At 73.2% G+C, this 226,185-nt stretch carries 202 protein-coding genes and 6 pseudogenes (1 of these 208 running past the window's edge); 91 read left to right on the top strand and 117 right to left on the bottom strand.

From position 1 onward, the window contains the following. Window positions 1-138: 138 nt before the first annotated feature. The 5 genes from IG02_RS0101570 to htpX form a co-directional block, all read right to left on the bottom strand. Window positions 139-942 carry an SDR family oxidoreductase gene (locus tag IG02_RS0101570; protein WP_030740637.1) on the bottom strand — a complete coding sequence of 268 codons (804 nt, stop codon included), beginning with the start codon at window positions 940-942 and terminating at the stop codon, window positions 139-141. A gap of 432 nt (window positions 943-1,374) precedes the next feature. Further along, entirely contained in the window at window positions 1,375-2,367 is a 993-nt protein-coding gene (locus IG02_RS42420) for a hypothetical protein (RefSeq protein WP_051764287.1), read from the bottom strand. Then, entirely contained in the window at window positions 2,364-2,498 is a 135-nt protein-coding gene (locus IG02_RS43370) for a hypothetical protein (protein WP_107055519.1), read from the bottom strand. The genes IG02_RS42420 and IG02_RS43370 overlap by 4 nt, the downstream gene beginning before the upstream one ends. A gap of 143 nt (window positions 2,499-2,641) precedes the next feature. Further along, window positions 2,642-3,226 carry a PspA-associated protein PspAB gene (gene pspAB, locus IG02_RS0101555; protein ID WP_030740630.1) on the bottom strand — a complete coding sequence of 195 codons (585 nt, stop codon included), beginning with the start codon at window positions 3,224-3,226 and terminating at the stop codon, window positions 2,642-2,644. Between the two features lie 73 nt (window positions 3,227-3,299). Next, window positions 3,300-4,205: a zinc metalloprotease HtpX gene (gene htpX / locus IG02_RS0101550; RefSeq protein ID WP_030740627.1), complete on the bottom strand. Its 906-nt coding sequence runs from the start codon at window positions 4,203-4,205 to the stop codon at window positions 3,300-3,302. Between the two features lie 322 nt (window positions 4,206-4,527). Here htpX and IG02_RS0101545 point away from each other — a divergent pair, with 322 nt between their 5' ends. Next, window positions 4,528-5,133: a response regulator transcription factor gene (locus tag IG02_RS0101545; protein WP_030740624.1), complete on the top strand. Its 606-nt coding sequence runs from the start codon at window positions 4,528-4,530 to the stop codon at window positions 5,131-5,133. 70 nt (window positions 5,134-5,203) lie between these two features. Here the strand turns inward: IG02_RS0101545 and IG02_RS0101540 are convergent, their stop codons facing one another. From IG02_RS0101540 to IG02_RS0101515, 6 genes are all read right to left on the bottom strand, one after another. After that, complete coding sequence (locus IG02_RS0101540; RefSeq protein WP_234314565.1) at window positions 5,204-7,036, bottom strand: ATP-binding cassette domain-containing protein; 1,833 nt, start codon at window positions 7,034-7,036, stop codon at window positions 5,204-5,206. 146 nt (window positions 7,037-7,182) lie between these two features. Then, window positions 7,183-9,255, bottom strand: coding sequence for an ABC transporter transmembrane domain-containing protein (locus tag IG02_RS0101535; RefSeq protein WP_078854092.1), 2,073 nt, complete (start codon window positions 9,253-9,255; stop codon window positions 7,183-7,185). Between the two features lie 221 nt (window positions 9,256-9,476). Continuing rightward, a complete protein-coding gene (locus tag IG02_RS0101530; RefSeq protein WP_030740614.1) occupies window positions 9,477-9,605 on the bottom strand; it encodes a SapB/AmfS family lanthipeptide in 129 nt (42 codons plus the stop codon). Continuing rightward, window positions 9,550-12,360 carry a class III lanthionine synthetase LanKC gene (gene lanKC, locus IG02_RS0101525; protein WP_051764286.1) on the bottom strand — a complete coding sequence of 937 codons (2,811 nt, stop codon included), beginning with the start codon at window positions 12,358-12,360 and terminating at the stop codon, window positions 9,550-9,552. Before lanKC ends, IG02_RS0101530 begins: the two co-directional genes overlap by 56 nt. Before the next feature lie 271 nt (window positions 12,361-12,631). Continuing rightward, entirely contained in the window at window positions 12,632-14,020 is a 1,389-nt protein-coding gene (locus IG02_RS0101520) for a glycoside hydrolase family 6 protein (RefSeq protein WP_078854091.1), read from the bottom strand. Then, the gene (locus tag IG02_RS0101515) at window positions 14,017-15,495 is read right to left on the bottom strand and encodes a cellulose binding domain-containing protein (protein ID WP_030740607.1); all 1,479 of its coding nucleotides are present in this window, start codon (window positions 15,493-15,495) and stop codon (window positions 14,017-14,019) included. Before IG02_RS0101515 ends, IG02_RS0101520 begins: the two co-directional genes overlap by 4 nt. 256 nt (window positions 15,496-15,751) lie before the next feature. On the opposite strand from IG02_RS0101515, the gene IG02_RS0101510 reads away from it, so the two are divergent. The 4 genes from IG02_RS0101510 (at window position 15,752) to IG02_RS0101495 (ending at window position 23,534) form a co-directional block, all read left to right on the top strand. Continuing rightward, on the top strand, window positions 15,752-18,709 hold the full coding sequence (locus tag IG02_RS0101510; RefSeq protein ID WP_051764285.1) for a glycoside hydrolase family 48 protein: 2,958 nt from the start codon (window positions 15,752-15,754) through the stop codon (window positions 18,707-18,709). A 333-nt stretch (window positions 18,710-19,042) separates the two neighbouring features. After that, window positions 19,043-20,680: a M4 family metallopeptidase gene (locus IG02_RS0101505; RefSeq protein ID WP_030740602.1), complete on the top strand. Its 1,638-nt coding sequence runs from the start codon at window positions 19,043-19,045 to the stop codon at window positions 20,678-20,680. A gap of 162 nt (window positions 20,681-20,842) precedes the next feature. Continuing rightward, the gene (locus tag IG02_RS0101500; protein ID WP_051764284.1) at window positions 20,843-22,348 is read left to right on the top strand and encodes an MFS transporter; all 1,506 of its coding nucleotides are present in this window, start codon (window positions 20,843-20,845) and stop codon (window positions 22,346-22,348) included. A 124-nt stretch (window positions 22,349-22,472) separates the two neighbouring features. Beyond that, complete coding sequence (locus IG02_RS0101495; protein ID WP_051764283.1) at window positions 22,473-23,534, top strand: glutathione S-transferase family protein; 1,062 nt, start codon at window positions 22,473-22,475, stop codon at window positions 23,532-23,534. A gap of 37 nt (window positions 23,535-23,571) precedes the next feature. Here the strand turns inward: IG02_RS0101495 and IG02_RS0101490 are convergent, their stop codons facing one another. The 3 genes from IG02_RS0101490 to IG02_RS0101480 all read right to left on the bottom strand — a co-directional run bounded on the left by IG02_RS0101490 (window position 23,572) and on the right by IG02_RS0101480 (window position 26,451). Beyond that, the gene (locus IG02_RS0101490; RefSeq protein WP_037802000.1) at window positions 23,572-24,696 is read right to left on the bottom strand and encodes an MFS transporter; all 1,125 of its coding nucleotides are present in this window, start codon (window positions 24,694-24,696) and stop codon (window positions 23,572-23,574) included. A 441-nt stretch (window positions 24,697-25,137) separates the two neighbouring features. Beyond that, the gene (locus IG02_RS0101485) at window positions 25,138-25,845 is read right to left on the bottom strand and encodes a hypothetical protein (RefSeq protein ID WP_234314564.1); all 708 of its coding nucleotides are present in this window, start codon (window positions 25,843-25,845) and stop codon (window positions 25,138-25,140) included. Between the two features lie 3 nt (window positions 25,846-25,848). Further along, window positions 25,849-26,451, bottom strand: a complete 603-nt coding sequence (locus tag IG02_RS0101480; RefSeq protein WP_030740587.1) for an RNA polymerase sigma factor — start codon at window positions 26,449-26,451, stop codon at window positions 25,849-25,851. 378 nt (window positions 26,452-26,829) lie between these two features. Here IG02_RS0101480 and IG02_RS0101475 point away from each other — a divergent pair, with 378 nt between their 5' ends. Beyond that, window positions 26,830-27,639 (top strand): SAM-dependent methyltransferase, encoded by an 810-nt coding sequence (locus IG02_RS0101475; protein ID WP_030740585.1) that lies wholly within the window; start codon window positions 26,830-26,832, stop codon window positions 27,637-27,639. 21 nt (window positions 27,640-27,660) lie between these two features. Here the strand turns inward: IG02_RS0101475 and IG02_RS0101470 are convergent, their stop codons facing one another. The 4 genes from IG02_RS0101470 to IG02_RS0101455 form a co-directional block, all read right to left on the bottom strand. Continuing rightward, the gene (locus IG02_RS0101470) at window positions 27,661-28,575 is read right to left on the bottom strand and encodes an ion transporter (RefSeq protein WP_037801789.1); all 915 of its coding nucleotides are present in this window, start codon (window positions 28,573-28,575) and stop codon (window positions 27,661-27,663) included. A 120-nt stretch (window positions 28,576-28,695) separates the two neighbouring features. After that, complete coding sequence (locus IG02_RS0101465; protein ID WP_030740581.1) at window positions 28,696-29,727, bottom strand: hemolysin family protein; 1,032 nt, start codon at window positions 29,725-29,727, stop codon at window positions 28,696-28,698. Further along, complete coding sequence (locus IG02_RS0101460) at window positions 29,724-31,058, bottom strand: hemolysin family protein (RefSeq protein ID WP_030740579.1); 1,335 nt, start codon at window positions 31,056-31,058, stop codon at window positions 29,724-29,726. The genes IG02_RS0101465 and IG02_RS0101460 overlap by 4 nt, the downstream gene beginning before the upstream one ends. A gap of 226 nt (window positions 31,059-31,284) precedes the next feature. Continuing rightward, window positions 31,285-32,826: an LCP family protein gene (locus IG02_RS0101455; RefSeq protein WP_078854089.1), complete on the bottom strand. Its 1,542-nt coding sequence runs from the start codon at window positions 32,824-32,826 to the stop codon at window positions 31,285-31,287. A 209-nt stretch (window positions 32,827-33,035) separates the two neighbouring features. Here IG02_RS0101455 and IG02_RS0101450 point away from each other — a divergent pair, with 209 nt between their 5' ends. From IG02_RS0101450 to IG02_RS0101440, 3 genes are all read left to right on the top strand, one after another. Further along, window positions 33,036-33,431: a TerD family protein gene (locus tag IG02_RS0101450; RefSeq protein WP_030740573.1), complete on the top strand. Its 396-nt coding sequence runs from the start codon at window positions 33,036-33,038 to the stop codon at window positions 33,429-33,431. Between the two features lie 146 nt (window positions 33,432-33,577). Further along, complete coding sequence (locus IG02_RS0101445) at window positions 33,578-34,159, top strand: TerD family protein (RefSeq protein WP_030740570.1); 582 nt, start codon at window positions 33,578-33,580, stop codon at window positions 34,157-34,159. Between the two features lie 109 nt (window positions 34,160-34,268). Continuing rightward, window positions 34,269-34,724, top strand: a complete 456-nt coding sequence (locus IG02_RS0101440; protein ID WP_030740567.1) for a tellurite resistance TerB family protein — start codon at window positions 34,269-34,271, stop codon at window positions 34,722-34,724. A 94-nt stretch (window positions 34,725-34,818) separates the two neighbouring features. Here the strand turns inward: IG02_RS0101440 and IG02_RS0101435 are convergent, their stop codons facing one another. Together IG02_RS0101435 and IG02_RS0101430 are read right to left on the bottom strand one after the other, a co-directional pair. Then, window positions 34,819-35,667, bottom strand: coding sequence for a YhjD/YihY/BrkB family envelope integrity protein (locus IG02_RS0101435; protein WP_420707697.1), 849 nt, complete (start codon window positions 35,665-35,667; stop codon window positions 34,819-34,821). 73 nt (window positions 35,668-35,740) lie between these two features. Then, a complete protein-coding gene (locus IG02_RS0101430) occupies window positions 35,741-36,850 on the bottom strand; it encodes a CapA family protein (RefSeq protein WP_030740560.1) in 1,110 nt (369 codons plus the stop codon). Between the two features lie 216 nt (window positions 36,851-37,066). On the opposite strand from IG02_RS0101430, the gene IG02_RS0101425 reads away from it, so the two are divergent. Beyond that, window positions 37,067-37,942, top strand: coding sequence for a universal stress protein (locus IG02_RS0101425; RefSeq protein ID WP_030740557.1), 876 nt, complete (start codon window positions 37,067-37,069; stop codon window positions 37,940-37,942). A gap of 134 nt (window positions 37,943-38,076) precedes the next feature. On the opposite strand, the gene IG02_RS0101420 is transcribed toward IG02_RS0101425, so the two are convergent. From IG02_RS0101420 to IG02_RS0101385, 8 genes are all read right to left on the bottom strand, one after another. Further along, window positions 38,077-39,105 carry a 6-phosphofructokinase gene (locus IG02_RS0101420; protein WP_030740553.1) on the bottom strand — a complete coding sequence of 343 codons (1,029 nt, stop codon included), beginning with the start codon at window positions 39,103-39,105 and terminating at the stop codon, window positions 38,077-38,079. A gap of 190 nt (window positions 39,106-39,295) precedes the next feature. After that, window positions 39,296-40,141, bottom strand: coding sequence for an ABC transporter permease (locus IG02_RS0101415; protein ID WP_051764282.1), 846 nt, complete (start codon window positions 40,139-40,141; stop codon window positions 39,296-39,298). Next, window positions 40,138-40,935: an ABC transporter ATP-binding protein gene (locus IG02_RS0101410; RefSeq protein ID WP_051764281.1), complete on the bottom strand. Its 798-nt coding sequence runs from the start codon at window positions 40,933-40,935 to the stop codon at window positions 40,138-40,140. Before IG02_RS0101410 ends, IG02_RS0101415 begins: the two co-directional genes overlap by 4 nt. Then, entirely contained in the window at window positions 40,932-41,735 is an 804-nt protein-coding gene (locus IG02_RS0101405; RefSeq protein ID WP_051764278.1) for a PIG-L deacetylase family protein, read from the bottom strand. The genes IG02_RS0101410 and IG02_RS0101405 overlap by 4 nt, the downstream gene beginning before the upstream one ends. Next, window positions 41,732-41,884, bottom strand: a complete 153-nt coding sequence (locus tag IG02_RS41305; RefSeq protein WP_158712219.1) for a hypothetical protein — start codon at window positions 41,882-41,884, stop codon at window positions 41,732-41,734. Before IG02_RS41305 ends, IG02_RS0101405 begins: the two co-directional genes overlap by 4 nt. Next, window positions 41,881-42,504 (bottom strand): DUF1796 family putative cysteine peptidase, encoded by a 624-nt coding sequence (locus IG02_RS0101395; RefSeq protein WP_037801990.1) that lies wholly within the window; start codon window positions 42,502-42,504, stop codon window positions 41,881-41,883. Before IG02_RS0101395 ends, IG02_RS41305 begins: the two co-directional genes overlap by 4 nt. A 126-nt stretch (window positions 42,505-42,630) precedes the next feature. Further along, on the bottom strand, window positions 42,631-43,887 hold the full coding sequence (locus tag IG02_RS0101390) for an SAM-dependent methyltransferase (protein ID WP_030740541.1): 1,257 nt from the start codon (window positions 43,885-43,887) through the stop codon (window positions 42,631-42,633). Window positions 43,888-44,256: 369 nt separating this feature from the next. After that, entirely contained in the window at window positions 44,257-44,613 is a 357-nt protein-coding gene (locus IG02_RS0101385; protein ID WP_030740539.1) for a PRC-barrel domain-containing protein, read from the bottom strand. 162 nt (window positions 44,614-44,775) lie between these two features. Here IG02_RS0101385 and IG02_RS0101380 point away from each other — a divergent pair, with 162 nt between their 5' ends. Next, window positions 44,776-45,264: a GNAT family N-acetyltransferase gene (locus IG02_RS0101380; protein WP_030740537.1), complete on the top strand. Its 489-nt coding sequence runs from the start codon at window positions 44,776-44,778 to the stop codon at window positions 45,262-45,264. A gap of 94 nt (window positions 45,265-45,358) precedes the next feature. On the opposite strand, the gene IG02_RS0101375 is transcribed toward IG02_RS0101380, so the two are convergent. The 3 genes from IG02_RS0101375 to IG02_RS0101365 are packed head-to-tail and all read right to left on the bottom strand — an operon-like array spanning window position 45,359 to window position 47,101. After that, complete coding sequence (locus IG02_RS0101375) at window positions 45,359-45,733, bottom strand: VOC family protein (RefSeq protein ID WP_030740534.1); 375 nt, start codon at window positions 45,731-45,733, stop codon at window positions 45,359-45,361. Between the two features lie 52 nt (window positions 45,734-45,785). After that, window positions 45,786-46,439 carry a phosphatase PAP2 family protein gene (locus tag IG02_RS0101370; RefSeq protein ID WP_051764276.1) on the bottom strand — a complete coding sequence of 218 codons (654 nt, stop codon included), beginning with the start codon at window positions 46,437-46,439 and terminating at the stop codon, window positions 45,786-45,788. Next, window positions 46,436-47,101, bottom strand: coding sequence for a DedA family protein (locus IG02_RS0101365; RefSeq protein WP_030740529.1), 666 nt, complete (start codon window positions 47,099-47,101; stop codon window positions 46,436-46,438). The genes IG02_RS0101370 and IG02_RS0101365 overlap by 4 nt, the downstream gene beginning before the upstream one ends. Window positions 47,102-47,211: 110 nt before the next feature. Here IG02_RS0101365 and IG02_RS0101360 point away from each other — a divergent pair, with 110 nt between their 5' ends. Together IG02_RS0101360 and IG02_RS0101355 are read left to right on the top strand one after the other, a co-directional pair. Next, window positions 47,212-47,613: a BlaI/MecI/CopY family transcriptional regulator gene (locus tag IG02_RS0101360; protein ID WP_030740526.1), complete on the top strand. Its 402-nt coding sequence runs from the start codon at window positions 47,212-47,214 to the stop codon at window positions 47,611-47,613. Beyond that, window positions 47,610-48,560 (top strand): M48 family metalloprotease, encoded by a 951-nt coding sequence (locus IG02_RS0101355; protein ID WP_030740523.1) that lies wholly within the window; start codon window positions 47,610-47,612, stop codon window positions 48,558-48,560. Before IG02_RS0101360 ends, IG02_RS0101355 begins: the two co-directional genes overlap by 4 nt. Before the next feature lie 336 nt (window positions 48,561-48,896). Here the strand turns inward: IG02_RS0101355 and IG02_RS0101350 are convergent. Next, window positions 48,897-49,283, bottom strand: a pseudogene (locus tag IG02_RS0101350) (hypothetical protein); the annotation flags it as partial. 381 nt (window positions 49,284-49,664) lie between these two features. After that, window positions 49,665-50,432 carry an MgtC/SapB family protein gene (locus IG02_RS0101345; protein WP_030740518.1) on the bottom strand — a complete coding sequence of 256 codons (768 nt, stop codon included), beginning with the start codon at window positions 50,430-50,432 and terminating at the stop codon, window positions 49,665-49,667. A 302-nt stretch (window positions 50,433-50,734) separates the two neighbouring features. On the opposite strand from IG02_RS0101345, the gene IG02_RS0101340 reads away from it, so the two are divergent. Continuing rightward, on the top strand, window positions 50,735-51,868 hold the full coding sequence (locus tag IG02_RS0101340) for an acyltransferase family protein (RefSeq protein ID WP_030740516.1): 1,134 nt from the start codon (window positions 50,735-50,737) through the stop codon (window positions 51,866-51,868). Between the two features lie 125 nt (window positions 51,869-51,993). On the opposite strand, the gene IG02_RS0101335 is transcribed toward IG02_RS0101340, so the two are convergent. Next, window positions 51,994-52,959 (bottom strand): UbiA family prenyltransferase, encoded by a 966-nt coding sequence (locus IG02_RS0101335; RefSeq protein ID WP_199813934.1) that lies wholly within the window; start codon window positions 52,957-52,959, stop codon window positions 51,994-51,996. 216 nt (window positions 52,960-53,175) lie between these two features. Here IG02_RS0101335 and IG02_RS0101330 point away from each other — a divergent pair, with 216 nt between their 5' ends. The 3 genes from IG02_RS0101330 to IG02_RS0101320 are packed head-to-tail and all read left to right on the top strand — an operon-like array spanning window position 53,176 to window position 55,797. Then, on the top strand, window positions 53,176-54,228 hold the full coding sequence (locus IG02_RS0101330) for a type III polyketide synthase (RefSeq protein ID WP_030740513.1): 1,053 nt from the start codon (window positions 53,176-53,178) through the stop codon (window positions 54,226-54,228). 25 nt (window positions 54,229-54,253) lie between these two features. After that, window positions 54,254-54,784, top strand: coding sequence for an isoprenylcysteine carboxyl methyltransferase family protein (locus IG02_RS0101325; protein WP_030740512.1), 531 nt, complete (start codon window positions 54,254-54,256; stop codon window positions 54,782-54,784). Beyond that, the gene (locus tag IG02_RS0101320) at window positions 54,781-55,797 is read left to right on the top strand and encodes an NAD(P)/FAD-dependent oxidoreductase (protein WP_030740510.1); all 1,017 of its coding nucleotides are present in this window, start codon (window positions 54,781-54,783) and stop codon (window positions 55,795-55,797) included. The genes IG02_RS0101325 and IG02_RS0101320 overlap by 4 nt, the downstream gene beginning before the upstream one ends. Before the next feature lie 163 nt (window positions 55,798-55,960). Here the strand turns inward: IG02_RS0101320 and IG02_RS0101315 are convergent, their stop codons facing one another. The 3 genes from IG02_RS0101315 to IG02_RS0101305 all read right to left on the bottom strand — a co-directional run bounded on the left by IG02_RS0101315 (window position 55,961) and on the right by IG02_RS0101305 (window position 61,025). After that, window positions 55,961-57,217, bottom strand: coding sequence for a DUF4032 domain-containing protein (locus IG02_RS0101315; protein WP_030740508.1), 1,257 nt, complete (start codon window positions 57,215-57,217; stop codon window positions 55,961-55,963). Between the two features lie 152 nt (window positions 57,218-57,369). Beyond that, a complete protein-coding gene (locus IG02_RS0101310) occupies window positions 57,370-59,115 on the bottom strand; it encodes a TIGR03767 family metallophosphoesterase (protein ID WP_030740506.1) in 1,746 nt (581 codons plus the stop codon). A gap of 371 nt (window positions 59,116-59,486) precedes the next feature. After that, window positions 59,487-61,025, bottom strand: a complete 1,539-nt coding sequence (locus IG02_RS0101305) for an FGGY family carbohydrate kinase (protein WP_030740503.1) — start codon at window positions 61,023-61,025, stop codon at window positions 59,487-59,489. 715 nt (window positions 61,026-61,740) lie between these two features. Here IG02_RS0101305 and IG02_RS0101300 point away from each other — a divergent pair. After that, complete coding sequence (locus IG02_RS0101300; RefSeq protein WP_030740501.1) at window positions 61,741-62,742, top strand: hypothetical protein; 1,002 nt, start codon at window positions 61,741-61,743, stop codon at window positions 62,740-62,742. Window positions 62,743-62,945: 203 nt separating this feature from the next. Beyond that, complete coding sequence (locus tag IG02_RS0101295) at window positions 62,946-64,370, top strand: amino acid permease (protein ID WP_234314588.1); 1,425 nt, start codon at window positions 62,946-62,948, stop codon at window positions 64,368-64,370. 103 nt (window positions 64,371-64,473) lie between these two features. On the opposite strand, the gene IG02_RS0101290 is transcribed toward IG02_RS0101295, so the two are convergent. Both IG02_RS0101290 and IG02_RS0101285 read right to left on the bottom strand, forming a co-directional pair. After that, window positions 64,474-65,388, bottom strand: coding sequence for a glycoside hydrolase family 75 protein (locus IG02_RS0101290; RefSeq protein ID WP_051764272.1), 915 nt, complete (start codon window positions 65,386-65,388; stop codon window positions 64,474-64,476). 176 nt (window positions 65,389-65,564) lie between these two features. Further along, window positions 65,565-66,059: an NUDIX domain-containing protein gene (locus IG02_RS0101285; protein WP_030740495.1), complete on the bottom strand. Its 495-nt coding sequence runs from the start codon at window positions 66,057-66,059 to the stop codon at window positions 65,565-65,567. A 275-nt stretch (window positions 66,060-66,334) separates the two neighbouring features. Between IG02_RS0101285 and IG02_RS0101280 the strand changes: the two genes are divergently transcribed. Then, window positions 66,335-66,748: an ATP-binding protein gene (locus tag IG02_RS0101280; protein WP_051764270.1), complete on the top strand. Its 414-nt coding sequence runs from the start codon at window positions 66,335-66,337 to the stop codon at window positions 66,746-66,748. A gap of 144 nt (window positions 66,749-66,892) precedes the next feature. Here IG02_RS0101280 and IG02_RS0101275 read toward each other — a convergent pair whose 3' ends face one another. From IG02_RS0101275 to IG02_RS0101265, 3 genes are all read right to left on the bottom strand, one after another. Beyond that, complete coding sequence (locus IG02_RS0101275; protein WP_030740489.1) at window positions 66,893-67,765, bottom strand: ABC transporter substrate-binding protein; 873 nt, start codon at window positions 67,763-67,765, stop codon at window positions 66,893-66,895. Window positions 67,766-68,011: 246 nt separating this feature from the next. After that, a complete protein-coding gene (locus IG02_RS0101270) occupies window positions 68,012-68,671 on the bottom strand; it encodes a response regulator (protein ID WP_030740486.1) in 660 nt (219 codons plus the stop codon). Further along, on the bottom strand, window positions 68,668-69,780 hold the full coding sequence (locus IG02_RS0101265) for a HAMP domain-containing sensor histidine kinase (RefSeq protein ID WP_078854084.1): 1,113 nt from the start codon (window positions 69,778-69,780) through the stop codon (window positions 68,668-68,670). Before IG02_RS0101265 ends, IG02_RS0101270 begins: the two co-directional genes overlap by 4 nt. A gap of 218 nt (window positions 69,781-69,998) precedes the next feature. Here IG02_RS0101265 and IG02_RS43770 point away from each other — a divergent pair, with 218 nt between their 5' ends. From IG02_RS43770 to IG02_RS0101250, 3 genes are all read left to right on the top strand, one after another. Then, the gene (locus tag IG02_RS43770) at window positions 69,999-70,502 is read left to right on the top strand and encodes a DUF3040 domain-containing protein (protein ID WP_107055497.1); all 504 of its coding nucleotides are present in this window, start codon (window positions 69,999-70,001) and stop codon (window positions 70,500-70,502) included. Window positions 70,503-70,928: 426 nt separating this feature from the next. Further along, complete coding sequence (locus IG02_RS0101255; RefSeq protein WP_030740478.1) at window positions 70,929-71,414, top strand: cation:proton antiporter regulatory subunit; 486 nt, start codon at window positions 70,929-70,931, stop codon at window positions 71,412-71,414. 7 nt (window positions 71,415-71,421) lie between these two features. Beyond that, window positions 71,422-72,786 carry a cation:proton antiporter gene (locus IG02_RS0101250; protein WP_078854083.1) on the top strand — a complete coding sequence of 455 codons (1,365 nt, stop codon included), beginning with the start codon at window positions 71,422-71,424 and terminating at the stop codon, window positions 72,784-72,786. A gap of 175 nt (window positions 72,787-72,961) precedes the next feature. Here the strand turns inward: IG02_RS0101250 and IG02_RS38600 are convergent. Then, window positions 72,962-73,291, bottom strand: a pseudogene (locus tag IG02_RS38600) (TerD family protein); the annotation flags it as partial. 480 nt (window positions 73,292-73,771) lie between these two features. Between IG02_RS38600 and IG02_RS0101240 the strand changes: the two are divergent. Continuing rightward, window positions 73,772-74,167: pseudogene (locus tag IG02_RS0101240) on the top strand (BlaI/MecI/CopY family transcriptional regulator); the annotation flags it as partial. 301 nt (window positions 74,168-74,468) lie between these two features. Beyond that, window positions 74,469-75,500: a M56 family metallopeptidase gene (locus tag IG02_RS0101235; protein WP_030740468.1), complete on the top strand. Its 1,032-nt coding sequence runs from the start codon at window positions 74,469-74,471 to the stop codon at window positions 75,498-75,500. 98 nt (window positions 75,501-75,598) lie between these two features. Here IG02_RS0101235 and IG02_RS0101230 read toward each other — a convergent pair whose 3' ends face one another. The 5 genes from IG02_RS0101230 to dhaK form a co-directional block, all read right to left on the bottom strand. After that, entirely contained in the window at window positions 75,599-77,137 is a 1,539-nt protein-coding gene (locus IG02_RS0101230) for an SDR family oxidoreductase (protein ID WP_030740465.1), read from the bottom strand. A gap of 213 nt (window positions 77,138-77,350) precedes the next feature. Next, window positions 77,351-78,949 carry an FAD-dependent oxidoreductase gene (locus IG02_RS42415; protein ID WP_051764268.1) on the bottom strand — a complete coding sequence of 533 codons (1,599 nt, stop codon included), beginning with the start codon at window positions 78,947-78,949 and terminating at the stop codon, window positions 77,351-77,353. Between the two features lie 222 nt (window positions 78,950-79,171). After that, window positions 79,172-79,582 (bottom strand): PTS-dependent dihydroxyacetone kinase phosphotransferase subunit DhaM, encoded by a 411-nt coding sequence (locus IG02_RS0101215; RefSeq protein ID WP_030740463.1) that lies wholly within the window; start codon window positions 79,580-79,582, stop codon window positions 79,172-79,174. Further along, window positions 79,579-80,187, bottom strand: coding sequence for a dihydroxyacetone kinase subunit DhaL (gene dhaL, locus IG02_RS0101210; protein WP_030740460.1), 609 nt, complete (start codon window positions 80,185-80,187; stop codon window positions 79,579-79,581). Before dhaL ends, IG02_RS0101215 begins: the two co-directional genes overlap by 4 nt. A gap of 93 nt (window positions 80,188-80,280) precedes the next feature. Continuing rightward, window positions 80,281-81,273 (bottom strand): dihydroxyacetone kinase subunit DhaK, encoded by a 993-nt coding sequence (gene dhaK / locus IG02_RS0101205; RefSeq protein WP_030740455.1) that lies wholly within the window; start codon window positions 81,271-81,273, stop codon window positions 80,281-80,283. A 358-nt stretch (window positions 81,274-81,631) separates the two neighbouring features. On the opposite strand from dhaK, the gene IG02_RS0101200 reads away from it, so the two are divergent. From IG02_RS0101200 to IG02_RS0101185, 4 genes are all read left to right on the top strand, one after another. Further along, window positions 81,632-81,934 (top strand): ArsR/SmtB family transcription factor, encoded by a 303-nt coding sequence (locus tag IG02_RS0101200; protein WP_030740450.1) that lies wholly within the window; start codon window positions 81,632-81,634, stop codon window positions 81,932-81,934. After that, window positions 81,931-82,329: a VOC family protein gene (locus IG02_RS0101195; RefSeq protein WP_030740444.1), complete on the top strand. Its 399-nt coding sequence runs from the start codon at window positions 81,931-81,933 to the stop codon at window positions 82,327-82,329. Before IG02_RS0101200 ends, IG02_RS0101195 begins: the two co-directional genes overlap by 4 nt. 147 nt (window positions 82,330-82,476) lie before the next feature. After that, the gene (locus tag IG02_RS0101190) at window positions 82,477-83,193 is read left to right on the top strand and encodes a (2Fe-2S)-binding protein (protein WP_030740442.1); all 717 of its coding nucleotides are present in this window, start codon (window positions 82,477-82,479) and stop codon (window positions 83,191-83,193) included. Window positions 83,194-83,382: 189 nt separating this feature from the next. Next, the gene (locus tag IG02_RS0101185) at window positions 83,383-84,168 is read left to right on the top strand and encodes a DUF899 family protein (RefSeq protein ID WP_030740441.1); all 786 of its coding nucleotides are present in this window, start codon (window positions 83,383-83,385) and stop codon (window positions 84,166-84,168) included. Between the two features lie 41 nt (window positions 84,169-84,209). Here the strand turns inward: IG02_RS0101185 and IG02_RS0101180 are convergent, their stop codons facing one another. Next, window positions 84,210-84,824, bottom strand: a complete 615-nt coding sequence (locus IG02_RS0101180; protein ID WP_030740435.1) for an NIPSNAP family protein — start codon at window positions 84,822-84,824, stop codon at window positions 84,210-84,212. A gap of 270 nt (window positions 84,825-85,094) precedes the next feature. On the opposite strand from IG02_RS0101180, the gene IG02_RS0101175 reads away from it, so the two are divergent. The 4 genes from IG02_RS0101175 to IG02_RS0101160 all read left to right on the top strand — a co-directional run bounded on the left by IG02_RS0101175 (window position 85,095) and on the right by IG02_RS0101160 (window position 88,458). Beyond that, window positions 85,095-85,760, top strand: coding sequence for a TetR/AcrR family transcriptional regulator (locus IG02_RS0101175; protein ID WP_037801973.1), 666 nt, complete (start codon window positions 85,095-85,097; stop codon window positions 85,758-85,760). A gap of 30 nt (window positions 85,761-85,790) precedes the next feature. Next, window positions 85,791-87,020: a cytochrome P450 gene (locus tag IG02_RS0101170; RefSeq protein ID WP_030740427.1), complete on the top strand. Its 1,230-nt coding sequence runs from the start codon at window positions 85,791-85,793 to the stop codon at window positions 87,018-87,020. Between the two features lie 68 nt (window positions 87,021-87,088). Then, a complete protein-coding gene (locus IG02_RS0101165; protein WP_030740425.1) occupies window positions 87,089-87,286 on the top strand; it encodes a ferredoxin in 198 nt (65 codons plus the stop codon). Further along, a complete protein-coding gene (locus IG02_RS0101160; protein WP_030740424.1) occupies window positions 87,283-88,458 on the top strand; it encodes an NAD(P)/FAD-dependent oxidoreductase in 1,176 nt (391 codons plus the stop codon). The genes IG02_RS0101165 and IG02_RS0101160 overlap by 4 nt, the downstream gene beginning before the upstream one ends. 95 nt (window positions 88,459-88,553) lie before the next feature. On the opposite strand, the gene IG02_RS0101155 is transcribed toward IG02_RS0101160, so the two are convergent. From IG02_RS0101155 to IG02_RS0101145, 3 genes are all read right to left on the bottom strand, one after another. Next, window positions 88,554-91,046: a glycoside hydrolase family 65 protein gene (locus tag IG02_RS0101155; protein WP_030740422.1), complete on the bottom strand. Its 2,493-nt coding sequence runs from the start codon at window positions 91,044-91,046 to the stop codon at window positions 88,554-88,556. After that, window positions 91,043-91,822, bottom strand: a complete 780-nt coding sequence (locus IG02_RS0101150) for an HAD family hydrolase (protein ID WP_234314563.1) — start codon at window positions 91,820-91,822, stop codon at window positions 91,043-91,045. Before IG02_RS0101150 ends, IG02_RS0101155 begins: the two co-directional genes overlap by 4 nt. A 300-nt stretch (window positions 91,823-92,122) precedes the next feature. Beyond that, window positions 92,123-92,779, bottom strand: coding sequence for a TetR/AcrR family transcriptional regulator (locus tag IG02_RS0101145; protein WP_078854082.1), 657 nt, complete (start codon window positions 92,777-92,779; stop codon window positions 92,123-92,125). Between the two features lie 296 nt (window positions 92,780-93,075). On the opposite strand from IG02_RS0101145, the gene IG02_RS0101140 reads away from it, so the two are divergent. Further along, complete coding sequence (locus tag IG02_RS0101140) at window positions 93,076-95,499, top strand: SpoIIE family protein phosphatase (protein ID WP_051764266.1); 2,424 nt, start codon at window positions 93,076-93,078, stop codon at window positions 95,497-95,499. Window positions 95,500-95,586: 87 nt separating this feature from the next. Here IG02_RS0101140 and IG02_RS0101135 read toward each other — a convergent pair whose 3' ends face one another. Further along, window positions 95,587-97,401 (bottom strand): APC family permease, encoded by a 1,815-nt coding sequence (locus IG02_RS0101135; RefSeq protein ID WP_030740411.1) that lies wholly within the window; start codon window positions 97,399-97,401, stop codon window positions 95,587-95,589. A 387-nt stretch (window positions 97,402-97,788) separates the two neighbouring features. Between IG02_RS0101135 and IG02_RS0101130 the strand changes: the two genes are divergently transcribed. Beyond that, a complete protein-coding gene (locus IG02_RS0101130; protein WP_030740407.1) occupies window positions 97,789-98,010 on the top strand; it encodes a hypothetical protein in 222 nt (73 codons plus the stop codon). Between the two features lie 66 nt (window positions 98,011-98,076). On the opposite strand, the gene IG02_RS0101125 is transcribed toward IG02_RS0101130, so the two are convergent. Continuing rightward, a complete protein-coding gene (locus IG02_RS0101125) occupies window positions 98,077-98,322 on the bottom strand; it encodes a DUF5133 domain-containing protein (RefSeq protein WP_030740404.1) in 246 nt (81 codons plus the stop codon). Between the two features lie 118 nt (window positions 98,323-98,440). Then, window positions 98,441-99,340, bottom strand: coding sequence for an SDR family oxidoreductase (locus IG02_RS0101120; RefSeq protein ID WP_030740401.1), 900 nt, complete (start codon window positions 99,338-99,340; stop codon window positions 98,441-98,443). Window positions 99,341-99,703: 363 nt separating this feature from the next. Here IG02_RS0101120 and IG02_RS0101115 point away from each other — a divergent pair, with 363 nt between their 5' ends. From IG02_RS0101115 to IG02_RS0101105, 3 genes are read left to right on the top strand one after another with little or no spacing between them, the layout of a single operon-like run. Then, window positions 99,704-100,396 carry a HemK2/MTQ2 family protein methyltransferase gene (locus tag IG02_RS0101115; RefSeq protein WP_030740398.1) on the top strand — a complete coding sequence of 231 codons (693 nt, stop codon included), beginning with the start codon at window positions 99,704-99,706 and terminating at the stop codon, window positions 100,394-100,396. Beyond that, window positions 100,380-100,646, top strand: a complete 267-nt coding sequence (locus IG02_RS0101110) for a CDGSH iron-sulfur domain-containing protein (protein WP_030740395.1) — start codon at window positions 100,380-100,382, stop codon at window positions 100,644-100,646. Before IG02_RS0101115 ends, IG02_RS0101110 begins: the two co-directional genes overlap by 17 nt. Further along, window positions 100,643-101,713, top strand: a complete 1,071-nt coding sequence (locus IG02_RS0101105; protein ID WP_051764262.1) for an iron-containing redox enzyme family protein — start codon at window positions 100,643-100,645, stop codon at window positions 101,711-101,713. Before IG02_RS0101110 ends, IG02_RS0101105 begins: the two co-directional genes overlap by 4 nt. Before the next feature lie 52 nt (window positions 101,714-101,765). Here IG02_RS0101105 and IG02_RS0101100 read toward each other — a convergent pair whose 3' ends face one another. The 3 genes from IG02_RS0101100 to IG02_RS0101090 all read right to left on the bottom strand — a co-directional run bounded on the left by IG02_RS0101100 (window position 101,766) and on the right by IG02_RS0101090 (window position 105,633). Next, window positions 101,766-103,343 (bottom strand): FAD-dependent oxidoreductase, encoded by a 1,578-nt coding sequence (locus tag IG02_RS0101100; RefSeq protein ID WP_037801786.1) that lies wholly within the window; start codon window positions 103,341-103,343, stop codon window positions 101,766-101,768. A 167-nt stretch (window positions 103,344-103,510) separates the two neighbouring features. Then, a complete protein-coding gene (locus IG02_RS0101095) occupies window positions 103,511-105,142 on the bottom strand; it encodes a phytoene desaturase family protein (RefSeq protein WP_030740387.1) in 1,632 nt (543 codons plus the stop codon). Further along, the gene (locus IG02_RS0101090; protein WP_078854081.1) at window positions 105,139-105,633 is read right to left on the bottom strand and encodes an SRPBCC family protein; all 495 of its coding nucleotides are present in this window, start codon (window positions 105,631-105,633) and stop codon (window positions 105,139-105,141) included. Before IG02_RS0101090 ends, IG02_RS0101095 begins: the two co-directional genes overlap by 4 nt. Window positions 105,634-105,913: 280 nt before the next feature. On the opposite strand from IG02_RS0101090, the gene IG02_RS0101085 reads away from it, so the two are divergent. Beyond that, window positions 105,914-106,204 carry a DUF6296 family protein gene (locus tag IG02_RS0101085; RefSeq protein WP_051764260.1) on the top strand — a complete coding sequence of 97 codons (291 nt, stop codon included), beginning with the start codon at window positions 105,914-105,916 and terminating at the stop codon, window positions 106,202-106,204. Window positions 106,205-106,368: 164 nt separating this feature from the next. Here IG02_RS0101085 and IG02_RS0101080 read toward each other — a convergent pair whose 3' ends face one another. The 8 genes and pseudogenes from IG02_RS0101080 to IG02_RS0101045 form a co-directional block, all read right to left on the bottom strand. Beyond that, a complete protein-coding gene (locus tag IG02_RS0101080; RefSeq protein ID WP_030740378.1) occupies window positions 106,369-106,803 on the bottom strand; it encodes a gas vesicle protein K in 435 nt (144 codons plus the stop codon). 13 nt (window positions 106,804-106,816) lie between these two features. Next, window positions 106,817-107,077 (bottom strand): gas vesicle protein, encoded by a 261-nt coding sequence (locus IG02_RS0101075; protein ID WP_037801785.1) that lies wholly within the window; start codon window positions 107,075-107,077, stop codon window positions 106,817-106,819. Next, a complete protein-coding gene (locus tag IG02_RS0101070; protein WP_063756705.1) occupies window positions 107,074-107,967 on the bottom strand; it encodes a GvpL/GvpF family gas vesicle protein in 894 nt (297 codons plus the stop codon). The genes IG02_RS0101075 and IG02_RS0101070 overlap by 4 nt, the downstream gene beginning before the upstream one ends. Window positions 107,968-108,185: 218 nt before the next feature. Further along, window positions 108,186-108,626, bottom strand: a pseudogene (gene gvpJ / locus IG02_RS42410) (gas vesicle protein GvpJ); the annotation flags it as partial. A 58-nt stretch (window positions 108,627-108,684) separates the two neighbouring features. After that, the gene (locus IG02_RS0101060; RefSeq protein ID WP_030740366.1) at window positions 108,685-108,939 is read right to left on the bottom strand and encodes a gas vesicle protein GvpG; all 255 of its coding nucleotides are present in this window, start codon (window positions 108,937-108,939) and stop codon (window positions 108,685-108,687) included. Window positions 108,940-108,981: 42 nt separating this feature from the next. Continuing rightward, entirely contained in the window at window positions 108,982-109,695 is a 714-nt protein-coding gene (locus tag IG02_RS0101055; RefSeq protein ID WP_030740362.1) for a GvpL/GvpF family gas vesicle protein, read from the bottom strand. 2 nt (window positions 109,696-109,697) lie between these two features. Next, window positions 109,698-110,135: a gas vesicle structural protein GvpA gene (locus IG02_RS0101050; RefSeq protein WP_030740359.1), complete on the bottom strand. Its 438-nt coding sequence runs from the start codon at window positions 110,133-110,135 to the stop codon at window positions 109,698-109,700. A 153-nt stretch (window positions 110,136-110,288) separates the two neighbouring features. Next, window positions 110,289-110,687 (bottom strand): gas vesicle protein, encoded by a 399-nt coding sequence (locus IG02_RS0101045; protein ID WP_030740356.1) that lies wholly within the window; start codon window positions 110,685-110,687, stop codon window positions 110,289-110,291. A gap of 317 nt (window positions 110,688-111,004) precedes the next feature. Here IG02_RS0101045 and IG02_RS35795 point away from each other — a divergent pair. Further along, a pseudogene (locus IG02_RS35795) lies at window positions 111,005-112,188 on the top strand (zinc-dependent alcohol dehydrogenase). Window positions 112,189-112,346: 158 nt separating this feature from the next. Here the strand turns inward: IG02_RS35795 and IG02_RS0101035 are convergent. After that, entirely contained in the window at window positions 112,347-113,072 is a 726-nt protein-coding gene (locus tag IG02_RS0101035) for a VOC family protein (protein WP_051764383.1), read from the bottom strand. Between the two features lie 491 nt (window positions 113,073-113,563). Here IG02_RS0101035 and IG02_RS0101030 point away from each other — a divergent pair, with 491 nt between their 5' ends. From IG02_RS0101030 to IG02_RS0101005, 6 genes are all read left to right on the top strand, one after another. Beyond that, entirely contained in the window at window positions 113,564-114,301 is a 738-nt protein-coding gene (locus IG02_RS0101030) for a FadR/GntR family transcriptional regulator (RefSeq protein WP_078854079.1), read from the top strand. Beyond that, complete coding sequence (locus IG02_RS0101025) at window positions 114,298-115,848, top strand: amino acid permease (protein ID WP_078854078.1); 1,551 nt, start codon at window positions 114,298-114,300, stop codon at window positions 115,846-115,848. The genes IG02_RS0101030 and IG02_RS0101025 overlap by 4 nt, the downstream gene beginning before the upstream one ends. Then, window positions 115,845-116,957, top strand: a complete 1,113-nt coding sequence (locus IG02_RS0101020) for an asparaginase (protein ID WP_078854077.1) — start codon at window positions 115,845-115,847, stop codon at window positions 116,955-116,957. The genes IG02_RS0101025 and IG02_RS0101020 overlap by 4 nt, the downstream gene beginning before the upstream one ends. A gap of 67 nt (window positions 116,958-117,024) precedes the next feature. Further along, window positions 117,025-118,455 (top strand): aspartate ammonia-lyase, encoded by a 1,431-nt coding sequence (gene aspA, locus IG02_RS0101015; protein WP_030740343.1) that lies wholly within the window; start codon window positions 117,025-117,027, stop codon window positions 118,453-118,455. 46 nt (window positions 118,456-118,501) lie between these two features. After that, on the top strand, window positions 118,502-118,768 hold the full coding sequence (locus IG02_RS0101010; RefSeq protein WP_030740341.1) for a hypothetical protein: 267 nt from the start codon (window positions 118,502-118,504) through the stop codon (window positions 118,766-118,768). 195 nt (window positions 118,769-118,963) lie between these two features. Beyond that, window positions 118,964-119,827, top strand: a complete 864-nt coding sequence (locus IG02_RS0101005; protein ID WP_030740338.1) for a S1 family peptidase — start codon at window positions 118,964-118,966, stop codon at window positions 119,825-119,827. 84 nt (window positions 119,828-119,911) lie between these two features. Here the strand turns inward: IG02_RS0101005 and IG02_RS0101000 are convergent, their stop codons facing one another. The 4 genes from IG02_RS0101000 to IG02_RS0100985 form a co-directional block, all read right to left on the bottom strand. Continuing rightward, window positions 119,912-120,559, bottom strand: a complete 648-nt coding sequence (locus tag IG02_RS0101000; RefSeq protein ID WP_030740336.1) for a DUF305 domain-containing protein — start codon at window positions 120,557-120,559, stop codon at window positions 119,912-119,914. A gap of 93 nt (window positions 120,560-120,652) precedes the next feature. After that, entirely contained in the window at window positions 120,653-121,045 is a 393-nt protein-coding gene (locus tag IG02_RS0100995) for a DUF6153 family protein (protein ID WP_030740333.1), read from the bottom strand. 157 nt (window positions 121,046-121,202) lie between these two features. Next, window positions 121,203-122,339, bottom strand: coding sequence for a FecCD family ABC transporter permease (locus tag IG02_RS0100990; protein WP_199813933.1), 1,137 nt, complete (start codon window positions 122,337-122,339; stop codon window positions 121,203-121,205). After that, complete coding sequence (locus IG02_RS0100985; RefSeq protein ID WP_234314587.1) at window positions 122,336-123,469, bottom strand: FecCD family ABC transporter permease; 1,134 nt, start codon at window positions 123,467-123,469, stop codon at window positions 122,336-122,338. Before IG02_RS0100985 ends, IG02_RS0100990 begins: the two co-directional genes overlap by 4 nt. Window positions 123,470-123,500: 31 nt before the next feature. Between IG02_RS0100985 and IG02_RS0100980 the strand changes: the two genes are divergently transcribed. Further along, a complete protein-coding gene (locus IG02_RS0100980; protein ID WP_234314562.1) occupies window positions 123,501-124,556 on the top strand; it encodes an iron-siderophore ABC transporter substrate-binding protein in 1,056 nt (351 codons plus the stop codon). 155 nt (window positions 124,557-124,711) lie between these two features. Here IG02_RS0100980 and IG02_RS0100975 read toward each other — a convergent pair whose 3' ends face one another. Then, complete coding sequence (locus IG02_RS0100975) at window positions 124,712-125,101, bottom strand: hypothetical protein (RefSeq protein WP_030740321.1); 390 nt, start codon at window positions 125,099-125,101, stop codon at window positions 124,712-124,714. A 208-nt stretch (window positions 125,102-125,309) separates the two neighbouring features. Then, window positions 125,310-125,894 (bottom strand): TMEM165/GDT1 family protein, encoded by a 585-nt coding sequence (locus IG02_RS0100970; RefSeq protein WP_030740318.1) that lies wholly within the window; start codon window positions 125,892-125,894, stop codon window positions 125,310-125,312. 474 nt (window positions 125,895-126,368) lie between these two features. Between IG02_RS0100970 and IG02_RS0100965 the strand changes: the two genes are divergently transcribed. After that, window positions 126,369-127,004, top strand: a complete 636-nt coding sequence (locus IG02_RS0100965; protein WP_199813932.1) for a hypothetical protein — start codon at window positions 126,369-126,371, stop codon at window positions 127,002-127,004. Window positions 127,005-127,059: 55 nt separating this feature from the next. Then, on the top strand, window positions 127,060-127,593 hold the full coding sequence (locus IG02_RS38135; protein ID WP_234314561.1) for a cupredoxin domain-containing protein: 534 nt from the start codon (window positions 127,060-127,062) through the stop codon (window positions 127,591-127,593). A 12-nt stretch (window positions 127,594-127,605) separates the two neighbouring features. On the opposite strand, the gene IG02_RS0100955 is transcribed toward IG02_RS38135, so the two are convergent. From IG02_RS0100955 to IG02_RS0100935, 5 genes and pseudogenes are all read right to left on the bottom strand, one after another. After that, complete coding sequence (locus IG02_RS0100955) at window positions 127,606-128,901, bottom strand: cytochrome P450 (protein WP_234314560.1); 1,296 nt, start codon at window positions 128,899-128,901, stop codon at window positions 127,606-127,608. A gap of 142 nt (window positions 128,902-129,043) precedes the next feature. Next, window positions 129,044-129,910 carry an MFS transporter gene (locus IG02_RS42405; RefSeq protein WP_051764258.1) on the bottom strand — a complete coding sequence of 289 codons (867 nt, stop codon included), beginning with the start codon at window positions 129,908-129,910 and terminating at the stop codon, window positions 129,044-129,046. After that, a pseudogene (locus IG02_RS43765) lies at window positions 129,883-130,453 on the bottom strand (MFS transporter). The gene IG02_RS42405 and the pseudogene IG02_RS43765 overlap by 28 nt, the downstream one beginning before the upstream one ends. Window positions 130,454-130,702: 249 nt before the next feature. Continuing rightward, window positions 130,703-131,020 (bottom strand): hypothetical protein, encoded by a 318-nt coding sequence (locus tag IG02_RS0100945; RefSeq protein WP_030740306.1) that lies wholly within the window; start codon window positions 131,018-131,020, stop codon window positions 130,703-130,705. A 276-nt stretch (window positions 131,021-131,296) separates the two neighbouring features. Next, window positions 131,297-132,319, bottom strand: coding sequence for a DUF2382 domain-containing protein (locus IG02_RS0100935; RefSeq protein WP_030740303.1), 1,023 nt, complete (start codon window positions 132,317-132,319; stop codon window positions 131,297-131,299). Between the two features lie 328 nt (window positions 132,320-132,647). Between IG02_RS0100935 and IG02_RS0100930 the strand changes: the two genes are divergently transcribed. The 4 genes from IG02_RS0100930 (at window position 132,648) to IG02_RS0100915 (ending at window position 135,773) form a co-directional block, all read left to right on the top strand. Next, window positions 132,648-133,751, top strand: a complete 1,104-nt coding sequence (locus IG02_RS0100930; protein ID WP_030740300.1) for an NAD(+)/NADH kinase — start codon at window positions 132,648-132,650, stop codon at window positions 133,749-133,751. A gap of 154 nt (window positions 133,752-133,905) precedes the next feature. Further along, on the top strand, window positions 133,906-134,277 hold the full coding sequence (locus tag IG02_RS0100925; RefSeq protein ID WP_030740297.1) for a VOC family protein: 372 nt from the start codon (window positions 133,906-133,908) through the stop codon (window positions 134,275-134,277). Then, a complete protein-coding gene (locus tag IG02_RS0100920; protein ID WP_234314559.1) occupies window positions 134,265-134,816 on the top strand; it encodes a DUF6328 family protein in 552 nt (183 codons plus the stop codon). Before IG02_RS0100925 ends, IG02_RS0100920 begins: the two co-directional genes overlap by 13 nt. Window positions 134,817-135,098: 282 nt before the next feature. Further along, a complete protein-coding gene (locus IG02_RS0100915; RefSeq protein WP_030740291.1) occupies window positions 135,099-135,773 on the top strand; it encodes an HAD family hydrolase in 675 nt (224 codons plus the stop codon). Window positions 135,774-136,003: 230 nt separating this feature from the next. On the opposite strand, the gene IG02_RS0100910 is transcribed toward IG02_RS0100915, so the two are convergent. The 4 genes from IG02_RS0100910 to IG02_RS0100895 all read right to left on the bottom strand — a co-directional run bounded on the left by IG02_RS0100910 (window position 136,004) and on the right by IG02_RS0100895 (window position 140,595). Then, complete coding sequence (locus IG02_RS0100910) at window positions 136,004-137,080, bottom strand: PHP domain-containing protein (RefSeq protein WP_030740288.1); 1,077 nt, start codon at window positions 137,078-137,080, stop codon at window positions 136,004-136,006. Between the two features lie 239 nt (window positions 137,081-137,319). Further along, window positions 137,320-137,973, bottom strand: a complete 654-nt coding sequence (locus tag IG02_RS0100905; protein WP_420707696.1) for an LAETG motif-containing sortase-dependent surface protein — start codon at window positions 137,971-137,973, stop codon at window positions 137,320-137,322. 315 nt (window positions 137,974-138,288) lie between these two features. Then, window positions 138,289-139,569: an FUSC family protein gene (locus IG02_RS0100900; protein ID WP_420707711.1), complete on the bottom strand. Its 1,281-nt coding sequence runs from the start codon at window positions 139,567-139,569 to the stop codon at window positions 138,289-138,291. Window positions 139,570-139,629: 60 nt separating this feature from the next. Continuing rightward, window positions 139,630-140,595: an LLM class F420-dependent oxidoreductase gene (locus IG02_RS0100895; RefSeq protein WP_030740282.1), complete on the bottom strand. Its 966-nt coding sequence runs from the start codon at window positions 140,593-140,595 to the stop codon at window positions 139,630-139,632. A 216-nt stretch (window positions 140,596-140,811) separates the two neighbouring features. Between IG02_RS0100895 and fdh the strand changes: the two genes are divergently transcribed. The 4 genes from fdh to IG02_RS0100875 all read left to right on the top strand — a co-directional run bounded on the left by fdh (window position 140,812) and on the right by IG02_RS0100875 (window position 146,902). Then, on the top strand, window positions 140,812-144,084 hold the full coding sequence (gene fdh, locus IG02_RS0100890; RefSeq protein WP_030740281.1) for a formate dehydrogenase: 3,273 nt from the start codon (window positions 140,812-140,814) through the stop codon (window positions 144,082-144,084). After that, complete coding sequence (locus IG02_RS0100885) at window positions 144,081-145,055, top strand: 4Fe-4S dicluster domain-containing protein (RefSeq protein WP_037801781.1); 975 nt, start codon at window positions 144,081-144,083, stop codon at window positions 145,053-145,055. Before fdh ends, IG02_RS0100885 begins: the two co-directional genes overlap by 4 nt. Window positions 145,056-145,201: 146 nt before the next feature. Continuing rightward, on the top strand, window positions 145,202-146,239 hold the full coding sequence (nrfD, locus tag IG02_RS0100880) for an NrfD/PsrC family molybdoenzyme membrane anchor subunit (RefSeq protein WP_199813930.1): 1,038 nt from the start codon (window positions 145,202-145,204) through the stop codon (window positions 146,237-146,239). Between the two features lie 183 nt (window positions 146,240-146,422). Next, window positions 146,423-146,902, top strand: a complete 480-nt coding sequence (locus tag IG02_RS0100875; protein ID WP_030740274.1) for a flavin reductase family protein — start codon at window positions 146,423-146,425, stop codon at window positions 146,900-146,902. A 93-nt stretch (window positions 146,903-146,995) separates the two neighbouring features. On the opposite strand, the gene IG02_RS0100870 is transcribed toward IG02_RS0100875, so the two are convergent. Next, window positions 146,996-147,322 (bottom strand): DUF6479 family protein, encoded by a 327-nt coding sequence (locus IG02_RS0100870; RefSeq protein WP_037801780.1) that lies wholly within the window; start codon window positions 147,320-147,322, stop codon window positions 146,996-146,998. Window positions 147,323-147,507: 185 nt separating this feature from the next. Here IG02_RS0100870 and IG02_RS0100865 point away from each other — a divergent pair, with 185 nt between their 5' ends. From IG02_RS0100865 to IG02_RS41300, 4 genes are all read left to right on the top strand, one after another. Next, window positions 147,508-148,503, top strand: coding sequence for a cation diffusion facilitator family transporter (locus tag IG02_RS0100865; protein ID WP_199813929.1), 996 nt, complete (start codon window positions 147,508-147,510; stop codon window positions 148,501-148,503). A gap of 43 nt (window positions 148,504-148,546) precedes the next feature. Beyond that, window positions 148,547-148,717 (top strand): hypothetical protein, encoded by a 171-nt coding sequence (locus IG02_RS0100860; RefSeq protein ID WP_030740265.1) that lies wholly within the window; start codon window positions 148,547-148,549, stop codon window positions 148,715-148,717. Window positions 148,718-149,025: 308 nt separating this feature from the next. Then, a complete protein-coding gene (locus IG02_RS35785; protein WP_078854073.1) occupies window positions 149,026-149,871 on the top strand; it encodes a TetR/AcrR family transcriptional regulator in 846 nt (281 codons plus the stop codon). Further along, complete coding sequence (locus tag IG02_RS41300; protein WP_030740258.1) at window positions 149,868-150,089, top strand: hypothetical protein; 222 nt, start codon at window positions 149,868-149,870, stop codon at window positions 150,087-150,089. Before IG02_RS35785 ends, IG02_RS41300 begins: the two co-directional genes overlap by 4 nt. Window positions 150,090-150,105: 16 nt before the next feature. Here the strand turns inward: IG02_RS41300 and IG02_RS0100845 are convergent, their stop codons facing one another. Then, window positions 150,106-150,738 (bottom strand): GPP34 family phosphoprotein, encoded by a 633-nt coding sequence (locus tag IG02_RS0100845; protein ID WP_030740256.1) that lies wholly within the window; start codon window positions 150,736-150,738, stop codon window positions 150,106-150,108. A gap of 226 nt (window positions 150,739-150,964) precedes the next feature. Here IG02_RS0100845 and IG02_RS0100840 point away from each other — a divergent pair, with 226 nt between their 5' ends. Then, a complete protein-coding gene (locus IG02_RS0100840; RefSeq protein WP_030740253.1) occupies window positions 150,965-152,209 on the top strand; it encodes a methyltransferase in 1,245 nt (414 codons plus the stop codon). Window positions 152,210-152,313: 104 nt separating this feature from the next. On the opposite strand, the gene IG02_RS0100835 is transcribed toward IG02_RS0100840, so the two are convergent. Next, window positions 152,314-152,736, bottom strand: coding sequence for a TOBE domain-containing protein (locus IG02_RS0100835; RefSeq protein ID WP_030740250.1), 423 nt, complete (start codon window positions 152,734-152,736; stop codon window positions 152,314-152,316). A 222-nt stretch (window positions 152,737-152,958) separates the two neighbouring features. Between IG02_RS0100835 and IG02_RS0100830 the strand changes: the two genes are divergently transcribed. The 5 genes from IG02_RS0100830 (at window position 152,959) to IG02_RS0100810 (ending at window position 158,991) form a co-directional block, all read left to right on the top strand. Next, on the top strand, window positions 152,959-153,363 hold the full coding sequence (locus tag IG02_RS0100830) for a TOBE domain-containing protein (RefSeq protein ID WP_030740248.1): 405 nt from the start codon (window positions 152,959-152,961) through the stop codon (window positions 153,361-153,363). Window positions 153,364-153,508: 145 nt separating this feature from the next. Beyond that, complete coding sequence (modA, locus tag IG02_RS0100825) at window positions 153,509-154,297, top strand: molybdate ABC transporter substrate-binding protein (protein WP_030740238.1); 789 nt, start codon at window positions 153,509-153,511, stop codon at window positions 154,295-154,297. 50 nt (window positions 154,298-154,347) lie between these two features. Then, entirely contained in the window at window positions 154,348-156,387 is a 2,040-nt protein-coding gene (locus IG02_RS0100820) for an ABC transporter permease (RefSeq protein WP_030740235.1), read from the top strand. A 352-nt stretch (window positions 156,388-156,739) separates the two neighbouring features. Beyond that, window positions 156,740-158,692: a potassium channel family protein gene (locus tag IG02_RS0100815; RefSeq protein WP_051764247.1), complete on the top strand. Its 1,953-nt coding sequence runs from the start codon at window positions 156,740-156,742 to the stop codon at window positions 158,690-158,692. 98 nt (window positions 158,693-158,790) lie between these two features. Continuing rightward, the gene (locus IG02_RS0100810; protein ID WP_030740229.1) at window positions 158,791-158,991 is read left to right on the top strand and encodes a hypothetical protein; all 201 of its coding nucleotides are present in this window, start codon (window positions 158,791-158,793) and stop codon (window positions 158,989-158,991) included. A gap of 107 nt (window positions 158,992-159,098) precedes the next feature. Here the strand turns inward: IG02_RS0100810 and IG02_RS0100805 are convergent, their stop codons facing one another. Then, entirely contained in the window at window positions 159,099-159,740 is a 642-nt protein-coding gene (locus tag IG02_RS0100805) for a response regulator (protein WP_030740226.1), read from the bottom strand. Then, window positions 159,737-160,894 (bottom strand): histidine kinase, encoded by a 1,158-nt coding sequence (locus IG02_RS0100800; RefSeq protein WP_199813928.1) that lies wholly within the window; start codon window positions 160,892-160,894, stop codon window positions 159,737-159,739. The genes IG02_RS0100805 and IG02_RS0100800 overlap by 4 nt, the downstream gene beginning before the upstream one ends. A 123-nt stretch (window positions 160,895-161,017) precedes the next feature. Between IG02_RS0100800 and IG02_RS0100795 the strand changes: the two genes are divergently transcribed. The 3 genes from IG02_RS0100795 (at window position 161,018) to IG02_RS0100785 (ending at window position 163,590) form a co-directional block, all read left to right on the top strand. Next, a complete protein-coding gene (locus IG02_RS0100795; RefSeq protein WP_051764246.1) occupies window positions 161,018-161,743 on the top strand; it encodes a class I SAM-dependent methyltransferase in 726 nt (241 codons plus the stop codon). Next, window positions 161,740-162,426 (top strand): DedA family protein, encoded by a 687-nt coding sequence (locus IG02_RS0100790; RefSeq protein WP_051764244.1) that lies wholly within the window; start codon window positions 161,740-161,742, stop codon window positions 162,424-162,426. Before IG02_RS0100795 ends, IG02_RS0100790 begins: the two co-directional genes overlap by 4 nt. Before the next feature lie 117 nt (window positions 162,427-162,543). Then, window positions 162,544-163,590, top strand: coding sequence for a phosphatidylinositol-specific phospholipase C domain-containing protein (locus IG02_RS0100785; protein WP_030740215.1), 1,047 nt, complete (start codon window positions 162,544-162,546; stop codon window positions 163,588-163,590). A 52-nt stretch (window positions 163,591-163,642) separates the two neighbouring features. Here the strand turns inward: IG02_RS0100785 and IG02_RS0100780 are convergent, their stop codons facing one another. Next, window positions 163,643-164,605, bottom strand: a complete 963-nt coding sequence (locus tag IG02_RS0100780) for an NADP-dependent oxidoreductase (RefSeq protein WP_030740212.1) — start codon at window positions 164,603-164,605, stop codon at window positions 163,643-163,645. A 133-nt stretch (window positions 164,606-164,738) separates the two neighbouring features. Between IG02_RS0100780 and IG02_RS0100775 the strand changes: the two genes are divergently transcribed. Beyond that, window positions 164,739-165,734: a GlxA family transcriptional regulator gene (locus IG02_RS0100775; RefSeq protein WP_030740209.1), complete on the top strand. Its 996-nt coding sequence runs from the start codon at window positions 164,739-164,741 to the stop codon at window positions 165,732-165,734. Between the two features lie 48 nt (window positions 165,735-165,782). On the opposite strand, the gene IG02_RS0100770 is transcribed toward IG02_RS0100775, so the two are convergent. Next, complete coding sequence (locus tag IG02_RS0100770) at window positions 165,783-167,366, bottom strand: ATP-dependent DNA ligase (RefSeq protein ID WP_030740206.1); 1,584 nt, start codon at window positions 167,364-167,366, stop codon at window positions 165,783-165,785. 243 nt (window positions 167,367-167,609) lie between these two features. On the opposite strand from IG02_RS0100770, the gene IG02_RS0100765 reads away from it, so the two are divergent. The 3 genes from IG02_RS0100765 to IG02_RS0100755 all read left to right on the top strand — a co-directional run bounded on the left by IG02_RS0100765 (window position 167,610) and on the right by IG02_RS0100755 (window position 172,585). Beyond that, complete coding sequence (locus IG02_RS0100765) at window positions 167,610-168,524, top strand: oxygenase MpaB family protein (protein ID WP_051764374.1); 915 nt, start codon at window positions 167,610-167,612, stop codon at window positions 168,522-168,524. A gap of 18 nt (window positions 168,525-168,542) precedes the next feature. Beyond that, window positions 168,543-170,882, top strand: a complete 2,340-nt coding sequence (locus tag IG02_RS0100760) for a serine/threonine-protein kinase (protein WP_030740201.1) — start codon at window positions 168,543-168,545, stop codon at window positions 170,880-170,882. A 152-nt stretch (window positions 170,883-171,034) separates the two neighbouring features. Then, a complete protein-coding gene (locus tag IG02_RS0100755; protein WP_030740198.1) occupies window positions 171,035-172,585 on the top strand; it encodes a phytoene desaturase family protein in 1,551 nt (516 codons plus the stop codon). A gap of 27 nt (window positions 172,586-172,612) precedes the next feature. On the opposite strand, the gene IG02_RS0100750 is transcribed toward IG02_RS0100755, so the two are convergent. Beyond that, window positions 172,613-174,292: a serine hydrolase domain-containing protein gene (locus tag IG02_RS0100750; protein WP_030740195.1), complete on the bottom strand. Its 1,680-nt coding sequence runs from the start codon at window positions 174,290-174,292 to the stop codon at window positions 172,613-172,615. A 288-nt stretch (window positions 174,293-174,580) separates the two neighbouring features. Between IG02_RS0100750 and IG02_RS0100745 the strand changes: the two genes are divergently transcribed. After that, complete coding sequence (locus IG02_RS0100745; protein ID WP_030740193.1) at window positions 174,581-175,687, top strand: calcium:proton antiporter; 1,107 nt, start codon at window positions 174,581-174,583, stop codon at window positions 175,685-175,687. A 179-nt stretch (window positions 175,688-175,866) separates the two neighbouring features. Here IG02_RS0100745 and IG02_RS0100740 read toward each other — a convergent pair whose 3' ends face one another. Further along, a complete protein-coding gene (locus IG02_RS0100740; protein ID WP_051764242.1) occupies window positions 175,867-177,240 on the bottom strand; it encodes a jacalin-like lectin in 1,374 nt (457 codons plus the stop codon). A gap of 317 nt (window positions 177,241-177,557) precedes the next feature. Between IG02_RS0100740 and IG02_RS0100735 the strand changes: the two genes are divergently transcribed. From IG02_RS0100735 to IG02_RS0100720, 4 genes are all read left to right on the top strand, one after another. Beyond that, entirely contained in the window at window positions 177,558-177,800 is a 243-nt protein-coding gene (locus IG02_RS0100735) for a DUF397 domain-containing protein (protein WP_030740187.1), read from the top strand. 230 nt (window positions 177,801-178,030) lie between these two features. After that, a complete protein-coding gene (locus IG02_RS0100730; RefSeq protein ID WP_030740184.1) occupies window positions 178,031-178,645 on the top strand; it encodes a CGNR zinc finger domain-containing protein in 615 nt (204 codons plus the stop codon). A gap of 134 nt (window positions 178,646-178,779) precedes the next feature. Next, window positions 178,780-179,280 (top strand): hypothetical protein, encoded by a 501-nt coding sequence (locus tag IG02_RS0100725; RefSeq protein ID WP_030740181.1) that lies wholly within the window; start codon window positions 178,780-178,782, stop codon window positions 179,278-179,280. Window positions 179,281-179,577: 297 nt separating this feature from the next. Continuing rightward, a complete protein-coding gene (locus tag IG02_RS0100720; protein ID WP_030740179.1) occupies window positions 179,578-181,881 on the top strand; it encodes a glycosyl hydrolase family 95 catalytic domain-containing protein in 2,304 nt (767 codons plus the stop codon). On the opposite strand, the gene IG02_RS0100715 is transcribed toward IG02_RS0100720, so the two are convergent. Further along, entirely contained in the window at window positions 181,860-182,543 is a 684-nt protein-coding gene (locus tag IG02_RS0100715) for a flavin reductase family protein (protein ID WP_051764240.1), read from the bottom strand. The genes IG02_RS0100720 and IG02_RS0100715 overlap by 22 nt on opposite strands. Window positions 182,544-182,848: 305 nt before the next feature. On the opposite strand from IG02_RS0100715, the gene IG02_RS0100710 reads away from it, so the two are divergent. Continuing rightward, a complete protein-coding gene (locus tag IG02_RS0100710) occupies window positions 182,849-183,958 on the top strand; it encodes a hypothetical protein (RefSeq protein WP_030740173.1) in 1,110 nt (369 codons plus the stop codon). A 147-nt stretch (window positions 183,959-184,105) separates the two neighbouring features. Here IG02_RS0100710 and IG02_RS0100705 read toward each other — a convergent pair whose 3' ends face one another. Then, window positions 184,106-186,067 (bottom strand): N-acetylmuramoyl-L-alanine amidase, encoded by a 1,962-nt coding sequence (locus tag IG02_RS0100705; protein WP_037801925.1) that lies wholly within the window; start codon window positions 186,065-186,067, stop codon window positions 184,106-184,108. 355 nt (window positions 186,068-186,422) lie between these two features. Further along, window positions 186,423-187,544, bottom strand: coding sequence for an aminoglycoside phosphotransferase family protein (locus IG02_RS0100700; RefSeq protein ID WP_030740167.1), 1,122 nt, complete (start codon window positions 187,542-187,544; stop codon window positions 186,423-186,425). Window positions 187,545-187,777: 233 nt separating this feature from the next. Between IG02_RS0100700 and IG02_RS0100695 the strand changes: the two genes are divergently transcribed. Then, window positions 187,778-189,271: a hypothetical protein gene (locus IG02_RS0100695; protein ID WP_030740165.1), complete on the top strand. Its 1,494-nt coding sequence runs from the start codon at window positions 187,778-187,780 to the stop codon at window positions 189,269-189,271. Between the two features lie 152 nt (window positions 189,272-189,423). Here IG02_RS0100695 and IG02_RS0100690 read toward each other — a convergent pair whose 3' ends face one another. Continuing rightward, a complete protein-coding gene (locus IG02_RS0100690; protein WP_030740163.1) occupies window positions 189,424-190,887 on the bottom strand; it encodes a PP2C family protein-serine/threonine phosphatase in 1,464 nt (487 codons plus the stop codon). Window positions 190,888-191,092: 205 nt separating this feature from the next. After that, window positions 191,093-191,929: an endonuclease I family protein gene (locus IG02_RS0100685; protein WP_030740161.1), complete on the bottom strand. Its 837-nt coding sequence runs from the start codon at window positions 191,927-191,929 to the stop codon at window positions 191,093-191,095. Window positions 191,930-192,314: 385 nt separating this feature from the next. Here IG02_RS0100685 and IG02_RS0100680 point away from each other — a divergent pair, with 385 nt between their 5' ends. Then, entirely contained in the window at window positions 192,315-193,562 is a 1,248-nt protein-coding gene (locus IG02_RS0100680; protein ID WP_030740159.1) for a family 16 glycosylhydrolase, read from the top strand. A gap of 316 nt (window positions 193,563-193,878) precedes the next feature. On the opposite strand, the gene IG02_RS0100675 is transcribed toward IG02_RS0100680, so the two are convergent. Together IG02_RS0100675 and IG02_RS0100670 are read right to left on the bottom strand one after the other, a co-directional pair. Continuing rightward, on the bottom strand, window positions 193,879-194,388 hold the full coding sequence (locus IG02_RS0100675; RefSeq protein WP_051764238.1) for a hypothetical protein: 510 nt from the start codon (window positions 194,386-194,388) through the stop codon (window positions 193,879-193,881). Window positions 194,389-194,535: 147 nt separating this feature from the next. Further along, on the bottom strand, window positions 194,536-196,293 hold the full coding sequence (locus IG02_RS0100670; RefSeq protein ID WP_030740155.1) for a PHP domain-containing protein: 1,758 nt from the start codon (window positions 196,291-196,293) through the stop codon (window positions 194,536-194,538). 286 nt (window positions 196,294-196,579) lie between these two features. Between IG02_RS0100670 and IG02_RS0100665 the strand changes: the two genes are divergently transcribed. Beyond that, on the top strand, window positions 196,580-196,966 hold the full coding sequence (locus tag IG02_RS0100665; RefSeq protein WP_030740152.1) for a MerR family transcriptional regulator: 387 nt from the start codon (window positions 196,580-196,582) through the stop codon (window positions 196,964-196,966). 154 nt (window positions 196,967-197,120) lie between these two features. Here the strand turns inward: IG02_RS0100665 and IG02_RS0100660 are convergent, their stop codons facing one another. After that, window positions 197,121-198,077, bottom strand: coding sequence for a hypothetical protein (locus IG02_RS0100660; protein WP_158712218.1), 957 nt, complete (start codon window positions 198,075-198,077; stop codon window positions 197,121-197,123). Between the two features lie 223 nt (window positions 198,078-198,300). On the opposite strand from IG02_RS0100660, the gene IG02_RS0100655 reads away from it, so the two are divergent. Continuing rightward, entirely contained in the window at window positions 198,301-198,597 is a 297-nt protein-coding gene (locus IG02_RS0100655) for a UBP-type zinc finger domain-containing protein (RefSeq protein ID WP_030740146.1), read from the top strand. Between the two features lie 57 nt (window positions 198,598-198,654). Here the strand turns inward: IG02_RS0100655 and IG02_RS0100650 are convergent, their stop codons facing one another. From IG02_RS0100650 to IG02_RS0100640, 3 genes are all read right to left on the bottom strand, one after another. Further along, window positions 198,655-199,200: a DUF4232 domain-containing protein gene (locus IG02_RS0100650; protein ID WP_030740143.1), complete on the bottom strand. Its 546-nt coding sequence runs from the start codon at window positions 199,198-199,200 to the stop codon at window positions 198,655-198,657. 227 nt (window positions 199,201-199,427) lie between these two features. Continuing rightward, window positions 199,428-200,579 (bottom strand): hypothetical protein, encoded by a 1,152-nt coding sequence (locus tag IG02_RS0100645; protein WP_078854072.1) that lies wholly within the window; start codon window positions 200,577-200,579, stop codon window positions 199,428-199,430. 64 nt (window positions 200,580-200,643) lie between these two features. Beyond that, window positions 200,644-201,459 carry a sulfite exporter TauE/SafE family protein gene (locus IG02_RS0100640; protein WP_030740137.1) on the bottom strand — a complete coding sequence of 272 codons (816 nt, stop codon included), beginning with the start codon at window positions 201,457-201,459 and terminating at the stop codon, window positions 200,644-200,646. A 171-nt stretch (window positions 201,460-201,630) separates the two neighbouring features. On the opposite strand from IG02_RS0100640, the gene IG02_RS0100635 reads away from it, so the two are divergent. Further along, the gene (locus tag IG02_RS0100635) at window positions 201,631-202,200 is read left to right on the top strand and encodes an NUDIX hydrolase (protein ID WP_030740134.1); all 570 of its coding nucleotides are present in this window, start codon (window positions 201,631-201,633) and stop codon (window positions 202,198-202,200) included. 141 nt (window positions 202,201-202,341) lie between these two features. On the opposite strand, the gene IG02_RS0100630 is transcribed toward IG02_RS0100635, so the two are convergent. After that, the gene (locus tag IG02_RS0100630; protein WP_030740132.1) at window positions 202,342-203,025 is read right to left on the bottom strand and encodes a YoaK family protein; all 684 of its coding nucleotides are present in this window, start codon (window positions 203,023-203,025) and stop codon (window positions 202,342-202,344) included. A 348-nt stretch (window positions 203,026-203,373) separates the two neighbouring features. Between IG02_RS0100630 and IG02_RS0100625 the strand changes: the two genes are divergently transcribed. Both IG02_RS0100625 and IG02_RS35775 read left to right on the top strand, forming a co-directional pair. Next, a complete protein-coding gene (locus IG02_RS0100625; RefSeq protein ID WP_051764372.1) occupies window positions 203,374-204,705 on the top strand; it encodes an FAD-binding protein in 1,332 nt (443 codons plus the stop codon). 74 nt (window positions 204,706-204,779) lie between these two features. Next, window positions 204,780-205,274 carry a DUF5954 family protein gene (locus tag IG02_RS35775; RefSeq protein WP_030740127.1) on the top strand — a complete coding sequence of 165 codons (495 nt, stop codon included), beginning with the start codon at window positions 204,780-204,782 and terminating at the stop codon, window positions 205,272-205,274. A 170-nt stretch (window positions 205,275-205,444) separates the two neighbouring features. Here IG02_RS35775 and IG02_RS0100615 read toward each other — a convergent pair whose 3' ends face one another. Then, window positions 205,445-206,431, bottom strand: coding sequence for a DMT family transporter (locus tag IG02_RS0100615; RefSeq protein WP_030740124.1), 987 nt, complete (start codon window positions 206,429-206,431; stop codon window positions 205,445-205,447). 66 nt (window positions 206,432-206,497) lie between these two features. On the opposite strand from IG02_RS0100615, the gene IG02_RS0100610 reads away from it, so the two are divergent. After that, window positions 206,498-207,334: an AraC family transcriptional regulator gene (locus tag IG02_RS0100610; protein ID WP_030740122.1), complete on the top strand. Its 837-nt coding sequence runs from the start codon at window positions 206,498-206,500 to the stop codon at window positions 207,332-207,334. A gap of 71 nt (window positions 207,335-207,405) precedes the next feature. On the opposite strand, the gene IG02_RS0100605 is transcribed toward IG02_RS0100610, so the two are convergent. The 12 genes from IG02_RS0100605 to IG02_RS0100550 form a co-directional block, all read right to left on the bottom strand. Then, window positions 207,406-208,662: a cytochrome P450 gene (locus tag IG02_RS0100605; protein ID WP_030740120.1), complete on the bottom strand. Its 1,257-nt coding sequence runs from the start codon at window positions 208,660-208,662 to the stop codon at window positions 207,406-207,408. A 26-nt stretch (window positions 208,663-208,688) separates the two neighbouring features. Then, entirely contained in the window at window positions 208,689-209,300 is a 612-nt protein-coding gene (locus IG02_RS0100600; protein WP_030740118.1) for a GTP-binding protein, read from the bottom strand. Continuing rightward, the gene (locus tag IG02_RS0100595; protein WP_030740116.1) at window positions 209,278-209,643 is read right to left on the bottom strand and encodes a DUF742 domain-containing protein; all 366 of its coding nucleotides are present in this window, start codon (window positions 209,641-209,643) and stop codon (window positions 209,278-209,280) included. Before IG02_RS0100595 ends, IG02_RS0100600 begins: the two co-directional genes overlap by 23 nt. Continuing rightward, window positions 209,640-210,050 (bottom strand): roadblock/LC7 domain-containing protein, encoded by a 411-nt coding sequence (locus IG02_RS0100590; protein ID WP_030740114.1) that lies wholly within the window; start codon window positions 210,048-210,050, stop codon window positions 209,640-209,642. Before IG02_RS0100590 ends, IG02_RS0100595 begins: the two co-directional genes overlap by 4 nt. A 2-nt stretch (window positions 210,051-210,052) precedes the next feature. Next, window positions 210,053-211,666: a sensor histidine kinase gene (locus IG02_RS41995; RefSeq protein ID WP_199813927.1), complete on the bottom strand. Its 1,614-nt coding sequence runs from the start codon at window positions 211,664-211,666 to the stop codon at window positions 210,053-210,055. A 701-nt stretch (window positions 211,667-212,367) separates the two neighbouring features. Further along, entirely contained in the window at window positions 212,368-213,093 is a 726-nt protein-coding gene (locus IG02_RS0100580; RefSeq protein WP_030740108.1) for a VOC family protein, read from the bottom strand. A 235-nt stretch (window positions 213,094-213,328) separates the two neighbouring features. Next, window positions 213,329-215,206 (bottom strand): glycoside hydrolase family 15 protein, encoded by a 1,878-nt coding sequence (locus IG02_RS0100575; RefSeq protein WP_030740104.1) that lies wholly within the window; start codon window positions 215,204-215,206, stop codon window positions 213,329-213,331. A gap of 123 nt (window positions 215,207-215,329) precedes the next feature. Next, window positions 215,330-215,767 (bottom strand): hypothetical protein, encoded by a 438-nt coding sequence (locus IG02_RS0100570; RefSeq protein ID WP_030740101.1) that lies wholly within the window; start codon window positions 215,765-215,767, stop codon window positions 215,330-215,332. 307 nt (window positions 215,768-216,074) lie between these two features. Continuing rightward, complete coding sequence (locus IG02_RS0100565; protein ID WP_030740098.1) at window positions 216,075-216,452, bottom strand: hypothetical protein; 378 nt, start codon at window positions 216,450-216,452, stop codon at window positions 216,075-216,077. A 14-nt stretch (window positions 216,453-216,466) separates the two neighbouring features. Continuing rightward, window positions 216,467-217,159 carry a 4'-phosphopantetheinyl transferase family protein gene (locus tag IG02_RS0100560; protein ID WP_030740096.1) on the bottom strand — a complete coding sequence of 231 codons (693 nt, stop codon included), beginning with the start codon at window positions 217,157-217,159 and terminating at the stop codon, window positions 216,467-216,469. Beyond that, the gene (locus IG02_RS0100555) at window positions 217,156-218,004 is read right to left on the bottom strand and encodes a metallophosphoesterase family protein (RefSeq protein ID WP_030740093.1); all 849 of its coding nucleotides are present in this window, start codon (window positions 218,002-218,004) and stop codon (window positions 217,156-217,158) included. Before IG02_RS0100555 ends, IG02_RS0100560 begins: the two co-directional genes overlap by 4 nt. Before the next feature lie 408 nt (window positions 218,005-218,412). Next, window positions 218,413-219,405, bottom strand: coding sequence for a hypothetical protein (locus IG02_RS0100550; protein WP_158712217.1), 993 nt, complete (start codon window positions 219,403-219,405; stop codon window positions 218,413-218,415). A gap of 558 nt (window positions 219,406-219,963) precedes the next feature. Here IG02_RS0100550 and IG02_RS0100545 point away from each other — a divergent pair. After that, on the top strand, window positions 219,964-222,006 hold the full coding sequence (locus tag IG02_RS0100545) for an FUSC family protein (protein ID WP_234314557.1): 2,043 nt from the start codon (window positions 219,964-219,966) through the stop codon (window positions 222,004-222,006). Window positions 222,007-222,537: 531 nt separating this feature from the next. Then, window positions 222,538-224,559 (top strand): beta-galactosidase, encoded by a 2,022-nt coding sequence (locus tag IG02_RS0100540; RefSeq protein WP_030740085.1) that lies wholly within the window; start codon window positions 222,538-222,540, stop codon window positions 224,557-224,559. Window positions 224,560-224,700: 141 nt separating this feature from the next. Here the strand turns inward: IG02_RS0100540 and IG02_RS0100535 are convergent, their stop codons facing one another. Next, on the bottom strand, window positions 224,701-225,369 hold the full coding sequence (locus IG02_RS0100535) for a hypothetical protein (protein WP_030740082.1): 669 nt from the start codon (window positions 225,367-225,369) through the stop codon (window positions 224,701-224,703). A 601-nt stretch (window positions 225,370-225,970) separates the two neighbouring features. Here IG02_RS0100535 and IG02_RS0100530 point away from each other — a divergent pair. After that, a protein-coding gene (locus tag IG02_RS0100530; protein ID WP_030740081.1) for a DUF6230 family protein crosses the window boundary here: on the top strand, window positions 225,971-226,185 show its beginning. 427 nt of this gene lie beyond the right edge of the window; 215 of the gene's 642 nt are visible here — the first part of the coding sequence; the start codon lies at window positions 225,971-225,973; its stop codon lies beyond the right edge, outside the window.

Raw genomic sequence — 226,185 nt, 5'->3', positions numbered from 1 at the left:
GCGGCGCGGGTGCCGCCCAGCCATGCGGCGGCCGGCATGGACCGCCCGGGCCTGCTGGGGTTTGGTCGCGAACTCGACGTCGTCGTTTTCCGCTGCCCACGGGGCCCGTCGGCCGCCGGCAGAGCCTCGCGCCGACGCCTAGGTACCTGATGCGGTCGTGGCGATGCCGCCGTCGATCGGGATGATGGTGCCCGTGAGGTAAGCTCCGGCCCGGCTGGCGAGGAACACGGCGATACCCGCCATGTCGTCGTCGCGGCCGAGCCGGCGCAGAGGGGCCTTCGCCGCGATCGTGTCGCCGATGGCATCGAGCGTGGCCGCCATCATCCGCGACGGGAAAGGTCCTGGGGCTACCGCGTTCACCGTGACGTGCTGTGGGCCCAGTTCTCTGGCAAGGACCCTGGTGAGTTGATGGAGTGCCGCTTTGCTGCTGGCGTACGAGTAGTTGGGCGACTCGGCGACGTGGATCGCGGCGATACTGCCGATGTTGATGATCCGCGCGGGATCGTCGGCGGTGCCCGCCCTGCGAAGTACCGGGAGCAGCGCCTGCACCAGCCAGAACGGCGACTTGAGGTTGAGGTCGATCACTGTGTCCCAGGCCTCGTCCGGGAACGTCTCCAGCGGCTCGCGCCACATCGCTCCCGCGTTGTTGACGAGGATGTCCAGGCGTTCCGAGTCGACCTTGACAAGATCAGCGAGGCGCTGACACTCGTCGTACCTGGACAGGTCGGCGGGGATTGCGTGAACGTCGCCGAATTCGGACAGTAGATGCTGTGCCTCCGCGCACGTGTCCGCCTTGCGTGAGCTGATAATGACGCGGGCGCCCGCCTGCAGAAGGCCGCGCGCTATCATCATCCCTATGCCCCTGGTGCCGCCAGTGACAAGTGCGTACTTCCCACTCAGATCGAAAAGGTCTGCGTGAGTGGTGAACTGGTTGTCCGCCATTGGTCTTCATCCCTTCTGCCGTGGAAGCATGTGCTGACACGGTCGCGCGTCCGGTGCGACTTAATTGAACTGATGGGGGGTAAAGCTGCAGTGCGTGTCCCTGGAGTGTTGTCGGCGCTTTCGTTCAGGGCGCCTGGGACGGGTTCTCGGGCGGCCGCCGTGCGCGCCTCCCGTGGATCCGTTACTTCTCCTCTGTGTAGCTGGGAGCCGACTCAAACAGGTTGACAGGCGTCCTGGACGTCTGGGAGACCCTGGTGATACAGGTACTGTGAGACCCCCCTGCCTGGTGCGCTGGCTCACGCTGCAACAAATCCCCTCCTGCGCAGTCATTTTCTTGATTGCTTTGATCTGTATCGCGCCCCGGCATCGTCGTCGTGAATCGACCCGTTACCGAAGTTGAACTCGTAGTGTGATTGGGGGGACCGGGCGAACTCAGGTCTGCTCCGTCACCAGTTCGTTTCGCGTGGCGGTGTGCTTCCTCTCTCGCAGGAGGGCGTAGCTCATGAGGCAGAAGAGGACGGCGAGGAGTACGGCCGAAGAACCCGCCGTGCCGAGGTCGAGGCCGCCCTTGGCGATGGGCTTGGTGAGGAAGTCGCCGGCGGTCGCGCCGCGCTCACGGGCCAGCAGCCAGTCCGTCTCGGCCGTGATCCGCGCCAGGGGTGTGCGCAGCTCGTGGGAGAGCTCCGAGGCCAGTTGCTGTTCGTGGCGGAGGACGGCGGCGAGCCGGTCGAGCAGTTCGTCGAGGTTGCCGGCGAGCGCGTCGAGCTCCCCCGCGCGCGGTACGGTGCCGAAGCGGCGGCCCGTGTCGTGGTCGCTCCACTCGGCCGCCCGGCGGGTCATCTCGGTCACCGGCCGCAGGGCGCGCCCGACCGTGGCGCGGCTCACCAGGTACACGCCACCGAGCAGCAGCAGGGCCAGCCCGATCGAGCCCACGAGAGCCGATTGCGCGGTGTGCCGGTACGGGGCGAGGTCCACGGCGGTCACCACGGTCCCCACCTGATGCCCGTCGGTATGGATCGGCCGTGCGTACAAGCGTGTGGTGGCCGGATCGCCGGTCTCCTCGAAGACGTCATGGCGGCCGGCCAGTGTGTCCACCGCGCGCTGTACCCCGGCGGGCGCGGGCGGGCGCTCCAGCACCTGCCGGCCCTGATAGATCCAGACACCGGTGTCGAGGGCGCGGTCGTCCGCCGGTTCGGTGACGCCGAGCGAATGGTCGGGGCGTACCTGCACCGTGGCCGTGACCGCGGTGGCCCTGGTGCGGAGCAGGTCGTCGGCCTCGGCGCGCAGCCGTCCGCCCAGCGCGATGTTGAAGACGACCGTGAGGATGACGACCCAGGCCGCGGTCGTGAACAGGGCCAGCAGGGCCAGACGCCCGCGCAGAGTACCCGGCCGGAAGCGGCGCCACCCTCGGCGCGGAGCCCTCATCCGAACCGGTAGCCCACGCCGCGCACGGTGCCGATGCCGCGGTCACCGCCCACGTCGCGCAGTTTGCGGCGCAGCCGCACCTCACGCAGTCCGTGGTCGTCCTCGACGACCAGCACTCGGTGAAGGGTCACCTTCAAGTATCACCCTCCGCGCCGTCCGGCCCCGGCCCGGCCGTGACGTACTCAGGTCGCGTACAGGCGAGCACGGCCGGGGCAGGCTCGGGGGTACGTCGACCGAGTGCCTTTCGGGTTCCCTCCGGAGGGCGGTCCGGCCGTCACAGGCCCGGCGCGCCCCAGACCGGGAACCAGCGGGCCAGATCCGGTTCGATCCGCAGGTCGTTCCCGAGCAGTGCCCTGACCTGGAGTTCTCGCTGGCTGTCGCGTTTCTCGGCGCCGCCGGGGACGGGGGCGAAGGGGTAGAAGGAGCCCCGCTTGTAGAGGTAGACGAGGGCGAGCCGCCGTTCCTCGTCGTCCCGGAAGCCCAGCAGTGAACACAGCAGCTGTGGCCCGAATCCCCCGTCCTGGAGCAAGGTGTTGACCGCGTGCAGGTCATTGACCAGGGACGCCGTGTCCTCGGAGGGCCTGCGGACCAGCAGCCAGGTGTAGCCGTAGCCGTCCTGGCTGAATTCGACCGGGTGCCCGCCCTGCCCGGCGCTCGCGTCGAGCAGTTCCCGCACGTCCTGGCGGATTCGTGCGAATCCGCCGCCCTCCACGCCCGCGAAACAGACCGAGCCGAGCCCGGTGGGCGTCAGCCCGGCGCCAGCCTGGAGCGTGAGCGCGGCGGACGGCAGGGCGAAGAGCTGGTCGAGATCGGGGCGGACCGGTTTGCTGCGGCCGAGGATGGCGTCGAGCAGACCCATGGGACCTGCCTCTCGTGTCGTACGGGGGACGGGCTCGTACGGGGGGACGGGCCCTGTCAGCGGGTGGTGGGCGTCACGGCCGGGCCAGCTCCTCGGAGATACGGGCGAGCTGGTCCAGCCGCTGCTCCAGCGTCGGGTGGGAGGAGAGCAGCCGGCTCAGGCTCTCCTTCGAGGAGAACGCCGGTACGAAGAAGAAGGCGTTGTACGGCTCCGCCTTGCGCAGGTCCTCCGTCGGGATCCGCGCCATCTGGCCGCTCACCTTGGTCAGCGCCGAGGCGAGCGCCGAGGGGCGGCCCGTGAGCAGGGCGGCGGTCCGGTCCGCGGACAGCTCGCGGTAGCGGGAGAGCAGCCGGGTCAGCAGGAAGCCGATCACGTAGACCACCGCGCTGACCAGCGGTATCAGCATGATCACGATGCCGGCAGGGCTCGCGCTCTGATTGCTTCTGGACAATCCGCTGTACAGCGCGATCCGGGTCATCAGCCCTGCCAGCACGCCCAGGAACGAGGCGATGGTCATCACGGCGACATCCCGGTGCGCCACGTGTGACATCTCGTGCGCGAGGACGCCTTCCAGCTCCTCGGGCTCCAGCCGGCGCAGCAGGCCGGTGGTCGCGCAGACCAGGGCCGTGCGCTCGCTGCGGCCGGTGGCGAAGGCGTTGGGGATGTCGCTCCGCGCGATCGCCACCCGCGGCTTCTCCATGTCGGCCAGCGCGCAGATCCGGTCGACGGCGCCGTGCAGCTCGGGGGCCTGCTCGGGCGTCACCTCGTGCGCCCCCATGCCGAAGGCCGCGATGCGGTCGCTGAACCAGAACTGGGCGACGAACAGACCGCCCGCGACGATCAGGATGATCGGCCAGGCGTGGTTCAGGACCGCGAGCAGGACACCGACCAGGACCACGTAGAGCAGACCGATCAGGAACATGGTGGTGACCATGCGCGTGGTCAGCCCACGGTCCGGGGTGTAGCGGGTTCGTGTCATCGTCGGCCTCCCGTGCCTCTGCTCCTGAGTTAATTTTCCTCCGTTTCCGCTGAAACGGTATGAGTGGCTGGAAAGTGGGGCGAAGGGCGCGGTCGAGGCCCTGGGTGGCCGGATCCCCCGGTTGTGTGGCCGGAACGTTGGGGCGCATGGAGGCGCACTGCTGTACGCCCGGCTCACAACCTTCTGGAAAGTGACTCGTGTGCTGCCCTGAGCCGGGGTTCTTCGTGTATTACAGAACGGTGACGCGTGTGCGAAGGAGGTAGAACAGGGTAAACGAGTTCGCTGCTGTGCAGGAAGTCGACGGTATGAGGGGGGTAGGGCCATGATCCGGGTCCTGGTGGTACACAATGGGGGATTGATTCGCTCGGCTCTGGTGGCGCTGTTGCGCTCCGAATCTGCGTTCGAGGTGTCATCGGGAAGTGGACGGACGGGATTCCGCGCGGTGCACGGCAGGACGCCGGACGTCTATGTGGCCGACATCGATTGTCTTGATTCCCTCGGAAGAGTGTGCGGGAAGTCTGTCGGCCGGGGTGACCTGGCCGATGACCCGGCACTCCTCGTCCTGGCCGGTGCCCGGAAGCCCGGCGCTCTTCGCAAGGCCTTTGACGCGGGAGCCCTCGGATACATCAACAAGGACGGGGAACCGCAGAGATTAGTGGAGGGTATCCACAGAGTGGCGAGAGGCGAGAGATTCATTGATGAATCACTCGCTTTCGATTTTCTCCAGGCGGCGGAGATGCCGTTGACGCCTCGGGAACTCAGCGTTCTCGCGCAGGCCGCCGAAGGGGCTTCGATCGAGGAAATCGCGAGGTCGCTGCATCTGTCCAAAGGAACGATACGCAACTATCTGGCGGCCGCGATACGAAAGGTCGGCGGACGGAACCGGTTGGACGCTGTTCGGATATCCCAAGGCGCCGGCTGGCTGTGACACGGCACGGCACGACGGCACGACACGGCACGGCGCGGGCTGCCGCGGCACCGGGCCGGTCCGTTCCGTGTCAGCCGTCCTGCCAGTGACCCGCCAGATCACGGTAGAGCGGGGACACGGTCAACAGCTCGTCGTGCGTACCGTACGCGGGCCTCGTCCCGTCCAGGACGAGGATCCGGTCCGCCCGGCGCGCGGACGACAGGCGGTGCGCGACGACGATCAGCGTCCCGGGACGCGCGGCCAGCGCGAGTTCGACGCGCTCCTCCGCGGCCGGGTCCAGATGGCAGGTGGCCTCGTCGAGGACCAGGAGCGGCGCGGACGCCACATGGGCCCGGCACAGCGACAGCAACTGGCGTTCGCCCTGGGAGAGCCTGGCGGGCTCGACCGGGGCGGCGAGCCCGCCGAGCCGGCCCACCAGCTCCTCGGCGCCCAGCGCGGTGACGGCGCGACGCAGCTCGTCGTCCGGCACGTCGGGGCGCAGGTACGCCAGGTTGTCCCGGACCGTACCGCTGAAGACGTACGCCTGCTGCGGAATCAGGACGCGCAGGGCCGCCAGTTCACGGGCGTCCCGGCCCGCCACCGGCCGGCCCGCCAGCAGGACGGATCCGCCGTCCGGAGCGAGCAGCCCCGCGAGGACCCCGGTGAGGGTCGACTTGCCGATGCCGCTCGGCCCCACCACCGCCACGTGCTCGCCCTGGTCGACCAACAGATCGAGACGGTCGAGGACCGGGGGCGCGCCGGGGCCGTACGCCAGGGTCACGCCGCGCACCTCGGCGGCGGGCACCGGCCGTGAGTCCGAGCCCGAGCCCGGAAGGATCGGCAGGGACACCGGTCCGGTTCCCTGCCCGGTGACCGCGGCCCGCTCGATGACCGCGGGCTGCCCGCCGGCCCTGCCCGACGGGGTGGCCGGGAGCGGGGTTGTCCCCCCGTCCGTGCCGAGGCCGACGGCCTCGCCGCCCCGTGTGGGCTCGCCCGGAGACCGGTGTGCTTTCCGGGCACGGCCGTCTCCGGCCGCCGGGTCCGTGAACCGGTCCATTACGACCAGCAGCCGCGTCCCGGCCGCCCCGAGCGCCGTCATCAGGGTGTGCAGGGCGGGCAGCAGCGACTGGACCAGGTAGGTCAGCGCCCCCACCAGCGCCCCCGCGGTGACCCCCTGCCGCACCAGCCACGGAGCGGTCACCAGCAGCAGGAGCACCGGGGATTGTCCGGCCACCCCCAGTGCCAGCGTGCGCACGGCCGCCCAGCGAGCCAGCGCCCGTGCCGCGTCGGCCCCCGCGTCGATCAGCTCTCCCGTACGCTCCGCCGCCCGTGCCGAGGTCCCGCACGCGGCGATGTCCCGCAGCCCCGAGCCGATCGCGCCGACCCGGTCCGCGAGGGCCTCGTCGGCCGTCAGGTACGTGCGCTGGGCGGCGGCCATCGGCGCCAGCGTGGCCAGGAACAGCAGCAGGCCCAGCGTCAGTGGCGGCAGCACCACCAGCAGGAACCGCGGCGCGAGGGTGAACAGCCCGGCCAGCGCCCCCACCGCCGTGAAGACGAAGGACCGGGCGGTGAGGACCAGCCCGGCGAAACTGTCCCGCGCGATCTCCGTCTGATGCGTCAGCCGGGAGACGGCGCCGGCGTCCGCGCGGGCCGGATCGGTGATCGCGCCGTGCAGCGCCCGTTCCACGGCCCGGCGCACCAGAGCGTCCCGCAACGGCTCCACCAGCGCGGCCAGTTGGCCGAACACCCCGCGCAGCAGCGGACCACCGGTCAGGATCGCGGCCGCCGCCACGGCCAGCCAGGCCAGACCGAGCGCCGTACGTCCGGCCAGGAACCCGCCGTCGAGCGCCCGCGCCACGCAGTAGCCGCCGAGGAAGGTCTGGGCGGACTCCAGCAGGGACCAGCCGGCCAGCCGGTACAGCACCCCTTTCCTTCGGCCGAGGAAGCGACGGCCCGGAGGCAGAACGCGGCGCAGCGCCCCCTGCCCGGCACTCCGCCCGGCGCTCGGGCCCGCGGACCGGCCGGTGTCCGGCCGGGCGGGCCGGCTGCCGGGTCGCGGTCCGGCGGCGGTCACGGCTCCGTCCGATCCGTCGCGGGGGCGGGGCGGCCCGCGGTGCCGGGCACGGGCGCCGACGCCGGATCCGGTCGCGGTCCGGCCGCTGACGCCGGAGCCCGGCCCCGGCCCCGGCCCCGGCCCCGATCTCGATCCCGGGACCCGCCCTCGCGCTCCTGCCGTGCCCTGCCCTCGGCCCGGGCTCCGCCGTCGGCCCGGGCTGCGCCCTCTGCCCGGTCCCGGTCCGCCGCTGGCCCTGGTGTGGTGAAGATCCCGCGGTATTCCGGGTCCCGCCACAGTTCCGTATGCGGCCCCACCGCGCGCACCCGCCCGTTCTCCAGCCAGATGACCAGGTCCGCCCGCGCCGCCGAGGACAGCCGGTGCGCGACGACCAGCCGGGTGCCCGGGCGGACCCGCCGGGCCAGGGACCGTTCCACCTGGCGCTCGGTCACCGTGTCCAGGCTGGAGGTCGCGTCGTCGAGGATCAGCAGCCGGCCGGCCCGCGCGAACGCCCGGGCCAGGCCCAGCCGTTGCAGCTCGCCCCCGGACAGCGGGGCGCGCCCCGGTGGAGTGGCGTACCCCCGCGGCAGCAGCCGGACGAACGCGTCCGCGCTCGCGGCCCGCGCGGCCGAGCGCACCACGCTCTCCGGGATCCGCCCGGGCCCGTCGGCCAGGGCCTCGGTGATCGTGTCACCGAACAGCACCGGGCGTTCGAAGGCGTACCCGACCTCCCGGCGCAACGGATCCCGTGCCACTGTCTCCAGGCGCACGCCGTCCAGCAGGACCTCCCCCTCGTCCGGATCGGTGAGCCGCCCGGCCACGGCGGCCAGCATCGACTTGCCCGCGCCCGACCGTCCCACCACCGCCGCCGACGCGCCGCCGGGAATCCGCAGCTCCACGTCGGACAGCAGCGCCCGGCCCTCGCGTACGACCGTGACGCCCCGCAGTTCGAGCGTGCCGGGGCCATCGGGCGGCAGGGACCCGGCCCCGTACGCCAGGGCGGGCAGCGCGGCCGGTCCGGCGGTCCTGCGCGCCGCGGACCGGCTCCGTACGAGGGTGCCCAGCAGCCCCGCCACCGCTCCGACCCCGGCCGCCAGTGCCGCGTACCGGGACACCGCGAGCAGTTCCCCGACGCTGATCCGGCCCGCCGCCACCCGCAGACCGCCGACCGCCAGAACGGCTGTCGTCAGCAGCGGCATCAGCACACCGCCGCGGGCGACCGCCCGGCCGTGCACGAGCCACATCCGCCGGCCCTGCGCGGAGAGTTCCGCCAGCGGCGCCAGGATCCGGGCGCGCTCCCGGCCCTCGGCTCCGGCGGCGGCGATGGTCCGCGCGCCGCCCAGCGCCTCCAGCAGCCGGGCCGCCAGGTCCGACTGCACCCGCTGGTACCGCGCGACGCTCTCGGAGGAGTCCCGGGTGAACGCGCGCAGTACCAGCACCAGCAGGGGCAGGCCGACGAGGAAGGCGACCGCCGTCCACACGTCGATCAGGAAGAGGGCGACGAGCGCGCCGGCCGGCGCGAGCAGCGACGCGGCCAGGGCGGCCACCGTCACGGGCGCGTTGCCGGCCTCCGTCGCGTTCGCGGACAGCCGGGTCGTCAGGTCGCCGGGGGAGAAACGGGCGCCGTCCTCGGGGCGCGCGTCGAGGACGGCCCGCAGGCCGCGGACGCGCAGCCAGGCGGTCGAACGGGCGGCCACCGTACCGCTCAGCCAGGCCACCACAGCGTCCAGGAGCACTTCCGCGGTGATCACGACGGCGCAGACGGTGAGCCAGAAATCGGCGGAGTCGTCCCGGCCGAGCAGCAGGTCCAGGGTCCGGCCGAGGAGCGCGGGCGCGGCGAGCGACGCGGCGGCCGACGCGGCGGAGCAGAGGAACACCGCCAAGGTACGGCCCGCGCTGTGCCGGGCGGCGCCGAGCAGCAGGCTCGTACCGGTCGGTGGCGCCGGGGAACCGGATGCGGGTGCGGGGGGCGGCCCGGGGCAGGCACCGGGAGCGGACGGGGGCTCGGATCCGGGCGCGGATCCGGGCGCGGGCCCGGCTTCGGGCGCGGACGCCCGCGAGGCTCGGGTGCCGCGACGCGGAAGCACCATCGGAAAGCGGTCCTCCTCGGAGCCGGGGGAGACAAGGGCCGGGGCGGGACAGGTGGCGCGAACGCGCGGGAAGGTCCCGGGCGGCGAGCCGCCCGGGACCTCCTTGTCAGGCGTCGATGTCACGGCGTCGTCACGCCGTCGGCGTCATGCCGTCGACGCGACGACGCCGTGCCAGGACGCCGGCGACGTGTCAGCAGCGACACGTCGCCGACGTCACGACGTCAGTTACAGGTGGTGACGCTCAGGCTGCTGTCACCGCAGAGCAGCAGGCTCGCGCGGCTGCCGGTGGCGACGTCACCCGTGGCCTCTTCCTTCGGGGTCTCCATCGACTGAAGCTCGAGCAGGTTCATGGTGTTTCCTCTCTTGTGGGGACGATGTGTTTCGGTTACGGCTCCCCGGTGGGAGCCGGCTCTGGGGCCGCCTGAGTGGCGGCAGGAACGGCAGGTGCGCCGTTGGGTCGTGCGCGGCGGCGAGCGCCAGGAGACAGCCGGCGGTGCCGGTCGACAGGTCCATGGACAGCCGCATCATCTGTTCGCCGGGAAAGGCGAGATGGCCCTGGTACGTCATGGCGTGCCAGGAGAGGGCGTCGATCTGCCGCCGTACGTCCGCCTCTTGGGTGCCCGGGCCGCCGGCCGTGGTGCGGCTGAGGTACAGCACCATGCCCGCGGCGCCGCGGAAGAGGCCCGGCTGTGCGTAGAAGGTGGCCTGCGCCGCCCGGACGATCTCACCGCGCGCCCGCTCGAACTCCTCGTCCGGGCGGTGCGCGAGGTAGTCGTCCAGCACCATGCCGATGCCGACGCTGCCCGCGCCCAGGTACGGCATGGTGCGCCAGCCCTCGTCGACCTGGAGGGTGCCGCCGGCGCCGTGCCTGCACCGGGCCAGGTCGCGGCGGAGCGCGACGGCGGCGAGGTCGAGCAGCGCGGTGTCCTGGGTGCGCTCGTACAGGCGCAGGAACAGCAGGGCGGTGCCCGAGGCGCCGTACAGCAGCCCGGCGCGTGGCAGACCGTCGGCTCCGCGCGGCATTCCGCCGGCCTGCCCCGCCACGTCACCGTCGGCGCCGGCCAGGGTACCGGAGACGGCGGAAGCCGCCCGGTCCGCGCAGCGCAGTGCCGCCTCGTGCAGCCTTCGCTCGCCGGAGGCCACGGCGAGATCACTCAGCGCGAGACCGAGCCCGGCGGCACCTCCGTGCAGGTCGGGCGGCAGCTCCCGCCATGCCTGACGTAACGTCAGGTCGACCAGGTCCCACACCTGTTCGCGATGCCCGAGGCGGTCCAGGGTCCAGGCCACGCCCGCCAGGCCGTCGTAGAAACCGAGCGGGGTCCCGGGGGCCGGGTCCTTGGCTCTCAGCAGCAGCCACTCCTCCGCCGGACCGTGCCGGCCGGCCCCGCTCCGCTCCAGCGCGTACAGCACGCCGGCCGCGCCGTAGCCGAACGACAGGCCACCGCCCGCCGTGCCGAACTGGGCGATGTCGCCGGGGAAGAAGCGGTCCTCGCGGTCGGGCGAGGCGGAGGCGAGGACGGCCCGCGCCATGGAGTCCCGGCTGCGCGGCCACGCGCCGGGCTCGACGGGCAGATACGGAACGCCCGTGGTGGCGGCCCCTGCCCTCGTCCCGGCCGTCCCGGTTCGCGTACCGGCCGATGCCGATGCCGATTCCGATGCCCCGGATCCGGCCACCGCCGGCTCCCGGCATATCTCGGCGACGGCCTCGTCCAGGAACGCCCGCTCCACCGGGAACTGCCGCGCGATCACCTCCGCGAGGTGTCCCGCCTTGCCGCGGTCGATGGCGAACAGGCTGGTCAGCGGGATGAACAGGGCGAGCCGCAGGCACGCCAGCGCGTACCGGTCGACGTCGAAGCCGCGCCGGTCCGCCGGGGCCACGAACGCCGGGTTGGCCACGGTCTGCCGGCCGCCCCGCTCGGCGGGGGCCGCCGCCTCGAAGTCGAGCAGCACCACCGACGACTCGTCCTCGGACACCATGATGTTGAACAGGTGCAGATCGTTGAAGACGACACCGCGCTCGTGCACCGCCGCCACGGCCCGCTCCACCAGACCGTGGATCCTGAGCGCCCACGCCGTGTACTCGGCGAGTCGCGCCGGGTCCGGATCGGCGTCGATCAGCGGGTGCCGGCGGGCGAAGAAGGTGTTGAGCGGCTTGCCCTCGATGTGTTCGAGCACCAGGAAGCGATGGCCGCCCAGTTCGAAGCTGTCCCGCACCTCCGGGGTGCAGGCGAGGCCCGACAGCCGTTCCAGCGCGTCCTGTTCCCGCTCCAGCCGGGTCACCGCGTCGGCTCCGTCCGCGGCCAGCCCGGCGTGCGGTCTGGCCTCCTTGAGGACGACCCGCTCGCCGGTTCCGGTGTGGTGTCCCACGTAGACGCCACCGCCGTTGGAGAAGTGCAGGGCACGCTCGATGGTGTACGGCATGCCGGTGACCGTCGTGGCGTTCCGCGCGTCGAGGTGCGGCCGGAGGAAGTCCGGCGGGGTCACCCACTCGGGTATCCGGAACACCGGGCCCCGGAAGTCCGGTACGAGCCTGCCCTCGGCGTTCTCCACGGCCGGGCGCAGTTCGCCGTCGGCGTCGTAGCAGTTCCGCCGGGTGAAACTGCCGTAGCGCAGGTGCACGGGTCCCTCGCCCCAGCGCAGGTCGCTCAGGATGTACGGTCCCGGCTCTCCGGTCAGCAGCGCGTCCAGCTCCGCCGCCACGGTGCCGCACCGCTCGGTGTCGGCCGGGTAGACGGTGATGAACTTGCCGCTGGCCGCACGGTCCGCGTACTTCGCGTTGCGGGTGTGCAGCAGGTATCGGCTCGGCACGAACTTGAACGCGAGCGAGCGGGGGACGCAGTAGTCGATCACCCGGTCCAGTACGGACTCGGCGTTCTCCAGGGTCGCCGACACATGGATCTTCCAGCCCTGGGAGGGCAGTCGCGCGTCGAGCGGACGCCAGGCCAGCCAGTCTCCCGTGCGGTGCGCCTGCCAGCCGGCGGGCGCCGGCCGCCGTGCGGCCTCGTACTGCTTCTCGCGGCCCGTGCCGCCGGTGGAGGACAGGCGGTGCGGCGCGTCGTAGAAATGCCGGTCGGCGTCGCAGAACACTGCGTACCCCTTGTTCACTACGCGCTCCCTCGGCCGGTGACTGCGCCAACCGTGTCATGGCGGCCGAAAGGCGAGACAGTCGCCGATGTCACCTCCCGGTGATGGACTACGCACGAGTAACTCGCTCGAAAACACGCAGAAACGCGCACACACGGAAGGGCCGGTGGACACGAGTGACCACCGGCCCCCGCGGGTGCCGTGCCGCGGCCCTGGTGGGAGGGCCGTTCATGAGGGGCGCACTCCTCCCGGCGAGGTCCGCCCGGTCGCGCGGACCTCGCCGGTCGCGGAGCTACAGCGCCGGGTAGGCGTTCTTCATCAGCTCCTGGAACTGGGCGGAGAACCAGTCACCGGAGAGCGGCGCGTTGGGCAGCGCGCCGGACATGTTGTTGTTGTTGCGCGGGTTCCCCGTGTAGGTCGGGTCGCACATCCGGTCGAATCCCTTGCCCTGGTCGTTCGGGATCTCCCGGCTCGCGCCGTCGGACTCGCCCGGCGGCTTCATCCAGACGTACGCGTCGATGCCCGCCGCGGGCGCGGCCTTGGGCCGTTCGCCGAGCCCGGCTCCGGACTGGTTGCACCAGTTGCCGAGGTGGATCCGACGGTCGTACCGCCCGCCGTCCACATAGGTGTCCACGCTGGTCTGGGCGCCGGGTCCGGAGGGCCGGGCGGAGCCGCCCCACCCGTTGCGGGAGGTGTCGATCAGCATGCCGACGCCCGAGGGGAAGCCGACCTTCACCGCTTCCTGCCGGAAGGCCTGCGCGAACGACTGCTCGTCGACGTAGCGGTTCCAGTCGACCCACTTCGACTCACGCACGGACTTGCCCGCGATGTTGTCGTTGATGGTGAAGTTGTTCTCCTTCGTCGCGCCGTAGTTGGCGGTGTTGACGATGAAGCCGTGCACGTTGTCGACCGTGCTGCCCTCGGCGGTCGCGGCCTGCTTGAATATCTGGGCGGAGGCGTTGAAGTTGTCGTCCCAGCCGATCCAGCCGTGGTGTCCGGCGTCCACGTAGTTGTAGACGTTGCCGATGGAGCCCAGCTTGTTCAGCGCGTAGCCGACGCCCTTGATGTAGTTGCCGTTCGCCTTCATCACGTCGCACTGCGGGGTGACGGTGGGCCGCGGGGTGACGTTGGTGACGAGGTTGGGCAAGGAGTCGATCTCGACCGTCGTCACGATCCGCAGGTTCGCGTACTTGCTGTCGGCGAGGATGGCGGCGATCGGGTCGATGTACTGGGTCTTGTAACGGTCGATCTCCGTCGGGCCCAGCTCGCCGTTGGACGCCAGCGCCGAGCAGTCGCGGCCCGGCAGGTTGTAGATGACGAGCTGGACGACGAACGCCCTGCCCGCCGCCTGTTGCAGCGCCCTGTCCAGGTGTGCGCGCAGGCCCATCTTGCCGTTCGCGCCCTGGATGGCGGCGATCCGGTCCAGCCAGACGCCGGTCGGCTGGTTGGAGACGCGGCTGCCGCCCGGTTCGGCGGCGGCCTTCGCGGACCACTCGGGGTTCACGTACACCCCGGCGCCGGCGTAGGGGTTGTCGACCTTGGCGGCCGGCGCGGCCACGGCGGCGGCGGCGCCGCCCGGCGAGGTCACCATGCCCGCCGCGGCGGCGATCAGCGCGCAGGCGCCGAGGAACGCCGTTCGGGTGTGCCGTGTTCGCCGTGCGGGGGTGGGGATGCGGCTCATGACAGTCCCTTCAGATGGTCACGGAGTCCTACGCCGAAGGAGGTCGGCGTACCGTTGTAGTCGCTGATCAAGGAGGGGCCCGAAGAACAGTCCCAGGTGTTCCAGGTCCAGCCGAGGTACGAGGCGCCACGGGCGTCCAGCCACGCCATGACACGGTCGATATAGCCGTGCGAGCAGGTGTTCTCGCCGATCTCACCCGCCACGAACGGCACCTGGGCCGCCACCGGCGCGAGCTGTTCGTTCCAGCAGCTCTCGCTCGCGCAGACGTTGAAGTTGTACGTGTGCCAGGCGGCGGCGAGGTTGCCCGCCGGGTCGGTGGGTCGGTACGACAGCCACTGGCGCATGTCGTTGGAGTACGCGATCCCCGGAACGAGCACCAGGTTGCCGGCGCCGGTGGCCCGCACCGCGTTCACCAGCGACTGCATCCCCGCGACCGGGTAGTCGATCCCCGGGCAGGTGCCGCCGTCGCGCCAGCAGGTCCAGGCCGCGGTCAGGTTCGAGGTGGCCCGGTCCGGGAACGGCTCGTTGAACAGGTCGAAGACGACCGCCGGATCGTTCTTGAACGTCTGCGCCACCGACGTCCAGAAGGCCGGCGTGTACCGCGCGTTCGGCATCGGTTTCTGACAGGTCGCGTACTCGGTGTCCGGACAGTGGCTGTCGCCGCCCGTGTACTTCCCGTTGGACCAGTGCAGTTCGAGGACCGGCGTGATGCCGTGCGCCTCCAGCCGCGCCACGAACTGCTTGACCGCCGTGATGTAGTTGGCGCCGGCGTAGGCCGGGTTCACATGCGACAGGCCCAGCCAGCACTCCTCGTTGAGCGGCACCCGGACGGCGTTCACCTTCCAGTCCGCGATGGCCTTGACGGACGCGTCGTCCACCGGGCCGTCGAAGACGCCGTAGCCCTGGACGCACATGAACTCGCCGCCGGAGCGGTTGACCCCGAGCAGCTGCCGGGTCGCCCCCTTCTCGTCCACCAGCTTGTTGCCGGACACGCGCAGCTTCGGGGGCGTGCCGCCCGGCGACGGGTCAGGGGGCGGCTCGTTCGGGTCGGTCGGCCCCGAGTCCCCGGTGCACGCGCTGCCGTTGAGCGTGAACGCCGTCGGTGCCGGGTTGGACCCCGACGTGGCGGCGGTGAAGCCGGCGCTGACCGAGCCACCGGTGGCGATCTTTCCGTTCCAGCTCTCGTTGACCGCGGTCACGGTCTTCCCGGACTGGGACCACTTCGCGCTCCAGCCCTGGGTCACCTTCTGGCTCCCGGGGAAGTCGAAGGCGAGGGACCAGTTCTCGAGCGGTGTCCCGTGGTTGGTCAGCGTGAGGCTGCCCTGGAAGCCGTTGCTCCACTGGCTGGTCACGCTGTACTCGACGGTGCAGGAAGCCGCGGTTCCCGACGCGGAGCCCTGCGGTACGAAGGCGGTGCCCGCCATGGCCAGGGCCACGGCGGCCACCAGCGCTCGCAGGCGCGGTGGTGGTCGCATGGAGCGACTCCTCGGTGGCCGATACGCCGCCTGGCGCGGCGTATGACTGATGGAAGCGCTCCCACTGGTTCTGTTCGACGGTAGCGCCGAAGTGGCGTGAGTCAACACCTCGGTTGACTTCTTTTATCGGCGATGTCGTCCGGACGTGGGTCGTGTTCAAACTCTTGACACCTTCGCGGGCCACCCCGACGCTTGGGAGCGCTCCCACTGGTTCGCCCCCCACACCCGCACCGAACCGCGAGGAGGACCACCCCCCATGCCCGCCTTACGTGGATCCCCGCCCGGGGCATTGCCTCCGCCGAGACGGCCGGGCCGGCCGCGCGGAGTCAGACGGCTGCTGACCGCCCTGGTGGCCGCCCTCTCCCTGCCGCTGGCGCTGACGGCCGGCGGCGGCGCCCCCGCCCACGCCGCCGCCGTCCAGTGCGGTGTCGACTACAAGACGAACGACTGGGGCTCCGGCTTCACGGCCGAGCTGACGATCACCAACCGAGGCACGGAGGCCGTCGACGGCTGGAGCCTCACCTACGGTTACGCCGGCAACCAGACCCTCACCAACGGCTGGAACGGCAGCTGGTCCCAGTCCGGGAAGACCGTCACCGTCAAGAACGCCTCCCATAACGGGAGGATCGCGCCGGGAGCCGCCGCCACCACCGGTGCGAACTTCACCTACAGCGGCGCGAACACCGCACCCACCGTCTTCTCCGTCAACGGTGTGACCTGTGCCGGAGCGCACCAGCCACCGCTGACCGTGCTGACCAGCCCGGTCCCCGGCGCCGTCTTCGCCGCGGGCGGCACGATCCCGCTGGCCGCCACCGCCGTGGCCGCCGACGGAGCGGGCATAGCCAAGGTCGAGTTCTACAGCGATACCACGCTGCTGGGCACCGACACCTCCTCGCCGTACAGCTTCGACTACACGAACGTCCCGGCCGGCGATCTCTCGCTGTACGCCAAGGCGTACGACGGCCAGGGCGCCGCCGCCGAGTCCACCCCCGTCGGCGTACGGGTCACGGCGGGCCCGTCCCTGGTCGCGAGCCCGGTCCAACTGGGCGTCCAGCAGGGGAAGACGGGCACGTTCGGCCTGAAGCTGTCGACGCGGCCGACCGCCAATGTGACGGTCACCGTCGCCAGGACCGCGGGCACCACCGGGCTGACCGTCGCCTCCGGTGCCGGCCTCACCTTCACCCCCGCCAACTGGGACACCGCGCAGAACGTGACGATCGCCGCCGCGGCCTCCGGCACCGGCACCGCGACCTTCACGGCGACCGCGCCCGGACAGACCAAGGCCGAGGTGACGGTCACCCAGCTGGCCGCCACCGCCGGGTACGACGCCAGGTTCCTGGAGCTCTACGGCAAGATCACGAACCCGGCCGCGGGCTACTTCTCGCCCGAGGGCATCCCGTACCACTCCGTGGAGACACTGATCGTCGAGGCTCCCGACCACGGTCATGAGACCACGTCGGAGGCGTACAGCTACCTGATCTGGCTCCAGGCGATGTACGGCAAGGTCTCCGGGGACTGGTCCAAGTTCAACGGCGCGTGGGACATCATGGAGAAGTACATGATCCCCACCCACGCGGACCAGCCCACCAACAGCTTCTACAACGCGTCGAAACCGGCCACGTACGCCCCCGAATGGGACCAGCCCTCGCAGTACCCCTCCCAGCTCAACCCGGGCGTCTCCGTCGGCAGAGACCCCATCGCGGGCGAGCTGAAGAGCGCGTACGGCACCGACGACATCTACGGCATGCACTGGATCCAGGACGTCGACAACGTCTACGGGTACGGCAACGAGCCGGGCACGTGCGAATCCGGACCGGCCGCCCAGGGGCCCTCGTACATCAACACCTTCCAGCGCGGCCCGCAGGAGTCCGTCTGGGAAACGGTGACGCAGCCGACCTGCGACGGGTTCAAGTACGGCGGCAAGAACGGGTACCTGGACCTGTTCACCGGCGACGCCTCGTACGCCAAGCAGTGGAAGTTCACCAACGCCCCCGACGCCGACGCGCGCGTCGTGCAGGCCGCCTACTGGGCCTCGGAGTGGGCCAAGGAGCAGGGCAAGGGCAGCCAGATCTCGGCCAACGTCGCCAAGGCGGCCAAGATGGGCGACTACCTCCGCTACGCCATGTACGACAAGTACTTCAAGAAGATCGGCAACTGTGTGGGTGAGACCGCCTGCGCCGCCGGCACCGGCAAGGACAGCTCCCACTACCTGCTCTCCTGGTACTACGCCTGGGGCGGCGCCACCGACACCTCCGCCGGCTGGTCCTGGCGCATCGGCTCCAGCTTCGCCCACAGCGGGTACCAGAACCCGATGGCCGCGTGGGCGCTGAGCTCCTACCCCGACCTCAAGCCCAAGTCCGCCACCGGGCAGCAGGACTGGACCACCAGCCTCAAGCGCCAGCTGGAGTTCTACCGCTGGCTCCAGTCCGCCGAGGGCGGCATCGCGGGCGGCGCCACCAACAGCTGGGCGGGACGCTACGCCACACCCCCGGCCGGCTCGTCCACCTTCTACGGCATGTTCTACGACGAGGCCCCCGTCTACCACGACCCGCCGTCCAACCAGTGGTTCGGCTTCCAGGCGTGGTCGATGGAGCGCGTCGCGGAGTACTACAACAGGACGGGGGACGCCGCCGCCAAGACCGTCCTGGACAAGTGGGTGAAGTGGGCCCTGTCCAAGACCACGGTCAACCCCGACGGCAGCTACCTGATCCCGTCCACGCTCCAGTGGTCCGGCAAGCCCGACACCTGGAACGCCGCAAGTCCCGGCGCCAACGCCGGACTGCACGTGACGGTCGCGGACTACACGGACGACGTCGGCGTGGCCGCCGCGTACGCCAAGACCCTCTCGTACTACGCGGCGAAGTCCGGTGACGCGCAGGCGAAGAGCACCGCCAAGGCACTGCTCGACGGCATGTGGGACCACCACTCGGACGCCCTGGGCATCGCGGTGCCCGAGACCCGCGCCGACTACAACCGCTTCGACGACCCCGTCTACGTACCGAGCGGCTGGACCGGCACCATGCCGAACGGCGATCCGATCGACTCCAGTTCCACCTTCAGCTCGATCCGGTCCTTCTACGAGAGCGACCCGGCCTGGTCCAAGGTCGAGGCGTACCTGAAGGGCGGCGCCGCGCCCACCTTCACCTACCACCGCTTCTGGGCCCAGGCGGACATCGCGCTGGCCCTGGGGGCCTACTCCGACCTCTTCGAATAGCGGGCCGGCTCCGGTGACACGCCGACGCCCCTCCGGCACCCGCCGGAGGGGCGCTCGGCGCTTCGCCCTCCGTCCGGGTAAGGCCAGTTGATGCCGTTTTTGCTTAGTCGAACGGACAACACACGGTCAAATTCTGGTATTCGAACTATTCGAACCTGACCCATCGGTGTCAGTCTCTGGTCGGCTCACCGCGCGTAGAACGCGCGGAGGGCCCCCTTCATGACACACGCACAGCTCAGCACGGCTCCGCACTCCCGGGCGGCGGCCCCGATCGACGCCGCCGCTTCCCCACACGGAGCCGCTCACCGGCGGCCCGACACCCTTGGAGACTGAGTGAGACTCGTAGCGTCCTCCCCCCGGAAGAACTCCTCCCGCACGCACGCGGCCCGGTTCGCGGCACTGGTCGCCTCCGCCGCCATGGTGGTCGTGGGCGTGCAGGCGCCCCTGGCCGGCGCGCAGTCCGGCACCGACCGCGCGAGCGGCGCCACCGCGCTCCTGCTCACCCCGGGCCAGCGCGCGGAGGCCATCGCGTCCGCCCAGGCGGACAGCGCCGCCGAGGCCGCGGCCCTCGGTCTCGGCGCCCGGGAGAAGCTCGTCGTCCGGGACGTCGTCAAGGACGCCGACGGCACGGTGCACACCCGCTACGAACGCACCTACGCGGGTCTGCCCGTCCTCGGCGGCGACCTGGTCGTCCACCAGGCCCCCTCCGGGACGCGCGGCGTGACCAGGGCCACCGGCGCCCGGATCGCCGTGGCCGGCACCGACGCCGAGGTCAGCACGGCGAGCGCGAAGAACACCGCCCTGAAGGCCGCCGCCGCGGAACGGACCGCCGACGCCACCGCCGACAGCGCGCGCAAGGTGGTCTGGGCGGCCTCCGGCACACCCGTGCTGGCCTGGGAGACCGTCGTCAAGGGCGTTCAGGCCGACGGCACCCCCAGCGAACTGCACGTCGTCACCGACGCGACCACCGGCAAGGAACTGTTCCGCGACGAGGCCATCCACACCGGCACCGGCACCGGCGACTACAACGGCTCCGTCACCCTCGGCACCACCAAGAGCGGCAGCACCTACAACCTCACCGACAGCGGTCGCGGCAACCACAAGACGTACGACCTCAACCAGCGCACCTCCGGCACCGGCACGCTCTTCACCGACGCCGACGACGTCTGGGGCGGCGGACGTCAGAGCGCCGGCGTCGACGCCCACTACGGTGCCGCCGAGACCTGGGACTTCTTCAAGAACGTGCTCGGCCGCAACGGCATCAAGAACAACGGCGTCGCGTCCTACTCCCGCACCCACTACGGCAACAGCTACGTCAACGCCTTCTGGGACGACAGCTGCTTCTGCATGACCTACGGCGACGGCTCCGGCAACGCCAACCCGCTCACGTCCATCGACGTGGCCGCCCACGAGATGAGCCACGGCGTCACCTCGAACACCGCGAACCTGAACTACAGCGGCGAGTCCGGCGGCCTCAACGAGGCGACCAGCGACATCTTCGCCACCGCCGTCGAGTTCTACTCCGGCACGCCCAGCGACCCGGGCGACTACCTCATCGGCGAGAAGATCGACATCAACGGCGACGGCACCCCGCTGCGCTACCAGGACAAGCCGAGCAAGGACGGCGCGTCCAAGGACTACTGGTCCTCCGGTCTCGGCGGCATCGACGTGCACTACTCGTCAGGACCGGCCAACCACTTCTTCTACCTGCTGTCCGAGGGCAGCGGCGCCAAGACCATCAACGGTGTGAGCTACAACAGCCCCACCTCCGACGGTTCCAAGGTCACCGGCATCGGCCGGGACAAGGCCATAAAGATCTGGTACAAGGCGCTCACCACGTACATGACATCGACCACCAACTACGCCAGGGCCCGCACCGCGACGCTCAGCGCGGCGGGCGACCTCTACGGCACGTCGAGCGCCGAGTACAAGGCGGTCGGCGCCGCCTGGACCGCGATCAACGTGAAGTGACCGGCTGACGGCCCCGTGGGCCGACCGGCACAGTTCCGGCACGAAGGGGGACGGGCCCGCCGCGCACCACGCGGCGGGCCCGTCCCACGGCGGGGGAGCGGCGCGCGTGTCGGCGCGGCGGAGCCGATACCTTCCCCGAACCGGGGCACTAGGGTACGAACCATGCCACGGAAACCGGAGCGGGACAGCGGCGTCCCGGCGGACGGTGCCCCAGGGCCGGGCGGCGCGGGCGGCGAGCCCGATCCCCGGCGCTGGAAGGCGCTGACGGTGTGTCTGGTGGCCGGATTCATGACCCTCCTGGACGTCTCCATCGTCAACGTCGCCCTGCCCTCCATCAGGCAAGGTCTCGCGGCCCCGGAGTCCGATCTCCAGTGGGTCGTCTCCGGCTACGCCCTCGCCTTCGGACTCTTCCTCGTCCCGGCCGGGCGGCTGGGTGACGCCCGGGGCCGGCGGGCGGTCTTCATGGCGGGGCTCACGCTGTTCACGCTCGCCTCCGCGGCCTGCGGCCTGGCCCAGTCCAGCCTCTGGCTGGTGGTCGCCCGGCTGGTGCAGGGCCTCGCGGGCGGCATGGTATCCCCGCAGATCTCCGCGCTGATCCAGCAGATGTTCGCCGGACACGAGCGGGGCCGTGCCTTCGGCATGTTCGGCACGGTGGTCGGGTTCTCCACGGCCGTGGGTCCGCTGCTCGGCGGTCTGCTGATCCAGGCGGCCGGGGCCGAGGAGGGCTGGCGGTGGGTCTTCTACGTCAACCTCCCGCTGGGCGTGGTCTGCCTGCTGCTCGCCCGCCGGCTGCTGCCGGACACCCCGTCGGCCATCCGGGTCCGGATGCGCGACCTGGACCCGTACGGAGTCCTGCTGCTCGGAACCGGGGTACTGGCCCTGCTGCTCCCCTTCGTCCAGGCCCAGCAGTGGCACGGCAACGCCAAGTGGCTGCTGCTGGTACTCGCGGCAGGGCTGCTGGCCGGCTTCGTCAAGTGGGAGTCCCGGTGCCGGCCGGGCGGGACGCAGCCGCTGCTGAACCTGGGACTCTTCCGGTTCCGTTCGTTCTCGCTGGGCTGTCTGCTGATCCTGCTCTACTTCGCCGGATTCACCTCGATCTTCTTCATCACCACACTCTTCCTCCAGAACGGACGGCACTACACGGCGCTGGAGGCCGGACTGGCCATCACCCCCTTCGCCCTCGGCTCCGGCGCGGCGGCCGCCCTCGGCGGGCGGCTGGTCACCCGGCTGGGCAGGCCACTGGTCGTCGTCGGGCTGGTGATGGTGGCGGTCGGTCTGGGGGCCACGGTGCTGGCGGTGCACCTGGTGCCGGGGCGCGGCGTCGGCTGGGCGATCGCGGCGCCGCTGCTGCTGGCCGGACTGGGCAGCGGCCTGGTCATCACGCCCAACCAGACGCTGACGCTCGCGGAGGTCCCCGTGCCCCTGGCGGGCAGCGCGGGCGGCACCCTCCAGACCGGTCAGCGCGTCGGGTCCGCCGTCGGGATCGCGGCGGTCGGCTCCGTCTTCTTCGCCCGGGTCACCACGGAGGGCTGGGCGGGGGCGTACGACGACGGGCTGATCGTGGCCGTCGCGTTCGTGGTGGCCGCGCTGCTCGTCGCCCTGGCCGACGTCGCCGTGGGGCACCGGCGGGCAGCGGGCGCGTCCCGCGGGCCGGCCTCTCCGGGGTGAGGGCCCGTACCCGACCGGACGGGACCACGGGCGACCTGACACGGAGCCGGCCCCGGCCTGGGACATCCGTCCGGTTCCGGGAAGGCTGAGAACGTCGAGCGCAGCACCGTAAGGAGTACCGACGATGAACGACCCGAAGGAAAGCCGCTCCGTGGACAGCCGCCCCGAGGACGGTACCTCCGACGGCAACGAGAGCTACGGCCACAAGCCCTTCAAACGATCGAAGAGCCACTTCGCCGACCGCGTCACCGCCGACGGCGGGGACGGCTGGCCGGTCGAGCCCGGCCGCTACCGGCTCGTCGTCAGCCGTGCCTGCCCCTGGGCCAGCCGGGCCCTGGTCTCCCGGCGGCTCCTCGGCCTGGAGGACGCCCTATCCCTCGCCGTCGCCGACCCCATCCAGGACGACCGCAGCTGGCGCTTCACCCTCGACCCGGACGGCCGGGACCCCGTCCTCGGCATCCACTTCCTCGCGGAGGCTTACGACGCGCGGGAGACGGGCTACCCGGGCGGGGTCAGCGTGCCCGCGATCGTCGACGTACCCAGCGGGAAGCTCGTCACCAACGACTTCCAGCAGATCACCCTGGATCTCGCGACCGAGTGGACCGCGCTGCACCGCCCCGGTGCGCCCGACCTGTACCCCGAGCCGTTGCGCGAGGAGATCGACGAGGTCATGGAGGGCGTGTACCGCGATGTCAACAATGGTGTCTACCGCGCCGGGTTCGCCTCGGGGCAGCGGGAGTACGAGGAGGCCTTCCGCGATGTCTTCCGGCGCCTGGACCTGGTCTCCGAACGGCTCGCGGACCGGCGCTACCTGGTGGGGGACACCATCACGGAGGCGGACATCCGGCTGTTCACCACGCTCGTGCGCTTCGACGCCGTCTACCACGGCCACTTCAAGTGCAACCGGTCGAAGCTGACCGAGGACCCGGTGCTGTGGGCGTACGTGAGGGACCTGTACCAGACGCCCGGCTTCGGTGACACCGTCGACTTCGACCACATCAAGCGCCACTACTACCAGGTGCACACCGGCATCAACCCGACGGGCGTCGTGCCGCTCGGCCCCGACCTGTCCGGCTGGCTGACCCCGCACCACCGCGAGGAACTGGGCGGCCGGCCGTTCGGGGACGGCACCCCGCCGGGCCCGGTGCCCCGGGGCGAGGAGGTCCCTGCGGCCGGACGGCCCTGAGGCCCTGCTGGTCGGCGGCGGTGGCGGCGGCCCCGGTTCAGCTCTCGGCCGGCGGCCTGCGCAGGACGTACAGCCCGACGCAGGCCGCGAGCACCGTCACACAGAGCGCGAAGGTCATGCCGGCGCCCCGCAGCCCCAGGCCGAGCGTCAGCGCGCCGACCCCGACGACCGGCAGCGAGATCCCCAGGTAGGCGACGACGAAGAAGGCGGAGATCGTGCCGCCCCGCTGCTCCGGCGGCGCCGCCCCGCTCACGGCGGTCAGCCCCGCGCGGAAGGCGAGTCCCTGGCCGAACCCCCCGCACAGCGCGCCCGCCACGAGCAGTGGCAGCGACTCCACCAGCAGCGAGGAGCCCACCAGCACCAGTCCGGCCACCAGGACCAGACAGCCGCCGGGCAGCGCGGCCCGCGCGCCCACCCGCGCCGTCAGCGACTGTCCCGCCGTCGACGCCAGGAAGGCCGAGAAGACGATCGCCCCGGTCACGGCCAGGTCGTGCACGTCCAGGGTCCGGGCCACGAAGGACGGCGCCACCGCCGTGAACAGCCCCAGCAGCGAGAACCCGGCGAACGCCGCGAGCGCCGACGGTCCGAAGACCCCCCGTACCCGGGGCGGTACCACCATCCCCTGCGGCCTCAGCCGGAGCCGGCGGCGTGGACGGCGGACGGTCTCCGGCAGGAACCAGGTCACCACGGACGCGGCCAGGACCAGCGCGAGATGCGTCAGGAACGGCAGTTTCAGCGGCCAGGGCGCGTACTGGGCCAGTAGTCCCGACAGCAGCGGGCCGCAACCGAGGCCGCCCATGTTGGCGGCCGTCGCCGCGAAGGCGGCCCGCGCCTCGCGTCCCGGCCGCCCCAGTTCCAGTACCGCCGCGGTCGCCGCTCCGCTGAAGAGCCCGGCGGCGAAGCCGGACAGCAGGCGGCCCGCGAACAGCGCGGGGAGCCCGCCCTCGAACAGGAAGCAGAGCGCACTGGCCGCGGACAGCGCCAGCGCGCACAGGAGCACAGGGCGTCGGCCCACCTCGTCGGAGAAGGTGCCCGCGAGCAGCAGGACGGCGATGACGCCGAGGGCGTAGACCGCGAACACGACGGTCACCATCAGCTCGGAAAAGCTCAGTTGCTGCCGGTAGAGGCCGTAGAGCGGGGTGGGCAGGGTCGTCCCCGCCATCCCGACGGCGAAGACGCCCGCCGCCGCGAGGTAGCCGGGGTGCCGGCGCCCGCCCCCGCCCCCGTCTTCGTTCGCGGCCTCGTCCCGGCCTCCACCGCCCCCGCCGTGCCGGGCGCCTCCGCCCGCACCGCCGTCGGCGTCCGCGGCGCCTTCTCCGCGGCGGTCCGCGCCGCCCGTGCCCGTGCCCGCGCCGTCCTCGCCTCGTCCGTGACCGGTCATCCGTGACATCCTCGTGCGCGTACCCGCCGAATCGTCCCAGGCACGGGCACGGGGGCCGCGCCCAGCGGTGCCCGGCGCACGCCTGCGCCCATCAAAGGACCATGGCAGCACTTCGCGCCAGCCGGAACCGGCATCCGGCGGCACGAAGCCGGGCCGAGCACCGGGGGAGCGCCGAGCACCGGGGCAGCGTTGAGCGGGCGCGGCCGCGGGGCCGGGCGGCGGTCAGGGTTCGAAACGGTTCAGGTCGCCGGGCAGACCGGCGTCCGGTTGCGGCACCTCCCCGAAGTCCTCGTCGTCGCTGTCCACGCGGAGCCGGTTGATCACGGACTCCAACGCGGCCGGCAGCGTCGGATGGTTCCCGTCCCGGCACTGGCTGAGCAGATCGTGCCGTACGGATTCCGGCAGCAGGGAACGCAGGGAGGACAGCGCCGACGGAGCCGCGGTCCTGGGCGGGCCGGACAGCTCCCGGGACTGCGCCCGCCAGTAGGCGGCGTCCTTGAACTCCGCGCGCTGCTGGTGGGCGAGGAAGAGACAGAAGGCGGCGGTCCGGTTGCCGCCCCCCGCGGCGAACTGCCACCAGAACTGGGCCGCGTCCTGATGTCCGGTCAGGTGCAGCAGCGCGGCGAAGACGACCGCGCCCTCGGGGTCGATCCGGTCCTGGTCGACCAGACGGGCCAGACCGGTCGCCGCCTCCGGGGTGTTGAGCACGAGCGCGACGGCCAGGTCGAGGTCGTGTGCGGCCTGTTCGTGCGCGGAGAGATGACGCCGGGGCACCCCGCCCGCGTCCGCGGCGGGTATCTCCTCCGCCGCGGCCCGGGCCGCGATCCGCCGGCGCGCGGCTTCGACGTCGTAGTCGTCGTAGGTGTCGGTGAGGACTTCCGCGTCCTCCAGCAGGACTTCCATCGGGGCGGTTTCTTCGGTACGGCGCACGGTTCACTCTCCCCTCTCGGTTTCCCTGACGTCCAGGTCCTTGGCGAGTCGTCGCCGGGCATGGCGTACGTGGGAGCGGACGGTGGCGACCTCGATGCCGAGGTACTCGGCGACTTCCTCGTCCGGGACGTGCAGGACGTAGCGGAGCACGATCACGTCGTACTGCCGCTCGGGAAGCCGGGCGATGGCCCCGTAGAGCCCGATCTCCCCTTGCAGGACGGCGAACTGGTCCCGCATCTCGTACAACAGGAGCTTGCGGATCGCGGCGTGGAAGGCGGCGGTGTCCACCAGGACGGGCTGCAGACCGTGCTGGTGCAGCCACCGGGCCACCTCCTCCTTCAGGACCGCCCACGCGTACCGCGCGACCGACTCCTGCTCCAGGACATGGGGCCAGTGTCGCAGCAGCCGGGCGCAGGTGGCGTCCACCACCCCCTCGGCGGCCGATCTGTTGCCGACCTGGGTGTGCGCGTAACGCAGCCACAGCTTGTGGTGGTGCGCCTGAAAAGCGTCAAACGTCAACTCGAGCCGCCGCACGGGTCGGTGGTCATATAAGTGATATGAACCACGGTTGTCCACGCCCTGGGCGCCGTCGGTGGCGGAGGCCATCAGAAGCCGCTCCTCTCGACGGCGCTCCGGGCCACCACCGCGGTTTCCGGATCGACGAGCACGGTTGCCCCGTTCCCTGGGCACCACGCCGCTCCACTGCGGGCGGCGTCGGTGCGGGAGGTGCTCCCTCCCACTTGTCAGCCAACCGGATGTCCGCCCCCACCGTGCAGGGGACCCCCAGGCTTTTTCGCTGACAGTCATCATATGATTACGCATGCGTCGGGTGGTGTCGCGGGTGACTGCCGGGTTCCCGCCGGTCCCACCAGGCCTCCCGTGCAACGAGGTTGGGGCCTCCCGTACGGTTGTCCGTGCCCATGGACGGGCAGGTGGCAGGTGTCAGGTTCCGATGGCCTGCCGAACGGGAAGCGGGGGCGCGCGGTGGGGGACAGCGGTGCGGTGGATCTTGAGCTGGACCGGGCGCACTCCGCCCGGATGTACGACTACTATCTGGGCGGGACGACCAACTTCCCGGCCGACCGGGAGGCGGCGGCGCGTGCCATCGCCGCGTTCCCGTCCATCCTGACCACCGCCCGGATCAACCGGCGCTTCATGCACCGGTCCGTCCGCTTCCTCGCCCGGCAGGGCATGACCCAGTTCCTCGATATCGGCACCGGCATCCCCACCTCGCCCAATCTGCACGAGGTGGCCCAGCGGGAGGTGCCGCGGGCGCGCGTCGTCTACACCGACAACGACCCGATCGTCCTGGCGCACGCTCGCGCGCTGCTCCGCAGCAGACCCGAGGGGCGCACCGCGTACGCCCACGCCGATGTCACCGACCCCGAGGCCCTGCTCGCCGCGCCCGAGATCCGGCGGACGCTCGACTTCGGCCGCCCCGTCGCGCTCAGTCTGAACGCGCTGCTGCACTTCGTGACCGACGACCACGGCGCCCACGCCATCATGGAGCGGCTCAAGGACGAGCTGCCCTCCGGCAGCATGCTCGCGATCGCCCATGTCACGACGGAGTTCGATCCCGAGGGCATCGCCCGGCTCACCGCCGCCTACCGGGCCGCGGGCACCCCGGGACAGGCGCGCACGCGCGAGGAGATCGCCCGGTTCTTCGCGGGCTGGGAGCTGCTGGACCCCGGGATCACCCCCTCGCACCGGTGGCGCCCCGACCCCGAGGACATCGCGGCGGGCGACAGCGACCAGGCGGCGGCGTGCTACGCGGGCGTGGCCCGCAAACCGTAGCCGAAGCCTCCTCGGCGGAACCTACGTCCGGCCCTCCGGCGCACCGCACCCGCAGGGCGCCCGGGGTGCCGCGGGCCCGGTGGCGAGGCCGGCCTCGACCTCGTCCAGGGCGCGCCGGGCCGCGGCGATCCGGGCGAGCAGCGCCGTCCGTGACTCCTCGCCTCCGGGGCCGGCCACGGGGGCCTCGTGCCCCGGTGCCTCCTCCAGTTCCCGTGCCTCCTCCAGGGAGTTGATCACGACGCCGATCAGCAGGTTCACCAGCAGGAACGAGCCCAGCAGCACGAACGAGGCGAAGTAGACGATGGTCCAGCGGGAGATCTCCAGCCCGCCCCGGACGGCGTCGCCGAGACCGTCCAGCGTGATCAGCAGGAACAGGGTGAGGGCCGCGCGGCCGAGCGAGCCGTAGTGCTCCGGATCCTCGGCGGCGAAGAACATCCAGCCCACCATGGCGTACAGGTACAGCAGCAGGGCGCCGACGAGTACGAAACTCAGCGTGCCCGGCAGGCTCTTGCCGACCGCGACGATGACGACGCGCAACTGCGGCAGGAAGCGGGCCGCGCGCAGCACCCGTGCCAGCCGGAGCAGCCGCAGTACGGTCGCGTTCTCGCGGGCCAACGGGGTGAACGCCAGCGTGATGACCGCCAGGTCGAAGACGTTCCACGGGTCGCGGAAGAAGTCCTTCGGGCGGTCCGCGAACGTGGCCGCGCGCAGCAGGATCTCCGCGGTGAACGCGGCGAGGAAGAGGTGCTCGGCGAGCCTCAGCTCCTCGCGCCACTCGTGCACCGCTCCGGTGTACGTCTCGATGCCCAGCAGGCCGGCGTTGCCGACGATGAGGCAGAACACCGCGGCGGTGAAGGGGCCGGACTCCACGATGCTCCGGCTGCGTCCGGCGAGCGCCGGCCCTAACCGGCGCGGACCGCTCGTGGCGTCGGACATCTCATGAACCATTCTCGAACGGGGAGTTACGGGTCAAAGGGATATAAGGGATACAAGGGGGCGTGGGAGCAGGTGAGCGGCCGGTGCCCGGGGCGGGGCACCGGCCGCTCGGCCGCCTCGTCAGGCGGCGGTCGGCGAGCCGGCCGAAGGGCCGACCAGTTCCTCCAGGACGTCCTCCATCGTCACGAAGCCGATGACGGTCCCCTTGTCCCCGGTGACGGCCGCCAGGTGCGTCCCGGCGGCACGCATCGCCGTCATGGTGTCGTCCAGCGGGGTGTCGATCTCGACCCGGACCATCGTGTGCAGCGCGCTCCGGGGGAAGGGGCGGGAGCGTTCCGCGGCACCGAGTGCGTCCTTGATGTGCAGGTAGCCGAGGATGGTCCGGTCCGGTCCGGTGACCGGCAGCCGGGAGAAGCCGGTGGACACGGCCGTCCGCTCCAGCTGCTGCGGAGTGATCCGGTGGTCCACGGTCGCCGTACGGGCCAGCGGGACCATCACCTCGCCCACCGGGCGGGTGCCCAGCTCCAGGGCGTCTCGCAGCCGCTCCCCGTCCGCCGGGTCCAGCAGTCCGGCCTCGCTGGAGTCGTCGACCATGCGGGCCAGCTCGTCGTCGGTGAAGACGGCGGCGACCTCGTCCTTGGGCTCGACCTTCAGCAGCCGCAGGATGGCGTTGGCGAACGCGTTGATCCCGAAGATCACCGGACGCAGCGCCCGGGTCAGCCAGACCAGCGCGGGACCGAGCGCGAGCGCGGTGGGCGCGGGCGCGGCCAGCGCGATGTTCTTCGGGACCATCTCGCCGACCAGCATGTGCAGATACGTGGCCAGGGTCAGGGCGATCACGAACGCGATCGGATGGATCAGCGCCTCGGGCACCCCGGCCGCCTCGAAGGGCGGCTCCAGCAGATGGGCGATCGCCGGCTCCGCGACGGCGCCCAGGACCAGCGAGGAGATGGTGATGCCGAGCTGCGCGGTGGCCATGGCCGCCGACAGGTGTTCCAGGCCCCACAGGGTGCTCTTCGCGCGGCGGCTGCCCTTGAGCGCCTGCGGCTCGATCTGGCTGCGCCGCACGGAGATCAGGGCGAACTCGGCGCCGACGAAGAACGCGTTGGTGAGCAGGGTGAGCGCGCCGATGGCGAGCTGGAGGCCGGTCATCGCGCGTCTCCCGCGTACTCGGTGGCCGGGAGGGGCGCGGTGACCCGCACCCGGTCGGCCTGGTGGTGCTCGATCCGCAGGACGGCGAACAGCCATCCGTCGACCTCGACCGTGTCGGTCAGGACGGGGAGCCGTTCCAGACGCGTCGCCAGCAGCCCGGCGAGCGTCTCGTAGGGACCCTCGGGTGCCTGGAAGCCGATCTCCTCCAGTTGGTCGAGCCTGATGCCGCCGTCCGCCTCCCAGACCCGCCGGCCGTCCTCGGCCGCCGGGCAGGGGGCGAGGTCGGGTGTCTGGTCCGGGTCGTGCTCGTCGCGTACCTCGCCGATGACCTCCTCGACGATGTCCTCGACCGTGGCGACCCCGGCCGTACCGCCGTACTCGTCGATGACCACGGCCATCGTCCGCGCCTCGCGCAGCCGCCGCAGCAGCCGGTCGACGGGCAGCGAGTCCGGTACGAGGAGCGGTGTGCTGGCCAGGTCGGTGACGGGGGTACCGGCCCGCTTCTCCTCGTCCAGCGCCAGCACGTCACGGATGTGGATCGTGCCGATCACCTCGTCCAGGCTGTCGCGGTAGACGGGGAACCGGGAGAGTCCGGTGGCCAGGGTCAGGTTGGCGGCGTCCGCGGCCGTGGCGTGGGCCTCCAGGGCCTGGACGTCCACGCGCGGCGTCATCACGTTCTCCGCGGTCAGCTCGGCCAGGTGCAGGGTTCGTACGAACAGCTCGGCCGAGTCCGCCTCGATGGCTCCCTCGCGCGCGGAGTGCCGGGCCAGCGCGACCAGCTCCTCGGGGGTGCGGGCCGAGGCCAGCTCCTCCGCGGGCTCCAGGCCGAGGCGCCGTACCAGCCGGTTCGCGGTCTCGTTCAGGTGGTGGATCAGTGGCCCGAACGCGGCGGTGAACACGCGCTGCGGGCCCGCCACGACCTTGGCGACGGTGAGCGGGCTGGAGATCGCCCAGTTCTTGGGGACCAGTTCACCGATCACCATCAGCACCACGGTGGACAGCGCGACGCCGAGCAGGGTGGCGACCGTGGGCACCATGCCCCCGGGCAGGCCGACGGACGTCAGGGGCCCGTGCAGCAGCGTGGCCAGGGAGGGCTCGGCGAGCATGCCGATGACCAGGGAGGTCACCGTGATGCCGAGCTGGGCGCCGGAGAGCTGGAAGGTCAGCCGCTTGGCCGCCGCCAGCGCGCCGGAGGCGCCCCGCTCACCGGCCGCGGCGGCGCGTTCGAGCTCGCTCCGCTCCACGGTGGTCAGCGAGAACTCGGCCGCGACGAACACCGCGCAGGCGAGCGTCAGGGCGAGGGCGAGAAGCAGCAGGAGTACTTCGGTCACCGTGCCACCTCCGCTCCATGGCTCGGCGGGGCGGATATGGCACGGCTCGTACTGGGAGGCTCACCCATTGCGGGACCGCAGCTCCTAACTCTGGTCAGGTGGTGAAGGCGGGGTGGGTACCCCGGCCACCAATGGTAAAGGAAACGCAAAGCAATGCAATGGCCCGGGAAAACGTCGGCCACCGTCCTGGCGGGATTCCGTACGGCGGGCCCGGTCCGGGTGCCGTTCAGCGCACGGTGTCGAAGTCCGTTCCCACGGTCAGCGTCACCTCGCCCGGTGCGGCCGCCGTGTCCTGCCGGGCCGAACTGCCCGGCACCCGTGAGGACAGGACCTCGGCGGAGTCCTCCAGGCCCTCGGGGTAGTCGACCTCGGTCCGTTCGGCGGGCTCCGGCGCGTTGCCGACCCCCGAGACCGTGAACCCGGCGGTACGCAGGGTGTCCGCGACCTTGGCGGCCCGCCCCGGGATCCCCGTTCCGTTGAGGACCCGGACCCGTACCGTACGGGCGTGGACCGGCCGGGCGGCGTCGGCCTCGAGCTTCTCCTTGTCGACCTCCCGGTCCTTGGCCAGGGCGTCGAACAGGTCGGCGGCCTGTGGGTACTGCCACACCACATTGGCCTTGTCGCTCGGCACGTCGGCCTCCCGCGCGTAGTTCGGCACGGTCACGAAGGTCAGCCGGTCGCGCGGTATGCCGTTGACCTCGGAGGCCAGACCGGCGAGCGGTTTGATGCCGGCCAGTTCCCTGTCGGTGGTCAGTGACCTGGTGGCCGAGTCCAGGAAGCCGTACATCGCGTCCGGGCTGCTCAGCCGCTGCTGTGCCTTGGCGGCCAGCGCCTCCATGAACTCCTGCTGCCTGCCGATGCGCCCCAGGTCGGAGCCGTCGCCGGTGCTGTAGCGCGTCCGCACGTAGCCCAGGGCCTCCTCGTCGCGGACCGTCTGGCAGCCGGCGGCCAGATCGAGGCTCGCCTTCTTGTCGTTGATCGGCTCCTCGGGGCAGACCTCGATGCCGTCCAGCGCGTTGACCATGCCCTTGAAGCCCTGGAAGTCGACCGACATGAAGTGGTCGATGCGCAGGCCGGTGTTCTGCTCCACCGTCTTGATGGTGCAGGCGGCGGCCCCGGCGACCTCGCCGCTCGTTCCGCCGATGGCGAACGATTCGTTGATCTTGAAGTGGTGCGGGTCGGACGTCGTGCCGTCGCCCCGGTCGCAGGAGGGGATGTCCACCCAGGAGTCCCGGGGGAGCGAGACCACCGTGGCCCACTTCCGGTCGGCCGACAGGTGCAGCACCATCAGCGTGTCCGACTGCATGGTCGACAGACCCTTGCCGTACGCGGAGTTGGCGCCGTCCCGGGAGTCGGAGCCGACGACGACGATGTTCTTGGAGCCGGGGCTCAGGTTGACCGGCCGCCCGCCACCGATCTTGTTGTCCAGGTCGGCGGCGTGGATGTTGCCGTTCAGGCTCTGGTAGATCCAGGCCGCGGCCCCGCCGGCGCCGACGAGCAGCACCGCCAGCGCGACACCGGACCAGACGACTATTCGCCCCCGCCGGGTCAGCCGGGTCCGGCCGCCGCCCGGCGCTCCGGCCGGTGTGCCGGCGACCGCCCGGCCGGCGCGCTTGGCGCGGCGCGGCGCGCGGCGGTCGGCGGCGGGGCCGGAGCGGTGGCCTGCCGGCTCGCCCGCGGCGCGGCCGGCGCCGCCGTCGCCCTCCCGGCCCGTCGCGTGCCCGCGGGCCCCGGCGGAGTTCGGCCGCCCCCTGGAATTACCGCCCATGCTGCTCCTTCGTGCCCCGTCGTCGGCATGGCCACGCCTAGACTCTACTGGCTCTACAGGTGTGTAGAAGCAGCCCCCTTCCCGGTTCCCCGCACGGTGGCGCGGACAATTTCTACAGTGTTGTAGATTTACGGAAGTGCCTCACCGGCACCACGCCGCGCCGGGCAGTCCGGCGCGCCCGGATCGAAGGACGGACGAAGGGAAACGACATGGGTGTGAGCCTCGCCAAGGGCGGAAACGTCTCGCTGAGCAAGGAGGCTCCCGGTCTGACCGCCGTGCTCGAGGGCGACGACGAGACCATCAAGGTCGACCTGGCGACCGTCCCGGCCCAGGTGTCGAAGATCGTCTTCCCGGTCTCCATCCATGACGCCGAGTCCCGGGGCCAGAGCTTCGGCCAGGTCCGCAACGCCTTCATCCGCGTGGTCAACCAGGCGGGCGGCGCCGAACTGGCGCGCTACGACCTGAGCGAGGACGCCTCGACCGAGACCGCGATGGTCTTCGGCGAGCTGTACCGGCACGGCGCGGAGTGGAAGTTCCGCGCCATCGGCCAGGGGTACGCCTCCGGGCTCGCCGGGATCGCCTCCGACTACGGTGTCAACATCTGACCGTCCCGCGTCACCGCCGCGCGGCGGCGCCGGCCGTCGGCGCGTGCGCGCCGGGCACGTTCCGGTACGCCGCGCGCGGCGGTCCGCACCCGCGACAGCTCCTCCCCCACCCGTACTCGCCTCCGAGACCGTTCCAGGAGTCACCGTTGAGCATCAACCTCTCCAAGGGCCAGCAGATCAGCCTGACCAAATCGGGCGGGGGCGAACTCACCCTCGTCCGCATGGGGCTCGGCTGGCAGGCAGCGCAGAAGAAGGGCTTCTTCGCGCGGATGACCGCGAAGGAGATCGACCTGGACGCGTCGGCGCTGCTCTTCGCCGACAAGCAGGCCGTGGACGTCGTCTTCTTCCAGCACCTGACGAGCGACGACGGCTCCGTGCGGCACACCGGCGACAACCGCGTCGGGGGAGCCGGGCAGGGCGGTGATGACGAGTCGATCCTCGTGGACCTGAAGCGGGTGCCCGTCCACGTCGACCAGATCGTGTTCACCGTGAACTCCTTCACCGGTCAGACCTTCGAGGAGGTCGAGAACGCCTTCTGCCGCCTCGTGGACGAGACCACCGGCCAGGAACTGGCCCGGTACACCCTCACCGGTGGTGGCGCGCACACCGCGCAGATCATGGCCAAGGTGTTCCGCTCCGGCGACGGCTGGCAGATGGGCGCCATCGGCTCCCCGGCCGAGGGCCGTACGTTCCAGGACCTCATGCCGGCCGTCGCGCCGCACCTGTGAGACCCGGGGCCCCTCCCCACGGCCGTCGGGCCGCGGTACGGGCGGACCGTCCGGCCGGAGCCCTCCCGCCGAACCAGAACCGAACCAGACCCTGAAACAGGAGATACCCGTGGCCCTGTGGGACCGCATCAAGGATTCCGCCGCGTCGATGCAGACGCAGCTCAACGCCAAGAAGAACGACCTCAAGAGCGGTGCCTTCCGGGACGCCAGCATGGCCATGTGCGCGCTGGTCGCCGCCGCCGACGGCTCCATCGACGCCTCCGAGCGCCAGCGCGTCGCCGGGCTCATCATGAGCAACGACGTCCTGCAGAACTTCCCCGCGGAAGACCTCCAGGCACGGTTCAACGACTACTGCCAGAAGCTGACGGCCGACTTCGACTTCGGCAAGGTCGGTGTCCTGCAGACCATCGGAAAGGTCGCCAAGAAGCCGACCGAGGCCCGCGCGGTCATCCAGATCGGCATCGTCATCGGCGGCGCCGACGGCGACTTCGACGAGCAGGAGCGCGCGGTCGTCCGGGAGGCGTGCTTCGCCGTCGGCATCTCCCCGAGCGAGTTCGACCTCTGATCCCACCTCTGGACAGACCCCCACCGGGGTCTGACGAGCACCGCAGCGGCACCGCGCGGGCCCGGCCGGCACCGGGCCCGACGCACCCGCGCGTTCACCACCGGTCCGGCCGCGCGAGTTCCCGTGCCAGACGCCGGTGCGTACGGTGTTCGTGGTAGAGGCGGCCCACCAGCGCCCCGCCGTAGACCACGAAACCCACGCCGACCAGCCACGACTGAAGGACGAGGACCGTCCCGAAGGGCCCGTAGGTCACCGCGTTCGAGGCGATCAGCGGCGAGAACACCAGCCGGGAGAACACGCGCAGCCCGAGCAGCCCCAGCGCGGTCGCGGCGGCGCCCGGCGCCAGCGCACGCCACCGTACCCGGCCGGCGAGCAGCAGCCGCTGGGACCACCAGAAGAACAGGAAGGTCCCCACGACGTCGCCCACCGTGATCAGGATCCCCTCCGTAGTGGACGCGGAGGTGACGGGGGTGTTGACGAAGCCGACGAGGAAACCGACGAGGACCGCCAGCCACACGACGTGCCGCCACATCGTGTGCCAGCGGGCCGTCGGCAGCTCCCAGACCCGCTCGTAACCCGTCTGCACGGCGCCCCCGAAGGTCAGCCCGAACGCGGCGAGCGCGGCCAGCCCGAACGCGGTCGTCCGCTGGAGCGCCTGCCCCGGCCGGCCGAACAGCTGCTGGAGCTCGTCCTGTGACGCCGACGAGACGCCCAGCCCCTGCCCCAGCCACCGCGCGAACCCCTGACCACTCGCGGGGTCGGCCGCCGCGACCAGGATCAGCAGGGGCACCAGGGTCAGGAATCCGAGCGCCGCGAAGCTCATGGCCCGGTGCATCAGCTCCATCTCCCGGCCCCGGTTCCACGCGAGCAGCACGACGGAGTCGGCGACCCCGCGGTACAGCCGCAGGAACCGGTGTCTGTCCACGATGAGCGCGCGCCTCATGCCCATGGGTGTATCCGAGCACGCCGGCGTCCCTGATCGCGACCTGGAACGCCGCCCGTGACGTCGGGCGTTCTCACCGCGGCCGGAGGAGGAGCGCGCCGTCCGGTGCGCGGTCGACACGTGATCCGACTTCCCGGCCGACATCGCTCAGCACGTCCGCCAGCCACTCGACGGCCTCGTACGCGGCGTACCGCAGCCGCATGCGCCGCGCCTGGAAGGGCACCATCCGCACCTCGGCGGCCAGGCCCGTGGCCGGCTCCACCGACACCAAGTACAGCAGGCGCAGGTCGTCGCGGTACGGTTCGTAGCCGCTGATCCCCTCGTAGTCGTTGACGGCGTCGCCGCAGCCGTACAGGACGAGCTTTCCCCGGTACAGCTCGGCGGGGCGCGGATGGTGCGAGGAATGACCGTGCACGACGTCCACGCCGCCGTCGATCAGCGCGTGCGCGAAGCGGGCCTCGTCGCGGGAGACGCGGTAGCCCCAGTTGGGGCCCCAGTGGACCGACGCCACCACGATGTCCCCCGGCCGCTTCAGCCCGCGCACCCGGTCGGTGAGCCGGGCGGCCGCGGCGGCCGAGGGCTCGGCGACCACCGCGACACCGCTCCGCCGCCGTGCCGCGGCCCACCCGGGCGGGACACCGCTGGTCGGCATGGCGAAGGAGAGGACCAGCACCCGGCCGGGGCCGGTGGGGACGATCGCGGGCCGCTCCGCCTCCGCCGCGTCCCGCCCGGCCCCCGCCGTACGCAGCCCGGCCTCCGCCAGGGCGTCGAGCGTCTCGACGAGCCCTCGGCGGCCGAAGTCCAGTACGTGGTTGTTGGCCAGGGCGCAGACGTCCGGGCGGGCGGCGGCCAGCGCGGGCAGATTGTCGGGGGTCATCCGGTAGTGGACGCCCTTGCCGGGCGCGAACTCCCCGCCACGCGTGACACCGGTCTCCAGGTTGATCACGGCGGCGTCGGGGGCCGCCGCGCCCAGAACCTCCAGCGCGTCGCCCCACGGCCAGCCGAACCCGACCGGCCACGGGATCGGTCCGTTCGCGGCCTCCGCGAGCTCGACGTACGTCCGGGCGTCCGTCACGTATCTCTCCCGCAGCGCGGGGTCACCGGGGTGCGGAAGGATCTGGTCGACGCCCCGGCCGAGCATCACGTCACCGCAGAGGAACAGGGTGATCGGACCCGCGTCCACGAGCCCCAGGTTACGCGTTGGCGCCCGGCCCGCGCCGGGGTCCGCCCGCCGCGGCCGCCGGAGTCGTGGAGTCGGCCGCCCGGGCGGAGAATGGATGTCCCCGTCCACCGGGGGCCGGGGACCGCGGACCGGGGCCCGGGGACGACGGGTCGCGCGGTCCGGTACGTACGAAGCGGACCGGCACCGCCGTACGCGACGGTGCCGCGAGGAGCGGGGATGACTGGCTCTGTGGTGGTGGGAATCGACGGCTCCGGGGAAAGCCTGGTCGCGGGCGCCTGGGCGGCGCGCCAGGCGGAACTCCGGGAACTCCCGCTGCGTCTGGTGCGCGCCGTGTCCGCCGCGGTGTCCCCGCCGGAGGAGGACGACGTGCTGGAGCGGGCCCGGGGGCGGTTCACCGAAGGGCGTCCCGGTACGGAGGTGAGCGCCGTCCGCGCCGTGGCCGGCACGCCCTCGGCGGCGCTGCTCGACGCGGCCGGGAGCGCCGGACTGCTGGTGGTCGGAGCGCGCGGGGAGGGCGGATTCGCCGGCCTGGCGATGGGATCGACGGCGCTGGCGGTGGCGGGTGCGGCGCCCTGCCCCGTCGCGGTGGTCCCCCGGCCGGTGGCCGGTCCGGACGGCCGCGCGGGAACGGCCGCGCCGGCCCTGCGGCGCGACGTCGCCGTGGGGGTGAGGTCGCGCGAGGCCGCCCGGCCGGTCCTGGCCTTCGCCTTCCAGGCCGCTCGCCTGCACGGCACGGCGCTGGTGGCGGCGCACGCGTGGGCCCTTCCCGACGGTTCGCCGCGGACGGCCCCGGGTGTGCTCGAAGAGGACCGGGCGACCTGGGAGGACGAGGAGGAACAACGCCTGTCCGATGTGCTCCGACGGTGGCGGCGGGAGTATCCGGACGTCGCGGTCCGGCACGATGTCGTGCTCCTCCACCCGGCGCGGGCGCTGGTGAACCTCTCCCACCGGGCCGGCCTGCTCGTCCTCGGCCGCACCGACGGACGCCGGGCGACCGACGGACGCCGGGTGGCGGAACGGCGCCTCGGCCCGGTGGCCCACGCCGTCCTGCACCACGCGTGCTGCCCGGTCGTCGTCGTGCCCCACGAGTGACCGTTACCGGCCGGTGCGGACCGCCGGAGTGCGCGGCCCGGGAAGGGGACCGGCGGCGGACGCACGCCGTACGCGGGCCGGGCCACGCCGCGCGCGGGCCGCGTCGCCGCCCGCCGACGCCGCTCCTCAGCCGCTCAGCTGCCGAAGAAGAGACCGAATTCCGCGTACAGCTCCGGGGAGACGCGCTTGGTCGCCGCCACCGCTTCCGCGAGCGGCACCCGCACGATGTCCGTGCCCCGCAAGGCCACCATCGTCCCGAAGTCCCCGTCCTTGACGGCGGCCACGGCGTGCAGCCCGAAACGGGTCGCGAGCCACCGGTCGTACGCGCTCGGGGTGCCGCCGCGCTGGATGTGGCCGAGTACCGTCGTCCGTGCGTCCTTCTCCGTACGGCTCGCGATCTCCTGGGTGAGCCAGTCGCCGATGCCGGACAGGCGGACATGCCCGAACTCGTCCCGCGACGCGTCCCTGACCACCATCTGTCCGGCCTTCGGGACCGCGCCCTCGGCGACCACGACGATCGGCGCGGAGCTGATCCGGAAACGGCTCTCCACCCAGACGCACACCTGGTCGATGTCGAACTCCCGCTCGGGAATGAGGATCGCGTTCGCGCCTCCCGCGACGCCCGCGTGCAGCGCGATCCACCCGGAATGGCGTCCCATCAGCTCCACCACGAGCGTCCGCCGGTGCGACTCCGCGGTCGTGTGCAGACGGTCGATCGCCTCGGTCGCGATGTTGACCGCCGTGTCGAAACCGAAGGTGTAGTCGGTGCCGCCGACGTCGTTGTCGATGGTCTTGGGCACCCCGACCAGCCGGACCCCCTCGTTCGCCAGCGCGCTCGCCACGCCGAGCGTGTCCTCACCACCGATCACGATCAGAGCGTCGATCTCGTGCGCGCCCAGGGTGTTCCGCACCCGTGCGACGCCGTCCTCGGCCCGCAGGGGATTGGTGCGCGAGGACCCCAGGATCGTGCCGCCGAGCGGCAGGATGCCCCGGACGGTGGCGATGTCCAGCGGCATGGTCACGTCGTTGACGACCCCGCTCCACCCGTCGACGAAACCGGTGAACTTCCAGGCGTACTCCTGGACCCCCTTGCGGACGACACCGCGGATCACCGCGTTGAGACCGGGGCAGTCGCCCCCGCCGGTCAGAACTCCGATCCGCATGCTCTCTCCCTGACCGTCCTCGCCGCGCCGACGCACCACTCCCTCCGGCCAGGAAACGACACCGGTGAACACCGCGCCACTCGGCCCCGTCCCGGACGCGGAGCGGCCCGAGGCCGGGGCCGGGAGCAGCGGAGTACCCGGCCGGGGCGGGCGAGCACCGGGCCCGAGGCCAGGGGTACCGGTTCGGGGGTCAGGAGTAGCGGGTCACCAGCCCGCGCCGGCGGAAGACGGCCGTCATACGGCCCAGGAAGAGGATCCCCGCCGCCAGCAGCACCGCCGTGCCCGTCGTCGCCCACAGCAGTTCGCCCCAGGGCATGGCCCGCCCCGCGGCCAGCTCCCGTCCCACGGCGAACAGATGCGTGGTGGGCAGCAGTTCGGCCACCGGTCGCAGCGGCGCCGGCAGGGTCGAGACCGGGTAGAACACACCGGAGAGCGGCATCACCACGGACAGCGCGCCCCAGACAAGCGCCTCCGCCCCGCTGCCGTACCGCAGCACGAGCCCGACCACCACGAGCGCGACCGACCAGCCGCAGGTCAGCAGCAGCGCGGCCAGGGGAAGCAGGCCGAGACCGAGGTCCGTCACGTCGAAGGCGTAGGCGGCCAAGGCCAGCGCCGCCACCGCGGCCGTGCTCAGCGCGGTACGCAGCAGCGCGAAGGCGCCCACGCCCGCCAGGTACTCCCAGCCCCGGGTCGGCGTGGTCAGCAGCCCCATCACATTGCGCGACCAGGTCTCCTCGAGAAAACCGGTCGCGAGCGAGATCTGCGTCTGGTGGACCAGATGCCACAGGACCGTACCGCTGAGCAGGAAGACCATGACCGCCGTGACCTCGCCCCCGGCGCCGGCGGCCGCCGCCGCGTCGGCGGCGAACAGGCCGATCGAGCCGTACAGCAGCGTGTCGACCACGGGCCACACGAAGACGTCGAAGAACCGGTGCGGGCTGCGGAGCAGCAGCAGCCAGTGCCGGCGGGCGACCGCGAGGACGCGGTGGGCCGAGGCGGCCCGGGGCGTGCGCAGCGCGAGGCCGGTGGCCGTCACGCGAGTGTCTCCTCGCGGTTGCGGTCGCGGTCGCGGTCGTCCCGTGTTCGGTCCCCGCTCCGGTCCCGCTCCGCCGCCAGGTGCAGGAACACCCCCTCCAGGTCCGCCCGGTCGAACCGCTTCGCCACTTCCGCCGGAGATCCGTCGGCGGAAACCCGTCCCGCGGACAGGAAGACGACCCGCTCGCACAGCTTCGCGACCTCGGCCATGTCATGGCTGGTGACGAGCAGCGCCGTGCCCTCCCGCTCGCACAGGCCGAGCAGCCCGTCGCGCACCCGCAGGGCCACGTCCGGGTCCAGCGCGGCCGTCGGTTCGTCCAGCACCAGCAGCCCGGGCCGGTGCAGCACGGCCTTCGCCAGCCCCACCAACGTACGCTGCCCGCTGGACAGTTCCGTGCCGATGGACTGCGCCAGATGTTCGATGCGCCACTGCTCCAACACCTCCCGTACGGCACGGCCCGGATACCGCAGCCCGTACAGGTCGGCGTACATCCGCAGGTACTCGTGCACGCGCAGCCGGTCGGGCAGCGGGAGATAGCCGGCCGCGAAACCCACGCGCGCCATGGCCGCCGCGCGCCGGGCCGGAAGGGGGTGCCCGAAGAGCTCGACACTGCCCGAGTCCTGTTCGATCACGCCCAGGCACATCAGGAGGGTGGTCGTCTTGCCAGCCCCGTTGGGGCCGAGCAACGCGACGCGCTCCCCCTCGCGCACCAGGAGGTCGACCCGGTCGACGGCGCGGCCGCGGCGGAACTCCTTGACCAGAGCACGGGCGGTCAGGAGCGGCGCCCCGGTCACGCCCCGGCCTCCGGCGCGGGGGCGGTCTCCGGCGGGCCGGGATCGTCGAGTGGCGCGGGTTCCGCCAGCGACCAGACGCGCTCCGCGCGCAGCGGCCCGCCGCGTGCCAGCAGCGCGCCGTGGTCGACGGCGAGCGGCGCGAGTTGCGAGGCGTACGCGAGCACCGCCGCGCGTTTGCGCGCCCACTCCTGGTCCGTGAGGACCCGTTCGTACGCCGGCCGCGTCCGGTACCGGCTCACGATCTCCTGGTAGGAGAGGCCGAAGTCCCGGTCCTGGGCGAGCGACACCTCCACGTCCGGGGCCGCCCACCGCGCCGTGTGTCCCGTGTAGGGCAGGTCGGCGTAGACGAGGGGGAGCGGCCTGCCGAGCTTGTCGAGGATGAGCAGGGCCCGGTCCCGGACCTTCGCGTGGTCGGGCTGGTTGGTGCCCAGCGGGACCAGTACGCGGGTCTCGGCCGGGAGGTCGGAGAGGTACGTGTCGATCTCGTGGAGCGCACCGCCGTCGCCGTACGGACCGTCCGGATGGTTGAGGACGACGTGGTCCACCCCGAGCAGCGCGCACGCCCGCGCGTCCTCCGCCAGCCGGGCCAGATGCGCCTCGCCCGCGGAGGAGAACCCGCAGGTGCGGTCCCACCAGGAGATCTCGTGCCCCGGGGCCGGCGCGCCCCCGTGGACGGTCACGACGCACACGGGCGAGGGGAGAGCCGGGATCAGCCCGGCCAGCGAGAGCGCCGCGTCGTCGAAGTGCGGGGAGAGGATCACGGTGGCGGGCGGCGCGGAGGACGGTGACTGCGAGGTCATGCGGAGGAACGCTCCTTGGAGTCGGGGACGGGGACGGGGACGGCGACGGGGGAGGGGACGCGGGCGCGGTCACGGCGGACAGCGGGACGCGGCACGCGCGGGACGGCGACGCGGGAGACGACGGAGTACGCGGGGCGGCGCTCGGTCACGGGACCCGCCCGGCGGAGACGAAACGTATGTCCTGGAACACGGCGTCCCACGCGGCGTCGTCCCCCTGCCACCGACCCGGCACCTCCGCCACCGTGCCCCACGTGATCCCGGGCCCCAGCGCCTCCGCGTCCACCGGCGGAGTCCGGCGCAGCCAGAGCAGATCGAACCGGTGTCCTGGGTGCGCCGTCGCGATGACCAGCCGCAATCGGCGCAGATCCGCGGCGGTGACCTCGTCGAAGGCGTCGTGATGCACGTACAGCACCCGGGCCGGCGAATCGGCGAGCCCGCGCCACCGGTCGGCCAGCGCGACGAACTTGGCGCGGACGGCGGGGAGTTGCGAGTCGATGTCCGACTGGCTGAGCGCGCGACCGGACGACGGCCGGAAATCGTGGAAGAAGCGGATGTCGGTGCCCCGGTCCAGTGCGCAGTGGCCGTCGCTGAACGGTTCGACCATTCCGGGCCGCAGCACGCCGGAGAAGTCACCGGCGATGGTTTCCACGACGGACTCGAATTCGAGGTCGAGCCAGTCGAAGAAGTGCGCCCGGTCGTCGCCGGTGATCCGGCGGATCTGGTGGGTGGACTCGCAGTGGTAGCCGAGCCCGACACAGCGGTCGTACATGTCAGTTCTCGCCTCCGGGGCGGCAAGGAGCAGGACGGGGCGGGACGAGCACGGAACGGGGCGGGGCCGGACGGGGAGGACGCGGCGGGCGGCCGAGCGCCGTGGGCGGTGTCGCGCGGCGGCGGATCAGTCGGGCGCGCGCCTCAGGAGCACCCCCACGCTGCCGCGCTTGCTCAAGTACGCGCGCCCCGCGCAGACGGTCTCGACCCGCGGTGGCACCAGGACCCTCTGCTCGGCGACCCGCCACGTGGCGGACCGTTCGAGCCAGGGGAGCAGGCGCAGGTCGAGCGCCTCGGGTTCCAACGAGACGAACAGGAGGCCCGTGGGCAGGCTGTCGAGCAGGGCGAGGTCCTGGTCGTAGTAGAGCATCTCGATCAGCAGGTGGGCGGCGGCCCGGGGCGGCGCGTCCTCCTTGGCCAGCCGGGCGAGGTCCGCGTCGTCCACGGTCACCGACGCCGTACCCGCCAGCGCGGTGGCGAGCCGGGGGCGGAAGACCGCGTTGGGTTCGGTGGCCCGTACGGTGAAGCCCGCGGCGGCGAGCCGCCCGGTCAGCGCTCCCTCGCAGGCGCCCACCTCCACGAGCGGACCGTCGGCGGGGTCCAGGTGCTCCCCGATCCAGGCGGCCGTGGCGTCCAGCCGCTCCCTCTCGTACGGGGAGGTGGCGAACTCCCAGGGGTCCTCGACGGCCGCGGCCCCGTCGTCCAGGCTGGCGAGCAGCGCGAAGAGCCGGTCCCGTTCGTCGGCGGAGGCGTCGAAGAAGCGCTCGGTGGCCGGAACGCGCGCGGTCCCGAGGGCGAACTCGGCCTCCGGCTCGGCCAGGAGAGGTCCGCACCAGCGATTGACGAAGTCCAGCTTCGCCGCGACGCGGGCCGCGTCCAGCGGGCGGTCGAGATCGCTGAGGAACTGGAGGTACGGCGAGTACCCGACCGCGTGGCGCACACCCCGACGCCCCGGTGCCGTCAGTGCGGTCGGTGCGGAGGCGCCGCCGGGAACGCCGTCGGGAGCGGTGCCGCCGAGGGCGGCACGGGCGACGGAGGTGTCCCGGCCCAGCCGTCTGCGGCCGGGCCGGTTGTCCGCCGGGGAGTGCGTCCACACCCGAGGACCGTCCGCCGCGTCCGGGCTTCCGCCGGGCCCGGCTCCGCAGGCGCGGAGGAGCCGGGCGAGGACCTCGGGCCCGGGCGAGGCGGCACCGTTCGCCGCGGGGCCGACGTGACGGCCGAGCAGGGCCAGCCGTTCGTCCGCCCCCGCCCCGGCGGGCAGGACCAGAATCTCGGCACGGTCACCGAGGATCACCCTGGTCTCTCCCGCGTGCGCGTCGGTGAGTACGGACAGGAAGTCGAGGACGGCGTCCTCGGCCCGGAGTACGACAACGATATCGGTCACGGACTTCGGTCCTCGGTGCGGAGCTCTGCGGAGCCGGCGGGGGATCGGGCGGGAAGGCACAAGGCGGCCGGACGACGGGCGGGAGCGCCCGGACCCGGCTGGCAGGGACCCTAGCGCCCACCCTCCAGGTGGTCCAGACCAATTGCCGGAAAGAGGGGCGAAAATCGGCCACCTCCCGAGCGATGCCGGATGCCGTACGGCGCCGCCCGGCACGTCCTCGGCACACGGTTCACGACGCGCGTCTCATGGCACACCGCCGTCGGCCGCGACCGTACGGTCCGATGGCGTCGGCGGCAGCGGCCGATGGCGGCGGGAGCGGCGACGGTGGCGGCCGGTGGTGATGGCCGGTGGTGGCCCCGGCGGCGTTCGTCAGCGGCGGCCGAGCCGGCGCTCGCCGCTCGCGCCTGTGCTGTACGGCAGTCCGTAGTGGGCGAAGATCTGGGGCTCGTCCTCGGCGGGCAGTTCGCCGTCGGTGTCGATGGAAGGCGCTTCCTTGGCGAGCTTCTTGTCCCACGGGATCTTCAGGTAGTCGGGTCCCACCGTGGCGTCCGCCAGGGGGACGAACACCAGCCGCCGCTTGGTGGGCAGACCCACGGTGACCGTGGCGAACGAAGGGGTGTCCGTCGAGGTGTCGACGTACACGGCCTCCAGCGTGCCGATCTTGCGCTTTCCGGTGTCGACCACGTCGTGGCCTCGCCACTCCCGGATGTCCTCAGCCTCGAACATGAGAGTTTCGCCTCTTATCCAGTGGTTCGCGCGCATACCTTCTGAAGGTCGCATACCCCGGAAGTCCGAAACCGTACCGGTGATGTCCGTTCCCCAGGAGCGGTACACCTCGGGATCGTGAAAGCGGTGGCGGCCGCTCCGCCCGCCCGGCATCCTGACCGCATGAAGATCCGGGAAGCCACCGCCGAGGACTGGCCTGCCATCTGGCCGTTCTTTCACAAGATCGTCGCCGATGGCGAGACGTTCCCCTACCCCCTCGGCACGGACGAGGACGAGGGCCGGGACCTCTGGATGGTGGCGGCCCCCGGTCGTACCGTCGTCGCCGTCGACAGCATCGGCACGGTCATGGGCACGGCGAACATGTACCGGAACCGCATGGGCAACGGCAGTCATGTGGCCAGTGCCAGCTATATGGTCGATCCCGCGTACACGGGACGGGGTGTGGGCCGGGCGCTGTGCTCGTACTCCCTCGACTGGGCCCGCGCGGCGGGCTTCCGGGCCATGCAGTTCAACGCCGTCGTGGAGACCAACGAGCACGCGATGACCCTCTACCGGTCACTGGGGTTCGAGGTGCTGGGGACGGTGCCCGAGGGATTCCTGCATCCCACGAAGGGCTACGTCGGCCTGCACATCATGCACCGCAGGGTCTGAAGCCGGGCCGCTCTCCGGGGCTCGACGGCCACCACGGCCGTCGAGCCCCGGAGAGCGGGGGTCCGGTCGGCACACCGGACGCGGCCGACGGCGCCTACCCGCGCTCCTGGAGTACGGAGAAGACGTTGCCCGCGGGGTCGGTGAACCACGCGATGTACGGGCCGCCCCCGCGGAAGATGCCGCGGTCGTCGGCCTCCATGCCCGGGTAGCGCTCGAAGCGCACGCCCCGCTCGGCCAACGCGTCGACCGCCGCCTCGATGTCCTCGACGGGGAAGTTGAGGACGGTGAACGTCGCGGGCGTGTGCTCCGGCTTGGGGTAGACGAGCACGGAGGTGCCGCCGCCGAGGAGGAGATGGAGCAGGCCGTGCTCCTCGGTGACCTCCAGCCCCAGGGTCCCGGTGTAGAACCGCTTGGCCTCCTCGATGTCGTTCACGGCGAATCCACTGAACGCCTTGCTGCCGCCGAGCATGATGCTGGTCCTTTCTCACGGTGTCTGTGATCGGTTCCGGTGCGCCCCCCGCTCACCTGCCGCCCAGGGGCTCCCCGCCGACGTGGTCGCCCCGTACCGGCTCCGTCCGCAGCGGTTCCCCGCGGGCCACCAGCGGGCGCAGCCGCGTGCCGTGCAGCCGCTCGGCCAGGGGCGCGGCGCGCCGGGTGACGGACATCAGGACCCAGGCCACCAGCGCCCCCACGATCAGCCCGAGCACCACGTCGTGGGGGTAGTGCGCCCCGACCCAGACGCGCGATCCGGCCATCAGGAGCGCCGCCGGTACGGCGAGGGCCGCGAGGGCGCGGTCGGTGAACAGCAGGGTGACGGCCGCGGCGGCGGCGATGACGGCGTGGTTGCTGGGCAGCGACCAGTCGCCCGGCGGGGGACACGACTCGAGGGAGATCGCGTGCAGCGCCTGGCAGGGTCGCTGCTCACGCAGCACCGACTTGAGGGCGCTGCTGACGAGGTAGGCCGTGCCCACGACGAGAGGGGCGGTCAGGGCGAGCGCCGACAGGGCGGAGTCCGTCGGCCGGGCGCGCCACCACGCGACCAGGAGCAGGACCGCGAACAGCCCCGGACCGTACGTCGACCAGGCGGAGACGGCGCTGTCCAGCCAGCCGGGGGAGTGGTGGGCCAGATCGGTGACGTAGGTGTAGACGCCGTCGTCGAACCAGCGGCCGGTCATGAGCGCGTCCCCTCCACGGAGGTCCGGCGTGCGCGGAGCACTTCCAGGAGCGGGGGAACGAGCGAGACCACGACCACGAGCGCCACGATCGGCAGCAGATAGCGGTCGACGTGCGGGACGGACGCTCCCAGCGCGTATCCGGCGAGCACGAGTCCGACCGTCCAGAACAGGCCGCCGGCGATCTGCCAGCAGGCGAAGGCGCGTGCGGGCACGTCCAGGGCGCCGGCCAGCGGATTGAGCACCGTACGCACCACGGGCACGAAGCGGGCCAGCACGATCGCCTTGGCGTGGCCGTACCGTTCGAACAGTTCCCGCGCGCGGGCCGCGCCCTCGTGGATCCGGCGGCTCCGGCCGTGCGCCAGCAGTGCCCGGCCACCGCGCCGCCCGATCCAGTAGCCGGTCTGCGCGCCCAGCAGGGCGCCGGCGGCCGACGCGAGGAGCACCTGGGGCAGGGCGAGGTGGACGGGGCCGTCCCTGCCGGGAGCGCACAGCAGTCCGGCGGTGAAGAGCAGGGAGTCGCCGGGCAGGAAGAACCCGACCAGCAGGCCCGTCTCGGCGAAGAGGACGACGGCGATGCCCAGGGCACCGGACGCGGAGAGCAGGGATCCCGCGTCGAGGAGATTCACGGCCATCGGAAGCGCCGCGAGCACGGATTCGGCCATGGAGTGCTGCTCCCATAATGGTGGACAGGGTCAGTACGACAGTCAGACTGTCTACAGGGGTGTAGTCGGTCTACGACACTGTAGACGAACAAAAGGGAGGGGACGTTCCCATGGGCCACGGGAGTGCGGACCGGCGGTCGGCGGGGGAACTGGAAGCCGACGTGCTCGCCGCCCTGTGGGCCGCCGAGGGGCCGCTCACCCCGGGCCGGGTGCAGGAGTCGCTGGGCGGCTCGCTCGCCCGGACCACCGTCACCACGATCCTCGGCCGGCTGTACGGGAAGGGCACCGTCACCCGGGTCAGGGCGGGACGCGGATACGCGTATACGCCGACCGAGGACGCCCCGGGTCTCACCGCTCGGCGGATGCATTCCGAACTGGCCAAGGACGAGGACCGGCGCGCGGTGCTCGCCCGCTTCGTCTCCCAGCTCGACGACGAGGACGAGCGCATATTGCGCTCCCTGCTGGACGCGGAGGACGGCCCGGACCGGCCGGCCGGGGGCGCGGCCGGATGAGCTATGCCGTCTGGGTTCCCCTGCTGGTGCCCTTCCTCGCGGCGCCCACGGCGCGCCGGGCCGCGGCGTACCTGTCACCGCGACACGCCGTGGTGCTGCTCACCACCGCCGCGCTCCTGCCGGCCGCCACCAGCTCGGCCGCACTCGCCCTGCTGGCCGTGCCCGGGGCCTCCTACCTCCCCGCGGTCGCCGCGCTCGGCGAGCTGGCCAGGCCGCTGTCCCTGGGGCCGCCCCCGGTGACCGTCGCACTCGCGCTCGCCGCCGGGGGAGTGCTGGCCTGGCGCGCGGGCCTGGTCGCCGTCGCCGTCCGCCGCGACCGGGCGGACCTGCGCCGGGCCCGGGCCGCCGCCGGCGGCACCGCGGGTGAACTGGCGGTCCTGCGCCAGGCCCGGCCGGACGCGTACGCGCTGCCGGGGAGGCCCGGCAGGATCGTGGTGACGACCGGAATGCTGCGCGCCCTGGAGCCGGACGAGCGCGCGGCGCTCTTCGCCCACGAACGCGCCCACCTGCGCGGCCGTCATCACCGGGTGCTCGTGGCCGTGGAACTGGCCGCGCTCTGCCACCCCGCCCTGCGCACGTTGTGCGAGCCCGTCGGGTACGCGCTGGAGCGCGCGGCGGACGAGGCCGCGGCCGCCGCCGTCGGTGACCGGCGGCTCGTGGCGCGCGCGATAGCCAGGGCCGCCCTCGCCGCGCGTGCCGCGAGCGCGTCGGCGCCGGACCGCCCGCGCGCCGCCCTGGGGATGAACGCCGGGCCGGTGCCCCGGCGTGTCGCCGCGCTGCTCGATACGCCCCTGGCTGTCCCTTCCACGACCAGCCGTCCCGCGGGTCGGCTGGTCGTGGCCGCGCTGGTGATCTGTCTGACGGTTTCCGGCGCCACCGCCGTGGACGCGGTGGAGGATCTGCACGGACATGTCGAGATGGCCCAGGGGCAGAACCTCACTCGCTGACCTGCCGGCGGCCGACCTCCCCGAACGCGAGACCGCTCTCGGCCGTCCGGTCCGAGCCGTCCGGTCCGAGCCGTCCGGTCCGAGCCGTCCGATTCGGGCCGTGCGGCGTCAGCCGTAGAGCCGGCCGAACTGCACGGTGTCCCCCAGGGGGTCCCCGCTCTCCGCCGACGGGGCCGCCTCGCCGGGGAATCTCACGCGCTCGCGGGCCGCGGCCGGTTCCTGGTGCGAGATCCGCGCGTACGGCGCGCAGGGCGTGTGCGGCGTGCTCAGGGCGGAGGCGGCGACGTGCCACTCGGACCGGACCGGCTCCTGCCGCGCCGTCGACGCCGGCCGCAGCGGGCTCACCCGGTTCATGCGCAAGGCGTCCACGGATTCCGCGAGCAGTTCGTACTCGGTGGTGTCGTCCCGCGTGGCGACGCGGATGAGGCGCCCGGCCGCCAGGTGTTCCGCGACCGTGTCCTGGTGGGCGAGGTCGTCGCGCCAGTTCCGGAGCGTCGTCGGCACGTCCGGCACGCCGTCCGCCACGGGCGCGAGCGCGTCGGCCGGAAAGCGAGGGTTCTCGGGGCTGGGGTCCAGTCGCTCCGCTATCCAGGTCGCGCGGTCGCGCAGCCACCACAGGGCGAGGGCCAGCGTGGGGGCGCGATAGGTGCCGAGGGGGACGCCGATGCGTTGTCCGCCGCTGATGCCGTACGCGGTGACATGGCAGAGGAATTCGTCATGCACGGCCGCTCTCCTTGCGCCGTTCTGCGGGGCCGGTGGTGCGGTGCGGAGCCGGTGGTACGGGTGGGGCCGCGTTTCTTGTGCCGTGACGTGCGCGGTGCGTCGGGTGGGCCGCCGGTGGATCCCCGGATGCGTGGAGATCGTCCTCGGATCGCCCGAACTTACAATGATGGGTGGTCTGTTGACGTTCTGTCACGGTGGGGTTCCGGCCAGAGGTGGGACCGTTCCCGCCGCTTTCTGGCCTGAATGTGTCTTCCCGCTCCCTCTGGGCGGTCCCGCGCGAAGGCGAGCGGGCGCACCTGGCCGCGTACGGACGGTGTTGTCGCCGGCCCCGTGCGCGCCGGCGCGGGGGCCGGCCGGCCGAGTCGGCGCCTGTGAGAGTCGTCACTCGGCGCCCTCCGACCTGAGTGACGAGACGCTGAACACCTCCCCGAAGTCCGCGATCTCCGCGACCAGCCGGGGGACGTTCCCCGTGCCCTCGATGTCGACGTACACCGTGGCCGTCCGGGCGTCCGCCAGGTCCACGGCCGGGCGCTGCTCCTCGTCCGGATCCCCGGCGACGCGGTCCACCCGTATCCGCACCACCTGGAAGCCCTTGCCGGTGACGTACTCCAGGAGCCGGGTCATCACGCCCGTGCCCATCCGGTAGGTCAGAATCAGCCTGGTCTGTTCCGCCGAATTGAAGGCGGGAATGCGCCGGGTCAGCCAGGGGTAGCCCTGGATGACGAGGAAGTGCACGAGCGTCGCGCCGATCGCCAGCAGGATCAGCCCGCCCCCGCACGCCATGCCGATGGCGCAGGTGAGCCAGACGGTGGCGGCGGTGGTCAGGCCGCGTACCGCGTCGCGCCGTACGAAGATCAGCCCGCCGCCGATGAAGCCGATCCCGGAGACGATCTGGGCGGCGACCCGGGTGGGGTCGAAGGAGACGTTGTCCAGGTCGAGCACGGCGTTGAAGCCGTGCTGTGAGACCACCATGAACAGGGCGCTGCCGACGCCGACCAGCGTATGGGTCCGCAGACCCGCGCTCTTCTGCTGCGTGGCCCGTTCCGCGCCGATGAGGGTCGACAGTACGAGCGCCAGCCCCAGTTCGGTGAACTGGCGGGTGCCTTGGCCCGCTTCGAAGTCGAACAGTGATGTGGCCAGATCGAGCAACCGAGCCTCCTCGTCGTAGCGCGACGCCGGATGGACGGACAGGTCAACGGCAGACCGATGGTAGGGCGAATAGGGGACTGTCGGATACAGGGCATCCCAACGAGGGGCGGAACGGGACGGCTGTGGCGAAGCGGGGTAATCGGTGCGGTTGCGCCGGGCGCGGCGCCGGGCGCGTCATGACACCCGGGTGAACGCCGGACGGCAAACCTCGTTAGGGTGCCTCGAATGGTTGCTCCGCTCACTCCCCCCACATCCCCGTCAAGAGGCGTCCGCGCCGTTCGCGGCTTCCCCCGGGAGGCCGGATGTCTCACCTGACCGACCGGTCGTCGGTGCGGACCGCGTCGGACGGCGGAGCGCGGGCGGCCGGGACGGCCGCCCCGGCACCGGCGGCGGACGCGCGCCCGGCCAGGACGCGGGACGCCTTCTTCGACAACGCCAAGTACCTGGCCATCGTGCTGGTCGCCATGGGACACGCGTGGGAGCCGCTGCGCGACGGCAGCCGGGCGGTGTCGGCGCTGTACATCGTGGTGTACACGTTCCACATGCCGGCGTTCATCATCATCTCCGGCTACTTCTCGCGCGGTTTCGACTTCCGGCCGGACCGGGTGCGCCGCCTGATCACCGGCATCCTCGTGCCGTACATCGTCTTCGAGGTCGCCTACAGCCTCTTCCACCGGTACACGGACGACGACCCGTCCATGCCGATCAGCCTGCTGGACCCGTGGTACCTCACCTGGTTCCTGCTCGCCCTCTTCATCTGGCGGATCTCGGCGCCGGTCTGGCGGCTGATCCGGTGGCCCGTCCCCGTGGCCCTGGCCATCGCGGCGCTCGCCACCACCTCGCCGCAGATCGGGGACGACCTCGACCTCCAGCGCGTGCTCCAGTTCCTGCCGTTCTTCGTGCTCGGCATGCGTCTCAAACCGGAGCACTTCCTGATCGTGCGGCGCAAGGAGGTGCGCCTCCTCGCGGTGCCCGTCTTCGCCGTCACCGTCGTCTTCGCCTACTGGGCGGTCACCCGGATGAACATGGCGTGGTTCTTCCACCGGGACAGCGCGCCGGAACTGGGGGCGCCCTGGTGGAGCGGCATTCCGATGACGTTCGCGCTCTTCGGCTGTTCGCTCGTGCTCACGGCCTGTTTCTACGCCTGGGTCCCGGGCCGCCGCATGTGGTTCACGGCGCTGGGCGCGGGCACGCTCTGCGGCTACCTGCTGCACGGCTTCCTCGCGCAGAGCGCCGGAACCTGGCACTGGTACGACCCGAAGTGGCTGCACCAGCCCCTCGGCGCGGTGTTCGTCACGGTCGTCGCCGGCGTGGTCGTCACGCTCCTGTGCACGCCACCCGTCCAGCGGCTCTTCCGCTTCGCCCTGGAGCCCCGGATGGCCTGGGCGTTCAAGAAGGACTCCCCGGAGCGCGCGGCACGGCGGCGCGAGGGCTGACCGAGGCGGCTGTCGGACGAAAGCGCGGACGAACGCGCGGGGGCGGCGGGACATCCACTGTCCCGCCGCCCCGCTGTCCTGCCGCCTCGCCGGCCAGTGAGTTCCCGGCGACGGAACGCGGCCGGTCAGGATGTCGCGGCGGCCTGCCACCACAGCAGTCCGACATTCACGCCCGCCACCACGATCGCGGCGAGGAACGGCACCCTCGGGCGGTCGCGGCCCAGCAGCGCCCCGCCGACCGCCACGGCCGGCGCGACGGCCACGGCGACCACGGCCGCACCGTCCGGCGCCCCCGGCGGCCCGAGCGCGAGCAGCAGCGTGGCCGCCACCAGCGGGGCGGGCAGCAGCACCCGTACCGCGGCCGGTCCCAGCCGCTGGGGCCAGCCGCGTACCCCCGTGGCCAGGTCGTCCTCGATGTCCGGCAGCACGTTGCCCAGGTGTGCGCCCACCCCCAGCAGCGCCGCCGCCGTCACGGTCCACCAGTCGGGCCACGCTCGCCCCGGCAGCCCCAGCGCCACGAACGCGGGCAGGGAGGCGAAGCCGAGGGCGTACGGGAGCCAGGAGAACACCGTCGACTTCAGCCGCAGGTTGTACGCCCACGCCGCCGCCACCCCCACCAGATGCGCCGTGCCCGCGAGCGCCCCGTACGCCAGCGACAGCGGTGCGCACAGCGCCAGCGCGGCCAGCGCCGCGCACCGTACGGTCCGCGCCGTCACGGCCCCGCCCGCCACGGGCTTCGCGCCGCGCCCCACGGCGGTGTCCCGGGCCGCGTCCACCGCGTCGTTGCTCCAGCCCACCGACAACTGCCCCGCCGCGACGGCGGCCGTCGCGAGGGCGCACCCCCCGGCGTCCTGTCCCGCGGCGACGGCGAGGCCCGCGGTCAGCAGGGTCACGGCGGCCGCCGGACCGGGGTGGCACGCCCCCAGAAGGGCGCGGACACGACGCCGCGCCGCGCGGCCGCCGGACTCGCCGGCGGGCCCCTGGTCCGGCCGGTCGCCCGGCCCGTCGGCCGGCGCGCTCGGGCCCGGCGCCGGAGCCGGGACCGCCTCGCGCGCCGCCCGCGCGCTCCCCGTGCCGTCGGTGGTGTCCACCGGGCCATCGTAGGCACGGCGTTCCCGGCCGGCCCGGCGCGCCGCCCCGTACGGCCGGACGGCCGGAAAGCCCGCCGCGCGGGTCCGTACAGGCGACTTCGCGTGTGGCACGGCGACGCGAGGGCAGGGATGTGTGACGGCGTATCGCACCCGGCCGGCCTTCGGTCCCGGCCGGCCCTCGCCCCCGCCCGTTTCCCAGACCCGGGACATTCGCAGATGACACGGATCGCAGCCGTCCACGGCGCCCTGGCCCCGCATCAGTACGCCCAGTCCGAGGTCACGGACATGATCGCCACGACCTGTCTGCCCGAGGGGGCCGACCGCCGGCTGCTCGACCGGCTGCACGAGGGGGCGGGCGTGAGGGCCCGTCATATGGCCCTGCGGCTGGAGGAGTACGCCGGTCTCAAGGACTTCGGCGTGGCCAACGACGCCTTCCTCGACCTGGCGGTTCCGCTGGGCGCCGAGGCCGTGACCAGGGCGCTGGACGCGGCGGGGCTGGCGCCGCGCGATGTCGACCTGCTGATGTTCACCTCGGTGACCGGCATCGCCGCGCCCTCCGTGGACGCGCGCCTCGTGGGCAGGATCGGGCTGCGCCCCGACGTCAAGCGGATCCCGGTCTTCGGGCTCGGGTGCGTCGCGGGCGCCGCGGGCGTCGCCCGGCTGCACGACTACCTGCTCGGGCACCCCGACGACCTGGCGGTCCTCCTCTCCGTGGAACTGTGCTCGCTCACCTTCCAGCGCGAGGACCTCTCCCCGGCCAACATGGTGGCCACCGCGTTGTTCGGGGACGGCGCGGCGGCCGTCGTCGCGTGCGGCGCGCGGCGCGCGGCGGCGGGGCCCGCCGTCGTCGACACGCGCAGCCACCTGTACCCGGACACCGAGCAGGTGATGGGGTGGGACATCACCGGTTCCGGCTTCCGCATCGTGCTGGACGCGAGCGTTCCCGAGGTCGTGCGCAAGGGCCTCGCGGCGGACGTCGACGCCTTCCTCGCCGACCACGGGCTGATCCGAGACGACATCACGGCATGGGTCTGCCACCCCGGCGGGCCGAAGGTGCTGCGGGCCGTCGAGGAGGCCCTCGCCCTGCCGGCCGACGCCCTCGACCTCACCTGGCGATCCCTGGCGGCCGTCGGCAACCTGTCCTCCTCGTCCGTGCTGCACGTGCTGCGGGACACCCTCGCCGAGCGGAGACCACCGCCGGGCACACCGGGGCTGCTGCTCGCCATGGGCCCCGGGTTCTGTTCCGAACTGGTCCTGCTCCGTTGGTAGAACCCCTGGCAGGGGAGAGGTAGAGATGATCTGGTACACCGCGCTGGTCCTGGCCGTGGCCGGGGAGCGCGTCGCCGAACTGGCCGTCGCCCGCCGCAACGCGCGCTGGAGCCTGGAACGCGGTGCCGTCGAGCGGGGCCGGGGACACTATCCGGCGATGGTCGTGCTGCACACGGCCCTGCTGCTGGGTGCCCTCGCGGAAGTACGGCTGGCCGACCGCCCCTTCGAGCCGGCTCTCGGCTGGACCATGCTCGCGGTGCTGCTGGCCTCGCAGGCGCTGCGCTGGTGGTGCGTCCACACGCTGGGGCGGCGCTGGAACACCCGGGTGCTGGTGGTGCCGGGCCTGCCGCTGGTGACCGGCGGCCCGTACCGGCTGCTGCGCCATCCCAACTACGTGGCGGTGGTGGCGGAGGGCATCGCGCTGCCGCTCGTGCACGGCGCCTGGCTGACCGCGCTGGTGTTCACCCTCGCGAACGCGGCGCTGCTGACGGTACGGATCCGGTGCGAGAACCGCGCGCTGGCCGGGCTGCCCGCCGCGTCCGTGAGCGGTCCGTGATCGACCTGCTGGTGGCGGGCGGCGGTCCCGCGGGCCTCGCCACCGCCGTCCACGCCGCGCTGGCCGGCCTGGAGACGGTGGTGGTCGAACCGCGCCACACGCCGGTGGACAAGGCATGCGGCGAGGGCGTGATGCCGAGCGGGGTCCGGGCGCTCGCGGCCCTCGGTCTCGACCTGCCACGCGGACACCCGCTGCGCGGCATTCGTTACGTACGCGAACCGGACCGCGCCGAGGCCGCGTTCGCGGACGGCCCCGGGCTCGGCGTCCGGCGCACGGACCTGCACGCGGCGCTGGCCCGCAGGGCCGTCGAGGCCGGTGTGCGGACCGTGACCGGCCGGGTCGGCGACGTGGCACAGGACGCCGGCTCCGTCACCGCGGCCGGGCTGCGGGCCCGCTGGCTGGTGGCCGCGGACGGGCTGCACTCACCCCTGCGGCGCCGCCTCGGCCTGGACGCGCCCGTCGGCGGGCCGCGCCGCTACGGCCAGCGCCGGCACTACCGCATGCGGCCGTGGACGGACTTCGTGGAGGTGCACTGGGCGCCGGCGGGCGAGGCGTACGTGACCCCGGTGGCCGAGGACCTGGTGGGCGTCGCCGTCCTGAGCGCGGTGCGGCGCGGCTACGACGACCACCTCGTGGACTTCCCCGCACTGCGCGCCCGGCTCACCGGTCCGCCCGCGAACGCCGTACGGGGCGCCGGTCCGCTGCGCCGGCGGGCGCGTCGCCGGGCCGCGGGCCGGGTGCTGCTGGTCGGTGACGCGGCGGGCTACGTCGACGCGCTGACCGGCGAGGGCGTCGCGCTGGCACTGGCCTCGGCGGAAGCGGCGGTACGCTGCCTGACCGAGGGCCGCCCGCAGGACTACGACCGGCGCTGGCGCGCGCTCTCCCGCCGCCACCGCCTGCTGACACACGGACTGCTGGCCTGCGCCGGCCGGCCGGCCGGGGCCCGTCTGATCGTGCCGGCGGCGGCGCGCGCTCCCGCCGTGTTCAGGGCGGCGGTACGGGCGTTGAGCTGAGCGGACGCCGTCCCCGGCGCCCGGCCCCTCGCGCGGGGGGCGTCGAACAGGGCCTGGCGCTCCTCCCGACGAGGTTCGCCCCGGCGCGCCGCCCGGCAAACCGTTCCCCCGGCCACGGGGCGGACCGTGCCGGTCGCGGCACCAGGACCGCCGCCGGGGGAGATCACGGGGACAGATCGCCCGGCGCCTCCGCGGAGCCCGGCGCCATCGCCTTCGTCGCACGCGGCAGCACATGCGCCACGTAATCCTCGATCGTCGCGTCGAGACCGACGTCCCGGCCCGCGTTCTCCGACAGGTACCACCGGTGCTCCAGCACCTCGTGGTAGATCTGCGCCGCGTCCATCTCCCCGCGCAGCTCGCGCGGCACCTGCCGGACCGTCGGCCGGAAGACGTCGCGGACCCAGCGGTGGGCCAGCACCTCGGGCCGCGCGCCCAGCGGGTCGCCCGGGGCGTAGTCCTCCTCGCCCGCCATCCAGCTCTCCAGGTCGTTGAGCAGCCGGCGCGCCTGGTTCTCCTCGGCATCGAGCCCCGTCAGCCGCAGCAGCTGCCGCTGGTGGTGGCCCGCGTCCACCACCTTGGGCAGGAACGTGATCATGTCACCGGCCGGTGAACGCTCGATCTGCATCTCCGCCACGTCGAAGCCGAGGTCGTTCAGGCGGCGGATCCGGCGGTCGATGTAGTGCCGCTTGCCCACCGGATACACGGACTCACGGGTCAGCTCGTGCCACAGGTCCTCGTACCTGCGGCAGATCTCCGCGCCGAACGGCACCGGGTCCACCGACGGATGCAGCGCCCCCGACGCCTCCAGGTCCATCAGCTCCCCGGCGATGTTCACGCGCGCCAGTTCGATGTCGTACTCGCGCTGGCCCGGGCTCAGATTCTGCTGGAGCTGGCCCGTCTCGGCATCCACCAGGTACGCGGCGTACGCGCCGGCGTCCCGCCGGAAGAGCGCGTTGGACAGCGAGCAGTCGCCCCAGGCGAAGCCCGCCAGGTGCAGCCGTACGAGAAGGACCGCGAGCGCGTCCATGAGCCGCTTGACGGTGCTGGGGCGCATCGTCGACTCGAACATCGAGCGGTACGGCAGGGAGCCCTTGAGGTGCCGGGTGATCAGCGCCGGTTCCAGCGGCTCGCCCGAGGCGTCCGTGCGTCCCGTCACCACGGCCACCGGGTCCACGGCCGGGATGCCCAGCCGGTGCAGATCGCGCAGCAGCCCGAACTCGCGCACCGCGCCCCGCTCGGATATCTCCTTCACCGCCATCACCTCGGCACCGGCCGACGCGAAGCGCACCACATGGCGGGAGATACCGCGGGGCAGCGCGACGAGACAGTCCTCGGGCCACTGGTCGAGCGGTGTGTTCCACGGCAGGTCCAGGAGCACCGCGGGCTGCTCAGGGTTGGTCGCGCTGATCTGAAGCGCCATCGTGCCTCCCACGGCTGTCGTCCGGGCGTCCACCACAGTGTGCCGAACGTCCCGGGCGGCCCGTGCGCCCCGGGGGTACAGGGGCGCACGGGGCACGGGCAGTCGCGGCGCGGGGGGCCGGGGAGCGGGCGCGCGGAGCGGGGACGGCGGTCTCACCGGCGCAGCAGCAGTTCCGTGTTGCGGTCGGGCGGCGTGCCCGCCGGCTTGGTGGTGGAACCCGGCGCGTTGTGGGCCAGCTCCCGGTAGAGCGCGGCGAGGCCCGTCTGCGACAGATCCGTGAGGTCGGTGCGGTGCGGGGCCGCCGACTCGATCAGCGTCGTGAACAGCGACAGCGTGCCGTCCCCGTTGTCGGCGATCTCGATGACCCGGGCGAGTTGCGGGAAGTCGATGTGCGAGGCGGTGGAGATCTCCCAGAATCCGTCGCGCGGCGCGATCGAGTTGCGGTGGCTGTGCCCGTTGACCCAGGCGATCACATTGCGGTGCCGCCCCAGCAGGTCGAGGACCTCGTCGCCGTTGTGCCGCGCCTCGCCCGGCCGGTCGGGGTCCGGGTGCGTGTTGGTAATCGTCCAGCTGTTGTGGTGGCTGAGGACGACGACGTGGTCGTCCCGGTGCTCCACCAGCTTCCGCTCCAGCCAGTCGAACTGGGTCGTGTCGAGCGAGCCGGTGAAGTGCCCGGCGCGGTCGGTCGTGTCGAGGCTGATGCCGGTCACGCCGTCCGCCATCGGGAAGGTGTAGTAGAGCGTGTCGCCGTCCAGGTTGGCCGTCGTGTAGCCGTGCCCGACCGGCCCGTTGCCCGCCTGTGCCGGGTTCAGGTGCGCGGTCAGGTACTGGCGCGGGGTGAACGGCGCCCGGGCCGGATCGGGGGTGACCGGGCGCATCCGGCGCCTCGAGCGGCGCAGCAGTTCCACGAGGTGGCTGCCGGTGGGGTCGCTCCCCTTCGCCAGGACGGACATCAGGGCCTTCGCGTCGGCGTCCGGGATGTCGTACAGCTTCCGCGACCCGACGGCGAAGTCGGCGAGGAAGCCCGACCGGTCGGCGATGGCACCGCTGGCCAGCCCGTCGTGGTTGCCCGCGGTGGAGTACCACGGCAGCCGGAGCCCCGGGCTGTTCACGGAGCCGATGGCGGCGGCGAGGAATCCGTCGATACGGGGGTAGCCGAGCCGTTTGTCGGTGTCCCGGAGGGCGTCCTCCGGGTGCCAGTACAGCCGCTCGCCCGAGTTCTGCGGGCCCTCGTACCGCCGGGGGTCGCCGGTGTTCGGGGTGATCCGGCCGCCGTTCATCACGGTGAGGTACCAGTCCAGCTCCGCCCGGGAGTTGTTGTCCGTGTTGTCGCCGGTCGTCACGGCGAAGGACAGCGGCGCGCCGGTCGCCGGCCCCGCCGTCAGGGCGTTGATCTGCTCGATGAGCGACACCGCGCCCTGCACCGTGAGCGCTTCCTGCGGCCGCCAGCCGGAGACCCCCTGCGAGCGGAGGTACTCGGTGCGCACCGGGTGCTGGACATCCACCAGGTGCAGGTCGGTGAGCTGGACGAAGGACGTCAGGACGGTACGGCGGCCGGCCCGGCCGGACCGGGGCGCCGCCAGGTCGTCCCGTACGAGTCTGGGCCAGCCGGGACCGTCGCCGAGCCGCCGGTAGGCGACGGCGGTGTCGCGTGGTGCGGCCACCGAGTCCAGTGTCGTCCGCGCGGGGACCGTACGGGCGGGCGTGGGCGGGGCCGAGGAGCCACGGGGACCGGGCACGGTGGGCGAGGCGCCCGCCCCGGGCGCGGCCGCGGCCCGGTCGGAGCCGCCGCCCGCGCCGATGGCCAGCCCGATCCCGACGGAGATGCCCACCGCTCCGGTCACGGTGAGGAAGGAGCGCCGGTCGACGGCGGTGACTGCGGAGTGTATGCGTGACATGGATGCGGTCTCCCGAGTGCGAGCGCAGCGGTGAGCGCGCCGGGGCAGGGTCCCTGGCTACTCCTTTGATGCTCGACACTTGGTGTGGCCTGCGCGTGAACGACGCTCCAACGCGCGACACCCATCACCGCACAGGGATCACCGTGTTCGTGAAGCGTCGCCGGACCCACGCCGACCGGACCGGAACTGGTCACTCACCGTTAACCGTGGCGGGAAGCGGCCCCGGGAAGCGGGGTGATTCGGCCGATCCGGAGAAGAAAGAAAAACAATGTGCATAACCCGGGTCTGAGAGGGCACACGCATCGTGGAGCCGAGCTCGCGGCCTTCCCCCCGGGCCGCAGGAGCTCCCCCGGCCCCATCGGCGCACCCCCCTACGCCGGTGGGGCCGCTTCCTTGTCGTGGCCGGCCGGGGGAGTGCGGTCCACCAGGGCCGCCACCGCCGAACGGAAGGCGCCCAGGCGCTCCGCCGCCTCCGCCGCGCCGATCCGGGGTTCGTAGACCGCCGAGGGCCGCCACGGCGGTACCACCTCCTCCGGTGTGAGCGCGGGATCGAGCCCCAGCCGTGCGAGCGCGCCCGCTCCCAGAGCCGTGGCGTCCGGCAACGCCGAGACCTCGACGGGCCGTTGCAGCAGATCGGCCTGCGTCTGCATCAGCAGTGCCGACCGGGTCAGCCCGCCGTCGACCCGCAGGTCCGTCAGCGGCGCGCCGAGATCGGCCGCGGCGGCGTCGGCCAGCTCCACCACCTGGGCGGCGATGCCCTCGCACAGCGCGCGCACCAGATGCCCGGGGCCGGTCTGGAGCCCCAGACCGGTCAGGGAGCCGCGCAGGTCACCGCGCCACCACGGGGCGGCGAGTCCGGCCAGCGCGGGGACGAACGTCACTCCGCCGCTGTCGGGTACGGCGGACCCCACCGGATCCAGATCGGCGGCGCCGGAGATCACTCCCAGCCCGGTCAGCCAGCGTACGGCCGAGGCGGCCGTGTAGACCTGTCCGTCGAGGCAGTAACTCGTACGCCCGCCGAGCCGCCAGGCCACGCAGCTGACCAGACCGGACGTCCCGCGGCGCGGCCGGTCACCGGTCTGCGCCAGCAGGAACGCGCCCGTGCCGTACGTGCACTTGGCCGACCCCGGGCCCGTCACGTCCTGCGCGAGCAGCGCGGCCTGCTGATCGACGATCAGCCCGGTCAGCGGCAGTTCGGGGCCGAAGGCGGCGGTGGTGCCGACGGGCCCGGCCGTGTCCACGACGCGGGGCAGCCGTTCGCCGGACAGTCCGAAGACGTCCAGGGCCTCCGGTGACCAGGCGGCGGTGTCGAGGTCCAGCAGCTGGGTCCGCCCAGCGGTCGCCGCGTCCGTGACGAAGGCACCGGTCAGTTGGTGGATCAGCCAGGAGTCGCTGGTGGTGACCACGCCCTCCCGGGTCAGCCGACGGCGGATCCAGGCCATCTTCGGCGCGGCGAAGTACGGGTCGAGCGGCAGCCCGGTCAGCTGTCGCAACCTGCCTGCCCACGGGGCGAGTTCGGTGCACAGCGACTCGGCGCGCCGGTCCTGCCAGACGATGGCGTCGGTGAGCGGCGTGCCCGTCTCCGGGTCCCAGGCGAGCACCGTCTCCCCCTGATTGGCGAGGCCGACGGCCGCCACCCGCCGCCCCGCGTCCCCCGCGTCGGCGAGTGCCCGCCGTCCCGCGTCCAGGACGGAGCCGAGCAGCACGGCCGGATCGACCTCCACCAGACCGCCGGAGCCGTACCGGGGCGGCGCCGGGGCCGTACCCGTGCCGACGACCCCGCGTTCGGGGCAGATGACGAGCGCCTTGGTGGCGGACGTGCCCTGGTCGACGGCGAGCACCGGAAGGCCGGCCGGGTCGGCGGGGGAGCCGTGGACGGGCGAGAAGGGTGTCTGCTGGGCCGGCGGCATGTCCCGTTTTCGGTCGTGGGAAGAGTCAGGAACGAGCTCGGAAGAGGTGAGGAAGAGTCAGGAAAGAGTCAGAAACGAGGCACGGATGGAGAGGGGAGGAGAGGGGCACGGCTCGGCGGGGGCGGAGAGGGGCAGGGGGCGGGAGTGATCGTTGGGCGAAAGAGTGATGCAGGTCGGCGCGGGCGTCAAGGGTTTCCGGGGCGTGGTGGGGGCCGTTCGAGCCATTCGGAGCGTGACCCGTGGTTCGCCTCATTCGATCAACAGAGAGTGGCGAAAGATCAGCAAAGTGTTCAGGTGCGGTCACATGGAGCCCTACACTGATCGCCGAGCAGCGGCAGGGGCACACTGCGTCAGTGCGCCCCTGTCCGCGGGCACGGCCGGCCGGCGCCTCCGTGTGACGACCCCCTTGGGCCACCCTCGCAACACCGCACTCCCGCACCGTCGTTGAGGAATCATGTCGACCATATTTTCGCCCGGGCGCCCTGTCGGCGGTGCCCGGCGCACGGTCCACCGACAGGCTCCGGCGTACCCGGCCGCCCCGAGACGTGCGACGTCCGGGGAGCGGGAGGTGCCCCCGGCGCGGGAGGCGTCCCGCGCCCCGGCGGCCTCCGGGGCGGCAGACCGTACGGACTCCCGGACCCTCCGCCGTCCGGGTCCGCCGGGGCCGAGGGCGGTGGAGCGGTGTTAGGTCACGCGCCCGGACGGAGCCGGGCCCATGGCGAGTGACCGCTTCCGCCCCGTCTTCCACCCGGCGGGCCACGACGACGAACTGCGCACCGCGGTGCAGGACCTGCGGACGGGGCGCTGGCTGTCGATGCGCGACCTCCTGGCGCGGACGCCCGACTGGACACTGTGGACCCAGCGGACCCAGGTGCTGGCCACCGTCGCCGCCGGGACCGATGCCGTGCAGGCGTGGCTGGCCGAGGAGCCCCGGTCGTCCGCCGCGGCCGTGATGCACACCCGCGTCCTCGTCGAGCGTGCCGTACGGGCGCACCGCGAGAACCACCCGCGGACCGAGGAGCTGTGGCAGGGGGCCTGGGAGGCGTGCCACGTCGCCGCGCGGCGGGCGCCGGACGACCCCGTGCCGTGGGTGTGCCTGCTGGCGCTGTCCCGGCTCGACAACGGCCAGCGCATGGAGGAGCACCGGCTCCCGCCGCCCGGCCCGATGCTGTTCCCCGGCCCCTGGGCGCTCCTCGCGGAGGCGGACAAGCGCGACCCGTACAACCGCGAGGCCTATCACCGCATGCTCCAGTTCGTCTACGCGCGGCGGGCCGACGCGTCGCTCTCGGAGGCGGTCAACTTCGTGCAGTGGGCGTCCTCCTCGGCGCCCCAGGGGTCGGCGCTGCACGTCCTGCCGCTCTTCGTCAGGGTGGAGCGGTACCGCAGGGAGAACGGCCATGAGAAGGCGCTGGACCTGCACTGGGTGACGCCGGACGCCACCAGGGACGCCATGCGCGCGCTGGGCCTGTGGTTCGACCACACCGCCGTGGCCCGGGCGTCGCTGCTGGACCTGAACCACCTGGCCCACGCGTTGTGGGGGGCGCTGCGATTCACCGAGGGCGCCCGGGTGTTCGAGGCGCTCGGGCCCTACTACGCGACCGCCCCGTGGTCCTGCCGCACGCGCGACCCGAGTGATGCCGCACGGGTCGAGGAGGTGTTCCTCCGCGCCCGCGGCCGCTGCCTGAGCGCGGCCCGTGACCGGCGGGACGGGGATTAGAGAGCCCGAGGGGACCGGAGGAGCCGTACTCCACGCCACCGTCCCCGCGCACAGTGATGTTGATCATGTACATGTCATTAGCTGTTGGAGGTACCGCCGTGTCCGCTTCCCCACCGACCTGGCCGACGACCGGGTCCGCGTCCCGGAAGGACGAGGAGCAACGCCTGCGCGAACTGGGCTATCAGCCGGTCCTCGCCCGCCGCATGGGAGGCTTCGGCAACTTCGCCATCAGCTTCTCCGTCATCTCCATCCTCTCCGGATGCATGACCCTGTACGGGTTCGGCATGGGTACCGGCGGCCCCGCGGTCATGCTCTGGGGCTGGGCGGGCGTCGGCCTGATGGTGCTCTTCGTGGGGATGGCGCTGGCCGAGGTCACCAGCGCCTACCCCACGTCCGGGGCCCTCTATTACATGGCCGACCGGCTCGGTGGCCGTTCCTGGGGCTGGTACACCGGCTGGCTCAATCTGCTCGGACTGCTGGGCGCCATCGCCGGGATCGACTACGGTGCCGCGCTGTTCACCGGGGCCTTCCTGAACCTCCAGTTCGGCCTGGTGCCCACGCCGGGCTCGACCTTCCTCGTCTTCCTGTGCATCCTGCTGCTGCACGCCACCCTGAACCTGTTCGGTGTCAGGCTGGTCAGCGTCCTCAACTCGATCAGTGTGTGGTGGCACCTGGCCGGCGTCGCGATCATCGTCGGTGCTCTGGCGATCATTCCCGACCGCCATCAGTCGCCCTCGTTCGTCTTCACCGAGTTCGTCAATGACACGGGCTGGCAGAACCCGCTCTACGTGGCCGCCATCGGTCTGCTGCTCGCGCAGTACACCTTCAGCGGGTACGACGCCTCCGCACACCTGTCCGAGGAGACGTCGAACGCCTCCGTCTCGGCGGCCCGCGGCATCGTGCGGGCCATCTGGGTCTCCTGGATCGCCGGCTTCGCGCTGCTGGCCGGTCTCACCTTCGCCATCCAGGACTACGAGGGCGCGCGGGACAGCGCCACCGGTGTGCCGCCCGCGCAGATCCTGATCGACGCCCTCGGCGCGGACGGCGCGACGGCGCTGCTGCTGGTCGTGATCGTGGCCCAGCTCTTCTGCGGCAACGCGGAAGTCGCCGCGGCCAGCCGGATGGTGTTCGCCTTCAGCCGGGACAACGCCCTGCCCGGGTCCGCCCTGTGGCGGCGCGTCAGCAGCCGTACCCGCACCCCGGTGCCGGCGGTCTGGCTGTCGGTGGCCGTCGCGGCCGTGCTCGCCCTGCCGTCCCTATACTCCGCGACCGCGTACGGCGCGGTGACCGCCATCAACGTCATCGGCATCACACCGGCGTACGCCATTCCCATCTACCTGAAGCTGCGCGCCGGAAACCGCTTCGAGCCGGGACCGTGGACCCTGGGCCGCTGGAGCAAGCCCATCGGCTGGATCGCGGTGGTGTGGGTGGCCGTGGTCACCGTGCTCTTCTGCCTGCCGCAGTCGCACCCCGTGACGGCCGACTCGATGAACTACGCCGTGATCGCCCTCGCCGTGGTGCTCGTTCTGGCGACCGTGTGGTGGTTCGTGGCCCGACGCTCCTACAGCACGCCCCAGGCGTACGGCACCGCCCGTGAGCGGTCGGAGATCTCCGACAGCATCGTCTGAGAAGCCGGCCCGCGGTGGTCCCGGCCGCCGCCGCCGGGACCACCGCGCCGGGTCGCCTCCGCCGGAGGGCCGTACGACGCGTTTCCCAGTGCCTCTTCCAGGGTCAGGGCACTCGACGCGCCCCGGCCCGGCCCCGGTCTCCGTTCTCCAGGAGGAACTTCCGCGCCAGCTTCTCACCGAGCCGGACCGTGGCGGCCCGGTCCTCCGGCGGCGAGACCTTCGCGTCCTGGAACACGATGAACGTCACGTCCGGGGCGGCACCACCACCGCCGCCCGCCGGGGTGGTGGGCACACCCAGCCCACGGGCCGTGGCGTACGACGCCTCCCCGATGGTGCCGGGCGGCCCGGTGTCGCCGACGACGGCGTAGCGCACCGTGTCACCGTGCACGACGGCCGCGACCGACCCGCCTCCGATGCCGAAGTCGCGGTGGTCCCAGACGCCGCTGGGGGACGGTACGACGATGTACGGCAGTTTCTCGGCGTTCAGCGGCAGACCGTTCGACTGGGTGTAGGCGGTGGTGTTCGCGAACCGGGGATCGGCCCGGTCGTTGCACCGGACCGTGACCTGGCCGTCGCAGACCACGGTCAGGGGGGCCTTCCAGAAGACGGCGCCCTCGGCGCCGCACACGGCGACGTGGGCGGGTCCGGCGCCGTCGGTGCGGTAGGCGCCCTTCGAGATCCGTTCGCAACGGCCGGCGCCGGCCCGCAGGGCCGCCGCGGTGACGGGCGCGGGGTCCGGCGCGGCCCGGCGCCAGGCCGGCGTGGTGCCCGCGGGCGCTCCCTGGGCCCCGCCTTGCCGCCGGGGCGGTTCGTGCGGTACGGGCGAGGGAACGGACGCGGTCGGCGGGAGCGGGGTCGTCGAGGGCGGCACCGGCGGGGACTCCACGGGCCAGGCTCCGGCGGCGGCCGGCTCCCCGGGGGAAGCGGTCAGCGCGGGCAGCAGAGCGGCGGGAATCGCCACGGCGGCGAGCAGCGCCGTACCGATCCCGAGGAGGACAGGGGGACGAAGGTGCGGCACGGAACGGGACCCTTCCTGGTGGCGATGCGAACGGGAGCGGGAACGGGAACGACGGGGGCGCGGAGCACCGGGCGTGGGCATGGCCCGGGCAGGGGCGCCGTGCGGGTCGCGGGAGTGCGCCGGATGCCGGGACGCCCGGACGCCGGTGCCGACCGGGCGGACACCGCGAACGCCGGTCAGCGGCCGGGTGCGGCGGGCGGGCGGCCGTCGCCTATGCACCGGGCCAGCCGCTCCAGGAACACCCGCTGCCCCGCCACCAGCGCCTCCTCGGCGTCCGCCGGCGAAAGCCAGGCGACCCGGTCCAGTTCGGGGAACTCGCGCATCTCCCCGGACCCCCTCGGCCACTCCATGGTGAACGTGCCGGGCACGGCGCGCGCCGGGTCGAGGTCTCCTTCGACCGACCAGACCCGTACCGTCTTGCCGCCGCGCTGCCGGGACTCGCCGAGCGACAGCCACGGTCCCTCGGGCACCGGCAGCCCCAGCTCCTCCCGGAACTCCCGGCGTGCGGCGTCCTCGGGCCGCTCGTCGGCGGTGTACTCGCCCTTGGGGACGGTCCAGGCCCCGGCGTGGCGGCGCGACCAGAACGGCCCGCCCATGTGCCCGAGAAGGACCTGGGTACCGCTGTCCCTGACCCGGTACACGAGGAGGCCCGCGCTGTGTCCGCCCGACATGCGGTCAAGTCTGTGCGCCGGAGCGCCGCCTCGCCATCCGGGCAGCGGGACAGTGCGCTATCAGGGGCGGAACGGGGGAAGACGGTACGCGAGGCTCTTCGCGCTCGGCGGCCCGTGGGCCCCGCCCACGATTGGGCGCCGGGAGACCTGGGCATCAGGACAAGAAGAGTGGTTGCAGTGCATGGAGTGGACGGACCGGTGCCGTGGGGAGTGCCCCGGCGGTCGTCCTGCTCGGGGGCGAGAACGCCGGTTCCTGATGGAAGGAGTGATTCCGTATGCGTGCGTACCGGCGTGCTCATGATCGTGCCGCACGCGCCACGTATCTGCTGCCCCGATCGGAGACGGCGCCTCGCCGGGCCCGGCAGCTGACGGCCGCGTACCTCACCGAGGAGTGCGGCGAACGGATCTCCGCCGGCCAGGTGGCGGACGCGCTGCTCGTCGTGTCCGAGCTGGTCACGAACGCCACCCGGCACGGCCGGGGGGACTGCCGTCTCCGGCTGAGCGTGGCGGACGGCGAGGTCGTCGTCGAGGTCCATGACAGCAGCCCCGTCCAACCGCGGCTGCGCCGCCCCGACTCCCTGGCGGAGGGCGGCCGCGGCATCGCGATGGTCCGCGACCTCTCGCGCCGGTTCTCCGTCCTGGGCAGCCCGGGCGGCGGCAAGACCGTACAGGCCGTCCTCGCCTGCTGAGCGGCCGCGGCGTGATCCGGGCCGCGCGGGAGCCGTCGGCCGGAGCCCCGCCCCGTGGCGCGGCACCGTCCCGGTCCCGGCGCCTCCCCGTCTTGTTCGCCGTGTCAGGTTTGTCGCGACTGTCGCCGATTCCGCGCGGACGCGCTACGCGTCCGCGCTCAGCGCGTCCGCGACCGTGTCGTAGAAGTGCGCATGGGCCCGGTGGCTGCCCGGTATCTCCGGGTTCCAGGGCACGATCCGCGCCCGCTCCTCGAGGGCCCGCCAGTCCGCGTTGCCCCGCAGCCGTATCCGCGGCGCGGCGTTGGCGCGGGCGTCGGCGAGCACGACGTCCGGTTCGAGCGCGGCTGCCTCGGACCAGTCGACCGTACGCCAGTTGGCCCCCGCGCCCTCCGCCGGATCGATCAGTCCCACCCCCAGGTCGCCGAGGGCCCGTAGGTCGGGCCAGGCCGGCGGGCGGGCCAGGTACGCCGAGTCCGGGCCCGCGGCCGACAGGGCCAGCACCCGCGGCGCGTCGGGCCTCGCCGCCACGTCACGCAACCGGGCCTCCGCCCGCGCCAGTTCCCGGGCCGCGGGCTCACCCGGCGCGCCGAGGGCCGCGGCCAGTGCCGAGAACCGGTCCCTGATCCACTCGAACGGGCGGTCCTTGCCCACGTCGAGGACGACCACCGGCAGGTGCTCCTCCAGGTGCTTGGCCGCCTCCGGGTCGATGCCGTACACCTGACCGCCACCATAGCTGACGGCGACCACGAGATCCGGCTCGGCCGCGTAGAGGGCGTCCAGGTCCAGGGAGCCGCCGGCGCCGAAGGAGCGCAGGCCGGCGAGGGGCAGCTCGCCCGCCTTCACCGGATCGGGATCGTCCCCGTCGTGATGGGAACCGAAGATCCCCAGCGGGCGCAGACCGTGGTCCCACAGTGTCGCGCCCGCCTGTATGTAGGTCACCACCCGCTCCGGGTGGTCGCGTGCCACGGTCGGATGGCCGCGGTCGTCGGTGAACTCCCAGCTGTTGCCCGAGCTCATGCCTCGCCTCGTTCCGCTTCGGTCGGTGCGATGTCCGTGCGCGGCGCCCGTACGCGGTACCCGTACCGGCGCCACCCACTGTCTGCCCAGCTCGGACGGCCCGGACGCGTACCGTGGCCCGGATCTCATCGGACCGGCCGTCGGCGGCGCGTGGGACGGGCCACCGGGCCGGCGTGCGGACGGGCTGCCGGAGAGCCGTCGAAGCGGTGTGCCGGGTGTGCTGCCGGAGCGGCCGTCAGGCGGGCGTCAGGGCTCGATCAGGCCGGCCCGGATCGCGTACCGCGTGAGCTCCAGCCGGTCCCGCAGGCCCAGCTTCTGGAGGAGATTGGCGCGGTGCCGCTCCACGGTCCGGTCGCTGATGTGCAGGATGCCCGCGATCTCCTTGGAGGTGTGGCCCTCGGCGACGAGCTTGAGGATCTCCTCCTCGCGCGGGGTGAGCGCGTTGTCCGGGACGCCTTCGCCGCGCCGTACCCGGTCGAGGTAGTTCCGGATGAGGGCCGTGACCGCCCCGGGGTAGAGGAACGGCTCGTCGCGCATCGCGGCCCGGCACGCCTCCAACAGGTCCCGGTCGGCGACCGACTTCAGGACGTACCCGCTCGCGCCCGCCTTCAACGCCTCGAAGAAATACTGCTCGTTGTCGTACATCGTCAGCATCAGGATGCGTACGCCGGGCTGGAGCCGCGACAGTTCGCGCGCCGCCTGGAGCCCGGTCAGCCGGGGCATCGCGATGTCCAGGATCGCCAGGTCGGGGCGGTGGGCGCGGGCCAGTTCGAGGGCCTCGGCGCCGTCGCCCGCCTCGGCGACGACCGTCAGGTCAGGTTCGTTGTCGAGGATGAGGCGCACGCCACGGCGCACCAGGGCGTGGTCGTCCGCCAGCAGGATGCGGGTCTGTGCCGTCCCGGTCATCCGCTCTCGCTCCCTTTCCCGCCGCCGCCCGCGGTCGCGTCCCCGCCCGGGATCTCCTGCCCGGTCCTGTTCCCGCCCGGGATCCCGTACCCGGCCCCGCCCGGGGGCCCGTTGGTCCCGTCCGGGCTCCGGCCGCCGGCTCCGTCCGCGGCCCCGGGCCCGCTCCCGACGGGAACCCGTAGCCGCACCTCGGTTCCGGCGGCTCCCCCCGGCCTCCCGCCCACGAAGACATCGGCCCCGATGAGCAGGGCCCGCTCCCGCATGCCGCGGATCCCCGCGCCCTCCACGGCCGTGCCGATACCGCGGCCGTCGTCGGCCAGGGACAGCTCCACCCCGCCGGGCGTGCGCCGCAGCGCGAGGTCCGCGTGGCGCGCGTCCGCGTGCCGGACGATGTTGGTGAGACCTTCCTGGGCGACGCGGTAGAGCACGAGTTCCACGTCCGGGCCGAGGGCCGGCAGGCCGCTGTCGAACGCGTGCCGGACCGTGAGCCCGGAGTGTTCGGTGAGTTCGGGCGTCAGCGCCCTGAGCGCGCTGATCAGGCCCAGTTCCTCCAGTACCCCGGGGCGGAGGCGGCGGGCGATACGGCGGATCTCGTCCAGGCTGCCGCGGGTCGTCTCCTGCACTTGGCGCAGCTCGTCCCGCAGCGGCGCGGGCGCCCGGTCGGCGACCCGTTTCAGCTCGAGCAGCACCGCCGTCAGGGTCTGGCCGATCTCGTCGTGCAACTCCTGGGCGATCCTGCGGCGTTCGGCCTCCTGGGCCGAGAGGGCCAGCCCGCTGCTGGCCGCGCGTTCGGCCTCCAGCCGGTCGAGCATCGTGTTGAACGTCCTGATCAGCCCGGCGATCTCGGCATGCCCCGAGACCGCGGGCCGGCGGCCGGGGCGCAACAGGTCCGTCGTCGTCATGGCACGCGTGAGCCGTTGCAGCGGAGCGAGTCCGACCCGGAGCAGCGCGGCGTTGGCGACGAGCATGGCCACCAGGCCGAGGGCCATGATGAGGGCCTCGGTGAGCAGGACGGGAGCCGAGACGGTGACGGGGCCGAGCAGCAGCAGGGCGGTCGCCGCGAACAGCACGGCGGCGTTGAGCAGAAAGATCCGCCAGAACAGGGACACGGAGTGGGCCTCCTCCAGGTTGACGCGCCCTCCACTATCGCCCGGCGGCCGGGCCCGGCCCGACAGCCGCCCCCGGTCGGAGCGCGGCACGGTCGGTGAATGCGTGTCGTCCGCACCCGGATTTGGGTGTTCCCACCTATGGCGGTCGGCCCGGTGCACACAGGACCGTGGTGGTACGGCGGACCGTGCCGGTGACCGGACCGAGAGGGAGGTGTCCCATGGCTGCCCAGGACGAGCGAGGGCCCCACGAGGACCAGGTGCCCCAGGGGAGCGGTCGGCCCCCGCGGGACGGCCACCGTGCCCAGGACGGCCACCGTGCCCAGGACGGCCACCGTGCCCAGGACGGCCACCGTGCCCAGGACCGGCACCGTGCACAGGGCCCGCGCCCTGCCCAAGGAGGGCACTACGCCCGGGACGGGCACTCTCCCGAGGACCGGTGTTCGCCGGAAGACCGGCGGCTCGCCGAGGTGGCCGAGCGACTGCGCCGGGACGACCCCCGCTTCGCCGAGGCCTTTCAGGCCGGCGTGCCCTGCCGCCCGCGTGAGTACCGCCACGGGTGGGCCTGGCTGCTGCTGGCCGTCGCGCTCGGCGGGTTCGCCCTGGGCGTCGCCGTGAGCCACGGCCTGCTCATCGCGGCCGGGCTGGTGCTGGCCGGGCTGGCGGCCCATCTCTTCGACCCGGACCGAGGCCAGTACGGGCGGGGCGCTCCGCCGCGCTTCTGAGCGGCTGACGAGGCCGAACGAGCGGGGACCTTACGGGGTGAACAGCCCCATAAGGTATGATCGGCATATTTTATTTTGCGTTAAGATGACGTTAGGGTGCCCAAGGAGTCCTTGCGTTTGGCGCGCCCATTACTCATACGGGCGGTCGGTCGAAACGCGGTTCTGAGGGGGCGGTTCCTACGCGCACACCCTCGCCGTCCGTCCACGGCCGCGCCGCTGACACGGAGTCGGCCCCGTCGCGGGTGCCCTTAACCGTGCTCTCCCGCGGCGCATGACGCGGACGCGCCGTATCAGACGGTGGCACACCGTCCCCCGGCGGACGGTGGCACAGCGCTGTCCGGACCCCGCCCGCTCATGGCCTTCGGGCCCTGCCCCCGGCCGCCCGGCCCTCACACCCTCACGTTCGCCCGCATGGAGCGTTTTCCTATGGAGCACCCCGCTCACGTCAGCAAGACCACCCTGCCCGGGGTCGGTACCCGCTACGACCTGAACACGGAAACAGGCAAGCACCTGTCGGTCGTCGTGCACCAGGACGGACGGCGCATCCTCGCGTTCCACGATCCCGAGGACGACGACGACTGCCGGGACGCCGCGGCCCTCGCCCCGCACGAGGCCACCGCGCTCTCCAAACTCCTGGTGCCCGACCCCGTTGCGCATCTGCACCAGCACCTGGAGATCGACCTGCTCACCGAGCACATCCCGGTCACGAAGCGGTCCCCGTACGTCGGCCGCACGCTGGGCGACACCCAGGTCCGCAGCCGTACCGGCGCCTCCATCGTCGCCGTCCTGCGCCGTACCGACGCCTTCCCCTCGCCCACTCCGGACTTCCGCTTCGCGCTGGGCGACACCCTCGTCGTCGTCGGCACCCGGGAAGGCGTGGACGCCGTCGCCGAACTGATCACCGGAGGATAACGGTCCCGTGCACGACACCACCGCTCTGCTCATCGAACTCGGGGCCATCATCCTGGGTCTCGGGATACTCGGCCGGCTCGCCGGTCGAGTGGGCTTCTCCGCCATCCCGCTCTACCTGCTCGCCGGACTCGCCTTCGGCCATGGCGGGCTGATCCCCCTCAACGCCAGTGAGGAGTTCATCGCCACCGGCGCGGAGATCGGCGTCATCCTGCTGCTGCTCCTGCTGGGCCTGGAGTACAGCGCTTCGGAACTGGTCACGAACCTCAAGACCCAGTACCCCTCCGGCATCGTCGACTTCGTCCTGAACGCGGTGCCCGGCGCCGCCGCCGCGCTGATCCTGGGCTGGGGCCCGGTCGCCGCGGTGGCCCTGGCGGGCGTCACCTGGATCTCCTCCTCCGGCGTGATCGCCAAGGTCCTCGGCGACCTCGGCCGGCTCGGCAACCGCGAGACGCCCGTCATCCTCGGCGTCCTGGTCATCGAGGACCTGGCGATGGCCGTCTACCTGCCGCTGCTCACGGCCCTGCTCGCCGGGCTCAGCCTCGCCGGCGGCAGCCTCACGCTGCTGATCTCGCTCGGCACGGTCGGCGCCGTCCTCTACCTCGCGCTGCGGCACGGCCGCCTCATCAGCCGCGCGGTCTCCTCCGACAACCCGGAGATGCTGCTCCTGGTGGTCCTCGGGCTGACCGTCCTGGTCGCCGGAGTCGCCCAGGAACTCCAGGTCTCCGCGGCCGTCGGCGCCTTCCTCGTCGGTATCGCGCTCTCCGGCGAGGTCGCCGAGGGCGCGCACAACCTGCTGGCCCCGCTGCGGGACCTCTTCGCGGCCGTCTTCTTCGTCTTCTTCGGGCTGAACACCGATCCGGCCGCCATTCCGCCGGTGCTGCTGCCCGCCCTCCTCCTGGCCGCGGTCACGACCGTGACGAAGATCGGCACCGGCTGGTACGCGGCCAAGCGGGCCGGGGTGCGGACGGCGGGCCGGTGGCGTACGGGCGGGACCCTGGTGGCGCGTGGCGAGTTCTCCATCGTCATCGCCGGGCTCGCGGTGGGGGTGGAGCCGCGGATCGGTCCGCTCGCCACGGCGTACGTCCTGATACTCGTGATCCTCGGCCCGCTGGCGGCGCGCTGGACCGAGCCCCTGGGCAGGCGGCTGTTCGGCCGGTCGGCGCCCGCCGCCGCGGTGGCCGGTGGCCCGGCGGGCGCCGGCGCGGCCGCCGCCGCGGTCGGCGCCCCCGAGGTCTCCGGGCCCGGGGCGCGGGAACGGACGGAGCCGGAGGCGCACGCCGTCGTGGACCCGGAGGGCGTGCGGGACGCCTCCGACGCGCCGGCCGCTCGGGAGGCCAAGGAACCGGACGGCGCCACGCGCCGCCAGGGCTGAGCGAACGGGGCGCACCCTCGCGCACGACTCCCTCGCGCATGACCGTGGGGCACAGGGTCCGGCCCTGTGCCCCACAGTCGTACGATCCCTGACGCGCCGGCGCCGCCGGACGCGTCAGACGCTGACGCCGAAGTCCGCGGCGATCCCGGAGAGCCCCGAGGCGTAACCCTGGCCCGGAGACCGGGAAGACGATCTTCGACACCTGGGCCGGGACGGTCGCCAGGTCGACCTTGATGGTCTCGTCGTCGCCCTCGCCCTCACCGGTCAGGTTGTCGCCGGTGTGCTGCACCGAACCGTCCGGGCTGGTCAGGTTGTTGTAGAAGACGAAGTGCTCGTTGGAGCCGACTTTGCCGTTCTCGTCGCACAGCAGGGCGCTGGCGTCCAGGTCGTAGTCGGTGCCGGTCGTCGTCCGGACGTCCCAGCCGAGGCCCACGACGACCGCCGTCAGGCCCGGTGCCTCCTTGGTGAGCGAGACATTGCCGCCTTTGGACAGGGAAACTCCCACGATTGCTCCTCCTGAGCCGAGTCGTGCCGGTGATCGGGATTAAAATCTACAGCACTGTAGAAGTAGTCGGCGCGGGACCGCACCGGGCGATCGGTGCGGATCGCGCGCACGAGTGAGCGGGGCGGTGGCGGTGCTCAGTACCATGGGGCCGGGGCATGCCGCGAAAGCGGCGCCGCGGTCCGCCCGGACAGCGGGGCGGGGGGATCCCCGTGGCCGTCGCGCACGCGTCGGCGCCCGCGGCGGAGCCGCCGAAGCCACCGACAGCCACCGCCGTGGCGGGCGGCACGTCGGCGCTCGGGCCGCGTGGTCGGGGGCGATGGGGGTGTCGGGGGCATGCGCGTACGACCGGCCCGTCGAGGGCGCCGGTCCGCCGCCGCACGAGGTCCCGCGCCGCGGGCCGATCTGCGAGGATCCGCCGAACAGGTGCCGGTACGCGCGGCGACGGCCCGGCCGGAGGGAGAGACACGTGAGGGACACAACGTGAGGACGCACGGCGGCCCGGATCCGGACGAGCGCCCTCGCCGGCGCGGCCAGGGCGAGTTGGAATCGCAGGTCCTCGCCGAGCTGAGCAGGGCCCCGGGCCCCGTCACGGCCGCCTGGGTGCAGGAGCGCCTCGGCGGGGATCTCGCGTACACGACGGTGATGACCATCCTGACCCGACTGCACGCCAAGCACGTGGTCACCCGGGAGCGGACCGGGCGCTCATTCGAGTGGCGGGCCTCGTCGGACGAGGCGGGGCTCGCGGCGCTGCGGATGCGCAAGGTGCTGGACGGCGAGGCGGACCGCGAGGCGGTCCTGACCCGTTTCGTCACCGCGCTCTCCCCGGACGACGAACGGCTGCTGCGCGATCTGCTGGGCCTGCCCGAGGACGCGCCGGTGGGCCCGCCCCCGGGCGGAGGCTCCTGGGCGCGGCAGGGGGCGGTCGGCGCGGACGGCCCGTACGGGCACCGCGACGCGAACTCCCCGCGCGGAGCCGGCGGCCCCGCGACGACCGTGCCGTCCGCGACGTCCGCGACGTCCGCGACGTCCGGCGGACACCACGACCCGGCCGACGGCCGCGCGCCCGCCGACAGGCCCGGTCGCCACGAGAGCCGTGAGGGCGACCGGCGAGGCGGCCGGGGAACCGGCGACGGGGCGCGCCGGGCCGGCGGCCCGGCCGGATCGGAGGGCTGACGGCGTGGGCATGTTCGTTTTCCTGCCGCTCGTTCTGCCGCTCACCGCGCTGCCCATCGCTCGCCTGGCCGAACAGCATCTCCACCCGCGCCTGGCGACCCGGCTGCTCTCGGTGCTGGCCTGTGTCCTCGCGACGTGCAGCACGCTCTGCCTGGGGTTGCTGGTCGTGGTCGGCACCGCCCAACTGCCCGGCAATCCGCTGCCCGACGGCTGGTCCGACCCCGAGGTACGGGAGGCCGTTCCGTACGACGAGATCGCCGGCAAGGCGGCGATGGTCGCCCTCGCGGCCGTCGCCGTCGGTTGCACGACCGCCGCCTGCCACCACCGCCGGGTGCGGCGACGGGCCCGGCAGGCCCTGGGCGGACTGCCCGAGGGCGAGCCGGCCGTCCTGGTCGACGACCAGCCCTACGCCTACGCGCTGCCACGGGCGCGGTCGATACCGTTCCCCGGGCCCGGCCGGCTGTTCACCCGGCGCCGTGCCCGCCCTGCCGGAGGCGCCCAGGATCCGGACGCCGACGCCGGACCCGGCGGCTGGATCGTGGTGTCCACGGCCATGCTCGCCTGTCTCGACGCCCACGAGCAGGAGGCGCTGGTCGCGCACGAGAGGGCTCATCTCGACGGGCACCACCACCGGTTCCTGCTGGCCGTCCGGCTGGCCGCGCGGGCCAACCCGCTGCTGCGCCCGTTGCGTACGGCGGTGGCGTACACGACGGAGCGCTGGGCGGACGAGGACGCGGCGGGCGTCACCGGGAATCGTACGGTCCTGGCACGCGCCATCGGCAAGGCCGCACTCGTCTCGCGGGGCACCCCCGCCCCCACGCTGGCCGGATTCGCCGCCCCGGCGGCCGGTCCGGTCCCGCGCCGGGTGGCCGCGCTGCTGGGCCCCGCGCCGTCCGCCGTCAGCTGGCCCTCCGTGTTCACGGCGGTGGGGCTGGCCGTCTGGACGGCCGCCGCCGGGACACTCGGCTCGGCGCTGTCCTCGGCGAACGCGACGGTCACGCTCTTCCTGCTGCTCAAGGCGGGCACGCCCCTCTGACCCGGCCCGGCGGGCCGCGCCGCGGACGGTGGCCCCCAGGGGGAGCGCACCGCGAACGGTGGGCCCCGCCGGGCCGTGCCGGGCGCGTTCCCAGGAGCTCACTCCCTGACGCGCCGCGGCGCGGCCGGTCCCGCCGCGCGGGCGATGTTGCGGGCCATCCCCCCGAACACCGCCGAGTGGAACGGCCACACCGCCCACCAGTAGGCGTGCCCCAGCAGCCCCCGCGGATGGAACAGCGCCCGCTGCCGCAGCACGGTCCGGCCGGCGCCGTCCGGGTCCGCGCGCAGCTCCAGCCAGGCGAGCCCCGGCAGCCGCATCTCCGCGCGCAGCCGCAGCAGCCTGCCCGGTTCGATCTCCTCCACCCGCCAGAAGTCCAGCGAGTCGCCGACCCGCAGCCGCTGCGCGTCCCGCCTGCCCCGGCGCAGCCCGACGCCGCCCAGCAGCCGGTCGAGCCACCCCCGTACGGTCCAGGCCAGGGGGAAGGAGTACCAGCCGTGCTCCCCGCCGATGCCCTCGATCACCCGCCACAGCGTCTCGCGCGTGGCCTCCACGGTCATCTCGCGCCGGTCCGCGTAGAGGCTGCCGCCGGCCCAGTCGGGGTCGGTGGGCAGTGGATCGCTCGGCGCTCCGGGGACGGCGGCGGACGACCAGCGGGTGGCCACCCGCGCCTCCTGGACGCGCCGCAGCGCCAGTGCCACCGCCTGGTCGAAGCCGGTGCGTCCGCCCGGCGGGTCCGGGATCCACCGCGCGATGTCCCGCTCGCGGCAGACCACCTCATGGCGCAGGGACTCCGCCAGCGGCCGGGCGATGGCGGAGGGCACGGGCGTCACCAGGCCGATCCAGAGGCTGGAGAGCCCGGGGGTGAGGACCGGTACGGGCAGGATGACCCGCCGGGGCAGCCCCGCCACCGCCGCATAGCGCCGCATCATGTCCCGGTAGGTGAGGATGTCGGGGCCGCCGATGTCGAACGCGCGGCAGACGTCGTCCGGCAGTCGCGCGCAGCCCACGAGGTACCGCAGCACATCCCGTACGGCGATCGGCTGGAGGGCCGTCCGCACCCAGCTGGGCGTCACCATCACCGGCAGCCGCTCGGTCAGATGGCGCAGCATCTCGAAGGACGCCGAGCCGGAGCCGATGATGACGGCGGCCCGGAGCACCACGGTCGGTACGCCCGAGCCGAGCAGGATCCGGCCGACCTCCGCGCGGGAGCGCAGGTGCGGCGACAGCTCCCGTTCCGGTACTCCGGCGGGGGTGAGCGCGCCGAGGTAGACGACCCGGCGCACGCCCGCGGCCCTGGCCCGTTCGGCGAAGACGCGGGCCCCGCGGCGGTCCGCGGCCGCGAAGTCCTTCCCCGTGCCGAGCGAGTGCACCAGGTAGTACGCCACGTCGATCCCGGCCATCGCCTCGCCGACCGACGCGGCGTCGGTCACGTCGCCGCGTACCGCCTCCACCCGGCCCGCCCAGGGGTGGTCGCGCAGTTTGCCGGGCGTACGGGCGAGACAGCGCACCGCGTATCCCGCGTCCAACAGCTCGGGGACGAGCCGGCCGCCGATGTATCCGGTGGCCCCGGTGACCAGACACCGGGTGCCCTGCCGTCCGTTCCCCGGGCTCCCGCCGGGTGTGTCCGACGCCGTCATACAACACTCCTTCGCGGTGTCCCACCCCGCACGAGCCCCCACCACGAGCGTGGGCCCGGCGCGCCGCACCGGCAAGGCGGGGCCGGGCCGCAGTCCGGCAGCCGTGTGCCGGCAGCCGCAGTGCGCCGGACGTGGGCCGGCTGCCGCTGCCGCTGCCGCTGTCCTGGGCCCGGCCCTGGTCCGCCCGCGCCGCTCCCGTCCGCTCCCCGCCCGCTACTCCCGTCGTGCCTGGGGCCCGGTCGGGGCCGGCCGGACCGGGCCGAACAGCACCGCGCGGGCCACCCGCGGCGCGAAGAGCACCGACCCCGGCTCCTTCAGCGCGAGGAAGGACCGGAAGGCGGCCCCCACGACCGGGTCGCCCGGGGCGCGCCGCTGCACCCTGCCCAGGTACCAGGCCGCGGGCCGGTCCGCCGGCCGTAGCCGGAGCGCGTCCCCCCGCGCGCCCGGCAGGACCCGGTCGGCACCCGAGGCGATGTCCCACGCCTGCCGCGCGGCCCGCGACAGCGCGCGCTGCACGCGTCGCGTCGTCGGCGTACGGCGCGGGTCCGCCAGCGCGTCGCGCAGCGCCAGCGCACCGAACGCGGCCACCGTCAACCCCTGTCCGTACACCGGGTTGACGCAGCACAGGGCGTCGCCCGTGGCGAGGAAACCGGCCGGGCGGCGCCCAGGGCGGTCGTACCGGCGGCGGACGTCGGACGTCGAGCGGAACGCGTGCACCGCGGACTCCGGTTCCGCCTTCAACAGCCAGTCGTGCACCAACGGGTGCGGCAGCCGCGCCGCGAAGTCGGTGAACGCGGTCTCGTCCGCGGGCGGTTCACTGCCCCGCAGCCCGGAGAGCGTGACGAGGTACCGGCCACCCTCGATGGGCAGGACGACGGCTCCCCGTGCCTCGTCCCGGCCCGGGACGAAGTAGTAGCCGACGCAGTCCACCGCGTCGGGGTCGCCGCCGCCGTCCGTGCCGTCCGTGCCGGGTGCGCCGGGTGTGCCGTCGGCGTCGGAGGTGTTGGCCGCGGCTGGTGCGCCGGGTGTGCCGCCCGCGCCCGCCGGGTCCGTCGCGTGCCGAGTCCCGGCCGGGGCCGACGGCCCAGGGGCGCCGGGCCGGTCCGCCGGGCCCCGGTACATCCGCGTCGCGTAGGCGAGACCCGCGTCGATCGTCTCCTCGTGGGGGACGTCCGCGCCGATGGCCGCCAGCCACTCCGGGGCCCGCGAGCCCCGCCCGGAGGCGTCGACCACCAGGTCGGCGGTCAGCTCCCGCACGTCCTGGTGCGTTCCCGCGCCGCGCTCGCGCACCCGCACGCCCCTGACCCGTGCGGCGTCGCCGACCAGGCCCACCACCTCGGTGCCCTCCACCACCGTGATCCGCGGGTCGGCCAGCACACGGCGCCGCACCAGCCACTCCAGGAGCGGCCGGGACCCGGTCAGCAGATGCGCGGTCGCGGGCGTGCGCCGGTAGAAGTGGTGGTCCTGCCACTGCACGAGGTCGTCGGGCATGCCGACGCGCGGCGCCCCGTGCTCGCGCAACTCCCCGACGATCCCGGGGAGCAGCTTCTCCAGCGCCCGCTGGCCGCCTTCCAGCAGGACATGGTTGTGCCGGCTCTGCGGAACGCCCGCCCGGGGCTCGGGCCCGTCGGGCAGGCGGTCACGCTCGACGAGCGTGACCCGGTCGGCGTGCGAAGCGAGCACGCGGGCCGTCAGCAGCGCCGCCGGACCGCCACCGACGACGACGGCATGGCGTCCGTGCCGGCCGGAGGAGTGGTGCGCGCCGTCGCGAGAGGCGGTCGTGCCGGTCCCCGCGCCTGCCGTGTCCGCCATGCCTGTCCCTCCGGGTCCCGCGCCGCCCGGCGGACGCCGTGCCGTCGCCGTCCGTGCCGGTGCCGTCGCCGCCACTGATCCGTGACGTTCAGTATCCCGGTGACGACGGTGCGGGAACACGGCGACTTCGCGTCGTTCCGGCCACGTTCGAGGCGTGTTCGAGTCGTGGTGCCGCGTCCGGGGCGGCCGGCGCGACCCGGACGGGCACAGTGAAAGGACCCCTCACTCCTTGCGGTACTGGTACGCCTCCGACGCCGCCGCTTCCACCGCGTCCAGGTCCGCCCCCGCCGACGCCGCGACCAGGGCGGCGACCGCTCCCTCCACGAAGGGCGCGTCCAGCAGCCGCGCGCCCTGTGGCAGCTCGTCCCCCTCGGCGAGCAGCGCCTTCACCGTCAGTACGGCGCTGCCGAGGTCCACCAGGATGGCGACCCCCGCACCTCGGTCCACCTCCTCGGCCGCCGCCGAGATCAGCTCGGCGCTGGTCCCCAGTCCGCCGTCCGGAGTGCCCCCCGCCGCGGCCACCGGGGCCGTCGTCCCGCCGCCCGCCAGCCCGCGCGCCAGCTCGGCGACGGCCGTGGCCACCGGTCCGCTGTGCGAGACGAGCACGATCCCGACCGGAGCCCCGGTGTTCATCGGGCCGCCTCCTCCGCCGTCGCCGCGAGGGTGGTGATCAGCAGGGCGGACGACGTGGCACCGGGGTCCTGGTGCCCGATGCTCCGCTCGCCCAGATAACTCGCCCTGCCCTTGCGCGCCAGCAGGGGTACGGTGGCGAGCGCGCCCCGGTCCGCCGCCTCGGCCGCCGCCGCGAACGACGTGCCGAGCGCCTCGGCCGCGGGCTCCAGCGCGTCCAGCATCGTCTTGTCCCCGGCCTTCGCCCCGCCCAGCTGCGCGACCCCGGCGACGCCGGCCCGCAAGGCCTCGGCCAGCTCCGCCTGCGTCACCTCGGCGGCATCCCCGAGCGCCTTGCCCGCCCGCCGCAGCAGCGTTCCGTACAGCGGCCCGGACGCCCCGCCCACCGTGGAGATGAGCTGCCGTCCCGCCAGTGTCAGGACGGCGCCGGGGGCGGCCGGGGCGTCCTTCTCCAGGGCCGTCGTCACGGCCCGGAAACCGCGCTGGAGGTTGCTGCCGTGGTCGGCGTCCCCGATCGCCGAGTCCAGCTCGGTGAGCCGGTCCGCCGCACGCTCCACCGCGGCGGCCATGGCGGCCAGCCAGCGACGGAAGAAGGCGGTGTCCAGCACCGGGCCGCCATTCTGGTCGGTCACGTGATCTCCTCTCCCCGTGGGCCGTTCTCCGGCCGCTCCGCCACGACACCTGCCCCTTCCGGAGCGTGCTCAACGGCCCCAGCGGAGCGCGGGGGTCTCGACCGGCGCGTCCCACAGCCGCAGCAGCTCCTCGTCGACCTGGCAGAGCGTCACCGAGCAGCCCGCCATGTCGAGCGAGGTCACATAGTTGCCGACGAGGGTACGGGCCACCACGACGCCGCGTTCGTCCAGGACCCGCCGGACCTCCGCGTTGAACCCGTACAGCTCCAGCAGCGGTGTCCCGCCCATCCCGTTGACCAGTACCAGGACCGGGCCGGTGGGCCGCAGGTCCGCCAGCACCACGTCCACGGCGTAGTCGGCGATCTCGCGCGCGGTCATCATGGCGCGCCGCTCGCGGCCGGGCTCGCCGTGGATGCCGATGCCCAGTTCGAGCTCGCCCTCGGGGAGGTCGAAGGTGGGGCTCCCCTTGGCGGGCGTGGTGACGGCGGTCAGCGCCACGCCGAAGCTCCGCGCGCGCTCGTTCACCTGCCGGCCGATCGCCTCGACCCGCTCCAGCGGCGCCCCCTCCTCGGCGGCCGCTCCTGCCAGCTTCTCGACGAACAGAGTCGCGCCGGTGCCGCGCCGCCCCGCCGTGTACAGGCTGTCCGTCACCGCCACATCGTCGTTGACCAGCACTTTCGCGACCTGGATACCCTCGTCCTCGGCCAGCTCGGCGGCCATGTCGAAGTTCAGGACGTCACCGGTGTAGTTCTTGACGACGAACAGGACCCCGGACCCGCTGTCGACGGCCGCCGCCGCCCGGACCATCTGGTCGGGCACGGGGGAGGTGAAGACCTCACCGGGGCAGGCGGCGGAGAGCATCCCGGGCCCGACGAACCCGCCGTGCAACGGCTCGTGCCCGGACCCGCCCCCGGAGACGAGGCCCACCTTGCCGGCGACCGGCGCGTCTCGCCGTACCACCACCCGGTTGTCCACGTCGACCGCGAGCCCGGGATGCGCGGCGGCGAGGCCCCGCAGCGCATCGGCGACCACGGTCTCGGGCACATTGATCAGCGACTTCAAGGGTGCCTCCCAGGTTGGTGAGCAGCCGCGCCTCCGACCGGCGTTTCCACAGGTCGGATCGCGTATGGATGCTTCGTGATCTTGGTTGTTCCCGGTGAGTCGGAGCGGGGCCCGGCGGAATTGAGGCCGACCTCGTACCGACCATGCCTGATGAGTGGTCAGCTTCCTGTGCGGCGGTACGGCGCGGCGATCGGCCGCCCAGCTCCAGTATCGATCGAACCCGACCAAGTGGCACGGCCTACGACGTGATCGCGGGGCGGGCCGCGTGCCGGTCCCCGGAGCCGGTCACCGGCCGCCTCGGAACAGGCCGGCCCGCCTCCGCTTGATAGGCAAGTGAGTGGTTGCCTATCCTGTGGTCGTGGCCGACGACCTGTTCAAAGCATTGGCCGACCCCACCCGCCGGACCATCCTCGACGAGCTCACGGAGAAGTCCGGACAGACGCTGTTCGAGATCTGCTCGCGGCTGAGCATGAAGCACCGGCTCGGCATCTCGCGCCAGGCGGTTTCCCAGCACCTCGCCGTGCTGGAGGCCGCCGGGCTCGTCGAGACCAGGCGGGAGGGCCGCTGCAAGTTCCACGACCTGAACACAGGTCCGCTGCGGCAGATCGCCGAGCGATGGCTCGTACCCGGCACGTCGGGACCGAAGGAGAGCGCCCCATGAAGATCCACTTGACCAGCGTCTTCGTCGACGACCAGGCCAAGGCCCTGCGCTTCTACACCGAGATCCTCGGCTTCGTGAAGAAGCACGACGTCCCGGTGGGCGAGAAGGACCGGTGGCTGACCCTCGTCTCGCCCGAGGAGCCCGGCGGTACCGAACTCCTCCTGGAACCCGCCGGCCACCCGATCGTCGCGACCTACCGCGACACGCTCGTCAAGGACGGCATCCCGCTCGCGCAGTTCGCCGTCGACGACGTCACGGCGGAGTACGAGCGCCTGCGCGGCCTCGGCGTGCGCTTCACCCAGGAGCCCCTGGACATGGGCCCCGTCACCACCGCCGTCTTCGACGACACCTGCGGCAACCTCATCCAGATCGCGAGCGCGGCGCAGTCGCGGTAGGCGGTCGGGCGGGGGCGGCCGCTCGCGGCCGGACGTCGGACCCGCTGATGCGCCGATCGCCGAGTGAGGTGCTGACACGCGGACAGGGCGGCGCATCGGGCCGCCCACTCAGGGAAGTGCCCACTCAGGGAAGGAAGTGACCCCGACGTGACCGATTCCGCTCGGGCGACTGCCGAGGAGGTCACCGCCGCCCTGGACGACGTGGCGGCTCTCGGCGGCTTCTTCGTCCTGCCCACAGGCGGCCGGGACGAGGGCTGGCACCCCGTCGGCGACTCCTACGCGCGCGGATTCACCGACCTGGCCGAGGCCGTCACCCACCGGTACCGCGCACGGGAACCGAGAGTCGGCGTGTCCGTCGCCCATCTCGGGCACGCGGCACGCCTGTGGTCGCCCGCCCTGGCCTGTGTGGCTCTGCACGGGATCGTCCCGGACCTGGGCGGCCTGCAGCGGGCCGACGACGGACCGGCGCTCCGCCTGCCCCGCCCCGCCGGCTGGCACACCGACCGGCTGCCCGACCCCGCCCTCGTTCTCAGCGAGCAGGTGACGCGTCAACTGCGGGAGTTCGCGGCCGGGCTCCGCGTCAAGATCGCCCCGCGCCTGCTGGACGGGAACGCCGCCTCCGCGCTCGTCGGCGCTGCGCACGTCCTTTTGACGGCCCGTCCCGGCCTGCGCGAGCCGCTCACCGGCCTCACGGTCGAACTGCTGAACATCGGACGGCTGGTCGGGACCGGACGTCTCACCGGACCGGATCTCACCTTCCGCCGCCGCAGCTGCTGCCTCTACTACCGCGCACCGGACGGCACGAAGTGCGGCGACTGCTGCCTGGCCGGACGGGACGTACGGTCCTCACCCAAACGGCGTTGACGAGGTCCCCGGGGGCGCGGAACAGAGGAGGCGACCCGGTCGAGGACGCGTACGACGTGGCCCGTCCGTGCGGGCCGGCCGGGGGAGCGCCTGCCGCGATGAGTTCCGGCCGGGTCGGGAGTCTGCTCAGTGGAGCGTCGTATGGACGTCGTACGACGCCGCCCGGCACGAGACACCACGGAGGACACCATGACGACCACGCCGGAGGAACCGACCCCCACGCCGCCCGGCCGGCCGCCCGTCGTCGACCTGGCCACCTGGCAGACCGCCCGTGAGGAACTCCTGGTCCGCGAGAAGGCCCACACCCGCGAGGGCGACGCCCTGGCGGCGGCCCGCCGCCGGCTGCCGATGGTGGAGTTCGACGGGACGGTCGAGGTCGTCGGACCCGACGGCCCGGTCCCGTTCCTGGACCTGTTCCAGGGCCGTGACGAGCTCGCGGTCTACAAGCACATGTGGTACGACGGCGCGCCGCACCAGGGGCAGTGCGAGGGCTGCACCACCACGGCCTGGCACCTGAAGGACGCCGCCGTCTACCTCAACGCCCGTGGCGTCTCGTCCGCCGTCCTGACCACGGGCCGGTGGGACGAGGTGGCCTCCTACGTCGAGTTCATGGGCTACACCCAGCCCTGGTACTCGGTGCGCGACGTGGAGGCGCCGGTCGGCGGCCCCATGGGGTACCTCGTCTGTTTCCTGCGCGACGCCGACCGCGTGTTCCTCACGTACTCCACGACGGGCCGTGGCAACGAACCGGTCAACGGGTCCCTGGGCCTGCTCGACATGACGCCCTACGGCCGCGGCGAGGCGTGGGAGGACAACCCCCGGGGCCGGCCCGAGGGGCGCGGCGCGTGCTGGTACTGGCGCTCGGACGCGGACGGGAACGCCACCTGGGGCCCGACCAGCCGCCCCGTGCCGCAGTGGACCCGCCCCGGCGCGACCCCCGTGGAGACCCTCGGCCGGCACGGCCACCACCACTGACGCGTCTTCGCCGACGGCGTCGGCGAAAGGCCTCGGGCGGGTCAGCGCAGTGGGGAGATGGAGGTGGGCAGGGCGATCGTGGATGTGGCGTGGGCGATGTTCTCCGGGCCGTTCTCCGGGGGCCAGATCCCGCGCTCGTAGGAGTCCCGGCGGATCTCCAGCCGGGCGTCGAGGCCGGGGAAGGGCCAGATGTGCGTGATACGGGGGACGCCGTCCAGGCCGTACATGGCCGTCGTCAGCGGGTACAGGCGGGTGCGCTCCGGCACCGCGGCCTCCCACCCGGCCATCGTGGGGACGAGACCCCCGACCTTGAGGTGGTAGGTGCGGAACTCGTACACGGAGCCGTACCGACCCGGCTCGACCGGTGGCAGGAAGGCGAACGGGGCGTAGCTTTCCACCTGGTAGGCGGTCAGGTGCTCACCGATGCCGAACGGGTCGGGGTCGGCGAGAACGCGCCGCCGCTCCTCCGCGAGTTCCTCGGCGCTCTCGAAGCCGCGCAGGAGGATCAGCTGCCCGACGATGACACCGTGTTCCGGCTCCCAGCAGCCGAGCAGCCGACCGCCGGTGCTCTCGCTCGTCGTGTAGGCCTCCAATGCGGGCAAGGCCGTCGGGATCGAGCGCAGCTTGAGCGAGAGGGTCGCGAGTTCGTAGAGCACGGTAGGTCTCCCAACTGGTGTCGGTGCCGCCGCTCACACGTCGGGCGGGCTCTTTGTCCCGGCTCCGGTGATCGTCCGGCGCTGCATCGTCTCACCAAGGCGTGGAACCACCAGGGTCCGCGACGTTGAAACCACGGACCCGGTCGATGGCTGAAAATTAAATCAGTCGCTTGACTTAGCTCGGTCGGTCGGGTTACCTGAAGGCGGGTCGACGGCCGGACCGGAGGAGGTTCGCATGGATTCGAACGACGGCGCGCGGGTGTGGTGACCATGGCCGGCGGAACCGTACGGGCCGAACAGGTGAGCGCCACCCGGGAGCTGCTCCTGACGGCCGCGGAACGGCTGTTCGCCGAGCGCGGCGTGTACGCGGTGTCCAACCGGCAGGTCAGCGAGGCCGCGGGGCAGGGCAACAACGCCGCGGTCGGCTACCACTTCGGCACCAAGGCCGATCTGGTACGAGCCGTCGTGCGCAGGCACGCCGAACCCATCGAGCGACGGCGCGTCAGGTCCGTGGCGCGGATCGGCGACTCCGTCGAGCTGCGGGACTGGGTGGCCTGCCTGGTACGCCCGACCCATGAGCATCTGGCGGCACTGGGCAGCCCCACCTGGTACGGGCGCTTCTGTGCCCAGGTGCTGACCGACCCCGCGCTGCGCCAGATCATGTTCGAGGAGTCGCTCGCCTCCCCGTCGCTCCAGAGAACCGTTGAGGGCCTGCGCCGCTGCCTGCCGGACCTGCCGGCCGAGGTGGGTGCCGAACGCGCCGCCATGGCACGCCAGTTGCTCGTCCACACGACCGCCGAACGGGAACACGCGCTCGCCGAGAGTACCCACACACCCTGGTCCAACTGGCACGACGCCGCTTCCGGCCTGATCGACGCGATGGTCGGAATGTGGCTGGCGCCCGTCACACGTGACCGTGTGGCGAAGGACGACTGAGGAGAACCGATGACGAATCGAGGAACCGGCATGACCAGCACAGCGAACCCGGCGGACGAGCGCACGGCCCGGATCCCGGAGTTCCCGATGGCCAGGGCCGCGAAGTGCCCCTTCGATCCGCCTCCGGCGCTGCGGGACGAGCAGCGGGAAGGGCCGCTCAGGAAGGTCCGGCTGTGGGACGGCAGCACGCCGTGGCTGGTGACCCGGTACTCCGAACAGAGGGCGCTGCTGGGGGACGCGCGGGTCAGCTCCGAGGTCACCCGGCCGGGCTTCCCGAACCAGGCGCCGGTCAAGAGCGGGAGCACCGGCCTGAGTTTCATCACGATGGACGACCCGGAGCACTCCCGGCAGCGGCGCATGGTGACGGCTCCGTTCGCGATCAAACGGGTGGACGCGCTGCGGCCCGCCGTGCAGAAGATCGTCGACGACCTGATCGACACCATGCTCGCCGGTCCCAACCCGGTGGACCTGGTGGAGGCGTTCGCCCTGCCCGTGCCCTCGCTGGTGATCTGCGAACTGCTCGGTGTGCCGTACGCCGACCACGACTTCTTCCAGTCCAACAGCAGGGTCCTCATCACGCGCGACGTGGACCCCGAGGAGCGGTGGGGCGCCATGAAGCGGCTGACCGACTACCTGGACGAGCTGCTGGGCGAGAAGATCGCCCACCCCGCCGACGACCTCCTCTCCGGGCTGGTCCCGCGGATCGAAACGGGCGAACTGACCCGTAACGGGGCGGCCCAGATGGGGGTGCTGCTTCTGCTCGCCGGCCACGAGACCACCGCGAACATGATCGCGCTCGGCACCCTCGCCCTCCTGGAACACCCCGACCAGCTCGCTCTGCTGCGGGAGACCGACGACCCGAAGCTGGTCGCCTCGGCGGTGGAGGAACTGCTGCGCTACCTCAACATCACGCACGGCGGGCGGCGCCGGCTGGCGCTGGAGGACATCGAGATCTCCGGGGAGACCATCCGCGCGGGCGAGGGGATCATCGTGCCCAACGAAATCGGGAACCGGGACCCCGAGGTCTTCGCCGACCCCGACCGGCTGGACCTCCGGCGAGACGCCCGTCGCCATGTGGCCTTCGGTTTCGGTGTGCACCAGTGTCTGGGCCAGCCGCTGGCCCGGATGGAGCTCCAGGTCGTCTACAGCACGCTCTACCGCCGGATCCCCACCCTGCGGTTGGCCACCGGACTGGAGAAGATCCCGTTCAAGCACGACGGGTCCGTCTACGGTGTCTACGAGCTGCCGGTGGCCTGGTGAACCACCTCTGACGGCCGGACAAGGCCCTCGGTCCCGTACCCGAAGAAGAGCGAGAAGAAGGACAGAATATGCGTGTGGAATTGGACGAGCCGAAGTGTGTGGCGTCGGGGCAGTGTGTGATGGCGTCGCCGGAGGTGTTCGACCAGCGTGACGAGGACGGTGTCGCGGTCCTGCTGGAGGAGACACCCGGTGCCGAACTCCTGGACGGGGTCCGGGAAGCGGTGGCGATCTGTCCGGCGGCGGCGATCCGGCTGGTGGAGGGGTGACGCGGTACGTGATCGTGGGGGGATCGGCCGCCGGGCTCGCGGCGGCCGAGACCCTGCGCCGCGAGGGCTACGACGGCACACTCACCCTCATCGGCGACGAGTCGCGTCCGCCCTACGACCGGCCGCCGCTGTCCAAGCAGGTGCTGGCCGGTGAGTGGGACGCCGACCGGCTGCGCCTGCGCACCCCGGCCGACCTGGACGCGCTGGGCCTCGACCTGCGGCTGGGGGTGGCCGCTGCCGGGCTGGACACGGCGGGCCGTACGGTGCGGCTGGCGGACGGGACGTCGGTGGCCTACGACGGGCTGGTCGTGGCGACCGGGGTGCGTCCGCGCCGGCTGCCCGGCGAGGGCGCGCACGTTCTGCGAAGCCTGGACGACGCGCTCGCGCTGCGCGGGCGGCTGGCGGCGGGACGGCATCTGGTGGTGGTGGGGGCCGGGTTCCTCGGGGCAGAGGCCGCCGCCGTGGCGCGTGGGCTGGGTGCCCGGGTGACCCTGCTGGAGCCGGCTCCGGTGCCGCTGGCGCACGCTGTCGGCGAGGCGGTGGGCCGTGTGCTGTCGCGGGCCCATCTGGAGCACGGGGTGGATCTGCGGACCGGGGTCACCGTGGTGGAGGCGGGCGCCGGCGGGGTGCGGCTGGCGGACGGCACGGTGGTCGAGGCCGACGAGGTCCTGGTCGCGGCCGGTTCGCTGCCGAACACCGAGTGGCTCGACGGCAGCGGTCTGACGGTGGAGGACGGTGTGGTGTGCGACGCGTACTGCCGGGCCGCGCCGGGCGTGTACGCGGCCGGGGACGTCGCGCGCTGGCACAATCCGCTGTTCGGGGTGGCGATGCGGATCGAGCACCGGACGAACGCGGCCGAGCAGGGCATGGCCGCCGCCCGTAACCTGCTGCGGCCCGAGGCGAGCAAGCCGTTCGCGCCGGTGCCGTACTTCTGGTCGGACCAGTACGACATGAAGATCCAGGCCTATGGCTATCTGCGGGGCCACGACGAGGTGGGCGTGGCCGACGGGGACCTTTCCTCGGGCCGGTTCCTGGCCGTCTACCGCACCGGGGACCATGTGTCCGGGGCGCTCGCGGTCGGCATGCCGCCCAAGGCGATCCGCTCCTGGCGCCAGGCCATCACCACCCGCACCCCCTGGCACGACGCGATGGGAGCCGTTTCCGTGAACTGACCCGCCCCGCCGACAGAAAGACCGGCTCCCCTCGCCGCGCGAGGGGAGCCGGTCTTTCTGTTCCGTGGGGGCGCGCTCCCGCGCCCCCATACGGATCAGACGGGTTCGGCCTCCCGGCTGTCGGGCACGGTGGCCGTTATCACGGTCCCGTCCGGACGCCGGCTGCCGACGATGTCCCGCACGGTGGGCGCGCCGGCCAGCCGTGGCGTGGGCGCGAGCGCCACGGTCACCGGGGCCTGCGGCCCCACCGTGACCTCCTGCCCGCGCACGACGAGTGTGGCCTTGTCGCCGTCCTCCACGGTCAGGGTCAGCTCACCGTGCCGTATGTCGGCCCGTACCCGAGTGCCGCGCAGCGTCAGCCGGAAGGTCAGCTGCTCCCACTCCTCGGGCAGCCGGGGATCGAGCGTCACCGTCTCCCCGTGGTCGCGCATGCCGCCGAAGCCGTTGACGAGCGCCGTCCACACCCCGCCGGCCGACGCGACGTGCACCCCGTCGGAGCTGTTGCGGTGCAGGTCGGCCAGGTCGACGAAGAGGGAGGAGGTGAAGTACTTGATCGCCAGGTCCTGGTAGCCGACCTCGGAGGCGATCACCGACTGCCCGGCCGCCGACAGGGTCGAGTCGCCCGTCGTCAGCGGATCGTAGTAGTCGAAGTTGGCGCGTTTCTCCTCCGGGGTGAACTGGTCCCCCTGGAGGAACAGCGCCAGCACGACATCGGCCTGCTTGAGCACCTGGAACCGGTAGATCACCAGCGGGTGGTAGTGCAGCAGGAGCGGTCGCTTCTCCTCCGGCGTCTGGGACAGGTCCCACAGCTCCTTCTCCAGGAACTGCGCGTCCTGCGGATGCACCCCGAGATTGGCGTCGTAGGGGACGTGCATCCGGTCGGCGATCCTGCCCCACTCGACGACCTCGTCCTCCGTGAGGTTCAGTCGCGCGGTCATCCGGGCGTACTCCCGGGGATGGTCGTCGCGCAGTTTGCGGCTCGCCTCGGCGGCGGAGCGGAGGTTCGCCCGCGCCATCAGATTGGTGAACAGACTGTCGTTGACGACGGTCGTGTACTCGTCGGGCCCGGTCACCCCGTGGATGTGGAACGTGCCGGCGCCCGTGCCCCGCCAGAAGCCGAGGTCGGCCCACATACGGGCGGTCTCGACGAGGATGTCGATCGCCTCGCGGGCGAGGAACGCCTCGTCACCGGTGGCGTTGACGTACTGCCGGATGGCGTGGGCGATGTCCGCGTCGATGTGGTACTGCGCCGTCCCGGCCGCGTAGTAGGCGGACGCCTCCTGCCCGTTGATCGTGCGCCACGGGAACAGGGCGCCTTCCTGGTTGAGCTCGGCCGCCCGCTGCCGGGCCGCGTCCAGCATCAGGTACCGGAAGCGCAGCGCGCTGCGGGCCGTCTGCGGCGAGGTGTAGGTCAGGAACGGCAGCACATAGATCTCGGAGTCCCAGAAGTAGTGCCCCTCGTAGCCCGAGCCGGACACTCCCTTGGCCCCGATGCCGAGGCCGTCGGCGCGGGCCGTCGCCTGCGCCAGCTGGAACAGGTTCCACCGCACGGCCTGCTGAATCTCCGGCCGGCCCGCCACCGAGACATCGCTGCGTGCCCAGAAGTCGTCCAGCCAGGCGCGCTGGGACTCGAACTGCTTCTCGGCTCCCTCGGCGGCCGCCCGGTCGAGAGTACGGCGGCAGCGGTCGGCGAGTTCGAGGGCGGGGACGCCGCGCGAGGTGTGGTAGCTGACCACCTTGGTGACGACGATCGGCTTGCCCCGGCGTGCCCGCACCCGGTAGACGTGCTTGGCGACGTCCTCCTCGATGTGGCCGTGCTCCTCGTACTCGTTCTCGGTCTCGATCGTGTGGTCCGCGGCGCACGCCAGCGTCATCCCGGAGGACGTGCACCGGTAGCCCAGCACGTAGCGGCCGTCGCCGGAGTCCTGCGTGGTGGGCTGGAGCACCCGCCCGTCGAACCGCGGCGCCTTGCGGGGGTCGAACCCCTCGCCCAGCGCCGCCGAGGGCACGTCGTACTCGTCCTGGCCGTCCTGGCGGTTGAGGATCTGGCTGGAGAGCACGACGGGGGCGTCGGCGTCCAGCATGGTCACCTCGTAGGTGAGGACGGCCAGGTGGCGCTGGGTGAAGGAGACCATGCGCCGCGAGCGGATGTGCACGCGCTTGCCGGCGGGCGTGCACCACACCAGTTCACGGGAGAGCACTCCGTCGGCGAAGTCCAGAGTGCGCTCGTAGGACTCCAGGTCGGCGACCGACAGCAGCAGCGGCTCGTCGTCCACGTACAGCCGCAGGACCTTGGCGTCGGGGGCGTTGACGATCGTCTGGCCGACCCGGGCGAAGCCGAACGCCTCCTCGGCGTGCCGGATGGACCACGTCTCGTGGAAGCCGTTGACGAAGGTGCCGTGGCTGTGGCTCTCCCGGCCCTCCTCCGCGTTGCCGCGCAGGCCGAGGTAGCCGTTGCCGACGGCGAACAGGGTCTCGGTACGCCCGAGGTCGGCGGCGTCGTAGATGACCTCCCGGAGCCGCCATTCGTCGGCCGGGTACCGGTTACGGTCGAGGGGATCGCTGCTGGCGGATGGTGCGAAGTTCATGAACGCTGCTCATCGGACTCGTCGTTGCACAGGAGAAGGGCGTCGAGGTCGTCCACGACCTGGTGCGCGCCCGCTTCGGTCAGCGCCTCGGGGCCGGCGCCCCGGTCGACGCCGACTACCAGGACGAAGCCGCCCTTGCGGCCCGCGGTGACGCCCGACTCGGCGTCCTCCAGCACGGCCGCCCGCTCGGCCGGGACGCCCAGTTCCTCGGCCGCGTACAGGAAGGTGGCGGGGTCCGGCTTGCCCGGCAGCCCTCGCTCCGCGGCGGTGACGCCGTCCACCACCAGGGCGAACCGGTCCGCCAGCCCGGCGGCTTCGAGGACGGGCCGCGCGTTGCGCGAGCTCGACACGACGGCGATCCGGCGGCCGGCCGCGACGAGCGCGTCGATCAGCCGTACCGAACCGGGGTACGCCGTGACGCCCTCGGTCCGCAGCACCTCGTTGAACAGAGAGTTCTTGCGGTTGCCCAGACCGCACACCGTCGCGGCGTCCGGCGGGTCGGACGGGTCGCCGTACGGCAGGCTCAGCCCGCGGGAGACGAGCAGCGCCCGCACTCCCTCGTACCGCGGCTTGCCGTCGATGTGCGCGAAGTAGTCGCGGTCGGTGTACGGCGGCTCGACACGGCGTTCGGCGAGGAACGGGGTGAACAGCTCGGACCAGGCGCGCATATGCACGAGCGAGGTGGGAGTGATGACTCCGTCGAGGTCGAACAGGACGGCGTCGACCTCCCCGAGGCACCTGGCCAACTGTCCTTCGGCGGGCGGCGCGGTTCCCAAACTTCTCTCCTTGGTGCCGTGTTGCGCTGTGTCACGCGACGAGCGTTTTGGTGCGGTGTTACAACTGCGTGTCGCTTGGATCAACGTACCGTCTTGACCCCGCCCCGGCGTACCACGACGGAATCCCAAGTGGCCGCGCCCGGAGCGGGTTCGGCGCCGGCGTGCGCTCGTGGCGGACCGGCGTCCGGGAAGAAGGCGGGGGCCGGGGCCCCACGGGTGGTCGCCTCCCCCCCGGCGGACCGGACCGGCCGGGGCGCGCGCCCCGGGTCTGTCACGGTACTGCGGTGGGCGGACGCCCCGTCAAGCGTCGTCCGGCCGGGGCCGTCCCTCCAACAGGCCGACGAAGGCACGGAACGCGGCCGCCATGTCGACGGACTCCGGGTCGTGCAGCCACTGCACCTGGAGTCCGTCCATCACGGCGATCAGCAGGGGAGCGGCCTGCTCGGGGGTGAGACCGCTCGGGAGTTCGTCGCCGTACTCCGCCCGCAGCGACATCGCGGCCCGGGCGCGGACCGTGCCGTAGCGGTCCCGGAAGAAGGGGCGCGCCGGATGGTCCTCGGTGACGCTGTCGCCGGCCAGCGCGGTGAAGACCTGGACGACGCCGGGGCGGGTCGCGTTGTACTCGACGAGGCTCGCCAGCATCTCCAGCGGCCAGGCCGTCGTGGACAGCAGCGCGGCGGAGGCCATGTCCCACTGGTCCCGCGCCTCCAGCACGGCGGTCAGCAGCGCGTCCTTGGACGGGAAGTGGTGGAGCAGGCCCTGTTGGGTCAGGCCCACGCGCTCCGCCACGGCGGCCATGGAGGCGCCCCGGTAACCGCGTTCGGCGATCACTTCGAGGGCGGCCTGCACGATCTCGGCGCGCCGGTCCTCGCTCCGCGCCGTGCGGCCACCGCTGAGGGTCCGCGTGAGCCGGGTGGCCGTGCCCCCGCCCTCGTCGCCGGGGTCGTCCGTCGTCATGCCGGTGAGCCTAACGTGCGGAGGGCGTCCGTGCGGACGACGAGGTAACGAGTGTGTTACTTGGCCTGCCCATCTACAGACGGGGCCGGTTCCGTGGCCGGTCCGACCGCACGCCGTCGGCCGGCGGTACGGAGTTCTCTGGTCCTCCCGTCCTTGTCGTCCCCGTCATCGTGCCCGGCGAGGCGGGTGCGCGCGGGAGGGGGTCCGTCGGCCATCCGGTCGAACGGGTGTACGCGCGTCGAGGAGGCGCGGGCGGGGTTAATCTGGCCGGGTAGCCCACTGTCGGGACGCAGCCCATGAACGAACGAGAACGTCCTCGCGGCAGGAGAGCCCCCGCTCCCGCCCCGGACGGTCGCGCCAACGCCCGCATCTCGATCGATGCCGCGGGGGTCGTCACCGCCTGGAACGAAGGCGCCGAGCGCCTGCTGGGACACCCCGCGCACGAGGCCGTGGGGCGCCCCGCCACGGCGTTCCTGGCCGAGGGTGCCTCCTGCGACGTCCCCCGCGACACACCCCCCGGTACGCCGTGGAGCGGCTGGACGGACCTGCGGCACCGGGACGGCGCCCGGGTCCGGGCCCGCCTGGTGGTCCACCACCGGGCCGCGGAGGACGGTGCCGCCGCCGACTGGCTCGTCTGCGTCGCCCTGGAAGGGACCGCCCGGGCGCCCGGCGACGCCCGTCTGGAGCAGTGGGCGTACGGCCAGTCCCCGTGCGCGGTCGCCGTATACGACCTGGACGGGCGGCTGCGCAGCGCCAACCGGGAGATGGAACGCGTCATGGGGCTGACGGAGGACGAGGTCCGAGGGCTGCGGCTGTCCGAGATCGGTGGAAAACGGAAGAGCCGCGAACTGGAGGAGCAGCTCGACCGCGCGCTGGCCGACGGGGCCCGGCGCGGTGTACGGACCTTCATGCGGACGGGCGGCGAGGCGAACGAGCACGACTGGTCCGTCCGGTTCGCCCCGCTGCGGGACGATGACGGGGAGGTGCACGGGGTGTGCCTCGCCGCCTTCGACATCACCGAGCAGGCGCTGGCGCGCCGGCGGCTGCTGCTCGTGAACGACGCGTCCGTCCGGATCGGCAGCACCCTGGACGTGACCCGGACCGCCGAGGAACTGGCCGAGGTCTGCGTCCCGCACCTCGCCGACTTCGTGAGCGTGGACCTGCTCGAACCGGTGGCCCAGGGCGCCGAGGCACCCGTCGGCCCGGTCGACGGCACCGTACCCCTGTGCCGCGTGGCGCACCGCTCACGCCGGGAAGGGGCCCCCGAGGCCCAGGTGGCCGTAGGCGCCATCAGGTCCTACGGAGCCTTCGCCCCGCAGGCGGCCTGTCTGGCGTCCGGGCGCCCGGTCGTCCACCGCCACACCGACCCCGAAGTCCGCCGATGGGCCGAGCACGAGCCGGAACAGCACCGCCGCGCCGTCGCGTTGGGCTTCCGCTCGATCATGGCCGTGCCGCTCGGAGCACGGGGCGGGACGCTCGGCGTGGTGGTGTTCTCCCGCTTCGGACGCCCCGACCCCTTCGTGCCCGACGATGTGCTGCTGGCCGAGGAGATCACCGCGCGCGCGGCCGTGTGCATCGACAACGCGCGCCGTTTCACGCACGAGCGCGACACGGCGATCACGCTCCAGCGCAGCCTCCTGCCGCACGGGGCGGTGCGGCCGTCCGCGGTGGACGTCGCCCACCGGTACCTGCCCGCCTCCCCGGAGGCCGGGGTCGGCGGCGACTGGTTCGACGTCATCCCGCTCTCCGGCGCGCGCGTCGCCCTGGTCGTCGGTGACGTGGTGGGCCACGGCGTCCAGGCGTCGGCCACTATGGGCCGGCTGCGTACGGCGGTACGGACGCTCGCCGACGTGGACCTGCCCCCGGACGAACTGCTCACCCACCTCGACGACCTCGTCATCCGCCTGTCGAGCGAGCAGCACACCGACTCGCCGGTGCAGGAATCCGGCGCCACCTGCCTCTACGCGGTCTACGACCCCATCTCGCGGCACTGCACCATGGCCTCGGCGGGACATCCGCCCCCGGTCGTGGTCGGTCCGGACCGGGCGCCGGTGGCCGTCGACCTGGTGGCCGGCCCGCCGCTCGGGGTGGGGGGACTGCCCTTCGAGACGACGGTGTGCGTGCTGCCCGAGGGCAGCACGCTCGCCCTCTACACCGACGGCCTGGTCGAGAGCCGTGAACGGGACTTCGAGGAAGGGCACCGGCTGCTGCGCGAGACGGCCACCCGGCCGACGGGCTCGCTCGAGGAGCTGGCCGACACCCTCGTACGCGCCCTGGTCCCCGACGAGGGAGCCTCCGACGACGCGGCGCTCCTGCTCGCCCGCACTCAGGTGCTGGACCCGGCGCACACGGCCACCTGGAGCGTCAGCGCCGACCCCGCCCAGGTCGCCGACCTGCGCCACGAGGTCCTCGCGCAGTTGAGCGCGTGGAATCTCCAGGAGGCGTCCTTCGTCACCGAACTGGTCACCAGCGAGCTGGTGACCAACGCCATCCGGTACGCCGCCCCGCCGATCGAACTGCGTCTGGTCCTCGACCGGACCCTGATCTGCGAAGTCTCCGACTCCAGTGCCACCGCCCCGCATCTGCGGCGGGCCAAGAGCTTCGACGAAGGGGGACGCGGCCTGCTCCTGGTCGCCCAGGTCGCCGACCGGTGGGGCAGCAGACCCACCCCGGCGGGAAAGATCATCTGGGCCGAGCAGAACCTCACCGCGCCCCACTGAGGAGCCCGGCGCACGGTCCGCCCGCCCACGCGCCCGGGGAACGGGGGCGCCGGACCCGCGCCGCGGCACGGCAGGGAGCCGCGCGGTTCACAGGTCGATCCGGTAGGGCAGCAGGCACACCACCACGTCCGTACGGGCCCTGAGCACGGTGGCCAGCAGGATGCCGCGCTGGTTCTGCAGGATCCGGTAGCGGCGATGGCGCGGTTCCACCTCGGCGATCAGGACGGCCACCTGCCGGCCGTCCCGCGCCACCCGACGGACGTAGGCGACGATCGGCGGCACCAGGGACCGGTGCGGGCTGTCGATGATGTCCAGACGCACCCCGGGATCCCAGCGTGCCCAGGCGTTCTGGAGGGCGCGGGCCCGTTCGGGGTCGGAGTGGACCGCGACCGCCACGACCTCGTCGCCCAGCGCGAGCGCGGCCGTCAGGGCACGTCTGGCGAGCGCGCTGACCTCGCCGAGCGGGACGATGACCAGCGAATCGGTACGGCCGGGCGGACCGGGGACCCGACCCAGCCCCAACTCCTCGCCGACCGCCGTGTAGTAGCGCTGGACGCGGGCGAACAGCAGCATCAGCAGCGGGACGGCGACCACCACCACCCACGCCCCCTCCAGGAACTTGGTGGTCAGCAGGACCAGGCCGGCCGCCGACGTCAGCACCGCGCCCAGACCGTTGAGCAGCGCGCGGGGGATCCGGCCGGAACGTCGCGTGGTGAGCCAGTGCCTGACGAGGCCGGTCTGGCTGATGGTGAAGCCGATGAAGACGCCGATGGCGAAAAGGGGGATCAGCCGCTGTGTCTCGGCGTCGACGGCGATCAGCAGCAGCGCCGCCAGCAGGGCCAGCGCGACCACCCCGTACCGGTACACGGGCCGCTCGGCACGCAGCCCGAACAGGTGGGGCAGCCGGTTGTCCCGGGCGAGCAGGCTCATCAGGACCGGCAGCCCGCCGAAGCTGGTGTTGGCGGCGAGTCCGAGGACGAGGGTGACCGCGATGTTGGTCGCGTAGTACCCCCAGCCGGTGCCGTACGCCCCCGCGGTCAGCTGGGCCAGCACGGTGACGCCCTCGCGCGGCGCCACGTGGTCCCGGCGGATCAGCAGGGACAGCCCGAGCAGCATCGCCCCCAGGAGCGCGCCCAGCATCAGCTCGGTGCGCTGGGCGCGCCGGACCCGTGGCGTACGGAACCCCGGGACCGCGTTGGCGATGGCCTCCACGCCGGTCAGCGCGGAGCAGCCGGCGGAGAACGCCTTCAGCAGCAGCAGAACGCCGAGGGCCTCCATGGCCGGAAAGGTCATCGAGCCACCGACCGCGGCCACCGGCCCGGACCGGACGAGCCCCACCACGACGACACCGAGGACACTCACGACGAACACCGCGGCAGGCAGCATCAACGCTCGCGCGCTCTCGGCGATGCCCCGCAGATTCAGGGCCGTGAGCACGGCCAGCCCCCCGAGACAGACCTCCAGGGAGTACGGCGCGAGGGCGGGGAAGGCGGAGGCGAGACTGGCGGCCCCCGCCGCCAGGCTCACGGCGACGGTCAGTACGTAGTCCACCACCAGGCTCGCCGCCGCCAGGAGGCTCACCCGTGGCCCGAGGTCCTTCTTGGCCACGGCGTAGGCGCCTCCGCCGTCCGGGTGCACCGCGATCACCTGGCTGTAGGAGACCACCAGGACCGCCAGCAGACCCACGATGACCAGGGTGATCGGCAGGGTCGCCGTCAGCGCCCCGGTCCCCGCGGCGACCAGCACCACCACGATCGCCTCGGGCCCGTACGCCACCGAGCTCAGCGCGTCCAGGGACAGCGCGGCGAGCCCCTCCAGGCTCGTCAGCCGGTTCCTGGCGCCCTCGCCCGGCCGCAACGGCACGCTGGGCCGCACCTGGCGGCGGGCCAGCCCGAAGGTCATGGATGCCCCCTCCCGATGCAGCGGGCGCGTGGGGCCGGTCCGTCCCGCTCGCGCACGCGGGGACCCACGTCCCTGGGTACCAGGTGGCGGTCCGCGCCGCGAGGTGTTGACGGCCGTCCGAGCGCGCGGGGGGCGACCGCGGCGGTCTCTCATGCGGGCGCCGACGGTGACCGGCCGTCCGTGCGGACAGGGGGCGGTCGCGCGGCCGTCGTCGCTCCGGACGGGCGGGAGAGCCGGAGGCCGTCGGGCCCGGGGTGACAGGTGGCCGGAAGTATGCGGTCCCGGGTGCCGGCCGGGAACATCTACACCGCCGTAGAAGTTCAGTCGGCGGTCGCGTCCGCGACCGTCCCGCCGCATCGGCGGGTCCCGTCACAACAGGAGGACTCAGTGGCTCAGATCGACCTCGACAAGGTGCTCGACAAGGCGTGGGCGGACAAGGACCTGCCCACCGTCCTCGACGCGCCCGTCTCCGCGCTGAAGGGCGTGTCGGACCGGCAGGGCGCCCTGCTGGATGAGGCGTTCGGGATCAAGACGGTGGCCGATCTGGCCAACCTGAAGTACGCCCGCTGGGCTCAGGCGCTCGCCGCGCTCGACACCGCGGGGAAGTGACCCCGGCCGCCGCTCCCGGTCCCGCACAGCCGGGCCGGGAGCGGCGGCGGCCCGGCAGCCTGCCCGCTATCCCGTGATACGGGGCGCTTCCACGAGCAGCGAGTCGTCCTCCGTGCGCGCCCCGGGCAGCCGGTGCCGGGCGGCGATCAGGGCCGCGTCGATGTCACGGGTGCCGGTCGAGACGCAGAGCGTGTAGGCGACGTCGTCCATCCGCCGCCGTACCGCCGGGGAGCCGTCCTCGGCGTGCAGGACGCGCAGCGCGTCGTACTGTTCGACCAGGTTGCGCAGCACCGCGGGGTGAGCCATCAGCACAGGTTTCCTCCTTCGCACGGGGGCGTGCCGCACGCCGGAGCGTGGGGCTGACGCCCGAGTACCCCGCGGAACGCGCGGTATGCCGGGACATCGGTACGGGCCGGGCCGGGCCGCCGGGTCAGGGGAGCGGGGTGCCGCCCGTCGCGTTGACGATCTCCGCCGTGATGTAACTCGCCTGCGGCGAGGCGAGGAAGACATAGGCGGGAGCCATCTCGGCCGGCTGGGCGGGCCGCCCGAGCGGTGCCTGTTCGCCGAATTTCCTGGTGTCCGGCAGCGTCGCCGGGATCAGCGGGGTCCACACCGGCCCCGGGGCCACGGCGTTGACCCGGATCCCGTCCGCGGCGACCATCTGGGCCAGCCCCTGGGTGAAGGTGACGATGGCGCCCTTCGTCGTCGCGTAGTCCAGCAGGTGCGGGCTGGGCTTGTACGCCTGGACCGAGGCCGAGTTGATGACGCAGCCGCCCCGGGGGATGTGTGGCAGGGACATCTTGCACAGCCAGAACATGCCGTAGAGGTTGGTGCGCATCACCCGGTCGAACTGCTCCGTGGTGATCTCGCCGATGCCGTCCGGCTGGGACATCTGGTAGGCCGCGTTGTTGACGAGCACGTCGATCCGCCCGAACTCGGCGACCGCGCGCTCGACCAGCGCCCGGCACCGCTCCTCCTCGCGGATGTCGCACGCGACGGCGACGGCCTTGCGCCCCGCGTCCTCCACCAGACGCGCGGTCTCCCGTGCCTCGTCCTGTTCCTCGGGCAGGTACGTGAACATCACGTCGGCGCCCTCGCGCGCGTAGGCGAGTGCCACCGCCCGTCCGATCCCGGAGTCGCCGCCCGTCACCACGGCCGCCCGGTCCCGGAGCAGGCCGTGGCCCCGGTAGGAGTGCTCGCCGTGGTCCGGCGGCGGGTCCATGGGACCGGTCCAGCCCGGGTGCTCCTGTTCCTGCTGGGGGAACTCCGGGCGCGGGTGCCCGGTCACCGGATCCTGGGGGGCCTGTCGCCGCTGCTCGTCATGTGCCATCACGCGTGCTCCTGATTCTCTCCGGCTGTGGCGCGTCCGGTGGGGCCGGGGGCCGCCGCCCGGGGGGCCGGACCGGACGCGCTCTCCCGGCGCGGGGCGCCGACCTGGGCGCCGTGTCGGACGAAACGGTCCCCTCCCGTTGCCCGACGGGTCCCCTCACAAACGTCTCCCGAGCAGCCCACGCACGCCACCGGGGCCCGACCGGGCCGGGCGGAAGGAGGGATCACGGGTGTGGCCGCGGAACGCGCGGGCGCCGGTGGAGTGGTTCCCGGCGGCCACGAGGTGGAGCCTGGAAGGAGCGGCCGGGGTCCCGCCGGAACACGGGAACGCCGAGCCCGCAGTGGAGGCAGTGGAGGTGGCGATATGACGACCGTGGCCCCGCCCCCGCCGGTCCCCGCCGGACTCGGCAGGGTCCTCACGGTGCCGGGCGTCTACGCGCCCCGGTCCGACAGCCGTCTGCTCGCGCACGCCATGCTGGCCGAGGGCGTGCGCCCCGGCATGGAGGTGCTCGACGTGGGCACCGGCAGCGGAGTCCTCGCGCTGTACGCGGCGCGGCTGGGCGCCACCGTGACGGCGGTCGACATCGACCGGCGCGCGGTGCTGACCGCGCGCCTGAACGCGCTGCTCGCGCGCCAGCGCGTGACCGTGCGGCGGGGCGACCTGAACCGGCCGCTGCTGCCGGGCCGGTCCTTCGACGTGGTGGTGAGCAATCCGCCTTACGTGCCCGCTCCCGGTCGGCTGCCCCGGCGCGGGCCCGCGCGGGCCTGGGACGCGGGCCACGACGGCCGGGCGCTGGTGGACCGGCTCTGCGCCGCGGCCCCCACCGTGCTGCGGCCGCACGGTGTACTGCTGATGGTGCACTCCGCCATGTGCGACCCGGAGGAGAGCGTGCGAAGGCTCTCCCGGGCCGGACTGCGCGCGGGCGTCAGCGGCCGTGCCTCCGTCCCGTTCGGTCCGGTCGTCCGGGGGCGGCTGGACTGGCTGAGGCAGCGGGGGCTGATGGATGTCCGTGACGAGAGGGAAGAGCTGGTGGTCATCCGTGCCGAGAGAGTCTGAGCGCCCCCGGCGGGTCACCGTGCGGCGGACCGGGCCGCTCCTGGTGGAGGGACCGGTGGAGGTCGTCCTGGAGGACGGCAGCGTGGTGTGCTCGCGACGGTTCACCGTCGCGATCTGCACCTGCCGCCGCAGCCGCGCCTACCCCTGGTGCGACACCAGTCACCGCCGCCGGGTGGGCACGGCGGAGACGCGGTCCGACGAGCGGCGGCCGGACGAGCGGCGGACGGACGAGGGGAAGGCCGAGCCGTGACCGCGACCTCGGGAACGCGTCCGGACACCCCCGCGCCGTCGCCCCCGCTGCCCGAGCCCCGCGGCGCGCTGTCGGCGGCGGTCGTCGGGGCGCTGCGCGGTACGCACGCCGTGCTCCCCCCGGCCCGGGAGACCGAGCGCGCCGACGCCTACGGCGAGGACCTGCACCTCGCGCTCTACACGCTGTACGAACTCCACTACCGCGGATTCGCGTGCGTGGACGACCGCGTGGAGTGGGACCCCGGCCTGTTGCGACTGCGCGGAGACCTGGAGAGGCGTTTTCTGGCCGCTCTCCGCGCGGACCTCCCGCCGGGCGGGGACGTGGCCGAGGCCATGGCCGCCCTGCTCGTCGAGCCCGTCATGGACGACGGGAACAGCGTGAGTCACTTCCTCCAGGACGAGGGACAGCTCGGCCACCTGCGGGAGTACGCCGCCCTGCGCTCCCTGTACCACCTCAAGGAGGCCGATCCGCACGCCTGGGTCATTCCCCGGCTGCGCGGACGGGCCAAGGCCGCGATGGTGGCCGTCGAGTACGACGAGTTCGGGGCCGGCCGCGCCGAGGACGTGCACGCCCGGCTCTTCGCGGACCTGATGACGGACCTGGGACTGGACCCCGCCTACGGCCGCTATCTCGACGCGGGCACCGCCGAGGCCCTGGCCACGGTGAACCTGATGTCGCTCCTCGGACTGCACCGGAGCCTGCGCGGCGCGCTGGTGGGGCACTTCGCGGCCGTCGAAGTGACGTCGTCGCCCGGTTCCAGGCGGCTGGCGCGGGCCATGCGCCGCGCCGGGGCGGGGCCCGCCGCCCGGCGGTTCTACGACGAGCACGTCGAGGCCGACGCGGTCCATGAACAGGTGGTCCGCCACGACGTGGTCGGCGGACTGCTGGCGGACGAGCCACACCTCGCCCCGGACGTCGTGTTCGGGATCGAGGCCACCGGGCTGCTGGAGGACCGCTTCGGCCGGTCCCTGCTGGCCGCCTGGCGCGCCGGCCGCACCGCTCCGCGCCGTCCCCTCGGACCGCCGCCCGTGCGGCCCGGCCCCGAGGGCCGCTCCCGGGACCGCTGACCGCTGACCGCGGGCGCGCCGGGCCGCCGTCTTCCCCCGGCGGCCCCCGCCGTCAGGGCGGTGGTGCCGGCGCGCCGCTCCCGGAGTCCTCCGCCCCGGACACGTCCACCTCTTCCAGCGGCCGGACCGCCGGTCCCTGGAGCACCGCGCCGTCGACACCGAAGCGGGACCCGTGACAGGGGCACTCCCAGGTGGTCTCGGCGGCGTTGAAGGCCACGAGGCAGCCGAGGTGGGTGCAGCGCGCGGACACCGCGCGCACGGTGCCCGCCGCGTCCCGGTGGACCGCGCACGGACGCCCCCCGACGCGTACCACCGCGCCCGTCCCGGGCGGGATCCGCGCCACCGAGTCGGCCGACGCCGCACGCAGCCGGTCCTCGACGAAGTGCCGGGCGATCTTGGCCTGTTCCCTGAGCATCGCGGGTGCCCCGCGCAGCGCGCTCCGCAGCCGGCGGGGATCGTACAGGCCGGCCCAGGGAGGCGCGTCGCCGGTGATGAGGCCGGTGAGCAGCCGCCCCGCCATGACGCCCCCGCTCATGCCCCAGCCCCCGAAGCCGGTGGCCACGTAGGTGTGCCGGGAGCCGGGGTGGAACGCGCCCACGAGCGGGACGGTGTCGGTGGAGTGGTTGTCCTGGGCGGCCCAGCGGTAGGCCGTGTCCTCGACCGGAAAACGTTTCCGCATCCAGGCGTCCAGACGGCGGAACCTCTCGCGGGTGTCTCCGGTGCCCGGAGTGAAGCTCTCACCGGTCACGATGAGCAGCCGCCCGCCGCCGTCCATCGGGGCCGTGCGCACCGAGCGCTTGCCCTCCTCCTCGGTGATGAACATGCCGCCCGGGTCGTGGCCGGCGGGCAGGGGAGCGGCGACGGCCAGTTCCCGGTGCGGGGCGAGGCGGGTGAACAGCAGCGCCCGGTCGAAGACCGGGTAGTGGGTGGCCACGACCACGTCCCGGGCCGTCACCGTGCGCCCCGACCCGGCGGTGACCCGGCAGTGGTCGCCCTCGGACAGACCGGTGATCCTGGTGTCCTCGAAGACCAGCCCGCCCCGCCGCCGGAGGTCCTCGGCCAGGGCCAGCAGATACCTGCGGGGATGGAACTGGGCCTGGTCCTCCACGCGTACCGCGCCGCCGACGGCGAACGGCAGGCCGGTCCGCCGTACGTACGTCGCCGGCAGCCCCGCCTCCGCGGCCGCCCGCGCCTCCGCCTCGATCCCGGCGCACGCGGCGGGGTCGGTGACATAGGTGAAGGCGGCGGCGCGTTCGAAGTCGCACGCGATGCCGAGTTCGGTGACGGTCGCGGCCACCCGCTCGACGGCTTCCTGCTGGGACGTCGCGTACAGCCGCGCGGCGTCCGGTCCCCGGGTGCGGCGCAGCCGGTCGTAGACGAGGGTGTGCAGTGCGCTGACCTTGGCCGTGGTGTGACCGGAGACACCGGCGGCGATCCGCCGGGCCTCCAGCACGGCCACCGTACGGCCGGCGCGGACGAGTTCCCAGGCGGTGCTCAGGCCCGCGATCCCGCCGCCCACCACGGCCACGTCGACCGTGATGTCCTCGCCGAGTGGCGGGTAGGAGGTGGTGTCGCTGGTCTCCATCCAGAAGGAGTTGTCGTGTCCGGGGAGCGGCGGCGGATTCGGCATCGGGTGTGCCTCGTCTCTTGGTCGGTGGACAGCCGGTCGGGGCGGGCGCGGCCGGCGCGGCCCGGGCTGTCGTACCGGTTGCCCGTTCGGGATGCTCATCGGTGCGCGGGTGCTGCTCGGCCGGTGCGCGGGCCGCGGGTGCCGGTCGTGGCGGAGGGTGGCGGTGGTCAGGGCCCGCCCGGCGTGCCGCCCCGGCCACGGGTGGCGAGCGCGCGCTGGGCGCCGGCCAGGACCCGGCGGCCGGCGCCGTGGGCGCGCAGGGCGGCCCGGGCGGCGTTCGCGCCGGGTGCCCCGTGCACGGCGCCGCCCGGGTGCGCGGAGGAGGAGGCCAGGTACAGGCCGGGTACGGGTGTCTCGGGACGGCCCGTGCCGGGCAGCGGCCGGAACACGGCCTGCTGGTGGAGGCTGGTCGTACCGCCGTTGATCGCGCCGCCGTACAGATTGCCGTCCGCGGCCTGGAGCGTGGGCGGGGCGAGGACGCGGCGTGCCCGGATCCGGTGCCGGAAGCCCGGCGCGTACCGCTCGACCTCCCGCTCGATCCGGTCGGCCATGATCTCCTGCTCCCGGTGGTCCCAGCGGCCCGTGAGCGCGTCCGGCCCGGCGTCCCCCCGTACCCGGTGCGGTACGTGGGTGTAGGCCCACGCCGACTCCGTACCGGCCGGGGAGCGCGTCGCGTCGGTGGTCGTCATCTGCCCGAGCAGGGCGAAGGGGTGGTCCGGGATCCGGCTCATGGCCAGTTGCGCCGCGAACCGGGTGAGCGCGTCCATCCCGTCGGCCAGGTGGACGGTGCCCGCCGGCCCGGCCTCCGGCGCGGTCCAGGGGATCGGCCCGTCGAGGGCCCAGTCGACCTTGAAGGTGCCCCAGTCCCACTGGAACCGGCGCAGATCGTCGCGGAGCCGTGGCGGCAGCCGGTCCTCGCCCACCAGATCGCGGTACAGCTGCGGGGCCGTCACATCGGCCAGCACGGCCCTGCGGGCGGCGACGCCCCCGCCCGAGGCCGTGACGACGCCCACCGCCCTGCCACCCCGTACGACCACCTCGGTGACCCGTTCCCCGCAGCGCACGGCGACGCCGCGCCGACCCAGCCGGCGCACCAGAGCCGCCGTCAGCTCCCCCGCGCCGCCGACCGGCACGGGAAAGCCGTAGGTCTGCCCGAGCATCGACATCAGCCAGCCGAACCCGCCACTGCACGCGGACTCCGGCGCCAGGTCGGCGTGCAGCGCGTTGCCCGCCAGCAGCAGCCGCCCGCCGTCGCCCGTGAACTCCTCCTCCGCGAGGCGCCGCACCGGCAGCAGCATGCTGCGCGCGAGCCGCAGCCCGCCCACGCCGCGCAACCGGGCCGCCAGCCGGACCGCGGCGCGCACGGGCGGGAACGGGGTGAAGAGCGTGCCCAGCAGGTCCTCGCGGAGCCGGTCCCAGACCCGGCACAGGTCCTCCCAGGCCGCTCCGTCGCCGGGCGCGAACGCGTCCAGTCCGGCGGCCGTCACCCGCCGGTCGCGGTCGAGCACCGCACAGCGCCCGTCGGGCAGGGGGTGCGCGACCACGCGCGGGGCGTGGGTCCAGCGCAGTCCCTCGCGGTCCAGCGCGAGCCGGGCCAGCACCGGGGACGCGGCGGCCATCGGGTAGAAGGCGCTGAACACATCACTCACGAAGTCCGGGTGGACACCGCGGTCGCTGCGCACGGCGCCACCGGGCTCGTCCTGTGCCTCCAGCACCTCCACGCTCCACCCGGCGTCCGCCAGGACGTTCGCCGCGACCAGGCCGTTCGGACCGGCGCCGATCACCACCGCGTCGGTCATGAGCCCGCCGCCCGGCCCCGCCGTCCGCCCGGAGCCGCCGACGAGCCGCGCGCCCCCGGCACGTCCCGCTCCACCACGCGCGCGAGCCGGCGGAGCATGCCGCGGTGACGGAGCTGGAGCACCGCGTCGACGGCGGCGTTGTGGGCGGAGCCGCCGAAGCCGCGCAGCGGGTGTTCGTCGAGGATGACCAGCGTCTCCTCGCCCCACGGCCGGACGTCGAAGGCGATCCGCGCCGATCCGAGGGGGCCCATGTACGCCTCCAGCTCCAGGGCCCTGGGCGGTTCGTGCCGCCGGACGACCGTACGCCCCCGGAACGTGACGGGGCCCACCCGCACCGTGTAGGCGAGCGCCGAGCCGACGTTGGGCCACCATCCCTCTTCGATGTCGGAGTCCGACGTGCCGACCACCCAGTCGGCATAGCGGGACGGGTCCTCCAGCACCGTCCAGACCGCGGACGGCCGGTGTGCGACGAGCTGATGCCGTACGGCCATGTGTTCTCCCTGGCGGATCGGCGACGAGCGGCGGGCACCTCAACGCGTGCGCCCGGCCGGGAGGAGAGCACACGGGGACACAGGGGCGGGGCATGCCGCACGGAGACGTCGAGGACGGCCGCGGGCGACGGGCCGGTTCCATGAACGTACCTGTTGTCCGGGCCGGTCGCTCGGTGACGGCTCCTCGTCCGTCGGCCGGTCGCCGACCCGTGTCGGTGGGGTGTCATGCGCCATGATGAAGGGAGGGCGGTGTGTGGTGGCTTCTTCGCAAGGAGGCGGAATGGGAAGGTTCGACACCTATGAACTGGTTTTCACGCACCCGGGCACCCCGGGGACCGGTTCGTCGGACACGGATGTCGTCGCGGTGCGCCGTACGGACCGTTCGGGGCCCGGTGGACACCCGCTCTACGCGGACGACACGGGCATCGTCCTGGCGGAGATCAGTGACCGGGACGAGGTACGCATGATCGCCAGTGGGGGACACCAGGACCCCGCGGTCGCGGTGCGGGCGCGTCCCGCCCCGGAACCGGCCGGCCCGGCCGACTCCGGCCCGCCCCCGGCCGACCGGTAGCCCCGCAGGACCGGACCACAACGCGTGCCCGGCCGGACCCACGCACACGGCGTGGCCGGCCGAGGCGCCGTGCGCGTACGAGCGCGGTGAGGGGTCCGGTACGGCCGTACGGCGGTGCCGGACCCGCTTTCCGCCCGCGGTGACGCTCCCGCGCCCGGGCCCGGTCACGTCCCCGGGGCGGATCCCGGAGTGCCCGGTTCGGCGGGCGGCAGCAAGGTGCCCAGTGGGCCGAGATCCAGATTCAGGTCCCCCAACGTCAGGTCGTACCGCGCGCAGAGCTCGTTCATCCGGTCGTGGAGGATCATGAGCGTGGTGCCCAGGCGCTCCTCCTGCTCCTCCGTCAGGTCTCCCGCGTCGAAGCGGTGCAGGGCCTGCCGCTCCATCAGCTGCCGCAGCAGTTCGACGAGCGTGAGCACCAGTTTGACCAGGTCCCGTTCCACGCTGTCCGGATCGCTGCTGATCCGGCGGGCCGGCCTCGGCCGCTCCCGGCCCTGCGGCGCGATGTCCTCCGGGCCGGGAGGCAGCAGCTGAAAGGCGCGGGCGGCGGCGTCGGCGACCTCGTCGAAGCGGTCGGCACGCGCGCGGTCCCGTTCGCTCATGGCTCGCCCCATGTCATGGCTCGTCCCGCTCCGGCGCGGTCGACGCCGCCCAGGGCGACGGAGCGCGCTCGCTGATGGCGACGACGAGCGCCCGCAGCGACACCCGGACGAGATCGATGTCGGCGAGCGAGAGCACCACGTCGCCGGTGAGCACCACACCGTCGCTCAGCAGCCGGTCCAGCAGGTCGATCAGGGCTATCTGGCGGTCCGGCAGCGGCTCCTCACGTGCCGTGCCGCCCGCGGGGGGCGCTCCGCCCGTCGTGCTCGTGGTCATGGCGCCGCCCGCTGCGTGCCACGGTGCGCCGGCCTCTCGCCCGGCACCCCACCGGGGGCGTCGGGGGGCTCGCCGGCGGCGGGGGCGCCCTCATGGCCCTCGTCGTGCGTTTCCACCGGGGCGGCGAAGGAGTACGGGGCCCAGGGGCCGGTGACCTCGACGCGGATCCCGGACAGCCCCTCGACCGCGCGCCGCACCTCCGAGCGGAACTCCTCCCCGCGCTCCAGCGGGACGAGGTAGGCGTCGTTGGTGACGTTCTCGCCGGGGCCGCGGGCCAGTTCGCCCTGCTGGACGCGGTGCCGGGCATGTTCCACCGCATACCGCCGGGCCGCCTCCGCGACGGACTCGGCCGCGCTCCGGGCCGTACGGTAGACGTCGTCGCGCGCGTGCCGCTCGGCCCTGCGCCGCCGCAGGTAGGAGCGTCCGGGGCCGGCGTCGTCCGAGGCGGGAACCGCGGGCGGGGGTTCCTCGGCCGACGGCTCGACGTAGAGCTTGACGCCCCACTCCACATGCGCGGTCAGACGTGCGAGCCGGTCGGCGAACACGTCCCCCCGCCGGTCGAGCATGCCGCGCACCCGGTCGTCGTCCAGATAGACGGTCGCCAGCCGCAGGGGGAGGACCGTGATGCGCTCCGTCAGCGCCTCGATCACACCGTGATGCGCTCGGGCGACGGCCTCCAGCCAGGTGAGGTCCTCCAGGTGGCGGCGCAGCGGGACCTCGCCGAAGTCCGCCGCGTCGACCGGGCTCACGGCGGCCACCAGCTCACCGCCCTGCCCGCCGCGCACCAGGTGCACGGGCGACCGTGCCACGCCCTCCAGGCCGGAGAGCGCCTCCGCCAGTTCCGTCGAGTCCCGCGCCACGGCGTACGCGTAGACGACCTGCTCCGTCATCGCTCACCTCGTCTCCCCGGCCGGCGGCCGGGCTCCGTCCGCCGCACACGCGCGGGCCGACGGGCGGGCGCGGCGCGGGCCTCCTCCGGCTCCTCGGCCGGCTCCGCCGCTTCCGCAGGAGGCTCCGTCCCCTCCCGCTCCTCGGCGGGTTCGGTAGCGGCGGCGGGTTCGTGAACGGCCTCCGCGTATTCGTCCGTGTACTCCTCCGCGTACTCCTCCTCGCCGTCCCCGGGCTCCTCGCGTTCCGCGTGTTCCGCGTGTTCCTTGTAGTCTCCGCGTATCGCGCGCCGCGCCCGCGGCCTCTCCGCGGCCGGCTCCAGTGCCGCGTCGCCGCGCAACTCCTCGACCTCCGCGCGCAGCCGTCTGTTCTCCGCGGCGAGCGACGGACGCTCACCGGCCCGCGAGGACAGCGACGGGTCGTGCTCCCACCAGTCGATGCCCATCTCCTTGGCCTTGTCGACCGAGGCCACCAGCAGCCGCAGCTTGATCGTGAGCAGCTCGATGTCCAGCAGGTTGATCTGGATGTCGCCCGCGATGACGATGCCCTTGTCGAGGACCCGCTCGAGGATGTCGGCGAGGTTGGCCGAGGAGCCCTGGCCGTACTGCGGGGACGCCCGGGACGGTACGGAGCCAAGCCTGTTGGCGACGGGTTCGGTCACGGCCCTCGACCTCGATCTCGTTCTCGCTCTCCGGCAGGACCTCGCCGCGTACCGCCCGTCATCGCGGACCGATCCGCCGCGCGTGGGCCCTGATCTCCTCCAGCCGGTCGAGGAGTTCGTCCTCGCGCCGGTCGAAGGTCTCCTCGTCGATCCGGCCGGCCAACAGCTCCTTCTCCAGCTCGGCCAGCTCCTGTTCGACGGGTGCGGGGTCGTAGTACTGCTCCTCGGCGGCTTCCTTCACGCGTTCCGCCACCCAGCCGACGCCGCGCACCGGCGCCAGTGGCAGGGTGGCGAGCTGGGTGAACAGACCCATGACAACGCTCCTCGCTCTTCGGCTACGGATCGGACAGACATGTCAGACGAAGCTGTAGGCGGGCAGCGGCCCGCGCACACGGACGTCGAAGGCCTCACCGAGGTCGTCGACGAGGCCGCGCTCCGCGGAGACGAAGCCCTCCTCGTCGGTGTGGTCCACCAGGAAGGAGACATTGACGAAGTCCTCGCCGGTGGGCTCGGAGGAGCGTTCCTCCCGCGCGTAGGGGCGCAGGGTCTCCACCACCCGGGTGGCCAGCGCGTTCTGCCGGACCTGGACCTCCCGCGCGACCAGTTCGCCCAGGGCGAGCGGCAGGTCGGGCCGGTCCGCTCCGCTCCTGATCTCCTCGTTGAGCCTGCGGGCCTCCTCGGACTGCTGGAGGATCTGGCGCAGCATGCTCTCCTCCTGCTGCGCGGCCTTCACGTGGTACTCCACACAGCCCCGCAGCGCCCGCAGCCGGGTCCGGTACTCGTCGGCGCGCTCTTCCAGCGCGGCCCGTACGGCCTCGTCGTCCGGCGCCGTGAGACCGAATCGCAGCGGCAGCACCACGCCGTCGGCCATCAGCCGCTCCTGGACGGCGTGATGCGCGGCCAGGTCGCGGCGCTTGGGCCGCAGCGGCTCCGGCGCGTCGCTGACCACCGCGGTCAGTGAGCCTCCCTCCACCGTACGCAGCTCCCGGGGCGGGTCCCCGACTCCGCCGAGGCCCTCCAGCCGCCGTGGGTGCGACGATCCGGTGATCGAGTAGACGTACACGGCCATGGCTAGTCCTCCCGGTGCCGCACCGGCCTGCGGGCCGCGCGCTCGTGCCGTCGCTCGGGCTCCTCGTCCTTGTCGTCCGCGTGGCCGCGCCGGACGGATTCGGTCACGGCCTCGACGGCCCCGGTGAGCGCGCCCTTGCTCCTGCCGCGCGCCCCGCCCTCGGTCACCTCTCCGACGAGGTCGGTGAGCTGCGAGGGCGCCTTGCGGCCGGATTCGAGGTCGAGCCGGTTGCACGCCTCGGCGAAGCGCAGATACGTGTCCACGCTCGCCACGACGACCCGGGCGTCCACCTTGAGGATCTCGATCCCCACCAGCGACACGCGGGCGAACACGTCGATGACCAGGCCACGGTCCAGGATCAGTTCGAGGACGTCGTACAGGTTCCCTGCCCCGCCCCCGCCGAGGGCTGGGCCGGTTCCGCTCTGCGGCGCCACGGTCATGGTGACTCCCTCCACCGGGCCGCCTCCCGACGTGAGGGGAGGAGCCGGCACTTGCTCGCGTCCTGCACGCCCCGGACGGCCCACCGGGCCGACGGGGCGTCGCGTGCGCGTTCCCGCACGCCCACCCGCTCCCGGCCGCCGGGCCGGGCGCGGTCACGTACCCCGGTCGATCTGTCCCCGGGTGTAGCGGCGGGTCCGCTCGTACGACATCAGCGCGCCCTCCTCGTCCAGTGACACCCGGTAGCTCGCCATCACGCTGGTGGTCTCGGGCACGCGCGAGAGTTCCTCGACCTCGACATCGGCCTGCCAGCCCTGGTCGGTGGGCCGCACGGCCGAGACCGACTCCGGGGCCCGCCCCAGCAGCTCCTCGAGCTGTTCGGACGCGGACCGCATGGCCTGCGGTGCGGAAACCCGGCGAGGCCCGCGCCGCACGGGGTGCCCGGCGTGCTCGGAGTCCTCCCGGCCGGTGCCGCCACGGCGACCCGCCGGCCGCGTGGCGGAGGCATCCCGGGGCGCGCTCCGGCCTCGTTCGCGTTCGTCCTCGACGGCCATGGTCCCTCTCCGTGCATTCGGAGACGACACACTGTTCCAAGCGCGTTCTGCGCACATTCTGGCGTGCGTTATCCCATGGTATAGGAGTTTTGTTCCCTCGCTCTTCCGTCCGAGGAACGCGAAGGGGGAGCGCGCGGGAAGGGCGCGGGAAGGGTGCGGGGCAGGCGGCAAGGCGCCCGGGGAAGGCCCCGTCGGCGTCCCCGCCGCCGCTGAGCGGGCGGGCGTGACCTGCCGCATGGTGGGAAGGGACGCAGTGTCGCCGCCGCGCCCGGCGCGCGGTCGCGGCGCACCGAACCGCCGATCGTCAAGGAGTGGTGATGAGGGCTCTGACCTGGCACGGCAAGCGCGACGTACGAGTGGACACCGTCCCCGACCCGAAGATCGAGCAGCCCACCGACATCATCGTCCGGATCACCTCGACGGGGCTCTGCGGCTCCGATCTGCATCTGTACGAGGTGCTCGGGCCGTACCTCGAACCGGGCGACATCCTCGGGCACGAACCGATGGGTGTCGTCGAGGAGGTGGGGCCGGAGGTCACGGCGGTGTCGGTCGGGGACCGGGTCGTCGTGCCGTTCAACGTCTCCTGCGGCACCTGCTGGATGTGCCGCCAGGGACTCCAGTCCCAGTGCGAGTCCACCCAGGTCCGGGAGCGCGGCATGGGCGCCTCGCTGTTCGGCTACACGAAGCTCTACGGCCAGGTCCCCGGCGGACAGGCGGAGTTGCTGCGCGTGCCGTTCGGCAACACCTTGCCGGTCAAGGTGGAGCACGGCCCGCCCGACCAGCGCTACCTCTACCTCTCCGACGTGCTGCCCACGGCCTGGCAGGCCGTCGCGTACGCCGACATCCCGCCGGGCGGCAGTGTCACCGTGCTCGGGCTCGGCCCGATCGGGGACATGGCCGCGCGGATAGCCCTCCACCAGGGCGCGGGCCAGGTCATCGGGGTCGACCTCGTGCCCGAGAGGCTGTCCAGGGCCTGGGCCAGGGGCGTCCATACGCTCGATCTCAACGAGCACGGCAAGGACGTCGCCGACGAGATCCGCCGGCTCACCGACGGCCGGGGCACGGACGCGGTGATCGAGGCGGTCGGCATGGAGGCCCACGGCGCACCGCTGGCCAAGGCCGCCCAGCGGTTCGCCGGCCTGCTCCCGGACGCCCTGGGCGCGAAGATGATGGACCGCGCCGGTGTGGACAGCATGGTGGCCTTCGACCTCGCCGTCGACGCCGTGCGCCGCGGGGGCACGATCTCCGTGTCGGGCGTCTACGGAGGCGCTCTCGACCCCGTACCGATGCTCACACTGTTCGACAAACAGGTCCAGCTCCGCATGGGCCAGGCGAACGTCAGGCGGTGGGTCGACGACATCCTGCCGCTGCTGAACGAGGAGGACGTCCTCGGGGTCGACCACTTCGCCACGCACACCCTGCCGCTGGAAGAGGCCCCCAGGCCTACCGGACGTTCCAGGCCAAGCGGGACGGCATGGTCAAGGCGGTCATGACGCCGTGACGGCGCGTGATGCCCGCGCGTGACGCCCCGGCCGTGACGTCGTGACGCTGTGACGCCGTGACATCGCGACGATGACGCCGTGACATCGCGACGAGGTGTGCCGGGGCGTTGTCAGGCGGGCGGTCACCCACCTGATCGCGGGACGCGCACGCCAGGCGCTACGCCTCCGTGATGATGAACTGCGCGCCGTCGGGATCCCGGATGAGGGCCCGGCCGCACAGGTTCCCCTCGACCGGCGGACGCGGGGCCACCGCGCCCCCCGCGGACTCGGCCGCCACCGCCACCGCCGCCACCTCGCGGACCCGCACCTGCATCTCCCACCGCGGCAGCAGTCGGGGGTCGGGAGCCGCCTCGAGCGCGCCGCCGCACAAGGAGGCGACGACATGGGTGCTGTCGCGGACGACGACGTGATCGTGCTCGTAGGCGACGTCGCACCCGCTCGACCCGCTCTCCGCCCAGCCGAGCACCTCGCCGTAGAAGAGGGCGGCGTCGAAGGCGTCGCGGGTGCGCAGTTCCAGGACGGCCGGTGCGCTTCCCCGGCCCACGGACCAGGGGAGCGTACGGCCCTCCCAGCAGCCGAAGACGGCTCCGTCGCGGTCGGCGGCGAGCAAGGCGCGCCCGGCGCCGAATCTGAGGGGCCCCACCGCGACGGTGCCACCGCGTTCCCGCACCCGGTCGGCGGTCTCGTCCGCGTCGTCCACGGCGAAGTACGGCGTCCAGGCCACCGGCACCCGCCAGCCGGGCCCCAGCGCCCCGATGCCCGCCACCGGCTCCCCGTCGTCGTCCAGCGCGACGGCGAACTCCTCCCCGAACAGGGCGGGGCGGAAGTGCCAGCCCAGCACCGCCGCGTAGAACTCCTGAGCCGACCGGAGATCGCGGCTCATCAGGTTGACCCAGCACGGAGCGCCGTGCTCGGGCGAGATGTGTTCGGGATGATCAGCCAAGGGAATTTCGGTGTCGGACAACGGAATCAGCTCTCCTTCCCGCATGCCGGCACACGTGCACCGGTGGCGCGTCCGGGGGCCGTCGGCACGCCCCCGGGCACGACCACCCGCTCCGGAAGGCCGGACCCGTACCCGGCGCGGCCGAGGCGTCCACCGCGTGCCCACACACACCACATCACGCCGGACCGGCGCCGCCAGCGACACGGCGGAGCCGGCCCGGGGTGCGGTGTGCCTGCCTCGACCGTAACTCCGCTGCCGGTGCCGTACCCACCGGGGGCCCGCCCGTCCGGGCCGGGGAGCCGTCCGCGCCGGTGCGGGCCGTCGTACCGGATCCGTGACCTCCGTCGCCGGGCGCGAACGGCGCGGCGGGACCACGGTCGACCCGGTCACACACCTTGACAAGGGTCTTCGGCGCACTTCAGGATGCCCGGGTGAACCTGTCAGACAGCCAGACAGCCGGCGATGTGCCCCGACGTGTCAGCGCGATGGAAGCCGTACTGAGCCACCTGCGCGCCGCCATCGAGCGGGGCGAGTACGCGGTGGGGGAGAAGCTGCCCTCCGAGGCCGAGCTCTGCCGCCGCCTGACAGTGAGCCGTCCGGTCCTCCGGGAGGCGCTGCGCGCCCTCCAGACGATGGGGCTCACCGTCTCCCGCACGGGGAAGGGCACCTTCGTCGTCTCCGCCGGCCCGGTGGAGGACCCCACCTTCGGCGACTACGCGGCGAGCGACCTGCTGGAAGTACGCCGGCACGTGGAAATCCCGGTGGCGGGGTACGCTGCTGTGCGCCGCACGCCCGAGGACCTGGACCATCTGACCCACCTGCTGGACCGGATGGAACGGGAGACGGACACCACCGCCTGGGTCGCGATGGACACACTCTTCCATCTCGCCGTCGCCCAGGCCGCCCAGAACCCCGTCTTCCGCCGGGTCATAGAGGAGATCCGCGACGCGCTGGCGCGCCAGTCCGCGTTCCTCAACGACGTCGGCGGGCGGCGCGAGCAGTCGAACGAGGAACACCGGCTCATCGTCGAGGCGCTGGTCGACCGCTCCGAGCACGACGCCGTGGAAGCGATGACACACCATCTCGCACGCGTCGAGTCGACCCTGACCACCATCGTGCGGTCCCCCCACCGCAACGATCCCCCCGAAGAAGGCGAAACCCAGACGTGAGCGAGCAATCCCTCCAGCAGGAGGTGCGGCGACAGGCGCCGCCGAGCGGTCCGCATGTCGACGCCGGTGACGCCGGTTACAGCAAGTCCCTGAAGTCCCGGCACGTCAACATGATCGCCATCGGCGGTGCGATCGGCACCGGGCTCTTCCTCGGCGCGGGCGGCCGGCTCGCCGGCGCAGGCCCCTCGCTGGCCCTCGCGTACGCCGTGTGCGGTGTGTTCGCCTTCCTGGTGGTGCGCGCGCTCGGCGAGCTCGTCCTGCACCGGCCGTCCTCCGGCGCGTTCGTCTCCTACGCCCGTGAGTTCCTCGGCGAGAAGGGCGCGTTCGTCGCGGGCTGGATGTACTTCCTGAACTGGGCGACCACCGGGATCGCCGACATCACGGCGGTGGCGACCTACACCCACTACTGGGGCATGTTCAGCGACATACCGCAGTGGGTGATCGCCCTGATCGCCCTCGCGGTCGTGCTGACCGTGAACCTCATCTCCGTGAAGTTCTTCGGCGAACTGGAGTTCTGGTTCGCGATCATCAAGGTCGGGGCGCTGGTCGCCTTCATGCTGATCGGCATCTTCCTGCTGGTCACCCAGCAACCGGTGGACGGGCACACCCCCGGTCCCTCGCTGATCACCGACAACGGCGGTGTGTTCCCCTCCGGCGTGCTTCCGATGCTGCTCGTCATCCAGGGCGTCGTCTTCGCGTACGCCTCGGTCGAGCTGGTCGGTGTGACGGCGGGCGAGACGGCGGAGCCGGAGAAGGTCATGCCGAAGGCGATCAACTCCATCATGTGGCGGGTGGCCCTGTTCTACGTCGGCTCCGTCGTCCTGCTGACGATGCTGCTGCCGTGGAACGCCTACTCCGCCGGCGAGAGCCCCTTCGTGACCGTCCTGTCCAACATCGGTGTGCCGGCGGCCGGCGGTGTGATGAACCTCGTCGTGCTCACCGCCGCGATGTCCAGCCTCAACTCCGGCCTCTACTCCACCGGTCGCATCCTGCGTTCCATGGCGAAGTCCGGCTCGGCGCCCACGTTCACCGGCGTGATGAGCCGCACCCAGGTCCCGTACGGCGGCATCCTGCTCACCTCGGGCGTCTGCGTCCTGGGCGTCGGACTCAACTTCGTGGTGCCCAAGGACGCCTTCGAGATCGTGCTGAACTTCGCCGCGATCGGCATCCTGAGCACCTGGGCGATGATCATGATCTGTCACCTGCTGTTCTGGCGGAAGGCCCGGGCGGGCGAGGTCGTCCGCCCCGGCTACCGGCTGCCCGGCTCCCCGTACACCGAGGTGGTCACGCTGGTCTTCCTCGCCTCCGTCCTGGTCCTGATGTGGGCCGACGGCGGAGCCGGCCGGACGACCGTGCTGTGTCTGCCGCTGATCGTGGCGGCGCTGGTGGGCGGCTGGTTCCTGGTACGGGGCCGGGTCGGGAGCGTACGCGAGGCCGCGGCGTACGAGCGTTCCGGCGGCTCGCGTGGCGACGGCGCCCATGGCACCGGCGGTACCGGCCGCACCGGCGACGACAACGGCACGCGCGACGACGAAGGGCGACGATGAACCACACGCTCACGCCCGACGACCACGCCTCCGCCGAGCCGCCCGCCGTCCGGGTGCCCGCCCACGTCCCCCTCGCCCATGTGGTGCGCGGCGGCGTCGTCGAGGGCGTCCACCACGGGTCGGTCGTCGTACTGGCGGCGGACGGAACGGTGGAATTCGCCGCGGGCGACATCGAAGCGGCGTTCTACCCACGCTCCGCGCTCAAGCCGGTCCAGGCCGTCGCGCTGCTGCGGGCCGGTCTGCTGCCGCCGGACGAGGAGGCCCTCGCCCTGACCACCGCCAGCCACTCCGGCGAGGAGCGGCATCTGGCCACGGCCCGGCGGATCCTCGAGGCGGCCGGCCTGACCGAGGACGATCTGCGCAACGTCCCCGACCTGCCGTACGACCCGGCCGTACGCGACGCATGGCTGCGTGCCGGCCGGGGCCCGAGCAGACTCGCCCAGAACTGTTCGGGCAAGCACGCCGCCATGGTGATGACCGCCAGGGCCCGGGGCTGGTCGCTGGAGAACTACCTCGATCCCGGCCACCCCCTCCAGTGGTCGGTCGCCCGGGCCGTGGAGGACCTCACCGGGCAGGGCATCGCCCGGGTGACGGTGGACGGCTGCGGCGCACCGCTGTTCTCGGTCTCCCTGCACGGCCTCACCCGCGCCGTCGCCCGGATCGCCGCCGGCGCCCCCGAGGGCCACGAGGGCCGGGTCGCGGCGGCGATGCGGGACCACCCCGAACTGGTCTCGGGCACGACCCGCGATGTCGCCCGGCTGATGCGCGCGGTGCCCGGTCTCCTCGCCAAGGACGGCTTCGAGGGCGTCCAGGTCGCGGCCCTGCCGGACGGGCGGGCCGTCGGTGTGAAGATCGCCGACGGCGCCGACCGGGCCCGGATGCCGGTGACGGCGGCGGCCCTGCTGCGGTGCGGTGTCGACCCGGCGCTGCTCGCGCCCTTCGCCCGTACGCCGGTCATCGGGGGCGGCCGGGACGTGGGGAGCCTGCGCGCGGCGGGCGCCCTGGCCGCCGAGTCCGCCGCACTCGCGGCCGTCCCCGAGGGCGACGGCCCGGGTGCCGCGCCGCGGGACCCGGCCCCGACGGGACCGGAAGCGGACCCGGCCGCCTGAGCCACCGTCCCCGTTCGACCCCCACCCACGACACCCTCCTCATCCCTCACGAAGGACCACCTGTGTCATGACTGCCGGCCACCGTCGCGAGCACGACCTGCTCGGAGACCGCGACATACCCGCCGACGCGTACTGGGGCGTCCACACCCTGCGCGCCTCGGAGAACTTCCCCATCACCGGTACGGCGATCTCCGCGTACCCGCATCTGATCAACGCGCTCGCCGCGGTCAAGGAGGCCGCCGCCCGCGCCAACGAGGACCTCGGTCTGCTCGCGCCCGAGAAGGCCGACGCGATCGCCGCCGCCTGCCGGGAGATCCGCGAGGACGGCCGGCTGCACGACCAGTTCGTCGTGGACGTGATCCAGGGCGGTGCCGGCACGTCCACCAACATGAACGCCAACGAGGTGATCGCCAACCGGGCTCTGGAACTCCTCGGCCACGACAAGGGCGACTACCGGCACCTGCACCCCAACGAGGACGTCAACCTCGGTCAGTCCACCAACGACGTCTACCCGACCGCCGTCAACGTCGCCACGATCATCGCCGTACGGGAACTCCTCGACGCGATGACCGTACTGCGCGAGGCGTTCGCGGCCAAGGCCGAGGAGTTCCGGGACATCCTCAAGATGGGCCGCACCCAGCTCCAGGACGCGGTTCCCATGACGCTCGGCCAGGAGTTCTCCGCCTACGCCGTGATGCTGGAGGAGGACCAGAGCCGGCTGGCCGAGGCCGTCCTGCTGGTCCACGAGATCAACCTCGGCGCCACCGCCATCGGCACCGGCCTCAACGCCCCCGCCGGTTACGCCGAGGCGGCCCGCCGGCACCTCGCGGACCTCACCGGCCTGCCCCTGGTCACCGCGGCCAACCTGGTCGAGGCCACCCAGGACTGCGGTGCCTTCGTCCACCTGTCCGGCGTGCTCAAGCGCATCGCGGTCAAGCTCTCCAAGAGCTGCAACGACCTGCGCCTGCTCTCCTCCGGCCCGCGGGCCGGTCTCGCGGAGATCAACCTGCCGCCGGTCCAGGCGGGGTCGAGCATCATGCCGGGCAAGGTCAACCCGGTGATTCCCGAGGTCGTCAACCAGGTCGCCTTCGAGGTGATCGGCAACGACGTCACCATCACCATGGCCGCCGAGGCGGGGCAGTTGCAGCTCAACGCCTTCGAACCGGTCATCCTGCACTCGCTGTCGGAGAGCATCACCCACCTGGGAGCGGCCTGCCGCACCCTGGCCGAGCGGTGTGTCGCGGGCATCACCGCCAACACCGACACCCTGCGTGCGACGGTGGAGAACTCCATCGGGCTCGTCACCGCGCTCAACCCGCACATCGGGTACACCGCCGCGACCGCCATAGCCAAGGAAGCCCTCGCCACCGGACGCGGGGTGGCCGAACTGGTGCTGGAACGCGGACTGCTCCCGGCCGACCGGCTGGCCGCGCTGCTGCGCCCGGAGGTGATCGCGGGCACGGGGATCGGCGCGGACGGCCGGCCGGTGGAGAGCTGAGAAGCCTGTCGCGTGTCCTCACCCGCGTTCACGCGTTACACCGACCATGAACCTGTATCGCATCCTCACCACCGCAGCGGCGGGCTCCGCCCTCCTCGCCGCCGTCGCTCCCTCCGCCCAGGCCGCCCAGGCGCTCGACCTCGGTGGCACCCTGAGCGGTACGGCCCGCACGGCGGCGACGGTCGGCGAACGGGCCAAGCCCGTCGCGGAACAGCTCCTCGGCGACAAGGTCCAGAAGAAGGTGGGCGCCGTGAAGGGCGTCGTACAGGCCGGGTCCGACGCGGTGAAGGCCGGCAACGACCTGGTCCAGTAAGGACCCCAGCCGGTCCGGGTCACGGAGAACGACGACATGAGGGTGGGCGGTGCCGGCCGGCACCGCCCACCCTCATGTCGTCGTCGGCCCCCGCGGGGGCAAGGGTCCCCTGGTGACGCGTGGTTGCCCGGCGCAGCCCGTACGTCAACAATGCCCATGACAAACCGAGAATCTCGGTCACAGAGGGGACCCCCTATGAGAAAGCCTCTCCTGGGCGCGTTACTAGCCCTCCTGCTCTTCGGAGCGGGAGCGGCACCCGCGGCGGCCACGAGCCACGACGCGGGAACGCCCACGGCGACTGTCCCGGCCCGGAGCACCGCACCGGCACCCACGGTCCGGGCGATCGACTTCGCCGGCACGGTGGCGCTGAGCAACTGTTCCGGCTCCGTGGTCCGTACGCCCGGGTCGCAGCCGAGCGACCCCGCCCTCGTCCTGTCCAACGGCCACTGTCTGGAGACCGGTTTCCCGGCCGCGGGACAGGTCATCGTGGACCGGGCCTCCACGCGTAGCTTCACCCTGCTGAACTCGGCGGGTACCGGCGTCGCCACCCTGCGCGCGAGCAAGATCGCGTACGCGACGATGACCGACACGGACATCTCCCTGTACCAACTCACCAGCACCTACGCGCAGATACAGAACTCGTACGGCATCACGGCGCTGGAACTGAACGCCGCCCGCCCCGTCCAGGGCACCGCGATCAAGGTCGTCTCCGGCTACTGGAAGCGTGTCTACAGCTGCTCCATCGACGGCTTCGCCTACCGGCTGAAGGAGGGGAGCTGGACCTGGAAGGACTCCGTCCGGTACACCTCCGCGTGCGACACGATAGGCGGCACCTCGGGCTCGCCGGTGCTCGACAACACCACCGGCAAGGTCGTCGCGGTCAACAACACCGGCAACGAGGACGGCGGCCGCTGCACGCTCAACAACCCGTGCGAGGTCGACCAGAACGGCACCGTCACCGTGCGGCCGGGCATCAACTACGCCCAGGAGACGTACGGGATCGTCGCGTGCGTCACCACGGGGAACAAGATCGACCTGAGTCTTCCGGAGCCCAGGTAGCTCCGCTACAAGGGCTTCCGGCCGCCTTGCGATCACACGCACCGGACGCCGCTCCTTGACGGGCAAACCTTGCCGGTCGCGGCACTAGCCGAGGAGCGTGTTCATCCGAGTGATCTCGGCGCTCTGGGAGGCGATGATGTCGTCGGCCATGCTCGTGGCGCCCGGATGGGAGCCCTTGGACTTCTCCGTCCTGGCCATCTCGACGGCGCCTTCGTGGTGCTCGACCATCATCTCGAGAAATGCGGTGTCGAACGCCTGCCCGGACACCTTCTCGAGCGCCGTCATGTCGTCCGCGCTCATCATTCCGGCCATGTCGTGCCCGGAGTGGTCCATCGCGCCGTCGGCCGCCGGGACGTCCTCGCCCCAGCTCTTCAGCCAGCCCGTCAGGGTCCGGATCTCCGGGTCCTGGGCCTCGCGGATCTCGGCGGCGAGCTTCTTCACCTCGGCCGACGAGGCACGGGTGGCGGCGAGATCCGCCATCTCCACCGCCTGCCGGTGGTGCGGGACCATGCCCTGCGCGAACGAGACGTCGGCGGCGTTGTGCGCGGAGTCGGACGCCGAGTCGGACGCGGAGGACGAGGCGGACGAGCGCGGGGACGGGCTCCCGGTGTGGCCCGAGGAGTGGCCCTGCGAGCCGCCGTCGCTCCCGCCGCAGGCGGCGAGGACGAGCGCGGCACCGGACACGGCCAGGGCGACGGCCGCCCGGCGGACCGGGCGTCGGTACGAGGTCATGGGAAAGCAACTCCTGTGCGTGGTGGACGTGTGAGGGCATGCCGAGGACGGCCATCGGCCCCGTACGGGTGGCCGATCGCCGCGGGCGGTTGCCTATATGCGCAGGAGTTGCAGTTCGCTCAGAGAGGCGGAGGAGCCGCCCGGTGGCGCTCCGGACACGTGGCGGGCCCCGTCCACCGGCGTGACCGGGCCGACGGAGGTGACCGCGACGGGCAGGGCGGGCAGCGCCGGGGCGGAGCCGATGCCGGCGGCCGCGCAGGTGGCGTCCGCGTGGTCCATGTGCCCGCCGCCGTCGTGCTCCGGCTGTACGCAGTCCGGTGCCATGGCCGTCATCGCGTGGCTCGTGGGCGCGGCGTCGTGGCCGGCGGTCGTGTCGGCCGACGCCAGGCCGTGCATCGCCAGCACACCGGCGACGACCGCGAGCACCAACGGCAGCAGCACCCGCGCCCCGCGGGGCCGGGTCACATCACGCCGCTGCCGTTTCACACCGACATCCTAAACGGCCCCTCGGCCCTGTTCCCGCCCGCCCCTCCTCCGAGGCGGGACCGGCGGCGGAGGCACGACATGTCCCTCACGCTGAAGTTCAGCTTGAGAACTGACCCGACAAACAGGGATTCATCGTTTTCTGTCGCGCTCATTCCGCCTACCCGGCTCCGGATGCCCGCCTCTCCCGCGACAGCAACCACAGCAGATAGATCCCGCCGAGCGCGCCCGTCACCAGCCCCACGGGGATCTGGAAGGGGGCGAGGACACGCTGCGCCAGCAGGTCGGCCGTGGCCAGCAGCAGGGCCCCCACCGCCATCGCCGGTCCGATCGGCGGGCCGGGGGAGCGGGCTGTCCTGCGGGCGAGCTGAGGAGCCGCCAGGGCGAGGAATCCGATGGGACCCGCCACGGCGATCGCCGTGCCGGCCAGCGCCACACCGAGCAGCAGGCCGAACGCCCGCACCCGGGTGACGTTCACCCCGAGGCCGCCCGCGGTGTCGTCCCCCATCTCCATCAGCCGCAGCGGCCCGCCCATCGCCAGGGCCGCGGCGGCGAGTACGGGCAGCGCGACCGCCAGTGGGGTGACCTGGGACCAGGAGACCGCGTTGAGGCTGCCGTACGTCCATGCCTTGGCGCTCTCCGCGGACTCCAGGTCGGCCCGGGTCAGCAGGAAGTCGTTGACGGAGGCCAGCATCGCCCCGACGGCGATACCGGCGAGCACCAGCCGGTTGCCCGAGACGCCGCGCGCCGCGGTGAACCCGTACACCACCACCGCGGTCAGCAGGCCGCCGAGCACCGAACCGGCGCCGACTCCCAGCCCGGCGCCGCTCCCGCCCGCCAGGATGACGACGAGCGCGCCACTCGTGGAGCCGGTGGTGAACCCGATGACGTCCGGGCTGCCGAGGGGGTTGCGCGCCAGGCTCTGGAACAGCGCCCCCGACAGCCCGAGCGCGGCCCCCACGAGCAGGGCCGCACACACCCGCGGCAGCCGCTGGCCGACGATGATGAACCGGTCGGTGTCCGAGCCGCCGCCGGTGAGCACGTCCACGATCCCGCCCGTGCCGATCCGGTACGTGCCCGTGAACATGGTCACCGCGCCCACCACCGCGCAGCCCAGCAGCACCGTGGCCGTGACGGCGGCGGCCCGGCGCGAGTGGCGCAGTGTGATTCCGCCGGGCAGCCGCAGCACCCGGGGCCGGGCCGCCGCGCGCTCCGAGGCGCGGTCCCGCGCGCCACCGGGCGAGGCGCGGCCGGCGCGTCGCGCGGAGCGGTTCGGTGCCTCGTCCGCCCCGGTCACCGGGCGACCTCCCCGCGGCGTACGACGAGCCACAGCAGCACCGGCGCACCGATGAACGCGGTGACCACACCGGCCTCGACCTCACCGGGCGGTGCGACCACCCGCCCCACCACGTCGCTGACGAGCAGCAGCAGGGCACCGCCCGGCACCGAGAGCGCCAGCAGCCGGCGCAGGTCCGGGCCGAGGAGCAGCCGCAGGACGTGCGGGACGACCAGGCCGACGAACCCGATCGGCCCTGCGGCCGCGGTCGCCGCCCCGCACAGCAGCATCACCGAGGCGAAACCGGCCGCGCGCACCCAGCCCACCCTGAGCCCCAGCGACGCGCCGACGTCGTCGCCCAGCGCCAGCGCGTTGAGCGACGGACCGAGCACGAGCGCGATCAGCAGGCCGGCGACGGCGAACGGGAGGATCGAGGGAAGCGCCTCCGTACCCCGGTTCTCCAGCGAACCCACCACCCAGAAGCGGTACGAGTCGAAGGCGTCGCTGTCGAACATGGTGAGGATGCCGGTCCCCGCGCCCAGGCTCGCCGACAGCGCCGCGCCGGCCAGCACGAGGCGGGTGTGGTGGCGGCCCCGGGCGGCGCCCGAGGAGGTCAGCGCGTAGACGAGCAGCGCCGCCAGGACGGCCCCGCAGAAGGCGAACCACACATAGCCCGCCACGCTCGTGACATGGAAGGCGGCGATGGCGGTCACCACGGCGAACGAGGCACCGGAGTTGACACCCACGATGCCCGGCTCCGCCAGGGGATTACGGGTGATGGCCTGCATGACGACCCCGGCCGTCGCCAGCGCGGCGCCGACGACGACCGCCAGCGCGGTGCGGGGGAGCCGCAGCTGATGGACGATCACGGCGTCCGGGCTCCCGTCGTCGTGGAGCAGTACGCGCCAGACGATGCCCAGGGGCACGCCCCGCGCGCCGACACCGAGCGAGACGAGGACGAAGAGCGCGACCAGGGCGAGCGTGACCACGAGGGCGACCACCCAGCGCCCGCCCCGGGAACGCGCGTCCGGCGCACCGCCGTCCGCCCCTCCCGCACGCCGGGGGGCCGCGCAGGCCGGCGGTGCCGAGCCGCCGGGATCCGTCCCCCCGGCGGTGTTGTGATCCATCACATGACCGCCCTGTCTGTTCATCAACACTTAGGGAAGCCTAAGCTAATGGATCGTGTACCGCTTCCGTGATCTTCCTCTCGTCCGTCTGACCGGCGGCCTCGCCCTGGCCGGAACCCTGCTTCTCAGCGGCTGTTCCACGACCCCGTCCGCCTCGTCGGCCGCCGCGGCGGACGACGGCCCCGCTCCCCGGCCCACGACGCACACCGCTCCCCGCGCCCTGCCGAAGGGAATGGGGAGCGGCGAGCCCGACGGCGCGTTCCCGCGCACGGTCAAGCACTTCGAGGGCAGCACCACCATCCCGTCCGCGCCCCGGAAGGTCGTGGTCATCTCCACCGGTCAGGCGGACGCGCTGCTCACACTGGGCACGGTGCCGGCCGGCTCCACCCGGGGCGACGGCGCGGACATCATCCCGAAGTACCTGGTCAAGGACTTCCCCGAGGACGCCGGCCGGCTCGCGAAGGTCACGGACGTGGGCTCCCGGGTGGACCCGGACCTGGAGACCATCGGCAACCTGAAGCCGGACCTGATCCTGATGAACACCGCCGGCAAGAACGCGAAGGGCCTCTACGACTCGCTCAGCGCCCTCGCGCCCACCGTCGCCACCCAGGGCACCGGGCTCTACTGGAAGCAGGACTTCCTGCTCGTCGCCGACGGGCTGGGCAAGTCGGAGAAGGCACAGTCCGTCCTGGACGCCTACCACGCCGAGGCGGAGAAGCTCAGGGCCTCCCTGAAGGAGCCGGTGACCGTGTCCTTCCTGCGGCTCAACGGCGACCGGCTGCGCGTCTTCGGCGTGCCCTCGTTCACCGGCGGCATCGCCGAGGACGCCGGTCTCGCCCGGCCGAAGAGCCAGCGGTTCGACAAGACATCGCGGAACATCAGCAACGAGCAACTCGATCTGGCCGACGCCGACTGGCTGTTCTACGGAGTCCAGGGGAGCGACGGCAAGGCGGCACGGCTCACGGAGGCACCGCTGTGGCCGACGCTGTCCGCCGTCGCGGGCAAGACCGCGGTGGCGGTGGACGACGACACGTTCTTCCTCAACACCGGCCCCACGGCGGCGCGTGACGTGCTCGGCGTCCTGGAACGGCACGTCGCCCCCGAGAACTGACCCGGCCCCCGCGCGATCACGGGTGCCGCGCCGTTCCGGCCGAAGCGACGAGGTGACGGATGCGCGCCGGTGCCGTGCCCCCGTCGGACGGGGGCACGGCACCGGCGCGCGGGGTGCTGTCCGGGCGAGGCCGGCGACGCCGCGCCCGGACGCGGTCAGTTCGGCGCGAGGACGACGGAGTTGTACGGCGTGTAGTCGTAGTCGGCGTACGTGCCGGCGGGCTGCTTGCCCTGGCAGCCGGTCCCGTTGTACCCCGTGCAGTTACGGGCCACTGCGCCACCGGTCTGGTTGTTGAAGAACCGCTTCACCCCGAACTGGTTGCTCAGGTTGTGGGCGCCGTACGTGTACCACTTGTACGTCGGCCTGTCGTTGTTCCAGCTCGCGTTCGGGTACAGGCAGACGTACCCGGACGGACACCCGTGGACCGTGGCCGCCGGCGCCGCCTGCGCGACGTTGGCACCCGCGCCGAGCGACAGCAGCGCACCGGCGACGAGTGCCGCCGAGGCGGCGGTCGCCTTCCTGGTCAGGTGACGGACATGACGCATGTGAGTTCCCCCTCGCATGGATGTGACGCCCCGGAGCGCGGGCTCGGTCCCGTGCACCGCGCTCCGAGTGCTCGAGGGCCCCAGCTTCCGCCGGACCGCGCCGGCCCGGCCACCACCTTCGGCCGTGATCGAAAGTCGCAGTCGGAAGGCGGTGGCGGGCCCGCGCGGCCGGGACGGGCTACGCCGGCCGGCGCGCGTCGGCCGGCCGTCAGCCGGCGAAGATCTCCACGATCGACCAGACGGCGAGACCGAGCATGCACAGCCCGCCGATGCGCTGGACGGTCTTCAGCGGCACCTTCGTGGCGATGAACCGGCCCGCGAGCAGGGCGAGGGCGGAGACGGACATCAGTGCCGCGGCCGAACCGATCGCGGTCGACCAGGTGCCGTTGCTCGCCGCGAGGTTGGCCGTGGTGATCTGGGTGAGATCGCCCCACTCGCTGATGAAGACCGCCATGAAGGCGGTCGAGTACACCGGCCAGAAGCCGGTGACCGTCTTGCTCTCCGTGTCCTCGTCATCGTCGCCGCCGCCCCCGCGCAGCAGCACGAAGGCACCGAAGGCGAAGAGCAGCGCCGAGACGAGCTTGACGATCCAGTCGGGCAGCAGCCCCAGGAGGCTGCCCGCCCCCACCGCGATGGCGACATGGACGACGAAGGCGGTGGAGGTGCCGAACCAGACGTAGAGCGGACGCATCCGCGTACCCATCGCGAGGGACGCGAACATGGTCTTGTCGGGGAGCTCCGCGAGGAAGATGAGCCCGAAGGCGGTGACGATCGCCAGGGGGTCGAGTTGCATTCCGGGTGGCTTTCTCTTCTCAGGGCCGGACCCGGGCCTTCGCGAAGCACCGTGACGGAGCCAGGAGGACCACTCGGCCCGGCACAACGATGGAGACCCGCTCCATGCGGGCCTGTGTGTGCCTGACCGAAGGTCTCGCCCGCCCGCCGGTCGGCGGGCCCGGCCACCGGGAACCCGAGGGCTCCAGTGTGTCGACGACCGGTTCGCGGGGCTACTCCCCTTCGCGACCGCCACCCTACCTCACTCGAACGGCGTCATCGTGCCGGGCCCGAGGGGCGGGTGCGACGACGGCGTGCGGCGCGGCGGGCGCGCGGCCCACACGCCCGCCGGGCGCGGCCCGGCACGTACGGAGCGGGTGACCCGAACGGCCCTGTGCGGTGGCCCGCTTCGTGGGCGTGCCCTCTAGTGGGTGGTGCGGCCGTCATGGGACGGCCGGAGTGCTGCCCGTCGGGCGGCTGGATCGGAGGAGCCTAGATGAGGAGCAACATCAGGACAGCAGCTACCGCCGTGGCCACGGCCGTGCTGTGCGCCGCCGCCCTCGCCGGGTGTTCCGGAGACGGCGGATCGTCGGCGGCCAAGAAGGAAGGGGCCGCGGACTTCGCGGCGGCCTCCCCGAGCGAGTCCAAGTCCCCCTCCCCCTCGCCCTCGGTGAACGTGGGCAAGGTGTCCGCCGTGAGCGGGCCGCTGGGGAAGATCCTGGTCGACGGCAAGGGCCACACCCTCTACCTCTTCGAGGCGGACAAGAAGAACAAGTCCAACTGCTCCGGGCAGTGCGCGGTGGACTGGCCGCCCCTGATCGTCGCCACCAAGCCGGTCGCCGGCAGCGGCGGCGTCAAGGCGGGCTGGCTGTCCACGATCACCCGCAGCGACGGCAAGAAGCAGGTCACGTACGACGGGCACCCGTTGTACACCTTCGACCTGGACAAGAGGCCCGGCGAGTTCAAGGGCCAGGGCCTGAACCAGTTCGGCGGCAAGTGGTACGTGCTCGGTGTCGACGGCAAGAAGATCACCACCATGCCGCCCGGTGCCACCACGAGCCCGTCGCCCACCGGGAGCCCCAGCCCCGGAGAGACCATGAGCCCCAGTGCGACCGGCGCCAGCCCGTCCTGATCCCGCACGGGGCCCCCTCGGGGCTCCCGTCGCCGTCCCCCGATGCCGGCGCGGCGTGGGGGAGCGGGGGCCGTCGGCGCCGGGCACCGGCCCGCACGGTCTCGGCACGACCGGCTCCGGCCCACGCGGCTCCGGCCCGTACCGAGCCCGGTCCGGCCCGCACCGCGGCCCGTACCGCTCCCCCCGGCCGCGCCCGGCCGTCGTTCTCGCCGCGCTCTGTCTGAGCGCCCTCGTCGGCTGCTCACACGGCCCCGGCGGCGCGACGCGCTCACCGGCCCCGTCGTCCCCGCCGGCATCGGCCGCCCCCTCCTCCCCCTCTCCCTCCGCGCCGGCGACCGGCCGGGCACGGATCACCATCAAGGACTTCACGTACCGGCCCGCGCGGCTGACCGTGACACCGGGGACGAGGATCACCGTCACCAACAAGGACGCCGTCGCCCATACGGTGACCGCCACCGGCAAGGGGTTCGACACCGGTACCGTCGGTCCGGGGAAGACGGCCGCCTTCACGGCGCCCGGCACAGCGGGTGCCTACCCCTACCTCTGCACCGTCCACCCCTTCATGAAGGGATCGCTCACCGTCCGCTGAGTCCGCCGGGCCTCACCACTCGACCGGGAGGGTGAGCGGGGATTTGACGGGGGAGGCGTCGTCCCAGGCGGGCTCCCGGCCATGGGCCGCTCGAAGCCCCGGGAAGCGGCCGAGCAGGGCCGCCAGGCCGACCGTCATCTGGGCCCGGGCCAGGTGCGAACCGATGCAGTTGTGCGGGCCCCGCCCGAAGGTCAGATGCGGATTGTCCGCACGGTCCAGGTCGAGACGGTCCGCGCCGGGGAACACGGTGGCGTCGCGGTTGGCGGCGGCGTGCACGGGGAGTACGGCGTCACCCGCGCGGATGGTCTGCCCGCGCAGCCGGATGTCCTCGGTGGCCAGCAGCACCACCACGCCGTTCTGCACCGGGGTGTGGCGCAGCAGTTCCTCCACCGCGGTGGGCATGAGGCCCGGCTCGTCCCGCAGCCTCGCGTACCGGGCGGGGTCGGCCAGCAGCGACACGACGGCGTTCGCGAGGAACATCGTGCTGGTCCGGTAGCCCGCGACCAGCATCGAGAGCCCGAAGCCCAGCACGCTCTCCTCGGTCAGCTCGCCGCGCTCATGCGCGGCGACCAGGTCGCTGAGGATGTCGTCCGCCGGAGAACGCCGCTTGGCGTCGATGACCGACTCGATGTAGGCGCGCAGCCGGCCGCTGGCCGCGCGTCCCTCCTCCAGAGTGATCAGCGCGCCGAGGGCGACGTCCGCGAGCGGCAGGAAATAGCCGGCGTCCTGGCGCGGGATGCCCACCAGGTCGCACATCACCAGCAGGGGAAACGGTTCGACGAAGCCCGCGACCAGGTCCCCGGGGCGGCCTCCGGCGGCGAATCCCTCCAGCAGCTCGTCCGCCGTCGCCCGCATCGCCGGCAGCCGGCCGCGGACGGCGCGGGGGCTGAACCACTCGGACAGGGCCCGGCGCAGCGCCATGTGCTCGGGGCCTTCCAGCTCCATCATCGTCGTCAGACCCGGTTCACCGGCCCCGTCGCCTTCGGGGCGGCTCGGCCACTGTTCGATGGTCGGCCTGATCAGCCGCCGGTCCCCGATCAGGTCCCTGACGTCCTCGTACCGGGTCACGTACCAGGCGGGGACGCCCTGTGGCGTCGTGACCCGGGTCACCGGGCAGTGTTCGCGCAGCCACGTGAACTCGACGGGCGGGCCCATGGTCCCCGGCGGCGGGACGGGATGGTCGAGCGGTGTGGAGGAGACGACCGGTGCGCCGGGGGTGATCGGTGCGGAGCGGGTGATCGATGCGGAGGCGGAGGGGGTGGCGCACGCGGTGGCCGGGGGAGACGGGACGGACGGCGGCGAAGTCACCGGGGGAGTGTGCTGCACGGGTTCCCTCTCTGGCGGGTGGGGACGCGGGGCCGCCGCGCAGCCGGTAGGGCACGGTCACGGTGTCCGCGCGGAGGCTGTCACGGTCGCTCCATTCCGCCGTGCCGTATCAGGTTCCGCCACTCTAATGAGCGGAAACGGGCGCTCCCATCCCACGAAATGCTGGTTTGGGCGCGGATTCATGGACGTTCCGACATCGCCGGGGAAACGCGTCGTCCGGCGCTGTCAGGTGGCGGGGACGTTCGCGGAGCGGTCGACCGCGGCGGCGGTGATCACGACGCCCACCAGGAAGGACGCCCCGGCCAGCACCAGGGCGAGTCGCAGGCCCGGGAGGAACGACGCCGGGCCGCCCGAGAGCAGGGCGCCGAGGACCGCCACCCCGATGACGCCGCCGAGCTGGGCGCGCGGCGTTGATCACACCGGAGGCCAGTCCCGCCCGCTCGTGGGGAGCCGTCTCCACCACCGCCGTGGTGGCCGCGGGCATGGTGAACGCCATGCCGAAACCGGTGGCGACCAGCGGTGCCACCAGCAGCGCGTACGGCGTGTGGGCCCCGGTCGCGGCCAGCCCGAGCAGTCCGGCGGCCCCTGCGGTCAGCCCGATCAGCATCGTCCGGCGTGGGCCGCCCGCCCGGGCGGTGTGCCGCCCGGAGAGCGCCGAACCGAGGGCGACGACGCCCATCTGCGGCAGCAGCGCGGCGCCCGCGACCAGGGGCGAGGGGTGGAGCACCTGCTGGACGTAGAGGTTCAGCACGAAGAGTTCGCCGTAGAAGCCGACGTTGATCAGCAGTCCCACCACCGTGCCCCCGGCGAAGGCGGGCCGCCGGAACAGCTGTGGCGGCAGCATGGGGTCGTCGGCCCGGTGCTCGATGACGACGAACACGGTGGTGGCCGCGACGAAGACCACGGCCGTGGCGATGACCAACGGGGTGAATCCCGTGTGCCCGCCCTCGACCAGCGCCGGCGTCAGCGCGGCGAGCGCGACGGCTCCCACGCACTGGGCCACCGGATCCAGCCGGCGGGGGCGGGGCGCGGCGCGGGTACATGACGGTGCGTCAGGATCATGGCGGCCACGGCGATGGGCACGTTGACGTAGAACACCAGCCGCCAGCCGGCCTGGCCGACCAGCACCCCGCCCAGGACCGGACCGGCCGCCGCCGCGAGGCCCGCGATACCGCCCCAGACCCCGACGGCCCTGGCCCTCGCCGCCCGGTCGGGAAAGGCGGCGTGCAGCAGCGCGAGGGACGCGGACGCCGAGTGCCGCGCCCGCCCCCTGGACGAACCGGGCACCGATGAGCACGGCCACGTCGGGCGCCAGGGCACAACCCACCGAGGCGAGCCCGAAGACCGTCAGACCGATCTGGAACATCCGGCGGGCACCGAACCGGTCCGCCAGCGCCCCGCCCGTGAGCAGCCCGGCGGCGAGCGTGAGCATGTACCCGTCCACCACCCACTGGATCCCGGAGACTCCGGTGCGCAGATCGGCACGGAGCGCGGGGAGGGCCGCGTTGACGATCGTGGTGTCCAGAATGACCATGAAATAAGCCCAGGCAGACCGCCACGAGCGCGGCGGAGAGCACCCGGCCGGAACCAGGCGCGGGTGCGGTGGTGACGCCGGGGCGTGCGGTGTGTGTCATCTCGCCTCCCGCACCCAGCGTGCCTCCGGAACGGTTCGCCGCCCGCCGAAGTGTGCGGACCCCGACTCGGCTCCGGACCGGCCGGACGTCTCCCGGGCCCGGTCCGGCGCGGTTCGTCGAGTGCCTGCCGCCTACGCGGCCCGCTCGGCCTATTCGGCGTCGATGGCGGTGATGACCGGCTCCCCGAGCGGCGCGTCGCTCGCGGTGAGACCGGCCTGTTCCAGGGCCCCGCCCGCGATCCGGCGGGCCTCTTCCCGGGCGGCGCCGGATGTGCCGGCCTCCACTTCGAGATGGAGGGTGAAGGTGGAGGCGTCGCTGTCGACGGAGAGGATGTCCAGTTCCTCGGCGGCCCCGACGTCCGTCGTCCGCGGGTCCGCCGGCCGCAGGGCCCTGAGCACGGCGGCCCGGGCCTCTTCGGTCAGCGGCCGCTGGAGCGTTCCGGGGACGGTCATCACGTAAGTGGTCATCCTGCACGCCTGTCCCGTCGGGGCGCCCGGCACTCCCACCGCGCGCGGTTTCGTACGATCCGGGCCGCCGCCCGGATCGCGTACGGGCGGCGGGGGGAGACCCGTCCGAAAGCCGTCGGCGAAGAGGCCCGCGCGGGCGCGAACGGCCCTGCCCGCGCACGGCCCGCGGAAAGCGGCCCGCCCCCGCCGGCCACCACGTGCCGCTGATCGACGTGGTGACTCGACGGAGGTCCGCGGCGGGGAGGCGGGGCAGGGGCGGACACCGCCCCGTCCCCGTCAGCGGCCCGGTCCGCGCCTGCCGCCTCCCATGTCCCGCGTGCCGCCGGTGCCGCCCGTCGGCTCGTCCGTCGTCCGGTCGGTGTCGTACTGGATCTCCTCCTTGCGGACCTCGGCGGAGACCTCCTTCTGCTCGGTCACCTTCTCCGTCTCCATCCGCACCCGCTCCACGGGAACGGTCTCCTTGCTGATGACCGGCTCCTCGGCGTGCAGGGTCACCTCGGTCTGCGCCTCGCCGATCCGGGAGCGCCCGTAGCCGCCGCGCTCCTCGGGCGCGATCGCCTCGTGGACGACCCGGACCTCCTCGTGGCTGAGGGGGACGGACGTGGTCACGTGCTCGGTCACGACGACCTTGCGCAGCCGCGCGTGCCCCACCTCGTGTTCCTCGGCGCCGACCCGGAGCTGTTCCTCGGACCGGATCAGCTCCTCGCCGTGCAGGACCTTGCCCTCGTCCGGCATGGCGCCGCGCATCCCGGCACCGGCCGGAGCGCGTCCCTGGCCGCCGGCCATCGCGCCGGGCTCGTCCGTGAGGCCGGCTCCCATGCCCGTCCCCATGCCGGCGCCCGCCCCCGTACCGGCGGTCGTGCCCGCCGTGCCGGTACGGGCCCCGGTGCCCGCGCCCTCTTCCGTCCCGGCCCCGATGTCCATGCCCGCGCCCGCCGCCGGGCCCGTGGCGGCGGCCGTCCCGATGCCCGTGCCGCCGACCGACAGGCCGTAGTGCTCGTAGAGCTGCGTCTCCTGGCCCGGGTCCAGGTGCTCGTCGGCGTCCAGGCGCGGCGCCTCCTTGACGGTCTCCCTGGCGTACGGCACGTGGATGTCCTCGCCCGCGCGGCGCGCCCCGGCCAGCGGGACGAGGCTCTCCTTCATGCCGAACAGCCCTGTCTTGACGGTCACCCACTCGGGGCGGCCCGTCCGGTCGCCGACATAGACCTGGCCCACCGTGCCGACCTTGTCCCCGTTCCTGTCGTACACGCCCAGGCCCACGAGCCTGCTGGGGTTGTTGAACACGCCTTCGGCTGACATCTGCGATCACTCCTCGCGTGGGGGAAGCGCGTCTGCGGGCTCCGCACGGTCAGGCGCGCACACCTCCATCGCGCATCCGTCCCCCGGCGGCGGCAACCGGGGGAGCCCTCCGGGCCGTCGACGGCGGTGGCCCGGGCTGCCGTTCGGCCAGCGTTCACCGCAGCGGGCGCCCCCTCGCCGACATCCGCCATTCGGGTGAATCCCATCCGGGCCGACCGATCGGGGCGCCGTGCTCCGTTCCGGCCCGCCGTCCTTGGTAGTCCTTGACCGTCCCCGGCGACTCCCCCCCGGCCCTCCGGGCCGCCCGACAGCGTACGGAGGTCACACCATGCCGGTGAGATGCGTGGCGGTCGTCGTCCACCGGGGCCGCCCGGCCGCCGTCGACGCGGCCGGGGCCGTCCGCTCCTGGTGCGCGGCGCGAGGTGTCCCGTGCCGGGAGGCCGACGTGTGGCAGGACCACGAACCGCGCCGCGGCGGCCGGGAAGAGGCGCACGCGGCGGGCGATCCGGACCTCGTCGTCACCCTCGGCGGGGACGGGACGTTCCTGCGCGGCGCGCGGATCGCCGCCGCGAACGGCGCCGCGGTGCTCGGCGTCGATCTGGGCCGGGTCGGCTTCCTGACCGAGGTGCCCGCCGAAGAGGTCACCGGGGCGCTGAACGCCGTGCACGAGGGCCGCGTCACCGTCGAGGAGCGCATGACCCTCACCATGCGGGCGTCCCGGGGCCTGGAGCTCCCGGCCGGTATGGAGGCGCTCCTGTGCTACGGCAGGGGGCCCGCGCTGCCGCCGCCCCCCGTCCGGTCCCCGCCGGAGGGGGCGGGAGCCGAGGCCGGCGCCGCCGGTACGGAGGCCGGCGCCGAGGGGTGGGGCGTGCCGCTGGACATCACCGCCGTCAACGACATCGTCCTGGAGAAGCTGGCCAGGGACCGGCAGGCCGCCCTCGGCGTCTATCTCGCGGGCCGCCTGCTCGCCTCGTACTCGGCGGACGCCGTCATCGTCGCCACCCCGACCGGCTCGACGGCCTACAGCTTCGCGGCCGGCGGCCCGGTCCTCTCGCCCCACATGGACGCCGTCGTCTTCACCCCGGTGGCACCGCACATGACGTTCAACCGCACGGTGGTGGCCGCCCCGGACGAGCCGGTGGGCCTGCGCGTCCTGCCGCACTCCGGGCAGGTGGCGGTCAGTGTCGACGGCCAGCTGCGCGGCGTCCTGGACCCCGGGGACTGGATCGGGGTGTACGGGGCCGCGAACCGGCTGCGCCTGGTCCGGCTGGGGCCCACCGACTTCTACAGCAGGCTGCGGAGCCGCTTCCGGCTCACCGACGCGCCCGCCACGGCCGCCGACGGCGAGGCGGCACCCCTCTTCCGCCCCGACAGCCCCGTTCCGGCCGACCTCGCCCATCTGCGGCTGCCACCCCGGCCGTCCGGTCCCTGAGCACGCCGGAGTGGACGGGACGGGTGTGACACGGCGGTTTACGGTGAGGAGAAAAGGGACCGGAAGCGGTCGACATCAGTCAGCAGCAGTCGAAGGACCACCGCGCCGCGCGAGTGCGGCGGAGCGGTCCGGCGGATGACGTGAGGAGAGCGGTATGGCGATCGCGACCTACTCCCTGGTGGCCCTGGACTGTCCCGACCCGCCGGCACTCGCCCGTTTCTACGCCGATGTGCTCGGCGGCGAGGTGAAGAAGTACGACGACGTCTGGTACGACCTGTACCTCCCGGGCGGCGCCCGTATCGCCTTCCAGCTCGCCCCCGACCACCGGCCGCCGAACTGGCCCGACGGCGCCCATGACTCCCAGCAGCTCCACCTGGACCTCGACGTGACGGACATCGAGGCGGCGCAGGAGCAGGTGCTCGCGCTCGGAGCCACGCCCCTCGACCTCGACGACGACGGGGGACGGCGCGGCTTCCGGGTGTACGCCGATCCGGCGGGGCACCCCTTCTGCCTGTGCGTGCGGTGACACCCGGGGCGGCTCCCGGCGGGTCCGGTCCTGAGCACGGCCGCGACGAGACGGTCGAGCAGCGCGCGGACCGGCTGTGGAACGAACTCCTCCAGGAGCTGCGGGTGGCCCAGACGGGCGTGCAGATCCTGTTCGGCTTCCTGCTGACGGTCGTCTTCCAGCAGCGGTTCACCGAACTCTCCGAGACCGACCGGGACATCTACCTGGCCACCGTGCTGCTCGGCGCGGCGGCGGTGGGTGCCCTGATCGCGCCCGTCTCGTTCCACCGGCTGCTCACCGGGCGCCGGCTGAAACCGCAGATCGTCCGCTGGGCCTCCCGGCTGACGATGGTCGGGCTGGTGCTGCTGCTGTGCACGATGGCGTCGGCCCTGCTGCTCATCCTGCGGTTCGTGGTGGCGGACGACATCGCGGTGTGGCTCGTGGGCGGCATGGTCGCGTGGTTCGTGCTGTGCTGGGGGCTGTTCCCGGCGATCGCCCGCCGGAACGCCACGCGGTCGCACCCCACCGTCACCGGCGCTCCGCCCGCGGACAGGACCTGAGCGGGCCGGGACGCGCCGCTCCCGCCCCCGGTGAGCGGGGTGCGGACCGCCGGGTACGGCGTGCCCGGCGCCCGCTCGACCGGCGCCACGCCGAGCGTCGCGGGTCCCTCCGCGGCGCGGCGGACGGAAAAGGGCGCGTCACGGACGTACGAGATGTTGCCCGCGCGGGTACACGGCATGATCGAGACACAGGCCACGCCCTCGGTCCGCTGTCCGGCCCCGCGGTGGCCGCCGGACACCGGGCCGCGCGGGCCCCGACGGCAACGGGAGGCGGAGCACACCATGGCGACACGCGCGGCACTGTTCGACATCGACGGAACCCTGGTCGACACCAATCATCTCCATGTGGTCGCCTGGTGGGAGGCGTTCCGGCGGGCCGGGCACACCGTGCCGACGTCCACGATCCACCGGGCGATCGGGCTCGGCTCACAGGACCTGATCGCGCACCTGCTCGGCGACGAACGCGACCCCGCGCGGGACGAGGGGATCAGCGCCGCGCACACCGAGCTCTACGCGGAGTACTTCGACCGGCTCGCCCCCTTCGAGGACGCGGGCGACCTGCTGCGCTCCCTGGCCGACCGCGGCTGGCGGATCGTCCTCGCCACCTCCGCCGGTGACGCCGAGCTCGGCGCGCTCCGGCGCGCGATCGGCGCGGACGACGTCATCGCGGACATCGCCGGAGGAGACGACGTGGAAGCCGGCAAACCGGCCCCGGACCCGGTGTGCCTCGCACTGGAGAAGGCCGGGGTACCGGCGGAGCGCGCGGTGTTCGTGGGCGACTCGGTCTGGGACATGGAGGCGGCCTCCCACGCCGGGGTCCGGGCTGTCGCGCTGCTGTCGGGCGGCCTCCCCCGCACGGCCCTGGAGTCGGCGGGGGCGGACGAGATCTACGCCGACGCGACCGACCTGCTGGCGCGCCTCGACTCGAGCGCGTTCGCGCGACTGGAGGACCACTGAGGACCCTCGCCGCCGAGGCCGGGCCGGGGCCCGGGCCCACGCGGCCCGCGCGTGCCGCGGTGCGCGTTCTCCGACCCCCGGCGGCGGGCGCTTCCCGCGGGTGCGGTGGCGCGCCTTCGGCGCGGGCGGCGCACGTCGGGGCCGGCCGGGCACGGCGCCGGTGCGGGCCGACCGTACCGTCCCGCCCCGTCCGGGCGCCGTTTCGGCGCGAGCGGCCCCCGGCCCCGGCCTCAGGACTTCGCCGGGGCCTTCCGGGACCGGGTCCACTCCCGTAGCTGACCGGCCGTCCAGGTGTTGACGACCCGGTCGGCGGGCACCCCGCACTCCTCCGCCCGCGCGCACCCCAGCAGTTGCCAGTCCAGCTGCCCCGGCGCGTGCGCGTCCGTGTCGACGGCGAAGAGGACACCGGCCGCGACCGCCTGCCGCAGCAGCCGACGCGGCGGGTCCAGACGTTCGGGGCGGCTGTTGATCTCCACCGCCGTACCGGACTCCGCGCACGCGGCGAACACCTCCTCCGCGTCGAACTCCGACTCCGGCCGGCCCCCGCCGCCCCGGCTCCGCCCGTCCCGCCGCCCCCGGCCCGATCCCCGGTGCGCCGTCAGCAGCCGGCCGGTGCAGTGCCCGAGCACGTCGGTGCGCGGATCGCGTACGGCGGCGACCATCCGCCGGGTCATCGCGGCCGGTTCCATCCGCAGCTTGGAGTGGACGGACGCCACGACCAGATCCAGCCGGTCCAGCAGATCCGGCTCCTGGTCCAGCGAACCGTCGGGCAGGATGTCGCACTCGATGCCCGTGAGCAGCTGGAAAGGCGCCCACCGGGAGTTGAGGTCCGAGATCAGGTCGAGCTGTTCCCGCAGCCGTCCCGCCGTCAGCCCCCGGGCGACGGTCAGGCTGGGGGAGTGATCGGTGAGGACGGCCCACTCGTGCCCCAGCGCCCGGGCCGCCCGGCCCATCTCCGCCACCGGGCTGCCGCCGTCCGACCAGTCCGAATGCAGATGACAGTCCCCGCGCAGCGCCGCCCGCAGGCTGTGCCCCCGCTCGGCCAGCGGCTCGCGCGCCTCCCCCTCCAGCCGTCGCAGGTACTCGGGAACGTCCCCGGCCACGGCCTCTTCCACGACCCGGGACGTCTTGGGGCCGATCCCGCGCACCCGGCCGAGCGTGCCGCTCCCGGCGCGCCGTCCGACCTCCTCGGGGTCCATCGCCGCCACGATCGCGGACGCGGTACGGAACGCCTGGACCCGGTACGTCTCGGCCCCCGAGCGCTCCAGCAGGAACGCGATCCTGTCCAGGGCCTCCACCGGCTCCATGGCGTGCCCCCAGTACGTCGAACGGTGTCCGAACGGTGTTCCGGCCCTGTGCGGCGGCCGGGCGGCCGACCGGTCTCCCGGGGCCCTCCGCCATTGTCCGCGCGACCGCCGCGCCCCGCATCCGGCCACGACCGTGGCCGGGCACCGAACGGGGGCCGCACACATGGTGTGCGGCCCCCGGACCGATCCGCCGGGCCGCGGCAGGGCGGCGTGCGGTCGTGGCGCGGTGGAGCGGTGGGTCAGCTCTGAGGGGAACGACGCTTGCGCGCGGCCCACATGATGCCCGCGCCGGCGACCAGCACGACGGCGGCGGCCCCGGCGATCAGCGGCGTGGCGCTGGAACCACCGGTCTCCGCGAGGTCGCCACCGGCGGCGCTCGGCGCGGAGGACGGCACCGCTTCGGAAGCCGAATCGCTCGGCTCCTCGGCCTGGGGCGGGGAGGCCGACGGGGCCGGCTCGGGGGTCTCCTCGGCGGGAGGCGTGTCCGCGTCGGACGGCTCGGGAGCCGGGGCCTCCGACGACGGCGGCGGGGTGTCCTCGCACACCGGCGCGACCTTGTCGTCCTCCTTGGAGAACTGGTCGCCGTCGGCCGCCTTCACACTGAGGTGAAGCTTCAGCTCGCTCGTGTGCTCCGGCAGTTCGAGCTTCTTGTGGAAGTCGTTCCGGAAGTTGGTGGTGGGCAGGAGGTCCTTGCCGTCCACCGTGACCGTCACGGTGTTCTTGTCGCTGTTGCCGTAGGCGGTCAGGTCCAGGCTGACCTCGGAGCAGCTCACCGTCCACGTCGGAGTGTGCGCGCTCGCCGGTACGGCCGACAGGCCGACACCGAGCGCACTCACCGCCGCGACCGTTATGAAGGCGCCTCCGCGCCGCCATGATCTGCTGAGTTGAGTCACAAAATCCTCCGCTATGTGCGCGCCGCCCACGATGACGGCGCGCGCGCACAGTACCGCCATCCGCCGGCTTCGCCCTCGGTCACCCCACGCAACTCGCCTTTTCCGCCCGCCTCATGGGCGTCGGATCCGCCGAAAGCCGCCCGGAAAGCCGGAGTCGACGGCCGGGAATCCGCCACCGAGGCAGGGCCGGACCCGTCACCGCGGTCGCCGTCCACGCTGATGGGGGCCGCGCATGCGGTGTTTGGGGCGGTGCGGGCGGACTTCCCTGCCCATGCGCACGCGGGCTCATTCCTGCCGGAGCAAAGAATCCGTCAATTATTGACCACGGCTTTTCCCTGTCCGGAAAACACTCACCTTCGCGCCCGGGTCGGCCGCCGTCCGCCGGGTCCACCGCCAGACCCGGGTGAGCCGGGTACGGCGCTCCCGCTGCTCGCGCGCGGACCGGTCCAGTTCTTCCATCAGCCGCATCGAGCGGCTCTCCAGGTCCAGCTCGTCGAGGATCCGGTCGATCTCCGTCAGCAGCGCGCCGTGCAGCTGCCACTGACGGGGGTGGCGCCGTACGCCGTCCAGCAGCAGGTGCGCCACCGTCTCACGGCTCGCCCGCGCGCTGCCGAGGTCCTCGGCCAGCCGGGCCTCCGCGGTCTCGGCGTTGGCGCTCACCTCCGTGGTCACCAGGACGGCGAAGCTCACGACGGCGTCGGCGACCAGGGCCAGCGTCTCCTCCAGCGCCGCCCCGGTCTCCTCCGGGAACAGCGGCTCCTCGGGCCGTTCCCTGGCGAGGTCGGTGAAGGTCCTGGCCAGGACGCGGAGCACCACCGTGCAGATCTCCAGGGTGTCGAGTCCCGTGCGCAGCACCACCCGGTGCAGCAGCCCCTCCTTGACCCGGGGGTTGAGCCGCAGGCTGTCCTCCGCCTGCCGCAGGGCCGCGTCCACCTCGCTGATGTCGTGGTCCAGCCGGCGTGCCTCGTGCAGGCGGGAGGCGGCGCGCTCCACCGGGAGCGAGACGGTCAGCCCCTCGCCGATCGCCAGCAGCAGCTGGCGCATCCGGCGGGACAGATCCTCGATCGACTGGCCCGCGGTGCCCACCCACACCGGGGGGATCAGCAGGAAGTTGAAGGCCAGCCCCACCCCGGCCCCGATCAGTGTCTCCAGCACCCGGTCCCAGGCGGTCGACGCCACCTGCGTCACCCCGAGCACCAGCATGGCGCTGATCGCGACCTCGGGCACGAACTCGCTCACGCGGACGAGATGCCCCACGGCCAGCGCCGCCAGGATGATCAGCCCCAGGCTCCACCAGGTCAGCCCGACGAGCACGCTGAAACCGATCGCGACGAGCACCCCGGCGACGACCGCGTTCACCCTGCGGATCCCGGTGGTGAGCGTGGAGTAGAGGGTGACCTGGACGACCAGCAGGGCGGTGAGCGGCGCCGTCAGCGGGGCCGGCTCGCTGCTCAGCCGCAGCGCCACCACATAGGCGATGGTCGCGGCCGCCGCCGAACGCAGGCTCTGGACGACGACCGGCTCCCGGCGCCGCTTCACCAGTCCGGCGACCGGCTCCCGTATCCACGCCCGTGCCACGCCCAGCCTGCTCGGCACCTCACGCACGCTCCCTCCCCACCGCCGGTCACCACACCGCCGGTCACCGTCCCGCGTCCGTCACAGTCGCCGGAGCGCCGGCAGCAGCGTCTTCTCCGACCAGTCGAGGAACGGCCGCTGGTGCTCGCCGCCGATCTGGACGAGGGCGATCTCGGTGAACCCCGCGTCGACGTACGGCTTCACCGCGTCGACGAAGGCGTCCACGTCGTCGCCGCACGGGATCGTCTCCGCGACGTCCTCCGGCCGGACGAACGAGGTGGCCCCCGCGAACGCGGTCGGGCCCGGCAGCTCCGAGTTCACCGGCCAGCCGCCCGCGAACCAGCGGAACTGGTCGTGCGCCCGGGCGACGGCCGCGTCCCGGTCGGTGTCGTAGCACACCGGCAGCTGGCCGACCCGCGGCTTGCCCGCCCCGCCGCCCTCGTCGAAGAGCTTCACCAGCTCCGCGCGCGGCTCGGTGGCGATCACCAGGTCGGCCAGCCGCCCCGCGAGTTCGCAGGAGCGCCGTCCCGACACCGCGATCCCGATCGGCGGCGGCGCCTCCGGAAGGTCCCACAGCTTGGCGTTCTCCACGTCGAAGTGGGCGCCGTGGTGGTTCACCGGACCCCCGCCGAACAGCGCCCGGATGATCTCGACGGCCTCCTGGAGCATCTCCAGCCGCACGTGCGGCGCCGGCCAGCCCGCGCCGACGACGTGCTCGTTCAGGTTCTCACCGGAACCGAGGCCGAGCCGGAAGCGGCCCTCCGACAGCAGTTGCATCGTCGCCGCCTTCTGCGCGACGACCGCCGGGTGGTAGCGCGTCGTCGGACACGTCACGTACGTCATGAGCGGGATGCGCGAGGTGGCCTGGGCCGCCGCGCCCAGCACACTCCACGCGTAGGGCGCGTGCCCCTGGCTCTCCAGCCAGGGAAAGTAGTGGTCAGAGGTCACGGAGAAGTCGAAGCCGGCCCGCTCGGCACCCACCACGTGCTCGACCAGGGCCCGGGGACCGGCCTGCTCCGTCATCATCGTGTATCCGATTCGCACCATGGACTGCGCTTAGCCGATCTTCCACGCCAGGAAACCTTCCCGCCGCCCACACCCGGCGATCCGCCTACCCGCGCCCGGCGAATGGCCTCCGGGTCGCACCGGGCGGCGTTCGGGGTGAGGCTGATGGTGGTGTGCGTCCGCGTGGCCAGGGCAGGCGGGAAGCGTCGGGCGCGCGGAACGCGGCGTACGGGCAGGGCGAGCGAGGTGGAGGAAGCGATGGGTGTCCGCGAACTGCTCCAGGGCTGGCCGGCCTACCGGCAGCTCACCGGCTCGGACCCGCTCGGGCGCGGCAGCGCGGCGAAGTCCGCCCGCACCGGCGGGCTCAGGCCCCGTACCGACTCCGCCGACCGCGTCGTGCGGTCCGTCTGCCCGTACTGCGCCGTCGGCTGCGGCCAGCAGGTCTACGTCAAGGACGACCGGGTCGTCCAGATCGAGGGCGACCCCGACTCGCCGGTCAGCCGGGGCCGGCTCTGCCCCAAGGGAGCGGCGACGCTCCAGCTCACCACCGGCTCCGCCCGTCGCCACCAGGTGCTCTACCGCCGCCCGTACGGCACCGAGTGGGAACCGCTCGACCTGGAGACGGCCATGGACATGGTCGCGGACCGGGTCGTGGAGACCCGCCGGCGCACCTGGCAGTGGGAGCAGGACGGGCTGCGCACCGCGCGCACCCTGGGGATCGCCAGCCTCGGCGGCGCGACCCTCGACAACGAGGAGAACTACCTCATCAAGAAGCTGCTGACAGGCCTGGGCGTCGTGCAGGTCGAGAACCAGGCGCGGGTCTGCCACAGCTCCACCGTCACCGGTCTCGGTACCTCGTTCGGCCGTGGCGGCGCCACCACCTTCATGCAGGACCTCCAGCACGCGGACTGCATCGTCATCCAGGGCTCCAACTACGCCGAGGCGCACCCCGTCGGCTTCCAGTGGGTGATGGAGGCCAAGGCGCGCGGGGCACGGATCATCCACGTCGACCCGCGCTTCACCCGCACGAGTGCCCTCGCCGACCTGCACGTGCCGCTGCGCGCCGGCAGCGACATCGCCTTTCTCGGCGGGATCATCAACCACGTCCTCACCGAGGAGAAGGACTTCCGGGAGTACGTGCTCGCGTACACCAACGCGGCCACCGTCATCAGCGAGGACTTCCGGGACACCGAGGACCTCGACGGCGTCTTCTCCGGCCTGGACGAGGAGCGGCACCACTACGACCCCGTCAGCTGGCAGTACGAGAACGCCGACGTCCAGGCGCCCGCCGGAGAGCCGGACGAGCAGTACGAGCGGCGCGAACAGGACCCCGAGGCGCGCCGCCGCGTCCACGAGGCCGGCGGTCCCGAGGCCCACGGCTCCGGCGGCGCGCGGGCCGTGCCACGGCCCCGGCGGGACGAGACCCTGACGCACCCGCGCTGCGTCTACCAGATCCTCAAGCGCCACTACGCCCGCTACACCCCCGAACTGGTCGAGCAGACCTGCGGAGTGCCCCGCGAGACGTTCCTGCGGGTGTGCGAGGACCTGACCGCCAACTCCGGCCGCGACCGGACCAGCGCCTTCGTCTACGCCGTGGGCTGGACCCAGCACTCGGTGGGTTCCCAGTACATCCGCGCCGCCAGTGTGCTCCAGCTCCTGCTCGGCAACATCGGACGCCCCGGCGGCGGCATCCAGGCCCTGCGCGGACACGCCTCCATCCAGGGCTCCAGCGACATCCCCACCCTGTTCAACCTGTTGCCCGGCTACCTGCCGATGCCGCACGCGCACGCCCACGAGGACCTGGACTCGTTCATCGACGCGAGCCGCACCGCCAAGGGCTTCTGGGGCAACATGCGGGCCTACTTCGTCAGCCTGCTCAAGGCGTACTACGGGGACGCGGCCACCGCCGAGAACGACTACTGCTTCGCCCACCTGCCGCGCCTGACCGGCTCCCACTCCACGTACGACACGACCATGGCCATGCTCGACGGCCAGTGCGAGGGCTACTTCCTGATGGGGGAGAACCCGGCCGTCGGATCCGCCAACACCCGGCTCCAGCGGCTCGGCATGGCCAACCTCAAATGGCTCGTCGTACGGGACTTCTCGCTGATCGAGTCCGCGACCTGGTGGCGGGACGGCCCCGAGACCGAGACCGGCGAGCTGCGCACCGAGGACAACGGCACCGAGGTGTTCTTCTTCCCCGCCGCCGCCCACACCGAGAAGTCCGGCTCCTTCACCAACACCAATCGCTGGCTGCAATGGCACCACCAGGCCGTCGAGCCGGAGGGGGACGCGCGCAGCGATCTGTGGTTCATGTACCACCTCGGCCGTCGCGTCAAGGCGCGGCTGGCGGATTCCACCGACCCCATGGACCGGCCCGTACAGGACCTGACCTGGGACTACCCCACGGACGGACCGCTGGACGAGCCGATCGCCGCCGCGGTGCTCGCCGAGATCAACGGGCATGCGCGGGACGGGTCGCCGCTGAGCGCGTACACCCAGCTGAAGGACGACGGGTCCACCCGCTGCGGCTGCTGGATCTACTGCGGGGTCTACGCGGACGGCGTCAACCAGGCCGCCCGCCGCAAGCCCCACACCGAACAGGACTGGGTGGCCGCGGAATGGGCCTGGGCCTGGCCCGCCAACCGGCGCATCCTCTACAACCGCGCGTCCGCCGCTCCCGACGGCACCCCGTGGAGCCCGCGCAAGGCGTACGTGTGGTGGGATGCCGACAGCGGCAGGTGGACCGGCCGGGACGTACCCGACTTCATCCCCGACCTGGCCCCCGGCCACGTACCGCCGGACGACGCGCGCGGCCCCGAAGCGCTCCGCGGCGACGATCCGTTCATCATGCAGGCGGACGGCAAGGGCTGGCTCTACGCGCCCGCCGGGCTGGAGGACGGGCCGCTGCCCACGCACTACGAGCCCCAGGACTCCCCGTTCCCCAACGCGCTGTACCCGTCCGTGAGCCGCTCGCCCACCCGCCACCTGCTGCCCCGCGAGGGCAACCGCTACCACCCCAGCGGCGACGACCCCGGTGCGGACGTCTATCCGTACGTGGTCACCACCCACCGCCTCACCGAGCACTTCACCGCGGGCGGCATGAGCCGCTGGTCCCCCTACCTCTCCGAACTCCAGCCGGAGTTCTTCTGCGAGCTCTCCCCGGCGCTGGCCGCGGAACGGGGGCTCGAACACGGTGGCTGGGCCACCATCATCACGGCACGCAACGCCATCGAGGCCCGGGTGCTGGTGACCGACCGGATCAGGCCGCTGACCGTGCACGGCCGCACGGTCCACCAGATCGGGCTGCCGTTCCACTGGGGGCCCAACGGGGTCTCCACCGGCGACGCCGCCAACGAACTCGTCGCCATGGCGCTCGACCCCAACGCGCACATCCAGGAGGACAAGGCCCTGACGGCGGACATCGTCGCGGGCCGCCGCCCGCGCGGCCCCGCGCTGCCGGAGCTGGTCGCCGAGTACCGCCGGCGGGCGGGCATCACCGCACGGACAGGAACGGAGACCCGGTCGTGACGCACCAGCCGCACCACCTGCTCAGCGGCGTCGAACCGGACCCCGCGCGCGACGCGGGCCACGACGACCCGCCGCCGCGCGTGGGCTTCTTCACCGACACCTCGGTCTGCATCGGCTGCAAGGCGTGCGAGGTGGCCTGCAAGGAGTGGAACGCCATCCCCGAGGACGGCCTGTCCCTCACCGGCATGAGTTACGACAACACCCAGGGCCTGGGCGCGTCCACCTGGCGGCACGTGGCGTTCATCGAGCAGCAGGCACCGCCGCGGCCCGCCCCGGACGGCGCTCCCGGCCCCGAGGGCCGCACCGAACTCCCCCTCGTGGCGGGCGCCCCCGACGACCGTGGCCGGCAGGCGGCGGCCGGCGGCGAACTGCGCTGGCTGATGTCGTCCGACGTGTGCAAGCACTGCACCCATGCCGCGTGCCTGGACGTGTGCCCCACCGGCTCCCTCTTCCGCACCGAGTTCGGCACGGTCGTGGTCCAGGAGGACATCTGCAATGGCTGCGGCTACTGCGTGCCCGCCTGTCCGTACGGAGTCATCGAGCAACGGCCCTCCGACGGCCGGGCCTTCAAGTGCACCCTCTGCTACGACCGGCTCGGCGCCGGCCAGGAACCCGCCTGTGCCAAGGCCTGCCCCACCGAGTCCATCCAGTTCGGCCCGCTCGACGAACTGCGGGAGAGGGCCGCGCGGCGGGTGGAGCGGCTGCACGAGGCCGGCGTCACCGAGGCCCGGCTGTACGGGCACGATCCGGCGGACGGCGTCGGCGGGGACGGCGCGTTCTTCCTGCTCCTCGACGAACCAGAGGTGTACGGACTGCCGCCGGACCCGGTGGTCACCACGCGCGACCTGCCCGCGATGTGGAAGCACGCGGCCACCGCCGCGCTCGCGCTGGCGGGCGGTTTCGCGCTCTCGTTCACGGCCCCGGCCGTGTTCGGCCGCGGCGGCTCCGGCGCGGCGGGGGGACGGCGATGACCGGCATGGACACCACCGGGCGCGGGCCCGCGACGGGACCGGGCGAAGGGCGCGGGGAAGGACACGGGAAAGGGCGCGGAGAGGGGCCCCGCCGCGGCCGTGGCTCCGGACGCGGGCGGAAGCGGGGGAGGCGCGGCGAGGAACTGATGGTGCCCCGGGCCGAGTTCGAGTCGTACTACGGCCGGCCCGTCATCAAGGCGCCCGCCTGGGCCGCCCGGGACATCGCCGGTTACTTCTTCCTCGGCGGACTGGCGGGAGCCGGCTCCGTGCTGGCCGCGGGCGCGCACCTGACCGGCCGCACCACCACGGCGACCGCGATGAAGGTCTCCTCGCTCGCCGCCGTCAGCCTCTCGGCCGCCGCGCTGGTGCACGATCTGGGCAGGCCCGGCCGGTTCGCGAACATGCTGCGGGTCTGCAAACCCACCTCGCCCATGAGCGTCGGGTCCTGGCTGCTGGCGGTGTACGGGCCGTGCGCGGGCGGAGCCGCGTTCTGCGCGCTCACGCGCCGGCTGCCGCGCGTGGGCGCCACCGCCACGGGCGCGGCGGCGCTGTCCGGGCCCGCCGTGGCCGCGTACACGGCGGTTCTCGCCGCCGACACCGCCGTACCCGCCTGGCACGACGCGCACCGCGAACTCCCGTACGTCTTCAGCGCGTCGGCGGCGGCCGCCGCGTCCGGGATGGCCCTCGTCCTCGCCCCGCCGCGCGAGAGCGCCCCGGCGCGGTACGCGGCCGCACTGGCAGCCGTCGGCGAGATGACCGCCATGACGGCGGCGGAGCGCCGGCTCGGCATGGTCGCGGAGACCTACCGCGAGGGACGGGCGGGCGCGTTGCTGCGCGCCGCGCGCGTCCTCACCGTGACCGGGGCGGCGGGAGCGGCCGGTGCCGCGCTGTTCGGCGGGCGCGGCAGGCGTGCCGGACGGGGCGGGCGTGCCGGACGAGGCGGGCCCGGAGCGCGTATCGCGTCGGCCGGGACCGGCCGGTGGATCACGGCGGGCAGTGGCGCGCTGCTGCTCGCGGGCTCGGCCTGCACCCGGTTCGGGATCTTCGCGGCGGGCATCGCCTCGGCCGAGGACCCCGTCTACACGGTGGCACCGCAGCGGGCGGCGAAGGAGCGCGCGGCGCGTGCGCGGAAGAGCGCCGCGCGAGAACACGCCGCCGACGAGGACGGGCAGGGCCCGTCGTAGGGCGAGGACGGATCCGGAGCGGAGAAGGGCGCGATGGCCAGGACGCGGAGCGGTACGGACAACATCACGGAAACCGGCACGGACGGCGGCCCGAACGGCGGCGCGGCCGGCGGCCCGTACAGGGTCACCGAGAACGACGACCGTGGCGGCCGCGCGCGGGGCGACGCGGCGGCGGCCGAAGCGGTGCGGGGGTTCATCCCGCTGCTGGACTATCCGCTGTACGTCGTGACCGTGGCCTCGGCCGGGGAGCGCGCGGGGTGCCTGGTCGGGTTCGCGTCCCAGTGCTCGATCGGCCCCGAACGGTTCATGATCTGGCTCTCCCGCGCCAACCACACGTTCGGCGTGGCGCGTTCGGCTGCCTTCCTCGGAGTCCATCTGCTCGATCGTGACCAGTACGCGCTGGCCGAACTGTTCGGCGGCCGGACCGGTGACCGGTTCGACAAGTTCGGCCATGTCCGGTGGTACGAGGGCGAGGGCGGGACGCCGGTGCTGACCGACGTGCCGGCATGGTTCGTCGGCCGGGTGGAGGGGCGTACCGACGGCGGTGACCACGTCGGCTTCCTGCTCACTCCGGTGACCGGCGGCGGGCCGCGGGCGGGACGGGGCGATCCGCTGCGCCTGAGCGACGCGGCGGGCCTGACGGCGGGCCACCCCGCCACCTGACGGCCGACCGGGCGCACGGCCGGCCGTCAGGTGGCGGGGCCGTGTCCGCCGCCGGGCGTCGTCGGGCCGACGTGCATCCGGTGGGCGTTCGCGTCAGCGGTCGTCGGCACCCGGCGGCCGACGGGCCTCGGTGCCGTGTCCGCCGAGCTGGTACGGCGTGAGCCGTTCCCCCTCGCCTCCGAATCCGTCCGAGGGCTCCGTGGTCTCCTCCACACGGGTCGGGCGGGCCGGCGGCCGGGGTTGTTCCGAGGGGCGGGGCGGCGCGGGTTCCCTGACGCGTATGCGCCGGCCCAGCCAGAAACCGCCGAGGAGGAAGAGCACCACGATCAGCCCCACCAGGAACGCGGTGACTCCGGTCCCGGGACCGCTCGCCGCCAGGGGGACGACCGTGCTTCCGTCAAGTGTGTCCGCAGGATTCATGGTCGTCCGCGTACCCGCCGCTCCCCACGTCATTCGGACGTAGACGCGGATTCGCGACCCGGACGTACGGCCCGGGCCGGGACGCCGCGTTTGGCACGGAGGGCCGAGGGCACACGGATTTTCGTTCCGACAGGGCGCACGGCCCTCTTTCGCACCGCCAAAGGCCGACGCCGTCCCGCCCTCGCGTGCAAGGTGAAACCGAAGTGAACAAAAAGTCGTCCGACGGCAGTACGCGGGTGACCGTTCTGGTGGCACTCGCGGCCAATCTCGTGATCGCCGCGGCGAAAGCCGTCGGTGGTCTGGTCACCGGCTCGCCGGCATTGCTGTCCGAGGCCGCGCATTCGGTGGCGGACAGCTTGAACGAGGTGTTCCTGCTGGCCTCGCTGCGGCGCAGCCGTCGGCCGCCCGACGACCGTCATCCTTTCGGATACGGAAAGGAGAGGTATTTCTGGGCGCTGCTCGCCGCGGTCGGCATCTTCGTGATGGGCGGTTGTTTCTCCTTCTTCCAGGGATTCGAGGCACTGCGCTCCACGGAGAGCGAATCGCCCAGCGGTTACGCGGTCGGGCTGACCGTGCTCGCGATCGCGCTGCTCGCGGAGGGCGCCTCGCTGGTCCGTGCCCTGGTCCAGCTGCGCGGGTCACCGGACGGTCTGCGCGATCCCGCGCTGCGCACCGTCCTCGCCGAGGACTCGACCGCCGTGCTCGGTGTGCTGCTGGCGATCGCCGGCATGGTGCTCCACCTGCTCACCGGGAACATCCTCTGGGAGGCGGCGGCGTCCTTCGCGATCGGTCTGCTGCTGGTCTTCATCGCCTATCGGCTCGGTGCCGAGGCGCGGGGCCAGTTGATCGGCGAGGCGGTGGATCCGGAACTGCGGGGAAAGCTGCGGACGCTGCTCGAGGCGCAACCCGAGATCGACAATGTGGCCACCCTGCTCACGATGAAACTGGGGCTCGATTCCACGCTGGTGGCGGCAAGGATCGATCTCACGCCCGGCCTGGACAGCGAAACGGTCGAACTCGTCTGTGTGCGTATCAAGAACTCGGTGTCGGGGATATGGCCGACGGCCGACCAGGTATTCCTCGACATCACGGAAGCACCCACCGGTGCGGGGGCCGGTGCGTGCGAAGTGCCCGAACGTCCCGGAACACATCGGGAAAACATCCAGGACGCGCGCACATGAGCGTGCTTTCCCGGGGAAAACGACGTGACGGAGGTTGATAACTATGGTTCCGCTGCTTCTCGTTCTGCTGCTCGCCCTGATTCTCTTCGGTGCGGGTTTCGCGCTCAAGGCACTGTGGTGGATCGCGGTCATCGTGCTGGTCGTCTGGCTGCTCGGATTCGTCATCCGGCCGGCCGCGACCGGTGGTCGCAGGGGCCGCTGGTACCGCTGGTGAGCGGCAATGCCTGAGCGGCTTCCGTGAGGGAGCGTTCGCTCTCGCCCGACGTACGCGGGTGCCCGGACGACACCGTCCGGGCACCCGCGTCGTCGTGCGAGAGCGGGGAACGTCGGCAACGGCGCGAAGCGGCGCGAACGGCGAGGGACGAGACGTCTGTTCGGCGCGTTCGACCCGCGTCCGAACGCCTCGAACGGACGCGGAGTATTCACCGAAACGGGCGTGTCGCCGTCCGCCGCGTGGCATGCTCGACAACCGCCCCCACCAGTGACGACACCGCGTGTTCCCCGGGCGATCCAGGAGGTCCGATGGATCCGGTCCGCACATCCGCCGACGCGTCCCCCGCCCGTACGGGCACCCCACCGACACCCGCGTGCGACGCCGGGGAACGGGCGGCTCCCGATCCCCGGGCGTTACGCCGGGAGCGATTGTTCGCGACCGCGACGGAACTGTTCACGGAGCGTGGCTACTGGGCCACCTCCATCGAACGCATCTGTGCCACCGCCCGGATCTCCGTGCGCGCGTTCTACGAGGAATTCGAGAGCCGCGAGGGTCTGCTGATCGCGCTGCACAACGAGGTCGCCCGGGCGGGCATGGAAGCCGCGCTGACCGTGCTGAGCGACCCCGCCATGGAGTCCGCCGCGACCCGGGAGCGCATCACCGCTCTGGGACACGCCTTCGTCGACGCGGTGACCGCCGACCCGGCGGCCACCCGGATCGCGTTCGTCGACATCGTGGGAGCAGGCCGCCCGGTGGACGACCACCGGCTGCTGTGGCGCACGTTGTGGGCCGAGTTCCTGACCGGCGAGGCCGAGCGGGCCGTCGCGCGCGGTGAGGCCGCGGAGCGCGACCACACCCTCGCCATGGTGGCACTCATCGGCGCGGCCAACGAGTTGGTGGGGCACTGGGCCCGGCACAGCCCCGCTCTTCCGAAAGAAGTGCTCACCGCCGAACTGGTCCGCCACGCCCTGGCCACGTTCGGCGTTCCCGCCGGTGACACCACGACCGGCGCGGCCCGTGCGCGCGCCACCGGCACGCACGCCTCCGCCGTCCCGGTGACCGGCCCCGTGACCGGCCCCGTGACCGGCACGGCGGCCGGCCCGGACGGCCTCGACGCCCGCGCTCCCGGGGGCGAACGGAAGGAAACACGATGACCGGACTCTGGCACCAGGTGCTGCGCACCATGTCCCGGCCCGGTGCGTCCCCCGACGACGATCTGCTCGCCCGCGCCGCCGCGGCCATCGCGCTGCGCGAGCACCCCCACCCGCCCGCCGATGTGGAGCGGGTCCTGGAGATCGCCCGCGCCGAATTCGCCGCCGTCCTGAGCCCCGGCCAGGCCCGTGCCGCCCTCGACGGCGCGCGCAGGCCGTGAGTGTCTTCCCGGGGCGTCACTGGCCGTCGCCGCGCCAGATGTTGTCGAAGGCCGCCCGCTCGATGGCGCGGCGTTGCCGTACGGCCTCCAGTTCCCGGACCGCGTCGTTGACGGCGGCGAGCACGGTCGCCACCGCGTCGTCGGCCACGTCCGGCGGGGCCGTGGCGTGCGGGTCGCCGATCCCGGCGGCCGCCGCGAGGGCGGTGAGCACCGGGTCGTGCGCGGCCCAGCGGTCCGCGGCCCGCCGGTGGGCGGCGGAGTCGGCCGGCACCGTTCGACCGGTCCGCAAGGGCAGCCGACGGCGTCGCCGGGTGAGCTGTCCCTCGGCCTCCAGGGCGGTCGGATAAGCCGTCGCCAGCCCACGGCCCCTGCGCCACAGCCAGTCGTCGACCGACTCGTACGGTGTCTGTCGGACGAGCGACGACGCGGCCTCGTCCAGCAGGTGGTCCGCGAGGGCCGGCCGCATACCCGGCACGAGGCGGTCCTCGTCCAGCCGGACGGCTTCGACACCGAGGAGATCGATCAGTTCGGCTCCCGCGAGTGCGAGCGACACGTCGCCCCACTCGAGGGGACGGCTGGTCTCCATGTCGTCGGCGTTGCCCGTGGCGGCGTCCAGGGCAACGAACATCAGGTCCCGCGGTGTCGTCATGGCTGGTGCACCTCGATGGGAAACGGTCGGGCCGTGGGCCGGGGTCCCGCCGGACACCGTCCGGAACACGCTCACGCACACCGTCAGTGTCAGGCTACGACCGCCACGTCCGGTCCGCAGGCCGGGCGGGAAGCCTGTCGCTCCGGTCCGGTCGGCGCCGGACCGGGCCGCATGGCATCGCCGTCGTGCACGGGCGGCCGGCCACTGCGGTTAGCCTGAGATCACGATGAACCGTTTGACGACACCCTGGGGCGAGTTCGGTCTCACCCGCTTCCCCGAGCATCCCCGCGACCCCCTCCGCGCCTGGGACACCGCCGACGAGTATCTGCTCCGGCACCTCGGTGGAGCCGACGGTACGGACACGGGGGCGGAGCCCGGAACGGAACACGAGGCCGGCCGCGGGACGCCCGAGGGCGCCGCCGAGGCCGTGGACCTCTCCGGCGCGGTGGTGGTCCTGGGGGACCGGTGGGGCGCCCTGACCACACCGGTCGCCGCCCACCGCCTCGAACGGCTGGTCACCGGACCGCTCGTCCAGCTCACCGACTCCTACCTGACCCAGCGTGCCACCCGCGCCAATCTGCGGCGCGCCGGTGTCGGTCAGGACGCGGCGCGACTGCTGTCCGTACGGGACACCCCGCCGGAACGGATGGACGTCCTGCTGGTCCGGGTCCCCAAGAGCCTGGCCCTGCTGGAGGACCAGCTGCACCGGCTCGCCCCGGCCGTGCACGCCGGGACCGTGGTCGTCGGCACGGGACGGGTCACCGAGATCCACACGTCCACCCTGCGGCTGTTCGAACGGATCCTCGGCCCGACCAGAACCTCGCTCGCGGTCAGGAAGTCGCGGCTGATCTTCTGCGCCCCCGAGGCCGGCCGGGAGGCCGCGCCCAACCCCTGGCCGCACCGGTATCCGCTGCCCGCCGACGCCGGCCCCGTGTCCGGGCGTACGGTCGTCAACCACGCGGGCATCTTCTGCGCCGAGCGGCTCGACATCGGCACGCGCTTCTTCCTGCGTCATCTGCCCCGCCGCCGGGGCTCCGAGCACGTGGTCGACCTGGGCTGCGGCAACGGTGTGATCGGCACCGCCGCCGCGCTGGACAACCCGGCGGCCAGGGTGACGTTCATCGACGAGTCGTTCTCGGCGGTGGCCTCGGCCGAGGCCACCTTCCGGTCCAACGTCGCCACGGGCGCGCCGGCGGAATTCCTGCTCGGCGACGGCCTGGCGGACGTGCCGGCGGCGACGGTCGACCTGGTGCTGAACAACCCGCCGTTCCACGCGCACCAGGCCACGACCGACGCCACGGCCTGGCGGATGTTCACGGGCTCGCGCGCCGCGCTCCGTCCCGGGGGCGAGCTGTGGGTCGTCGGCAACCGCCACCTCGGCTACCACGCCAAGCTGCGACGGCTGTTCGGCAACTGCGAGACGGTGGCCGGCGACCCCAAGTTCGTCGTCCTGCGGGCCGTCAAACGCTGACCCGGCCGGTACCGCCGGACGGGCGGTGGAGAGCAGGCGGGCGGTGGGGGAAGGGGCCGCGAGGACCACGCCGCGCCCCTCGGCCCGAGGAGCCCTCCGCCGCGTCATCCGGTGGCGGCGAGCGCGACCTCCGTGGCCTTGATCAGTACGGTGACCGCCGAACCGGCGGAGAGCCCGAGGTCGTCGACCGCTTCCTTGGTGACGGCGGCCGTCAGTTCCCCGCCCGGTACGGTGACCTTCACCGCCGCCATGGCGACGTCCGCGGTGATGTGCGCGACCGTGCCGGGAAGGTGGTTGCGGATGCTCAGCCCCGTGACCGGTCCGGCCGCCAGCGAGACGTCCGTCGCCTTGACCAGCGCCCGGACGGTGCGGCCCGGAATGAGGTCCAGCTCCTGTACGGCCTCCCGGGTGATGGCCGACGTGATCGCCTGACCGCCGTCCAGGCGCACGGTGACCACGGCGACGGCCGCCCCGAGGCTCACGGCGGTGACGGTGCCGGGCAGTTGGTTGCGGATGCTCAGACTCAGGCTCATGGGGTACCTCGCCTCGCGAGAGATCACAGGGGAGCGGGATGCCGGATTTGTCATTATCTCGACTTTCGCGCAGGAGCGGTGATCTGTCCGGCACGCGCGTGAGGCGGTGTTGGCGCGGACCTGCGTTTCCCGCAGGGGGCCGTCGTCGTCGGGTGTCCCGTATCTGCCAGGAGGAGAAGCAGCCAGGTTTGTAAATGCGAGGGATTCCGGCCTATGTTGTCGCACATGCAGTCCTATTCCATCGGCCAGGCCGCCCGGTTGCTCGGTGTCAGCCCGGACACCGTGCGCCGCTGGGCGGACGCGGGCCGGATCGCGACCCGTCGCGACGACGCGGACCGCCGCGTCATCGACGGCCCTGCGCTGGCGGCGTTCTCCGTGGAGGTCGCGCAGGGCGGCACGGACGAGGAGGGGGCGTCGTACACCTCGGCGCGCAACGCCTTCCCCGGCATCGTCACCGCCGTCACCCTCGGGGACGTGGCCGCGCAGGTGGAGATCCAGGCGGGGCCGCACCGGCTGGTCTCCCTGCTGACCCGGGAGGCCGTGGAGGAACTGGGTCTGGAGGTCGGCATGGCGGCCACCGCCCGGGTGAAGTCGACGAACGTGCACATCGACCGGCCCTGACGGGCCCGTCGCCCCCGCTCACCGCCCCGTCCGCCCGTACCGCCGTTCCGCCCACCCCGGCCGGCCGCCGGTCCTGCGCCCCCGTGCTCCCCCGGCGCTTCCCCGGCGGAGCCACCGGAGCCCCTACCGCCGAGGAGTCCCCGCCGTGCCTCATACCCCGACCCGCCGTCGCGCCGCCGCCGTGCTCACGGCCGCCGCCCTGGTGCTGCCCCTCGCCGCCTGCGGCGGCAAGGACGACAGCGGTACGGACGCGGGAGGCGGCAGCGGCGCCGCGAAGCTGACGGTGCTGGCCGCCGCGTCGCTCACCGACGTCTTCAAGACGGCGGGAGCCGCGTACGAGAAGGAGCACCCGGGCACGAAGGTGACCTTCTCCTTCGCCGGCTCGCAGGAACTGGCCGCACAGGTCGAGCAGGGCGCGCCCGCGGACGCGATCGTGACCGCCGACACCCGGACCATGGACGGACTGCGGGCGGACACCGGCACGCCGACGGTCATCGCCAAGAACCGGTTGGTGATCGCCACGGCGAAGGGCAACCCGGACAGGGTCGGCTCGCTGAAGGACCTCGCGGACCCCGGGCTGAAAGTGGTCCTGGCCGCGCCCGAGGTACCGGTCGGCCGTTACAGCCGACAGGTGCTGGACGCCCAGAAGGTCACCGTACGGCCGGTCTCGGAGGAGCCCAACGTCCGCGCCGTGCTCAGCAAGGTCGAACTGGGCGAGGCAGACGCGGGCATCGTCTACCGGACGGACGCGGCCACCGCGACGGGCAAGGTCGACTCCGTCCCGATCCCCGACGCGCAGAACGCCATCGCCTCGTACCCCGCCGCGACCCTGAAGACGTCCGGGAACAGCGCCGCCGCGAAGGCGTTCGTCACTTGGCTCAGCGGCCCCGAGGCGCAGAAGATCCTCCAGGGCGCGGGCTTCCAGAAGCCGTGACCCGCCGCGCCGGCCACCGACCACCTGGACCACGACAAGGTGGCGCCCCGATGAGACGTCCCCGCCGCCGTACCGTCGGCGCGCCCGTCGCACTCGCGGTGCCCGCCCTGCTCGCGATCGCGTTCCTGGTGCTGCCGCTGGCGGGCGTCCTGGCCCGCACGTCGTGGCGCGAACTCGGCACGCACCTCACCAGCCCCGGCGTGGTCGAGGCGCTGAAGCTCTCGCTGCTCGTCTCCTTCTGGGCACTCGGGCTGTCACTGCTGCTGGGCGTGCCGCTGGCCTGGCTGCTGGCCCGGGTGCGGTTCCCCGGCGCGGCGCTGGTGCGCTCCCTGGTCCTGCTGCCGATGGTGCTGCCGCCGACCGTCGGCGGTGTCGCGCTGCTGCTCGGCTTCGGCCGCCGCGGGCTGCTCGGACCCTGGCTGGAGGACACCTTCGGCATCACCCTGCCCTTCCACACCTCGGGCGCCGTGGTCGCGGCCACCTTCGTCGCGATGCCGTTCCTGGTCATCAGCCTCGAAGGCACGCTCGCCGGTCTGCGGACCGCGTACGAGGAGACCGCGGCCTCGCTGGGGGCCTCGCCGGTACGGGTGTTCCGCACCGTGACCCTGCCGATGGTCGCCCCCGGTCTCGCGGCGGGCGCCGCGCTGACCTGGGCCCGGGCACTCGGCGAGTTCGGTGCCACGATCACCTTCGCCGGCAATCTCCCCGGCACCACCCAGACCCTGCCGCTCCAGGTCTATCTGCTGCTCCAGGACTCGCCCGAGGCCGCGACCTCCGTCTCGCTGCTGCTGCTCGCCATCGCCATGGCCGTACTGGTCGCTCTGCGCGGCCGCTGGGCCGGCGGGCCCGCCGGGCGTGGCGGCCGGTCCGGGCGAGCCGGCCGGGCCGGAGGCCCCGGGCCGGTGGCCCTCGCGACCGACCCCGCCGAGGCACCGACCGCTCCCGTCGCCACGACCGCTCCCGACGCGCCGACGCCTTCGGCCGACGGGCGCCGGGCGGACACCACCGTCCCGGCGCCCGGCGTCGCCGCGCCCGTGACCCCCGTACCCCGCGAGGAGTGGCGGCTCAGCGCCGAGGTCACCGGCTTCACCACGCTCACCCTCGAAGCGGAGCCCGGCACCACCATCGCCGTCGTAGGACCCAACGGCGCCGGGAAGACCACGCTGCTGCGCGCCCTCCTCGGGCTGACGCCCCGCGCGCACGCCGGGCTCAGGCTCGGCGGCCTGGACGTCACCGCCCGGCCGCCGCACCGCCGCGGGGTGGCCTGGGTACCGCAGGACGGCGCGCTCTTCCCGCACTTGAGCGCTCTCGCCAACACGGCGTACGGGCTGCGGGCCCATGGCGTCTCCCGTGCCGAGGCACGGCGCGGCGCCCGCGAATGGCTCGACCGCCTCGGCGTCGGCCATCTCGCGCACCGCAAGCCCCATCAGGTCTCCGGCGGCCAGGCGCAGCGCATCGCGCTGGCCCGCGCGCTCGCCGCCCGGCCCCGGCTGCTGCTCCTCGACGAGCCGCTGGCCGCCCTCGACCAGACCACCCGGGCCCAGGTACGGCACACCCTGCGCCGCCATCTCGACGGCTTCGGGGGCGTCTGCCTGATCGTCACCCATGACCCGGTGGAGGCGGTCTCCCTGGCCGACCGGGTCCTCGTGCTCGACGCCGGCCGGGCGCTCCAGGACGCCTCGCCCGCCGAGGTGGCCCGCAATCCCCGCTCGCCCTGGGTGGCCCGGATGCTGGGGCGCAACGCCTGGCCGGGCACGTTCGGGTCCGACGGGCTGAAGCCGGCCGACGGCGGCCGGCTGCTCGTCGCCGAGCCGCTGCCCGACGGGACGGAGGCACTGGCCGTCATCGCGCCGGAGGCCGTCTCCGTGCACCGCGAACGCCCCGGGGGCAGCCCTCGCAACGTATGGCGGGGCACGGTCGCCGAGATCACCTCCCTCGGCAGCAGACTGCGGGTGCTGATCACCTCCGACGAGGCGCCCGACCTCGTTGCCGAGATCACCCCCCAGGCCGCCGCCGAACTCGCCCTGGCGGACGGTGCGCCGGTCTGGACGAGTGTGAAGGCCACCGAGGTCACGGTCGTCCCGCTCTGAGCGGACGGCAGCGGACGGCAGCGGGCGTGAGCGGACGGGCCGGCCGGCAAGCCCCGGGGACGCGGGGTCGGGTCGCACCGCCCGGTCGCCCGGCGGCACAGGGCTCCGGAACATCGCCCGGTCGGCCGTCGAACGGGCCCGCCGAGGGATCGTCCGGCGCACCGTCAGCCCAGACGCCCCTTGCGTGACCGGCCGTCAGTTCGCCCCCGGGGGAAGGCGATGTCGACCGGGAACGGGCCGGTCAGGACCCCGCTTCCGGGGGTGGGTGTGTCATGTCCTCTTCGGTATTCGGCACACTGTGACCGTGTCCTCACTTCCTCAGCAGGTACAGCACGGCTTGCCGGCGGGTCACATGATCGTCTGCGGCGACGACACACTCGCGCACCGGTTGGCGGGCGAGTTGCGTGACGTCTACGGCGAGCAGGTCGTGCTCGTCGTCCCGCCCGCCCGCGCCTCCCGCCGTCCCGCCGACCCGGCCGCCGGGCTCGACCGGGCCTCCTCGTTCTTCGGCCGGATGTCCGCGGCCGTGACCCGTACGGCCGCGCCCGGTCCCGGGGCCGGCAGCGGGATCGGCAGGGACCCGGCGGGCGCGGGGGAGCGCCGGGGCTTACTGGAGGCACCGGACCTGGACGAGGAGGCGCTGGTGGACGCCGGGGTGGCGGATGCGGCGGCCCTCGCCCTCGTACATGACGACGACGAGGTCAACATCCGGGCCGCGCTGGCCGCCCGGCGGCTCAACCCGCAACTGCGCCTCGTCATCCGGATGTACAACCGCAAGCTCGGCCAGCACCTGGAGGAACTGCTCGACCAGGCGGCGGCCGTCGCGGCTCCCGGACTGGACGCCGCCAGGCTGGACGCCTCCACCACCGTCCTGTCCGACGCCGACACGGCGGCGCCCGCCCTCGCCGCCACGGCCGTCGCCGGCACCAGCAAGGTGATCAGGGCCGACGGCCTGATGCTGCGCGCGGTCGAACGCAACCCTCCCGGCCCCGGCGAGGTGGCCGACCCGGGGCTGTGCACCCTCGCCCTGCTCTCCGCCACCAGCAGCGACCCCGCGGGCACGGAGGGCTCCGACAACAGCGGACAGGAGGGCCCGCGGCTGCTGCCCGACGATGCCAGTGCCGCCGCCGCGACCGGGCGCGGGACGGTCGTCCTGGAGGCCGTGTCCCACGCGGGGCCCGATCTGCCGCCCGGCCGGTTCTCGGGCCGGGGCGCGTCGCTGGCCTCGCTGTTCTCCCGCAGGCTGCGGTGGTCCTTCGCGGGGATCGTCGCCGCCGTCCTGGCCCTGGCCCTGACCTCGTGGCTGGTCACCGACGCCGGTCCGGTGCGCGCGGTCTACCTGACGCTGCTGGATCTCTTCGCCATCAACGAACCGGCGGTCGGCGAGCCCGCCGACCGGCAGATCCTGCAACTGCTCGCCGGAACCGCGGGGCTGCTGCTGCTTCCCGTGGGGCTGGCCGCCGTCCTGGAGGCCCTCGGTACGTTCCGTACGGCCGCGTCCCTGCGCCGCCCGCCGCGCGGCCTGTCCGGCCATGTGGTGCTGCTCGGGCTCGGCAAGATCGGCAGTCGGGTGCTGGTGCGCCTGCGCGAACTGGGCATCCCCGTGGTCTGCGTGGAGGAGGACCCCGAGGCCCGGGGCATCCCGCTCGCGCGCAGCCTGCGGGTGCCGACCGTCGTGGGCGATGTGACGCAGGAAGGCGTGCTGGAGGCGGCCAAGATCCAGCGGGCGCACGCGCTGCTCGCGCTGACCAGCGCGGACATCATCAACCTCGAGGCCGCGCTGTACGCACGCTCGCTCGCGCCCGGCCTGCGGGTCGCCCTGCGGGTGTACGACGACGACTTCGCCACCGCCGTCTACCGCACCATGCGCACCGTGCACCCCGGCGCGCTCACCCGCAGCCGCAGCGTCTCCACCCTCGCGGCCCCGGCCTTCGCCATCGCCATGATGGGACGTCAGATCCTTGGTGCCATTCCGGTGGAGCGCAAGGTGCTGCTGGTCGCCGCGATCGACGTGGCGGGGCATCCGTGGCTGGAGGGGCGCACGATAGGCGAGGTGTTCCGCCCCGGCGCCTGGCGGATCATCGCGCTGGACACCGCGGGCCCGGGGGACCGCGTGCCCGATCTCGCGGACATCCGGCTCGACCACGAGGAACGCCGGCCGGCCGGGCTGGTGTGGGATCTGCATCCCGGATACGTGCTGCACGCGCGGGACCGCGTGGTGCTCGCCGCGACCCGCCGGGGCCTCGCGGAACTCCTGGGACGCCGGTCGGCGTCGCGCGCCCGCAGGCCGCCGGGCGGAATCTGAGCGGCCCGGGCCGGGCCCGGGCGGACGGCGTGCGACGGGGATGCGGGGCCGTCCGGCGGGCACGAGAATGGCGTGCACCGGACGAACGAGGAGGCGGCATGAACACGGAGTCCGCTGCGCGGCCGGAAGGCGAGGGCATCACCCCGGACCGGCTGCTGCACACCGGCGCCTGCGACGAGATCACGGCGGAGGACCTCGCGCTGGCCTCGGGGCGCGATCTCACCCCGGAGAACATCGAGTGGGCCGAGCGCCGGCTGGCCCAGCGGGGCCGTGCGGCGATCGAGGAGCAGCTGCCCTGAGCCCACCGCCGCCGGCCCGGGGCGGTGAGGGGTCCTCGCGCCACGAGCGTCCGATCGGGCCGCGCGACCCGGACGGGCATGGTGCGAGGTCCCCCGGATGAGGCGGTTCATCCCGCGTCGCGGGCCAGGAGGGCGGCCTGGACGCGGTTGGTGACGTCGAGCGCGGTCAGGATGCGGCTGACATGCGCCTTGACGGTGCTCTCCCGCATGGCGAGGCGGGTGGCGATCTCCGCGTTGGTGTCGCCTCGGGCGAGCAGGCTCAGAACGTCCCGTTCGCGGGGCGTGAGCCGGTCCAGCCGGGCCCGGGCCGCGGTGGCCCTCGGCCGGGTGGAGGCGTGGTAGCGGTCGATGAGGCGGCGGGCCGCCGCGGGGTGGAGCATGGCCGAGCCGGCGGCCACCAGGTGGACGGCGCGCAGGATCTCGGCCGGGTCGGTGTCCTTGAGCAGGAACCCGTCGGCTCCCGCGGCGAGGGCGTTGTAGACGTATTCGTCGAGGTCGAAGGTGGTCAGAGTGATCACCTTCGGGGCATGGGGGAGGGCCCGCAGCCGGGCGGTGGCGGTGATGCCGTCCATGCGGGGCATGCGTACGTCGACGAGGGCGACGTCGATGCGGTGTGCCATGGCCTGGTCGATGGCCTGGAGACCGTCGGCGGCCTGGGCGGCGACCTCGATGTCCCGGTCGACCTCGAGGAGGTCGGTCAGGCCGAGGCGGACCAGGGCGTCGTCGTCGACGATCATGGCGCGGATCATGTGCGGGGGCCGTTCTGTTCGGTGTCGGTCGGGTGGGGGATACGAGCGGCCAGCCGCCAGGCGCCCGCGCCGGCCGGCCCGGCGTTCAGGTGTCCGCCGAGGGCGGTGACGCGTTCGCGCAGACCGACGAGACCGAAGCCGGGGCCGGCCGGGCCGGCGCGCGCCTGGCCGGGCGGGTTGGTGACCTCGACCAGTGTGGCGGGCGGCCGGTAATCGACGCGCACGGTCACCGCGGCACCGTCGGCGTGCTTGCGGGCGTTGGTCAGCGCCTCCCGGACGACGCGGTACACGGCCAGCCGGTGGGTGGTGGGGACCCGCTCGGAAAGACCGTCGACCGTCAGCCCGACGTGCTGCCCGGCGGTCCTGGCCTCGTCGACGAGCTCCCGCACGTCGCGTACGACGGGTGCGAGAGCGGACTCCGCCGGGGCGGAGCCGGGGTCGCGCAGGGCACCGAGAACGTCCCGCAGATCGGCCAGGGCCTCGGTGGACGCGGTCCGCAGCAGGCCGAGGCGTTCGACGACCGGCGCCGGCAGCGTGTCGCTCCTGGTGGCCAGGACACCGGTGTGCAGGGCGATCAGGCTCAGACGATGAGCCAGTACGTCGTGCATCTCCGCCGCGATATGGGACCGCTCCGCCGCCCGGGCCGCCTCTTCGCGCAGCTCCGTCTCGACCCTCAGATGCCCGACCTGGGCGGTCAGCGCGTGGAGCAGCCGCCGACGGCTGCCCAGCCACAGCCCGACGGCGATGGCCAGCGCGGGCAGGAACAGGGTGGACGCGTACCGGTCCGCTCCCCACAGCGAGGTGGTGGGGTGGCCCAGCAGATTGCCGCCGAGCGCGGCGACGGCGCATCCGAGGGCCACCCGCACCCGGCGGTCCACGGACAGGTCGTACAGGGCGATCGCCAGCAGCGGCAGCATGGGCCACCCCCACCACGCCGTGGCCACCGTGGCCAGGAGCGGGGCGAGCAGCCATCGCCGCCGGGGCAGGAGCAGGGCGGCACCGCACAGCAGGGCCGCGGCGGTGACGGGGAAGAGGTGACGTCCGCCGCTGATCACCGAGGCGTTCAAGCCGATGCCCGCCACGATCAACGCCACGAGCGCCACGCGCCCGTACGCCGCCCACAACGGGCCCTCTCGCCGACTCACACCGGCCATCCTAGGCGGGCCGGTGTGTCCGCCGGTCCGACGATCTGCCGCGACGACCCCCTACTTTCGTAGGGGGAGGCCGTCACACAACGACGGATCTGCCGAAGGGCGCGTGTTTCTAGCGTCGAAACCATGAACGACTCGACCACCTCACACCACCGTGCCCCGGTGCGGCGCCGTCCCGAAGGCTGGACGTTCCTCGTCGAAGCGGCCCGCGATCTGCGGACCACCGGCGCGCTCGCCCCCAGCGGCGAAGCGCTCGCCCACGCTCTGACCAGTCCTCTGAGGGCACACGCGTCCCGCCCGCTGTCCGTACTGGAAGCGGGCGCCGGAACCGGCGCCGTCACCCGCGCCCTGATACCCCGGCTGTCCCGGGGCAGCCGACTGGACATCGTCGAGGCCAACCCGCGCTTCGCCGCGCGACTGCGCGACCTCGTCGCCGCACACCCCCACCTGGCGGGCGCGTCCCCGAAGGTGGCCGTGCACCGGACCTACGTCGAGCACCTCAGCACCGACCGGCGCTACGACGTGATCGTCTCCGGACTCCCGCTGACCAACTTCACCCCCGTACAGGTCGACCGCATCATGGCCCGGTACCTGGAGCTGCTGCACCCCGGCGGCGTCCTCACCTACTTCGCCTACCTCGGCACCCGCGCGGCCCGCGCCCTGACCGCGTCACGAGCCGAAGCACGCCGTCACACCGCGGTGAACGAGGTCATGGCCGCCTACCAGCGCGGCTACGCCACCGGCCGCTGGACCGTGTGGGCCAACCTGCCCCCGGCCCACGTCTGGCACCTGCGACGGCCCCTCGCCCCCTCGCGCCACCAGGAACGCCTCCGCGACGCGGCCGGTCGGTGAACGCCCTGTCCGACCTCCTCGGCCACCTGCCTCCCGCGGCGGCGTACACGGTGGTGGCCCTGGCCGTCCTGGCCGAGTCGATCCTCCTGATCGGTGCCTTCGTCCCCACGCTCACGCTGCTCCTCACCGCCGGGGCGCTGGCCCGCACGGGCCACCTCGGTCTCCCCGCGGTCATCGCCGCCGCGGCCGGTGCGGTGGTCGCGGGAGACTTCCTCGCCCACCGCACCGGCGGGCTCCTGGGCCGTCGACTGCGCACCGGACGGGCGGGGCGGCGCATCCCCGACACGGCGTGGCGGTACGCCGAGTCGCTGATGGCACGTCATGGCGGCCGGGCCGTCTTCCTGGCCCGGTTCCTGCCGGTGGTCCGTACCCTCGCGCCCCACTGCGCGGGTGCCACCCGACTGCCCTACCACCGCGTCGCCCCCTACAGCGCCACCGCCGCCTGCCTGTGGGCCACGGCCGAAGCCGGCGCCGGGTACGCCGCCGCGACGTCGATCCGGGGCATCCTCACCCTCGGCGGCCCCGCCGTCGCCGTACTCCTCCTCACCGTGATCGGTTGCGCGGGGCTGTGGGTGAGGCGGCGCCGTGGAGGAGCGCCCGGCTCCCAGACGTCCGCCCTTCGCCGCGCCCCCGCCCCGCGCATCGCAGCCGATGAGGCGCCTCCCGTGAACCGCGTCCCGTGAAGCGCCGTGTGATCGATCGGTTCCGTAAGCTCGTATCCCCCCGCGCGTCACCGAACTCCCGTACGCTCCTCTCGAATTGACATGACCTAGACATGTGTAGCGGGAGGAACAACGGACATGGTCCAGCTTCTTCGCACCACGGTGGCGGCCGGTGCCGCCGCGCTCCTGGCCCTCGTCGCCACGCCGGCCGGCGCCGCGGACACCGACGGGCTGTCATACCCGTCCGGCACCGGGGTGGGCGTCCACAACGCGTACGAGAAGGCCACCTTCCCCTACTTCGCGGACGCGTTGGACTCCGGTGCGGGGATGCTCGAACTCGACGTCTGGACCAATGCGTTCGGCCCCTCCTGGCGGGTGTCGCACAGCAATCCGCTCGGCAACGACAACAACTGCGAGAACGCCGCCGACGCGGCCGAACTGCGCACCAAGTCGCGCAACCGTGACCTCGGCGGCTGCCTCGCCGACATCAGAGCCTGGCACGACGCCAACCCCGGGCACCGGCCGATCGTCCTCAAGATGGAGATGAAGGACGGATTCCTGGGCCAGAACGGCCGGGGCCCCGCCGCCCTCGACGCGCTCCTGGGCGCGAAGCTCGGCGACGCGCTGTACCGCCCGGCGGACCTGGCGGGCGACCACGCCGATCTCGACGAGGCCGCGCAGGCCGGCGCGTGGGCCACGCGCGCCGAACTGGCGGGCAAGTTCGTGGTCGAACTCATCCCCGGCACGGTGGAGGAGCAGAACCCGCTCGACACCCTGTGGACCGATGTCGAGTACGCGACCCACCTGCGCGACCTCGAGGCGGCCGGGCGGCTGCCGGAGGCCGCGGCCTTCCCCGCCGTCCACCGCGCCGCGGCCGGGGACCCGCGCACGCGGTACAAGGACGCCTCGATCAGGCCCTGGTTCGTCTTCTTCGACGGGGACGCCTCCGCCTACGCCGCGGCCGGCTTCGACACCGCGTGGTACGCGCAGCGCAACTACTTCCTCCTGATGACCGACGCGCACAACGTGGCGCCGGCCATCGACGGCGAGAACCCGACCGAGCAGCAGGCGCGCGACCGGCTGGCCCTGCTCGCCCAGCGCCACGCCAGCCTGATCTCGGCGGACTGGCACGCGCTGCCGACGGTGCTCTCGTCGGTGGTTCCGCGCGCCACGGCACAGCGGTAGAAGTCGGACCGACCGGGGCCGGACATCGTGTCGGGCCCCGCGGTCGTCGGCGTCACCGCGCCACCTCCAGCACGAGCTTGCCGCGGGTGCGGTTGGTCTCCCCCAGCCGGTGCGCCTCGGCGGCCTGTTCCAGGGCGAAGCTGCGTTCGACCTCGACCCGGACCGTGCCGGAGTCGACCAGGCCGGCGATGGACGTCAGAGCGGCGGCGTCCGGCTCGACCAGCAGCGGGCTGGTGCGCACACCCGCCTGTCCGGCCGCGGCGGCCAGGCCGTCCGAGACACCTCCAGGGATGGAGACGATCAGGCCGCCGGGCCGGGTCACCGGCACCGACCGCACGTCGGTGTCATCCGCGGCGCCGATCAGGTCGATGACGACATCGACCTTGCCGGTGGCCTCCTCGAACCGCTGCCGGGTGTAGTCAATCGTTTCGTCCGCGCCCAGTTCCTTGAGCCAGGCGTGCCGGGGCTCGCGGGCGGTCGCGATCACTTCGGCGCCAAGGTGCTTGGCGAACTGCACCGCCAAGTGCCCGACACCACCGGCCGCGGCGTGCACCAGCACCCGCTGCCCGCGGGTGACGCGCGCTGTGTCGACCAGGGCCTGCCAGGCGGTGAGCGCCGCGAGCGGCAGCGCCGCGGCCTCGACGTGCGAGAGCGAGACCGGCTTGCGGGCGAACTGGCGGGACGGTGCCGTGACGAACTCGGCGTACCCGCCGGCCGGGCGCGGGAACCACGGCATGGCATAGACCTCGTCGCCGGGCGCGAGCGTGGTGACACCGAAGCCGACCTCCTCGACGACGCCGGAAACGTCCCAGCCGAGGATCAGAGGCAGCGTCTGCAGCCCGGCCATACCGTGGCCCGCACGGGTCTTCCAGTCCACCGGGTTGATTCCGGCGGCGTGCACGCGCACCAGCACCTCGGTCGGCAGCGGCTCGGGGCGCGCGACCCGGCCGGCGGTCAGCACCTCCGGTCCACCGAACCCCTCGACGGTGACGGCGCGCATCGTCTGCTCGCTCATATCTTCCTCGCTCATATCCGCTTCGCATGTTCTTCGGCCCGGGGGACAGAGGCCCGGGCACGTGCTTCAGCCTCGCCGACGCCGGGGGGACGTCGTGAGTGGCTCGGCAGCCACCTGTCGTACCATTCCGGCCATGCCGCATCGTGTCGCCGTTCTCGCCCTCGACGGGGTCGTGCCGATGGACCTGGGCATCGCGGCCCGGGTGCTCAACGAGGCCCTCGATCCGGCCGGGGCACGGCTCTATTCCGTGACGACCTGCTCGCTCGGCGGCCGGCCGGTCCGTACGAACGAGGGTATGCGGATCATCGTCGACGACGACGAGTCACTCCTGGACAGTGCGGACACCGTAGTGATCGCCACCCAGGAGCCCGACGGACACCTCCTCGCCACCGGCGAGCTGCCCGCCCGGCTGGCCGCGGCCTTCGCCCGGATCGGACCCGAAACCCGCATCGTCAGCCTGTGCACATCGGCATTCCTGCTCGCGGCGGCCGGCCTGCTGGACGGACAGCGGGCCACCACCCACTGGGCGCTGTGCGACCGGTTCACCCGGCTGTTCCCTGATGTCGAGGTGGATCCGAACGTGCTGTTCGTCGACAACGGACGCGTCCTGACAGCTGCCGGCGGGGCCGCCGGCATCGACCTGTTCATCCATCTGGTCCGCCGGGACCACGGCACGACCGTGGCCACCTCCGCGGCGCGACGGTGCGTGGTGGCTCCATGGCGTGAAGGCGGACAGGCACAGTTCATCGAGCACCCGGTGCCGAAGGATGCCGACCGTTCCACCTCGGCCACCCGCCAGTGGGCACTGGACCGGCTGGCCGAGCCGCTCACGCTGCGGGGCATGGCCCGCCACGCCCACATGAGTGAGCGCACGTTCACCCGGCGCTTCCGCGCCGAGGTGGGCACCAGCCCCCTCCAATGGCTGCTGCAGAGCCGGCTGACCCAGGCACGCGGCATGCTGGAATCCAGCGACCTGACCGTCGCGCGGATCGCCACGGCCTGCGGCTTCGGGAACACCGTCGCGCTGCGCAAGCACTTCAACACCCACCTCGGCCTGTCCCCACTGGCCTACCGCCGCGCCCACCGCGCCCCAGGGCCGGCCAGGACAGAACCTCTCCGGATGACGTGAGCCCGTGTGTTCCGGGCAGCCCATGGACGGGGCCCGGTGCGGGAGGCGTCAGGTGCGGCCGCCCGGCGGCCGGCCGTGCGCGGCGAGAACCGTGTCCACCGTGTCCGCGTCCTCCGCCCGTTTGTCCTCCCGGTAGCGGACCACTCGTGCGAAGCGCAGCGTCACGCCCGCCGGATAGCGGGAGGAGGTCTGCAGGCCGTCGTACGCGATCTCGACCACCAGCTCGGGCCGGACGGTCACGGTGAAACCGTCGTCCCCCACCGCCAGTTCGCGCAGCCGCTCCGTCTGCCACTGGAGCATCGCGTCCGTCAGACCCTTGAACGTCTTGCCCAGCATCGCGAACGAACCGTCCGCCCGCCGGGCGCCCAGGTGCAGATTGGACAGCGTGCCGGTGCGCCTGCCGTGGCCCCGTTCGGCGGCGAGCACCACCAGGTCCAGTGTGTGCACCGGTTTCACCTTCAGCCAGCCGGCTCCCCGTCGGCCCGCGCTGTACGGGGCGTCGAGTGCCTTGACCACCACGCCCTCGTGCCCCCGCTCCAGTGTCCCGCGCAGGAACTCCGCGGCCTCGGCCCCGCCCGGGGAACCAGGTGGACCGCCCGGCCCACTCGGTCCCGCCGGGCCGCGGACCTCCACCCGCCGTACCCGCACCGGCTCCGGCACCAGCCGCGCCAGCGCCTCGTGCCGCCGAGCGAAGGGCAGATCGAGCAGGTCCCGGCCGTCCAGCGCGAGGACGTCGAAGAAGACCGGGGACACCGGCACCGCCGCCGCGGCGGACGTCACATCCGTACGGGACCCGACCCGCCCCGCGACCTCCTGGAACGGCCGTGGCCTGCCCTCCTCGTCCAGCGCGATGACCTCGCCGTCCAGCACGAACCCGTCACCGTCGAGCCGCCGGGCGAGCGCCGTCACCTCGGGCAGCCGGTCCGTGATGTCGTCCAGGGCGCGGGTGAAGACGCGTACCGTCGTACCGGAACGGTGCACCTGCACCCGGATGCCGTCCAGCTTCTCCTCCACGGCACAGTCGCCGAGCCGCTCGACCGCCTCCTCGACGCTCCCCGCGCTCTGCGCGAGCATCGGCAGGACGGGGCTTCCCACCGTCAGCCGGAACTCCTCCAGCGCCTCCGGCCCGTCGGCCAGCAGCCGCCGCGCCACCCGCTGCAGCGAGCCCGCCAGCATCACGGCCCGCCTCACCCGGGCCGCCCCGGCACCCGATGTCCGGGCGAGCGCCTCCACGGCGATCGCGTCCAGTGCCCCCTGGCGCACCTCTCCCGTCAGCAGTCCCACCAGGAAACGCTGTTCCTCCCCGGTCGCCGCCGCCAGCAACTCCCGCACCAGCCGCCGCCGCTCGGCCTGCGCCCCGGCGCCCGCGACGGCCGCGAGCGCGCTGAACGCGCGGTCCACCCCGCCCACGGTCAGGGTGGCGCTGTCCGCCGGCGCGGGCGGGTCCTTCAGCGAACTCCAGCCCACCCCGATCCGGCCCTGGGGAAGCCGGCCCGCCAGGTACGGGATGACGACGGGCACGTCCTCGGGGCCGGCCGTGCGGAACAACTCGGCCAGCAGCGAGATCTTCCGGGACCGTGCCGACGTCTCGGCGACCTCCCGGGAGACACGGGCGAGCGGGGCCAACAGCATGCGGCCATGGTGCACCGGACGACGCGGCCGTGCCCGTCCGGCCGCCGGGACCCGGGGCTCGTGGGCCGAGGCACGCCGCGGTACGGCCGGACACGGGTGTCGCGGACGGGCTTACCCTGGCGGCACGACCGCACGAGTCCGGCAGGCGCCGGAGCGGGAGGCACGGACGGTATGAGCGCCGGGGGCGTGGACGGCATGGGCACGGCGGAGACGGACGGTACGAGCGCGTCAGGCGTGCACGGCATGGGCACGGCGGCCGGGGGCGCGGTGCGCCCCCGGCCCGATCCGGGGCTCTTCGGGCCGGACTCCGTCACCTGGCAGCTGCACAGCGATCCGATGATGTGGATCGCGGGGATCCGCGCCCTCTACCTCCAGGCGCTGCACCCCCGCGCCGTCCGGGGCGTCCTCCAGAACAGCGACGTCCGGCAGGACACCTGGGGCCGGCTGCGCCGGACCGCCGGATTCGTGGGCACCACCAGCTACGGCACGACCGAGGCCGCCGAGCGGGCCGGCGCGCGCGTGCGCCGCATCCACCGCCGTCTCACCGCGACCGACCCCGCCACCGGCGAGCGCTACGGCGTCGACGAACCCGCGCTGCTGCTGTGGGTGCACTGCGCCGAGATCGACTCCTACCTGCACGTCGTACGCCGCTCCGGCGTACCCCTCACCGACGCGCAGGCCGACGCCTACGTCGCCGAACACCGCGAGTCCGCCCGCCTGGTCGGCCTCGACCCGGCGGCGGCCCCCGCCTCCGCCGAGGAACTCGCCGCCTACTTCGAACGGGTCCGTCCCGAGCTCGCCTGCGGCCCGGAGGCACGCGACATCGACGCCTTCCTGAGCCGGCCGCCGGTCCATCGCGCGCTCGTCCCGGCGCGGGAGGCGCTCTGGCGGCGGGTGGCGTCGCTCGCGTACCAGGCGCTGCCGCCCTTCGCCCACGAGCTGTACGGCAGGCCCGCGCCCGGACCGGAGACCGTCACCCGACGGCTGCTGACCGCCGGGAACCTGCTGCGCTGCGTCCCGGACCGGGTGCGCTGGCAGCTGCCGCCCAAGCACATCCTGCGGGCGACGGCCAGACTCGGCCCCGGCACGCGGCCGGACCCGTACACACTCCACCGCACGGCGGCCATACTGGACGGTCCGGGGAGGGCGGCGAGATGACGGGGGCGACGGCGCGCGATGGCGGACACCAGGCTGATCCAGGGCCGCTACCAGCTGCTGGACCTGATCGGGCGCGGCGGCATGGGGGAGGTCTGGCGCGCGCGTGACGAGTCGCTCGGCCGGCAGGTCGCCGTCAAGTGCCTCAAGCCCCTGGCGCCCCGCCAGGACCATTCGTTCACCCGGATCATGCGCGAGCGCTTCCGGCGCGAGGGGCGGGTCGCGGCGGCCCTCCAGCACCGGGGCGTCACGGTCGTCCACGACTTCGGCGAGGACGACGGCGTCCTGTACCTCGTCATGGAGCTGCTCGAGGGCCGCAACCTCAGCCAGCTCCTGGAGGACAACGGGCGGCGGCCGCTCCCGGTGCGCGACGTGGTCGACATCGCGGAACAGATCACGGACGCCCTCGCGTACACGCACGAACAGGGCATCGTCCACCGGGACCTCAAGCCCGCCAACATCATGCGGCTCACCGACGGCACGGTGAAGATCTGCGATTTCGGCATCGCCCGCCTCGGCCATGACATCGGTTTCACCTCGCGGCTCACCGGTACGGGCGTCGCCATGGGGACCCCGCACTACATGTCGCCCGAACAGATCGGCGGCGGCCAGGTCGACCACCGCAGCGATCTGTACTCGCTGGGGTGCGTGCTCTACGAGATCGCCACCGGCGCCCCGCCGTTCGACCTGGAGGACGCCTGGTCCGTCCTCGTCGGCCACCGTGACACGATCCCCGAGCCGCCGAGCCGGCGCCGCCCCGAACTCCCCGGCTTCTTCGACCCGCTGATCCTCGGTCTGCTGGCCAAGACGCCCGACGAACGGCCCGTGGACGCGGGTGACCTCCGGCGCCGGATCGGCGCGGCGCGCGCGGGTACGGCGGCGCGCGGCCACTCCGCGGAGTCGGGAGCGGAGCCGCTGCCCCCGCCGGGCCCTCCCCACGCGCGGCCCGCCGCGTTTCCGCCGCCCGCGTCCTCGTCCTTGCCTCCGCCCTCGTCCCCGCCCGCGTCCTCGGGGGGTGCCGCCGAGGCGCCGCTGCCGGCCTGGACGCGCGGGATGACGACGGGGCACAAGGCGGTGGGCCCCCCGGGGCCGTGGCCCGCCCCGCCGGACGGCGGCGCCGGTCTGACGCGGGCGTGGACCCGTCCGTCCGGATCCGCGGCCTCGCACGCTCCGGTGTCGACCGCCGCCTTCCCGCCGGCACCGGCCGCGCCGTCGCCCGATCTGCTCGCCGTGCTCGCCGGCCGGCACAACGCGGGGCTGAGCCTGGGCCGGCTGGGCCGCTGGGAGGAGGCCGGCGAGGTGCACCGGGCGGTCGCCGCCGAACGCGCGCACGCCCTCGGGCCCGACCATCCCGACACGCTCGGCAGCCGGTACGAGGTCGGCATCAGCCTCGCGAGGACCGGCCGGACCGCGCGGGCACTGCGCGAGTTCACCCAGGTCGCCCAGGGCCGGGAACGCGTTCTCGGCCCCGATCACCCCGACACGCTCGCCGCCCGTCAGGAGCTGGGTTACGTCCTCGGGGAACTCGGCCGGCACTTCGAGGCCCACCAGATCTTCGCCGCGGTCCTGGCCGCGCGCGAGCGCACGACGGGCCCGGACCATCCCGACACCCTGCGCTGCCGCCACAACCTGGCCTACAACCTGGGCCTGCTGGGTCGCCCGGAGGAGGCGTACGCCACGGCGCGGCAGGTCGCCGAAGGCCGCGCCCGGGTGCTCGGCGAAGCGCACCCGGACACGCTCGCCACCCGGTACGAGGTGGCGCACGCGCTGGGGCGGCTGGGCCGCTGGGCCGAGGCGCTCGGCGGCTACCGCGACGTCGCCGAGGCCCGCGCCCGGGTACTGGGCCCGCACCACCCGGACACCCTCGCCGCCCGCTACGAGGCCGGCATCTGCCTGGGCCGGCTGGGCCGGGGCGCGGAGGCGCTGGAGCTGTACCGCGTCCTCGTCGACGACCGCACCCGCGCGCAGGGAGCGCTGCACCCGGAGACCCTGCGGGCCCGCCACGGCCTCGGGGTCAGCCTCGGCCGGCTGATGCGCTGGGAGGAGGCGGTGGCCGAGGCGCGCGAGGTGTGCGCGGCCCGGGAGGGCGTCCTCGGCCCCGACCATCCCGACACGATCGTCAGCCGCCGTGAGATCGCCGTCGGTCTCGGCTGGCTCGGGCGCTGGTCCGACGCCCTGCCCGTGTACCGGCGGGTCGCCGAGGACAGGGAGCGTGTCCTGGGCCCCGCCCACCCGGACACCCTGGCGGGCCGCAACGACGAGGCGCACTGCCTGGAACGGCTGGGCAGACGGGCGGAGGCGGCGGAGCTGTACCGCAGGGCGGCGGCCCTGAGCGGGCGGCCCGTGCCGCCGCCCGCCTGACACCGCTCCCCTGACGCCGCCCGCCTGACACCGCTCCCCTGATGCCGGCCTGCCGGGCACGTCCACTACCGGCCCGCGCCCGGTGGCACGCGGGGGCGCGGCGTCCCCCGTCGCGCCCTGGCTCCGCGATCATCCGCGTGTTACCAAGAGCCATGCCCGCACATCTCTCGTACGACGTCGTCATCGTGGGCGGCGGCCACAACGGTCTGGTCGCCGCCGCCTATCTCGCCCGCGCCGGGCGCTCGGTACTCGTGCTGGAACGGCTCGGGAACACCGGTGGGGCGGCCGTCTCCGCCCGGCCGTTCGAGGGGGTCGACGCGCGGCTCTCCCGCTACTCCTACCTCGTCTCCCTGCTGCCCCGGAAGATCGTGCGGGAGCTCGGGCTGCGCTTCGCCGTCCGCAAGCGGACCGTGTCCTCGTACACACCGCTGGGCGACGGCGGCCTGCTGGTGGGTGAGGGCCGTACGCGCGCGTCGCTCGCCGTGCTGACCGGCGGGGAGCGGGAGTACGCGGCCTGGCGGGACTTCTACGGCATGACGCGGCGGGCGGCCGAGCGGATCTTCCCCATCCTCACCGAGCCGCTGCTCACCCGGGACGAACTCCGCGCCCACCTGGACGACGCGACGGCCTGGCGGACGCTCTTCGAGGAGCCCATCGGCGTCGCGGTCGAGGAGCGCTTCCGCCATGACCTCGTGCGGGGCGTCGTGCTGACCGACGCGCTGATCGGCACCTTCGCCGACGCCCACGACCCCTCGCTCGTACAGAACCGGTGCTTCATCTACCACGTCATCGGCGGCGGCACCGGCGACTGGGACGTACCTGTCGGCGGGATGGGCGCGCTCACCGACGCCCTGGCGGACACCGCGCGTTCGGCCGGCGCGGAGATCGTCACCGGCCACGAGGCGACCCGTGTCGACACGGACGGGGCCACCGCGGAGGTCGCCTTCCGTACCCCCGGTGGACCCGCGGCCGACCCGACGGACGGTACGGTCACCGCACGTCATGTCCTGGTGAACGCTTCGCCCCAGGCGCTCGCCGACCTCCTCGGCGAGGAACGGCCCCCCGCCGCGGAGGGGGCCCAGCTCAAGGTCAACATGTTGCTCCGCAGGCTGCCCCGGCTGCGCGACGCCTCCGTGGACTCGCGGGAGGCCTTCGCGGGCACCTTCCATGTCGCGGAGGGGTACGAACAGTTGGCCACCGCCTATCAGGAGGCCGCCGCGGGGCGGCTGCCCACCGCCCCGCCGTCGGAGATCTACTGCCACTCCCTGACCGACCCGTCGATCCTCGGGCCCGACCTCGCGGGCAGCGGCCACCACACCCTCACGCTGTTCGGACTGCACACCCCGGCCCGGCTGTTCGCCGAGGACAACGACGCCGTACGCGCCCGGCTGCTCGCCGCCACCCTGGACCAGCTGGACCAGCGGCTCGCGGAACCGATCGCCGACTGCCTCGCCCTGGACGCGCACGGACGGCCCTGCGTCGAGGCCAGGACACCGCTCGACCTCGAACGCGACCTGCGGCTGCCCGGCGGCCACATCTTCCACCGCGACCTGGCCTTCCCCTACGCCACGGAGGAGACGGGGCGCTGGGGCGTGGAGACGGCGCACGCCAACGTGCTGCTGTGCGGCGCGGGCGCCGTGCGGGGCGGCGGGGTCAGTGGGGTGCCGGGCCACAACGCGGCGATGGCGGTCCTGGGCCGATGAGCGGCCGGCGGTGCTCACCCGAACGGGTCAGTCGGCGGACAGCGCCCACCCCACCGCCTCGATCCGTGCCGCGTCCCCGGGCCGGTCCTCGTCGAAGACGGTCCGGCCGCCGTCCTGAACGCGCAGCCCCGTCACGTACGCCCCGCGCCCGACGTAGAGCCGGTCCGTGACGTACCGCCAGCGCAGCCGCGTCTCCTCGCCGCGCAGGCCGGCGAGCGAGGCACTGAGCCGGTGGGTGCGCCGGCCCGACCACCCCGTCACCGAGCCCGTCGGGTGCGTCCGCGGCTCCTGCCCCGGCCGCACCGTCGTGAAGGGCAGCGGCCGCCAGTTCCGCCCGCCGTCCGCCGACGCCTCCAGGAACAGCGTGTCGGCGTCCGGTTCGGTGTCCCACCACAGCGAGCAGCTCAGCCCCCCGTGCGCGGACCGGGTCCGAACCGGTGGCAGGGTCAGGGTCGCGGTCGTGCCGTTGGCCATGCCGGAGAACCAGGCGGCCCGCCCCGGCACCGGGCGGACCGGCACGGCGCGGGCCAGCCGGTCCGCCGTCGCCACGCGCGGCGCGCTGCCGGAGCGCCAGGTGCGCACCGGGTGGACGGAGTTGCCCAGGACGACGAGGAACGAGTCGGTCGTCGGATCGAGGACCAGGCTGGTGCCGGTGAACCCCGTGTGGCCCGCCGTGCGCGGCGTGGCCATCGCGCCCATGTACCAGTGCTGGTGGAGCTCGAAGCCCAGGCCGTGCGCGTGTCCGGGGAAACCGGCGTTGAAGTCGGTGAACATCAGCTCCACCGCCTCTTCGCCGAGGATCCGCGCCCTTCCGTACGCGCCGCCGTTGAGCAGCGTACGGGCGAGCACCGCCAGGTCCCAGGCGCGGCTGAAGACACCCGCGTGCCCCGCGACCCCGCCGAGGGCGTACGCGTTCTCGTCGTGCACCTCGCCGTGCACCATGCCCCGGTCGAGCCCGGACCACGGCGGCCGGGCGTCCTCGGTGGCGGCGATTCCCGGCCGCCAGGAGGCGGGCGGATCGTAGCGCGTACGGCGCATCCCGAGCGGCCCGGTGATCTCGTCGTGGAGCAGCCTGTCGAGTCTCCGGCCGGTGACGTGCTCCAGAACCAGCTGGAGGGCGATCAGATTGAGGTCCGAGTAGAGGTAGGCCGTCCCGGGCGGGCTCGCGGGAGCCTCGTTCCACAGCAGCCGCAGCCGCCCCTCGTGGGTCGGCTCCGCGTACAGCGGGAGCCAGGCGCGCAGTCCGGACGTGTGGGTCAGCAGCTGCCGTACGGTGATGTCCTGTTTGCCCGCCGCGCCGAACTCGGGAAGGTACGTGGCGGCCTTCCCCTCCAGCTCCAGCGCGCCGCGCTCGACCGCCTGGACGGTGAGGACGGACGTGAACAGCTTGGAGACCGACGCCAGGTCGAACACCGTGTCCTCGGTCATCGGGACGCGCCGCTCGGGTGGCAGCTCCACCGCCGTGTCGGTCTTCTCGTCGTACGCGGCGTAGCGCACGGCCATGCCGATCGGGCGGTGCAGGGCCACCGTCCCGCCCCGCCCCGCGAGCAGGACGGCGCCCGCGTACCACGGACGGGTGGGGGAGGGGCCGAGGAAGGCGGTGGCGTCGTCGACCAGCCGGTCCAGCTGACGCCGGATCAGCCCGGCTCGCTCGGCGGAACCGCGCCGAAGCGTGGTCCTCCCGCCGCCCGCGGCGTCCACCGCCATCAGCAGACCTCCCCTGAATGATGAAAGCGTCTTCCGATATCCGAGCGACACAGGGAACTCTCTTGCCGTACGGAAGCGCTGTCAACCGTCGCGGTGCCGTACATTCCGGTGTCGCTCGGCCGCTGAGCCCTCGTCCCGCGCGGTGCCGCGCGCAGTGCCGCGCGCAGTGCCGCGCGCGGTGCCGCGCGCAGTGCCGCGCGCCGGGCACCCGTCGCGGCGCCCCTCGTGGCGTCCTCCTCCCGCGCAGCCCTGCGCGCGCGCCCGGGCCACCTCTGGCAGCGTGGGCGTATGACGACCAGTGGCGCCATCAGGTCCCTGACGTCCCGGTGGACCGTGCTCGTACCACTGCTGGCGGTGGTCGCGCTCGTCCTCGGCTGGGGACGGAGCCTGCCCGGCTGGGCGGTCGGTCTGGTCGTGCTCTGTCTCGCGGGGGCGGTGCTCGCCGCCGTGCACCACGCCGAGGTCGTCGCGCACCGGGTCGGGGAGCCGTTCGGATCGCTGGTGCTGGCGGTCGCGGTCACCGTCATCGAGGTCGCGCTGATCGTCACCCTGATGGTGGACGGCGGCGGCAAGACGGCCACGCTCGCCCGGGACACCGTCTTCGCCGCGGTCATGATCACCTGCAACGGCATCGTCGGACTGTGCCTGCTGGTGGGAGCGGTCCGCAGCAGGGTCGCCGTGTTCAACGCCGAGGGATCGGGAGCCGCGCTCGCCACGGTGGCGACGCTGGCCACCCTCACGCTGGTGCTGCCGACGTTCACCACCAGCGAGCCCGGCCCCCGCTTCTCCGCGGCGCAACTGGGCTTCGCCGCGGTCGCCTCGCTCGTGCTGTACGGGCTCTTCGTCGCGGTCCAGACCGTACGGCACCGCGACTACTTCCTGCCCGTCACCCAGCGCGGCGCGGTGCGCGAGGAGGAGTCGCACGCCCCGCTGCCCGGCCGACGCGCCACCGTTCTGAGCCTGGTGATGCTCCTGGTGGCGCTGGTCGCCGTCGTCGGGGACGCCAAGACGGTGTCCCCCGCCATCGAATCGGGCGTGGCGTCCGCCGGGCTGCCGCAGGCCTTCGTCGGGGTCGTCATCGCCCTGCTGGTGCTGCTGCCGGAGACGCTGGCCGCCGTGCGCGCGGCCCGCCGCGAACGGGTCCAGATCAGCCTCAACCTGGCGCTCGGCTCGGCCATGGCGAGCATCGGGCTCACCATCCCCGCGATCGCGCTCGCCAAGGTCTGGCTGACGGGACCGCTGGTGCTCGGCCTGGACGCCACGCACATGGTGCTGCTCGCCCTGACGGTCGTGGTGGGCGCGCTGACGGTCGCCCCGGGCCGGGCCACGCTGCTCCAGGGCGGCGTCCACCTGGGAATCTTCACGGCGTTCGTGTTCCTGGCGATCAGCCCGTGAACGGGCCCGGTCTCTGAAGGGGGCCGTTGAACGGGGCCGGCCTCCGGACGGGGCCGCGGGAGGCGGACCGCACGGTGCCGGGGGCGGGGCGTGCCGCCGGGCCGGACCGACGTCCCGCCCTCGGTCCGGCCCGGCGCCGCACGGGCGCTCCGCTCCCGGCCCGTTGCCGTACGGAGCGCTCAGCGCGGTGCGTAGACGACGCCGAGCTTGTCGATCTCGTCGGTCGCGCGGCCGGTGAAGCCCACGATCCGCCACCCCGCCGGGGCCGTGTAGGTGACCGCGTCCGAGGTGGGCGTGCCGGACGACAGGGCGCGGCCCGCGTCGGTGGTGAACGCGGCGGAGAAGATCCGCGTCCGGCCGTCCTTCTGGCCGCGGGTCAGCCGGACGGATGTCAGATGCTCGTCCGCGGCCAGGGTGAGCGATGTGGCCGTGCCTCCCGTACCGCCGTGCCCGAGGACCGTGCCTCCGTCGAGCGTGAGCCGGACGGCGTCGAGCCGGGATCCGCCGCGCAGCGTGAGGGTCCGGGGTGCCGGCGCCGAGGGCAGGTCGTCACCGTCGTTGAACGCGGTGCCGTGCGGACCGCCGAAGGTGTCGGAGGCCCGCCGGTTCTCCGGCAGCGACCAGGAGAACCCGACGGTGTGCGGGTAGTGGTCGGACAGGTGCTTCCCGCCGGTGTCCAGGAAGCCTCGCCACTCGTTGGCGTAGCGGGTGGCCACGAGGTTCACCAGCGGGCCGCCGCGGTAGAGGACCTTGTCGACGACCTCGCAGGTGTCGGTCGGCGCCGCCGCGTCGCAGACCAGCGCGTCACTCCCGGAGGCCGGGGCCGAACCGCCCCGTACCAGCCGCACCCACGCGTCGGTCAGACCGTTCTCGGTCAGAAGCGTGCGGATGTTGTCGCCGGTGCGGGTGTAGCGGGTGTTCGTGTCGCCCATGACGACGACCGCGTTGCCGGCGCTGTACACCTGGATGAAGTCGGAGAGCTGTTCGATGTTGGCGCGGCGGGCGGCGAGCGCGGCGTCCGTGGTGTCGGCGTTGGTGTGGACGTTGTACAGGTCCACGAAGACACCCTCGGCGAGGCGGACCCGGGCCAGGGAGAAGCCCTTCGGCGTGAGGCAGTCGGCGTTGGTGCAGTTCTTCCAGCGGACGCGTTCGAAGTCGTCGAACGAGTGGTTCGACAGGGTGTTCAGGCCGTCCCCGAATCCGGCGCCGCCGCTGGTGGCGGTGCGGTAGGGGTGAGCGTCGTTGGCGTACAGCGCCGCGTGGTAGTTGAAGTCCTCCTGGACGTTCACGATGTCGTACGGGCCCAACCGCTGACCTGTCAAAGGGGTGTTGACCTCGGGGTTGCCGTCGCCGAGGCCCAGTGGGAGCCCGGCGACGTTGTAGGTGAGGACGGAGAACGAGCCGGACCGCGCGGAGGGCGGCGCGGCGGCGGACGCGGTGGCCGGTCCCGTGCCGACGGTGGCGAGACCGGTGAGCGCGAGCACGCCGGCCGTCACGGCGGCGAGGACTCCGCGGAACGGGACGCGGGTCGGCGGGTGTGTCGGGCTGCGCATGGTGGGAGGCACTCCTGGGGGATGGGTGCGGCGGGACCGGCGGCCGCGGGGCGGGGGCCGGGGCATCGACGAGGCCCGTGACGCCGTACCCGTGCCGGGGTTCCGTCGCGAGGACACGCACGGCATGAGGCGCCCGTGCCGGGGGAGGTTCACCTGCGCTGCCGCACGCTAGCGCGTGGCTGACGCGCCGACAATCCTCGCCGGTGCGGGGGAGGGGCGCCGGGCGCCGGGGTTCGCGGTGGCGATCACCGCAGCCTGTTACGGACCGGGCACGATCGATAGGGTGGCCCGGGACGACGCAGCGGGAGGAGCAGGACGTGGCAGAGCGCACCACCACGCACAAGCCGCTTTCGGGGTGGGACAAGCCCGAACTCGATCTGAGCAACGCCGACTGGCGGTCGGGCAGCCGTGGCAGGGGGGACGTCCAGATCGCCTTTGTCGAGGGCTTCATCGCGATGCGCAACAGCGGCCGGCCGGAGAGCCCCTCACTGATCTTCACCCCGGCGGAGTGGCGGGCCTTCGTGATCAACGCACGCGACGGGGAGTTCGACCTCACCTGACAGGGCGCGCCAGCGTAGCCAGTCGGAGCGTACGGGATGCCGGTGCGGTGCGGTGCGTGCCCGGTCGGGGGGTGGGCGCGGGGCTCCGGCCGGTCCCGACGGCCTCGGCCGACCGGCCCCGGCGTGCCGCCTCGTGCGCCGGGCCGCTTCCGAAGCCGCTCGCCGGGCCGTTCCGGAACCGGGCTACAGCCACTGGATCTAACGTTTGATCGTGACGTTAGCATTAGCTCATGGCTGCCCGTGATCTCGTCCTCGACCTCGCCCTCACCATCCGTCACGACGGACGGGGCGGAGTGACCGACGATCTCACCACGCCGGGGGAGCTCGCCCGGTGGGTCCTGGCCCACGCCGACCAGCTCGCCCCGGATCTCGACGCCGCGGTGTTCGCCGCGGGCGATGCCGAACTCGCGGACGTGCGGGAGTTGCGCGCCGCGATCCGGGCGCTGTTCGCCCGAGCCGTACGGCCCGAGCCGCCGAGCTCCGCCGACGCCCGGCGGCTGATGCCGTCCGTCGAGGCGCTGCGCCGGGTCAACGCGGCGGCCGCCGCCGTGCCCACCGTGCCGCGGCTCGACTGGCCGGAGGGGGCCGTCCCCGCCGCGGACAGCGGCCCGGCCCGGTCCGTCGGGGAGCGCGCGGCCCTGTCCGCCGCGCTGGCCCGTGCCGCCATCGCCTTCCTCGCCGGGCCCGACCGGGACAGGCTGCGCGCCTGCCACGCGCCGCGCTGCGTGCGGTACTTCCTCAAGGAACACCCGCGGCAGGAGTGGTGCCGTCCTGCCTGCGGCAACCGTGCCCGCGTCGCCCGCCACCATGAGCGCCACCGCGTGCCGGACCGGGCGCAGGCGTGACCCGGGCCGGGGCGGGCGTTCCGGACCGGGTGCGGCCGACCGGGCGCGGGCGGCGAGCGGGGCGAACCCCGGCTGACGCAGCACCGGCCTTCACCCGGCTCCGGACAGGTGGCGAGAACCCGTACCATGGTGAGATGTCCTTCCTCCGCCGCCGCAGCGCCGCCACACCCGCGGGTCCGGACTTCGACGTCCTGGCCATGGACCCGGGGGACTGGCCCGGAAACCTGGGTGCCGGTCTGCTGCCCGCCCCCGACGGCAGCTGCCAGGGCGTCTTCCTCCGCTACGACCTCTTCGGCGGGCGCGGCCCCGCGATGATCATCGGCAACCTGCCCGAGGGCTCCCCGGCCCGCGAGCCGGCGGACGGACAGGTCCCGTTCGAGGTCGCCCAGCTGCTGCTGGCGCTGGAGAACGACGAGCCCGTCGAGGTGGTGGACACCGAGGACATCCCCGTCATGCAGGGGGACAACCTGCTGATCGTGCGCCGCGTCAAGCTCTCCGAAAGCCGCATCTCCTGCGTGCAGTTCGACCGCAGTGACCATGTGCTCGTCACGATCGCCAGCTGGGACCGGCCGATCACCGACGATCTCTACGCCCTGCTGAAGCCACTCCCGGCGGAACTGTTCCAGCAGGGCTGAGGCTCCGGCGCGGCTTCCCGGCCCGCCCTCCACCGATCCGCCTCCGCACCGCTGCCGCGGGGGCGGATCTGTCATGTCTCATGCATGTCTCTTGCCGATTCAGTCATCCGACTTTTACCGTGACTGGTCATGACCTCTGGGATCCGCCGCAGAACCACCATCGCTTCTGCTCTCGGGGCAGCCGGTGCCCTGGTCGGTGGCGTGCCGGTGCCGTCCCCGGCCGTAGCCGACGACCCATCCGATGAATCAGTGCGCGAGTCCTCGCTCGAGTTGCCGCTTGAGCCGACGCCCGGACCCATGCTCTGGTACCGCGCGCCCGCCTCCGACTGGGAGCGCGAGTCGCTGCCCGTCGGCAACGGCGCGCTCGGCGCGAGCGTCCTCGGCACGCTGCGGGACGAGCGGCTCGTCGTCACGGAGAAGACCCTGTGGACCGGTGGTCCGGGGGCGGCCGACGGCTATGACCACGGCGACTGGACCGAGCCCCGCCCCGGCGCGCTCGACGCCGTCCGGGAACGCCTCGACGCGGCGGGCCGTATCTCTCCGGAAGAGGCAGCCGCCCGGCTGGGCCAGGCCAAGCGCGGCTACGGCGCCCATCAGGTTCTCGGTGAGCTGGAGATCGCCGTGCCCGGGGCGCCGACGGTTCCCGACGCCTCCTACCGCCGTGCGCTCGACCTCGGCTCCGCCGTCGCGTCCGTCACGTACACCCACCAAGACACCACGTACACCAGGGAGTTCTTCGCCTCCTTCCCCGCCCGGGTGATCGTCGGACGGTTCCGGGCCGACCGGCCGGGACAGGTGGGCTTCACCCTCCGGTACACCTCGCCGCGCGAGGACTTCACCGCCGCCGCACGCGGCGACCGCCTCACGGTGCGGGGCGCTCTGCGGGACAACGGACTGCGCTTCGAGGCGGGGATACGGGTGCGCGCCGCCGGCGGCCGGGTCAGCGCGGGAGCCGACGGGACGCTCACCGTCACCGGGGCGGACAGCGCCTGGTTCGTCCTCGCCGCGGGCACCGACTACGCGGACACCTTTCCGCGCTACCGGGGCGACGACCCCCACCGGCTGGTCACCCGTACGGTGGACACCGCCGTCGCCCGCCCGTACGACGACCTGCGCGCCGAGCACATCCGTGACCACCGCGCGCTCTTCGGCCGGGTCACGCTCGACCTCGGGGGCCGCCTGCCCGCACTGCCCACCGACGAACTCCTGGCGCGCTACGGCGACACCGGGGCGGAGGCCGGGACCGCTCCCGGGACCGCTCCCGGGACCGGCACCGGGGCGGGAGCCGGGGCGGGCACCGGATCCGCCGCCGACCGTGCGCTCGAAGCGCTGTACTTCCAGTACGGCCGCTACCTCCTCATCGCCTCCTCGCGCGCCGGCTCCCTGCCCGCGAACCTCCAGGGCGTGTGGAACAACAGCGTCAGCCCGCCCTGGTCCGCGGACTACCACGTCAACATCAACCTCCAGATGAACTACTGGCCGGCCGAGGTCACCAACCTGGCGGAGACCACCGTCCCCTACGACCGTTTCGTCGCCGCCCTGCGCGCCCCCGGCCGTCGTAGCGCACGGGCGCTGTTCGGCTCGCCGGGCTGGGTCGTGCACAACGAGACCAACCCCTACGGTTTCACCGGGGTGCACGACTACCCGACCGCCTTCTGGTTCCCGGAGGCCGCCGCCTGGCTCACCCAGCAGCTCTACGAGCACTACCGCTTCGGCGGTTCCCTCGGCTACCTGCGCTCCACCGCCTATCCGGTGATGAAGGAGGCGGCCGAATTCTGGCTCGACGCCCTGCGTCCGGACCCGCGCGACGGAACGCTCGTCGCCACCCCCAGCTACTCACCGGAGCACGGCGACGTCACGGCGGGCGCCGCCATGTCCCAGCAGATCATCCACGACCTGCTCACCAACACCCTGGAGGCCGCCAGGACCCTGGGGGACACCGTCGCCTTCCGCGACCGTCTGGAGCGGACACTCGCGGCGCTCGACCCCGGACTGCGGATCGGCTCCTGGGGACAGCTCCAGGAGTGGAAGGCCGACCTGGACAGCCCGACCGACGACCACCGGCACGTCTCCCACCTGTTCGCACTCCACCCCGGCCGCCAGATCGAGGCCGGCGGCCCCTGGGCCGAGGCGGCCAGGGTGTCCCTGACCGCGCGCGGTGACGGCGGGACCGGCTGGAGCAAGGCATGGAAGATCAATTTCTGGGCGCGGCTGCGGGACGGCGACCACGCGCACACCATGCTCGCCGAGCAGCTGCGGGGCTCCACCCTGGCCAATCTGTGGGACACGCACCCGCCGTTCCAGATCGACGGCAACTTCGGCGCCACGGCGGGCATCGCGGAGATGCTCGTCCAGAGCCACCACGGCCCGATCGAGGTCCTGCCCGCCCTGCCGGCCACCTGGCCCGAGGGCCGGGTGACGGGGCTGCGGGCGCGCGGCGGGACGACCCTGGACATCGACTGGTCCGGGGGTACGGCCCGCCGGATCGTCCTGCGCGCGCACCGGGCGGCAGCGGTCACGCTGCGCAGCACGTTGCTGCCCGGCGGTGAGCACACCTTCCGTACCGTCGCGGGACGCCGTTACGTGTTCACCGGGGACTGAGCGGACGCGTCGTGCCCGCCGCCGGGTGTCCGGGAACGGTAGGAACGGCCGAGTTCCGGGCCGAGCCCGAAGTAGTGGCGGAAGTTGTAGACGAGGGGGCTCCAGGCGGCGGGGTCGATGTGGTCGGTGCCCGGGACGACGACGCGCGGATCGGCGTGGACCTTGTGCACGAGGGTCTCGACGATGACGAACTCCCCGGAGACGTCCGGCCGCACCCGCTCGGCGCGGGCCTCCAGCTGGATCGGGCATTCGGCGACGCGGGGCGGCCGGACCAGGTGGGACGGTTCGGCCGTCAGCCCCGCCGCGGCGAACTTGTCCGGCTCGAAGCGGCAGCCCTCGGCCTTGGTCGCGGGCACGGGATTCCGGCCGGTCAGCGGCGCCAGCCTCTCCACCGCCGCCCACTGGGCGGGGGCCGGCAGGCTGATGACCAGGTCGGGCCGGCTGCCGAGGTTGTACGCGGTCTGCCCCTCGCGGCCCAGGCCGATCACGACCGTCTGTCCGAGCGCCCACGCGGAGGACATCGGGGCGAGATTGAACGAGCCGTCCTCGTTCTCCGTCGACAGGAGCACCACGGGCGTCCCGAAGTACAGGATGCTCGGCTCGATCGGCAGATGGGTGGCGGCGGTCTTCGCGGACAAGGCGCTGGGAGGTGCTGTGTGCATGAGCGGCAGCCTAGGATCCGGTCGTTTCGGCGGGCGCCGAAGTGTCACGAGTGACGACGGACCCGGTGGGCCCGTGGCCCCCGTGGCCCACACGGGCGCCCGGCGTACACGGGGCCGACGCGCTTTCGCCCCCCGGGGGCCCCTGCTGTCGAGTTCCGTCCCGTCGTGTCCTGGCGGGCCCCGCCGCGCCGAAGCGGCGTCCCGCTGCGGAACCGGGCGGTATCGAGGAAAATGGGCATGTGCCCGCCAGGCCCGCACCGGTCCTCCTCCGTCCGCCGCCGGCCTCCACCGAGCGAAGGGACAGCATGGACAGCAACGTTCTGACGCCCGAGGTCCTGCGCGAGCTGCGCGCCCCGCGCCCGTACCCGGCGGTATCCCTGACCATGCCCACGCACCGGCGCGACCCGCGGGGCGAACGCGACGCGGTCCAATTGCGCAACCTCCTCGCCGAGGCCGAGCGCCGGCTCGAGTCCGACCCGAAGGTGGACCGGCGCACCCGGGCCGCCGTCCAGACCCAGCTCGGCCGTGCGGTCGCGTCCGTCGAGGCACGCCTCCTGCTCGACGGACTGCTGATCCACGCGGACGCCGACGAGCACCGCGTCTGGTACCTCCCGCGCGAGGTCCCCACTCGGGTCGTGTTCTCCGATTCCTACCTCACCCGCAACCTGGTCGCGGCCTTCGCCCAGTCCCGGCCGTACTGGGCGCTGGGGGTCGCCGCCGACCGGGCCACGCTGTGGAGCGGCACGGGCGAGTCGCTCCAGGAGCACCGGGGCGACGGCTTCCCCATGACCGCGCCGACGGAGACCTGGGACGTCGAGCGGGAGGAGCGCGTCGGCGACACACCGAGCACCTTCACCGACGAGGAGACCCGCCGGTTCCTGCGGTCCGTGGACGACGCGGTGCGCGCGGTACTCGCGCGCAGGCCCCGGCCGTTGCACCTGGTCGGCCTCCCGCCCGCGCTCGCGTTGCTGGCGGAGGCGGGCAACGCCGTCTCCCAGGCGGCCGGGCGACTGGCCAAGGGCGGCCTCGTGGACGGTCCCGCCCCGGTCCTGCGCAGGGAGCTGCGACCGGTGGTCGAGGACCACGCCCGGCGGCAGCGGCGCGAGGTGCTGGACCGGCTCGGCGACGCCAAGAGCCGGCGCACCTTCGCCGCCGGGCTCGACGAGGTGTGGGAGTCGGTGCGGGAGAAACGGGCCGACCTGGTCGCGCTCGAAGAGCACTACCGCCGGACGGTACGGGTCTGCGACGGCCACCTGGTGCCGGTGAACGACGAGACCGCGACGCGGCCGGACGTACGGGACGACATCGTCGACGAACTGGTCGAGACCGCGCTGGACGGCAGCGCGGAGGTGGTGTTCCTGCCGGACAGCACGCTCGCCGAGCACGAGCACATCGCCGCGATCCTGCGCTACTGACGACCGCCCGCTGACCGACCCGGCCGGTGCGTCACGACCCGCGGGTGCCCCGGACCTTGGCCGTCGGGCCGGCCCGCGGGCCCCGCCGGGTGTCGTCGGGTCCCCCGTGCCCGGCGACACCCGGCCCCCGCGAGGGCCGCCGTTCGCTCAGCGGCCCGCCGACCGCACCTCCACGTCGGCGGCCTTCACATAGGCGATCCGGTGCCCGAACTGGATCTCGTAGTACAGCTCCTCGCCCCGCACCACCCGGTGCCGCGCGATGTCGAAGGTCGGCGCGTACAGGTACTCGCCCGGCCCCCGGTCCCCGACCACGTACCGCTGCCCGGCGAGCAGCTTGTAAGGGAGGGGCGAGACCGTCTGCACCGGTACGTCCGGCGGGTACGCGGCCGCCTCCGGGTACGCGCGCCCGTACACCGGCACCTCCGCGAGCCCGGCCTTCGGCGTCAGCACCCGCGCCCGCGAGGCCACCGCCGTGGGAGCCGAGCGCGGATCGTGGAACCACGCCTTCTGCCCCAGGTACCAGATCGCCCTCCAGTCGCCCCGACGGCCGGCGACCGCGTAGCTCTGACCGGTCGAGGCACGCGCCCCCAGGTCATTGACGTCGGTCGTGGAATCCCCGCCGCCGGGCCGCAGGCCGATGTCCTTCACCAGCGGCGCGTTCTCGTCCGGCGCGGTGTGCAGCCGTACCGCTCCCGAGCCGTGCGGAGCACACGCCTGGCCCGCCTTCTCGCAGCCCGTGTACGGAGGCTTGTGCGCCGGGTAGTCGGGCCGGATCGTCACCACCGCCGGGGCCGCCTCCCGGGGCCCCGCGTGCCCGGGTGCCTCGAACGGCTTGCCGAGCAGCTCGAAGTAGTGCGCCCAGTCCCAGTACGGGCCCGGGTCGGTGTGCATCCCGGGGATCGACGCGGCGGTCGTGCCCGGCACATTGTCGTGGCCGATGATGTGGCGCCGGTCGAGCGGGATGCCGTACCGCTGCGCCAGGTACCTCACCAGCCGGGCGGAGGTGCGGTACATCGCCTCCGTGTACCAGGCGTCCGGCGCGGCGAGGAACCCCTCGTGTTCGAGCCCGATGGACTTCGAGTTGACGTACCAGTTCCCGGCGTGCCAGGCCACGTCCTGGCCGGCCACGTGCTGGGCGATGTGCCCGTCGGAGGAGCGCAGCGTGTAGTGCCACGACACATACGTCGGGTCCTTGATCAGCTTGAGGGTGGTGTCCCAGGAGCCCTCGGTGTCGTGGATGACGATGTAGCGGACGGACTGGGACGCCGGCCGGTCCGCCTTGTCGTGGTTGCCGTAGTCGCCGTCCCCGAATTCCTCGTACGGCGCCGGGACCCACTCGCAGGCGACGGTACGCGGGCACTCCGTCGAACCCGGACCCGAACCCGCGGTCCGGCGCAGGCCGAGCCGTGCTACCTCCGCGCGGTCCGGCGCGACGCCCGGCTCCGCGCGCAGCGCCACGCGTTGTCCGCTGTCCGTCGTCCGCCGCTCGCCCTTCCTGATCACCGCGTAGACGTCGTCGGCGTAGGCCGTGGCGGTGGCGGCGTCGTCGGCTCCGGAGAACCGGGCGACCGCCGCGTACCAGTCCGCGGGATCCGGGCTCGGCGGCCGCTTCAGTTCCCGCTGCGCCGCGGCCAGCAGCGCGGCGCCGCCCTCGATGTTCGCGGCGGGGTTCTCGCGCAACGCGCGGGCGGGCAGCCCGGTGAGTGCGGCCGCGCGGTCCACGGTGCGCAGTCGCGCGGGAAAGGTGTTCCCGCCGGGCGGAGCGGCGGCCCGGACGGCGCGTTTTCCGGCCTCTTCCCCGGTCTTCGGCGGCCGGGAGGTGTCACCGCGGGCGTCCTCCGTGCCGTCCGCGTGGTGCGGCGCCTCGGCGAGCGCGGTGCGCGCGTCGGTCAGATGCATCGGCCCGTAGCCGCCGCTGACGCTGGGGGCGCCACGATGGGTGTCCCAGCGGGACTGGAGGTACGAGACACCGAGCAGCACGCTCGAAGGCACCCGATGGCGCTCGGCGGCGGCGGTGAACTCCTGTTGCAGTGTGCCGCTGTCCGGCCGCTCGGCGGTGGCCGAGGGCCCGGCCGAGACGAGAGGCAGCAGAAGGGCGACGGACGCCATGACACCGCCCGCGCCCAGCACACGTCTGCGGGAAGTTCTCGGGCGAGGAGAGGGGTAACCGTGCAATGCGGCCTCCGGTGACGAGTGCTGCGCGACGGACCTGCCGGGTCGGCTGGAGTACAGACGTACCGGGTCCCGGACGATCCGTCAATGAGGCGCCACCGGGAGGACTTCGCACGTCAACGCGTCGGTGGGAGAGGTGGGGGACGGCCTCTTACGGGCGTTTCCGCCACGGCGGCGCGCGGGCCTGCGGGGCGTCGGAGGAGTGAACCAATGACCGGATACCGGTCACTCCGCCGTCGCCGTCGCCGTCATCCGTCGGCCTCCCGGTAGCGGGCCCGCGTCCCGACGGCCGTCAGCGGGTACCGACCGCCGCCCGCACCGCTCGACGCGCCATCGCGCAGTCGTCGTGCAGCCGTCGCAGCAGCAGCCGCTGCTCCTCGCCCGCCGGCGGACCGGTCCGGGCCTGCGCGGACGCCGGAGCCGCACCGGGAGCCGTCGTCTCCCGCAGCGCGCGCTGCACCGCCGTCTCGTACATCCGGATCTCCCGGGTCAGCACCAGCATCAGATTGACCAGGAACGCGTCCCGGGCGGCCGGTCCCGGGTCCTGCGCGAGCCGGCTGATCCGCTTCCGCTCCGCGGGCGCGTCCCCCAACACCGCCCACAGCGTGGCCAGGTCGTAACCCGGCAGGTACCAGCCGGCGTGCTCCCAGTCGACGAGCACCGGGCCCGCGGGCGAGAGCAGGACGTTGGACAGCAGAGCGTCCCCGTGACAGAACTGGCTCATGCCCTGCTTGCCGATCGCGAGGCCGTGCAGCAGTTTCTGAAGGTCGCCCAGGTCCCGGTCCGTGAACAGGCCCAGCTCGTGGTAACGGGCGATCCTGGGCGCGTAGTCGAGGGGCGCGCCGAACATACCGGCCGGCGGGCGCCACGCATTGAGCCGGTGGACGGCGCCCACCGCCGTCCGGATGTCGGCGCGGGGCGGGGCCTCGGCCGGATGGCGGGCCAGGGCAGCGGCCCGCCCCGGCATCCGTTCGATCACGAGGACGCAGTTCTCCGGATCCGCCGCGATCAGCCGGGGCGCCCGAACCGGCGGGCGGTGCCGGACGAAGGCGCGGTACGACGCTATTTCGTGCCGGAACCGCTCCGTCCACACCGGCGAGTGGTCCAGCAGGCACTTGGCGACCGCGGTGGTGCGTCCCGCCGTCCCCACCAGCAGGACCGAGCGGCCGCTCCGGCGCAGCACCTGCGCCGGTTTGAACTCCGGACAGATCCGGTGCACCGAGGCGATCGCCATCCGCAACTGCGCGCCCTGGGGCCCCGACACGTCGATTCTCCCGCTGAGGGGTTGGGTGACAGCTCCCGCCCAACGCCGGTTCCGGCCTGCGTGGTGGGGGTCGAGATACGGACCGCTGCTCGGGGCGGCGGTGCGCGGCGACCGGGGCGGGGCGGACACGGAGGACGATGCTGTGTACATGAGGCGAAACAGATCCCTTCGCGCGCCGACGAGTTGACGGCGTCACCCGGCCCGGCGGCCCCAGCACCCTGGGGAGTACGGTCCGGCCGCCGGGCCGGGGTGACGCGTTCCTACTCCACACCCCCGCGCGGGTGGCACACCATCTGGCGGACCCTGGCGAAACCCTGGCGAATAGTCGCCCGCCCCCTGACCCGGGGCTACTGTCAAGGCAGCCGAGAACCTGGGGGCTTGACGTGAGCGGAGAACCCAACACCCGTCTGTCGGATCTGTTCGGCCTGGCCGGCTGGTCCAAGGGCGAACTCGCGCGGCTGGTGAACCGGCAGGCGGCGGCCATGGGCCACCCTCAGCTGGCCACCGACACCTCGCGGGTGCGGCGTTGGATCGACATGGGGGAGACCCCGCGCGATCCCGTGCCGCGTGTGCTGGTGGCCCTGTTCACCGAGCGGCTCGGCCGTGTCGTGACCATCGAGGACCTCGGGTTCGTACGGAGCGGGCGCGCGGGGAGACGACGGGACGCCGGGAAGACCGACAACCCCGACGCCCTCCCGTGGGCTCCCGACCGCACGGCGGCGGTCCTCACCGAATTCACGGGAATGGACCTCATGCTCAACCGACGCGGCTTGGTGGGCGCGGGTGCAGCGCTCACCGCGGGCTCAGCAATCACCACTGCCATGCACGACTGGCTGCACTCCGACCCCGTACTGTCCTCCGACGCCCCCCGGCTCGACGACCCCCTGCACGCCGAACTCGCCGGGTCCGACCGCTACGAGGCCGCCCCCATCGGCTCTCAGGAGATCGAGGCCCTCGAGCACTCCGTCGAGGTGTTCCGCGCCTGGGACGCCGCACGCGGCGGCGGACTCCAGCGCAAGGCCGTGGTGGGCCAGCTCAACGAGGTGGGCGGCATGCTCGCCTACCGCCACCCCGACCATCTCCAGCGGCGCCTGTGGGGCGTCGCCGCCAACCTCGCCGTCCTGGCCGGCTGGATGTCCCACGACATCGGCCTGGAACCGACCGCCCAGAAGTACTTCATCATCGCCGCGCACGCGGCACGCGAGGGCGGGGACCGACCGCGCGCGGGCGAGGCGCTGTCCAGAGCGGCCCGCCAGATGATCCACCTCGGCCGGCCCGACGAGGCGCTCGACCTGATGAAGCTGGCCGAGTCGGGCTCCGGCGACCGGACCCTGCCGCGGACCCGGGCCATGCTCCGCACGATCGAGGCATGGGCCGAGGCCTCCAGGGGACGCGGCCAGGCGATGCGCCGGGCCCTCGGGGAGGCGGAGGAACTGTTCGCCTCGGACAAGGGGGACGTGCCGCCGCCCTGCTGGATGCAGATGTTCGACGACGCCGATCTGTACGGAATGGAGGCGCTGGCGTTCCGTACCCTCGCCGACCACGAACCCTCGGCGGCGGCGACGGCGCAGCGGCACGCCAGGAAGGCGCTGGAGCTGCGGGTCGGCGGCCGCCAGCGGTCCAAGATCTTCGACTACATCTCGATGGCGGCCGCCTGCTTCATCGCGGACGACCCCGAACAGGCCGACCGGTACGCGAGACTGGCGCTGGTGTCGATGGGGGAGACCTCCTCGCACCGCACCTGGCACCGGCTGCGCGAGATGTACCGGCTGACCGGCCGGTACGCGACCCATGAGAAGATCCGGGACCTGCGCGAGGAGATCGAACAGGCCCTGCCGAGCGCCCCGGTGAGGAAGTCGGGACTCGCCGACGCCTGAGCGCGCGGGCGTCCGGAGCGGCGGTGCCGTTCCGGCGCGGTCCTCGCGCGCGGTCGCGGTCGTGCTCGCCGCGTCGGGTCATGACGACGGCATGCGGCAACGGTCGGCGACCGGCCCTGCCGGCTGTCCGGCCGTGACCGGCGGGAGCGGGGTCAGCCGCGGAGCCTGGCGACCATCACACTGGCGCCGTCCAGGCGTTCGGCTCCGGCGAACGCCCCGGCGACCACCGCCGCACCCTCCTGTGCCGTGGAGACCCCGGCCAGGTGGGGCGCCAGCGCCAGCAGCCGGTCCCGGCCCGCCGCGTCACCCTCGCACGTGAGTCCGTCGGTGTGCAGCACGAGCAGGTCACCGGGGAGCAGCCTGATCTCGGCCTGCTCGTAGACGGCCCCCGAGGTCGCCCCCAGCAGCACGCCGTCCGCCGGGGTCAGCGCACACCCCGTCCCGTCGCGGAACAGCAGCGGGGCGGGGTGGCCCGCCTGCGCCCAGGAGAAGGTGGCTGTCGGGGGGTGGAAGCGGGAACAGAGGACTCCGCCCAGCACGGGCCGCTCCGCCCTGTCGATCAGCTGGCCGAGATGGCCGAGCAGGGCCCCCGGCTCGATGCCCGCCACCGCCATGCCCCGCAGCGCGCCCAGCAGCATCGCCATGGACGAGGCCGTGGCCACCCCCTGTCCGGTCAGTTCGCCCACGGTGAGCAGGGTGTCGCCGCCGGGCAGTTCGAGCGCGTCGTACCAGTCGCCCCCGACCGCCGTGGGGCAGGCAGCGGGCAGCTGGCGCGCGGCCAGGTCCAGCACGGCCGGGCCGCCGCGCGGAAGCTGCGCCGAGCCCCGCCAGGAGGGCAGGACGGCCTCCTGCACCTCGGTCGCGATCCGGTGCTCGGTCCGGGCCAGTTGTTCCTCCTGCCGCAGCCGGTCGCGGGTCTCGCGCACCAGCCGCTCGCCCTGCCGCAGTTCGCTGATGTCCCGGAGCACCGCCCACATCGAGGCGGTGCAGCCCCCGGGGTCGAGGACCGGCTCGCCCCGCATGTGCACCGTACGGATCCGGCCGTCCGCCCTGACGACGCGGAACTCGCCGTCGATGGGTTTGCCGTCGATCAGACAGTCGGTGACGATCTGGGTGAGCAGCGGCTGGTCGTCGGGGTGGACCAGGGACGGGAGTTCGTCCAGGGTCAACGGCCCGCTCCCGGGCGGCCGTCCGAAGATCGCGTACAGCTCGTCCGACCAGCTCACCTCATCCGTGAGCAGGTTCCACTCGGCGCTGCCGACCCGCCCGGGCGGCGCGGCACCGGGGGCCGCGGGACACGGCCGGCCATGGGCGGGGGGAGCCGCCTGTGGTCCCCGTGCGTCGGCGACGGGTCCGGAGCCGACGCCGGTGCCGTCCGGGCGCCCGGCCTTCAGCTGGTCCAACTGTGCGCCCAGGTCGTCCAGTTGGTGCACCGCCAGATCGCAGAGCGCGCGCTGCCAGCGCCACAGCGCGTCGTCGTCCTCGTCGGCCGCGGTGTCCCGGCGCACGGCGTCCACGTCACCCCGCAGCCGGCGGGTCTGCGTGATCAGCGCTTCGACCGTGTCCCGCTCGTGGGGACGCGGGGCGGGACGGTCCGCGAACAGGGGGGACGGCATCTCGAACTCCGATAGGGGCGCGGCACTGTCGTTGTCCGGGTGATGGACCGTTCCGACTGTTGCACAAGCGCACGCGGGCCGTAAGGAGTTTGGCAACACTCGATCCGGTGGTGCTTGTGTCATATGCCACAGGCCGTGCGCCGTCAACCGCACCGGAATGACGAGTTCTGCCGCCTCGGGGTTCCGGCGGGAGGTTGGTGCGACGTCACCAGATGGACTCGACCCACTCGGGGTGGTCGACGAACGGATTGCGGTTGTGCTGGTACTTCTCGAATATGACCTCGTTGCGGCGACGCTCGAAGGAGTCCGGCGGGTCCTCGTCGTTCCACCGCTTGAGTACGGACAGCTTGCCCATCGCCGGGCTGGAGCCGTTGTTGACCCGTTCGTTGGGCTCCAGGTCGGCGAAGGAGTCGCCGCCCTCGTACCGTACGGCCATGTAGAGGATCATCCGCGCGACATCGCCCTTCACCGCGTCCCGCGGCTCGAAGGAGTCGGAGTCCGTGAAGCTGCCGGGGGCGCCGGAGACCGGGCCGCCACCGTTGTCGAAGTCCTTGTTGCCCCGGGCGGAGTTGACGCCGACGTCCTCGGGGCGCAGATGGTGCAGGTCGGTGCCCGGGCCGGTCGCCGTGCCGAAGTCGCCGTGCGACTTGGCCCAGACGTGCTCGCGGTTCCAGTCGCCCGTGTTGCCGCCGTTCGCGGACTTGGACCGGGACTGGCCCGAGTAGAGCAGGGTGACGTTCGAGGCGTTGCCGGGGTCCTCGTCGGTGTCCTTGAGGGCGTTCCACACCTGGGAGTAGGAGAGTTTGGTCTGGTCCTTGACGATCGTGTGCAGAGCGGCCTTGAGCGCGCCGCCGGACTTGCCGAGCGCGCCCTCGTAGTACGTGTCGTCGTACGCGGCGTCCTCCGGGGCGGCCGCCACCGCTTCCGCGGTGCGTGTGTCGGAGGAGGAGGCGGGCGCCGCGGCCACGGTCGTGGTGAGCGTGGCGGCGGTTGCGCAGAGGGCGAGCAGCGCGCGGTGGGCGGGGCGTCGGCGAACGGGCATGGCGGAAGCGGGTCCTCTCCGTGGGGACCGCCGGGGCGCGCGCGGTCGGGGGTGACGAGGCGGTTGGGGAGTGAGGAAACGGTTCAGCGGGAGCCTTCCACACGCGGCACGGCGCCGTGTGAACGAGACGTGGTGATCATGTGCAGGTCAATCACGAATCGGCTCGCCGAAGTGGCGTCCGTTTGCTCACGTTTCGAGTCCGTCCGGGGTGTCTTGAGTGGCGCGGTCGGCCATCTTTGGTCCATACCAGCTCCTTGACGGCCGCCCCTGCCCTGTCTTAAATCGAGGCACCCGAACGACCGTCAAGCTGTGTGTCATGCGCATGCCCCCCACTGAAGTGATGTGATGACCCGTGCGAACGTCCCTGGTGTCCCTCGGCCGAAGAATGGCCCTGTGCACCCTCGCCCTGGTGTGCTGTTCCGGCGCGGTGGCCGCGCCGGCCGTGGCGGCGCCCGGCCCCGAGGCGCGGAGCGCCGCGGTACCGGCCGCCGCCGCGGCGGTCACGTTCTCCGACGACTTCGACGGCCCGGCCGGAGCCGCCGTCGACGGGGGCAAGTGGCAGATCGAGACCGGCGACAACGTCAACAACCACGAGCGGCAGTACTACACGGCGGGCAACAGCAACGCCGCTCTCGACGGCCGGGGCAACCTGGTCATCACCGCGCGCAAGGAGAACCCCGGCAACTACCAGTGCTGGTACGGCCGGTGCGAGTACACCTCCGCGCGGCTCAACACCTCCGGCAAGTTCACCTCGACCTACGGTCATGTCGAGGCCCGGATGAAGGTCCCGCGCGGCCAGGGCATGTGGCCCGCGTTCTGGATGCTCGGCAGCGACATCGGTCAGGTCGGCTGGCCGAACAGCGGCGAGATCGACATCATGGAGAACGTCGGCTTCGAACCCGGCACCGTCCACGGGACCATCCACGGCCCCGGCTACTCCGGCTCGGGCGGCATCGGAGCCGGCTACACGCTGCCCGGCGGCCAGGCGTTCGCCGACGCCTTCCACACCTTCGCGATCGACTGGTCGCCCGAGGCCATCACCTGGTCCGTCGACGGCAATGTCTACCAGCGGCGCACCCCGGCCGATCTCGGCGGCCGCAGCTGGGTGTTCAACAAGCCCTTCTTCCTCATCCTGAACCTCGCCGTCGGCGGCTACTGGCCCGGCGACCCCGACGGCAGCACCAGCTTCCCGACCCAACTCGTCGTCGACTACGTGCGCGTCAGCACGCTCGACGGCGGCACCGGCGGCAGGACCGGCACCATCACCGGAATCGGCGGCAAGTGCGTGGACGTCGCGGGTGCCGGCACCGCCAACGGCACGCCCATCCAGCTCCACGACTGCAACGGCAACGCCGCCCAGCGGTGGACCGCGGCGTCCGACGGAACGCTCCGGGCGCTCGGGAAGTGCCTGGACGTGCGGGACGGAGGCACCGGCGACGGCACGCAGCTCCACCTGTGGGACTGTGTCGGAGCGGCCAGCCAGAGATGGGCGCTGCCCGCGGCTCGCGACATCGTGAACATCAAGGCCGACAAGTGCATGGACGCGACCGGGAACAGCTCCGCGGACGGCACCCGGCTGCAGATCTGGACCTGCGCCGGTACGCCGAACCAGAAGTGGACGTTCAACGGCTGACGACGCCGTCGGCACGGGGCCGCGGGTCCCTTCCGCGCCCCGACGTGTCCTCCTCGTCCCCTCCCGCCCCGCCCTCGCCGCTTCCGCCTCCCGGTGGGCGAGGACGCGCGGCGGGAGGCGTGCCGAGCAGGGGCCTCTCTCGAAGACGGACCTAGGGCGTGTTGCGAAAGTCCCGCCTGGCCGGCGACGCCTGGCACGCACGCTCGCTGCGTTGTCGGAGTCGTCCAAGTACGTCCAGTCCATCGACGACGCCGATCCTCCGCCTTGCGATCGCACGCACCAGACGCCGCCGGCCCCGCCCCGCGGGCGGACGGCGCTACTTTCGCAACACGCCCTGACGCCGGGCTTCGCGCTCCGGCTCCGCCTCCAGGAAGCGCCGGCGGCGCGGGCCCCGGTAGAGCAACGCCTCCCAGCCGAGCGGCGCCAGCGCCGCCGCGCACTCGCCGAGGGCCCGCTCCTCGTCGGCCGCGGCGCCGCCGCCCGGCGGGCCGAGCCACTCCACCCGTACGCTCGCGGGCCGTTCACCGGCGCTCACGCGGTACCCCGTGGCGGTCCGCCGCCCCTCGGCGTCCACCGCCGAGGGCGCCAGGCCCGCCGCCTCCAGCACGAGCGCGACGGCCCGCACCGGCCGCTGCCGCTCCCACGGCGCCGGAACGGACGCCGGGTCACCGGCGCCGGTGTGGGTCAGCCGGCGGATCTGCACCAGGCCCTCGAACGCGACACGCACTTCCGCCGCCCGTTCCCCGGGCGTCCGGCCGGGCACCGGACCGTCCCCGGTGGCCGGCTCGAAGCCGCCCCGGTGCCCGGTTCCCCCGTCGTCCGCCATGTCGCCTCCCCGCCCGCCGTCCGCCGCCGGCCGCCCCGCCGCCGGCCGCCCCGGCGCCGCGCCGCCCTGTCGCCGGGCCGCGCGCCCCCCAGTCTGCCGCAGGGGTCGGACAGGGCAGGGCCGCGCGAGCCCGCGGGAGCCGGCCGGTCAGGCCGGGAGCACCCAGATCGGGTTGGAGTAGAACCACAGGTCCTGCCACGGGTCGGCGTCGCCCCTGACGTCGCCCGCGGGACCCGCCGGGTCCACCGCCGCGCCCCGCAGGCCGACCGCCGTGCGCTTGCCGTCCGTGCCGCGCAGCCGTACGTACTGGGGCTCCGCTATCCGGCCCAGCCGGTACGTCAGCCGCACGGTGCCCGTGGACTTGCCGACCTCGAAGGACGTGGCGACCTTGGCCGTCGGCGCGGTGAAGGTGTCCCGGTCCGCGACCGGGCCGGTCACCTGGCCCCGGATCACGTCGACCCGGGCCAGCGTGGGGACGAACTGCGCCCAGTTGGGGCCGTTCGCCAGCGCGATCTCGATGCTCAGCTCGACGTCCGTACCGCGCTTGACGTGCAGGGCACCACCCAGGGTCGCCCAGCGTCCGCCGCCCTTGAGGCGGGCGTCCAGGCCGCTGATCAGACCGCCGTGGTCGACCCAGATCCGGCCCGCCCGCATGCCGTCCATGACGGCCGCGTACGAGAACCGCGCGGCGCCCACGTGCGTACGGCTGTAGTGGCCCGGCCAGTAGTCGTTCTGCGTGAGGTCGAGGCCGCTGCCGTAGACGGGGTCGGCATGCTTGCCGTGGCCCGCGAAGTCGTCGTCCTGCCCGCGCACGGACGGCTCGGCGTAGACCTGGTGCGAGTCGGAGTTGGCGGTGATCCACCAGGGCTTGCCCTCGGCCAGGAGGCTGTCCCACAGGCCGCCGACGGTCGCGGTCATCCAGTCGAAGCCGCCCCAGGTCCGGTAGCTCTCGGCGGGGTAACCGGGGAAGGAATTGGCGCCGGGGCCGTTCCCGTACAGACCGCGCGCCCCGCCCGGGCCCTTCGGACTCGGCAGGCCGGCCGCCTGGTGGCCCGGCGCGCCCTCCATGCCGACGGCGATCGGGTGGGCGGCCGAGGTGGCGTCGCGCCAGTCGCGGATCTCGTGGGGCGAGTCGATGCCCTGCCGGGCCGGGTGGTTGGCGAGCATCAGGGCGTCGTCGACCTTGCGGCGGCGGACCTGCTCCGCGAGGAAGCGCAGGCCCGAGACGGCCAGTGCCTCGTTGACGGAAGGGGACGGGCTCGGGTGCAGGCTGCCGTCGTAGTCGGTCTCGAACCGCTTCAGCACCTCCACCTCGTCGCGGCCGGGGTGCACGAACACGGTGGCGTGCTCGGCGCCCGGGATGTTCCACTCCAGGCCCTGGAAGACGAGCTGGTCCCGGTGGGCCGCGCGGGCGTCCTTGATGTCGGGGTTGACCTTGTCGACACCGATTCTGGCGTGGGTGGCGCTGCCGTGGTCGGTGATGACCATCCAGTCGAGACCGTGCCGGGCGCCCTGCCGCACCTGGTCGATGACGCGGTACTTGCCGTCACTGCTGTACTGCGTGTGGATGTGGTGGTCGCCGGCCAGCCAGAGGAAACCGTTGCCGCTGCCGCCGTGTCCGCTGCCCCGGGTCCGGGCGTCGGAGCCCTGGGGGCCGTTCGTGGCGTTCGTGTCGTTCGGCAGCGCGGCGGCCGGGGTCGTGCCGCCGAGGGCACCCGCGCCGGCGAGACCGGCGCCGAGCAGACCGGCCCGGCGCAGCATCGAGCGGCGGGACAGCTGAGAGGGTGACAGTTCGCTGTCCGGCACGTCGACGTCGAGCGCCGGGGGCAGCGGCCCTTCGGCGGACGGCGTGCCGTGCGAGTGGTCGTGCCGGTGGTCGTGCGGGTGGTGATGGCCGTGGCCCATGCCTGCTCCTCGCCGATGCCTGTGGTGACAGCGGGACACATGCTGGGGCGAGCGGGTGACAGTGCGATGACGGGCGGCCGTACGGCTCGTGTGCGCTGCGGTACCGGCGCACACCGAGTGGCCCGTACGCCGCCCACCCGGCCGGGCCTCGGGCGAACGGCTTTTCGGCACCGGCACGGCGTGGCGCACCCGGCTGTGGGTGCCCCTCCCGTAAACGTCTGGGGGACGGAACGGATCGCACACGGAGCGGAAAGGTCGGGGTCCCGACGTGAACTACGAACGCAGCATGCGCCTCGCCGAGGTGGCCGCACGCACCGACCTCCCGCTGCGCACCATCCGGCAGTACGAGGAGACCGGGCTCGTCGCCCCCTCCGCACGCTCCCAGGGCGGATTCCGCCTCTACACCGAGTCGGACGTGGCCCGGCTCCTGCTGATCCGGCGCATGCTGCCGCTCGGGTTCACCCCGGAGGCGATGCGCGAACTGCTCGCCGCGACCGAGCGGCTCGAGGGCCGCCGGCCGGTGCCCGCGGCCGAACGCGCCGAGGCGCTGGCCCGCGTCGGCGCGTTCGAACAGGCGATGGCGGACCGGATCGCGGACCTGCGGGACCAGCTGCGGCGTACCGAGGAGTTCACCGCCACACTGCGTGAGCTGGTCGCGCGGGGCCGCGGCTGACGAGCCCGTTCGCGGGTACGCGGACGGCCGGACCCGTCCGCGTGTGGAGCGCCGGGCCGCCCCTTCGCGCCGGGCCGCCCCTTCGCGCCGGGCCGCCCTTTCGCGCCGGGCCGCCCCTTCGCGCCGGGGGAGCTGCCCGTCGTAGCCGCCGTTCTCAGGAGGGGAACTCGTCCGCCGGTACCTCGGTCGTCGTGGCGTTGCCACCGACGGTCTTGGCCAGCGAGAAGGTCAGGACGGTGTACTGCGTGCCGCCGGTGACCGAGACGGTCCTGAACCCCGCCTCGTCGTCGAACTTCTGGAAGCTGCACTCCCGCGTGAAGGACTTCTTCGCCGCGTTCCAGTCCTCGCCCGAGGTGAAGTACACCGTGTACGAGCCGTCCTCGACCCGGCGCACCGTGGCACTCGTGCCCTTGCGGACGTACACGGTGAAGGCGGGCTTCTTCCCGCGCGTCAGCGACACCACGGCGTCCGACGAGGTGCCGTTGTCGATGGTGAGCCTGCCCAGGCCGCTCCGCCGGCTGTCCTTGACCATGGTCCCGTTGCCGAGCCTGCGGTGCTTCGGCTTCTCGGTGCGGGGGAGTGTGAGGTGGACGGGGTAGCCCAGCGCCTCGAGCCGGGCGCCGACGTCCCGCACGCTCGTCAGGCTCCCGGCCCCGCCCAGCTCGACACGCGGTGAGGTGGCGCAGCGGCCGCGGTCGGCCCGCGCGTCGTCCAGGCTCCGGCTCAGGTCGCGCAGGGACGAGGCGAGGCCGGTGTTCTCGACCACCGCGTCATCGGGGGTCCGGGCCGTCTCCAGCGCGGTGGCGGCGTCCGTGGCCGCGGCGGAGGCCCGGCCGAGCGCCTCGTTCAGCGCGCCGCCCTCACGCGCCCGGTCCACCGCGCGCAGGGAGCTGTCGAGCGGGCTCAGCGCGGTGTCGAGCGCCTGCCGGTAGGCGGCGGGGTCGACGGTCGGCGTCGGGCTCGGCGAGGACGAGGGCGAGGCGGACGACGCGTCGCCCGTCCCGTCACCGCCGGTACCCGCCGCGTCGCACGCCGCGAGTGACAGTACGAGCACCGCGACGGCCCCCAGCGCGGTGACCTTCCCGGACGTACGCGCACACGCTCTTCTCACCCTGCTGCCCCCCGATCCCCCGCCGACGCCGGTCTTGCGTCGAATGCCCAGGGTTCTCCCTTGTGAAGAGACTGTCAAGACTCCCCCGTCCAGTCGCTCACCCGTTCGGCTCGCGCTCTGCTGGCGGTGCCGGAGGCGCGGTCGTACGGTGAGAGGGCGACTGACTCGACAGGACCGGTGCGGTCGGACGGGCGGCGGCGACATGGCGAAGGACGAAGTGCCCATGACCGGGCTGATCTGCGGCCACCTGGCGGATGTCGAGCAGGTGACCCCGGACAGCCAGGACAGCTGCCCGGAGTGTGTGGCGCTGGGGGACACCTGGGTGCACCTGCGCGAGTGCCAGACCTGCGGGCACGTCGGCTGCTGCGACTCGTCCAAGAACAAGCACGCGACGGCCCACTACGGGGCGACGGGGCACCCGCTCATCCGTTCCTACGAGCCCGGCGAGGGCTGGTGGTGGTGTTACGAGGACGAGGTCGTCTTCGAGGTCGAAGGGGTGCCCCCGGAGCGGCCCCGGTGACCGGGGCCGCCCGGCGGACGACAGGCGTCGGCCGGCAGGGGCGCCGGCCGGCCGGGATCAGTAACCGGCGGCGGCGAGTGCCGCGTCGGCCCCGGCGCGGCTGGAGTGCCACTGAGTGGTGACCGGGTCCCACACGCGCAGGCCGTCGGGCTGCCCCAGCGCCGCCCCGGTGAACCGGGTGCCCCGGTGCGACGGGTCGGCCGCGACGGCGAGGCCGGCGACGTCGCGGGTCTCGTCGGCCTCCGGATGCACCGTACGGACCGCCGCGTAGGCGGTCGCCCCGGCGGCGAGCCGGTACGGCGCGCTCGACACCGGCGGTACGGGGCGCGCTGCCCCGTCCAGGTCTCCGAAAGTGATGGTGGGAACGCGGTCCACGGCGCAGGGGCGGACACTCGTGTTGGTGACGCGGATACGGAGCAGGTCCTCCCGGCCGGACAGCGACGCGGCCACCGACACCGAGCTCTCCCGGCAGGTGGGGACGGCCGACGGCGCGGCGACGGTGCCCGTGGTGGCGAGGGCGGCCGGGGCGCCGGCCGTGGCCAGCAGTACGGCCAATGCGGCCGCCGACGAGGCGGTGAGGGCGGGACGGATGCGCGTGACCATGGACGATTCCCCGTTTCGGTCGGTCGGTGAAGCGGTGGGTGAAGCGGTCGGTGACGTGGTCGGCGGCGGCACGCGTACGTGTTGCGTACGGCCGGCCGAGGCAGGCCCGTGCCACTCGCAGGGAAAGACGCACGGAAGGACCCGGTGGTTGTACGGGCCGCCTCCGTCGTCGCATCCGCTCCGCCGTCTCGGCGGCGGCACCACCTGGCCGAGGATGTGGCGGTGCCTCACGCCGCCGCGCCGTCCGCGGGCCCTCCGGCCCCGTTCCTCTTGCCCGTGCCGCCCTCCGCGCCCCCGCGCTTCCCGTCCCCGGGCGCGGCGTGCGCCGGTGTCACGTCACGGCCGCCGGGATGACGGTGCCGCCAGATCCAGAACACCCCGGTCGACACCGACGCCCAGCCCGCGAGCACGATGAAGGGGAACGCGTGCTGCGCGTCGCCGAAGTACACGGCCGTGTGCTGGGCGTTGACCGACGCGCCCGGCGGCAGCCAGCGGCCGATGTGGCCCAGCAGGGACGGCAGCAGCGGCCAGGAGACGGCCCCGCCCGAGGAGGGATTGCCCAGCAGCACCATCAGCCCCCAGGTCGGCAGCATCGCCCACCGTCCGATCAGGGCGTTGAACATGGTGAACACCATGCCGGTGGTGAACATGGTGAACGCCAGGATCAGCCATGACTCCACGAACGGCAGCCGGAGGGCGTCGAGCCCCCAGTCCACCACGGCGGCGATGGCGAAGGCCCCGAACAGCGCGTACGCGACCGTGCAGGCGACGCGTTCGCCCGGATTGAGCTCCTTGGCGTGCACGCTCAGCTGGATGGCGCCGACAAAGCCGATGATCACGGCCGCGAGCGAGATGTAGAAGAGGGCGAGCCCGCGCGGATCCCCCTTCTGCAACGGCTTGATGTCCCGGATCGTGACGGGCACCCTCGTGGCCTTCGCCACCGAGGCGGCCGTCTGGCCGATCAACTGAGCCACGGACGCGCCGGCCGCGCCGACCAGGCCGACGTCCACCCGCCCCGTGCGGAACGTCAGGACCGCGAACTCCTCCTGCTGTTCCACCGCGCGCCGCGCCGCCGCGCCACTCGGGTAGCGGTGCAGTTCGAGCGAGGCGTTGAGCCCCTTCTCCATGCCCGCCACGAAGGCCCGGGCCTGTGGGGTGGCGGTGGAGCCGACCGCCGCGGCCGGGATGCGCCGGGGGGTGGGGTTGGCCATGTTGTACGTGTACGAACCGGCGAACAACCCGGCCGCCGCGGCGAGGATGAACATCAGGACGACGGCCGGCAGGAAGGGGGAGGCGGTGAACGCGGCCCATCTGTCGGCCGGGGCCGGACGGTGGGCGTGCGCGCCGGAGGAAGGGGGCCGTTCCTGATCCGCGTCCATAAAAGCACCGTAAACCACGCATATCGGGCGTGCGGTGCGGGGTCGCTCAGCGGCTGACCGGGGGTCAGCGCAGCAACAGCTGCAGACCGCCGAGGACAGTCGCCCCGATCACCAGCCGCTCGAAGAGGCGTTGGTCGATCCGGTCCACGCACGCCTTGCCGAGGAGGGCGCCGGGGATCACGAAGAGCACCAGCGCGGCGTCCAGCAGCAGGGACCTGGCGTCGATCAGGCCCAGCCCCACACTGAACGGCACCTTGGAGGTGTTGACGATCAGGAAGAACCAGGCCGAGGTGCCCAGGAAACCGAGCTTGCGGAAGCCCGCCGAGAGCAGGTAAAGCGACATCACCGGCCCGCCGGCGTTGGCGACCATGGTGGTGAACCCGCCGAGCACACCGTACGAACGGGCCTTCAGCCGGCCGGCGCGCGTGGCCGGGCCACCGGAGGCGCCCGGTCCGCCCGGGTCGGTCGCCTCCGCCGTGTCGTCCGGGCCGGTGGCGGCGGCCTTCGCCTCGTTCCGCGCGGCGCGTCGCCGCCACACCGTCACCCCGGCCATCAGCAACAGGATCGCGCCGATCGAGGTGCGCACCGCGTCGTCGCCGGCCACGTACAGGAAGCCCGTACCGAGCAGCACGCCGCCGGCGACCGCCGGGAACAGCCGCCACAGCGTCGGCCAGTGGGCATGACGCCGGTAGGCGATCACGGCGAGCACATCGCCCACGATCAGGACGGGCAGCAGGACGCCCGTCGACTCCCGGGCCGGCAGCACGGCCGCGAACACCGCGAGGCTGACCGTGTTCGCCCCGCTCACTGCGGTCTTCGAGAAGCCGACCAGCGCCGCTGCCGCGGCGAGCGCGGCGAATCCCCACCATGTGATGTCCATGCGACAACCGATGGTATGCCCAACCAATCGGGCGGCTCCGGGCGGGTACTCCTCGCCGGGAGACGCCGGACGCCGGAAAGTCGGAGGACAGACGCCCGCCAGGGTTCGTAACCTCCTTCCCTGTGGCGCGGCGAACCGTGCGACCCGGTGCACGAGGCGAAGGAGCGAACCATGCGGACCGCCGGCCCGACGATCGTCGACGCGCTGTCCCGATACCGCGCGCGAGACCCCGCCGAGGCCGCCGACCTCGACCGGACCCTGCGGCTCGCGCGGCGCGTCGGGGACCCCTGGCTGCGGTCGCACCCGTTGCACGTGACGGCCTCCGCGCTGATCGTGCACCCGGAGAGCGGACGGGTCCTGATGCGCCGGCACGCGCGCATGGGGACCTGGCTCCATGTCGGGGGCCACGGCGACCCGGGGGAGACGGACCCGCTCGGTGTCGTGCGGCGGGAGGCGTACGAGGAGACCGGGCTCGACGACCTGGTGCCCTACCCGGACGCCTCCCTCGTGCAGGTGGTGATCGTGCCGGTCCCCGCCGGTGGCGGGGAGCCCGCGCACGAACACGCCGACCTGCGCTTCGTCCTGGCGACGGGCACACCGGACGCCGCGCGCCCGGAGAAGCCGGACGCCCCGTTGCGCTGGATGAGCTTCCCCGAGGCGCGGGAGGCCACCGCCGAGGACAACGTCCGCGAGGCGTTGTGGCGCGTGGAGCGGCTGCTCGCGGCGGCACCGGCCGACTGACGCGGTCGGCGGTGGGCGCGTCGGCGACGGCCGGCGCGTACGGAGGGCAGGGCCCCCACCGGCACGCCGACGCCGACTGTGCGGGCCCGTCGGCCGATCCCCCGCGCCTACGCGACGACAGGGGCCGCACCGCTTCCGGTCTCACCCCGGTGGGGGCTCCGGCGCCAGCACGAACAGGCCCGCCGCGCACGCGACCAGCACGGCCGCCAGCCCGATCACCCCCGTCGTCGTCACCTGGAGCAGCAACGCGCCCACGGCCGCTCCGGCGCACATGGCCAGCAGCGAGGCCACCTTGCGCCGGGGCAGGCTTCCGGTACCGGCCCCGAGGACACTCTGCGCGGTGAGCGCCGTGAGGGTCTGGGTGAGCACGGTCGTCGTCAGGTCCCTGGGCGCCAGCAGCCGTACGGTCGCGTTCTGCAGGCCGAAGCAGAAGCCGAGCAGGCCGATGACCGTCAGCGCGGGCCGCCCGCCGACCCGGAGCACACCCGTGCCGACCAGCACGGCGGTCAGGGCCAGCAGGGCGGCCTGACCGGCGAACGCCCCGCCGAGCCAGCGCCGGGGCCGATGGCCGAGGAACCTGCTGAGCTGCCCGCCGAGGAACGCGCCCAGGACGAAGGCCGCCATGGCCACCAGGGGCGCCACCACCGGAAGGCCGTACTCCGGAACGACGGAGAGGCCGAGGAAGACGACATTGCCCGTCATGTTGGCGACGAACACGTGCCCGAGCCGCAGGAAGCTCACCGCGTCCACCAGGCCGGTCGAGAACGTCATGACGAGGAGCGCCCCCACGGCCCAGCGCCGCGCCACGGGCAGGTCCTCGGACACGGGCCCCACCGTCCTCCCTCGGGGTTCGCCGGCCGCCGGCCGGCTCCGGGCGCGCGTTCCCCACCAGGGCCGCGCTCACACTCCGGGGGGCGCCGAAGAGCCCTGACGTCGCCTCACCCGGCCCGTCCCCATCTCACCACGCGGAGCGAGGCGGTACCGGCCGCACCGCGCGGCGGTGCGGTCCGACCGTGGCACGGCCCCGCCCCAGGCATGCTCCCGCCCCTGAGGCACCGCCGGTCATGAGGTATGAAGAACATCCGAACGGACCGGCCCGGTCACTCCAGGAACTCAGCGAAGGAGAACTCCGTGCCCCAGACGCCCGGACGTCCCGAAGTCCCCGTCGGCCAGATACCGGAGGCGGCTGCTCCGGTCGCGCGCAACTGGGCCGGCAACATCACCTTCAACGCGGCACGCGTGCACGCCCCCACGTCCGTGGCGGAGCTCCAGGACATCGTCGCCGGCAGCGACGCGGTGCGCGTCCTCGGCAGCGGGCACTCGTTCAACACCATCGCCGACACCCACGGCGATCTGGTCTCCGTGGCCGGGCTGCCCGCAGTCGTGGAGGTGGACGAGGCGGCCCGCACGGTCACCGTGGGCGCGGGCCTGCGCTTCGCGGAGTTCACCGGTGCCGTCCACCGGGCCGGGCTCGCCCTGCACAACCTCGGATCGCTCCCGCACATCTCGGTCGCCGGCGCCTGTGCCACCGGGACCCACGGCTCGGGCACCGGCAACGGCACCCTGGCCTCGGCGGTGCGCGCCCTCGAACTGGTCACGGCCGACGGCGAACTGCGCCGACTGGAGCGCGGCGACGAGGACTTCGCGGGCTCGGTGACGGCCTTCGGCGCCGTCGGTGTCGTCACGCGTCTGACGCTCGACCTCGTGCCGGCCTACGAGATCCGGCAGTGGGTGTACGAGGGGCTGCCGTACGGGCGGCTGCGCGAGCGGTTCGACGAGCTGATGGCCGCCGCCTACAGCGTGAGCCTGTTCACCGACTTCCACAGCGACCGGATCGGGCAGGTCTGGCTGAAGCGGCGGGCCGACGACGGCGGCCCCCACTCCGTACCGGAGACCTGGCACGGCGCCGTGCTCGCGGACGGCCCCCGGCACCCGGTGCCCGGCATGGACGCCGGGACCTGCACCGAGCAGGCCGGCGTCACGGGGCCGTGGTACGAGCGGCTGCCGCACTTCCGCGCCGAATACACCCCCAGCAACGGCGACGAACTGCAGAGCGAGTACTTCGTCGCCCGCGCGGACGGCCCCGCCGCCCTCGACGCGCTGACCCGGATCGGTGACCGGATCGCGCCGGTCCTCCAGGTCGGCGAGATCCGGACGATCGCGGCCGACGGACTGTGGCTGAGCCCCGCGTACGGGCGCGACACCGTCGCCTTCCACTTCACCTGGATCCCGGACACCGCCGCCGTGACACCGGTGCTGGCGGTCATCGAGGAGGCGCTGGCGCCGTTCCGGGTCCGGCCGCACTGGGGGAAGCTGTTCGCCATGGGAGCCGACCGGCTCGGAGAACTCTACGAGCGCTACGGGGACTTCGAGGCCCTCACGGCCCGACGGGACCCCCGGGGCGTGTTCCGGAACGCGTGGCTGGACCGGTATTTCCCCGGCGGACGCGACGGCAGCGGTGGCGGCAGTGCCGGTGGCGGCGGGCCCGAGCGCCGGCGCCGCTGAACTTGGCCGGATCTGCCGGGTCCCATCCTCCTGTCCCGCCCTCGCGGGCGGTCGGAATGAGGCAGTCTGCCCCTGTGAGCACGAACTCGGAAGAGGCAGCGGACGACGTATTCGACGAGGCGGCGGCCCGGCGCCTGCTGGAGCTGGGCGAACGGGAGGAGGCGCTGCGCCGCGAGTTCCCCGTGAGCGGCCCCGTGTGGGAGCGCACGGCGATCTCGCACTACACGGCGTACGCCGCGATGGTCCACGAGGACGAGGGCTGGCGGCAGCTCTTCCCGGCACTCCCGGCCGAGGAGGAGGCCCGACTGGACCTCCGGGACGTACTGCGGGTACGGGCGGCGGACGGCGGTGAGCTGGGGCCGCGGTTCGCCCGGGCGGCCGAGGCGGTCGTGGACGGCGAGGACCAGGTGATCATCGGTGACGACGTCTACCGCCTGGTACGGGTGGAGCAGACCGTCATCATGACCGACCACGGCCCGCAGACGCCGCTCCCCGGCGACCGGGAGTTCCCCGAGATGCTCGACGAACGCCCCGGGCCGAGGGGACCCGGCCGGCCGCTGGAGGACTGACGGCGCGGATCCCGCCGGCGATGCCGAGCACGGACGCCGGGCCGGGCAGGCCGGTCTCCGCGGGGCCGCGGGGACACCGGGACCGGCCGGACGCGAGTCGGCCGGACGCGACCCGGACGGAGGACCGGTGGCCGGCGGGCGGCGGGCGGCGGGCGGCGGAGGGCCGGCGGTCACCGCTGTTCGGCGTCCTTTTCGGCCTCGGTGGCGTCCGGCCGCGCGGGCCCCGCCGCCGGCCGCGCGGTGCCGCCACGGCGCGGCAGCCGCCCCCGGGTCGCGGCCAGGACGGCACCCGACAGGAGCACGGCCGCGCCCACCGCCTGCGTCGGCGTGAAGGATTCGCCGAGGAACAGGGTGGCGCACACGGTGTTGACGACCGGCACCGCGAACATCATCAAGGACGCCGACGCCGGGCCGACGGCGCCCACTCCGCGGTAGTACAGGAGGTTGGCGACGGCGGCGGCCCCGAGCGCGAGATAGGCCACGTTCAGCCAGAGCCCGGTCGGCAGGTCCGCCCACCGGATGCCGGGGATGTCGGGCAGGGCCGTCACGCCCAGCAGCACCGTGCCGGCGCAGGTGGCGAGAGTGGTGGCCCGCAGCGGGTCCACACCCGCCAGGACGCGGGGTCCGGCGAGCGTGTACGCGGCCCAGCACACCGCGCTGAGGAGGAACAACGCGTCCCCGGCGAGCCGCGTCATGCCGCCGCCCGCGCCGCCGCCCGCGCCCAGAAAGAAGATCACGGCACCTGCCAGTCCCAGCGCCAGGCCCGTCAGCCGCGCGGCGGACGCCCGCTCCCGCCCCGTCAGCAACAGGAACAGGCTGGTGAGCACCGGGCTCATCACCGGGATGAGCAGACCCGCGTCCAAGGACGGCGCGAGGGAAAGCCCCCAGAAGAACGCGGTGTTGTAGGCGAACACCCCCAGAACGCCGGCCAGGGCCGCACGCGCGGCCGCCCGTGGCGGCACCTTCGTCCGCCGGCCGCCCATCAGGAGGACCACCATCAGCAGGGCGAGCGCCGCGCCGCCGAAGCGCAGCAGCGCGGCCACCGTGTAGGGGACGTGCTCCACCACCGACTTGGAACTGGCGAAGGCACTGCCCCACAGCACCATGGTCACCGTCAGCAGCAGATACGGGTTGTTCGAGCTTCTCGTTCCGGACATGCCCCGACTCTGGCCGCCGGACGCCGCCCGGGTCTTGAACGCTGGTGCGCGCGCCATAATGCCCTCATGGCGACGGCGGGGAACCGGGTGCGGTACTGGCGGGACGGGGACCGTCCCGTGGAGGCCATGCGTGCGCGCTTCGTGGATCACGTGTACTCGCCGCACAGCCATGACACGTACTCCTTCGGGATCACGGACGCCGGCGCGCAGCACTTCCACTGCCGGGGCGCGGCCCACACCAGTGGCGCGGGGATGGTGATGGCCTTCAACCCCGAGGACGTCCACGACGGCCGGGCCGCCGCGGAACTGGGCTATCACTACCGCATCGTGCACATCGGCCCGTCCGTCGTACGGGACGTGACGGCCGACGCCACCGATGGCCGCTCCGGTGCCCTGCCTCTGTTCCCGGAGCCGGTGCTGGCCGACCCCCTGCTCTCCGGCCTGCTGGCCCGCCTGCACCGGGCCCTGGCCGGTACCGCCGACCCGCTGGTCCGGGACGAGCGGCTGACCGCGGCGGTCCTCGCGATGACCCGCCGCGGCGCCCGTTCCCCGTCGCCCGTGACATCCGCCCGCGAGCCGGGCGACGGCGCGCGACGCCTGGCGGCCCGCCGGGCCCGGGCGCTCCTGGAGGACACCTTCCGGGAAACGGTGACCGCCGAGCGGCTGGCCGAGGCCGCCGGATGCAGCCGGTTCGCCCTCTACCGCGCCTTCCGCGCCGAATACGGCCTGGCCCCCAGCGACTACCAGCGCCAACTGCGCCTGCGCCACGCCCGCGAACTGCTGCGTACGGGCGTGCGAGCCGCCGACGCGGCGGCCGCGGCCGGCTTCGCCGACCAGGCCCACTTCAGCCGCTGGTTCCAGCGGGTCTACGGCGTCACCCCCGGCGTCTTCCGCCGCGCCTGACCGAACCCCGCGCCTGACCGGCTCCGCGCCGGTGTGCCGTCGTACCGCACGCCGGCGTACGTCCCGGGGCCCTATCGCGGGGCCCGGATCGGGATCCGGGCCGCGGAGAACTCCACGGGCAGGGAGACCGGGACCCTGGTCCAGGGCGACAGCCGCCACGCCACCTGCTCGGGCGGGATGCACAGCCGCATGTCGGGCAGCAGGTGCAGGGCGGTGTTGACGGCGGTACGGGTGATCAGCCGGGCGGGCACCTGCGCGGGACAGACGTGCGGACCCGCCGAGAACGCCAGATGGGCGCGGTTGCCCGGTTCGCCGTGACTGTCGTCGGCGCGGATCGCCGGATCGTCGTTGGCGGCCGCGATACCGAGGACCAGGCAGTCTCCGCGCCGGATGAGGCGTCCGCCGAGCTCCGTGTCGCGCAGCGCGTACCGGGCCGGCATGTTGTTCATCGGCGGGTCCCGCCACAACGCCTCGTCCAGCGCGTCGTCCGCCCCGAGCCGGCCGCCGTGCAGCCGGGCGGCGAAGCGCGGGTCGGTGAGCATCAGCCGCAGCGCGTGCGAGATCCAGGCGTTGACCCCCTCCGTGCCCGAGGAGATCATCACCACCATCGTCTGGAGCCGTTCCGCCTCGTTGACGAGATTGGGGTGGTTGACGAACGCCGTCGCCAGATCGTCGGTCGGCCGGGCCCGCCGCTCGCGCATGATGTCGATCAGCAACTCCTCGACATGGTGGCTGCCGGCCTGCGAGTCACCGGCGCTGCCGAACAGCGCCGTGACCGCGCGGCGCAGTTCCTTGCCCTCCGCGTCGTTCAGCCCGAACAACGTGGCGATGGACAGCAGCGGCACAATCGAGGCGTACTCGCTCACCAGGTCGGCCCGGCCGTGCTGGGAGAACTCCGCGATCAGCTCCGTGCACAGCGATTCGACCCGCAGCCGCGTCCTGCGCTGATCGATCCGGGCGACACCGTCGTCCAGGGGCTGACGCAGCCGCCGGTGCTCGGGACCGTCGGCGCCGACGACGTTGGCCCGCCACGCCATCATCGGGAGCAGACCCGACTGCGGGGAGACGATCCCCTCGCCGAGGTCGCGCCAGTTGCGGGCGTCACGCGAGTAGAGCTGTTCCTGGCGGGTGATCGTCAGCAGTTCCCGGTACCCCATGACGAGCCAGGCGGTGACACCCGGCTCCAGCTCCACCTTGGCCACGTTGCCCCACTGCTCGCGCAGCTGCCGGTAGATCGTGCGCGGGTCGACCGCGCCGGTCGCCACGGACAGCGGGAGCAGCCCGTCCGGGGAGTGCGCGGGGCACCCCGGGGGCGGTGTGCGCGGCAGGTCGGCCGAGGGAGCGTTCCCGCCGCTCATGAGGCGGTCTCCCTCGCCCGGACGGCACCGACGGTGCTGGAGACGAACTCGACCAGGCTGATCAGCGCGTTCACGGAAGGGGCGCGTTCGCGCGCGTCACACATCACCACCGGTGTGTCCGGCAGCAGGTCCAGGGCACAGCGCAGTTCGTCGGCCCCGTAGCTCTCACTGTCCGGGAACTGGTTGACGGCGACCGTGAACGGCAGCCCGCGCAGTTCCAGCTGTTCCAGGACGTCGAAGCTGTCCTCCAGCCGGCGGGTGTCGACGATGACGAGCACGCCGAGGGCACCTTCGGCGAGCCCGTCCCACAGATCCCAGAACCGCCGCTGCCCCGGTGTGCCGAACAGGTACAGCACCAGGCGGGAGTTGAGGGTGATCCGGCCGAAGTCCATGGCGACGGTGGTGGTGGTCTTGGTGTGCATCCCGGCCAGATCGTCCACACCGACACTGGCCTCGGTCATCACCTCCTCGGTGCGCAGCGGTTCGATCTCGCTGACGGAGCCGACCAGCGTCGTCTTCCCCACGCCGAACGCGCCCACGACGAGGATTTTGACCGCCTGCTGCACCGTGTCGGGCAAATAGCGGTCAGCGGAGCCGACGGAGACCATCCAGTACCTCCTGAAGCAGTTGCGATTCGGGCAGAACGGCCTGGGGGATGCTGGAACGGGCGTTCAAATGCCCGCTGTCGACCAGATCGGAAGCCAGCACCTTCACCAGACTCACCGGCAGTTCGAGATGGGCGGCGGCCTCCACCAGGGACAGCAGCCGCTCGCACATCCGCACCAGGGCGCGTTCCTCCCGAGTCGCGGAGACCGGCAGCTCGCGCGGCGGATCGGCCGCGATGAGGAGGGCCTCGATGCCTACGGTGTTACGGGTCGGCCGCGAACGCCCCTTGGTGATCACATAGGGGCGTAACGCACTCGCCGCGTACTCACCGTCCGGCCCACTCACCGAGCCGATTCCCGTCGGGGCGGACTGCTCAGATTGCCGGCGCCGAACCGCATGACCTGCGCCTGCATCTGCCGGGCGACCAGCTTCGGGTCCACCACCGGGCCCGTCACCACCCCGAGATGCGCGCCGTTCGCGCTGCGCATGAACAGGAAGCCACCGTTGAACTCCACCATCTGCTGGTGAACGGCGCCGCCGTCCTCGCCGAACTCCCGTCCGAGGCTGCGGGCGAGGGACTGCAACCCCGAACAGTTGGCGGACAGCCGGTCGGCGGAGTCCCGGTCCATCCCGTCCGAGCTCGCCAGCAGCAGCCCGTCGGCGCTGAAGACGATGACCTCCCGTACTCCGGGCACCGCGGCCACCTCGGCGATCATCCAGCCGCGCTGCTCCGGATTTTCCACGTAACTCATGCTCAGCTCTGTCCTTCCGGGGAATCGGCGGTGGGAGAGGAAGGGCCGTCCTGGCCCTCGTGGGGAAGGGAGCCGGTCCCTGGAGCGGACCGGCCACCCTCGAAGAACTGTTCCATCCAGTCACCGGCCTCCTCCGGTGTGCCCGGCGGTGTGACGGCGGCGGGGGCCACCGCGACCGCGGGAGCGTATTCGTCTCGCCGCGAGCGGCGTTGGGGCAGTTTCCGGTCGGCGTTCCCCTCCGGGACGGCGGCCGGCCCGGGCCGCTGCCGGGGCGGGACGACCGGTGGGGAGGACACCGGACCGGCGGGGAAAGCGGGCGGGGGCGCGGCGGCCGTGACCCGCCTCGGCAGCACCGGGGGGCCGGCCGGCGGGAAGGGCTCGTCGGGCGCCGGGGCCGGCTGCGGCACCCGGACCGTCCGGTGGGCGAGCGGTCCGGGGACCGCCGTGCCCGCGGGGGCGAGCGTCTCCAGCACGTCCGCCGGTACCAGCACCACCGCGCGGATACCGCCGTACGGCGACGGGCCCAGGTCGACGTCGAATCCGTGCCGGACGGCGAAGCGGCCCACGACCGCGAACCCGGTCTGCGGGATCTCGCCGACCTCGCCGACGCCGAGCAGCCGGCGGCCCGAGACGATCTCGCGCGCCTCGGCCAGTCGGTACTCGTCCATCCCGAGCCCGCCGTCGTCCACCTCGATGACCGCCCCGCGCTGCACGGTACGGACCGTCACCGGCACGCTGGTCTTGGGCGGCGAGTACTCGGTGGCGTTCGCGAGCAGCTCCGCCAGCAGATGGATCAGCGGCTCCACCACCGACGGTGTGACACCGACGTCGGGGTCACCGGTGACCTCGACCCGGTTGAACGCCACGATCCGGCCGGACGCGGCCCGTACCACGTCCACCATGGCCAGGGGCTTCTGCCACTGCTGCCCCGGCCACTCGCCGCACAGCACCTTGAGGCTCTGCGCGTGGCGGGCCTGCTGGGTGGCCGCGTGGTCCACCCGCATCGTGGTCTCCAGCAGGTCCGGGTCGCCGGGATGACGGTCCGCCAGCCCGGTCACCGCGGCCTGGATCCGGTGGGCCGAGGTCTGCACCCGGCTCGCCAGCTCCACCAGGGCCAGCCGGCGGGACTCGTCGCGGTGCGCGACGGCGTCGGAGATCTCGGCGAGCAGCCGGTCGAACCACTCCGCCACCGCGTCGCCGAGCTGCTCCCCGCCGTGCAGGGACGGCGGGACCTCCGCGCGGTCGAGCGCCGCCGGGAGCCGTTCCTTGACGAGGTGCTGGACCTCCTCCCGGACCACGTCGGCCTGCTGCTCGGCGCACCGCGCCACATGGGCCCGCCAGTCGGCCTCGCGCCGGGCCGCCTCCGCCTCCCGCTCCCGGATCTCGGCCCGGCACCGCGCCACGTCGGACTCCGCGTGCCGGTGCCGCGTCCGCAGCGCGGACAGGACCGCGAACACCACCGGGGTCAGGGTGCCGTAGACCAGAGCCGGGCCGGTGGAGAGCGGGGCGAGGAGGAGCGCCGATCCGGCGAGTGCGGCGGGGGCGCCGAGCAGCGCTGCCGGCCAGAGCCACCGTGACTTGGGGAACGGCGGAGTGGCCGCGGGAGAACGTGCCATGGAAAACCTTCGGTTCGGCTGACGATCGTGGTCCGTCGGATATCGCCCGGAGAGCGTCACGGGGAACTCGCGGAGGAACTCACGGGGTAACTCACGGAGGACTCGCGGGGCCACGGACGACGAAAGAGCGATATGGCGGCTGCCGGGTGCGAGTGTGCCGGGCGGTGGGCTCTGTCGGTCTCGTCACGGCCATGCGACTTGATCATTCGATCAGCTATCTCTTCACCAGAAGTTGTTGGGGGATCGTATCCCCGGGACGAGCGCGCGGACATCACATCCCGGGAGTTGTGATACGGGAATTGACGCCCGGCCGGTGCATTCGGCAGAGGTCTCAGGGGGACGGAGATCGAGTCGCCTTTTTGTTCCCGGGGTGATGGTGGGTGGAATGGTTGACATGAGAATAAAGAGAAGGCAAAAGCCCCTGGGGAACGGCCATTTCTGTGCGGGGGCGCGTCCGACGAGTGCGAGGGCGCGTTTATGGAATATGCCGGATGGCCTCGTGTGCGGAGAAACGCGCCCCGCTCGGAAAAGGCTCCGGATCGGCAGTGGGGTACACGAATCACCGGCGGCGGGAAACGGAAAGGAAATACGCGCCGGCGCGGGCGTCTCCGCCCCGCGTACGGCTCCGGTCGCCGGTTCCCGGCCGCGTCGGCGCCGACCGGGCCCGCCGTCCGGCGCGCGGCCCCGACGCGGGCCGGCCGTCAGTCCGTCGTGACGACCGTGAACAGGCCGCCGTCGGGGTCGCGCAGCGTTGCCTCCTCGGGGAAGCGCGAGGCGGCCGGCGGATCGACGACCCGGCCGCCGGCGGCGGTCGCCGCGTCGGCCGCGGCCGAGACGTCCGGCACCCGGAAGAACACCCGCCAGCGGGGCCTGATCCGGGGATCGGGGGCGCTCTCGATCGCGCCGCCGCGCAGCGCCGCGACCGTGTGCGCGCCGTCGCGCACCAGCACCTCCTCGTTCTCGTAGTGGACCTCGCAGCTCTCCCGGTCCTCCGCGCCCCACAGCAGGACCTGTCCATAGAAGATCGCGGCGGCGAAAGCGTCGCGCGTGCGCAGCTCCAGCCACGCCGGCCCGCTCTCCCGCCCCACCGACCAGTCGCGGGCCGTGGGGCCCTCCCAGAGTCCGAACACCGCCCCGTCCGGGTCGGCCGCCAGGGTGGCCCGGCCCGGGGGCATCGCCAGTGGGCCGACGGCGACCGTCGCCCCGCGCTCACGGATGCGTGCCGCCGTCAGGTCCGCGTCCGCCACGGCGAAGTACGGCGTCCAGGCGACCGCGGTCTGGAGGCTGGAGGCGAGCGCGCCGATGCCCGCCACCGGCGCCCCGCCGGAGAGCGCCACGGTGAACTCCTCGCCGAGCCGGGTGGGACGGAAGGTCCAGCCGAGGACCGCGCCGTAGAAGTCCTGGGCGGCTTCCAGACCGCGGGCCATCAGGCTCACCCAGCACGGAGCCCCGGGTACGGGATGACGTGACGCCGCCATGACTGTGCCGCGCTCCCTTCGCCGTGGTGGGATTGACCGGTCGGCCCCTGTCCGGGGTGGCCCGGTCCCGGATGCCATGCTTCCCCCAGCCGTGCCGCCGCGCACCTCGGAGCCGCCGCCTCGGAGCCGCCGCCTCGGAGCCGCCGCCTCGGAGGCGCCGGGAGCGCGGAAGGGGCCGGGCCCCTCAGCCCATGGCGCGGTCGAGGTTGATCGCCGAGCTGATCAGGGCGAGATGCGTGAACGCCTGCGGAAAGTTGCCCAGGTGTTCGCCGGTCATGCCGATCTGCTCCGCGTACAGGCCCACGTGGTTGGCGTAGGTGAACATCTTCTCCAGCGCCAGCCTGGCCTGCTCCACGTCGCCTGTTCTGGCGAACGCCTCCACCAGCCAGAACGAGCAGATGGAGAAGGTGCCCTCGGTACCCAGCAGGCCGTCGGGCGACTCCTTCGGGTCGTAGCGGAAGACCAGGCTGTCCGCCACGAGCCGGCCGGTGATGGCCTCGACGGTGGACAGGAAGCGGGGGTCGGCCGGCGAGACGAACTTGACCATGGGCATCAGCAGCAGCGAGGCGTCCAGGATGTCCGGTGGCGGACTGTCCGCGTCGGCGGACAGCCGCTGGACGAACGCGCGCGCCCGCGGATCCCAGCCGCGCGCCATGATCTGGTGGTAGATCCGGTCCCGGACGGTGGTCCAGCGGCCCAGGTCCCCGGGCAGGCCGCGCTGCCGTGCCATCCGGATCATGCGCTCGACGGCCACCCAGCACATCAGCCGTGAATAGGTGTGGTGCTGCTGCCCCGCCCGGGTCTCCCAGATGCTCTCGTCCGGGGTGTCCCAGTGCTCCATGAGCCAGTCCAGGATCGCGCACAGGTCCATCCAGCTCGCGTGCGAGATCCCCGGGCCGTACTTGTTGAACAGGTAGACCGAGTCGATCAGTTCCCCGTAGATGTCCAGCTGGCGCTGGAGACCGGCGTCGTTGCCGGTCCGTACCGGATACGAGCCCCGGTAGCCCTCCAGATGCTCCAGCGTCTCCTCCGGCAGCCGCTCGGCACCGTCGATCGAGTACATCACCCGCAGCGGTCCCGCGTGGCCGTCCCCCGCCGTGCGCAGCCGCTCGGTCAGCCAGTCCATGAACGCCTGGGCCTCCTGGGTGAACCCCAGGCGGAGCAGCGCGTACAGCGAGAAGGCGGCGTCCCTGATCCACACGTAGCGGTAGTCCCAGTTCCGCGCGCCGCCCACCAGCTCGGGAAGTCCGAGGGTCGGCGCGGCGACGATCGCACCGGACGGCTCGTGGGTCAGCAGCTTGAGGGTGAGCGCCGAGCGGTGCACCATCTCCCGCCAGCGGCCGGTGTACGTCGACTGGCGCAGCCAGCGGCGCCAGAAGGCCACGGTGGCCTCGAACAGCTCCTCGGCGACCACCGCGTCGACCATGCCCGTGGCACAGCTGATCGGATCGTCGGCGGCCTCGAGCACGAACAGCGCCGACGCGCGCTCGGGGAGGTCGAACTCCGCCCGGGCGTCGCGGGCGTCCGTCTCCAGGGGGACGGACGCCCGCAGCGAGAGCGTGAGCGCGGCAGCGGTGAACCGTACGCCGTCCGGTGTCCGCTCCACCCGGTGACTCGCGCGGCCGTAGTCCATCCGGGGCGCGACCCGCACCGCGAGGCGCATCCGGCCGCGGACGTTGACCACGCGCCGCACCAGCCGCTGCCGGTGGTCCGGGTCCCGCTCCCGCCGGATCGGCATGAAGTCCTGGACCTCCACGATGCCGTCGGCGGTGAGCATGCGGGTGATGAGGATGTTGGTGTCGGGGAAGTAGAACTGGTTGTGCGTCGCGACCTGGCACACCGGCTCGATCGACCAGCAGCCGCCGCGCTCCGCGTCCAGCAGCGAGCCGAAGACACTGGGGGAGTCGAAACGGGGCGCGCAGAACCAGTCGACGCGGCCGTCCGTACCCACCAGCGCGGCGGTGCGCAGATCCCCGATCAGGCCGTGCTCGGCGATCGGCAGGTACGTGTCGTCCGGCTCGTCCCGGGACCCGGGACCGGCCGCTCGGTCGTCGTCCCTCATCGTGTCGAGTCTCCCGCACCGGTCCTCTCGTCGCACGTCGGACCGCGATGTCGCGCCGGTGGGGCCGGTGGTGCCGACGCGGGTGCCCGTTCCGATGCCGGTGAGGCCGGGCCGGACCCCGGCTCAGGCGGACGTCTGGCCGCCCGTGTGCGGGGCGCCGGCCGTGCCGTTGATCTTCTCGATCGCCTGCCTGGCGTGTTCGCCGGGTGTGCGCGCGGCCAGCGACGAGACCCCGGCCGGCGCGGCCGCCTGGGGCGGGGCGGCCGTCACGGCGGGCGGGGCGGTGGCCGCGGGGGCCGCCGCGGAGCCCGTCGAGGACGCGGAGGTGACGGGCCAGTCCTGGGCGGGCTTCGCCCGGTGCGTGGTCCGGGAACGCAGCCGGTGGCTCGCGGCCTCATCGAGACTGACGGCACGTTTCAGCTGCGCGGCCAGCCGGCTGGCCTCCTGCCCCAGCGCGGCCACGTCCTCCCACTCCAGGCGGACCACCAGACGGAGTTCGGCCTCGCCTCCGGGAAGGGCCTGGACAGGCGGGCCGGCCTGGCCGGTCATCGAGTCGTTCATGGGCTGGATCCTCTGGGTCTCGGGGCGAGCGCGCGACCCCGGCGGGAAGGCCGCGCGTCCGCCGGTACGGCGGATGCTGTCCAGAGTCATACGGAGATCGCCGCCGCCGTGTTCACCAGCCCTCTCGCCGATTCCGCGAGCGCTTTCGGCGGGACGGGACGGGCCGAGTCGGAAGGGAGCGGGGAGGAACCGGGCCGGGGCCGGGCCGGGCCGCTTTCCGTGGCCGCGGGGACGGAAAGCGCCCCGGTACCGTCGGGGTACCGGGGCGGGAGGGCAGGCACGCGGCGCCGGACCGCGTCGTGGCGGCTCAGCCGTCGGAGTAGCTGAAGTCCCCGACCGTCCAGGCGCTCACGTCCTTGATGGCGATGCGGTACATGCCGCCGGTCTCGGGAATGCCCACGCTCCCCTGGAGGATGCGTGCGACGTGGAAGTGCAGATGGGTGGGCGGCTCGTCGTGGTCCCGGGGAGCCGGACCGCCGCCGGGGGACGTGAAGATGGCGGAGAAGGACCTCAGCCGCTCGGAGTCCGCCAGCACCTCCGCCACGCGTTCTCGCCACACCGACTCGGGAGCCAGCCGTCCCGTGATGACGCCGCCCGGGACGACCACGGTGAGGGACATCTGATTACTTTGCTCGGACTCCACCGCGATGGCGATGTCAACAAGCAGATGATCAGGCTTCGACATGGGCGCCGACTCTACTACGTCGGCCCGGTGCCCGTGTGCGGGGCGGCCCCGATGTGGACGGCCGTGGCCACCAGACCGCGCGACGCGATCCAACGGCCCGGGAACTGAGTCACCTGTAGCTCGCCGATCACCGGCCCCGGCACCAGCAGCCGGGCCAGAAAGGTCCGGTCCGACGGATCGATCTCGATCTCCGCCTCCGTGAAGTCCAGTTCGCGCCGGGTGAGCGGATACCACACCTTGAAAACGCTCTCCTTCGCGCTGAAGAGCAGACGGTCCCAGCTCACCCGCGGATCGCGCGCGGCCAGCGCGTCCAGACGGGCGCGCTCGCCCGGCAGCGTGACGACGTCCCGTACCCCCTCCGGCAGGGGCGCGTCCGGTTCCGCGTCGATGCCCACCGCGGCGGTGCGCGGGGATCTGGCCACCACCGCCGCGCGGTAGCCCTCGCAGTGCGTCATGCTGCCCACCACGCCCGCGGGCCAGGACGGCGCGCCCCGCCGGTCGGGCAGCAGCGGTACGGGGGCCTCGCCCAGCCGGCGCAGGGCGCGCCGGGCCAGGAACCGTACGGTGGTGAACTCGCGCCGCCGTTTGGGCACCGCCCGGGCGATCAGCGCCCGCTCCTGCGGGAACAGTTCGTCGGACGGATCGCCCTCGGGGTCGTCGTACGCGGCCTCGGCGGCGACCCAGTCCGGCAGTATGCCGCCGATCACCGTGGATCCCGCTCCTCGGGCCGGGGCAGGATCTGCCGCAGTGGTTCCCGGGGCGGACGCGGTCGCCACTCGCGCGGATAGCCGATCGAGACCTCCTCGAAGCGCACCCCGTCGTAACGGGTGACCCGGGGGATGTGCAGATGTCCGTAGACCACCGACACGGCCCGGAAGCGCACGTGCCAGTCGGCGGTCAGTTCCGTACCGCACCACTGCGCGAACTCGGGGTGGCGCAGGATCCGGGTCGGCTCACGCACCAAGGGGTAGTGGTTGAACAGCACCGTCGGCAACGACGGGTCGAGAGCCTGGAGCCGGCGCTCGGTCGCCGCGACCCGGGACCGGCACCAGGCGTCCCGGCCCGGATGGGGGTCCGGGTGCAGGAAGTACTCGTCGGTGCAGACCACTCCCGCCTCCCTCGCCACCCGCAGCGAGTCGGCGGTGGTGGTCGTACCGGGTGCCCGGAAGGTGTAGTCGTACAGCAGGAACAGCGGTGCCACCACCGCCGGTCCGCCGGCGCCCTCCCACACGGGATACGGATCCTCCGGTGTGACGATCCCCAGCTCCCGGCAGAGTTCGACCAGGCGCAGGTAGCGCTCCTCGCCGCGCAGCGTGCACGGGTCCTTCGGATGGGTCCACAGCTCGTGGTTGCCGGGCGTCCAGAGCACGCGGGAGAAACGGCCGGCGAGCAGACGCAGTGCCCACTCGATGTCGGCGTACTTCTCCGCCACATCACCCGCGACGATCAGCCAGTCCTGGTCGGAGTGCGGCCGTAGCCCCTCGACCAGCGCGCGGTTCTCGTCGTAGGCGATGTGCAGATCGCTGACAGCCAGCAGGCTTCCGTCGGGCACGGTGATCCTCAACGTCGGGGGCGGTCGGGAGCGAACGCCGGTCCGGTGCGGGACGGGGGCCGTACACCCCCGGGCACCGACGGGACCGTGCGTTCGTGGACACGAACGGGTCCGTGCGTGGCGTGGACAGGGGAGCCGGGGTGTGCGGAGGGCACGAACGCGCCGTGTGCCGCTGTGAGTTCGCCGCACCTGTTTCGCCGCACCTGGGGTGTGCGGGGGTCCGCCCGGGCTCCATGACCACCGATCATATCCGCGTGGCGCGCGATGACCAGGTGGCGGCGGCGCCGGGCCCCACGGGAGTGGGCGGACGCGTCCGGGCCGACGGTGACGCGGTCACCGTCGGCCCGGATGGGGGTGGGCGGACACGGGGCGCGGCGGCCGCGCTCGGGTCGCCGGTGCCGGCGCTGCTCAGCTCCGGGGCGCCTGGTAGAGCCCACGCCCGGCCCGGTGCGCCCGCGAGGAGCCGACGAGCCGGTCGAGTGTGCTGCGCACGGCGTTGATGCTGCCGGGCGTCTGGTCGCGGCCCAGGGCCTCGGCCACATCGCGGGCACGGACCGGGCTGCCGCCCGCCGCGGCCAGCACGGCGAGCACCTGTTCGGTCAGGCCCGCCTGCGTGTCGTCGTCCCCGCTGCCCGCCGCCTTGGAACTCACGGCCTTGCTGTCGGCCGCCTTGGCGGTGACGGCCTTGGCGGAAGCGGTCTTGGTGGCGGTCTTGGCCGCGGCTGTCTTGGCGGGGGCCTTCACGGCGGCGGCCGGGGCGGTCGTGGTCCGCTTGGCCGCACCGCGCGGGGCGGGGGCGCGCTTGGCCTCGGGCCGCTTGGTCTCGGACTTGCGCTCCGGGGCCGGGGCGGAAGGCTTCTTCGTGGCACGGGACTTCGCGGGCCCCGCGGCCGGTGCCTTCTTCGCCGGGCGGCGCTTGCTGTCCTTGGCGGCCTCCTCCGCCGTGCCCCTGCGGCCGGACCGGGCGGCCGTGGTGTCGCCGGCGGCGCCCGTGGTGGCCCTGCGGCCCTTGCCACGTACGGGAGTTGACGGGGCCTCCTCGGCGGACGGCCGCTGCGCGGGAACCTCCGTGGCCGCGGCGGCGGGTGCCTCGGCGGCCTGTTCCGTCCCGGCCGTCACACCGACGGTGCCGTCGGTGGGAGTCCTCCCGGCCGGCGTGCCGGCGTCCGTACCGGCTCCGCCCGCCGGCCGAGCGGTGTCGGTGGGGGCGTCCGCCGCGTCCGCCGGCTCGGGCTGACCGGAGAGCGCGCTCAACGCGCCCAGTGCGGTGCGCACCGAGTCCAGCCGCGAGGTGACGCTGGCCAGTTCCTGTTCCAGCGACTGCTGATGTTGTTCCAGGCGGGGGAGTTCGTCCCGCAGGATTTCGGTGGTGGATTCGATGCTGCCCGGTGTTCCGGACACGGATGTCATGGTGTCGCCCTCTCGTCGGTGCCACCGGTGTTGGCGTCGGTGGCCGGTGCACAACAGCCTAAAGTCTGTTGCGTTGTGACCGGTAACGAATGAACGTACTCCCTTCCCGCACCGAAGCACACCACTTACACCGGAACCGGGGCCGACGAGAAGCACGAGGTGTATGAAGGTGAGGTGACGTGATGTCAGCTGAGGGACAGTGGCAAACCGCCGCGGAGTGCCGCGTCGGTGCTCGGTGCTCGGTGCTCGGTGCTTCGAGGTCGTGGTCCGTGGGGGACGGGGGAAAAACACCGCGCGGTGGCGAAACGCATCGAAGGCGTACAGGTGTGCGGACGGTGCGTCCGTGGCGGTGTGAGCACGCGCACACCCTCCGCCCGCCCCGTGACATGACATGGGGTGCCGGACGCCCGGGCATCCGGATCTGTTGTCATCCGCCCGTAACGCCGTGGCAGCTCGGACGTACAACCGGACTGTTACCGTCGTAGGACGCGGTCGCCGCTGCCCGCCGGTCTGATGTCGCTCTCCGTGACCGGTCGTACAAGGAGGCTCGTGCACGCTCCCTCATCCCTCCGCCGTTCCGTACCCGCCTGGCTCGCCCATCCACTGCGCTGGCGCTCGGCACCCATCCCGCGGACCGCCGTGCTGCGCGGTGCCCTGAGCGCGGGCCCACTGCTCGCCCTGGGGCTGCTCAGCGGACAGCGGAGCGCCGGGGTCCTCGCCGCGCTCGGCGCGATGCTCGCCGGAGTCAACGACCGCCCCGGCACCCGCCGCACCGGCGCGGTGCACATCGGTCTGCCCGCCGTCGCCGGCTGCCTCGGGCTGCTGTGCGGCGGTCTCCTCGGCGAGGCCGGCGGCCGCTGGATCGCCGTGCCCGCGCTCTTCGCGCTGGGCTGGCTCTCCGGCGCGCTCAGCGTGGCCGGACCGGTGTGGTCGGCCGCCGCCATGCAACTGCTGGTGGCCGCGGCCATCGGCGCGGGGATGCCCATCCCCGGAGCCGCCTGGCTGAAGGCCCTCTGCTTCCTGGCCGGCGCCTGCTGGCTGCTGCTGCTCAGGATCGTGCTGCGCGCCCCGCGTCGGAGCGGCGGGCGGCACGGTGGCGAGCGCGAAGCCGTCGCCGCCGTCTTCGACGCGCTCGCCGACGCGCTCCACGCCGTAGGCGGCCCGGACGCCGAGCCCGCCCGGCGCCGGCTGACCGCCGCCCAGCACCGCGCAGGCGAGTCGCTGCGCCTGATGCGGCTGCTGTCGTGGCCCGGGCGGCGGCACGGCACCGGACACACTCGGACCGACGCGCTCACCCGGCGTTATGGTGCGGCCACCGCGTTGTGCGAGGCGGGCGTCGCGCTGTTCTGGGAGGGCAGGCCGCTGCCCCGCCGGGTGGCCGAGGGCCCGCGCCGGCTCGCCGCCGCCGTCCGTACCGGTGGCACCCCCGGCGCGCTCGCCGGTCCGGCCTCCGACTCGGTCCAGCGGGACGCCTTCGACCGGGCCCTGCTGGCCGCCGCGGTGACGTTCGACCGTACGGCCCCGTCCCGCCCCGGGACCGGGCGCACGGAGCGCCCCGGCCGGGCCGCGGGCGAAGCGGGACCGTACGAAGGACGGCCGGGGACGCCGGTGCGCAGCGGCGTCCCCGGAACACGCCCGGCGCGCCCGCCGGTCCGGCCGTGGCCCGGCAGGATCGCCTCTCCCGCCCAGCGGGAGAACGGACTGCGCGTCGCCCTCTGCGTCGCCGCGTCCGCCGCCGTCGCGCTCAGCCTGCACCAGGCGCACTGGTACTGGCTCCCGGCCACGGCGGCGTTCCTGGTGAAGCCCGACCTGGGCCCGCTGTTCTCCCGGGTGGTGAACCGCGTCGCGGGCACCGCCACGGGCGTGCTCGCCTTCACCCTGGCCGCGTCGCTGCTCGGCGGCACCTGGTGGCTGATCGCGCTGGTCGTCGCGGGCGGAGCGCTGATCCCGGTGGCCACCCGGCACTTCGGGTTCCAGACCGCGGTGGTGACCCTGCTCGTGCTGTCGTTCGTGTACGCGCTCGGTGACACCACGGCCACCGTCCCCCGGCTCCTGGACACGGCGCTGGCCTGCGCCATCGTGCTGCTGGTCGGCCACCTGCCGCGGCTGACGGACCCGCGCGTGCGGGTCGGGCACCGGTTCGCCGTCGCCCTGCGCGGCACCGAGCGCTACCTGCGCCATGTGCTCCAGACCCCCGGCGCGCCGCGCGGTACGGACGACACCGCCGTCGAGCTGCGCCACGCGGCCTACCGCGCGCTCGCCGAGGCCCGCGCGGTGGCGGAGACGGCCGCGGCCGAGCTGCCGGGCCCGCGCCGCGCCCACCGGCACGACTGGCTCGCCGTGATGGCCCGGGCGGAGCGCATCGTGGACGCCGCCACCGTCTGTGCCGTACGGGTCGAGCACGGCGTGCCGATGCCCACGGCCGACGAGGTGCGCCGGGTGACCACGGCGCTGACGGAGATGGCCGACATCCTGGAGAGCGGCCGTGTGACGGCGCTCCCCGAACTGCCGGAGGCGCCACGTCACTGCCGGTCGCTGCGGGACGTGATGACCCAACTGGACGGCATCCGCATCCTGACGACGGCCGCCTGAGCCCCGAGGCGGGCCAGGGGCGGCCGACAGGCGCGCACCCGACGGCCGCCGGCGTCCGGCTGCCTCCCCCACCGCCTCCACCGCGTCGGCGAGCGGCATCAGCTGGGCCAACGACCACCGGCGTTCCCTGTCGCGCTGGGCCGCGCACACGAAGGCCGCGGCCGCGTCGACCGATGAGAGCGCGAGGGAGTCGCTCCGTACGCCGGCGGCGAGCGCGACGGCCGCGGACAGTGCCAGGGCTACGGGCGGCCGCGCGCGGAGGCCGCGCGCGATGTCCGGTGCGGCCGCGGTGGACAGCAGCCGGGCCGCGCCCCGCGGACGCCCGTGCCCGGGGCGCTCCTGGCCCGCCCCGACTCGGCCCGGCCCGGCCCGGGCTGTCACTGGTTGTTCCTGTGCGCTTATGTTGGATCCATGGGGCCCGGCCGGGTGTGCGCACGTTCCCACACGGCGACCACACCTGGTCCCCGCGCGCGGCCGTCACCAGTCAGGCGCCGGCGTCCAGCCATCAGTACGCATCAGCAGGAGGCAGCCATGCCGGACACCGCGCCCGAGGGCCCGGACGGACTCGTGTACGGCGGGGACTACAACCCCGAGCAGTGGCCGGAGGAGGTCTGGCAGGAGGACGTCCGCCTCATGCGGGAGGCCGGCGTCACCCTGGTCAGCCTCGGGATCTTCTCCTGGGCCCTGCTCGAACCGGAGCCGGGCCGCCACGACTTCGGGTGGCTGGACCGGATCATCGCGCTCCTGCACGAGAACGGCATCCGGATCGACCTGGCCACCCCCACCGTCGCCCCGCCCGCCTGGTTCTACCGGGCTCACCCCGACGCCCTGCCCGTGAGCCGGGACGGCATGCGCCACGCCTTCGGCTCACGCGGCGCGATCTGTCACAGCTCGCCCGCCTACCGTGAGGCCGCCGCGGCCATCACCGAGAAGATCGCCGAACGGTACGGCGGCCACCCCGCGCTCGCGCTGTGGCACGTGCACAACGAGTACGGCGTCCCCGTCAGCGCCTGCTACTGCGACACCTGCGCCGCCCACTTCCGTCGCTGGCTGCGTACCACGTACGGAACCCTCGACACCGTCAACGCCGCCTGGGGCACCGCCTTCTGGGGCCAGCGCTACGGCTCCTTCGAGGAGATCCAGCCGCCCCGCACCACCCCCACCACCGGCAACCCCGCCCAGCGCCTGGACTACGCGCGCTTCGCCGACGCCACCATGCGGGAGAACTTCGTCCGGGAACGCGACATCCTGCACCGGCTCTCCCCGGGCGTCCCCGTCACCACCAACTTCATGACGGCGCTCAGCCAGTGCGACACCGTCGACTACTGGGCCTGGGGCCGCGAGGTGGATCTCGTCAGCAACGACCACTACCTCATCACCGACGGCCGCAGGACCCATGTGAACCTCGCCATGGCCGCCGACCTCACCCGCTCCGTGGCCGGCGGCGCACCCTGGCTGCTGCTGGAACACTCCACGAGCGGGGTCAGCTGGCAGCCGCGCAACCCCGCCAAGGCGCCCGGCCAGCTGGCCAGGAACAGCCTGGCGCACGTGGCACGCGGCTCCGAGGGCGCGATGTTCTTCCAGTGGCGGCAGTCCCGGCGCGGCGCCGAGAAGTTCCACTCCGCGATGGTGCCGCACGCCGGCGCCGACAGCCGCGTCTGGCGCGAGGTCGTGCGCCTGGGAGCCGACCTGACGAGCCTCGCGCCCCTGCGGGGCACCCGCACCGTCGCCGAAGCGGCCGTGCTCTGGGACTGGCAGTCCTGGTGGGCCCAGCGGCTGGAGTGGCGGCCGAGCGAGGACCACGACGCCCGCGAACGGGCCGACAGCTTCTACGAGGCCCTCTACGACCGCCATCTGACCGTCGACTTCGCCCACCCGGAGGCCGACCTCGCGCGCTATCCGCTCGTCGTCGTACCCGCGCTCTATCTCGCCACCGAGGCCGCCGGGGACAACCTGCGCCGGTACGTCGAGGGGGGCGGCACCCTCGTCGTGTCGTACTTCTCGGGGATCGTCGACGAGCACGACGCCGTTCACCCCGGCCCCCACCCCGGGGCCTTCCGGGACGTCCTCGGCCTGACCGTCGAGGAGTTCTCGCCGCTCGGCGAGGGCGAGAAGGTCCGGATCGCCGCCGCCGACGGCGCGGAGCTGACCGGTGACGTGTGGACCGAGTTCGTCGTCCCGCGGGGCGCCGAGACGGTGTGGACCTACGTCGACGGACCCACCGCGGAGCGCCCCGCCGTCACCCGGCACGGGCTGGGCCGTGGCACCGCCTGGTACCTCTCCACCCGCCTCGACGCCGCCTCGCTCGGCACGATCGTCGGTGCCGCGGCCGAGGACGCCGGGCTGCCGCCGCGCGACTCGCTGCCGCGAGACGTCGAGGTCGTCCGGCGCTCCGGGGAGAGCGGCAGCTACGTCTTCGCCCTCAACCACACCGGTACGGACGCCAAGGTGCCGTTGCCCGCCGACGGGACCGAACTGCTCACCGGCGAACGGGCCGCGGGCGGTCTCGCTCTCCCGGCGGGCGCGGTGCGCGTCGTCAGGCTCGACGGCTGACGACGCGTACGACACGGCCGGTACGTCGGGCCTGACCCGGGGCACGAGCGCACCACGGCAGCACGCCCTGCCCGGCGCACCAGCCATGTCCCCCGGAAGGCCGGGCCGGCTCTCCGGGGGACGTCTCGCATCAGTGGCCGGTCAGTTGACGAAGACCGGACTGCCGGACTGGGTGGTGTCCTTCACCGGGCCGTACTTCGCGGAGAAGTAGCTGGTGGACGGGCAGGTGATGGGGCCGGACGCCTTGCTGAAGAGCTGGTTGGCGAAGGTGATGGAGTTGTCCGTGTTGGACGTCGTGCCGTTGATGCCCGTCGAGTTGTACGTGCAAGTCGTCACGCCGAGGATCGTGTTGAGCTTGACGGTGGTCCGCACCGAGCCCCCGGCGCCCACGACGAGCGCGCCGCTGGAGGAGACGGTCGTGTTGGCCGGCAGGTTGTCGACCGTGATGCTCTGCACCCCGGTCGTGCCCACGATGTTGGAGGTGCAGCCGCCGAAGGTGTGGGCCGTCAGCGACTCGGTGGCGGTGCCCGGGGCCGTGGGATTGGCCGTGACCGTGGCCGTGAACGACGAGGTGGTGCAGGTGATACCGGTCGAGCCGCCGGAGGTGGTGCGGATCGCGACGGTCGAACCGGGGCTCAGTGACGAGGTGAGCGTGTCCCCGACGGCGACGGCGGAACCGCCGGCGCCGCCGAGGGTGAGGACATTGCCCGCGGCGGGGCCCGCCCCGGTCGCGAACGCCGGTCCGGCGGCGAGTAACGCGGTGATCGCGGTGGAGCATCCGGCGGCGAGAACAGTGCGTCGTACACCCATGGCGAAGTCCCTTTCGCGTGTCAAGGTGGAGGCGTCCGTGTGACGGCGCCGGGTACGGCCGGGCCGGCCGGTGAGGGCCGGCCGGACGTGAAGGAGGCTGCCCGGCACCGGCGGGGCGCGGGTGGCGCGGGAGCGGACCTACGGAGGAGACCTGAGCGAAGCCGGGGCGGCTCGGGGCAGCGGGGCATGCGTGGGGACGCGGAACAGGCCCGGCGCCACGGACCCGGTCCGCGCCGCCGACCAGCGCGGCACGGGGAAACCCAAGAGGGTTGTAGACCTGTCCGGCACACCCGGTCAAGGCTTCGCGGCCAAAGTGACCGAGGGAAGTTACCGGCGGTACCCGGACGTCAGCGGTGTCGCGGCCCGGTCGCGTCGGGCGGCGTCGCCGGTCGGCGTGGTGTCATGACCCACCCGCACACCTGATCAACACCCAATTTTCACAAGGTGGTTGACCCGGCTACTACGCGGGAGTAACTTACCGTCGACTCCCAAGGCCGCGCCGGCACCACCCCCGGGGGAACCCGTCGGCGCCGGGATTCGTCCGCGCCAGGACCTCGCCGCGCAAGCTCACTGTGCACCACACCGTCTTCAGGAGCAGCCCATGGCCTTGTCCGACGTCACCGGCGGCGAACCGCCCCAGAGACCACAGTTGCGGGGCAGGGTGCGGCTGCGCCGTTCCGCTCTCATGGCCGTCCCGGCGTTCGCGGCGGCCGCCACCCTGGTCGTCCTCACCGCACAGGGCGCCATCGCCGCCCAGTTCGCCATCTCGGGCATGCCGTTCACGGTCACCGCGGAACGCCTGGTGGGCCGGGGGTT

Origin of the sequence: Streptomyces sp. NRRL F-5135 (assembly GCF_000719775.1) — a bacterium.
GTDB lineage: Bacteria > Actinomycetota > Actinomycetes > Streptomycetales > Streptomycetaceae > Streptomyces > Streptomyces hebeiensis.
The sequence above is the reverse complement of the archived record's forward strand: the minus strand, read 5'-3'. Positions and strand labels throughout refer to the sequence as shown.

Bases quoted from the DNA above. Each gene is read 5' to 3' on its own strand.
- IG02_RS0101570 (WP_030740637.1), bottom strand. From the start codon at position 942: ATGGCGGACAACCAGTTCACCACTCACGCAGACCTTTTCGATCTGAGT.
- IG02_RS42420 (WP_051764287.1), bottom strand. From the start codon at position 2,367: ATGAGGGCTCCGCGCCGAGGGTGGCGCCGCTTCCGGCCGGGTACTCTG.
- pspAB (WP_030740630.1), bottom strand. From the start codon at position 3,226: ATGGGTCTGCTCGACGCCATCCTCGGCCGCAGCAAACCGGTCCGCCCC.
- htpX (WP_030740627.1), bottom strand. From the start codon at position 4,205: ATGACACGAACCCGCTACACCCCGGACCGTGGGCTGACCACGCGCATG.
- IG02_RS0101545 (WP_030740624.1), top strand. From the start codon at position 4,528: ATGATCCGGGTCCTGGTGGTACACAATGGGGGATTGATTCGCTCGGCT.
- IG02_RS0101535 (WP_078854092.1), bottom strand. From the start codon at position 9,255: ATGGTGCTTCCGCGTCGCGGCACCCGAGCCTCGCGGGCGTCCGCGCCC.
- IG02_RS0101530 (WP_030740614.1), bottom strand. From the start codon at position 9,605: ATGAACCTGCTCGAGCTTCAGTCGATGGAGACCCCGAAGGAAGAGGCC.
- IG02_RS0101520 (WP_078854091.1), bottom strand. From the start codon at position 14,020: ATGAGCCGCATCCCCACCCCCGCACGGCGAACACGGCACACCCGAACG.
- IG02_RS0101515 (WP_030740607.1), bottom strand. From the start codon at position 15,495: ATGCGACCACCACCGCGCCTGCGAGCGCTGGTGGCCGCCGTGGCCCTG.
- IG02_RS0101510 (WP_051764285.1), top strand. From the start codon at position 15,752: ATGCCCGCCTTACGTGGATCCCCGCCCGGGGCATTGCCTCCGCCGAGA.
- IG02_RS0101500 (WP_051764284.1), top strand. From the start codon at position 20,843: ATGCCACGGAAACCGGAGCGGGACAGCGGCGTCCCGGCGGACGGTGCC.
- IG02_RS0101495 (WP_051764283.1), top strand. From the start codon at position 22,473: ATGAACGACCCGAAGGAAAGCCGCTCCGTGGACAGCCGCCCCGAGGAC.
- IG02_RS0101490 (WP_037802000.1), bottom strand. From the start codon at position 24,696: ATGGCGGGGACGACCCTGCCCACCCCGCTCTACGGCCTCTACCGGCAG.
- IG02_RS0101480 (WP_030740587.1), bottom strand. From the start codon at position 26,451: ATGGCCTCCGCCACCGACGGCGCCCAGGGCGTGGACAACCGTGGTTCA.
- IG02_RS0101470 (WP_037801789.1), bottom strand. From the start codon at position 28,575: ATGTCCGACGCCACGAGCGGTCCGCGCCGGTTAGGGCCGGCGCTCGCC.
- IG02_RS0101465 (WP_030740581.1), bottom strand. From the start codon at position 29,727: ATGACCGGCCTCCAGCTCGCCATCGGCGCGCTCACCCTGCTCACCAAC.
- IG02_RS0101455 (WP_078854089.1), bottom strand. From the start codon at position 32,826: ATGGGCGGTAATTCCAGGGGGCGGCCGAACTCCGCCGGGGCCCGCGGG.
- IG02_RS0101450 (WP_030740573.1), top strand. From the start codon at position 33,036: ATGGGTGTGAGCCTCGCCAAGGGCGGAAACGTCTCGCTGAGCAAGGAG.
- IG02_RS0101435 (WP_420707697.1), bottom strand. From the start codon at position 35,667: ATGAGGCGCGCGCTCATCGTGGACAGACACCGGTTCCTGCGGCTGTAC.
- IG02_RS0101425 (WP_030740557.1), top strand. From the start codon at position 37,067: ATGACTGGCTCTGTGGTGGTGGGAATCGACGGCTCCGGGGAAAGCCTG.
- IG02_RS0101420 (WP_030740553.1), bottom strand. From the start codon at position 39,105: ATGCGGATCGGAGTTCTGACCGGCGGGGGCGACTGCCCCGGTCTCAAC.
- IG02_RS0101405 (WP_051764278.1), bottom strand. From the start codon at position 41,735: ATGACCTCGCAGTCACCGTCCTCCGCGCCGCCCGCCACCGTGATCCTC.
- IG02_RS0101395 (WP_037801990.1), bottom strand. From the start codon at position 42,504: ATGTACGACCGCTGTGTCGGGCTCGGCTACCACTGCGAGTCCACCCAC.
- IG02_RS0101385 (WP_030740539.1), bottom strand. From the start codon at position 44,613: ATGTTCGAGGCTGAGGACATCCGGGAGTGGCGAGGCCACGACGTGGTC.
- IG02_RS0101380 (WP_030740537.1), top strand. From the start codon at position 44,776: ATGAAGATCCGGGAAGCCACCGCCGAGGACTGGCCTGCCATCTGGCCG.
- IG02_RS0101375 (WP_030740534.1), bottom strand. From the start codon at position 45,733: ATGCTCGGCGGCAGCAAGGCGTTCAGTGGATTCGCCGTGAACGACATC.
- IG02_RS0101370 (WP_051764276.1), bottom strand. From the start codon at position 46,439: ATGACCGGCCGCTGGTTCGACGACGGCGTCTACACCTACGTCACCGAT.
- IG02_RS0101365 (WP_030740529.1), bottom strand. From the start codon at position 47,101: ATGGCCGAATCCGTGCTCGCGGCGCTTCCGATGGCCGTGAATCTCCTC.
- IG02_RS0101360 (WP_030740526.1), top strand. From the start codon at position 47,212: ATGGGCCACGGGAGTGCGGACCGGCGGTCGGCGGGGGAACTGGAAGCC.
- IG02_RS0101355 (WP_030740523.1), top strand. From the start codon at position 47,610: ATGAGCTATGCCGTCTGGGTTCCCCTGCTGGTGCCCTTCCTCGCGGCG.
- IG02_RS0101340 (WP_030740516.1), top strand. From the start codon at position 50,735: ATGTCTCACCTGACCGACCGGTCGTCGGTGCGGACCGCGTCGGACGGC.
- IG02_RS0101330 (WP_030740513.1), top strand. From the start codon at position 53,176: ATGACACGGATCGCAGCCGTCCACGGCGCCCTGGCCCCGCATCAGTAC.
- IG02_RS0101325 (WP_030740512.1), top strand. From the start codon at position 54,254: ATGATCTGGTACACCGCGCTGGTCCTGGCCGTGGCCGGGGAGCGCGTC.
- IG02_RS0101315 (WP_030740508.1), bottom strand. From the start codon at position 57,217: ATGGCGCTTCAGATCAGCGCGACCAACCCTGAGCAGCCCGCGGTGCTC.
- IG02_RS0101310 (WP_030740506.1), bottom strand. From the start codon at position 59,115: ATGTCACGCATACACTCCGCAGTCACCGCCGTCGACCGGCGCTCCTTC.
- IG02_RS0101305 (WP_030740503.1), bottom strand. From the start codon at position 61,025: ATGCCGCCGGCCCAGCAGACACCCTTCTCGCCCGTCCACGGCTCCCCC.
- IG02_RS0101300 (WP_030740501.1), top strand. From the start codon at position 61,741: ATGGCGAGTGACCGCTTCCGCCCCGTCTTCCACCCGGCGGGCCACGAC.
- IG02_RS0101295 (WP_234314588.1), top strand. From the start codon at position 62,946: ATGGGAGGCTTCGGCAACTTCGCCATCAGCTTCTCCGTCATCTCCATC.
- IG02_RS0101285 (WP_030740495.1), bottom strand. From the start codon at position 66,059: ATGTCGGGCGGACACAGCGCGGGCCTCCTCGTGTACCGGGTCAGGGAC.
- IG02_RS0101280 (WP_051764270.1), top strand. From the start codon at position 66,335: ATGCGTGCGTACCGGCGTGCTCATGATCGTGCCGCACGCGCCACGTAT.
- IG02_RS0101275 (WP_030740489.1), bottom strand. From the start codon at position 67,765: ATGAGCTCGGGCAACAGCTGGGAGTTCACCGACGACCGCGGCCATCCG.
- IG02_RS0101270 (WP_030740486.1), bottom strand. From the start codon at position 68,671: ATGACCGGGACGGCACAGACCCGCATCCTGCTGGCGGACGACCACGCC.
- IG02_RS43770 (WP_107055497.1), top strand. From the start codon at position 69,999: ATGGCTGCCCAGGACGAGCGAGGGCCCCACGAGGACCAGGTGCCCCAG.
- IG02_RS0101255 (WP_030740478.1), top strand. From the start codon at position 70,929: ATGGAGCACCCCGCTCACGTCAGCAAGACCACCCTGCCCGGGGTCGGT.
- IG02_RS0101230 (WP_030740465.1), bottom strand. From the start codon at position 77,137: ATGACGGCGTCGGACACACCCGGCGGGAGCCCGGGGAACGGACGGCAG.
- IG02_RS42415 (WP_051764268.1), bottom strand. From the start codon at position 78,949: ATGGCGGACACGGCAGGCGCGGGGACCGGCACGACCGCCTCTCGCGAC.
- IG02_RS0101215 (WP_030740463.1), bottom strand. From the start codon at position 79,582: ATGAACACCGGGGCTCCGGTCGGGATCGTGCTCGTCTCGCACAGCGGA.
- IG02_RS0101195 (WP_030740444.1), top strand. From the start codon at position 81,931: ATGAAGATCCACTTGACCAGCGTCTTCGTCGACGACCAGGCCAAGGCC.
- IG02_RS0101185 (WP_030740441.1), top strand. From the start codon at position 83,383: ATGACGACCACGCCGGAGGAACCGACCCCCACGCCGCCCGGCCGGCCG.
- IG02_RS0101175 (WP_037801973.1), top strand. From the start codon at position 85,095: ATGGCCGGCGGAACCGTACGGGCCGAACAGGTGAGCGCCACCCGGGAG.
- IG02_RS0101170 (WP_030740427.1), top strand. From the start codon at position 85,791: ATGACCAGCACAGCGAACCCGGCGGACGAGCGCACGGCCCGGATCCCG.
- IG02_RS0101165 (WP_030740425.1), top strand. From the start codon at position 87,089: ATGCGTGTGGAATTGGACGAGCCGAAGTGTGTGGCGTCGGGGCAGTGT.
- IG02_RS0101155 (WP_030740422.1), bottom strand. From the start codon at position 91,046: ATGAACTTCGCACCATCCGCCAGCAGCGATCCCCTCGACCGTAACCGG.
- IG02_RS0101145 (WP_078854082.1), bottom strand. From the start codon at position 92,779: ATGACGACGGACGACCCCGGCGACGAGGGCGGGGGCACGGCCACCCGG.
- IG02_RS0101140 (WP_051764266.1), top strand. From the start codon at position 93,076: ATGAACGAACGAGAACGTCCTCGCGGCAGGAGAGCCCCCGCTCCCGCC.
- IG02_RS0101135 (WP_030740411.1), bottom strand. From the start codon at position 97,401: ATGACCTTCGGGCTGGCCCGCCGCCAGGTGCGGCCCAGCGTGCCGTTG.
- IG02_RS0101120 (WP_030740401.1), bottom strand. From the start codon at position 99,340: ATGGCACATGACGAGCAGCGGCGACAGGCCCCCCAGGATCCGGTGACC.
- IG02_RS0101115 (WP_030740398.1), top strand. From the start codon at position 99,704: ATGACGACCGTGGCCCCGCCCCCGCCGGTCCCCGCCGGACTCGGCAGG.
- IG02_RS0101100 (WP_037801786.1), bottom strand. From the start codon at position 103,343: ATGCCGAATCCGCCGCCGCTCCCCGGACACGACAACTCCTTCTGGATG.
- IG02_RS0101095 (WP_030740387.1), bottom strand. From the start codon at position 105,142: ATGACCGACGCGGTGGTGATCGGCGCCGGTCCGAACGGCCTGGTCGCG.
- IG02_RS0101090 (WP_078854081.1), bottom strand. From the start codon at position 105,633: ATGGCCGTACGGCATCAGCTCGTCGCACACCGGCCGTCCGCGGTCTGG.
- IG02_RS0101085 (WP_051764260.1), top strand. From the start codon at position 105,914: ATGGGAAGGTTCGACACCTATGAACTGGTTTTCACGCACCCGGGCACC.
- IG02_RS0101080 (WP_030740378.1), bottom strand. From the start codon at position 106,803: ATGAGCGAACGGGACCGCGCGCGTGCCGACCGCTTCGACGAGGTCGCC.
- IG02_RS0101075 (WP_037801785.1), bottom strand. From the start codon at position 107,077: ATGACCACGAGCACGACGGGCGGAGCGCCCCCCGCGGGCGGCACGGCA.
- IG02_RS0101070 (WP_063756705.1), bottom strand. From the start codon at position 107,967: ATGACGGAGCAGGTCGTCTACGCGTACGCCGTGGCGCGGGACTCGACG.
- IG02_RS0101060 (WP_030740366.1), bottom strand. From the start codon at position 108,939: ATGGGTCTGTTCACCCAGCTCGCCACCCTGCCACTGGCGCCGGTGCGC.
- IG02_RS0101055 (WP_030740362.1), bottom strand. From the start codon at position 109,695: ATGGCCGTGTACGTCTACTCGATCACCGGATCGTCGCACCCACGGCGG.
- IG02_RS0101050 (WP_030740359.1), bottom strand. From the start codon at position 110,135: ATGACCGTGGCGCCGCAGAGCGGAACCGGCCCAGCCCTCGGCGGGGGC.
- IG02_RS0101045 (WP_030740356.1), bottom strand. From the start codon at position 110,687: ATGGCCGTCGAGGACGAACGCGAACGAGGCCGGAGCGCGCCCCGGGAT.
- IG02_RS0101035 (WP_051764383.1), bottom strand. From the start codon at position 113,072: ATGAGCCGCGATCTCCGGTCGGCTCAGGAGTTCTACGCGGCGGTGCTG.
- IG02_RS0101020 (WP_078854077.1), top strand. From the start codon at position 115,845: ATGAACCACACGCTCACGCCCGACGACCACGCCTCCGCCGAGCCGCCC.
- aspA (WP_030740343.1), top strand. From the start codon at position 117,025: ATGACTGCCGGCCACCGTCGCGAGCACGACCTGCTCGGAGACCGCGAC.
- IG02_RS0101010 (WP_030740341.1), top strand. From the start codon at position 118,502: ATGAACCTGTATCGCATCCTCACCACCGCAGCGGCGGGCTCCGCCCTC.
- IG02_RS0101005 (WP_030740338.1), top strand. From the start codon at position 118,964: ATGAGAAAGCCTCTCCTGGGCGCGTTACTAGCCCTCCTGCTCTTCGGA.
- IG02_RS0101000 (WP_030740336.1), bottom strand. From the start codon at position 120,559: ATGACCTCGTACCGACGCCCGGTCCGCCGGGCGGCCGTCGCCCTGGCC.
- IG02_RS0100985 (WP_234314587.1), bottom strand. From the start codon at position 123,469: ATGAACAGACAGGGCGGTCATGTGATGGATCACAACACCGCCGGGGGG.
- IG02_RS0100975 (WP_030740321.1), bottom strand. From the start codon at position 125,101: ATGCGTCATGTCCGTCACCTGACCAGGAAGGCGACCGCCGCCTCGGCG.
- IG02_RS0100970 (WP_030740318.1), bottom strand. From the start codon at position 125,894: ATGCAACTCGACCCCCTGGCGATCGTCACCGCCTTCGGGCTCATCTTC.
- IG02_RS0100965 (WP_199813932.1), top strand. From the start codon at position 126,369: ATGAGGAGCAACATCAGGACAGCAGCTACCGCCGTGGCCACGGCCGTG.
- IG02_RS0100945 (WP_030740306.1), bottom strand. From the start codon at position 131,020: ATGACCACTTACGTGATGACCGTCCCCGGAACGCTCCAGCGGCCGCTG.
- IG02_RS0100935 (WP_030740303.1), bottom strand. From the start codon at position 132,319: ATGTCAGCCGAAGGCGTGTTCAACAACCCCAGCAGGCTCGTGGGCCTG.
- IG02_RS0100930 (WP_030740300.1), top strand. From the start codon at position 132,648: ATGCCGGTGAGATGCGTGGCGGTCGTCGTCCACCGGGGCCGCCCGGCC.
- IG02_RS0100925 (WP_030740297.1), top strand. From the start codon at position 133,906: ATGGCGATCGCGACCTACTCCCTGGTGGCCCTGGACTGTCCCGACCCG.
- IG02_RS0100915 (WP_030740291.1), top strand. From the start codon at position 135,099: ATGGCGACACGCGCGGCACTGTTCGACATCGACGGAACCCTGGTCGAC.
- IG02_RS0100910 (WP_030740288.1), bottom strand. From the start codon at position 137,080: ATGGAGCCGGTGGAGGCCCTGGACAGGATCGCGTTCCTGCTGGAGCGC.
- IG02_RS0100895 (WP_030740282.1), bottom strand. From the start codon at position 140,595: ATGGTGCGAATCGGATACACGATGATGACGGAGCAGGCCGGTCCCCGG.
- fdh (WP_030740281.1), top strand. From the start codon at position 140,812: ATGGGTGTCCGCGAACTGCTCCAGGGCTGGCCGGCCTACCGGCAGCTC.
- nrfD (WP_199813930.1), top strand. From the start codon at position 145,202: ATGGTGCCCCGGGCCGAGTTCGAGTCGTACTACGGCCGGCCCGTCATC.
- IG02_RS0100870 (WP_037801780.1), bottom strand. From the start codon at position 147,322: ATGAATCCTGCGGACACACTTGACGGAAGCACGGTCGTCCCCCTGGCG.
- IG02_RS0100860 (WP_030740265.1), top strand. From the start codon at position 148,547: ATGGTTCCGCTGCTTCTCGTTCTGCTGCTCGCCCTGATTCTCTTCGGT.
- IG02_RS35785 (WP_078854073.1), top strand. From the start codon at position 149,026: ATGGATCCGGTCCGCACATCCGCCGACGCGTCCCCCGCCCGTACGGGC.
- IG02_RS41300 (WP_030740258.1), top strand. From the start codon at position 149,868: ATGACCGGACTCTGGCACCAGGTGCTGCGCACCATGTCCCGGCCCGGT.
- IG02_RS0100845 (WP_030740256.1), bottom strand. From the start codon at position 150,738: ATGACGACACCGCGGGACCTGATGTTCGTTGCCCTGGACGCCGCCACG.
- IG02_RS0100840 (WP_030740253.1), top strand. From the start codon at position 150,965: ATGAACCGTTTGACGACACCCTGGGGCGAGTTCGGTCTCACCCGCTTC.
- IG02_RS0100820 (WP_030740235.1), top strand. From the start codon at position 154,348: ATGAGACGTCCCCGCCGCCGTACCGTCGGCGCGCCCGTCGCACTCGCG.
- IG02_RS0100815 (WP_051764247.1), top strand. From the start codon at position 156,740: ATGATCGTCTGCGGCGACGACACACTCGCGCACCGGTTGGCGGGCGAG.
- IG02_RS0100810 (WP_030740229.1), top strand. From the start codon at position 158,791: ATGAACACGGAGTCCGCTGCGCGGCCGGAAGGCGAGGGCATCACCCCG.
- IG02_RS0100805 (WP_030740226.1), bottom strand. From the start codon at position 159,740: ATGATCCGCGCCATGATCGTCGACGACGACGCCCTGGTCCGCCTCGGC.
- IG02_RS0100800 (WP_199813928.1), bottom strand. From the start codon at position 160,894: ATGGCCGGTGTGAGTCGGCGAGAGGGCCCGTTGTGGGCGGCGTACGGG.
- IG02_RS0100795 (WP_051764246.1), top strand. From the start codon at position 161,018: ATGAACGACTCGACCACCTCACACCACCGTGCCCCGGTGCGGCGCCGT.
- IG02_RS0100785 (WP_030740215.1), top strand. From the start codon at position 162,544: ATGGTCCAGCTTCTTCGCACCACGGTGGCGGCCGGTGCCGCCGCGCTC.
- IG02_RS0100780 (WP_030740212.1), bottom strand. From the start codon at position 164,605: ATGAGCGAGCAGACGATGCGCGCCGTCACCGTCGAGGGGTTCGGTGGA.
- IG02_RS0100775 (WP_030740209.1), top strand. From the start codon at position 164,739: ATGCCGCATCGTGTCGCCGTTCTCGCCCTCGACGGGGTCGTGCCGATG.
- IG02_RS0100770 (WP_030740206.1), bottom strand. From the start codon at position 167,366: ATGCTGTTGGCCCCGCTCGCCCGTGTCTCCCGGGAGGTCGCCGAGACG.
- IG02_RS0100765 (WP_051764374.1), top strand. From the start codon at position 167,610: ATGGGCACGGCGGCCGGGGGCGCGGTGCGCCCCCGGCCCGATCCGGGG.
- IG02_RS0100760 (WP_030740201.1), top strand. From the start codon at position 168,543: ATGGCGGACACCAGGCTGATCCAGGGCCGCTACCAGCTGCTGGACCTG.
- IG02_RS0100755 (WP_030740198.1), top strand. From the start codon at position 171,035: ATGCCCGCACATCTCTCGTACGACGTCGTCATCGTGGGCGGCGGCCAC.
- IG02_RS0100750 (WP_030740195.1), bottom strand. From the start codon at position 174,292: ATGGCGGTGGACGCCGCGGGCGGCGGGAGGACCACGCTTCGGCGCGGT.
- IG02_RS0100745 (WP_030740193.1), top strand. From the start codon at position 174,581: ATGACGACCAGTGGCGCCATCAGGTCCCTGACGTCCCGGTGGACCGTG.
- IG02_RS0100740 (WP_051764242.1), bottom strand. From the start codon at position 177,240: ATGCGCAGCCCGACACACCCGCCGACCCGCGTCCCGTTCCGCGGAGTC.
- IG02_RS0100730 (WP_030740184.1), top strand. From the start codon at position 178,031: ATGGCTGCCCGTGATCTCGTCCTCGACCTCGCCCTCACCATCCGTCAC.
- IG02_RS0100725 (WP_030740181.1), top strand. From the start codon at position 178,780: ATGTCCTTCCTCCGCCGCCGCAGCGCCGCCACACCCGCGGGTCCGGAC.
- IG02_RS0100720 (WP_030740179.1), top strand. From the start codon at position 179,578: ATGCTCTGGTACCGCGCGCCCGCCTCCGACTGGGAGCGCGAGTCGCTG.
- IG02_RS0100715 (WP_051764240.1), bottom strand. From the start codon at position 182,543: ATGCACACAGCACCTCCCAGCGCCTTGTCCGCGAAGACCGCCGCCACC.
- IG02_RS0100710 (WP_030740173.1), top strand. From the start codon at position 182,849: ATGGACAGCAACGTTCTGACGCCCGAGGTCCTGCGCGAGCTGCGCGCC.
- IG02_RS0100705 (WP_037801925.1), bottom strand. From the start codon at position 186,067: ATGGCGTCCGTCGCCCTTCTGCTGCCTCTCGTCTCGGCCGGGCCCTCG.
- IG02_RS0100700 (WP_030740167.1), bottom strand. From the start codon at position 187,544: ATGTACACAGCATCGTCCTCCGTGTCCGCCCCGCCCCGGTCGCCGCGC.
- IG02_RS0100690 (WP_030740163.1), bottom strand. From the start codon at position 190,887: ATGCCGTCCCCCCTGTTCGCGGACCGTCCCGCCCCGCGTCCCCACGAG.
- IG02_RS0100685 (WP_030740161.1), bottom strand. From the start codon at position 191,929: ATGCCCGTTCGCCGACGCCCCGCCCACCGCGCGCTGCTCGCCCTCTGC.
- IG02_RS0100680 (WP_030740159.1), top strand. From the start codon at position 192,315: ATGGCCCTGTGCACCCTCGCCCTGGTGTGCTGTTCCGGCGCGGTGGCC.
- IG02_RS0100675 (WP_051764238.1), bottom strand. From the start codon at position 194,388: ATGGCGGACGACGGGGGAACCGGGCACCGGGGCGGCTTCGAGCCGGCC.
- IG02_RS0100670 (WP_030740155.1), bottom strand. From the start codon at position 196,293: ATGGGCCACGGCCATCACCACCCGCACGACCACCGGCACGACCACTCG.
- IG02_RS0100665 (WP_030740152.1), top strand. From the start codon at position 196,580: ATGCGCCTCGCCGAGGTGGCCGCACGCACCGACCTCCCGCTGCGCACC.
- IG02_RS0100655 (WP_030740146.1), top strand. From the start codon at position 198,301: ATGACCGGGCTGATCTGCGGCCACCTGGCGGATGTCGAGCAGGTGACC.
- IG02_RS0100650 (WP_030740143.1), bottom strand. From the start codon at position 199,200: ATGGTCACGCGCATCCGTCCCGCCCTCACCGCCTCGTCGGCGGCCGCA.
- IG02_RS0100645 (WP_078854072.1), bottom strand. From the start codon at position 200,579: ATGGACGCGGATCAGGAACGGCCCCCTTCCTCCGGCGCGCACGCCCAC.
- IG02_RS0100640 (WP_030740137.1), bottom strand. From the start codon at position 201,459: ATGGACATCACATGGTGGGGATTCGCCGCGCTCGCCGCGGCAGCGGCG.
- IG02_RS0100635 (WP_030740134.1), top strand. From the start codon at position 201,631: ATGCGGACCGCCGGCCCGACGATCGTCGACGCGCTGTCCCGATACCGC.
- IG02_RS0100615 (WP_030740124.1), bottom strand. From the start codon at position 206,431: ATGTCCGGAACGAGAAGCTCGAACAACCCGTATCTGCTGCTGACGGTG.
- IG02_RS0100610 (WP_030740122.1), top strand. From the start codon at position 206,498: ATGGCGACGGCGGGGAACCGGGTGCGGTACTGGCGGGACGGGGACCGT.
- IG02_RS0100600 (WP_030740118.1), bottom strand. From the start codon at position 209,300: ATGGTCTCCGTCGGCTCCGCTGACCGCTATTTGCCCGACACGGTGCAG.
- IG02_RS0100590 (WP_030740114.1), bottom strand. From the start codon at position 210,050: ATGAGTTACGTGGAAAATCCGGAGCAGCGCGGCTGGATGATCGCCGAG.
- IG02_RS41995 (WP_199813927.1), bottom strand. From the start codon at position 211,666: ATGGCACGTTCTCCCGCGGCCACTCCGCCGTTCCCCAAGTCACGGTGG.
- IG02_RS0100580 (WP_030740108.1), bottom strand. From the start codon at position 213,093: ATGGCCCGCGGTCTGGAAGCCGCCCAGGACTTCTACGGCGCGGTCCTC.
- IG02_RS0100575 (WP_030740104.1), bottom strand. From the start codon at position 215,206: ATGAGGGACGACGACCGAGCGGCCGGTCCCGGGTCCCGGGACGAGCCG.
- IG02_RS0100570 (WP_030740101.1), bottom strand. From the start codon at position 215,767: ATGAACGACTCGATGACCGGCCAGGCCGGCCCGCCTGTCCAGGCCCTT.
- IG02_RS0100565 (WP_030740098.1), bottom strand. From the start codon at position 216,452: ATGTCGAAGCCTGATCATCTGCTTGTTGACATCGCCATCGCGGTGGAG.
- IG02_RS0100540 (WP_030740085.1), top strand. From the start codon at position 222,538: ATGCCGGACACCGCGCCCGAGGGCCCGGACGGACTCGTGTACGGCGGG.
- IG02_RS0100535 (WP_030740082.1), bottom strand. From the start codon at position 225,369: ATGGGTGTACGACGCACTGTTCTCGCCGCCGGATGCTCCACCGCGATC.